189 protein-coding genes and 2 pseudogenes (2 of these 191 cut by a window edge) are annotated in these 230,686 nt (G+C 41.5%); 131 read left to right on the plus strand and 60 right to left on the minus strand.

Translation table 11 applies throughout. The features are described from left to right. The 4 genes from NDN11_RS04975 to NDN11_RS04990 all read left to right on the plus strand — a co-directional run. Positions 1-3,103, plus strand: partial view of a DUF3990 domain-containing protein gene (locus tag NDN11_RS04975; protein ID WP_251110938.1) — the end only. Its footprint begins 12,827 nt before the window's first position; the window shows 3,103 of its 15,930 coding nt (coding positions 12,828-15,930); its start codon lies beyond the left edge, outside the window; its stop codon occupies positions 3,101-3,103. Further along, a complete protein-coding gene (locus NDN11_RS04980; RefSeq protein ID WP_251110939.1) occupies positions 3,104-3,427 on the plus strand; it encodes a hypothetical protein in 324 nt (107 codons plus the stop codon). It begins immediately after the preceding gene. A 2-nt stretch (positions 3,428-3,429) separates the two neighbouring features. Further along, entirely contained in the window at positions 3,430-3,960 is a 531-nt protein-coding gene (locus NDN11_RS04985; RefSeq protein ID WP_251110940.1) for a hypothetical protein, read from the plus strand. 142 nt (positions 3,961-4,102) lie between these two features. Continuing rightward, complete coding sequence (locus NDN11_RS04990; RefSeq protein ID WP_251110941.1) at positions 4,103-4,561, plus strand: Sbal_3080 family lipoprotein; 459 nt, start codon at positions 4,103-4,105, stop codon at positions 4,559-4,561. A gap of 9 nt (positions 4,562-4,570) precedes the next feature. Here the strand turns inward: NDN11_RS04990 and NDN11_RS04995 are convergent, their stop codons facing one another. Then, complete coding sequence (locus NDN11_RS04995; RefSeq protein WP_251110942.1) at positions 4,571-5,035, minus strand: winged helix-turn-helix transcriptional regulator; 465 nt, start codon at positions 5,033-5,035, stop codon at positions 4,571-4,573. 163 nt (positions 5,036-5,198) lie between these two features. Between NDN11_RS04995 and NDN11_RS05000 the strand changes: the two genes are divergently transcribed. From NDN11_RS05000 to NDN11_RS05015, 4 genes are all read left to right on the plus strand, one after another. Next, the gene (locus tag NDN11_RS05000; RefSeq protein WP_251110943.1) at positions 5,199-6,065 is read left to right on the plus strand and encodes a metal-dependent hydrolase; all 867 of its coding nucleotides are present in this window, start codon (positions 5,199-5,201) and stop codon (positions 6,063-6,065) included. 129 nt (positions 6,066-6,194) lie between these two features. Then, positions 6,195-6,875: a glutathione S-transferase family protein gene (locus tag NDN11_RS05005; RefSeq protein ID WP_251110944.1), complete on the plus strand. Its 681-nt coding sequence runs from the start codon at positions 6,195-6,197 to the stop codon at positions 6,873-6,875. Then, positions 6,872-7,639, plus strand: coding sequence for an SDR family NAD(P)-dependent oxidoreductase (locus tag NDN11_RS05010; protein WP_251110945.1), 768 nt, complete (start codon positions 6,872-6,874; stop codon positions 7,637-7,639). Before NDN11_RS05005 ends, NDN11_RS05010 begins: the two co-directional genes overlap by 4 nt. Before the next feature lies 1 nt (position 7,640). Further along, complete coding sequence (locus NDN11_RS05015; protein ID WP_251110946.1) at positions 7,641-8,330, plus strand: SDR family NAD(P)-dependent oxidoreductase; 690 nt, start codon at positions 7,641-7,643, stop codon at positions 8,328-8,330. Positions 8,331-8,342: 12 nt separating this feature from the next. On the opposite strand, the gene pdxR is transcribed toward NDN11_RS05015, so the two are convergent. Next, complete coding sequence (pdxR, locus tag NDN11_RS05020) at positions 8,343-9,848, minus strand: MocR-like pyridoxine biosynthesis transcription factor PdxR (RefSeq protein ID WP_251110947.1); 1,506 nt, start codon at positions 9,846-9,848, stop codon at positions 8,343-8,345. Positions 9,849-9,886: 38 nt separating this feature from the next. Between pdxR and NDN11_RS05025 the strand changes: the two genes are divergently transcribed. Both NDN11_RS05025 and NDN11_RS05030 read left to right on the plus strand, forming a co-directional pair. Further along, positions 9,887-10,666 carry an aldolase gene (locus NDN11_RS05025; RefSeq protein ID WP_251110948.1) on the plus strand — a complete coding sequence of 260 codons (780 nt, stop codon included), beginning with the start codon at positions 9,887-9,889 and terminating at the stop codon, positions 10,664-10,666. A 5-nt stretch (positions 10,667-10,671) separates the two neighbouring features. Then, entirely contained in the window at positions 10,672-11,553 is an 882-nt protein-coding gene (locus NDN11_RS05030) for a dihydrodipicolinate synthase family protein (protein WP_251110949.1), read from the plus strand. Between the two features lie 57 nt (positions 11,554-11,610). Here NDN11_RS05030 and NDN11_RS05035 read toward each other — a convergent pair whose 3' ends face one another. Next, positions 11,611-12,660 (minus strand): AraC family transcriptional regulator, encoded by a 1,050-nt coding sequence (locus NDN11_RS05035; protein WP_251110950.1) that lies wholly within the window; start codon positions 12,658-12,660, stop codon positions 11,611-11,613. Between the two features lie 111 nt (positions 12,661-12,771). Between NDN11_RS05035 and NDN11_RS05040 the strand changes: the two genes are divergently transcribed. The 4 genes and pseudogenes from NDN11_RS05040 (at position 12,772) to NDN11_RS05055 (ending at position 16,543) form a co-directional block, all read left to right on the plus strand. After that, positions 12,772-13,575 (plus strand): SDR family NAD(P)-dependent oxidoreductase, encoded by an 804-nt coding sequence (locus NDN11_RS05040; protein ID WP_251111493.1) that lies wholly within the window; start codon positions 12,772-12,774, stop codon positions 13,573-13,575. Beyond that, positions 13,572-14,318: an acetoacetate decarboxylase family protein gene (locus NDN11_RS05045; RefSeq protein WP_251110951.1), complete on the plus strand. Its 747-nt coding sequence runs from the start codon at positions 13,572-13,574 to the stop codon at positions 14,316-14,318. Before NDN11_RS05040 ends, NDN11_RS05045 begins: the two co-directional genes overlap by 4 nt. Before the next feature lie 93 nt (positions 14,319-14,411). Beyond that, complete coding sequence (locus tag NDN11_RS05050) at positions 14,412-15,641, plus strand: NADH:flavin oxidoreductase/NADH oxidase family protein (RefSeq protein WP_251110952.1); 1,230 nt, start codon at positions 14,412-14,414, stop codon at positions 15,639-15,641. A 32-nt stretch (positions 15,642-15,673) separates the two neighbouring features. Next, positions 15,674-16,543, plus strand: a pseudogene (locus NDN11_RS05055) (metal-dependent hydrolase). Positions 16,544-16,570: 27 nt separating this feature from the next. Here NDN11_RS05055 and NDN11_RS05060 read toward each other — a convergent pair. Continuing rightward, complete coding sequence (locus NDN11_RS05060; RefSeq protein ID WP_167248077.1) at positions 16,571-17,197, minus strand: TetR/AcrR family transcriptional regulator; 627 nt, start codon at positions 17,195-17,197, stop codon at positions 16,571-16,573. 126 nt (positions 17,198-17,323) lie between these two features. On the opposite strand from NDN11_RS05060, the gene NDN11_RS05065 reads away from it, so the two are divergent. Genes NDN11_RS05065 through NDN11_RS05075 form a run of 3 tightly spaced genes read left to right on the plus strand, consistent with a single transcriptional unit; the run spans position 17,324 to position 20,623 of the window. Beyond that, positions 17,324-18,163, plus strand: a complete 840-nt coding sequence (locus tag NDN11_RS05065) for an SDR family oxidoreductase (RefSeq protein WP_251110953.1) — start codon at positions 17,324-17,326, stop codon at positions 18,161-18,163. Between the two features lie 12 nt (positions 18,164-18,175). Further along, positions 18,176-19,663 (plus strand): flavin-containing monooxygenase, encoded by a 1,488-nt coding sequence (locus tag NDN11_RS05070; RefSeq protein ID WP_251110954.1) that lies wholly within the window; start codon positions 18,176-18,178, stop codon positions 19,661-19,663. 36 nt (positions 19,664-19,699) lie between these two features. Further along, positions 19,700-20,623, plus strand: coding sequence for an alpha/beta hydrolase (locus NDN11_RS05075; RefSeq protein ID WP_251110955.1), 924 nt, complete (start codon positions 19,700-19,702; stop codon positions 20,621-20,623). A gap of 213 nt (positions 20,624-20,836) precedes the next feature. On the opposite strand, the gene adeC is transcribed toward NDN11_RS05075, so the two are convergent. From adeC to NDN11_RS05095, 4 genes are read right to left on the minus strand one after another with little or no spacing between them, the layout of a single operon-like run. Further along, positions 20,837-22,270: an AdeC/AdeK/OprM family multidrug efflux complex outer membrane factor gene (gene adeC / locus NDN11_RS05080; protein WP_285292133.1), complete on the minus strand. Its 1,434-nt coding sequence runs from the start codon at positions 22,268-22,270 to the stop codon at positions 20,837-20,839. Further along, complete coding sequence (locus NDN11_RS05085) at positions 22,267-25,350, minus strand: MexW/MexI family multidrug efflux RND transporter permease subunit (protein WP_251110956.1); 3,084 nt, start codon at positions 25,348-25,350, stop codon at positions 22,267-22,269. The genes adeC and NDN11_RS05085 overlap by 4 nt, the downstream gene beginning before the upstream one ends. Positions 25,351-25,362: 12 nt before the next feature. Next, the gene (locus NDN11_RS05090) at positions 25,363-26,466 is read right to left on the minus strand and encodes an efflux RND transporter periplasmic adaptor subunit (RefSeq protein ID WP_251110957.1); all 1,104 of its coding nucleotides are present in this window, start codon (positions 26,464-26,466) and stop codon (positions 25,363-25,365) included. Then, positions 26,463-26,891: a DoxX family protein gene (locus NDN11_RS05095; protein WP_167248083.1), complete on the minus strand. Its 429-nt coding sequence runs from the start codon at positions 26,889-26,891 to the stop codon at positions 26,463-26,465. Before NDN11_RS05095 ends, NDN11_RS05090 begins: the two co-directional genes overlap by 4 nt. A 321-nt stretch (positions 26,892-27,212) precedes the next feature. Between NDN11_RS05095 and soxR the strand changes: the two genes are divergently transcribed. Then, positions 27,213-27,701 (plus strand): redox-sensitive transcriptional activator SoxR, encoded by a 489-nt coding sequence (soxR, locus tag NDN11_RS05100; protein ID WP_167248084.1) that lies wholly within the window; start codon positions 27,213-27,215, stop codon positions 27,699-27,701. A 271-nt stretch (positions 27,702-27,972) separates the two neighbouring features. Further along, the gene (locus tag NDN11_RS05105) at positions 27,973-30,216 is read left to right on the plus strand and encodes a TonB-dependent siderophore receptor (protein WP_167248085.1); all 2,244 of its coding nucleotides are present in this window, start codon (positions 27,973-27,975) and stop codon (positions 30,214-30,216) included. A gap of 160 nt (positions 30,217-30,376) precedes the next feature. On the opposite strand, the gene NDN11_RS05110 is transcribed toward NDN11_RS05105, so the two are convergent. Next, a complete protein-coding gene (locus NDN11_RS05110) occupies positions 30,377-30,925 on the minus strand; it encodes a TetR/AcrR family transcriptional regulator (protein WP_228284327.1) in 549 nt (182 codons plus the stop codon). 273 nt (positions 30,926-31,198) lie between these two features. On the opposite strand from NDN11_RS05110, the gene NDN11_RS05115 reads away from it, so the two are divergent. The 16 genes from NDN11_RS05115 (at position 31,199) to NDN11_RS05190 (ending at position 52,035) form a co-directional block, all read left to right on the plus strand. Next, the gene (locus tag NDN11_RS05115; RefSeq protein WP_251110958.1) at positions 31,199-33,001 is read left to right on the plus strand and encodes an ABC transporter ATP-binding protein; all 1,803 of its coding nucleotides are present in this window, start codon (positions 31,199-31,201) and stop codon (positions 32,999-33,001) included. Next, the gene (locus NDN11_RS05120; RefSeq protein ID WP_251110959.1) at positions 32,995-34,773 is read left to right on the plus strand and encodes an ABC transporter ATP-binding protein; all 1,779 of its coding nucleotides are present in this window, start codon (positions 32,995-32,997) and stop codon (positions 34,771-34,773) included. The genes NDN11_RS05115 and NDN11_RS05120 overlap by 7 nt, the downstream gene beginning before the upstream one ends. Beyond that, positions 34,764-35,708, plus strand: a complete 945-nt coding sequence (locus NDN11_RS05125) for an ABC transporter permease (RefSeq protein WP_251110960.1) — start codon at positions 34,764-34,766, stop codon at positions 35,706-35,708. The genes NDN11_RS05120 and NDN11_RS05125 overlap by 10 nt, the downstream gene beginning before the upstream one ends. Further along, positions 35,705-36,655 carry an iron chelate uptake ABC transporter family permease subunit gene (locus NDN11_RS05130; protein ID WP_251110961.1) on the plus strand — a complete coding sequence of 317 codons (951 nt, stop codon included), beginning with the start codon at positions 35,705-35,707 and terminating at the stop codon, positions 36,653-36,655. The genes NDN11_RS05125 and NDN11_RS05130 overlap by 4 nt, the downstream gene beginning before the upstream one ends. Continuing rightward, positions 36,652-37,422 carry an iron ABC transporter ATP-binding protein gene (locus tag NDN11_RS05135; RefSeq protein WP_251110962.1) on the plus strand — a complete coding sequence of 257 codons (771 nt, stop codon included), beginning with the start codon at positions 36,652-36,654 and terminating at the stop codon, positions 37,420-37,422. The genes NDN11_RS05130 and NDN11_RS05135 overlap by 4 nt, the downstream gene beginning before the upstream one ends. 4 nt (positions 37,423-37,426) lie before the next feature. Beyond that, positions 37,427-38,398 carry a siderophore ABC transporter substrate-binding protein gene (locus NDN11_RS05140; protein ID WP_167248090.1) on the plus strand — a complete coding sequence of 324 codons (972 nt, stop codon included), beginning with the start codon at positions 37,427-37,429 and terminating at the stop codon, positions 38,396-38,398. 149 nt (positions 38,399-38,547) lie between these two features. After that, entirely contained in the window at positions 38,548-40,800 is a 2,253-nt protein-coding gene (locus tag NDN11_RS05145) for a TonB-dependent receptor (RefSeq protein ID WP_251110963.1), read from the plus strand. A 284-nt stretch (positions 40,801-41,084) separates the two neighbouring features. Continuing rightward, a complete protein-coding gene (locus tag NDN11_RS05150) occupies positions 41,085-43,904 on the plus strand; it encodes a type VI secretion system Vgr family protein (protein WP_251110964.1) in 2,820 nt (939 codons plus the stop codon). Between the two features lie 15 nt (positions 43,905-43,919). Further along, complete coding sequence (locus tag NDN11_RS05155) at positions 43,920-45,437, plus strand: hypothetical protein (protein ID WP_251110965.1); 1,518 nt, start codon at positions 43,920-43,922, stop codon at positions 45,435-45,437. 1 nt (position 45,438) lies between these two features. After that, positions 45,439-46,590 carry a hypothetical protein gene (locus NDN11_RS05160; RefSeq protein ID WP_251110966.1) on the plus strand — a complete coding sequence of 384 codons (1,152 nt, stop codon included), beginning with the start codon at positions 45,439-45,441 and terminating at the stop codon, positions 46,588-46,590. A 215-nt stretch (positions 46,591-46,805) separates the two neighbouring features. Next, positions 46,806-47,780, plus strand: coding sequence for a PoNe immunity protein domain-containing protein (locus NDN11_RS05165; RefSeq protein ID WP_251110967.1), 975 nt, complete (start codon positions 46,806-46,808; stop codon positions 47,778-47,780). A gap of 39 nt (positions 47,781-47,819) precedes the next feature. Continuing rightward, complete coding sequence (locus tag NDN11_RS05170; RefSeq protein WP_251110968.1) at positions 47,820-48,212, plus strand: PoNe immunity protein domain-containing protein; 393 nt, start codon at positions 47,820-47,822, stop codon at positions 48,210-48,212. Then, positions 48,197-48,817: a PoNe immunity protein domain-containing protein gene (locus NDN11_RS05175; RefSeq protein ID WP_251110969.1), complete on the plus strand. Its 621-nt coding sequence runs from the start codon at positions 48,197-48,199 to the stop codon at positions 48,815-48,817. The genes NDN11_RS05170 and NDN11_RS05175 overlap by 16 nt, the downstream gene beginning before the upstream one ends. Before the next feature lie 204 nt (positions 48,818-49,021). Further along, the gene (locus NDN11_RS05180; protein ID WP_251110970.1) at positions 49,022-49,873 is read left to right on the plus strand and encodes a type VI secretion system immunity protein, TaeI family; all 852 of its coding nucleotides are present in this window, start codon (positions 49,022-49,024) and stop codon (positions 49,871-49,873) included. 25 nt (positions 49,874-49,898) lie between these two features. Next, positions 49,899-51,032, plus strand: coding sequence for a hypothetical protein (locus tag NDN11_RS05185; RefSeq protein ID WP_251110971.1), 1,134 nt, complete (start codon positions 49,899-49,901; stop codon positions 51,030-51,032). A gap of 25 nt (positions 51,033-51,057) precedes the next feature. Next, positions 51,058-52,035 carry a hypothetical protein gene (locus NDN11_RS05190; RefSeq protein WP_251110972.1) on the plus strand — a complete coding sequence of 326 codons (978 nt, stop codon included), beginning with the start codon at positions 51,058-51,060 and terminating at the stop codon, positions 52,033-52,035. 78 nt (positions 52,036-52,113) lie between these two features. Here NDN11_RS05190 and NDN11_RS05195 read toward each other — a convergent pair whose 3' ends face one another. The 3 genes from NDN11_RS05195 to NDN11_RS05205 are packed head-to-tail and all read right to left on the minus strand — an operon-like array spanning position 52,114 to position 58,002. Next, positions 52,114-53,583 carry an efflux transporter outer membrane subunit gene (locus NDN11_RS05195; RefSeq protein ID WP_251110973.1) on the minus strand — a complete coding sequence of 490 codons (1,470 nt, stop codon included), beginning with the start codon at positions 53,581-53,583 and terminating at the stop codon, positions 52,114-52,116. 10 nt (positions 53,584-53,593) lie between these two features. Then, positions 53,594-56,773 carry a multidrug efflux RND transporter permease subunit AdeG gene (adeG, locus tag NDN11_RS05200; protein WP_251110974.1) on the minus strand — a complete coding sequence of 1,060 codons (3,180 nt, stop codon included), beginning with the start codon at positions 56,771-56,773 and terminating at the stop codon, positions 53,594-53,596. A 5-nt stretch (positions 56,774-56,778) separates the two neighbouring features. Further along, a complete protein-coding gene (locus tag NDN11_RS05205; RefSeq protein WP_251110975.1) occupies positions 56,779-58,002 on the minus strand; it encodes an efflux RND transporter periplasmic adaptor subunit in 1,224 nt (407 codons plus the stop codon). A gap of 197 nt (positions 58,003-58,199) precedes the next feature. Between NDN11_RS05205 and NDN11_RS05210 the strand changes: the two genes are divergently transcribed. Beyond that, the gene (locus NDN11_RS05210; protein ID WP_251110976.1) at positions 58,200-59,231 is read left to right on the plus strand and encodes a LysR family transcriptional regulator; all 1,032 of its coding nucleotides are present in this window, start codon (positions 58,200-58,202) and stop codon (positions 59,229-59,231) included. A 120-nt stretch (positions 59,232-59,351) separates the two neighbouring features. After that, positions 59,352-60,719 carry a PQQ-dependent sugar dehydrogenase gene (locus NDN11_RS05215; protein ID WP_251110977.1) on the plus strand — a complete coding sequence of 456 codons (1,368 nt, stop codon included), beginning with the start codon at positions 59,352-59,354 and terminating at the stop codon, positions 60,717-60,719. A gap of 353 nt (positions 60,720-61,072) precedes the next feature. Here NDN11_RS05215 and NDN11_RS05220 read toward each other — a convergent pair whose 3' ends face one another. Both NDN11_RS05220 and NDN11_RS05225 read right to left on the minus strand, forming a co-directional pair. Further along, entirely contained in the window at positions 61,073-61,432 is a 360-nt protein-coding gene (locus tag NDN11_RS05220) for a hypothetical protein (RefSeq protein WP_167248102.1), read from the minus strand. Between the two features lie 386 nt (positions 61,433-61,818). Then, a complete protein-coding gene (locus NDN11_RS05225) occupies positions 61,819-62,211 on the minus strand; it encodes a DUF4440 domain-containing protein (protein WP_251110978.1) in 393 nt (130 codons plus the stop codon). 366 nt (positions 62,212-62,577) lie between these two features. Here NDN11_RS05225 and NDN11_RS05230 point away from each other — a divergent pair, with 366 nt between their 5' ends. The 4 genes and pseudogenes from NDN11_RS05230 (at position 62,578) to NDN11_RS05245 (ending at position 67,202) form a co-directional block, all read left to right on the plus strand. Continuing rightward, positions 62,578-63,921, plus strand: coding sequence for a spinster family MFS transporter (locus NDN11_RS05230; protein WP_167248104.1), 1,344 nt, complete (start codon positions 62,578-62,580; stop codon positions 63,919-63,921). A gap of 89 nt (positions 63,922-64,010) precedes the next feature. Then, a pseudogene (locus NDN11_RS05235) lies at positions 64,011-65,020 on the plus strand (cupin domain-containing protein). An 84-nt stretch (positions 65,021-65,104) separates the two neighbouring features. After that, positions 65,105-66,211: an NAD/NADP-dependent octopine/nopaline dehydrogenase family protein gene (locus NDN11_RS05240; RefSeq protein ID WP_251110980.1), complete on the plus strand. Its 1,107-nt coding sequence runs from the start codon at positions 65,105-65,107 to the stop codon at positions 66,209-66,211. A 1-nt stretch (position 66,212) separates the two neighbouring features. Then, positions 66,213-67,202 (plus strand): 3-hydroxybutyryl-CoA dehydrogenase, encoded by a 990-nt coding sequence (locus NDN11_RS05245; RefSeq protein WP_251110981.1) that lies wholly within the window; start codon positions 66,213-66,215, stop codon positions 67,200-67,202. Positions 67,203-67,250: 48 nt separating this feature from the next. Here NDN11_RS05245 and NDN11_RS05250 read toward each other — a convergent pair whose 3' ends face one another. Then, positions 67,251-67,718: a MarR family winged helix-turn-helix transcriptional regulator gene (locus NDN11_RS05250; protein ID WP_167248384.1), complete on the minus strand. Its 468-nt coding sequence runs from the start codon at positions 67,716-67,718 to the stop codon at positions 67,251-67,253. A 147-nt stretch (positions 67,719-67,865) separates the two neighbouring features. Between NDN11_RS05250 and NDN11_RS05255 the strand changes: the two genes are divergently transcribed. From NDN11_RS05255 to NDN11_RS05315, 13 genes are all read left to right on the plus strand, one after another. Continuing rightward, positions 67,866-68,978 carry an amidase gene (locus tag NDN11_RS05255; protein ID WP_251110982.1) on the plus strand — a complete coding sequence of 371 codons (1,113 nt, stop codon included), beginning with the start codon at positions 67,866-67,868 and terminating at the stop codon, positions 68,976-68,978. An 18-nt stretch (positions 68,979-68,996) separates the two neighbouring features. Continuing rightward, on the plus strand, positions 68,997-70,163 hold the full coding sequence (locus NDN11_RS05260; protein WP_251110983.1) for an acyl-CoA dehydrogenase family protein: 1,167 nt from the start codon (positions 68,997-68,999) through the stop codon (positions 70,161-70,163). A 41-nt stretch (positions 70,164-70,204) separates the two neighbouring features. Next, entirely contained in the window at positions 70,205-70,732 is a 528-nt protein-coding gene (locus NDN11_RS05265) for a nuclear transport factor 2 family protein (RefSeq protein WP_251110984.1), read from the plus strand. A gap of 25 nt (positions 70,733-70,757) precedes the next feature. Further along, complete coding sequence (locus NDN11_RS05270; RefSeq protein ID WP_005190575.1) at positions 70,758-72,035, plus strand: aromatic ring-hydroxylating oxygenase subunit alpha; 1,278 nt, start codon at positions 70,758-70,760, stop codon at positions 72,033-72,035. Between the two features lie 10 nt (positions 72,036-72,045). After that, a complete protein-coding gene (locus NDN11_RS05275; RefSeq protein ID WP_167248112.1) occupies positions 72,046-72,531 on the plus strand; it encodes an aromatic-ring-hydroxylating dioxygenase subunit beta in 486 nt (161 codons plus the stop codon). Positions 72,532-72,540: 9 nt separating this feature from the next. Beyond that, entirely contained in the window at positions 72,541-73,278 is a 738-nt protein-coding gene (locus NDN11_RS05280) for an SDR family NAD(P)-dependent oxidoreductase (RefSeq protein WP_251110985.1), read from the plus strand. A 34-nt stretch (positions 73,279-73,312) separates the two neighbouring features. After that, complete coding sequence (locus NDN11_RS05285) at positions 73,313-74,266, plus strand: PDR/VanB family oxidoreductase (protein WP_251110986.1); 954 nt, start codon at positions 73,313-73,315, stop codon at positions 74,264-74,266. A gap of 66 nt (positions 74,267-74,332) precedes the next feature. After that, a complete protein-coding gene (locus tag NDN11_RS05290) occupies positions 74,333-75,292 on the plus strand; it encodes a p-hydroxyphenylacetate 3-hydroxylase reductase component (RefSeq protein WP_167515410.1) in 960 nt (319 codons plus the stop codon). Positions 75,293-75,493: 201 nt separating this feature from the next. After that, positions 75,494-76,411 carry a transcriptional regulator FeaR gene (gene feaR, locus NDN11_RS05295; RefSeq protein WP_167248386.1) on the plus strand — a complete coding sequence of 306 codons (918 nt, stop codon included), beginning with the start codon at positions 75,494-75,496 and terminating at the stop codon, positions 76,409-76,411. A 203-nt stretch (positions 76,412-76,614) separates the two neighbouring features. Next, positions 76,615-78,930 carry a primary-amine oxidase gene (gene tynA, locus NDN11_RS05300; protein ID WP_251111495.1) on the plus strand — a complete coding sequence of 772 codons (2,316 nt, stop codon included), beginning with the start codon at positions 76,615-76,617 and terminating at the stop codon, positions 78,928-78,930. 83 nt (positions 78,931-79,013) lie between these two features. Beyond that, on the plus strand, positions 79,014-80,291 hold the full coding sequence (locus NDN11_RS05305) for a hypothetical protein (RefSeq protein WP_251110987.1): 1,278 nt from the start codon (positions 79,014-79,016) through the stop codon (positions 80,289-80,291). Between the two features lie 66 nt (positions 80,292-80,357). Then, positions 80,358-81,965: a GMC family oxidoreductase gene (locus NDN11_RS05310; RefSeq protein WP_251110988.1), complete on the plus strand. Its 1,608-nt coding sequence runs from the start codon at positions 80,358-80,360 to the stop codon at positions 81,963-81,965. Positions 81,966-82,007: 42 nt separating this feature from the next. Next, positions 82,008-83,495 carry an aldehyde dehydrogenase family protein gene (locus NDN11_RS05315; protein WP_251110989.1) on the plus strand — a complete coding sequence of 496 codons (1,488 nt, stop codon included), beginning with the start codon at positions 82,008-82,010 and terminating at the stop codon, positions 83,493-83,495. A gap of 63 nt (positions 83,496-83,558) precedes the next feature. On the opposite strand, the gene pcaD is transcribed toward NDN11_RS05315, so the two are convergent. The 7 genes from pcaD to NDN11_RS05350 form a co-directional block, all read right to left on the minus strand. Further along, positions 83,559-84,338, minus strand: a complete 780-nt coding sequence (gene pcaD, locus NDN11_RS05320; RefSeq protein ID WP_251110990.1) for a 3-oxoadipate enol-lactonase — start codon at positions 84,336-84,338, stop codon at positions 83,559-83,561. Between the two features lie 9 nt (positions 84,339-84,347). Next, the gene (gene pcaF / locus NDN11_RS05325) at positions 84,348-85,562 is read right to left on the minus strand and encodes a 3-oxoadipyl-CoA thiolase (protein WP_251110991.1); all 1,215 of its coding nucleotides are present in this window, start codon (positions 85,560-85,562) and stop codon (positions 84,348-84,350) included. Between the two features lie 90 nt (positions 85,563-85,652). Then, positions 85,653-86,306, minus strand: coding sequence for a 3-oxoacid CoA-transferase subunit B (locus NDN11_RS05330; protein WP_167248119.1), 654 nt, complete (start codon positions 86,304-86,306; stop codon positions 85,653-85,655). 2 nt (positions 86,307-86,308) lie between these two features. Next, positions 86,309-86,992 (minus strand): 3-oxoacid CoA-transferase subunit A, encoded by a 684-nt coding sequence (locus NDN11_RS05335; RefSeq protein WP_251110992.1) that lies wholly within the window; start codon positions 86,990-86,992, stop codon positions 86,309-86,311. Positions 86,993-87,111: 119 nt separating this feature from the next. Next, positions 87,112-88,032, minus strand: coding sequence for a catechol 1,2-dioxygenase (gene catA / locus NDN11_RS05340; protein WP_005190518.1), 921 nt, complete (start codon positions 88,030-88,032; stop codon positions 87,112-87,114). Between the two features lie 119 nt (positions 88,033-88,151). Next, positions 88,152-88,442: a muconolactone Delta-isomerase gene (gene catC, locus NDN11_RS05345; protein WP_004654828.1), complete on the minus strand. Its 291-nt coding sequence runs from the start codon at positions 88,440-88,442 to the stop codon at positions 88,152-88,154. 14 nt (positions 88,443-88,456) lie between these two features. Continuing rightward, complete coding sequence (locus NDN11_RS05350) at positions 88,457-89,566, minus strand: muconate/chloromuconate family cycloisomerase (RefSeq protein WP_251110993.1); 1,110 nt, start codon at positions 89,564-89,566, stop codon at positions 88,457-88,459. 104 nt (positions 89,567-89,670) lie between these two features. Here NDN11_RS05350 and catM point away from each other — a divergent pair, with 104 nt between their 5' ends. The 7 genes from catM to NDN11_RS05385 all read left to right on the plus strand — a co-directional run bounded on the left by catM (position 89,671) and on the right by NDN11_RS05385 (position 99,693). Continuing rightward, positions 89,671-90,588, plus strand: a complete 918-nt coding sequence (catM, locus tag NDN11_RS05355; RefSeq protein ID WP_151714865.1) for a cis,cis-muconate-binding transcription regulator CatM — start codon at positions 89,671-89,673, stop codon at positions 90,586-90,588. A gap of 290 nt (positions 90,589-90,878) precedes the next feature. Continuing rightward, positions 90,879-92,144, plus strand: a complete 1,266-nt coding sequence (locus NDN11_RS05360) for an OprD family outer membrane porin (protein WP_251110994.1) — start codon at positions 90,879-90,881, stop codon at positions 92,142-92,144. Between the two features lie 248 nt (positions 92,145-92,392). After that, positions 92,393-94,072: an SEL1-like repeat protein gene (locus tag NDN11_RS05365; RefSeq protein ID WP_251110995.1), complete on the plus strand. Its 1,680-nt coding sequence runs from the start codon at positions 92,393-92,395 to the stop codon at positions 94,070-94,072. A gap of 341 nt (positions 94,073-94,413) precedes the next feature. Further along, complete coding sequence (locus tag NDN11_RS05370) at positions 94,414-97,248, plus strand: TonB-dependent receptor domain-containing protein (protein ID WP_251110996.1); 2,835 nt, start codon at positions 94,414-94,416, stop codon at positions 97,246-97,248. A 60-nt stretch (positions 97,249-97,308) separates the two neighbouring features. Continuing rightward, complete coding sequence (locus NDN11_RS05375) at positions 97,309-97,656, plus strand: DUF3649 domain-containing protein (protein WP_167248129.1); 348 nt, start codon at positions 97,309-97,311, stop codon at positions 97,654-97,656. A gap of 4 nt (positions 97,657-97,660) precedes the next feature. Then, positions 97,661-99,358 (plus strand): PepSY-associated TM helix domain-containing protein, encoded by a 1,698-nt coding sequence (locus NDN11_RS05380; RefSeq protein ID WP_251110997.1) that lies wholly within the window; start codon positions 97,661-97,663, stop codon positions 99,356-99,358. After that, on the plus strand, positions 99,358-99,693 hold the full coding sequence (locus NDN11_RS05385) for a DUF3325 domain-containing protein (RefSeq protein WP_167248131.1): 336 nt from the start codon (positions 99,358-99,360) through the stop codon (positions 99,691-99,693). Before NDN11_RS05380 ends, NDN11_RS05385 begins: the two co-directional genes overlap by 1 nt. 80 nt (positions 99,694-99,773) lie before the next feature. Here NDN11_RS05385 and NDN11_RS05390 read toward each other — a convergent pair whose 3' ends face one another. From NDN11_RS05390 to NDN11_RS05400, 3 genes are all read right to left on the minus strand, one after another. Beyond that, positions 99,774-102,266: a TonB-dependent siderophore receptor gene (locus NDN11_RS05390; RefSeq protein ID WP_251110998.1), complete on the minus strand. Its 2,493-nt coding sequence runs from the start codon at positions 102,264-102,266 to the stop codon at positions 99,774-99,776. 66 nt (positions 102,267-102,332) lie between these two features. After that, positions 102,333-103,289: a FecR family protein gene (locus tag NDN11_RS05395; RefSeq protein ID WP_251110999.1), complete on the minus strand. Its 957-nt coding sequence runs from the start codon at positions 103,287-103,289 to the stop codon at positions 102,333-102,335. A gap of 22 nt (positions 103,290-103,311) precedes the next feature. Then, a complete protein-coding gene (locus NDN11_RS05400; protein WP_251111000.1) occupies positions 103,312-103,827 on the minus strand; it encodes a sigma-70 family RNA polymerase sigma factor in 516 nt (171 codons plus the stop codon). Between the two features lie 232 nt (positions 103,828-104,059). Here NDN11_RS05400 and NDN11_RS05405 point away from each other — a divergent pair, with 232 nt between their 5' ends. From NDN11_RS05405 to NDN11_RS05430, 6 genes are all read left to right on the plus strand, one after another. After that, on the plus strand, positions 104,060-105,271 hold the full coding sequence (locus tag NDN11_RS05405; protein WP_251111001.1) for an efflux RND transporter periplasmic adaptor subunit: 1,212 nt from the start codon (positions 104,060-104,062) through the stop codon (positions 105,269-105,271). A gap of 4 nt (positions 105,272-105,275) precedes the next feature. Further along, complete coding sequence (locus tag NDN11_RS05410; RefSeq protein ID WP_251111002.1) at positions 105,276-108,365, plus strand: multidrug efflux RND transporter permease subunit; 3,090 nt, start codon at positions 105,276-105,278, stop codon at positions 108,363-108,365. Then, positions 108,362-111,469 (plus strand): efflux RND transporter permease subunit, encoded by a 3,108-nt coding sequence (locus NDN11_RS05415; RefSeq protein ID WP_251111003.1) that lies wholly within the window; start codon positions 108,362-108,364, stop codon positions 111,467-111,469. The genes NDN11_RS05410 and NDN11_RS05415 overlap by 4 nt, the downstream gene beginning before the upstream one ends. A gap of 9 nt (positions 111,470-111,478) precedes the next feature. Further along, on the plus strand, positions 111,479-112,885 hold the full coding sequence (locus tag NDN11_RS05420) for an efflux transporter outer membrane subunit (RefSeq protein WP_251111004.1): 1,407 nt from the start codon (positions 111,479-111,481) through the stop codon (positions 112,883-112,885). 390 nt (positions 112,886-113,275) lie between these two features. Beyond that, the gene (locus NDN11_RS05425) at positions 113,276-115,741 is read left to right on the plus strand and encodes an acyl-CoA dehydrogenase (RefSeq protein WP_251111005.1); all 2,466 of its coding nucleotides are present in this window, start codon (positions 113,276-113,278) and stop codon (positions 115,739-115,741) included. A 217-nt stretch (positions 115,742-115,958) separates the two neighbouring features. Beyond that, entirely contained in the window at positions 115,959-116,069 is a 111-nt protein-coding gene (locus NDN11_RS05430) for a hypothetical protein (RefSeq protein ID WP_085942822.1), read from the plus strand. A gap of 84 nt (positions 116,070-116,153) precedes the next feature. Here NDN11_RS05430 and NDN11_RS05435 read toward each other — a convergent pair whose 3' ends face one another. After that, positions 116,154-116,849, minus strand: coding sequence for an alpha/beta hydrolase (locus NDN11_RS05435; protein WP_251111006.1), 696 nt, complete (start codon positions 116,847-116,849; stop codon positions 116,154-116,156). A gap of 203 nt (positions 116,850-117,052) precedes the next feature. Here NDN11_RS05435 and NDN11_RS05440 point away from each other — a divergent pair, with 203 nt between their 5' ends. Continuing rightward, positions 117,053-117,928 carry a helix-turn-helix transcriptional regulator gene (locus NDN11_RS05440; protein ID WP_251111007.1) on the plus strand — a complete coding sequence of 292 codons (876 nt, stop codon included), beginning with the start codon at positions 117,053-117,055 and terminating at the stop codon, positions 117,926-117,928. Positions 117,929-118,019: 91 nt separating this feature from the next. On the opposite strand, the gene NDN11_RS05445 is transcribed toward NDN11_RS05440, so the two are convergent. Then, positions 118,020-118,703: a hypothetical protein gene (locus NDN11_RS05445; RefSeq protein ID WP_251111008.1), complete on the minus strand. Its 684-nt coding sequence runs from the start codon at positions 118,701-118,703 to the stop codon at positions 118,020-118,022. A 46-nt stretch (positions 118,704-118,749) separates the two neighbouring features. After that, positions 118,750-120,918 carry a TonB-dependent siderophore receptor gene (locus tag NDN11_RS05450; protein ID WP_251111009.1) on the minus strand — a complete coding sequence of 723 codons (2,169 nt, stop codon included), beginning with the start codon at positions 120,916-120,918 and terminating at the stop codon, positions 118,750-118,752. Between the two features lie 449 nt (positions 120,919-121,367). On the opposite strand from NDN11_RS05450, the gene NDN11_RS05455 reads away from it, so the two are divergent. The 3 genes from NDN11_RS05455 to NDN11_RS05465 all read left to right on the plus strand — a co-directional run bounded on the left by NDN11_RS05455 (position 121,368) and on the right by NDN11_RS05465 (position 125,414). Then, on the plus strand, positions 121,368-122,444 hold the full coding sequence (locus tag NDN11_RS05455; RefSeq protein WP_251111010.1) for an amidohydrolase family protein: 1,077 nt from the start codon (positions 121,368-121,370) through the stop codon (positions 122,442-122,444). 1 nt (position 122,445) lies between these two features. After that, positions 122,446-123,282, plus strand: a complete 837-nt coding sequence (locus NDN11_RS05460; RefSeq protein WP_251111011.1) for an SDR family NAD(P)-dependent oxidoreductase — start codon at positions 122,446-122,448, stop codon at positions 123,280-123,282. Between the two features lie 431 nt (positions 123,283-123,713). Next, entirely contained in the window at positions 123,714-125,414 is a 1,701-nt protein-coding gene (locus NDN11_RS05465) for an NAD-dependent malic enzyme (protein ID WP_251111012.1), read from the plus strand. 42 nt (positions 125,415-125,456) lie between these two features. Here the strand turns inward: NDN11_RS05465 and NDN11_RS05470 are convergent, their stop codons facing one another. Continuing rightward, positions 125,457-125,879 carry an Lrp/AsnC family transcriptional regulator gene (locus NDN11_RS05470; protein WP_004654809.1) on the minus strand — a complete coding sequence of 141 codons (423 nt, stop codon included), beginning with the start codon at positions 125,877-125,879 and terminating at the stop codon, positions 125,457-125,459. Between the two features lie 225 nt (positions 125,880-126,104). On the opposite strand from NDN11_RS05470, the gene NDN11_RS05475 reads away from it, so the two are divergent. From NDN11_RS05475 to NDN11_RS05535, 13 genes are all read left to right on the plus strand, one after another. Then, complete coding sequence (locus NDN11_RS05475) at positions 126,105-127,379, plus strand: Glu/Leu/Phe/Val family dehydrogenase (RefSeq protein ID WP_167248145.1); 1,275 nt, start codon at positions 126,105-126,107, stop codon at positions 127,377-127,379. A gap of 78 nt (positions 127,380-127,457) precedes the next feature. Next, positions 127,458-128,663 carry an aspartate aminotransferase family protein gene (locus NDN11_RS05480; RefSeq protein ID WP_251111013.1) on the plus strand — a complete coding sequence of 402 codons (1,206 nt, stop codon included), beginning with the start codon at positions 127,458-127,460 and terminating at the stop codon, positions 128,661-128,663. A 21-nt stretch (positions 128,664-128,684) separates the two neighbouring features. Continuing rightward, complete coding sequence (gene astA, locus NDN11_RS05485) at positions 128,685-129,728, plus strand: arginine N-succinyltransferase (protein ID WP_005190450.1); 1,044 nt, start codon at positions 128,685-128,687, stop codon at positions 129,726-129,728. Further along, the gene (gene astD, locus NDN11_RS05490) at positions 129,728-131,197 is read left to right on the plus strand and encodes a succinylglutamate-semialdehyde dehydrogenase (protein WP_251111014.1); all 1,470 of its coding nucleotides are present in this window, start codon (positions 129,728-129,730) and stop codon (positions 131,195-131,197) included. The genes astA and astD overlap by 1 nt, the downstream gene beginning before the upstream one ends. 32 nt (positions 131,198-131,229) lie before the next feature. Continuing rightward, positions 131,230-132,570, plus strand: a complete 1,341-nt coding sequence (gene astB, locus NDN11_RS05495; RefSeq protein ID WP_251111015.1) for an N-succinylarginine dihydrolase — start codon at positions 131,230-131,232, stop codon at positions 132,568-132,570. 33 nt (positions 132,571-132,603) lie between these two features. Further along, on the plus strand, positions 132,604-133,578 hold the full coding sequence (gene astE / locus NDN11_RS05500; protein WP_251111016.1) for a succinylglutamate desuccinylase: 975 nt from the start codon (positions 132,604-132,606) through the stop codon (positions 133,576-133,578). 172 nt (positions 133,579-133,750) lie between these two features. Further along, positions 133,751-135,241 carry an amino acid permease gene (locus NDN11_RS05505; protein WP_251111017.1) on the plus strand — a complete coding sequence of 497 codons (1,491 nt, stop codon included), beginning with the start codon at positions 133,751-133,753 and terminating at the stop codon, positions 135,239-135,241. 314 nt (positions 135,242-135,555) lie between these two features. Then, the gene (locus NDN11_RS05510; RefSeq protein ID WP_251111018.1) at positions 135,556-136,206 is read left to right on the plus strand and encodes a paraquat-inducible protein A; all 651 of its coding nucleotides are present in this window, start codon (positions 135,556-135,558) and stop codon (positions 136,204-136,206) included. Then, entirely contained in the window at positions 136,203-136,982 is a 780-nt protein-coding gene (locus NDN11_RS05515) for a paraquat-inducible protein A (RefSeq protein ID WP_251111019.1), read from the plus strand. Before NDN11_RS05510 ends, NDN11_RS05515 begins: the two co-directional genes overlap by 4 nt. A 45-nt stretch (positions 136,983-137,027) precedes the next feature. Next, the gene (locus NDN11_RS05520; RefSeq protein WP_171526035.1) at positions 137,028-138,680 is read left to right on the plus strand and encodes a PqiB family protein; all 1,653 of its coding nucleotides are present in this window, start codon (positions 137,028-137,030) and stop codon (positions 138,678-138,680) included. Then, complete coding sequence (locus NDN11_RS05525) at positions 138,677-139,378, plus strand: PqiC family protein (protein WP_251111020.1); 702 nt, start codon at positions 138,677-138,679, stop codon at positions 139,376-139,378. Before NDN11_RS05520 ends, NDN11_RS05525 begins: the two co-directional genes overlap by 4 nt. Positions 139,379-139,546: 168 nt before the next feature. Further along, positions 139,547-143,545, plus strand: a complete 3,999-nt coding sequence (posA, locus tag NDN11_RS05530) for a delta-poly-L-ornithine synthetase PosA (RefSeq protein ID WP_251111021.1) — start codon at positions 139,547-139,549, stop codon at positions 143,543-143,545. Between the two features lie 189 nt (positions 143,546-143,734). After that, positions 143,735-144,307 (plus strand): undecaprenyl-diphosphatase, encoded by a 573-nt coding sequence (locus NDN11_RS05535; protein ID WP_251111022.1) that lies wholly within the window; start codon positions 143,735-143,737, stop codon positions 144,305-144,307. Positions 144,308-144,429: 122 nt separating this feature from the next. Here the strand turns inward: NDN11_RS05535 and NDN11_RS05540 are convergent, their stop codons facing one another. Genes NDN11_RS05540 through tssH form a run of 6 tightly spaced genes read right to left on the minus strand, consistent with a single transcriptional unit; the run spans position 144,430 to position 152,011 of the window. Continuing rightward, the gene (locus NDN11_RS05540) at positions 144,430-145,398 is read right to left on the minus strand and encodes a M15 family metallopeptidase (protein ID WP_167248156.1); all 969 of its coding nucleotides are present in this window, start codon (positions 145,396-145,398) and stop codon (positions 144,430-144,432) included. A gap of 3 nt (positions 145,399-145,401) precedes the next feature. Continuing rightward, positions 145,402-146,013: a hypothetical protein gene (locus tag NDN11_RS05545; RefSeq protein WP_251111023.1), complete on the minus strand. Its 612-nt coding sequence runs from the start codon at positions 146,011-146,013 to the stop codon at positions 145,402-145,404. 10 nt (positions 146,014-146,023) lie between these two features. Then, entirely contained in the window at positions 146,024-146,830 is an 807-nt protein-coding gene (gene icmH / locus NDN11_RS05550; RefSeq protein ID WP_251111024.1) for a type IVB secretion system protein IcmH/DotU, read from the minus strand. Positions 146,831-146,840: 10 nt separating this feature from the next. Next, entirely contained in the window at positions 146,841-148,205 is a 1,365-nt protein-coding gene (gene tssK / locus NDN11_RS05555) for a type VI secretion system baseplate subunit TssK (protein ID WP_251111025.1), read from the minus strand. 16 nt (positions 148,206-148,221) lie between these two features. Continuing rightward, positions 148,222-149,319 carry a type VI secretion system protein TssA gene (tssA, locus tag NDN11_RS05560; protein WP_167248160.1) on the minus strand — a complete coding sequence of 366 codons (1,098 nt, stop codon included), beginning with the start codon at positions 149,317-149,319 and terminating at the stop codon, positions 148,222-148,224. 25 nt (positions 149,320-149,344) lie between these two features. Beyond that, positions 149,345-152,011: a type VI secretion system ATPase TssH gene (gene tssH, locus NDN11_RS05565; protein ID WP_251111026.1), complete on the minus strand. Its 2,667-nt coding sequence runs from the start codon at positions 152,009-152,011 to the stop codon at positions 149,345-149,347. 374 nt (positions 152,012-152,385) lie between these two features. Here tssH and NDN11_RS05570 point away from each other — a divergent pair, with 374 nt between their 5' ends. The 15 genes from NDN11_RS05570 to NDN11_RS05640 all read left to right on the plus strand — a co-directional run bounded on the left by NDN11_RS05570 (position 152,386) and on the right by NDN11_RS05640 (position 168,863). Beyond that, on the plus strand, positions 152,386-153,093 hold the full coding sequence (locus NDN11_RS05570) for a hypothetical protein (RefSeq protein WP_167248162.1): 708 nt from the start codon (positions 152,386-152,388) through the stop codon (positions 153,091-153,093). Positions 153,094-153,112: 19 nt separating this feature from the next. Continuing rightward, positions 153,113-153,616, plus strand: a complete 504-nt coding sequence (tssB, locus tag NDN11_RS05575) for a type VI secretion system contractile sheath small subunit (RefSeq protein WP_004805522.1) — start codon at positions 153,113-153,115, stop codon at positions 153,614-153,616. Next, entirely contained in the window at positions 153,609-155,090 is a 1,482-nt protein-coding gene (gene tssC, locus NDN11_RS05580; RefSeq protein ID WP_004805523.1) for a type VI secretion system contractile sheath large subunit, read from the plus strand. The genes tssB and tssC overlap by 8 nt, the downstream gene beginning before the upstream one ends. A gap of 51 nt (positions 155,091-155,141) precedes the next feature. Continuing rightward, entirely contained in the window at positions 155,142-155,645 is a 504-nt protein-coding gene (locus NDN11_RS05585) for an Hcp family type VI secretion system effector (RefSeq protein WP_004654761.1), read from the plus strand. Between the two features lie 77 nt (positions 155,646-155,722). Further along, positions 155,723-156,199 (plus strand): type VI secretion system baseplate subunit TssE, encoded by a 477-nt coding sequence (tssE, locus tag NDN11_RS05590; protein ID WP_004654759.1) that lies wholly within the window; start codon positions 155,723-155,725, stop codon positions 156,197-156,199. Positions 156,200-156,211: 12 nt separating this feature from the next. Then, positions 156,212-158,020, plus strand: a complete 1,809-nt coding sequence (gene tssF, locus NDN11_RS05595; RefSeq protein WP_167248163.1) for a type VI secretion system baseplate subunit TssF — start codon at positions 156,212-156,214, stop codon at positions 158,018-158,020. Continuing rightward, on the plus strand, positions 157,984-158,982 hold the full coding sequence (gene tssG, locus NDN11_RS05600) for a type VI secretion system baseplate subunit TssG (RefSeq protein ID WP_167248164.1): 999 nt from the start codon (positions 157,984-157,986) through the stop codon (positions 158,980-158,982). The genes tssF and tssG overlap by 37 nt, the downstream gene beginning before the upstream one ends. After that, positions 158,982-160,409, plus strand: coding sequence for a hypothetical protein (locus NDN11_RS05605; protein WP_167248165.1), 1,428 nt, complete (start codon positions 158,982-158,984; stop codon positions 160,407-160,409). The genes tssG and NDN11_RS05605 overlap by 1 nt, the downstream gene beginning before the upstream one ends. Before the next feature lie 28 nt (positions 160,410-160,437). Next, complete coding sequence (gene tssM, locus NDN11_RS05610; RefSeq protein ID WP_251111027.1) at positions 160,438-164,253, plus strand: type VI secretion system membrane subunit TssM; 3,816 nt, start codon at positions 160,438-160,440, stop codon at positions 164,251-164,253. A 37-nt stretch (positions 164,254-164,290) separates the two neighbouring features. Continuing rightward, positions 164,291-165,250 (plus strand): type VI secretion system-associated protein TagF, encoded by a 960-nt coding sequence (gene tagF / locus NDN11_RS05615; RefSeq protein WP_167248167.1) that lies wholly within the window; start codon positions 164,291-164,293, stop codon positions 165,248-165,250. After that, positions 165,247-166,020, plus strand: a complete 774-nt coding sequence (locus NDN11_RS05620; protein WP_251111028.1) for an OmpA family protein — start codon at positions 165,247-165,249, stop codon at positions 166,018-166,020. The genes tagF and NDN11_RS05620 overlap by 4 nt, the downstream gene beginning before the upstream one ends. Before the next feature lie 33 nt (positions 166,021-166,053). Then, entirely contained in the window at positions 166,054-166,317 is a 264-nt protein-coding gene (locus tag NDN11_RS05625; protein ID WP_167248169.1) for a PAAR domain-containing protein, read from the plus strand. A gap of 461 nt (positions 166,318-166,778) precedes the next feature. After that, complete coding sequence (modA, locus tag NDN11_RS05630; RefSeq protein ID WP_251111029.1) at positions 166,779-167,549, plus strand: molybdate ABC transporter substrate-binding protein; 771 nt, start codon at positions 166,779-166,781, stop codon at positions 167,547-167,549. Between the two features lie 4 nt (positions 167,550-167,553). Continuing rightward, positions 167,554-168,249, plus strand: a complete 696-nt coding sequence (gene modB, locus NDN11_RS05635; RefSeq protein ID WP_251111030.1) for a molybdate ABC transporter permease subunit — start codon at positions 167,554-167,556, stop codon at positions 168,247-168,249. Continuing rightward, positions 168,246-168,863: an ATP-binding cassette domain-containing protein gene (locus NDN11_RS05640; RefSeq protein ID WP_251111031.1), complete on the plus strand. Its 618-nt coding sequence runs from the start codon at positions 168,246-168,248 to the stop codon at positions 168,861-168,863. Before modB ends, NDN11_RS05640 begins: the two co-directional genes overlap by 4 nt. Here the strand turns inward: NDN11_RS05640 and NDN11_RS05645 are convergent. Then, positions 168,858-169,124, minus strand: coding sequence for a metal/formaldehyde-sensitive transcriptional repressor (locus tag NDN11_RS05645; protein ID WP_251111032.1), 267 nt, complete (start codon positions 169,122-169,124; stop codon positions 168,858-168,860). The genes NDN11_RS05640 and NDN11_RS05645 overlap by 6 nt on opposite strands. A gap of 56 nt (positions 169,125-169,180) precedes the next feature. Between NDN11_RS05645 and dmeF the strand changes: the two genes are divergently transcribed. After that, positions 169,181-170,128, plus strand: coding sequence for a CDF family Co(II)/Ni(II) efflux transporter DmeF (gene dmeF / locus NDN11_RS05650; protein ID WP_251111033.1), 948 nt, complete (start codon positions 169,181-169,183; stop codon positions 170,126-170,128). A gap of 46 nt (positions 170,129-170,174) precedes the next feature. On the opposite strand, the gene chrA is transcribed toward dmeF, so the two are convergent. Further along, entirely contained in the window at positions 170,175-171,509 is a 1,335-nt protein-coding gene (chrA, locus tag NDN11_RS05655) for a chromate efflux transporter (RefSeq protein WP_251111034.1), read from the minus strand. A 117-nt stretch (positions 171,510-171,626) separates the two neighbouring features. After that, positions 171,627-172,583 carry a LysR family transcriptional regulator gene (locus NDN11_RS05660; protein ID WP_167248175.1) on the minus strand — a complete coding sequence of 319 codons (957 nt, stop codon included), beginning with the start codon at positions 172,581-172,583 and terminating at the stop codon, positions 171,627-171,629. A 92-nt stretch (positions 172,584-172,675) separates the two neighbouring features. Between NDN11_RS05660 and NDN11_RS05665 the strand changes: the two genes are divergently transcribed. Next, positions 172,676-173,317 (plus strand): LysE family translocator, encoded by a 642-nt coding sequence (locus tag NDN11_RS05665; RefSeq protein ID WP_251111035.1) that lies wholly within the window; start codon positions 172,676-172,678, stop codon positions 173,315-173,317. 46 nt (positions 173,318-173,363) lie between these two features. On the opposite strand, the gene NDN11_RS05670 is transcribed toward NDN11_RS05665, so the two are convergent. The 4 genes from NDN11_RS05670 to NDN11_RS05685 form a co-directional block, all read right to left on the minus strand. Next, a complete protein-coding gene (locus NDN11_RS05670) occupies positions 173,364-175,334 on the minus strand; it encodes a family 2A encapsulin nanocompartment cargo protein cysteine desulfurase (RefSeq protein ID WP_251111036.1) in 1,971 nt (656 codons plus the stop codon). Beyond that, positions 175,309-176,241 (minus strand): family 2A encapsulin nanocompartment shell protein, encoded by a 933-nt coding sequence (locus NDN11_RS05675; RefSeq protein ID WP_251111037.1) that lies wholly within the window; start codon positions 176,239-176,241, stop codon positions 175,309-175,311. Before NDN11_RS05675 ends, NDN11_RS05670 begins: the two co-directional genes overlap by 26 nt. Positions 176,242-176,478: 237 nt before the next feature. After that, a complete protein-coding gene (gene epsC, locus NDN11_RS05680) occupies positions 176,479-177,417 on the minus strand; it encodes a serine O-acetyltransferase EpsC (protein WP_251111038.1) in 939 nt (312 codons plus the stop codon). 62 nt (positions 177,418-177,479) lie between these two features. Beyond that, positions 177,480-177,989 (minus strand): rhodanese-like domain-containing protein, encoded by a 510-nt coding sequence (locus tag NDN11_RS05685; protein WP_167248179.1) that lies wholly within the window; start codon positions 177,987-177,989, stop codon positions 177,480-177,482. Between the two features lie 407 nt (positions 177,990-178,396). Here NDN11_RS05685 and tauA point away from each other — a divergent pair, with 407 nt between their 5' ends. The 4 genes from tauA to tauD are packed head-to-tail and all read left to right on the plus strand — an operon-like array spanning position 178,397 to position 181,978. Then, complete coding sequence (tauA, locus tag NDN11_RS05690; RefSeq protein WP_171526037.1) at positions 178,397-179,437, plus strand: taurine ABC transporter substrate-binding protein; 1,041 nt, start codon at positions 178,397-178,399, stop codon at positions 179,435-179,437. Positions 179,438-179,446: 9 nt separating this feature from the next. Further along, complete coding sequence (locus NDN11_RS05695; protein ID WP_005205081.1) at positions 179,447-180,238, plus strand: taurine ABC transporter ATP-binding protein; 792 nt, start codon at positions 179,447-179,449, stop codon at positions 180,236-180,238. Then, on the plus strand, positions 180,235-181,116 hold the full coding sequence (tauC, locus tag NDN11_RS05700) for a taurine ABC transporter permease TauC (protein WP_251111039.1): 882 nt from the start codon (positions 180,235-180,237) through the stop codon (positions 181,114-181,116). Before NDN11_RS05695 ends, tauC begins: the two co-directional genes overlap by 4 nt. A 16-nt stretch (positions 181,117-181,132) precedes the next feature. Continuing rightward, a complete protein-coding gene (gene tauD / locus NDN11_RS05705) occupies positions 181,133-181,978 on the plus strand; it encodes a taurine dioxygenase (RefSeq protein WP_167248182.1) in 846 nt (281 codons plus the stop codon). Between the two features lie 265 nt (positions 181,979-182,243). Here the strand turns inward: tauD and NDN11_RS05710 are convergent, their stop codons facing one another. Beyond that, positions 182,244-183,338 (minus strand): AraC family transcriptional regulator, encoded by a 1,095-nt coding sequence (locus NDN11_RS05710; protein ID WP_251111040.1) that lies wholly within the window; start codon positions 183,336-183,338, stop codon positions 182,244-182,246. Between the two features lie 63 nt (positions 183,339-183,401). Here NDN11_RS05710 and NDN11_RS05715 point away from each other — a divergent pair, with 63 nt between their 5' ends. Then, on the plus strand, positions 183,402-185,150 hold the full coding sequence (locus tag NDN11_RS05715; RefSeq protein WP_251111041.1) for a neutral/alkaline non-lysosomal ceramidase N-terminal domain-containing protein: 1,749 nt from the start codon (positions 183,402-183,404) through the stop codon (positions 185,148-185,150). Beyond that, positions 185,147-186,433, plus strand: a complete 1,287-nt coding sequence (locus NDN11_RS05720; RefSeq protein WP_251111042.1) for a D-arabinono-1,4-lactone oxidase — start codon at positions 185,147-185,149, stop codon at positions 186,431-186,433. Before NDN11_RS05715 ends, NDN11_RS05720 begins: the two co-directional genes overlap by 4 nt. Positions 186,434-186,574: 141 nt before the next feature. Here the strand turns inward: NDN11_RS05720 and NDN11_RS18190 are convergent, their stop codons facing one another. Continuing rightward, positions 186,575-186,700: a hypothetical protein gene (locus NDN11_RS18190; RefSeq protein ID WP_285292134.1), complete on the minus strand. Its 126-nt coding sequence runs from the start codon at positions 186,698-186,700 to the stop codon at positions 186,575-186,577. Between the two features lie 46 nt (positions 186,701-186,746). Here NDN11_RS18190 and NDN11_RS05725 point away from each other — a divergent pair, with 46 nt between their 5' ends. Continuing rightward, the gene (locus tag NDN11_RS05725; RefSeq protein ID WP_251111043.1) at positions 186,747-187,910 is read left to right on the plus strand and encodes an alanine racemase; all 1,164 of its coding nucleotides are present in this window, start codon (positions 186,747-186,749) and stop codon (positions 187,908-187,910) included. Positions 187,911-187,966: 56 nt separating this feature from the next. On the opposite strand, the gene NDN11_RS05730 is transcribed toward NDN11_RS05725, so the two are convergent. The 3 genes from NDN11_RS05730 to NDN11_RS05740 form a co-directional block, all read right to left on the minus strand. Continuing rightward, complete coding sequence (locus NDN11_RS05730) at positions 187,967-188,335, minus strand: hypothetical protein (protein WP_251111044.1); 369 nt, start codon at positions 188,333-188,335, stop codon at positions 187,967-187,969. A 145-nt stretch (positions 188,336-188,480) separates the two neighbouring features. After that, on the minus strand, positions 188,481-189,722 hold the full coding sequence (locus NDN11_RS05735; RefSeq protein WP_251111045.1) for an OmpP1/FadL family transporter: 1,242 nt from the start codon (positions 189,720-189,722) through the stop codon (positions 188,481-188,483). A gap of 261 nt (positions 189,723-189,983) precedes the next feature. Continuing rightward, positions 189,984-190,424, minus strand: a complete 441-nt coding sequence (locus tag NDN11_RS05740) for a universal stress protein (protein WP_171549577.1) — start codon at positions 190,422-190,424, stop codon at positions 189,984-189,986. Positions 190,425-190,673: 249 nt separating this feature from the next. Between NDN11_RS05740 and NDN11_RS05745 the strand changes: the two genes are divergently transcribed. Together NDN11_RS05745 and NDN11_RS05750 are read left to right on the plus strand one after the other, a co-directional pair. Next, on the plus strand, positions 190,674-190,964 hold the full coding sequence (locus tag NDN11_RS05745; RefSeq protein ID WP_251111046.1) for a hypothetical protein: 291 nt from the start codon (positions 190,674-190,676) through the stop codon (positions 190,962-190,964). 107 nt (positions 190,965-191,071) lie between these two features. Continuing rightward, a complete protein-coding gene (locus NDN11_RS05750) occupies positions 191,072-191,563 on the plus strand; it encodes a DUF2505 family protein (protein ID WP_016541745.1) in 492 nt (163 codons plus the stop codon). 42 nt (positions 191,564-191,605) lie between these two features. Here the strand turns inward: NDN11_RS05750 and NDN11_RS05755 are convergent, their stop codons facing one another. Next, positions 191,606-191,809 carry an amino acid transport protein gene (locus NDN11_RS05755; protein WP_251111047.1) on the minus strand — a complete coding sequence of 68 codons (204 nt, stop codon included), beginning with the start codon at positions 191,807-191,809 and terminating at the stop codon, positions 191,606-191,608. Positions 191,810-191,941: 132 nt separating this feature from the next. On the opposite strand from NDN11_RS05755, the gene def reads away from it, so the two are divergent. The 5 genes from def to NDN11_RS05780 all read left to right on the plus strand — a co-directional run bounded on the left by def (position 191,942) and on the right by NDN11_RS05780 (position 196,280). Next, a complete protein-coding gene (def, locus tag NDN11_RS05760; protein WP_251111048.1) occupies positions 191,942-192,424 on the plus strand; it encodes a peptide deformylase in 483 nt (160 codons plus the stop codon). A gap of 116 nt (positions 192,425-192,540) precedes the next feature. After that, complete coding sequence (locus NDN11_RS05765) at positions 192,541-193,818, plus strand: glutaminase (protein WP_251111049.1); 1,278 nt, start codon at positions 192,541-192,543, stop codon at positions 193,816-193,818. A gap of 272 nt (positions 193,819-194,090) precedes the next feature. Continuing rightward, positions 194,091-194,777, plus strand: coding sequence for an AAA family ATPase (locus tag NDN11_RS05770; RefSeq protein WP_251111050.1), 687 nt, complete (start codon positions 194,091-194,093; stop codon positions 194,775-194,777). A 13-nt stretch (positions 194,778-194,790) separates the two neighbouring features. After that, entirely contained in the window at positions 194,791-195,375 is a 585-nt protein-coding gene (locus NDN11_RS05775) for an AAA family ATPase (protein ID WP_251111051.1), read from the plus strand. Between the two features lie 2 nt (positions 195,376-195,377). Further along, the gene (locus NDN11_RS05780; RefSeq protein ID WP_251111052.1) at positions 195,378-196,280 is read left to right on the plus strand and encodes a DUF4435 domain-containing protein; all 903 of its coding nucleotides are present in this window, start codon (positions 195,378-195,380) and stop codon (positions 196,278-196,280) included. A gap of 38 nt (positions 196,281-196,318) precedes the next feature. Here NDN11_RS05780 and metH read toward each other — a convergent pair whose 3' ends face one another. After that, positions 196,319-200,005 carry a methionine synthase gene (gene metH / locus NDN11_RS05785; RefSeq protein ID WP_251111053.1) on the minus strand — a complete coding sequence of 1,229 codons (3,687 nt, stop codon included), beginning with the start codon at positions 200,003-200,005 and terminating at the stop codon, positions 196,319-196,321. 438 nt (positions 200,006-200,443) lie between these two features. On the opposite strand from metH, the gene NDN11_RS05790 reads away from it, so the two are divergent. Next, positions 200,444-202,075 carry an inorganic phosphate transporter gene (locus tag NDN11_RS05790; protein WP_251111054.1) on the plus strand — a complete coding sequence of 544 codons (1,632 nt, stop codon included), beginning with the start codon at positions 200,444-200,446 and terminating at the stop codon, positions 202,073-202,075. 470 nt (positions 202,076-202,545) lie between these two features. On the opposite strand, the gene NDN11_RS05795 is transcribed toward NDN11_RS05790, so the two are convergent. Together NDN11_RS05795 and radA are read right to left on the minus strand one after the other, a co-directional pair. Further along, entirely contained in the window at positions 202,546-203,529 is a 984-nt protein-coding gene (locus tag NDN11_RS05795) for a Tim44 domain-containing protein (RefSeq protein ID WP_251111055.1), read from the minus strand. A gap of 95 nt (positions 203,530-203,624) precedes the next feature. Beyond that, positions 203,625-205,013, minus strand: coding sequence for a DNA repair protein RadA (gene radA, locus NDN11_RS05800; protein WP_251111056.1), 1,389 nt, complete (start codon positions 205,011-205,013; stop codon positions 203,625-203,627). A 349-nt stretch (positions 205,014-205,362) separates the two neighbouring features. Between radA and NDN11_RS05805 the strand changes: the two genes are divergently transcribed. From NDN11_RS05805 to dapF, 5 genes are all read left to right on the plus strand, one after another. Continuing rightward, positions 205,363-206,871 (plus strand): alanine/glycine:cation symporter family protein, encoded by a 1,509-nt coding sequence (locus NDN11_RS05805; RefSeq protein WP_251111057.1) that lies wholly within the window; start codon positions 205,363-205,365, stop codon positions 206,869-206,871. Positions 206,872-207,163: 292 nt separating this feature from the next. After that, positions 207,164-208,576, plus strand: a complete 1,413-nt coding sequence (locus tag NDN11_RS05810; RefSeq protein ID WP_167248199.1) for an amino acid permease — start codon at positions 207,164-207,166, stop codon at positions 208,574-208,576. Between the two features lie 140 nt (positions 208,577-208,716). After that, positions 208,717-208,944, plus strand: coding sequence for an LPS translocon maturation chaperone LptM (gene lptM / locus NDN11_RS05815; protein ID WP_167248200.1), 228 nt, complete (start codon positions 208,717-208,719; stop codon positions 208,942-208,944). A gap of 22 nt (positions 208,945-208,966) precedes the next feature. Beyond that, positions 208,967-210,217: a diaminopimelate decarboxylase gene (gene lysA, locus NDN11_RS05820; protein ID WP_251111058.1), complete on the plus strand. Its 1,251-nt coding sequence runs from the start codon at positions 208,967-208,969 to the stop codon at positions 210,215-210,217. Between the two features lie 6 nt (positions 210,218-210,223). Further along, a complete protein-coding gene (dapF, locus tag NDN11_RS05825) occupies positions 210,224-211,078 on the plus strand; it encodes a diaminopimelate epimerase (protein ID WP_251111059.1) in 855 nt (284 codons plus the stop codon). Between the two features lie 48 nt (positions 211,079-211,126). Here the strand turns inward: dapF and NDN11_RS05830 are convergent, their stop codons facing one another. Beyond that, on the minus strand, positions 211,127-211,738 hold the full coding sequence (locus tag NDN11_RS05830; RefSeq protein WP_167248203.1) for a LysE family translocator: 612 nt from the start codon (positions 211,736-211,738) through the stop codon (positions 211,127-211,129). A 163-nt stretch (positions 211,739-211,901) separates the two neighbouring features. Here NDN11_RS05830 and xerA point away from each other — a divergent pair, with 163 nt between their 5' ends. The 3 genes from xerA (at position 211,902) to NDN11_RS05845 (ending at position 214,930) form a co-directional block, all read left to right on the plus strand. After that, a complete protein-coding gene (gene xerA / locus NDN11_RS05835; protein WP_251111496.1) occupies positions 211,902-212,789 on the plus strand; it encodes a site-specific tyrosine recombinase/integron integrase in 888 nt (295 codons plus the stop codon). A gap of 438 nt (positions 212,790-213,227) precedes the next feature. Further along, positions 213,228-213,977 carry an electron transfer flavoprotein subunit beta/FixA family protein gene (locus NDN11_RS05840; protein WP_167248204.1) on the plus strand — a complete coding sequence of 250 codons (750 nt, stop codon included), beginning with the start codon at positions 213,228-213,230 and terminating at the stop codon, positions 213,975-213,977. Positions 213,978-213,994: 17 nt separating this feature from the next. Next, complete coding sequence (locus tag NDN11_RS05845; RefSeq protein WP_251111060.1) at positions 213,995-214,930, plus strand: FAD-binding protein; 936 nt, start codon at positions 213,995-213,997, stop codon at positions 214,928-214,930. A 47-nt stretch (positions 214,931-214,977) separates the two neighbouring features. Here the strand turns inward: NDN11_RS05845 and NDN11_RS05850 are convergent, their stop codons facing one another. Then, complete coding sequence (locus tag NDN11_RS05850; protein WP_251111061.1) at positions 214,978-215,574, minus strand: hypothetical protein; 597 nt, start codon at positions 215,572-215,574, stop codon at positions 214,978-214,980. A 222-nt stretch (positions 215,575-215,796) separates the two neighbouring features. Here NDN11_RS05850 and gyrA point away from each other — a divergent pair, with 222 nt between their 5' ends. Further along, positions 215,797-218,529, plus strand: a complete 2,733-nt coding sequence (gyrA, locus tag NDN11_RS05855; RefSeq protein WP_251111062.1) for a DNA gyrase subunit A — start codon at positions 215,797-215,799, stop codon at positions 218,527-218,529. Between the two features lie 24 nt (positions 218,530-218,553). Here the strand turns inward: gyrA and NDN11_RS05860 are convergent, their stop codons facing one another. From NDN11_RS05860 to NDN11_RS05875, 4 genes are read right to left on the minus strand one after another with little or no spacing between them, the layout of a single operon-like run. Next, positions 218,554-219,666 (minus strand): ABC transporter permease, encoded by a 1,113-nt coding sequence (locus NDN11_RS05860; RefSeq protein ID WP_251111063.1) that lies wholly within the window; start codon positions 219,664-219,666, stop codon positions 218,554-218,556. Continuing rightward, a complete protein-coding gene (locus tag NDN11_RS05865) occupies positions 219,663-220,793 on the minus strand; it encodes an ABC transporter permease (RefSeq protein WP_251111064.1) in 1,131 nt (376 codons plus the stop codon). Before NDN11_RS05865 ends, NDN11_RS05860 begins: the two co-directional genes overlap by 4 nt. 3 nt (positions 220,794-220,796) lie before the next feature. After that, on the minus strand, positions 220,797-221,954 hold the full coding sequence (locus NDN11_RS05870; RefSeq protein WP_251111065.1) for an HlyD family secretion protein: 1,158 nt from the start codon (positions 221,952-221,954) through the stop codon (positions 220,797-220,799). 12 nt (positions 221,955-221,966) lie between these two features. Next, positions 221,967-223,463 (minus strand): TolC family protein, encoded by a 1,497-nt coding sequence (locus tag NDN11_RS05875; protein WP_251111066.1) that lies wholly within the window; start codon positions 223,461-223,463, stop codon positions 221,967-221,969. 348 nt (positions 223,464-223,811) lie between these two features. Between NDN11_RS05875 and serC the strand changes: the two genes are divergently transcribed. Beyond that, positions 223,812-224,891: a 3-phosphoserine/phosphohydroxythreonine transaminase gene (gene serC / locus NDN11_RS05880; protein WP_167248213.1), complete on the plus strand. Its 1,080-nt coding sequence runs from the start codon at positions 223,812-223,814 to the stop codon at positions 224,889-224,891. Between the two features lie 77 nt (positions 224,892-224,968). On the opposite strand, the gene NDN11_RS05885 is transcribed toward serC, so the two are convergent. Then, positions 224,969-225,112: a hypothetical protein gene (locus NDN11_RS05885; protein ID WP_004654651.1), complete on the minus strand. Its 144-nt coding sequence runs from the start codon at positions 225,110-225,112 to the stop codon at positions 224,969-224,971. A gap of 36 nt (positions 225,113-225,148) precedes the next feature. Beyond that, complete coding sequence (locus tag NDN11_RS05890) at positions 225,149-226,087, minus strand: hypothetical protein (RefSeq protein ID WP_167248214.1); 939 nt, start codon at positions 226,085-226,087, stop codon at positions 225,149-225,151. A 233-nt stretch (positions 226,088-226,320) separates the two neighbouring features. Here NDN11_RS05890 and NDN11_RS05895 point away from each other — a divergent pair, with 233 nt between their 5' ends. Both NDN11_RS05895 and NDN11_RS05900 read left to right on the plus strand, forming a co-directional pair. Continuing rightward, the gene (locus NDN11_RS05895; protein WP_167248215.1) at positions 226,321-226,791 is read left to right on the plus strand and encodes a YaiI/YqxD family protein; all 471 of its coding nucleotides are present in this window, start codon (positions 226,321-226,323) and stop codon (positions 226,789-226,791) included. A 7-nt stretch (positions 226,792-226,798) separates the two neighbouring features. Further along, a complete protein-coding gene (locus NDN11_RS05900; RefSeq protein WP_251111067.1) occupies positions 226,799-227,692 on the plus strand; it encodes a DMT family transporter in 894 nt (297 codons plus the stop codon). Between the two features lie 14 nt (positions 227,693-227,706). Here NDN11_RS05900 and NDN11_RS05905 read toward each other — a convergent pair whose 3' ends face one another. Then, positions 227,707-228,288 (minus strand): PilZ domain-containing protein, encoded by a 582-nt coding sequence (locus NDN11_RS05905; protein ID WP_167248217.1) that lies wholly within the window; start codon positions 228,286-228,288, stop codon positions 227,707-227,709. Positions 228,289-228,313: 25 nt separating this feature from the next. Between NDN11_RS05905 and NDN11_RS05910 the strand changes: the two genes are divergently transcribed. From NDN11_RS05910 to NDN11_RS05920, 3 genes are all read left to right on the plus strand, one after another. Further along, a complete protein-coding gene (locus NDN11_RS05910; RefSeq protein WP_005211449.1) occupies positions 228,314-229,549 on the plus strand; it encodes a lipoprotein-releasing ABC transporter permease subunit in 1,236 nt (411 codons plus the stop codon). Continuing rightward, positions 229,542-230,225 (plus strand): lipoprotein-releasing ABC transporter ATP-binding protein LolD, encoded by a 684-nt coding sequence (gene lolD / locus NDN11_RS05915; protein WP_005151761.1) that lies wholly within the window; start codon positions 229,542-229,544, stop codon positions 230,223-230,225. The genes NDN11_RS05910 and lolD overlap by 8 nt, the downstream gene beginning before the upstream one ends. Positions 230,226-230,311: 86 nt before the next feature. After that, positions 230,312-230,686, plus strand: the start of a protein-coding gene (locus NDN11_RS05920) for a DNA internalization-related competence protein ComEC/Rec2 (protein ID WP_251111068.1). It continues 2,055 nt past the right edge of the window; only the first 375 of its 2,430 coding nucleotides appear in the window; it begins with the start codon at positions 230,312-230,314; the stop codon falls past the right edge of the window.

A 230,686-nucleotide genomic window follows, 5' to 3' on the forward strand; every position in this document is an offset into this window, starting at 1 on the left:
AGCAGATTATGGTAAAGATGCACTCAACTCAAGCAAGGCGCATAAAGAACGCTATATTTATACGACTGATGGCTATCTTGAAAGAGTATTGAATGCAGACTATAACACCAATGGTGTGTTAGGGACTGAATATACACTTTCTACACGTGCCAATGATGCCTTAGGTCGGGTGAAGACATACAAGGACTATAATCCGAATAGTGATAGTGTTTACCAAACGACAGACAACATCTATAACAAAGACAATCAAATCACTAATCAGACTAAAGCTGGTGGCAATGGTGCGGGTAGCACTGTCTATAATTATCTTGCTGATAAGGTAACATTAGACAATACGGTCATGACACCAAGTTCAGGTTCAGCTCAAACGACCAAATATACCTATGATTGGTGGGATTCGGCTAAACAAAAGTCGATTAGTACTACGGTGAATAACCTGACAGGTACGACTGATTTTAGTTATGACGTCAATGGACATGTCAGTGGTTTTACCGACAAAAAAAATGCGCAGAATCAACGTCAAGCGACTTATATCAATAACTCGCAAGGGATGGTGTTGCAGCGTAATGAGTTAATTAACGGATCAATGAACCGTTACCGTAACTTCTATTATGTCAATGGTCAGCGCATTGGTGATGTGAGTAATGATGGTCCATCACGTGAAGACTATGTACAAAGCTTGCAGAACAGTCGAGGCACACCAACACAGGCCAAGGACTTTAAACCGATTTCATCAGCGGACTTTGATCAGAACTTTGAGCCGATCAACGCGCAGTATCCATCGAGTGCTCCAACTAACTATGTGGTGAACAACGGAGACACCCTGCAAAGCATCGCTTTGTCGGTATGGGGCGATGCTTCGATGTGGTACATGATTGCGGATCTGAATGGCTTAAGTCCATCAGATAAATTGACAGCAGGTCAAGTACTCACGATTCCGAACAAAGTCACCAATATCCACAACAACAGTGAAACCTTTAGACCGTATAACCCAGGTGAAGCGATTGGGGATACCCAACCGACCGTCCCAAGTCCGCCACCACCACCGAAACCGAAGAAGAAGTGTGGTGGTATTGCCCAGATTGTGATGATTGTAGTGGCAGTGGTTGTGACAATTTATACTGCGGGAGCTGCATCAGCAGCGTTTGGAGCTCTAGCAGCTGGGACAAGTGTTACAACAGCAGTTGGTACTACAATAGCATCAGGAGCACTTTTTTCTACTGGTGTGGCTGCACTGGGTGGAGCTTCAATTGGAGCAGCAATGGTTGGAGCGGCAGTAGGAAGTGCAGCTTCGCAATTGGTTGGTAAAGCAATGGGCGCTGTAGATAGTTTCTCATGGTCACAGGTTGGGGTGTCTGCACTAACCGCTGGAGCGACTGCTGGTGTGGGAGCCGGAATAGGCCAACTCGCTACTAAAGGGTATAGTTGGGCTCAAACAGCTTCTAATGCAATCAATGCAGTCAATAATGGTACAGCAGGTTGGACACAAGCTGTAGGTGTTGGGGCATATGCCGGTGCAGTCGGTTATGGTTCAAATTACATTGCCAATCAGGCGTTTGGTAATAACCAAAGCTTTAGCTGGGCAGCACTAGGTTCATCGATTGTTGGTTCAATGGCAGGGGCTGGCTTAGGTAAGTCTGGGGCATTTAATACGCTTGGTAAATCAGCAAGCCCATATGCTTATTCAATTGCTGGTGCAAGTGCAGCAGCCACGATAGAAGATAAATGGTTTGGTGGAGCAAGACCGGATTATTTAAATGTTTCGATGGCAGCAATTGCGAATACTGCCGGGACACAATTCGGAGAGAAATCAGCAGATTGGTTAGAAATGGAAGTATTTCTTCGTCAAGCAAGAAAAGATTTAGCTACAGCGCCGCTATATGCGATGAGTGTAAATGAGGCTGTGACTAAAGCTAAGAACTTTATGAATACAGGCCTAGATTACGTTAAGTCTGGTGTTGATTACGTTAGTGATATAGTTTCTGATTATTTACCAAATAATGCAGCCGAACGTTCTAGAACTTTAATGAGTGGTGGTGGAGCTTCAAATTCAGGTTCAACAATGCTACCTTCAATTTCAGTAAAAGCGATGTTAGAAGATGAAGTATTTAGACCATCAGCTGTTACATATGCTCTTGGTGGTGTACGTGGTTTTAATATGAGTGTGGCATTGGATAACATTCAGCAAAGTAGAATGTCACAAACGAGAGCAGAACTTCGTCCTTTAAATAAATTAGAAGCCTTTTATCGAGATTATCATATCCAACCGTTTGTAAATGGTGTCAGAACACTTGGGCATGGGATGGTTGGGCTAGCACGTGAAGGTGCTTATACTTCATTTGATGTGTTTGCAAAGCGAGTGAATCCTCGCGCAAAACCAGAGAGCTGGTTTTTCCAATCATTAGAATCACAGGGTATATACTCAACAGGTAAAACTATTGTTCAGAATGTTGCCGTTGGGACAGTAGATGGTGTTTTAAATCCATTCAGAGCCTTGGTTCGAAATGATTATGATGCATTTGCAGAGTCTTTGCCTAATTTCGCGGCTACAATTGCGGGAGGGAAAATAATACAGCCAGCACCTAAGCCTGTGGAATTTATAACTTTATATCATGGGACTTCAAAAGCGTTTGCATCGGATATTAGAGTGTCTGGAATTGATATTACTAAATCTAAAGCGTCAAATGATTTTGGAGAAGGATTTTATTTGACTTCCTCGCGTGATGACGCCATTAGTTCTGCAACAATGCAAAATAAGAATCTAAATGATATCGGGGTATTAGAGTTTCGTATCCCGAAAGATAAGTATAATGATTTAAATCATCTAGAGTTTAATTCTCCAAATAAAGAGTGGCAGGATTTTGTGACTTTAAATAAAGGTATTGAAAATTATATTGGCAAAAATGGAAATACAATACCATTTTATAGACCACCGCAAGAATGGAATGTGAAAATCGAAAATCATGATATAATCTCTGGTCCTTTATTTAGAAAGATTAATTCGGAAGGAAAGATGTTACACTGGGAAAATAGACAGCCTCAAGTTGTTGTCCGTTCACCTGCTTCAGCGTGGTTGTTTAATCAATATATGGTAGATAAGTAAATGACAGTATTAAGTGTTGGTGATAATGAAGAAGTAATACACTTTTTTATGGGAGTTAGATCACATTTTGAATCCGTTTTCAAAGGCTCTCAATTGGATGTTAATTCTTTAATTAATAGTTATTACTCTAAATTTACAAATGAAGAGTTTGTAGGGGAGTATGGCTTGGCACCTGAGAATCAAGAACTTTGGGAACATTGGGGGTATTTTGAAGTTGCACTTAGAGTTTATTATTATGAGGTTTTAAACCATAATCCAGATAAATTAGCTTATATTAAATGGTTGAATAAATTTATAAAGGAATATAGATCAGGAGGAATTTAATTGTGGCTGTTTTAATTGAGGGTATTTCTGTAATTGTTCGTAATGATTCAATTTTCTCAAAATATTATGGTGGTAATGCTGGTTTTTTAAAGTCAGTTAATAAAATGGTTTGGATTTCTGATAGTGAATTAGTGTGTGTTCACTTTATGACTCCAACCGATGCTAAAAAATATGTAGATGTTCTAATTGAAAATGGGTTGGAATTTAAAGATGAAGATAATAATGCAATTGATATTACGATTGTAGATCAATTAAAAGGAAAACTAACAAAAAGCAATTGGATTTTTTGTGGATATACGAATTGGGATGGTAATTCTGATCAAAGAATAATGGTTTGCCAATTGTTAAATTCAAGTTTAGATGAGATTCTGGTTCCAAATAATTGGAAATATGAAGTATCTTTAACGAAACAAGCTTTATTTTTTCGTCCAGATGATATGAAAAAAAGCTTAAGATTTTTAAAAACTGAAAATAATATAGATGTTTTTATAGATACGGAAACAGGTAAAGAATATTTTGTAAGAAGAGAGTAATATCTCATTTATATATGATCTCTATCCATCATTGTATGGTAAAACTTGTATCTAAGAGTTAAATAGAAAGTTTATCTATTGACCCATTTGTCATTTAATACCATATTATAATTTTATATTACTTAAATATATCGCTTTATCTATGAAAAATAAGAAGTTCATTCTAACATTGCTGAGTGTCGTACTTTGTTCAGCATGTAGTACGACATGGCAATGGCAAGAAAATCCGATACATGCTGATTATCTTTCGCAGCTTAATTCTATCTGTATCGAAAATAACTCTAAGGTTAAAATTGACCATTTTCAGGAAATACTCATTAATCGATTAGAAAGTCATCACATTCAAATACAAGTCTTTAATGCTCCATTTAAACCAAATACTTGTGAATTTACGTTGAACTATGATGCAACTGAAGATTACGAAACCGTATTTTTTATCAGTGAGATGACGTTAAAACTGTATAACCGTGCTGGGCAAAGAATAGGGCTGTCTGAATATCATGTCTATCGAGGTGGCGGACTTGATCTCACAAAATATCAAGGTAACGATGTAAAAATTAATCGAGTGGTCGATGGACTTTTAAATTCAAGTAAGAAATAGGATAATTTCTTACTCCGTCCCATCTTCACCCGCCACATAAACAGGCGACATCTGTCTCGCATCAAGAGGCTGGTTGCAACAATCACAAGTTAGGCTTGGGCTGGTCACATGCCCACAGCTTTTGTGCAGATAACGCAATTCGGGAAATTGCTTATTTTCATTTTGCCAAATATTGCCCCATGTACTCATGGTGACAATAATCGGATAGAGTGCTAAACCCTTTTCAGTCAGCTTATACTCATAACGTTTTGGTGCTTCATGATAAAGCACTTTCTCAAAAATCTTGTGCTCCACCAATCGGTTAATACGTTCGGTCAGCAAATGACGGGTGATGCCTAACTGCTTTTGAAAGTCATCAAAACGACGGGTTTTCATAAAGGCATTACGAATAATCAGCAGAGTCCAGCGGTCGCCAAAAATCGACAAAGTCCGTGCAATTGGACAATTCATTTCACCGAGTTCATGCCATTTCATCGCAATACCATCTATATGTCTTTACAGGAAGCAGGCTGTCATTTTAGGACAACTTGAACGATTAAGATATCCGCTTTATTGACAACTTATCATAGCAGCTATATTTTTCAATTAAGTTCTTTTTTGGAACTTAATATTTTGAGATCTATTCTTGAGGTGAGTTATGTCTGCGTCAGCGTTAAAAGAAAAATCAAAGCAAAAGATACCTGCATCATTTCCAGTCCGCCGTATGGATTATGAATTTCAGGATATGCCCAAATACTGGTGTAATAATGAGCCAACCTTTACCCATTATTTCACAGGACTGTCCACCCTATTTCCAGAAGGAGAGTCTTACTTCGTCCGTTCGGTAAGAGCTTTGCGTGATCAAGTCAAAAGCAACTCGCAACTGGATCGTGATATTGGCGCATTCATTGGTCAGGAAGCCATGCACTCCAAAGAGCATCATGCCTTCCATGTCAGTGCACAACAATATGGGTTAGATCCTGAATCATTGGAAAAAGTGACAGGTATCATCCTCAAAGCCATTGAACGAACTTTTCCGAAAAAGTGGAATTTATTGGTCACCGTTGGCTTAGAACATTACACCGCAGTACTGGTGGTGGAGATGATGAAAAACGTCAATGAATTAATGACCGATACCACTATTCGGAATTTATGGTTATGGCACAGTGTGGAAGAAACCGAACACAAAGCGGTTGCCTATGACATGTATGAATATCTCTACGGCAAAGGGCTTGATGCTTATATCCCACGGGTTGCGATTTTTAGCCTGAGTTTGGTCCTTATCACAACCTTCTCGAATGTCTACCAAGTGGTATTGATGTCCAGAGACAAGCAATTACTGAATTTAAAATCGTGGGCTAAATTTGCAGGCTTTACTATGCAGGCCTATCGAAAATTGGTGCCACAATTTTTTTCTTATTATCGTCGTGACTTCCATCCCAATGATACCGATGAGTCTGACATCGTGGCAAAAACCAAAATCAAAATTGGTTTGTCTTCAGAGCAGTCGACTTTCGTGCATTAATAAATTGTAGAGAAAATCATCTGCATGAATGCATCGCCAAAGGAACAAATATCTGTAAGATAAGTTGAGTGAGCGCCAAGCTGCTCACTTATCATCGAGATGAATTCAATAAAAAATGGATAGATAACAATGAGTAAAGTGGTCTTACATCAATGGGAAATTTCACCATTCTGCAAAAAAGTCGCACGGATGTTGCAGTTTAAAGGCATTCCATTTGAAACCGTGAATTATAACGGCGTATTGGGGGCCAAAGTCCCAATGTTGAGTAAAGTCGGCAAAGTCCCTGTGCTGGACATCAACGGACAGCGTATTCAGGACAGTACCCGCATTGCCCGTTATCTGGATGAAGCCTATCCAGATTTGCCACTTTTATATCCTGTAGATCCACTACAAAAAGCCTATGTTGAATTGTGGGAAGACTGGTCGGACGAGTTGTTATATTTCTATGAAGTGTATTTTCGGGTCAGTGATGCTGATGCTTTGAATCATGCGGTGGCAATCAGTGCGGAAGGTCGTCCTAAGCATGAGGTTGTACTGATGAAACCTTTGCTCAAGGCTGCATTGAATATGCAAGTGAAGATGCAAGGTACAGGGCGTATGGCAAAGGCTGATATCGAAGCAGAATTTACACGACACTTAGAGCGTATTGAATTTGTGTTAGGTCAAACGGGCTGGTTGGTCGGTGAAGCCAAAACCATTGCCGATATTGCAGTCGGTTCTCAACTGTTAGAAGTCATACGCACCAGTAAAATCTGGGGGCCAAAAATTAACAGCTATCCGCATATTCAGCACTGGATACAACATTTATGAATCAGGTCAATCGAGATTCGACCCAGCCAACAGGTATTGTGGTTGTGATTGGCGTTGGGGCAGAACAGGGCATTGGTGCAGCGGTGTGTCGCCGTTTTGCCCATGAGCAATTCAAAATATATGTGGTGGGGCGAACGCTCAATAAAGTCGAAAAGGTGGCAGCAACAATTAATGCTCAAGGTGGGCAGGCTATTGCCTATGCACTGGATGCTGAAAATGAGCAACAGCTTCAGACCTTATTTGATCATTTAAGCAATCAGCCAGAAGCTCTGGCAGCAGTGATCCATAATGTCGGTGGCAATATTCCTTCGATCTTTTTACAGAGCAGTTTAAAGTTTTTTAGCCAAATGTGGCGTTCGACCTTTTTATCTGCGGTATTGGTGGCGCAGCGTAGTTTGCCCATTTTTCAAAAACAGCAGCAGGGTACCTTGATTTTTACGGGTGCCAGTGCCTCATTACGAGGGAAACCTTTTTTTGCCGCATTTACCATGGGCAAATCTGCGTTGAGAAGCTATGCCTTAAATTTGGCAGCACTATATCGTCCTCAAAATATCCATGTGGCGCATGTGGTGGTGGATGGCATGGTCGATGGTGATCGTGTCAATAAAGCCTTATGGGGCTTGGGTCGGCTAGCGAGGTTAACCCGTGGCACAGGTGGTTTAAATATTGAGGCAATTGCCGAAAATTACTGGATGCTCTATCAGCAAAATGCTGACTTATGGACGCATGAACTGGATTTACGTCCTTATCAGGAGAAATTCTAAGATGAGTAAGTTGTTACCGCAATGGTTTAAATCCAAACAAAAAACCAAGGGCTGTATTGTAATCGTGGGCAATGCTGTCCAGCAACTGAGTCAACTTTTTGTTGGGCAAGTTCAGTGCGATGCTATGCCTGTTTATCAACTGCAGCATGATGCAACTAAAACCCAGCCACAGATCGAGGCCCAAGTGGAAGGGCTGATCGCTGTTCGACTCAATCTACTTGATGTGGCTGCAGTTAAAAGTGTTATACAGAAGATTCAGAAAGCAGGGCATTTTGTCGATTTATGCATTTTCCAGCCTGACTTTGTGCTGCCAGAAAATAATCATTCCTTGTCCGCTGAACAGCTTGAGAACTATTGGCAAAACACAGGCTTAACGGCAGTGAATATTGCTCAAACCGTGATTCGTCAGATGCTATCCAAACAGCAAGGAACCTTGATTTTTTTAGGGACTCAACAGCCAGTCGAATCGGAGCAGGATTTATTCAGTCAAAGTATGTCTGCCAGTATTCGAGCTTTAGCACAATCCTTAGCTAGGGAGTTCCACCCCAAGGGCATTCATGTGGTGTATTGTGTGGTACCGCATGGGCAAACGGCAAAACATCAATTGATGCAATCGCTGCAACAGACCTGTTGGCATTTGTACCAACAACCTAAATCGACATGGAGTCAGGAACTGCGCTTAGGATTATAAAATCATGCGCATTCAATCATTGGGCTGAAATGCCTCATAGAGCAAACGAATAATGTTTGAAATTTCAGTTTCATTAATGGCGGCATACCCAAAACGGATATGAAAATGCTCATTTGATTGCTGACTTTGCTCGGCAAAATGAGCTTCAGCATCAATATGCAATTGATTCAGTAGCTCGGCATATTCAGCACGATAGGGAAATTTAAATCTGACCCATAAGGCCATGCCACCTAGCGGTGAGTTGAGTTCGACCTGATCTTTAAATACCGCTTGGAAATGATTGAGTGCAAAGTCGCGCCGTTGTTGATAAATCTTGCGCATCTTGCGGATATGGCGTTTGACTTCTCCCTGTTGCATCAGTTCGGCCATCGCCAATTCAGTGATAATATTGCCTTGTTTATCGATCAATAAAATATCCTGATTCATGGCATGGATGATGTCTCGATTGGCGACCACATAGCCAATTCTTAGGCTTGGGGCAAAGACCTTGGACAGCGAACCTATATGAATCACTTTTTCTGCATGCGGTAAGCTGATCAGCGGTGGAATTGGACGGCTGTCATAATGAAATTCGTGATCATAGTCATCTTCAATAATATAGAAATCAGATGCTTTCGACAGTTCCAATAGTTTCAGGCGTCGATCCATCGCCATGGTCACAGTGGTCGGATATTGATGATGTGGTGTGGTATAGATTGCAGCCACAGCATGTTTTTCTAGTATTTCTTCAAGATGCTGGATATCAAGACCGTGTTGATCCAACCGAACTCGCACGATGTGATAATGATGTGATAAAAAGGTTTCAATTGCAGGCGGATAAGACCAGTGTTCCACCACAATCACTTTGCGTGATGAGCTTTGTTTAGCCAGCACACGAGCGGCTAAAAAAATCCCCATTTGGCTACCACGAACCACACAGATATTCTCGATGCTGGTTTTAATAAAGCGTTCCATTGACAGCATTTGCAGCAATGCCTGACGTAACTCAATACTACCTTGTGGATCACCATAACCCATGATTTGCGAACGGGTCACTTGAATCAGGGCATGTCGATAGGCACGGGAAAATAACTCATAAGGGATTAGGCGGATATCTGGAATGCCATCATTTTTAATTGCTACTGGACTGATTGTATTGGATGAAGGATTGAGTTTTTCCACAGCATTTATTTTTTTATGTTTTAACTCAGGCAGATTCTCCGCCACAAAAGTGCCTTGTCGTGGTTTTGAGATCAACCAGCCTTGTGCTTCTAAATCTTCATAAACCGACTGTACGGTTTTACGATTAATTTTTAATTCATCGGCGAGCGAGCGAGAGCCAGATAGGCGTGAACCTGAACTTAACCGACCAGATAGAATCTCTTCAATAATCTGATTGGCTAACTTGAGAAAGATAGTTTTTTCTTCCCGGTCTTCAAGATGAAGACGAATCTTCCATGGCTGCTGCATGTTGGTCTGGACCATATAAGTTTTAAAAACTGGATATTTTAACTCACCCACTGACTTCGTATTCTGCATCTGTCCCATCAACAAATCAACAGTAGCGAGGTGGTCTCATGCAAACGGCATTACTCAGCAAACAGCAATTGATGCAAACTGCGCAGCAGAATATGAATTTGATCCAAGAGGTCAATTACAGTGATCGACAGAAGTTGGCTTTGACCTGTCGTATTTTATTTGATCATGGTCATGATGCAGGCTTGGCAGGGCAAATTACCTGCCGTGCTGAACAAGAAAATACCTTTATCACGCAACGTTTTGGTTTGGGTTTTGACGAAATTACCGCAGCCAATTTATTGGTGGTGGATCAAGATCTCAAACCTTTAGAGCAGCAAGGTATGGCCAACCCAGCTAATCGTTTTCATACCTGGATTTATCAGCAACATCCTGAAGTGAATTGCATTATCCATACCCATCCAACCCATATTGCAGCCTTGTCGATGCTACGTGTGCCACTCGCCATTTCGCAAATGGATACCTGTGCCTTGTATGAAGATTGTTCCTTTGTTGGCGAATGGCCGGGAGTACCTGTCGGTAATGAAGAAGGCATTTTTATTTCCGAAGCTTTAGGAAAAAATCGGGCGGTGTTGCTGTCTCATCACGGTCAATTGGTGGCAGGCAAGAGCATTGAAGAAGCTTGTAATTTAGCGCTGTTGATTGAACGCGCCGCACGTTTGCAACTGTTAGCGATGTCGGCAGGACAGATTCAACCGATTCCGCATGAACTGGCAAAAGAAGCCCATGACTGGCTGTCTACTGATAAGCGTAACAAAGTCAATTTTGCCTATTACGCACGCAAGGCTTTGAAAAACCATCAAGAGTGTATCGAGGAGTAAATAACATGAAAATTGAAGGAATTATTGCTTATCCCGTCACACCATTTAAAGCAGATGGCCAACAACTTGATCTTAATGCTTTGAGCATTAGCTTAAATGCGCTGCTTGAATCACAATGTGATGCGATTGCACCTTTGGGCAGTGCAGGGGAAAGTGCATATTTGTCTTGGCAAGAGTGGCAACAGGTGGCGCAAACCACAATTGAAGTGGTGAATCAGCGTGTTCCTGTGATTGTTGGAATTTCTGAACTGACCACTGCAATGGCGATTCAAAAAGCCAAGAAAGCAGAGCAGTTGGGTGCAGATGTGATTATGGTGATTCCTGTCTCTTACTGGAAACTCACCGATCAAGAAATTTATGATTATTATCAGCAGATTGCCGCATCGGTAAAATTGCCGATCATGGTCTATAACAATCCTGCGACCAGTGGGATTGATATGTCACCTGAGCTGATCGTGAAGATGTTTAATGAGATCGACAATATTTGCATGGTCAAAGACAGCACCGGTGATATTCAGCGTATGCATAAATTTCATGCCTTAAGCCAAGGGGAGTTGCCATTTTATAATGGTTCTAATCCATTGGCGCTAGAAGCCTTCTGTGCTGGAGCAACAGGGTGGTGTACTGCTGCGCCGAATTTGTTGGGCGATCTACCAAAGCAATTGTATGAAGCGATTCAACAAGGTGATCTGTCAAAAGCGCAGGCGATATTTTATCAGCAATTACCTGTGCTGAGTTTTATCGTCAAAGGTGGCTTACCGAAAACAGTAAAATCGGGACTCAATTTACTGGGCTTGTCGGTTGGTGCGCCAAGACCGCCTTTGCAAAGTGCGACAGTGACTGAAATTGAGCAATTAAAAAGCTTGTTACAGGCTGCAGTAAAATAAATATGTTTGAGTCTGGTCGACATCGAGCGACCTGACTTAACTTATATCGTAAGCCGTTTAAATTTGGGTTTGGCGAAACTGGCTAGGTGTAAGGCCACTCCATTTCTTAAAGGCACGGGCAAAGTTGGCAGGTTGTAGATAGCCTAAGTACAGTGCAATATCCTGTACTTCCATCTGCGGATTGAGTAAAAGCTGTTTAGCCTGTTGATATCTGACCTCATCTAATAAACCCAGATAGGAATAACCTGCGTCATCTAACTTTCTTCTTAGAGTTCTGCTGGAGGTATGCAAGCGTTCGGCAATGCTATCTAAACTCGGATAGCCTTTTTGTGGAGTGAGCTGTAATTCGGTTCTAACCCTGAGCCCAATATCTTGAATGGTTTCGGAAAAGCGGATTTGTTCGGCTTCACATTGGGCTAAGGCATGTTGAAAAGCGGTCGGATCGGCCATTTTGGTGGGGAGGTTAAGGATGGCAGCAGGATAACGAATTTGATTGTGAGCTTGATTAAAGCGAACAGTCGGAAGTTGTGGCTGAAATTTTTGATGATAGGACGGTTCAGACCAGTCGACATGCAGTTCAACATCCGAAAAATCATGCTCGGCTAAGGTCAGTGCCGTTTGAACCACGCCAATCATTAGGCATTCATAAAAAAAGCGTCTTAGCATTTCTGCCTGTTCAAGTTGTTGACTGACTACCGGATGAGTTTGTTGAATTTCAATAATGGATTGTTGTTCTTGTTCAGAAAAATCAATTCGGTAATCTTTGAGCCGCATATTAAAAAATTGACTGGCCAATCCAATGGCCTGTTTGAGCGAAGGACTGCTCATTAGCGCATAGCCCATGGAGCCGTGGGCGGTTAAACGAAGTTTGAGTCCATATTCGTACCCCAGACCACAGTCTTGCGCCAGACTTAAACTAACCCATGCCAATTTTGACCATTGGATTGGAGTAATACGGGCATCCACTTGGTGTAGAAGTGCTGAAGGTATTTTGCTTTGGTATAGCAATTCGGATGCAGAAAACCCTTTTTCGACCATGATCTCTAATAATAAGTGTGCATAAGAAATCGGAATACTGGCTTTGGATAAGCCATAGGGATCTTTCATTTTTAGTTTTAAGTTGGCCGAAAATGATTAGCAGTATGTCTGAATTACCGCTCACGCTCAAGTTAAGCATCTTCGATACTTGGGACTATTGTAGAGATCTGAGTATGAATGATGAGCTTAGCACCTCCTTTAAAACATTCGCCCGTGGTGATTACTGGCGCATCGTCCGGTATTGGTGAAGAACTCGCAAAACAATTCGCTGCACTTGGCTATTCGCTTGTTTTAGTTGCGCGACGAGTCGATAAGCTTGAGGCTTTGGCGCTACATTTACGTCAAAAATATCAAGTTGAAGTGATATTACGTCCGTGTGATCTTGCGGATCGTGAGGCAAGGACTCAGTTCCGTCACGAATTGGAACAGCTTGATGTGGCGATTTTATGCAATAACGCAGGCTTTGCTACCTTTGGTCGATTACAAGATCTGAATGCAGATCGTGAACGTGAACAGACCGAGTTAAATGTGGTGGCAGTACAGGATCTGACTTTGTCGGTATTGCCAAACATGATTCAGAAAAGACGAGGTGCCATTCTTATTGTTGGCTCTACCTCGGGGCATCAACCCACACCAGCCAATGCCACTTATGCAGCCAGCAAAGCCTTTGCTAACTCTTTTGCAGAGTCGCTGCATAGCGAACTGAGCGGTACTGGGGTGAGTTGTACCTTATTGGCACCTGGTCCAACCATCACAGGCTTTAATGCGGTGGCAGGGATCAGCAAGATTGATGGAGTTGGCGGCAGTTTGGTTTGGGTGACTGCAGAACGGGTCGCCAAAGAAGCCATTCACGGCATGGCGTGCAATCGCCGTATCGTGATTCCAGGTCTAATCGCACAGGCACAAACGTTGGGTGGGCGATATACCCCACGCATTATTTTATTGCCGATCTTAAAGCAAGTCTTTTCGAGATTAAAAGCATGAGACAGTTGATCAAAGATTTACGCACACCGATAGGTCTCGCCAACTTGGGTAATAAGCTCTATCACAATGCCCAATATTTAACTGCAGTAGTTGAAGTAAATGAGAAGGCAATGGCGCGTTGGCTACCTGCTGGAATGAAGCTGGCGAAACCTGCCAGAGCAGATTTGTTTTGCGCTTATTTTCCTGAAAATGTGTATACAGGGACCTATCACGAAGCGGGATTATTTGTGCATATTCAGGTCGGCAATAAAACGGGGATCTTTTGTCCGTGGATGATACTGGATGATGATCGTGCCATGATTATTGGGCGTGAGTTGCTGGGTTATCCCAAGAAAATCGGGGAAATCAGTTGGGACAATGATGGTTCACGGATTGTCAGTCAAGCATCACGCCGCGGTACGGTCCTGGTTGAAATGGAAGCCAAACTGGGTGAGATACTACAGGATGCGCCGCCCATTTTAGGATTATCGCATCGTAATATCACAGGTGGTCTGGGGCTGGGTTTACCTAGAGAAGTCCGATTCACCCCGAAAGAGCATGTTGTTGAAGTACGTCGTGTCGAGATGAAATTACGCTTTACCGGAACAGTGAATGATCCTTTGCATGAAATGGGATTAGGTCATGTGATGGATGCGCGCTTACATCGAGTGGATTTATCAGGTGGGTTGATTCCGCCGATTCAGATTCCTCGATTACGTACCCCGTTGTTTTTATTGCGTCAATTCAATCCACGGGTTTTATAGAGGATAAATTTAGATTGCAGTAAAGATTTGCTGAGCAATGAAATTAAAAAATGGAATCGAGATCTATCGATCAAAGCATCAGGAACAATGAAAATGGCACAATCAACTTTTACCCATTCACCCTTACAGCAACCGCTACGTTTGGCATGTGGCATTAGCATTCCTAACCGAATTGCAAAATCTGCTATGAGTGAACAATTGGCAGATCGACATGGTTCGCCTACCACGGACTTACAGCAGCTCTATGCGGCATGGGCCAGAGGCGGTACGGGTTTATTAATCACTGGCAATGTCATGGTTGACCATCGTGCCTTTGTTGAGCCAAGAAATGTGGTGCTGGAAGATGAACAATTCTTGCAAGCGCATAAACTTTGGGCCCAAGCAGCGCAGGCCAATGGCAGTAAGATTATTATGCAAATTAATCATCCGGGTCGGGTTGCGGTATTACCTTTATTTAAAAAGCCGATTGCACCTTCAGCAGTAGGCCTAGATTTACCAGCAATGAATCTGATTCGTGTCCCGCGAGTTATATCCGAAGCAGAAATCTTAGAACAAATCCAGCGTTTTGCCAGCACAGCGGCATTGGCAGTGCAGGCCGGCTTTGACGGGGTACAAGTCCATGCGGCACATGGCTATTTGTTATCACAATTTTTATCGCCTTTGGCCAATACCCGTACCGATCAATGGGGCGGGAATCCAGAAAATCGTCGTCGTATCTTGATTGAAACAGTTCGAGCTGTGCGTCTGGCCATTGGCAAAAATAAAATCCTCAGTGTCAAACTGAATTCTGCCGATTTCCAGAAAGGCGGGCTGAGTCAGGAGGAGTCACTGCACATTGCTCTAGCATTAGAAGCTGAGGGTATAGATTTATTGGAAGTGTCTGGGGGCAATTATGAATCTCCAGCGCAACTAGGCTATGCCCCTGATCGTCAGGTACAGCGCGATGCTTATTTTCTGGATTATGCCACCGCATTGCGCCAACAGAGTCAATTGCCATTGATATTGACTGGTGGGCTACGCGATGTAGACGTAATGAATCGTTTAGTGAGCGATGGCACGGTGGATGTCGTCGGTTTAGCTCGTCCTTTTGCTTTACAGCCCGACTTAGCCAAACAGCTCTTGGCAGGGCAATCAGTTAATGAAGCTGCAAAAATCCCAACTGTTGGCTATAAGCCTATCGATGCTTATCTGCAATTGGCTTGGCATGCAGCTCAATTCCGCCGTATTAGTCGTGGTCAACAACCGAAGGCGATTAAGGATTTCATCCGTACTTTACTGGCATTTGGACCACGGATGGGCTTTAACATTTTGACGCAGGATTAATGCCTAAGGTCTTGTAGATAAGGAGTTCTTTTATGCGTGGATTCATCAAACAAAACCATCGTATTATTCCTCGACGCCCTGTATTTTATTTTACAGAAACACCGAGCCATTGGATTTATGACGATCCTTTGGCATCACAGATCCTTAATGTTATCAATCCCATTACTCCTGCGCCTGAACGCTGGTTCTGTCAGACTTTTCGAGATGCATTGCCATTGATTCAAGATGAACCATTAAAAGCAGCAGTCATGGCTTTTATTAAGCAGGAAGGGGCGCACAGTTATGGACACACCTTGGGCACGCGACATATTGAAGCGTTGGGGATTGATCTGAGTCAATATGGCAAACTGATGAACTGGATATTTCATGACATGTTGGGGCAGAAGCCATTCGGTTTTGAGCTGCATCACTCAGGCTTGAAACAGACATGGTTACATACCCGCCTTGCCATGGTTGCCGCTGCGGAACATCTCACGGGGGTATTAGGGCATTGGGTACTCAATGCACAAGGTTTACAACAAGCACCTGTCGATGAGGAAATGCTACGCCTATTGCAGTGGCATGGTGCTGAAGAAGTAGAGCATCGTGAAGTCGCCGATGCCCTATTTCGGCATTTAAGTAATAACATACTGCTACGCACAGCGACGGCTGCTGTTACTTTTCCTTTATTTATTATATTGGCTTATGTCGCTGTGGAAACTTTGGTCGCAAAAGATCCGCAATTACCACAGCGTTTTCGCATTAAAGATTATTTGCGTGCCGCACGATAGGATCGCGTGCCGCGTGTGGGTTATGTCTTGGCTGCTTGCTTACGCTATTTTAATCCCGAACATAGCCCGTTACATGAAGGTTCAACAGCGCAGGCATTGGCTTATTTAAATCAAATGCCAGCATTTAAGTAGGCATACATCACAAGTCTAGGCATGCTGTTAAGCGATGCCTGCCATCATCATTTGAATTGCAGCATCGCTATATCTTTTTAACAGATCAGGGTCCTCAGGTGCAGATAAGAATTTAAATGCGCCTGCGATAATCATGCCGACAATGGCATGTCCAGTCATTTCGGTGTCCAGATCAGCTTTTAAATAACCGCACTTCACCCCATTTTTTAAATAGTCTGCGGTGAGCAGGCCACCGAGGTGCAGCAGATTATGCACTTGGGCCGTCATTTCTTTATCAATCGAGGTCGCTTCAAGCAAAATCAAACGTACCGCACGTGGATTGTCTTTGGCAAATTCCTGAAATTTACTGGAAATCCTTTCGCATTGGATGCGATAAGCCTCCAGTGTGGATACCGCATCTGGCGCATTTTCATCGGCCAATAAGGCGGTTATTTTGAACATAGTATCGACAATGACTTTATCCAGAATGTCTCTTTTATTCTCAAAATGACGATAGAAAGTGCCGTGACCAATACCCAGTCTTTTGGCAATGTCAGAGATCGCGGTTTGATGATAACCGCGTTCAGAAAATTCCAAAAAAGCAGCTTCAATAATTTCTGCTTGTAATTGAATACGTTGGCGTTCAGCACGCGATAGAGTTGTTTGATCATTCATGGCAAAAATTTTATCAGAACTTTATCGGAAATACGATAAACAAAATTAACCAAAATTGACACTTCATTCCGTAAATGACATTATGTTCCGAATTGGTGATTTTTTGACTAGCGAAAGGAACTGGACATGGGGAAAAAATACAGTTTTTTAAACAAAGTGGTGTTGATCACAGGTGGTGGGCGAGGGATTGGCCTAGCCACTGCCGTTGCCTTTAGAAAACTTGGTGCCAAAGTGGCGATTGGCGATATTGATCTGGAGTTGGCACAACAAGCCGCTACGAAAGTGCAAGGCTTTGGCGGCTATTTGGATGTACGAGTGCAAAATTCATTTCATGAATTGATTGTGCAAATTGAAAAGCAACTGGGTCCCATCGATATCTTGGTCAACAACGCTGGCATTATGCCAATGGGGGCGATGGTCGAGGAAAGCCAAGCCATCACCGATGCGCAAATTGATATCAACTTGCGTGGGGTGATTCATGGCATGAAAGCAGTATTGCCCAAAATGCTGGCACGACAAACAGGGCATATCGTCAATGTCGCCTCTCTGGCAGGTAAATATCCGATTCCGGGGGCCAGCATTTATTGCGCGACGAAATTTGCTGTGGTGGGTTTAACCGCATCGATGCAACAAGAGCTTAGAGACACGCCGATTGGCTTATCGGCAGTGCTACCATCCAAAGTCTTGACTGAATTGTCATCTGGTACGGGGGACAGTTTGCCGATTCCGACGGTAGAACCGCAAGATGTGGCGAATGCGATTATTCAAGCCATCGCACATAATCTAGCTGAAATTGCAGTGCCGAATTATTTAACCCATACCCCGAAAGCTTATGGGTTGGTGCCGCATTGGCTCAATACAGGTTTCCGAAAACTGATCGGGGATGACCGTATTTTAAAAGGCTTGGATCAGAATGATCGCAAAGCATATAGCCAACGTTTAAGCCAATTGGCACAGACAAAATAAGGATTAAAACTCATGGCGAAGATCGAAAAATTTCATGTGGCGATTATCGGGGCTGGCTTTGCAGGGATTGGAGCCGCCATTAAATTACAGCAAGCGGGTTTTACAGATTTTGTGGTTTTGGAAAAAGCAGATGAAATTGGCGGTGTCTGGCGTGCCAACACCTATCCAGGTTGTGCTTGTGATGTGCCGTCGGCGTTATATTCTTATTCTTTTGCACCGAATCCACAATGGAGTCGGGTGTTTGCGCAGCAGCAAGAAATTAAGACCTATATACAAAATGTTGCACAGCAATTTGATGTGAAAAAGTATGTGCGCTTTGGCTATGAAATGCTGGAAAGTGCTTGGGATGATCAGGCCAAACATTGGGTGGTGAAAACCAATCAAGGTCTCATCCATGCCCGTTTTGCGATTATGGCGGGTGGGCCAATGCATCAACCTGTACTCCCTAAAATTAAAGGTTTAGAGACATTTAAAGGGGCTCAGTTCCACTCGGCAGAATGGAATCATGCTTTTGACCTAAACGGTAAAAAGGTTGCGGTTATTGGTGCAGGAGCATCTGCGATTCAATTTGTACCTGAGATTCAACCCCAAGTTGAGAAACTCACTTTGCTACAGCGTACCCCACAATGGGTATTGCCCAAAATGGATCAAAGTCTACCAAAACTTGCTCAGGCACTGTTTAAAGTACTTCCAGTCACTCAGCGTTTAACCCGTTATGGTGTTTATGGTGTATTCGAATCGTTAAATTCCAGTATGCATCATCCAAAATTGGTCAGTCAGATTGAACGCTTAGCCAAATTAAATATTCGCTTAGGGGTAAAAGACCCTGTGTTACGAGAAAAACTATTGCCTGACTTTACCATTGGTTGCAAACGGGTATTACAGTCTAATCAATGGTATCCAGCATTGGCAAAACCGAATGTAGAGGTGTTGCGCTGTGGGGTAGAGGAAGTACGTGGCAATACGCTAATCGCCAGTGATGGATCGGAGCATGAGGTTGATGCAATTATTTTTGGCACAGGCTTTGAAGTCAGTAATCCTCCGATTGCCAAACAGATCCGTAATAAACATGGCAAAAGCATGGATGAAGTATGGCAAGGCAGCGCCAAAGGCTACCTCGGTACAGTGGTTGAAGGTTGCCCAAATGCCTTTGTCATGTTTGGTCCCAATATTGCGGTCAGCTCTTCGGCATTGATTATCATTGAAGCACAACTGGCGTATATCTTGGACATGCTGAAAAAAGTACAGGCACAGCAGATTGAAACTGTTGAAATTCGTGCTGAGGTATTGGAACAATACAATGATGAAATCCAAGCGGCATTAAAAAATACGGTCTGGAATACCGGTGGATGCAGCAGCTACTTTATCGATCGGAATGGTCGTAACAGTACCTTATGGCCGTGGACTACTTTTGAGATGCGTGCTCGTTTAGCGCAATGTGATCTTCACGATTATGTACTTGGTTTTACTGAGTCTAAAACTGATAAAAAAGCCAGTTAAATGATGACTCGGTGATGCTATCGACAGGAGCACAAAATGCAGCAACAGATAATCGAAACAGGCGTAAAAATGAGTTTGCGGCTGAGTTTTAAGCTGGCTAGTGGTCTGGCTTTACCTTTTCCGATCTTGCGTGGCGCAATGGAGATTGGATCACGCATTTTTAAACCCAGAGCCGATGTTGCTATACAGCAGATTAAATTAAGAGATGCACGGGATCAACGTATTGTTCCCGTCGAAGTGGCAAGGCCTGTGGATGAGGTGCAAGGGGTATTATTGCATTGTCATGGCGGTGCTTTTTTTGCAGGTTCATCACGAACCCATCGCGCACTTGCTACCGAATTGGCTGCACGGGCCAAGGTCAACGTGTATACGCTGGATTATCGACGTGCACCTGAACATCCTTATCCAGCGGCATTGGAGGATGTGAAGTCGGTCTATCAACATTTATTGAGTGATGGCTGGAAGCCAGAGCAAATTATCTTAGGTGGTGACTCTGGTGGATGTGCTTTGGCCTTAGCATTCGCGGTGGAATTAAGAGAGGCAGGACAAATTTTGCCATCTGGAATGGTGATGATATCACCCTATGTCGATATCACCTTAAGCTCGGCTTCAGTATTTAAAAATGCCAAACGAGATCCGATGATTCGCGCCTATGCCTTAAAACGGGGTGGGGATGGATATCGCGGGAAATTACGAACTAATGATCCACGTATTTCACCTATTTTTGCTGATTTAAATAGTCTTCCACCGCTATTGATTCAAGCAGGCAGCGAAGAAATTCTCGTGGATGATGCGATCAATCTGGCCAAGCGTGCCCAACAAGAGGGTGTGCAGGTTCATCTACATGTTTATGAAAATATGTGGCATAACTTTCAGATGTTTAATCGCTTTGTGCAAAAATCTGAACAGGCCTTAGATGAGATTGGCGACTTTATTCAAGCGACATTGGCAAAGACATAAGCCTCACGTTCTAGACTTTTTAAACGGTTCATTTTAATTTTTAACATTTATATAAATCGCTGACTGGTATTAAAAATACATAGTGAAGAATAAGACATAAAATCATCAACTCAATTATTTTATCTACTGCTCTTTTGGTTATTAGCCAAGCTTATCTTTGCTTGAATGAGATTTTAAGAATAGCCGTAGCCATTCTTAAAACCCCTGTGATGATTATTGTGTTAAGCCTCCGCCCAATACTTTATAGAGTTCAATCTGATTGTTGAGCCGTGCCTGTTCCAGCAATAATAAACTTTGCTCAGCAGCATAATGAGAGCGTTGTGCATCCAAGACACTTAAATAACTATCAATCCCTGCACGAAAGCGGGTATTAGACAGTCTGTAGTTCCGATTGGTCGCATCGACTAAGCGCTGTTGTGCAGTAATCCGTTCATCCATATAGGCACGTGTGGCAAGGCTATCATTGACTTCTCTAAAAGCAGATTGAATGGATTTTTCATAATTCGACAGCGCGATTTGCTGCTCGATTTTTGAAATTTTGAGATTGGCCTGACGGGTGCCCCAGTCAAAGATCGGTAGATCCAGACTAGGGCTAATCGACCAGATGCCATTGCCTGATTTAAATAGATCACTGAGTTGAGTCGATGCATAGCCCGCTGAGCCTGTTAATCGAATACTAGGAAATAAAGCTGCTTTGGCAACCGCAATATTGGCACCTGCTTCGTGCAATTGATATTCAGCAAGTTTAAGATCAGGACGATTATTCAGTAAATCACTGCTTAAACCTGTACTTAAAACTGCGTTGGTGCTGATGTTTTTAATCGGTTGTTGTGGCAAGAGATCTACAGGAAGCTGTTGACCGACCAACAGATTAAGTAAATTCTGCGCCTGTAGCAACTGCGTTTGGTAGTTGGCTGTATCGTGACGTGCCGTTTCGACCGAGATCTGTGCCTGACGCAAGGGAATTTCACTGTCGGTGCCTGCATCGAAACGTTTTTGATTGAGCTGATAGGCATTCAATTGTGTCGCAAGCGTTTGTTGGGCAAGTTTTAACTGTGCATGGGCAAAGGCATAATCCAACCAAGCTTGGCTGGCTTGACTGACCAAACTGATTTGCATGGCATCACGCGCACTTTGGGTCGCCAAATAACGATCTAGTGCTGCATCTTTCAGATTGCGAACCCGTCCCCAAAAATCCAGCTCATAAGCCGTCAAGCCGAGACCAACTTGCAAGCTTGAACGGGGGTTATTGGGATCAAGGGTGGGGGAGACTTGGCGAAGCAGCTCTGCACGACCAGCAATCATCGGAAACTGATCATTTTTCCTGATCTGATAATATTGCTGTGCCCGTTGAATATTCAGGCTTGCACTGCGTAAATCACGATTATGACTGAGGGCTAGCTCAATCACTTGCACTAAACGCGGATCAGCAAGAAACTGCTGATAGCCTTGGTGGGCAATGGAATTGCCTTGAATTGGATGGTCATAACTGTTCGGAATATCGGCACTGACGATCGGTGGTTGTGGTCTAAGATTTTGGCAGCCACTCAGTGATATGGCCAAAGCCGCCATGATGAGCCCAGTGCTTATCATTTGCTTGTATGACTGATGCTGAGATGTTTTGGCTAAGACTTGATTGTTATTCATGCTTGAGACTCCATCGCATCAATTTTCTGTAGTTCCTGTACACGAGCCGAACTTTGGTTATGTTGACGTGCCAGCAGACTATAAATGGTGGGCAATACAAACAGGGTGAAGAATGTGCCAATCAACATACCGCATACAATCACCAGCCCAAGACCAAAACGGCTATGTGCGCCCGCACCTGTCGCAAACAGCAGTGGAATAAGTCCAAACACCATCGCCGCCGTGGTCATCAGAATCGGGCGTAAGCGAATTTGTGCCGCTTTAAGAATGGCGGCCTGTTTATTTAGCCCTTCATGCAGTTGCAACTCATTGGCAAATTCAACCATCAGGATGCCATGCTTACTAATCAAACCGATCAGGGTGACCAGACCAATTTGGGTATAGATATTGACCGTGGCATAACCGAGTGCCAAAGGAATCAAGGCACCGCAAATCGATAGGGGCACAGTAATTAAGATAATGAACGGGTCGACCAGACTTTCATATTGCGCGGCCAAGACCAGATAAATCACCACCAATGCAGCCAAAAATGCAAACAACAGGGTATTGCCTTCCTGCATATATTGGCGGGCATCGGCTTGCCAGTCATGGCTGAAACCTGTCGGTAACTCAGCCGTGACTTGTTCAAGGAACGCTAAGGCTTGGCCTAAAGAAACACCAGGCGCGGGTATGGCTTGGAAGGTTGCAGCATTCTGCTGATTAAACTGCGTGAGTTTATTTGGCTCGACCTGTTCATTCAGATGGACGATAGTAGACAATGGAATCAACGTCCCCTGATCGGTGCGTACAAATTGCTGGGTCAATGCTTGTGGGGTCAGGCGCTGACTTTTGATACTTTGTGGAATCACATCATAAGCACGGCCCAGCATACTGAAACGATTGACATAGTTTTCACCCACAAGGGTCGCCAGTGCCTCGCCAATATCCTGCATCCGAATGCCCAAGCTATTGGCTTTGGCGCGATCAACTTCAATTTTCAGCATTGGATTATTGAAATCTAGATCACTGTCTACCACCACAAATAGACCACTCTCACGGGCTTTTTGTTTGATATTTTCCATGGTCTGATAAATGGTGGCGTAGTCTTGCGCACTACGCAGCACCATCTGTACTGGCAAGCCGCCTGTCGAACCAGGCAAAGCTGGATTTTGGAACACAAAAATACTAGTACCTTCTACAGCACCCACCTTGGCTTGTAGTTCCTGTTGCAGATCATCTGCAGAGCGCGTACGTTCAGCCCAACTGGATAAGGTGGTACCGCCAAAACTGGCTGCTGAGCCATCCGTACCATTAATAATCCATGTGGTGCTAGTTTCAGGCAGCGTCCAGAACACTTTATCCAACTCATAGTTGAAGTGTTCGGCATAGTTTAAGTTGGCATGTTGTGGTGCCTTGATCGCGGTCAGCACACTGGCTTGGTCTTCTAGCGGCGCCAATTCTTTTTGTGGGAGTTGATACAGAAAAGGCAAACTGGCAAAAACAGCAACTGCAAAAACCACAGTGATCCAGCGATGCTGCAATGAAAATTGCAATAGGTTATGGTAAACGTGGGTTAAACGTTCAAAAAACCATTCAGCAGCTTTAGCCATTCGACCTTCTTCCTGCTTGGATTGCAGCAGGTAAGAACTCATCACAGGGGAGAGGGTGAGGGCAATAATCCCTGAGACTAAAACCGCTCCTGCTAAGGTCAGTGCAAACTCTTTAAATAATGAACCTGTTAATCCACCCATTAAACCAATCGGTGCATAGACGGCAGCAAGGGTAATGGTCATGGCAATCACGGGGCCTGCGACTTCACGTGCGCCCACCAGTGCAGCAGCAATAGGTGACAAGCCTTCTTCAATATGACGGTGTACATTTTCCACCACCACAATGGCATCATCCACCACCAATCCAATTGCCAGTACCATGGCCAGCAAGGTCAGTAAGTTAATGCTAAAGCCAAAAATCAGCATCAAGCCTAAAGCGCCCAGCATTGACAGTGGAATCGTTACTACAGGAATCAAGACACTACGGAGTGAACCTAGGCACAGATAGATCACGGCAATCACAATGATCAGGGCTTCGATAAAGGTATGTAGTACTTCATCAATCGAGGCATCAATAAAGCGAGCGGTTTCATAGGCCAGATTGGCTTTAACACTCGGGGGTAAGGTTTTCTGTATCTCAGGCAATTTATCCTTAATACCTTGAACAATGACGAGTGGATTACCTGTTGGAGTCGCCTGTAAACCAATAAAAATTGCGGGTTGCCCATCCATTGAGGCACTGGTTTCGGTAGATGCTGCACCGAGTTCAACGGTGGCTACATCCTGCAAATGAATCAGGTTCTGCCCATCATTACTGATCACCAGATTTTTAAAGTCCTGAATACTGGTCAGCTCGGTTGACACATTGACATTGGAAACCACCAACTCACCTTTGATTTGACCAGGCGCAGCTTGGTAGTTGTTTTGACGAATCGCACTGGCGACATCGGCAGCAGTCACACCCCGACTGGCCAAACGGTCTGCATCTAGCCAGATCCGCATGGCAAGGCGTTGGCTACCATAGGTTTGAACTTTTGCCACGCCTTCAATGGTTGACAGCATCGGTTCAACTACCCGTGACAGATAGTCGGTTAGCTCGGGCATAGACAGCTGTTCACTGGAAAAGCCAATATACGCTACGTCGGTCGATTCGCCTGAAGAGCGTTCAATTACAGGGTCAAATGCCTGTTCAGGCAATTTGTAGCGAACTTGGTTGACCTTGGCCATGACTTCGGTCAGGGCTTGAGTGGAGTCTCGGTTGAGTTGCATGCGCAAGGTTATGACACTGCGGCCTTGCACTGAGGAAGAGCTGAGATAATCAATGCCCTCAACAGAAGAGACCGCTTGTGCAATCGGTTGCGTGACAAAACCTTGCATCAGTTCAGCCGATGCACCTGGGTATTCTGTGCTGATACTGATGGTTGAACTTTCTAATAAGGGGTATTGGCGAATTGGTAATTTATTCAGTGAAAATAAACCTGCTAATAAAATCAGGGTACTTACAACCAGCGCCAATACGGGACGTTTCACAAAAAGATCGGTAAATTTCATCTGCGTTTCTCCCTAAACCTTTGTCTTGGTTTTGGAAGATTGGGCTTGTTCCAAGCTATTCGTCGTTGGCTCGATTTGCATGCCATCACTGAGACGAACTTGACCAGAAACCACCACTTGGTCACCTGCTTTAATACCCGATTGCACTTCAACCCAACCTTGATAACGCTCGCCGAGTTCGACCGCAACACGTTGTACAGTTTGTTTCTGTTGATCATGTTTCACTAGAAAAACAGTATTGCCATAGGCGGTATAAGTAATTGCAGTTTCAGGTATGACTAAGCTGGGGAGGTTGGCTTCCTGTATGTCCAGTTTTGCATACATGCCTGGTTTTAACTGTTGATGCTGATTATTGAGCAGTGCCTGTCCTGTCATGGTTCTAGATTTACTCACCATTGGATCAATCGCATTCACTACGGCAGAGAAACTTTGTTCAGGAAAGGCATCTATTTTTAATTGAACGGCTTGGCCTGTTTTTAATCTTGCAGCTAGTTGTTCATTCAGTGTGAAATTGGCAAGTAGTTGCTGTGTATCGACCAGATTGGCAATACTGGTGCCTGCTTCAAGATATTGCCCCTGATGAACTTGGCGAATCCCGATCACACCAGAGAAGGGAGCGCGAATGGATTTTTGTTCAATCTGGGCTTGCAGTTGCTGGATTTCAGCACGGGTCATATCCCTGTCGGCCAATGCTGTATCTAGTTCAGCACGTGAAATCGCATTGCTATCAATCAGTTGTTTGGTGCGGTGATAGGTCATTTCTGCCTGTTTCAGCTTGGCTTGTAGCCGCCCTAAATTGCCTTGTTCTACATTGGTTTTCAGTTGAACCAGTAATTGTCCTTTTTTGACGTATTGCCCTGATTGAAAATAAATCTGTTCAATCACACCAGTACTCTCAGCAGAGACTTGAACTTGTCGTATCGCTTCCAACTCACCAATACTGGACAGAATACGGGGCGTGACTTGTTGCTTGACTGTTGTTAGTGCGACCTTGACAGGGGGATAACTATAGCTGGATGAATGATCTGCTGAGCGGGATTTAAAAAAAACATAAGCAGCTACAGCAATAAATATTAAAATACTGATAATCAAAAAAATACGCAGTTTTGTGTTCATGCGATTACTCCGACTTCTTGCAGCTGCTGACGAAAGTGGCTGGCAATTGCAGTACCGATTAAGCCACCAATCACTGAAATGTGTTCAAGTGCAAAATAAAGCGAGATTTGTGCTTGTAGCCCTGACATGTTCCAAAAGGTATGTACCAATACAATCGTAATCACTAAAAATACAGAGAGCAGTGCAGCGCCTAACCAAATGTAGCGATCAAACAAAATACTGTATGCACCCACAAGTAAAATCAGCGCTGAGGCATAGTTAAATAACCATGTAGGCTCTAAACCAGCTGCGTGCATTTCTTGAAATCCTGTTTCCACATCAAGCACTTTGCTGAGACCTGAGCTAAAAAATAACAGTGCTAGACAACACCTGCTAATGATCCATAACCATTGGCTTTCCAAACTTAATTTAATGAAGTACGGCATAGGCGTATTTCCTGAGTAGATGCAGACAGACTGCTGAAAAACATTAAAAATGAATTGCTTATTTGCATTTAATAATGCAGTGGTATGCAGTCTAGAACCTCAAGTTATGTTGAGGTCAATGGGGAAGCTAGAAAATTAAAGATCAGAAAAGCTCATGTTCAGAAGCAGAAAGGGCATAATTTCTGTCGATACTTCTGGGACTTTTTATCAATTTGATGTTGAGTAAATGGCTAATTTTTGAATCATGATGCGAGGCTTTAAATTGACAAATTGCTTTGCCATCAACTATAAAACCTAAAGTAATCTTGAGATATTGAACGCATGACACTCGAACGAAAAATTGATATCAATCGGATGCTGACGGTTGGGGAAGTGGCTAAACGAAGTGGTGTCGCTGTTTCAACTTTGCATTTTTACGAGTCCAAAGGACTGATTAAAAGTATTCGTACTAATGGCAATCAACGTCGTTATCCTTTGTCTGTGCTGCGCTATATCGGAATTATTAAAGTCGCACAAAAAGTTGGAATTTCATTGGAAGAAATTAAAAAAGCGTTGAGTGTTTACCCAATAGGTAGCAAGTTAACGGCCGAACAGTGGGCTGAACTATCCACTTGTTGGCGCAAAGACTTAGATGAACGTATTCAAAAGCTGACTCGTTTAAGAGATGAAATGGACTGGTGTATTGGCTGCGGGTGTTTGTCTTTGGAACAATGTCGTTTACGTAATCCAGAAGATATCTTGGCAGAGCTGGGCTCAGGCCCCCGTATTTTAGAACGCGAGGATGATTCAATAATAAATTTAAACAATTGAAAAATAATAATTAACATGATTTTAAGTTGGAAGGATACGCTTTATATCGACTACAGAAAGTATAAGTGGAAATTTTTTTAACTGAGCTCCTGTCCTGAATCGACGTACATTGCTGTTTCGACGGGTTTAATTATCATTTTGAGCTATTGATGATTCGTTTTCCTTTTTTGCCCAAAAGATCAAATAAATATTAAGCAATTGTGAATTCTGCATTTATTTTTGTAGTGATATTGATAATAATAATGATTCTTATTTAATTAATTGTAGCATTATGAACAATCAGCTTAGACAATCTGCTTTAAATATTGCGATAAAATCGATTCTTATTTTCGGGGCATTCTCACATCACGCTTTTGCGCAAGAACAGGGCGCAAGCGTACTCCCAACCATTAAGGTTGCAGCCGATGATGAAAAAACGGAAGGTAGTGAAAGCTTCCAAGCAAAATCATCTCGTACGTCCTCCAAGTTAAAACTTTCCTTAAAAGAAACACCACAATCAGTCAGTGTCATTACGCGTGAACAGATTGAGCAACGTAATCTCAATATTATTGATGATGTACTTGCAGCCACCCCAGGTGTTACGGTCACTAAAAACGATAGTGAACGCTCAAATTATTCTGCGCGAGGCTATGCGATTAGCAATCGTCAAATTGATGGCATGCCAATTGGAGAGAATAGCCCACGTGTTGATAGTTTTTTCTTTGACCGTATTGAAGTGGTGAAGGGGGCAACAGGTTTAACAGGATCTACAGGAAACCCGTCTGCAACCATCAATATGATTCGTAAACGACCTGCAAAAGAGTTGACGGGTTCGGTTGCTACGTCATTTAGTCGCTGGAATACCATTCGTAATGAGGCGGATGTTTCAATCCCTTTGACGGCTGATGGCAGTGTACGTAGCCGCGTGATGGCAGCACGACGTGAGGGTGAATCCTATATGGATTATTACTCTCTTGAAACCTTAGCAGCGATGGCGATGGTTGAAGCGGATATTACGGATCAATTAACAGGCAGTATTGGTTTTCAATATCAAGACAACCAACCACGTGGTTCAACATGGGGAACTGTACCATACTGGAATCAAGATGGTTCGCTGGCCAATTTACCGCGCAATTTCAGCTTGGCAAATCGCTGGAATACCATCAGTCAAAGTGATAAAACCGTATTTGCTGATTTGACCTATAAATTTGATAACAACTGGATGATTAAGGCAGCTGCTTCACATTCATTGTCCAAAAGTTTTTGGCTGATGTCTTATGGTGGCTCTGGTTTTCCTAATCAAAATGATGGAACTGGCGTTGGGGTTTGGTCAACAGTGTATCCAACATCTGAATCTAAAAAGACCAGCTTAGAGTTGTTTGCCAGTGGACCGTTTAAATTATTTAATCGTGAGCATGAGTTGGTCATAGGTGGAAATGGCTTTGATCGTTCTACGGACAGCCCGGGTGGATTTATTGATGGTATTGCCAGTAATCAATTGACTTGTACCAAGAAAGTGAACAACGTAACACAACCTTCTAATAATATTGGTGATACTTGTGTGATCAATGATTGGCGGACATGGGATGGTAATACAACGCCTAAACCTGGCTACACCGTTACCCCTTCGACTAAAGATGCAAAACAGCGTAATTATGGTGCATACAGCACCTTAAAGCTAAACCTGACAGATGATCTAAAATTGATTGTAGGGGGGCGTTATAGTGATTATTCAGCCACCAATGGTACGAAGAGTGATGTGAAAACCGATGCTTTTACGCCTTATTTCGGTACCACTTATGCGATCAACGATATTGTAACTGCCTATGCCAGTTATACCGATATGTTTAATCCAAGCAGCCAAAAAGACCGTAATAACAGTTTCTTAGAACCTGAAACAGGTAAAAGCTATGAGGCAGGTCTAAAAGCCAGTTTATTGGATGACCAACTTTTGGCAACTGCTGCTGCGTTCTGGTCGAAAAAAGAGAATGTTGCAATTCGTGATGAAGAGGCGATTGCAGCAGGCATAACTAAAACAGATGATGGTGGAGAGCCAATGAAAGCTTCGGGTGAGGGGTTGAAAATTGAAGGCTTTGAGCTGGAAGCAATTGGACGAATTACACCGACGTGGAATATTACTGCGGGTTATACCTATGTGAACAGCATAAGTTCAGAAACCGTAAAGGCTTCAACAACCCTTCCTCAGAATCAAGTCAAAATCTACACCAACTTCAAACTCCCTGAACAGCTATGGGACGGTGCCAACAAATTCAATATTGGTTTTGGTGTGAATTGGCAAAGTGAGGTGGTGAGTAAATCGAGCAGTGCACCTAAAAACTCAGATGGCTATGTACGACAAGATGCTTACTTCTTGGCAAGTGCCAATATGGGATATACCTTCAATGAATCATTCAGTGCAAACTTACAAGTGAATAATTTATTTGATGAAAAATATTATCAACAGGTCGGTTTCTACAATGGCGTTTATTGGGGCGAGCCACGTAACGTAACTTTATCACTGCGTGCAAGATTCTAAGCAAGACAACAATAGGAATTTGTGCAAATAAAAATCAAGGCATATCGATCAGAATATGCCTTGATTAAAAATAATAAAAATGAATTGAGTAGAATTCTCTTCTTTGTTCGGGTCACATTAACTTGATCGGGAATTCATCATTAGATTAAAACAAGCACTATCATTTTTTTGTTTCAAGCAAGGCTAATGTTCCAATAATTAAAGCCTGCATACTGTCCATAAATTCGGCTTCCATTTCTGCTTCTTCACTGGCTCGGTCTGGTGCTTGAGTGGGTTCTTTCCCTGCCACCGTATAGATCGTATCCGCCACAGCAATACAATGAAAGGCGATGGTGGAATTGAGCCAACGGGCTTGATCAAGCGACAACGAGTAGGCTTGAGCAACGACTTGATGATGCGTGCCAATTTTAGCCACCATTGATGGGGTAGAAGCCATTCTGCGAATTAAGTAAGGCGTCAGACCCGGGTTTGACTTTACTAATTCACGAATAGAGTGCATGAATTCAAGCAGATAATCTTTGAGTGGTACAGCACGGGTTGCAGATGGTAACGGGATTTCCCATCGTGTGAAAATCTCTTCAGCAATCATGTACTTGAGTTCTTCAAGGCTGGAAATGTGTTTGTACAACGCCATATGGCTGATTCCCAAAGCCGCTGCAACGCCAACAAAAGTGATGTTGAGTAAACCGATCTCAATACCTGCATTCATGATGCGCTCATGTGTAATTGTCCGTGGGCGTCCGCGTGCGGGAGATTTGCTGAGAGAGGCCATCTGTATTCCATAAAATTCAATTTTTTCATGTTGCCATGACATTGCTAGGGGGTCAAATCGTTTACTTTATTGAATTAGTTTACTACAATGCAACTAAATCTATTGATATTAATTCTCATTTGTATTTATGGGTGATTGCCGCTTGTTGGTATGAAAGATGAGCAGCAAAGCTTGAATGAAAAAATGAGCAAACACAGGATTGATGCTGTTATGTGTGCAAGTCGTGTAGAACAAGGTCGGCTCCAAGATTCCAATCCTTTAAATTTCATATTAAAGCCAATACGTGGGTATTTAGTTTTAGCCTCATTGACTGCAGTGCTAGGGGCGATGTTAAGTTTGCTTCCTGTGATCGGTGTTGTTTATCTGGTCAAAGCACTTTCAGTCGATATCAGTATTTTAGAGACAGGACAAATCACTGCCGATACCGTCACTTGGGTTGTGATGGGAATATGCTGTTTGTTAATCGGTATGTTGTTGATCACGCTCAGTGAGTTTATTGCCCATTTGGCTGACCATAAAATTACCGGTTTATTGACCCAAAAAATTACCAAACGGTTGACTCAAGTTCCGCTGGGTTGGTTTACAAGTCGAAACTCTGGCGAAGTAAAACAACTGATGCAGGATGATATTGGTCTACTACATAGTTTAACGGCACATTTTTTCCCAGCATTTGGTCGAGCCATCGGCACGATTTTAATCGCTGCCATTTTTCTATTCATGATGGATTGGCGTATGGCTGTTTTGGCTTTATTGCCATTTGTGGGCTTTTTCCTTTTTTTACGCAAAGCATTACATGCCAGTGAAAGTAATATTCAGGAGTTTGCAACGCAACTTGGGCATATTAATAGTGCTGCGGTTGAGTTTATTCATGCAATTCCGATTGTAAAAACATTTGGCCAGACGGGGCAGGCTTCTGCATCTTATCAACAAGCTGTGTATTCATTTGCTCAGGCATTTAAATCCTTTACTCGTCCACTCGTAAAGTCTATGGCACATGCGCACGCACTCATTTCACCGATTACCATTTTGGGTGTTGTTTTGATTGGTGCTGCTTTATTCAGTTATTTAGGCTGGTCACATCCGCTTGATGTATTACCTTTTGTATTGGTCGCACCCGCAATTTCTGCGCCTGTGCTATTGCTGCATACCTTGTTGCATGATGTACATGCCAGTCAGGGGGCGGCACAGAGGGTATTAACACTATTAAAAACACCTATATTAGACGTTGTTTCACCGCAGCAATTATTACCAATTCAAGACAGTCAGATTTGTTTTAATCAGGTCAGCTATGCCTATGATGCAAAGCATCCTGTGGTTTCTCAGCTGAATTTTTCGCTTCAGCCTAACACTGTTACCGCAATTGTTGGGCCTTCTGGGGCTGGGAAATCAACCATTGCCCAATTGCTATTACGATTTTTTGACCCAACTGAAGGGCATATCACATTGGGTGGTATTGATCTTCGGGAAATTGCGCCCTCTGTGCTGTATCAGCATATTGGCTTTGTGTTACAGGACACGCGACTGATCCATGCCAGTATCGCTGAGAATATTGCACTTGGGCGCTCGACTGCGACTCAGGCAGAAATTGAGCAGGCTGCAAAAGCTGCAAATGTGCATCAACGTATTATGGCTGAAGCTAAACAATATGCTGCGATTGTGGGTGACGATATTCAGTTATCGGGTGGTGAACGGCAAAGAATCGCGATTGCTCGGGCAATCTTGTTGAATTCACCAGTACTGGTTTTAGATGAGGCAACAGCGGCAGCAGATGTCGAAAATGAAATTGCCATTCAGGAGGCACTTGCAGTTCTGGCACAAGGGCGAACGGTTTTAGTGATTGCACATCGTTTGAATACGATTATGCATGCGGATCAGATTATTGTGCTTGATCAAGGCAAAGTGATTGAACATGGAACACATACCGCACTGTTAAACAACCGAGCCTTGTATGCCCAATTATGGTCACATACTGAAAAACATGCCTCAGGCTTACAAGGAGTAGAGACATGCTAAAAACCTTTACTCGATTATTGGGCGATGACATAGCTGTTTTTTATCGTTACATCAGCATCACCGTGTTCTATGGTCTGATTTGTGGTGTGAGCATTCTGCTATTGGCCTTTATCTTGTCACAATTATTACTCGGACAGTTTGATCAAATTATGCTGTGGCTGAGTGTATTGGTGATCACTGTCATTCTCTGTTGGTTGCTCCGACGGATTGTAGAGCAGATGGGTATACGGGTGGGGATTGCCGTTTTAGAACGTGCGCGTTTAGGTCTTGGCAACCATGTCGCTGGCTTAGCGGTAGGGTGGTTTAATCCGCAAAATACAGCAAGCTTTAATCATCTGGTGACGCAGGGCATGATGTCTGTAGCGCAACTGCCTGCACACGTTTTTACCCCCTTAATTACAGGCGTAGTTACGCCACTGATTATTGTTATTGCTTTATTGCTGACTCATAGCCTGCTTGGATTGATCGCACTCATTGCAATTCCGATTATGGTCGCGGTGTTCTGGTTGAGTTCGAAAATTGCGCATCATAGCGATCAGGTTTATCAACAAAGATTTGCTGAAACAAGTCAACGGATGGTGGAGTTTGCACAGGCTCAATCGGTTTTCCGTGCTTTTAATGGAGAAGGCGATAGCCAGCGTTTTTTAGACGATGCAATCAGGCAGCAACGTCGCTCAGGTCTAAAACTCATCATATTGTCATCCTGTGCAGCCGTTTTAAATATCTGGGTGATTCAAGCTGTGTTCATCTTGATGTTGATGACGGTTGTATTCTGGTTGCCTTTTCAAGCCGTTGATACCACCACCGTGGCTGCATTTGCCAGTCTGGGTGTTTCTTTATTATTGATTTGCCGATTTGTTGATGCCTTGCTTGAGGTTGCTGGTTATAGCGAGGTTTTACGTCATGCCAAGAGCCAACTTGCGGCAATACAAGCTATTTTTAACGAACATCCCTTGCACGAATCCCAAGCTGTTCAACCCTTGTGTGATCACTCGATAGAATTTAAAGATGTCTATTTCCGCTATCAAGATGATCAGCCTTATGTATTGCAAGGCGTAGATTTACGAGTTGCATCTGGCAGTATGACCGCACTGATTGGGGCATCAGGTTCAGGTAAAACCAGCTTAACTAAATTGGTTGCTCGTTTCTTTGATGCAAACCGAGGACAGGTTCTGGTTGGTGGTGTTGATGTAAAGCAACTGCCTTATACGCAGTTGATAGGGCAGATCAGTCAGATTTTCCAAGAAAATTATTTGTTTGCTGGCAGTATCGGAGAGAACATTCGGATGGGTAACTCGAATGCAACAGATGATCAAGTCATGCAGGTGGTTGAGCAGGTGGGAATCGCAGAAATGCTTGCCCGTTTGCCTGAGGGGCTTAACACGCTGGTTGGTGAGGGTGGTGTACGCTTATCTGGCGGTGAAAGACAACGGATTGCGATTGCCCGTGCTTTGATTAAGGATGCGCCTATTCTCTTGGTCGATGAAGCGACAGCAGCTTTAGATCCTGAAAATCAGGCCATTATCTGTGAGTTGTTGAATCAGCTACGTGGTCAAAAAACCATTTTGGTGATTGCACATCAGTTGGCAACAATCGCTGCTGCAGATCAGATTATTGTGTTGGATCAGGGGCAAGTCGTTGAGCAAGGGACCCCTCAACAATTACGTTTGATGCAGGGGCATTATTCACGTTATTTGCAACAAAGCCAGATGATTAAAGGGTGGCAGATTGGACAAGCCCCTCAAGTTGCGAGACAACTGCAATGCCCTTGATTTTAGTGATTAGCTTTTGTCTGCTGTGCATCCTTTCACTTTTGATTGGTGCTCAGCAGCTAGAGTGGTCAGCATTGTTTAGCCAGTCTAGTGATGTTTGGCTGACCTTGACTGCGAGTCGAATTCCTCGCTTGCTTGCCATTATTTTGACTGGGGTTGGTCTATCGATCTGCGGTGTAATTTTGCAGCATATTGTGCGTAATCGCTTTGTTGAACCTGGTACAACTGGAGGGTTGGATGCAGCAAAGCTCGGCATTCTGATCTCCTTAACACTAATTCCAACAGCAACGCTCATTACGAAAATGATTTTTGCAATGTTGTTTTGCTTGTTGGCCAGTGTACTTTTTATCGCAATCATCCGTGGTATTCGATTTCGAAACACCGTATTGATTCCAGTTATTGGTTTGATCTATGGCAGTGTTCTGAGTGCATTGGCCGAATTCTATGCTTATCAAAATAATATTCTACAAAGCATGCAAGCTTGGCTACTCGGTGATTTTTCCCGTGTAGTACAAGGCCATTATGAAATCATTTTCATTATCTTTCCTGTAGTCATATTGACCTATGTCTTTGCACATCGTTTGACAGTGCTTGGTATGGGCGAGGAGATGGCGACGAGCCTTGGCCTTGGTTATGCAAGCACGGTCACAATCGGTTTGCTTTTGGTGGCAATTACCATTTCCGTCACGGTTATCACCGTCGGTGCCATTCCTTTTGTTGGCTTGGTGATTCCAAATCTGGTGGCATTGAAATATGGAGAGAATCTTGCCAAAACATTGCCTATCGTGGCCCTGAGTGGCGCTTGTTTACTGCTCTTTTGCGACATTATTGGACGCAGCCTTCTCTATCCATTTGAAGTCCCGATTGGGCTGACCGCTGGCGGTGTCGGGGGGCTGGTCTTTCTCATATTGATTTTGAGAGGGCTTCGCACATGAACAACAATACAAAGTTGGGTTTGATTATTTTCGTAGCGATTGGATTGGCGATTGGATTTGTGTTTATGGGTTCAGGTTTTGATTTTGACCATGTTATTCCTAAACGTCTGTTACGGTTGGCTACGATTATATTGGGCGGCATCTGTGTTGCATTTTCCTCGATTATATTTCAGACCCTCGTCGGTAACCGTATTTTGACGCCCTCCATTATGGGTTATGAAGCAGTTTACTTATTGTGGCAGGTCATGCTGCTGTTTCTGATGGGAACGCAAACACTGCCTTGGTTTGGGGTAGAGGGGCATTTTTTTGTCTCGATCTTGGTCATGCTGCTTTATTCATGGCTGATACATCGATATCTATTGACACGTGAGCAGATGGATGTGTTTCAGCTGTTGCTGATCGGCTTGGTATTGACCATGGTGATGGGCACTGCAACACAGTTTGTTCAGCTCAAAATCAGCCCCGGAGAATTCTCAGTTTTCCAAGCGTTAAGTTATGCCTCATTTAATCGTGTACAGCCCACGACACTGATTTATGCTACCCCAATTGTATTGGTGATCTTTTTATTATTACGCAAAAGGTTAGCAATTTTAGATGTCTTGGTTTTGGGGCGCGAACAAGCGATTTCTTTAGGAATTGATCATCATCAAGCGATGCAATTTTATCTGGCATTGATTGCTTTATTGCTTGCAATTTCGACCAGTTTAATTGGTCCTACCGCATTTATGGGCGTGTTTATTGCCAACACAGCCTATGCGCTTGTCGGCAATCTCAAGCATAAATTTAGTTTGGCAGTGGGATGTGTCATTGCGATTAGCATCTTTCTTGTAGCTCAGATTTTGGTTGAGCATGTTTTTAATTACAAAACCACGGTCAGTATTTTGGTCAATCTGGTCTGCGGTATTTATTTTCTAACACTGATGCTTCGTGCCAGAGGTTTGACATGATTAAAATTCACAACCTGCATAAATCGTATGGCAATAAGTCTGTCATTACCAACCTCAATCTTGAATTCCCCTCACAACAAATCACCTCATTGATCGGTCCGAATGGTGCAGGTAAATCAACTTTACTGATGATGATGGCTCGTTTATCTAGGGCTGATCATGGCGAGATCCTGTTTAAGCAGAAAAACATTGCAGAGATCAAGATTGCAGAATATGCCAAGCATGTTGCCACGCTGCGTCAATCACCTGATTTTAAGTTGCGAATGACAGTTGAAGAATTAGTGGCATATGGCCGATTTCCATATAGCCACGGCAAGCTGACAGCAACAGACCAAGATCTGGTTAATGCGGCGATTCAATTTTTAAACTTGGAAGCACTACGCAGCTCTTATCTGGATGAATTGAGTGGTGGACAGCGACAGATGGCTTTTTTAGCCATGACCATTGCGCAGCAAACCGATGTTCTGCTTTTAGATGAACCTTTAAATAATTTAGATATGAAACATGCGGTTCAGATCATGCAAGCCTTGCGACGTTTGTGTGACGAGCAGGGGCGTACGATTATTTTAGTCATACATGACATCAATTTTGCAGCCAATTATTCAGATCATATTGTCGCATTAAAACACGGCAATCTTCATTTTAGCGGTCCAACTCAACAAGTGATGACAGAACAGCGCTTAAGTGATCTGTATGAACTTGATTTTGAAATTAGCAACAGCACACGCGGCTATATGTGCAATTACTTCAACTCAGCTGGAGTTTGAAAATATGAAAAGGAATATCAAATTATGGGGGCTGGCAGGTGCAGTGAGTGCTGCAATTCTACTGTCAGCATGTCATCCACCACCGACAGCATCATCTCAGACTGAACAAAAACGGGAAGCCCCGATTCTTGTCAAACATCAATTAGGTACAACACGGATTGAGTATTATCCGCAACGTGTTGCAGTGCTGGATATGAATGAAGCCGATTTTCTCGATCAGCTTGCGGTTCCGATTGCAGGCATGCCCAAAGATTTTATCCCGCATTTTCTGCAAAAGTATCGGGATCAACACAATGTGCAAGATCTAGGGTCAATTGTGCAGCCCAATATGGAGCGGATTTATACGCTTAAACCCGACCTTATACTAATGACGCCATTGCAAGCAGATAAGTATAAAGAACTGAGTGAAATTGCTCCGACACTGCACTATGACATTAATTTTAATAATAGCCAGCAGCATCATATTGAAATGATTAAAGCTCATTTACAGACGTTGGGGCAGATTTTTAATAAACAGGAATTGGCGGCTGAAAAAGTTGCTGAATTAGATGCCAAAGTTGCACAAGTACGCACAATAACCGCGGATCGACCTGAAAAAGCCTTGGTGGTTTTACATAACAATGGCGCATTTAGTAATTTTGGGGTGCAGTCACGTTATGGCTTTGTCTTTAATGCTTTGGGGGTAAAGCCTGCCAGTACAGTGGCTGATACCAGTTTGCATGGACAGCCGATTTCCAGTGAGTTTATTAAACAGGCTGATCCCGACATTCTATTTATTGTAGATCGAACTGCGGTGATGGAACATCGAGCCACGATCAATGCAGACAATGTTAGTAACCCCTTATTACGTCAAACCAAAGCATGGAAAACTGGAAAAGTCATTTTTGTAGATGCCGATGCTTGGTACACCACGGCCGCGAGTCCGACCGCGATGCATATCTTGATCGATGATGTGATCAAAGGATATCAACCATGAGGCAATAATTTAACGCATCCCATTGCGAGGCTTGCTTCAGTCTAAAGCCTAAACCACCGATTGAAATCTTCTTGATGAACATACTTTTTAATCAAAAAAAGTGTGTGGTCTAAAGTCATGCTCAAAAAAAGCCAAAGGAGCTTAAAACCATGAAAAATTCAATGCCTTACCCAAGTATCCGTATATCTAAACAACGTAGAAATGATCATCCTCAATTTAAATTAAAACATTTGGTTATCAGTCAAATCATGCTGGGTTTGGGACTTTTTCCATTGAACTCACTGCATGCTGAGGATTTAGAAAAAATAGCACATACAGATCAAAACATCGCGACATTAGCCACCATTCAGGTTCAGGCCGACAAAGAAAACCAGAACGATTTAGGCGGGCAAATTGCATCGCAAGGTCAGATTGGTTTTTTAGGCGATAAAAGCTTGCGGGACACCCCGTTTAGTGTCATCAGCTATACCGAGAAATATATTGCTGATCGGCAAGCACGGGATATTACCGATGTGATTGTTGCGACTGATCCTTCTGTTTATTCAACAGGTGCCTTTGGGGTTATCGCGGAAAGTTATACCATCCGAGGTTTTAACTCCAGCAGTACGCCCGCAGGTAAAGATACTGCTTTTGGAGGTCTATATGGTATTGCTCCACTTTACCGTGCATCGCCAGAAATGTTTGAACGGATCGATGTATTAAAAGGACCTTCGGCAATGTTAAATGGTATGCCACCTGGCGGGACATTGGGGGGCAATGTCAATCTTGTGCCTAAGCGGGCAACGGATACACCAATTAATCGATTGACCACAAGTTATATGTCTAATGCTCAATTTGGTGGACATTTGGATATTGGCAGACGCTTTGGCCAAGGCCAGGCATTTGGTGTTCGATTCAATGGCGTTTATCGAGATGGGGAAGGTGCTATAGATGATCAAGATAAAAAGACACAATTAATGTCTTTGGGTCTGGATTGGCGAGGTGAACAAGCGCGAATTTCAGCAGATCTGTATACCAGTCAAGATCAAAATGATGGGATTAATCGTGGTGTGACGTTGAAAACTGGGGTGAAGGTTCCCAATCCACCCAATCCTAAAACTTTATTGAATCCAACCTGGACTTTTTTTGACACCAAAGACAAGGGGCTCATGTTACGTGGGGAATATGATTTCAACCCTGAATGGATGGGATATGCCACCGCAGGCATGAGTAAGACAGAATACAGTACTTTAGGCGCAGCAAAAGGCGAAATCCAGAATGAAGCAGGAGATATCCTTTTTAATATTGCACACTTAGGTTTTGAATATGAACGCAAATCGGCAGAAGTGGGGCTACGCGGAAAGTTCAATACAGGCAATATTGGGCATGCCATATCCCTCAATGCAACACACTATCGAGAGGTTGATGATGAGTTCGGGATTCGTCAAGGTTTTAAAACTGATCGTTTAACCAATATTTATCAGCCGAATTGGGGTGCAAAGCCAGATCGAGCGGCTGTAGCTCCGATTTTTAGCAACAAAGAACGCTTAACCAGTTATGGTCTAGCCGATACCTTATCTTTTGCCCAAGACCAGCTCCAAATGACTTTAGGCATACGTCATCAGAATATCGTTACGGAAAGTTTGAACGCAAACGGAGTACGTAACCTAAATGGTCTATATGATAAAAGTGCATGGACACCCGCCGCAGCGATATTGATCAAAGCCAATCCTCATCTTTCTTTTTATGCCAACTATATTGAAGGTTTAAGTTCAGGTGGAGTTGCGTCCTCAAATTTTGAAAACTATGGTGAAATTTTTTCACCTTATAAAACCAAACAAAAAGAAGTCGGGCTTAAATTTGATGTCGAAAACTTTAGCAGTAGTTTGAGTGTATATGAAATTAAAACACCAAGTGGTTATTCGACCCCGAATCAGGACAGCAGTAAAAAGCCGATCTACTCTATTGATGGTGAGCAGAGAAATCGTGGGATTGAATGGGGATTTTGGGGAGCACCATTACAAGGGCTACGTGTGATGGGCGGTGTAACTTATATTCAACCTAAACTGACCAAAACACAAAACCCCGATGAGCTTGGCAATATGGCAACTGGTGTACCTAAGATGCAAGCAAAATTAGGTTTAGAAGGGGATATTGACTATGTACCGGGTCTGACTTTAACCGCAAATGCAATTGCTGCCTCTAAACAATATATTAATCGGATTAATACGATATCAGTCCCTAGCCGAGAGGTGTATAGCATCGGAGCACGGTATTCGACTCAAATTGCTCAGTTTCCTGTTACCTTCCGTGGGAGTGTAGAAAACCTGACCAATAAAGCCTATTGGTCGATGCCTCAATTTACCAGTTTAATGCTAGGCGCGCCACGGACATACCTATTCTCGGCATCTTTTGACTTTTAGTTAAAAAGAAGGGTTTTAGCAATTGATCGATTGCAGCATAAACTCAGCTCTTGTCGTGATTTATCTCATCAGCTTTTTAATTTGATTTAAAAAGCTGATTAATTTTTTAAAACAATGAATTATGCGTACATTGACTGAACTCAGTTATTGAGAAAGGCAGATTGATTAAAATAAACTAAACAAAAATGTGACGTAAATTGTCATAAATAGACGGTTCTGTATGGACATGAAATCGATAATTTGAGTAAAATGCGCTAAATTTAAATAGATACTCTAAAAAAAAGATGTTGAATAATATATTTCAAGCTCTAGAGAGTTTGGGGCTTACAGCACAGAAACGTGCCATTCATGCCCAGTTTTCAAATTCATCTTTGAATAGCCAAGTTTTCTTGCAACGTATTGATGGTCTGCATCAACTGAATCATGGCATTGATCTACAGTTACTTTGCCTTTCAACCAGTGCGGTCATTCCTTTAAAAAGTTTTATTGGCAGTCAAGTCGCGATTGATATTGTGACCGATAAAGCTGAACTTACACGTATTACAGGCATTATTACTCAAGCTGATGTTGGTGCGAGTGATGGTTCACTGACGATTTATCGACTTGCTGTACAAGATCCGACAGCATTATGGAAACATCGTCGTAACAGCCGTGTTTTTATGGCGAAATCAGTGGTTGATATCATCCAAACCATATTTCAAGAATGGCAGAGCAAAAGTCCATTATTTGCTGCCAGTTTAAGCTTGGATTTAACTGGCTTAAGCAAACAATATGATATCCGCCCATTTATCATGCAGAGTAATGAAACGGATTATGATTTTCTGACGCGTTTGCTGCGAAGTGAAGGGATTAACTGGCTGATTGATGAAGCACAACTTAAAGTGTCGAGTTCAAGTGAGAAAATTCAGCCACAGAAACTCCGATTAGTCGATGACAATAATCAATATAAAGCCTTAGACCGCCGTAACATTCGCTTTCATCGCAGTAGTGCCACAGAAACACAGGACAGCATCACGGCATTTGTTGCACAACGCTCACTACAACCGAGTGCAGTGCATGTACAGCGTTGGCAAGCCGATGCCTTGGAGCAAGAAGAAGGCGCAGGCAGTGTTCAGAGTAAACATCAGCATAGTGATCAACATGATAGCCAACAGCTTGCCCTAGAACAGGCATGGCATTTTTCACCTGCATGGATTCAAGATTTAAAGGGTGAAGATGGCACCACCAAAGCAGGTAATGCGCAAATTGAAAAACTGAATCAAACCTTAAGCCAATACTATGATTCACAGGCTAAACAATTTGTTGCGACATCGACTGTTCGCGATACTCAAGTGGGCTATTGGTTTGAACTGAATGAACATCCTGAAATTGATCAGCATGATGGCGCAGACAAAGAGTTTCTGATTAGCTCAAAAATGTTCTATAACCAAAATAATCTACCTAAAGATTTAACGGATCAAGTCGCAGCTTTGCTTCAACAAAGCAATTGGCAAAGCAGTCCTTTTCCGCATGCGGTCTCTGATGAGCGTCAAGCCAATCAATTGACACTGCAACGACGTAATATTGGTCTAGTTCCTGAGTATAACCCGCTACAACATCGACCTGCGACACATCCTCAACGTGCCAAAGTGGTGGGGCCAAGCGGTGACGAAATTTATGTGGATGAATGGGGACGGATTAAAGTTCGATTCCTATTTACCCGAGCCGATGACCACAGTCATGATAGTGGGGCAGGTGCCAATGACAATGATACCGACTCTGCATGGGTGGATGTACTCACACCGTGGGCAGGTGAAGGTTACGGTGCACGATTCTTGCCGAGGATTGGTGAAATCGTCGTGATCAACTTCTTTGATGGCAATATTGACCGTCCTTATGTCGTCGGGCGAATCCATGAAGCACATCGTAGTCCAACTAAATTCGATAATGCAGGTACGTTGCCAGATACCAAAAAACTGGCAGGGATCAAGTCCAAAGAATATCAAGGTGAAGGCTTTAACCAACTGCGTTTTGATGACACTACGGGTCAAATCAGTGCGCAACTGCAAAGTAGTCATGCCGCCAGCCAACTCAACTTGGGTAAACTGAGTCATCCGAAAGACAAGGCTGAAAGTGAAGATCGTGGAGAAGGCTTTGAACTACGTACTGACCAATGGGGAGCTGTGCGTGCAGGGCAAGGTTTATTGCTCAGTACTCAGAAACAGGATCAGGCACAGGGTGAGCATCTGGATGCACAGCCAGCTAAACAGCAACTTGAAGGCAACCAGAACAATGCCAAAGCTTTAAGTGAAGTTGCCAAGAATCAACAAACGGATGAAATTGAGTCTTTAGAACAGTTAAAAGCGTTTGCAGATCAAATTCAGGACAAGATCGCCAAATTTGAAAAAGCTTTATTGCTATTGAATTCACCTGCGGGGATTGGTCTGAGTACTAGTGAAGATATTCATCTTTCTGCGGATGGACAGATCAATCAGATTGCGGGCGATAGTATTAATCTGAGTACGCAAAAGAATCTGGTTGCCCATGTTCAGAACAGGATCAGCCTGTTTGCTGCACAGAATGGGATTAAGCAGGTGGCTGCGAAAGGTAAGTATGAAGTACATGCCCAGTCGGATGGAATGGATTTACTTGCCAAGCAAGGGATTCAAATTATTTCGACCGAAGACCGTATTGAAATTACCAGTCCTAAAGAAATTGTATTTACCGCACAGAGTTCGCAACTCAAGCTGAATGGTTCAGGGATTTTTCCGACCACGGGTGGCAAGTTTGAGGTGAAAGCGGGCCAGTATTTGTTTATGGGTGGGGCGAAAGCAAATTCAGTGCTACCTCATTTACCTGTGATGAATTTAAAACCTGATGATTTAGTTTTGGAGTATTTACATAGTGATGGTTCACCTGTTAAAGGTGCTGACTTTGAAGTCTTACTTTCAGATGGATCTATACGAAAAGGAAAATTAGATGCATTAGGTAAAGCTGTGGTGAGTGGTGTTCCCGCAGGCAAAGCCAAAATACAGTATGGGGAAGACCAAAGTAAGGATGAGTACCCATCTGCGGAAATAGATGATTGGTTTTTAGGTTCTGCTTCAGATAGTAGTAAAGAATAAAAATGAGAGAATAAGATGTCAAACCCTCAAAATCAACAATTCTGGAATCAAATTGCGAAGCGTTCTACTGAAATTCAACAAGATTTTTGGTATGGTGCTGAAAAGTTAGCAAAATACTTGAACGATAATCCTGCTCAATATAGTCGCTACATGACATATGACACCAGTAAACCTGATCCTAAGTGGCCTTGGTGGAAAACAGCATTATTTTATATTGGACAGTCTCAATATAACCAGAGCGTGACAAGTTATAATAGTAGCCAAATTATTTTAGAAAAGAGTAGTTGGTTATGGGGGATGTTACAGGGGGATTTTAATAAAAGTCCGTCGATGTCTCAATTAATAGTTGGTGGTTTAATCAGTTTAATTCCTGTTGTTGATCAGGTTTGTGATGTTCGTGATTTAATTGCTAATAGTATTACCTTATCTGATGAAAAAAGTAGAAACACAGAGAATTATATGGCACTTGCAATTACTTCTATTGGAGTGATTCCAGAGGTAGGGTCTGCTATTAAGTCTGTTGTTCAGTTAAGGAAAGCAAAGGATTTCTCCAAAATAAAGTTATTTAAAACGATGGAGCACTATGAAGAGCTACTTAGTAAATTTAAGGTGAATTGTCCTTGGGGCAAAGCACCAGAGGCATGGTTAAGATCTAAGCCTTGGAAGGCGATGGCAACTCGGGCTTACAATGCATTAAAAAATAATATCAATCGTATTTTGACAGTCATTAATGAGTGCTTAAAGAAATTTAATGGTGCTTTGAGAAATGCCTTGGTTCGATTCCAAGCAACCCTGAATCACATTCTTAAAACGATTAAGCAGTATATTGATAAGCTATGTGATGAAGTAGAAAGGGCAATGGCAAGTATCTTACCTCAGCCACCGTTAGCAATGGCGGGTGTTGGAAATACTGGTAAGCATAACACTCCAACAGGACGTTATGAGGCGAATGTAGGCTCGGGTAAGAAAACGGAAGTTACTAATAAACAAAAGGCGACAGAACCAGAAAAGGATAAGGCTAAAAACGAGAAAGTTGCTGATGATCCATGTTTATTAAGACCGTATAAACCTGACACCTGTAAACCCCAAGGCAAGACTGGTCACCATGTTGTTCCCGATCGTTGCTTCAGATTGGGAGCTAGAACAGGAGATAATAGAAATCAGCTTCAGGGTGGATTATCTGAAGCTGATGGTTTAGTTGTTTGTGTAGAAGGTGCTACACCTACTCCAACAAATGAACATGGCAGAATTCATGCTCAATATAGTATTTATGAAAAAGCTTTAAAGGGAATACATATGCCTGAAGCAACGTCTCCTTTAGTTGAAGTAGAAATTGCTGGCGCTAAGGCTGTGGCCAAAGTACTTAAAAAGTGTAGCGCTGAGAAAATAGCCGTACAACTAAGAACTTACCATCAGTTAAAAAATCTTGGGGCAACCTATCGTGTACGAGTAGATGTTAGTGGTAAAACTGCACGCAGCTTACCTACTAATGTTTTTGGTTCACGTACAAATAATAGAGATCGAGGATTCTAAAATGGAAAAAACACCTGTTACATTCACTTCAGGTTGTGCCATCAGTAAAGATAACTTCTATATATCTGCTGCAATAGATGATTTGGATTCGTGGGATGCCTTTAGCCGAATATTTATTTATAGATATGAAAATGGAACAAACTGGTCTAGCCATGATTTAGATGGATGGCAGGTTGTGTCAGTTGCTTATCAAATTATGATGAATGAGCGCTCACTTATATCTCTTGATAAAGATGGGAATGTTGAAATTTTTCAGCAAATAGAAGAAATATTTCAACAGATAAACCCTCTTAAAAAAGAACAATATATATATGGGCAATTTAATAAATTGCGTACAGTAAAACAGGAGCTTTATGCTTGTGGTGATGGTGGACAGGTATATTTAAATGCTGGGGACAGTTGGAGCAATATAGGATTTAATCTAGAAGAACAGCCTCTTGACGTAAAACAAGGAGAGATTTTCTCTCTGGATAGTGAGTTTGCATTTGAGAGAAATTTATACGATATCAATGGCTTTGCTCATGATCATCTTTATGTTTGTGGAACAAAAGGAGACGATGGCTTCATTGCTTTTTTCAATGGTAGTAATTGGATAGAAGTCAACCGAATCACACCATCCGCTCTGTATAGTATTACGTTATGCCCTGATGGGAAGAGTGTCTTAATTTCAGGCCAGTATGGTACCCTTTTGAAAGGAAATATAGACGATGGATTTAAAAATCTAAAAAATATAAGTATAAACTCGACTTTTTATAATGTAGCTTTTTATCAAGAGGCTATATATATAGCTTCAGAGCAGGGACTATATATATATGCAGATTCTGAGTATTTCATCGTTCCTGAGCTAAGTGATATACAAGGAGTCATCTCTGTTGAGGAGAAGGATGGAGTTCTTTGGGTACTGAGCTATAAGCAATTGATTCGATTTGATGGAAAAACATGGAATAGAATTAATCATCCAGACAATGACGAAATACAATATAGCCAATTAAAATGTAGAGTTGGAGAAGTTTGTCCTAGATCAGGAGATTGGTGGAGTCCAGCAATTAATATGGAAAAACGTCATTTTGATCAAGGTGAAACAATGCCTGAAATTCCGAATAACTCTTGGGGTGAAACTATTTGGTATTTAGACATAGAGATAAATGATTGAATCATTTTAGAAAAACCATCCTGATTTGGATGGTTTTTTTAACTAAGTAATCTAAGAATATGGTGGAGAAACCAGTTCAATTAGTTAACAAATGAATACTCATAAGCATCTAAGTAAAAGGAATATAGACATACTGCCATAGCAAAAGAGGCAGACAATAAGGCAAAAGTTTTTGACAAATCACGCGATAAAAGAATTAGATAAAGGTACTTTTTATGAGTTTTTTGACTGAAAGAAGACAACAGTTTTTGACGGAAGCAAACTTTCATGGCACTAGGGATTTAACTTTGCGTGTAATGCAAAGGCAAAAAGATAATTTGAGTAAATCAGAAGGTGCTGATGTTGGATGGCATTTATCAATGTGGTTTGGTATAGCTGAAGGGACATTTAATAATTTTATATTGTCATATACCGCAGGTGAGTCTATTGAAAGTTTACGTTATGCATTAGAAAATGTAGTTGTTGCTTATGAAAATTATTTAAAGGCATTATTACAAAATAGCGGTGATCAAAATGAAATGGCATTTCCAATAAGATCTTTTGATGGGTATTGTCCTTATTTATGGCTAATAAGCTTATGTTATTTATTGCATCGACAGGATTTATTACCAAGAGTTGCTCGTTTAGTTGATGGTGAGGATGAGGAAAATGCAGGTATTGATTTCAATATAGAAGAGCTTCTTAATTACTCTAAAGAGTTAGAGCGGTATGAAACTGATGATTGTGTTTCTGGATGTTACGGTCTTTTTGCTGATGCATTAAGTGAACCTAATAAAGTACAAGCATTAAACTTATTAAATGGTTTTCTAAAAAAATGGTATAAGGATTTATCAGCAGCTTCTTGGCATGATAGTCATTTAAGTGATGACGGATATTTTGGGTATTGGGCTTTCGAAGCGGGTGCAGCAGTCTACTTATTAGAAATTGAAGACGATAGCAGTCTTCATCAATATTTATATTATCCGAAAGATTTAGTTCAATTTGCGAAGACTTTTGTACCATTAGCAAATGATATAAGCAATAAGCAAGGAAATCAGCTTAGATGTGAAGCTGGTGAAAATTGCCCAAAAACAGGCGACTGGTATAGTCCCGCTAATAATATGGAAAAGCGTCATTTTAAGCAAGGCGAAACGATGCCTGAGATTAAAAACAATCCATGGGGATTGACGATTTGGTATTTAGTGGAATAAGAATAGTGCCCTATGGGGCATTATTTGTTTGGAATAAATATGGATTTTGAAAATAAGAAAAGACAGCTTTTTATAACAGAGAGATATTTTATAAAATCGAAGGAATATCATGAGGAAGGAATTCCTTTATATCTAGAAAGTGATGCATATGAAGATGATGAATATAATTGTGGTGAGGCATCTAGATGGCAATCGATTACACTGACATATTGGGATCTGCTTCTTCTAGGATATACATCTGGAGAACCTATAGAAGAGCTTTTTCCTTTATTTGAAAATATAATAGTTGGTTACACAAAACAGTCAGAAGCATTAGCAGTTTTTAAAGGAACCGTAAAGCCATCAGTTATTAATGGTGAAGGTGGTTTTATTGCATTATCAATGATCAGTTTGGCTGTTTTACTTAATCAGAAAAAATGCTGCCAACTATAAAAGAGTTAATCAATGGGGAAAATGAAGGTCAAACAGGAGAGGATGAGGTAATAAATAAATTTTTCAAAATTTTAGATCCTAAGCATCCAAATACAAATAATGATGGAGTTTATAGTTATGATTACTCTCCTTTATGTGATGTGATAGATAATGTTTTAGATAAAGATGATAAAGCTCATGCTCTTGAAGTGCTAGATAGTTATTTGTCAGATTGGTATGGGATTCATAAAAATACTCTTTGGTATAATAGTCACTTAGACTTCGATAATGGTTTTTCATATGTCGGGTATTGGGCATTTGAGGCTGCTTTTTTAGTATATATGCTTGACTTGGATGATACTTCTTTGCATAAATATTTATATTATCCAAAAGATATAGTGCAATGGGTTAGAAGTAATAAGAAAGAAAATGATATTGAATTAAATTTTGAAAAAATTAAAGTGTTAGCTGGTGATGTAAGTCCAAAGTCTGGCTATTGGTATAACATAGTAAAAGAAAAATCACGCCAATATTTTAATCAGGGAGAGATCTTACCAAAAATTAAAGATCAGGACTGGGGGAAGTATATTGGTATTGGGATGGTGAAAATTAATTTAATCATTTGAAAAAACCATCCTCGTTTGGATGATTTTTTTTAATTAAGTAATCTAAGAATATGGTGGAGGAACCAGTTCAATTGGATCGCAAATGAATGCTCATAAGCGTCTAGCAAGCATGGATGCTGCTGCGGCACAAGCTAAAGCCAAAGGAATGGGTAAAGATGCTATGGATGTTGAATTAAAGCGTTGTAAATAAGAGAGCTTAATAATATGTTACACCCTGATTATGAAAAAGATTTTAGAGAGATGTTTGGTGAGCCAATTGATAAAGTTGAGGTAACAGATGAGCTTATAAAAAAATATCGTGGCAAACTACCTGAAAGTATCTTGGAGCAGTGGCGAGTTATTGGTTTTGCTGGGTATTTAAATGGATTGTACTGGATTACAAATCCTGATGATTATGAAGAAGTCATTTATGATTGGTTGGAAGATACACCTTTAGTCGATGATGATGTTTATTATGTATTGGCACGCTCAGCTTTTGGTGAATTATTACTCTGGGGCGAAAATAATTTTTATAGATATTATATAAAGCCGATGGAAGGTATTTTACATGATACCGAGGAAAAAACGGAAACCGCAGAATTCTATGGGGACCTATTTTTTTTCTATTCAGATAAAGACTCATTAGATCATATTGATAAAAATGGGAAAAAGTTATTTAATCGTGCGGTGAAAAAACTTGGTGTTTTAAAAGCAGATGAAATGTATGCTTTTGAGCCTGCACTTGCTTTAGGTGGTGAAGAGTCCTTAAGCCATTTGGCAAAAGTTAATTTACCAGTCCACATGAAATTATTAAAGCAGGTAACGCCACTTCATTTAAGAGATTTTGGAGATCTATCTACTGCACTCTATGGTGTTTCATACAATGTTGACGAATTAGTAAGTCAAGATTTTATAAAACAGGAATCGGTAAAAGCAGGGGAAATTTGTCCAAAATCAGGATATTGGTTTACTGTATCTCAGGAAAATTCTCGCCGATACTTTAAACAAGGAGATGTGTTGCCTGAAATTAAAAATCAGGATTGGGGCGAAGTATATTGGCAGTTTGATTGTGAGTAATGATCATAATTAATAGATAAAATACATGAAAAATCCTATTACTTTTATTTCTGGATGTGCTATATCAGATGATATGGTATATGTGTCAAGCTTATTGGATAAATTTGATGATAATCAGCAATTTAGTCGATTGTTTATGTGCGATTATACTGAAGATAATGGGCAAGGATGGTATTATCATGATGTTAATTTTATTGTAGTGGATGTATGTTTCTATAATGTTGAAAATAATAAAAAGTTAGTTGCATTAAGTGATGAAGGTGAGATTGAGGAGTTTGATGGTGAAAATAGTAAATTTAAACATATAGATGGCGCTGGTTTAAATCAAGAGTGGAGTAACGATCGTGGTTATCTCTCTAAAATAAAATTTCAAAATAGCAAGTTATTTGCTTGTGGATATGATGGTCAGGTTTATGTTAATGATTTTAAGTGGTCTGACATCTCAAGTGGTTTAAATATTAATGATAATCAGGCGTTAGATTTTGATTCGCTTGATCGTGAAGATGATATTTCTGTTATTGATATATGTGAGGTGGATAGTAATTATTTCTGTGTAGGTCGTATTGGAGATAATGGACTAATTGCTAATTATGATGGTAATCAATGGAATATATTGAAAAAAGTTACACCTGCTACACTATATTCAATTCTTTTGAAAAAAGATGGTAAATTAATTGTATGCGGAACATATGGGAATTTAATAGAAATTAATGATAATACTGATTTTGTTCGGAAAACAAACTTAGGTATAAAAGATGATTTCTATTCTTTAACTGAATTTAATGGAGTGGTTTATATCGGTTCAGCATGTGGTCTATATAAATTTCATGAAAATGAAATTAAAAAAGTTAATGTTCATGAGGAAGTTGATAGTAATCTTGTATTTAAAGTGGATTGTACTGAAAATATTTTATGGATTTTTACGAATAAACTTGTGGGCAGATATGATGGGGTTTGTTGGAAGATTTTTGATCATCCTGATAATAAAGAATACCAGAAAATATCTTTAACTGTCAGTGCTAATGAAAAATGTCCTAAGTCAGGATACTGGTATACGGTTGCGAAACCTAATTCAAGAGATTATTTTAGACAAGGTGATTCTTTCCCTCAGTTAGTCACTGATTGGGGCGAAGTATATTGGCAGTTTGATGGTGAGTAATGGTTATATTTATTAGATCAAATATATGAAAAATCCTATTACATTTACTTCAGGATGCGCTATTAGTGCCCATAGATTCTGTTTATCAGCAAATATTGATGAATTGGATACATGGGATTGCTTTAGTAAAACAATAATTTATAAACATTTAGAACAGCAAAACTGGTCATGTTTGGATTTGGAAGGATGGAAAGTTATTTCAGTTGCTTACCAAAGTAGAGAGGGTGAGCCTTCCATTATATCGCTTGATCAAGAGGGGGATGTTGGGATATTTCAAAAAAATAATAATGAACATCAAGAAATTAGATATAAATTAGAGGAAAAAAATTATGGGCAATTTAATCATGTCCGTGTAATTAATGGTGATCTTTATGCTTGTGGAGATGGAAGTCAAGTTTATAAGAATAACCAGAATGAATGGAAATCTATTGGAATGGGATTGGAGGAAGACCCTATTGAATTGAAAAATCAAGATTTATCCTTTTTAAAATATGAAAATGACTTAGCTTTTAATAAATGTTTCTATGATATAAATGGATTTAATAATAATGCTTTATATGTATGTGGGACACAAAAAGAAGATGGGTTTATGGCCTTCTTTAATGGTAATAATTGGATAGAGGTTAATCGAATTGCGACATCGGTATTGTATGGGATTACGTTATGTCCAGATGGGAAAAATATTTTAATTACTGGACAAGATGGTACACTTCTGAAAGGGAATATAGATGATGGATTTAAAAGTCTAAAAAATAGAAGTATAAATTCGACTTTTTATAATGCAGCTTTTTATCAAGATGCTATATATATAGCTTCAGAACAGGGACTATATGTATATGCAGATTCTGATTATTCCATCGTTCCTGAGTTAAGTGATATACAAGGGGGCATCTCTGTTGAGGAAAAAGATGGAGTTCTTTGGGTACTTAGCTATAAGCACTTGATTCGGTTTGATGGAAAAACATGGGATAGAATCAGTCATCCTGACAATGATGAAAGATAATAAATGAACAAGATTAAATTTTAAGTTTAAAAAAGCCCCATACATGATGAGGCTTTAATCTATTCTAAATGTACGTTATTACTGTACCAGCTCTGCTTGTCCTGTATGCCATCCACCACCTAAAGCACGGATGAGGCCTACACTGGCAATCATTCGACTACCATGAAGCTGCGCAGCCAATTGCTCCTGCTGCAAGATATTCCGGTCAGAATCAATCACATCCAGATAGCTGATCCTACCTTCACGATAACGCAAATGTGAAAGCTGATTGGCATGTCGGGATGAAGTAAGTGCTTGACCCTGAGCCTGTATTTGCTGATCCAGAATACGCTGATCAGACAAACCATTTTCAACTTCACGGAAAGCATTAAGCACCGTTTGCCGATAATTCGCCACACTTTGTTCATAGTCAGCCCGTGCTTGTGCAACACCTACCTTACGTTGCCCGCCATCAAATAGCGGTAAAGATAAAATTGTGCCAGCAACGGGACCGAGTAAAAAAGTCCGACTCGACCATTTACCTAAATCTCCTAAACTCGCAGATTCATAACCCAGCGCACCAGTGAGATCTAGTTTGGGGAAAAAGGCAGCACGGGCAATACCAATGCGTGCATTATCGGCGGCCATAGCGCGTTCTGCGGCAGCGATATCAGGACGACGTTCAAGCAAGCTCGAAGGTAAACCCGCGGGCAGGCGAATCGCAATAGCGGACAAGGGTTGAATTGCTAAGCTAAAATCAGCAGGCGGTTTACCGAGTAATACTGCCAATGCATGTTCGGTACTGGCACGATTCCGTGTAATGCTGAGTGCATTGCTTTGAGCGGTCGAGAGTTCCGTTTGCGCACGAGAAACATCCAGATCACTGACAAGACCATTGCGATAACGTGCTTGAATCAAATTTTGATTCTCTGTCAGTAACTTGATGTTTTGCGCATAAATGGCTTGTTCAGCATCGAATTGACGAATCAGAAAGTAAGCCTGTGCCACATCTGCTTGCAAGGCTAACAGTGCCGAATGATAAAGTGCTTCCTGTTGCTGCACATCTGCGGTCGCTGCATTGATACTGCTGGCAACCCGTCCAAATAGATCCAGTTCATAGGAGACATTGGCTTGTGCCCGCCATAAGGTTCGTGCAGATGTCGGTGCATCTGCATCGAGCCCTAAAGACGCGGGTGAGGGTTTTTGACGGGTTGGCCCAAAACCTGCCCCAATACTAGGTAAGCGTTCAGCTTGTGCAGCAGACCTCAAGGCACGAGATGCTTGAATATTGGCTGCTGCCGCTTTTAGATTCTGGTTGCCTGAGATAGCCTGTTGTTCTAGCTCATTCAGTTGCGGATCATTAAAAATACGCCACCACTCACCGCGAGACTGCGCATCGGCAGGTTGCGCGACAGTCCAGTTGGGATCATCTAGTTTGGCATCTGCTTCCTTAAATTGCAGCGGAATGACCACCTTGGCTGGCTGATATTCAGGTGCCAATGAGCAGCCTGCAAGCAGCAGGCTTCCCATTAGAGCGGAGAGTATCCAGTTTGGTTTGAATCCTGTCATATTCTGCTCCTTAGTGATCGTGTGAACTGTGCAGTGGTGCTTCATGCACAGCTGCCGAATGCAGTTTATGTTTGCTGTTCAGGGTACGAATCAATACATAGAAGGCAGGTGTCAGGAACAAACCAAAGAAGGTCACTCCGATCATGCCAAAGAACACCGCAACGCCCATGGCATGACGCATTTCAGCACCTGCACCTGTCGAAGTAACCAATGGAACCACACCCATAATGAAGGCGATTGAGGTCATCAGAATCGGACGTAAACGTAAACGGCTGGCTTCAACCGCAGCATTGAATGCAGTCGCGCCTTGCATTTCCAGTTCTCGGGCAAATTCCACGATCAAGATGGCATTCTTACAGGCCAGCCCGACCAGTACCATCAAGCCGATTTGGGTAAAGATGTTGTTATCACCGCCTGTGAGCCAAACCCCTGTTAGTGCCGCCAAGATACCCATTGGGACAATCAGAATTACAGCCAATGGCAAGGTGAGGCTTTCATATTGAGCAGCTAAGACTAAGAACACTAACAGCACACTGATCGGGAACACCCATAATCCAGCATTACCTGCCAAGATCTTTTGATAGGTCAAGTCGGTCCATTCAAACTTCACCCCACGTGGCAAGGTTTCAGCAGCAATCCGTTCAACCGCAGCTTCGGCTTGGCTTGATGAATAACCCGGTGCAGGTCCACCATTAATATCCGCTGCGGTATAGCCGTTATAGCGCACCACCATTTCTGGACCATAGGTTTGAGTCACATTGACCAAAGAAGACAGTGGTACCATTTGTCCAGCATTGTTACGGGTTTTAAGCTGTAAAATATCTTCAGGATTGGCACGGAAGGGTGCATCGGCTTGGGCACGCACCTGATAGACGCGACCAAAGCGGTTAAAGTCATTCACGTATTGTGAGCCGAGGTAAATCTGCATGGTATTAAATACATCGGTCACGGCAACGCCTTGTTGCTTGGCTTTGACCCGATCCAGATCAACATTCAGTTGCGGCACATTGATTTGATAACTGGAGAACATTGGCCCCAATTCAGGTGCAGATTGTGCCGCCTTCATAAAGGATTGCGCTGCGTTATTCAATTCGGCATAGCCTAAAGTACCGCGATCTTCCAGCTGGAGTTTAAAGCCACCCATAGTTCCGAGACCCATCACCGGTGGTGGTGGGAATACTGCAATATAAGCATCTTGAATTGCGGAATATTTCTGATTCAAAGCACCTGCAATAGCATTGGCAGACAGATCAGCTGCTTTGCGTTCAGCAAAAGGTTTCAAAGTGACAAAGACAATCCCTGCACTGGAACTGTTGGTGAAACCATTAATGGATAAACCAGGGAAAGCCACTGCACTTTCCACGCCAGGTTGTTTTAGTGCAGCATCACTCATTTTACGAATCACGGTTTCAGTTCGATCAAGTGAGGCACCATTTGGTAATTGGGCAAAACTGATTAGGTACTGCTTATCTTGTGCTGGGACAAAGCCGCCCGGAACGATATAAGAAATCCCAATGGTCAGACCGAGTAGTACTGCATAGACACCCATCGCTGAGGTTTTATGCGAAATAACCCGACTGACGCCACGACCATATTGATCCGATGCACGTGAAAATACACGGTTAAATAGGACAAAGAAACGTCCGAAGATACGGTTCATCACGCGGGTCAGGAAATCAGGTTTGGCATCATGACCTTTCAGCAACATGGCGGCCAAAGCAGGAGACAGAGTGAGGGAGTTGAATGCCGAAATCACGGTTGAGATGGCAATGGTCATGGCGAACTGTTTATAGAATTGCCCTGTTAATCCTGTCATAAAGGCCAGAGGGACGAACACGGCAACCAAGGTCAACGCAATGGCAATAATCGGTCCACTGACTTCACGCATGGCACGGTAGGTCGCATCTCTTGGACTGAGCCCCGCTTCAATATTCCGCTCGACATTTTCCACCACCACGATGGCGTCATCAACCACAATCCCGATGGCGAGTACCATCCCGAACAGTGACAGTGCATTGATGGAATAACCAAAGGCCAGCATTAAGGCAAAGGTACCAATGATTGAAACAGGTACTGCCAGTAAAGGAATAATCGAAGCCCGCCATGTTTGCAGGAATAAGATCACCACCACAACCACCAGTGCAATTGCTTCAAGCAGGGTATGAATCACCGCTTTGATACTTGAACGTACGAATTGGGTTGGGTCGTAAACAATGTCGTATTTAATTGATGCTGGAAAATCTTTGGACAGTTCCGCCATGGTGCTACGTACTTGGTCAGAGACTTGTAAGGCATTGGCACCCGGTGCTTGGAAAATTGGAATCGCAACGGCCTGTTTATTGTCCAGTAATGAACGTAAGCCATATTGTGAAGCTGCTAGTTCAACACGTGCCACATCACCCAATCGTGTTACCGCACCATCCGCAGCCGTTTTTAAAATAATATCGGCAAATTCCTGTTCGGTACTTAAACGACCTTGCGCATTCACCGATAGTTGTAAAGGAGAATTATTGGGTGCTGCACCAATAGTTCCTGCGGCAACCTGAATATTCTGTTCGCGAATCGCATTGACGATTTCAGTCGCGGTGAGGTTACGTTGTGCCACCTTTTGTGGGTCTAACCATACGCGCATGGCGTAATCGCCTGAACCAAACAGACCAACTTCACCCACACCCTGTAGGCGTGCCAGACGGTCTTTGACATTGAGCACTGCATAGTTACGCAAGTAGGTCATGTCATAGCGATTATCCGGTGAGGTCAGATGCACCACCATGGTCAAAGTTGGTGAGCTTTTTAACGTGGTCACACCCAGACGTTGTACATCTTCAGGCAAACGTGGCAGGGCTTGAGAAACCCGATTCTGGACCAGTTGCTGCGCTTTATCTGGATCAATCCCGAGTTTGAAATTGACGGTAATGGTTAGGTTGCCATCGCTATTGGCTTGAGACTGCATATACAGCATGTTCTCTACGCCGTTGATGGATTCCTCTAAAGGAGAAGCAACCGTTTCAGCAATTACTTTCGGGTTGGCACCAGGATATTGGGCGCGCACCACCACAGAAGGCGGCACCACTTCTGGATATTCAGAAATGGGCAGTTGGAAAAGGGAGAGTAAGCCCGCCAGTAGAATCAGGACGGACAGCACCCCGGCAAAGATCGGGCGATCAATAAAAAATTTAGAAATATTCATGAGGATTAACCTTTTGCCGAAGTTGGGGTTTTATCTGTAGGCTGAGGTTGTTGTGCTGTGTTATCGGTAATGATTTGAGGATTCGGCATAGCGACCAGATGTGGGTTCACAGCATCACCCGGACGAATACGTTGCAAACCATTCACCACGATTCGATCACCGACTTGCAGACCACTATTGATGATTTGCAGACCATCTTGTTGTGCGCCGAGTTTTACTTCACGGTATGCAGTTTGATTTTTCGCATCGACCACCACCACAAAACGTTTGTCCTGATCGACACCAATCGCAGTCGGGCTAATCAGAATCGCTGCGCGTGGTTGTCCTCCGCCCAAACGAATGCGGGCATACAGCCCAGGGAGCATCACACCTTTGGGATTATCAAAGGTGGCACGTACCCGAATGGTGCCTGAAGTGGTATTTAAATTATTGTCGATCGAACTGATATAACCTTCACGGCTAAAACCAGACTCATTCGCAAGACCTAGATAAACGGGGACTTGGGCTGAATTGCGTTGATTGCTGATATATTTCAGATAGGTTTGTTCATCGACATCGAAAGAAGCATACAGACGTGACACCGAGACTAAACTGGTGAGGACTTGTGCACCATTGCCTGCTGAAACCACGTTACCCACCGTGACTTCGGCACGTGAAATACGGCCACTAACAGGTGCCGTAATACGGGTATATTCCAGATTTAAACGGGCGGTTTCCACTGCAGCTTTGGCTGCTTGCAGGTTGGCATTGGCCGAGCGAGCTTCATTTTCCGCTTGATCGAGTTCTTGATGGGCAATCGCATTACTTTGAATTAAACGCTGGTTGCGGCCTAAGTTAGCTGAAGAGTACGTCACTTGCGCTTCAGCAGAAGCCAGTTGTGCTTTGGCGCGATTCAGTTCTGCTTCAAAAGGCCGTGGGTCAATGGTGAATAGTAAGTCGCCCTTATTCACTAAACTGCCATCTTTAAAATGCACGGCAATCAGTTTGCCTGAGACTTGTGGACGAACATCAACTTGATCGATGGCTTCGAGACGTCCAGAGTATTCTTGCCAATCGGTAATGGTCTGACTAACGACACTGGCGATATCAACGGTTGCAGCAGGCGGTGCACTTGCTGTGGAAGTGGCTTTCGCATCTGCATTTTCTTGGAAGAGAATAAAACTGCCACCCGTTGCAAAAATAGCAAGAATGACGGCAGACAGCGTTAGCTGTTTGCGAGAAAGTGACATGGGATGCTCCTGGTTATTTGAATCCCTGTTTTCAGACTTTTTGTTGTGGTCTGTATGGGAGAAACAGGTTTATGGAATGAAAGGAGCATAAAAGTTTGTCAATTACGAATAAATATACTAAATTTGATAACACTATTCGTATTTTTATAATAATTGTTGTGTCAAACTGAAAAAATGCAGCAATGAGGAGTGGGCGTGTGGACCTATTTCATGCAATGAGAGTCTTTAATAAAGTGGTTGAAACCAACAGCTTTAGTCTGGCTGCTGATAGTCTTGGGCTACCGCGTGCTTCTGTTACCACGACCATTCAGGGTTTAGAAAAACATTTACAGGTTCGTTTACTGAATCGAACCACCCGTAAACTGAGCTTAACACCCGATGGGGCAGTGTATTATGACCGTACGCTGAGAATTTTGGCCGATGTCGAAGATATTGAGGCCTCCTTTCACGATGAGCAACGAGGGCCACGAGGCCGTTTACGTATTGATCTACCTGTCTCGATTGGTCGTTTAATTTTAATTCCAAGATTACGAGAGTTTCATCATCGTTATCCCGATATTGAATTGGTGATTGGCTTGAATGATCGCCCAGTTGATTTGGTGGGAGAGGCGATTGATTGTGCCATTCGGGTTGGAGAATTGCAGGATTCAAGTTTAATTGCACGCCGTATTGGTACGTTCCAGTGTGCTACGGCAGCATCGGCCTGCTATTTAGAAAAATATGGTGAACCGAAGACACTGGAAGATTTACAAAAAAATCATCAAGCGATTCATTTCTTCTCCAGTCGTACAGGGCGCAATTTTGACTGGGATTTTGTGGTCGATGATTTAATCCAAAGTGTCAGTGTCAATGGGCATGTGTCTGTCAATGATGGAGATGCCTATATTGACTTGGCGCTGCAAGGTTTTGGTTTGATTCAAGGGCCGCGTTATATGTTGACCAACCATTTTGAAGCAGGGACTTTAAAAGAAGTCTTGCCGCAGTGGACATGTGCACCGATGCCGATTTCAGTGGTATATCTACAGAGTCGGCATTTATCCCAAAAAGTTCGGGTCTTTGTCGATTGGGTGGCAGAACTGTTTGCAGGTTGTCCACTATTGGGTGGTAGTGCTTTGCCGCTGGATCAGAAATGTGAATTTGCCTGTGACCAAAAAACCAATCATGAATATACCATTCGGACTTTGGTGGAGCAGCATAATATTGCTGAGGCGCGGGCTTTGAAGACTTAAAAAGCATTAAAGATGGGATAGATTGTTCTTGGGTTTGATCTATCTCATACAGCGAATATCATGCTCATACATCGACGAGATCATCTTGTTTCCATCACAATAATAAAAAGGAGATTAATCATGTTGCCTCAATTGAAGTGCTCCATATTGGGAAGCAGTATTGTGTTCATTCTTTCTGGCTGTACAGCATCATCTCAATATCCCATTTCAGCAAGTTATGGCTCTAAACCACTATTGCCCAAACCTCAATCCAGTTTCGTGCCTACCGTCAATATTGCCCCAGCTAAAGGTTGGCCGCAAGGTATGATGCCGACGCCCGCGGACGGTTTAAAAGTTCAGCCTTTTGCCCAAGGGCTAGATCATCCAAGATGGCTGTATGTATTACCAAATGGTGATGTGTTGGTGGCTGAAACCGATGCACCGCCTAAGCCTGATGACAGTAAAGGAATTCGCGGAAAAATTGCAAAAATGGTGATGCAACGTGCTGGAGCATCTTTTCCTAGTGCCAATCGAATACGTTTACTTCGTGATACCAATGGTGATGGGATTGCCGATAAAAATACGGTTTTTCTGGAAAATTTAAACTCGCCCTTTGGTATGACTTTGGTGGGAAATACACTTTATGTAGCCAATACCGATGCCTTGATGCGTTTTCCTTATCAGGATGGTGCGACAAAAATTACGGCGCAGGGAACGAAAGTTTTGGATCTACCCGCAGGAAAACTCAATCATCATTGGACGAAGAATGTGATTGCAAACCCGGCAGGGACGAAACTGTATATCTCGGTTGGGTCGAATAGTAATGTGGCTGAGAATGGACTAGACAAGGAGGTTGGTCGAGCGCAGATTTTAGAGTTTGATATTGCCACTGGTAAAGCAAGATCTTTTGCTACAGGACTAAGAAACCCGAATGGCATGGGCTGGCAACCGCAGGGTGGCCAGCTTTGGACTGTGGTGAATGAGCGTGATGAATTGGGTAATGATTTAGTGCCTGACTATATGACCTCAGTTAAAGATGGCGGCTTTTATGGTTGGCCTTATAGCTACTATGGACAGCATGTCGATACACGGGTAAAACCACAAAATCCAGAGATGGTGGCTCGTGCACGTAAACCTGATTATGCTTTGGGAAATCATACTGCATCTTTAGGATTGGCCTTTTATGCGACGGAATTAATGCCACAGTATCGCGGAGGTGCTTTTATTGGTCAGCATGGCTCATGGAATCGTAAACCACATAGTGGTTATAAAGTGATTTTTGTACCGTTTAGAAGTGGTCAACCGTATGGAGAACCGCAAGATGTATTGACAGGTTTCCTCAATGATAAAGGGCAAGCCTATGGGCGGCCTGTTGGAGTAGCAATTGATTTTTCAGGTGCATTATTGGTGGCTGATGATGTGGGTGATGTGATTTGGCGAGTCTCACCAATTGCACAAACTACGTATGAAAGTCCGATGAAGGAACTTAGAAACGGTCATTTAAAGTAGTAAATACTTGAGCAATATATTTTGTACTTTAAGTTGAGTAAGCGATAGTCCGACCTTGGATAGACTATTATGTATTGTTTTTGTGATTAAGTATGCATTTTTATGGTTTAGTGTGATATAAAATGCGTATTCGCGATAAGCTTCTCTGTGGAATGTCTATATCGTAATCTCATTCTCTTCCCCAAGAGTTTGAGATTTTTTTTATTTGATAAATACAGATTGACTATATTTAGGTGTGAAATAAACCTGATAAAACTGTTGATAGGTCTTAATGGACAGGGATTTGATCTAGAAGGATTTGAAGAACTGATTTAGAAAATCTGTCCTCCAATTGGTTTGAAATAAAAGAAGCCCTATTTCTTTTGTTTAAAACGATATTTGCACTTTAAGCAACGGTAATCCTGAAAAATATTCTTATCGACCATGATACCTGCTTTTTTCCCAAAAATATTACCAATGACTCCACCTGTAACACCTGCACTGATTGCACCGACAAAAGTGCCTACCGTACCACCGACAATTACACCAAGAGGTCCAGCTACAGTACCAATTGCTGCACCGATGGATGCACCACCTGCAGCACCACCGACTGTACCTGCAGTCGTACCAGCGGCCGTCAGTAATACACCGCCCGTAGTTCTCAATAATTTGTCATGATTACGTGTTTCAATTTCTGTTGAACCACATTTAGGGCATTCGATAGGTTTTTCCATAAAACGATTTATCCTGTCTTTCTTTATTGAGTCACCCAGTTGACTGTGCTCAAGTGGAACTGCGAGCCAAGGTCATACTTTGGAAGCCGTGATGTTTTCGAGTCGATAAAACAGAGACATCACTTTTTCAGTTTTGATTTTAGCGGAACAAGGGCATAAGTATTTATAGTTCATGTAAATTATCTTTGCGTATATCCGTCTACATTTTGTAGAAGTGAAATATTTTAATAGGTCTAAGTAAGGGAGCGGTAAATGTGCGATACAGAGAAGAGATATTGAATTGAAATTTTCGAGATAAAAAAGAAGGATCGTTGCTGAATGAGGAGATTCAAATAAACAATAAAGCTCCTGTTACTACAAGAGCTTTAATGTGGCTTACTCAAGCTTTAGGGTAAAAAAGTTTCTTGTAGATAACTCCACAACATTTTGCCATCGATCTCTTCAATCAGCGCACAAGAGCGACGAATCAGCACGCCAGACACTTTGGTATGTTTTTCCGTATAGGTCAAAACAATCGCATCAGGCTTTTGCATCAAGATTTGCTCATCATAAATTTCGATCTGAATATCTGGCATTTTGCCCTGATTATTGGCAAATAGACCTTTCACTTGTTCGAGTGAAATACGTTTTCCAGCCGCACCAACCATTTCAAAATGATCTGCAAAATAATCAATCAGTAGGGCAAGGTCTTGTTCTGCTTGTTTGCCGCTAAAAATTTTCTCAATCAGGACGTGCATGCTATGGATGCTTTCGATTGCTTGTTCTTTGATAAGTGCCATATCCTTTTCCATTGAAAACTAATTATCTCGCTTTATTTTAAAACAAAAATAAATGTAAAATTCAATATAATTTTAAAATAAATCTATTGTTAGATTATCCATCTTATCGGATGTTAGTATAAAAATATTATTTTTATCATATATTTAAATCAATATTTTTATTTTTTAAAATTGCAAAACAGCTAAGATGGTAAAAAAGGTATAACTATATACCTTAAATATTATGGAAAATTCCATGTAAAAATAATAATTATATATAAGGATTATTTTCCTTATTGGAGACAGAGCAGAAAAGGAAATGGATTCTGATCGTGCTGTCTCCAATAAGAAGACGCATTAGAAAAAAGACATGGACAAGGAAGCAAAATGGATACGCAATCTACTGAGCCGAAACAAGCTCAATCAAATCTCTATGCATGGTATGTGGTATTACTGTGCATGTTGGCTTATATCTTCTCATTTATTGATCGGCAAATACTGGCGCTGATGATCGAACCGATTAAAGCAGATCTTGGGCTTTCCGATACGCAGTTTAGTTTATTGCATGGTTTAGCCTTTTCACTGTTTTACGCCTTTATGGGATTACCGCTAGCCTATCTAGCAGATCGTTTTTCCCGACCAAAAATTATTGCTATCGGGGTGGTATTTTGGAGTATTGCAACCGCATTTTGTGGGCTAAGTAAAAACTTTCTCCAACTATTCTTGAGCCGAATGGGCGTTGGCGTCGGTGAGGCAGCTTTATCTCCAGCTGCCTATTCAATGTTTAGTGATATGTTTAGCAAGGATAAGCTTGGACGTGCGGTCGCAGTTTATTCAATTGGTTCTTTTGTCGGTGGTGGGATCGCTTTTCTGGTCGGTGGCTATGTGATTGGTTTGCTCAAAAATATGGATACCATCATGGTTCCTGTTTTTGGTGCACTTAAGGCATGGCAAGCGGCATTTATTATTGTCGGGCTACCTGGTGTCTTTATTGGTCTATTAGTTTTACTCACCGTGAGAGAACCTCAGCGTAAAGGTCAGCGCCTAAATGCACAGGGGCAAGTAGAAAAAACCAGTATGAAGGATGCATTCAAGTTTATTAAAAAGCATGGTCGTACCTTCAAATGTCACTATTTAGGTTTTACTTTTTATGCGATGGCTTTGTATTGCTTGATCAGTTGGTCGCCTGCATTCTATATGCGCAAGTTTGGTCTGACTCCAACTGAAGCGGGCTATATGCTGGGTAGTGTGTTATTGGTGGCGAATATTCTAGGCGTATTTTGTGCGGGTTGGCTGAATGACTGGTTTATTCAAAAAGGTCGTAAGGATGCGCCGATGATTACTGGGGTGATTGGTATCGTGGGTTTAATTATTCCGATGATGATTTTTACTCAGGTGAATGAGTTATGGTTATCCGTGGTATTTTTAGTGCCTGCGATGTTCTTTGCTTCATTCCCGATGCCGATTTCAACCACTGCTATGCAAATGCTGGCACCGAACCAGTTACGCGCACAAATCTCAGCGGTATTTTTATTGATCAGTAATCTGGTTGCGGTCGGGATTGGCACAACATTGGTGGCTTTGATTACCGATAAGGTGTTTGAAAATCCACTCATGGTCGGGATGTCCCTGTCGATTGTGGGTACGATTTCATGTGTATTGGCCTTTATCTTACTGAAAAAAGGCTGTCAGGCATTTAGTGACAGTATGCAGCAGGAACATGGATCTTGATTTGATATTGCACTGAGGATGTCGCAGGCTCATTCTTTGTAATGGGCGTTATGCTTTGCCAGTGAAATCTTTAGCAAGGGAGTGAAGTGATGCAATCATCTTTTAAGCTGGAGCATCTGCGTTATCTGGATGAATTTTTATTATTTAAATCTAATGATTATCAAACCATTAAAGACCAAATCAGTCATTACCTATGTCCGCATCGTTTTGATGTCGAAGTACGAGAACCTCTAAATACGCGTTTGAATGGCTTTAGCTTTGGTAATGGCGCGCTGTACGATCTGAAATATAGTGTACCAGCCATGATTAGTATTGAAGATAGTGCTGACTTTTATTTATTTAGAATCACGCTAGAAGGGCAATGCACAGTGGGGTTGGACGGTCAGCAGATTCTACAGTCAGAAGGAGTCATGTCGGTCACCCATCCGCATACGCGACAACAGATCATCACCAATCAGCATTGTCGTAATATTATTTTAAAACTGGCGCAACAGGATATCGAAACCCAATTATTCAACATGTTAGGCTGTCGTAGTCAGGAACCATTGCGCTTTCATTCCTCATTATCCTGTAGTTTAGAAGGGATCGATGCGATCATTGAAACACTGAATTATCTGTGTCATGCCTATTATAATATTCGCAACTGGAGCTTTATTTCAGCCAGTTTTTGCCAGTATTTGATTGAGCTAATTTTGCTTAAAATCCCGAATAATTATACCGAACGTTTGAATACCCAACGGCAACAATTGCTGCCAAGCTATATTAAAAGAGCTCAACAATATATTCAGGAACATGTACAACAAGCAATTTCATTAGCTGATTTAAGCCAGTATTGCGATGTGTCGATACGCACCTTGCAAAAAGGTTTTAGTCAGTATTTACAGCAAAGCCCTGTGGAATATATGCGTGAGCAACGCTTGGAACGGGTACATTTGGCTTTGCTGCATGCACAGACAGATGAAACCATCACCGATATTCTACTGGATCATGGCATCCAGAGTTTTGGGCATTTTTCCAGCCTATATAAAAAACGTTATGGCTGCTTGCCTTCGCATACTTTAAAAAAGATGCTGTGCCAGTGAGTCAAATGCGTGCGTAAATGGAATAACGGTTGCGTATTTGGATAAGCCACAGGTCGTGCTCTCTTTTATGCTGAATTGAAAATCAATCAGCAGGAAAGCACATGAAAATTACAGTACTCGGTGGCGGGCATGGATGTTATGCAGCAGCAGCGGAAATAGCAGAAAAAGGCCACGAGGTGGTGTTATGGCGCCGTGATCGAGAAGCCTTACAGCAGCTTGCCGCAACGGGTGAGCTTAAAATCAAAGATTATCGAGGTGATCGCAGTGTCACTGTTGGTTTTTTGGATTCGCAGATCAACCTATCTGATCATTTAGAACAAGCCATTCAGCATGCCCAGTTGATTATTATTCCTTTACCTGCAACGACACATCAGGATTTGGCTCAGCAGGCAGCGCCTTTCTTTCAAGCGGGTCAGGTGGTGTATTTACCGCCTGCAACCTTTGGTAGTTTTATTTTTGCCAACGCCATGCGCGAGGCGGGTAACACAGCCCAAGTGGCTTTTGCCGAAACAGGAACCTTACCGTATTTGGTGCGTAAGCATGGAGTGAATCAGATTGTTGTGAGTGGCTATGCGACCCGTCTACCAACTGGTGTATTCCCAAGCAGCTTGTCCGAGCATGCATTCCAGATTTTAAAACAGGCGTATCCAAGTGTTGAGCCGATCGAAGACAGCCTCAGTGGTGCCTTAATGAATGCAGGACCAATTATTCATCCGCCGTTGATCTTGATGAATGCGGGACCACTAGAACATTTCGAAGCATGGGATATCCATAACGAAGGCACACAACCGTCGATTCGCCGTGTCACCAACCAGCTAGATGCTGAACGTATGCAGCTTAGGGAAGCACTTGGCTATGCTGCGCCGCATTTCCCGCTGGCAGACCACTACAATAAAGACGGTGAGGGGGATGAATGGATGTATGGCCGTGGTGCGCATGGCAAATTAACCGATAGTGGCGACTGGCGTGAGGACATCGATCTTCAGTCTCATCGTTACATGTTGGAAGATACGCGTCTGGGGCTGTCCTTTCTGGTGTCCGTAGGGCGTTGGGCAGGTGTCGCGACACCTATAGCGGAAGGATTGCTGAATATTGCTTCTGCGGTGACAGGCAAGGATTTGTATCAGGACGGGCGGACTTTTGAGAATTTGGGGCTTGCCGATAAAAGCAAGGCTGAGTTGCAAGTGACCTTGCAGCAAGGAGTCTAATATGACAGCGATTCAACAGGTTGCGGTACTGGGGGCTGGTCGTATGGGTAAGGCCATCGCCATTGCTTTTGCCTATGCGGGACTCAAAGTGGCCTTAATTGATGCCAGACAACGCACAGAGGCTGAGTTTGAGCAATATCAGGCTCAAATCCAAACTGACTTAAAACAAGAATTGCAGTTGCTGGAAAGTATCCAGTTTATTCAATCTGAACATACCGTATTTATTCTGGATCAGATTAAGATTTTAAGTCGTGCGGCTTCAATATCAGTCTTAGCACACTGTGATCTGGTTATGGAAGGTGTACCCGAGGTCAGGCAAGCCAAAGAAGTTATTTTTACTTGGCTGGATCAATATATTACACCGACGTGTATTGTTGCATCGACGACATCGACCTTTTTGGTCACTGATATTGCGCAAATGATTTCTCATCCAGAACGGGTGGTCAATGCGCATTGGTTAAACCCCGCCTACCTGATTCCGCTGGTTGAGTTAAGTCGTTCTGAGCAAACTTCAGATGAGACTGTAAATACCCTGAAAAGCTTTCTGCATGCGATTGGCAAAGTTCCTGTGGTGTGTCATGCCAAAGCGGGCTATATCGTGCCACGGATTCAGGCGTTGGCAATGAATGAAGCAGCACGGATGGTAGAAGAAGGTGTGGCTTCCGCAGAAGATATTGATATCGCGATTCGGACGGGTTTTGGTTTGCGCTTTTCCGTATTGGGCTTGCTGGAATTTATTGATTGGGGCGGTGGTGATATTTTGTATTATGCTTCCCAATATTTACAAAAAGAGCTAGGTGAACGCTATCGAACACCTGAAATTATTGCCGAAAATATGCGACAGCAACGTAATGGTCTACGTGAGCAGCAGGGTTTTTATGATTATCAGCAGATCGATATTCCAGCTTATAAACAGCAAGTTCTACAGACTTTTTCAGATCGGATTACCGCAAATCAGCTTAAACCGCCATTTAATATTTTAAATCCGTAATCCGAATTTTAGCCCATCTCCTGACAATGATGGGCTTATGTTATTGCTTTAGCTTGATGGCATGAGGTCAAAGACCTTTTTCAATTGTGCATTGAGCTGATGCAGCTCTTCATCATCAAAGGCATTTAAGATGCCAGATAAAGTGACCTGACTAATTTGATTAATTTGCTCAACCAGCTCTTTGCCTTTGTCTGTGAGTTTAACCATAGAGATACGTTCATCTGACTCCGAAGAGAAGACTTGCACAATATCATCCTCTACCAAGCGATAAACGGCTTTGGTTGCTGTGGTTAGCTTGAGGGTAGAGAGGTTGGCAATTTCGGTAATACTGGCTTGTTCAAGCGCATTGGTACTTAAAATAATTTTACGACGTGTATTGTCGATACCTAATTTTTTAATAGATTTTTCAATGAGCTGTGTGTATTTACCATTCACCTGCGAGATCCAGAAAAAAGGATAGCTCTGTAAGCTGCTCGGTTCATTGTTGGGTAGAAATTGTTCTAAATGAGTAAGCATAGCCAAGTAATAACTTTTATAAAAATGGACATTCTCATTATACAAAAATTGAAAACATTTTCTTGCTTCTTAATCATGAAAAATACTTGACAATTACATTACTTTTTCCGATATTTGTATTAAGTATAAAAATACATGGAAAAGTGAATGAATATTATTGTACAAGAGGTACAAAAAGGAGCAGGTACTTTGAAAGTCATGGTGAAAGATTCCATTGATATTCAAGGTATGCAGACTATGGTGGGTAGCAAAGCTTTAATGCAAAGCCAACCTGCAAGTACAAACGCGGAAGTGGTGAATCGTATTCTCGCTGCTGATTGCCAAATTACGGCAAAGACCAATCTGCATGAACTGGCTTTTGGGATCACAGGCATTAACCACGTTTTTGGTACGGCCATAAATCCAAAATATCCTGAACTGATTCCAGGTGGTTCTTCGAGTGGTTCTGCGGCAGCGGTTGCAGCTGGTCTGGCAGATTTCACATTAGGTACGGATACGGGTGGTTCGATTCGTATGCCAGCAGCGTGTTGTGGTGTTTACGGTTTAAAACCAAGCTTTGGCCGTGTCAGCCGTGCAGGGGTGCATCCAGCAACAAGTTCATTAGATTGCGTTGGCCCCTTTGCAAATTCAGTCGAAATGATTGAAACCGCCATGCAAATCATTGATCCAAGTTTTCATCAACATACTGAATTAGCACAGGCACCGAAACTGGCGTGGCTTAATGTCGCTGCTGATTCAGCCGTCATTGAGACGATCCAGCATTATCTGACCCAAGCCAAACTGACAGTATCCACTGTAAATCTGGAAGGCTTTGAAGCTGCTTTTAATGCAGGCATGCAAATCATCAATTATGAAAACTGGCAAGCTTATGGCGAATTGACTGAAACGGGTTTATTGGGTGCCGATGTCAATGCACGTTTGCTTAAGGCAGCAGACACCACCTTGACCCAAGTCAAACAGGCTGAACAGGTAAAAGCCGATTTTACTGCGGAGATTAATGCCTTATTAGAACAGTACGATGCCTTGATCTTAGCAACCTTGCCACAGCTTCCACCTCAAGTTGCTGATGCTGAAAATACTGTTGCATTTTTAAATCTCACTGGATTGGTTCGACCTTTTAATCTTTCTGGACACCCTGCGATTTCAATCCCACTGCAAACCAGTGAAGGATTACCTGTGGGCTTACAAATCGTGGCGAAACACAATGCCGATGAATATTTATGTGCTGTTGCGAAATATATCGTGAGTGCAGCGCAATAACCGAAAAGGAATGAGGGAATGAATAACTTATCGATAAAGGAATTTGTCATGGACACAACTACAACGGAATTAGAGCGCTTGTGTCAAGAAATTCGTGAACGTGCCTGTACTGGAGAGTTCGATGAGCAAGCCTATGTCAGTCAGGACATTATCGACAAACTCAAACAGATCGGTGTTTATCGAGCATTAGTCCCAAAACGTTTTGGCGGCAATGAATGGTCACCGAAACAATTTTGCGAATTGATTGAGCAACTCTCCAAAGCAGATGGTTCAGTCGGTTGGGTCGCAAGTTTCGGCATGAGTCCTGCCTATTTGGGGAGTTTGCCAGAAGCAACGCTTGAGCAGTTGTATAAAGACAGTCCAGACATTGTGTTCGCTGGTGGCATTTTCCCTCCACAACCTGCGGAAATTACTGATGATGGCGTCGTGGTCAGCGGACGTTGGAAATTTTCCAGTGGTTGTATGGGCGCAGATATTGTTGGTGTCGGTATTTCTCCACAAAAAGACAATGAGACACAGGGTTTACCACGCATGGCGGTGATGCCAGCCAATAAGGCTCAAATCGATATGACCTGGGACACGGTCGGTCTGAAAGGTACAGGCAGCCATGATTTGGTGGTGAAAGATGTGCTAGTCGCGAAGGAATGGACTTTTGTCCGTGGTGAACCTTCAAAACTGCCTGAACCATTTTTTAAATATCCATCTTTGTCTTTAGCCACTCAAGTCTTAACCGTAGTGGGAATTGGGGTTGCTGCCGCAGCGATCGAAGAATTTCAAAAACTGGCGCCGGGCAAGTCGTCAATTACTGGGGGGGCGGAAATTGCCAGCCGACCTGTAACTCAATATGAATTTGCCCAAGCCGAAGCTGAGTTTAAAGCTGCACGCGTGTGGTTCTACGACACCATGCAGATCGTCTGGAATGAAGTGGTTGCAGGGCGTACGCCAACTGCAGAACAAATCAGTGACATGCGTTTGTCTTGTACCCATGTGGCACGAGTTTGTGCCCGCGTCACTCGCAAAATCCAGATGCTGGCAGGCATGACCGCGATTTATACCCACAATCCATTTAGCCGCTTTGTGAATGATACCAATGTGGTGACACAGCATGCTTTTATGGGCGATGCCACTTTACAGAATGCAGGTTTGGTCAGCTTTGGTATGAAGCCAGCACCAGGCTATTTATAAGCTTAATTTAATCAACCCGTGTGGCAACAAGGATGAATGACATGAATGCGCCAATGGATTTAACGGTTTTGTTACAACGCCTGCAACAGCTTGAAGCTCAAAACGCGATTCGTAACTGCATTAACCGCTATATGGAAATTTGTGATGCCTTGAATGCCAATACCGATCTGAATGAATTGATGGATTTATTTGATCAGGACAGCATTTGGGAAGGCATAGGCGAGAAATATGCCCAGTCTTTTGGTCGCTATGCCTCTTGGCAAGCCATTTATGACATGTTCAAAAGCTATACCCAAAAGCAGTCGCATTTTGTCATGAATGCACATTTTGTTAGCTCAGAGCAAATGTATATCAAAGCAGATCAGGCCAATGCCAGCTGGTTGATGTTGCAAACCTCAACCTTCCGTGATGGTCGTAGCCATTTAAATGCCGCCAAACTCACGGTGCAGTTTAAACAGCAACATGATGGACGTTGGAAGATCAAACATTTTCAGACTGAAAATATTTTCAGTCGCCCCGTATCTCACTGGGACAGTGCAGCCACATTGCCAGTACCGTCTCAGCAATAACTGATGATCGAAAAGGATAGTTGATATGAACAGTATTATTCCAATGCACAACATTGAGATGGATTACAACGAATTGGTGCAAAGTGATCGCGCCCATACCTCATTGTATAAGGACGAAAAAATCTTTGAAGATGAGATGGAAAAGATTTATTACAGCACTTGGGTGTGGGTAGCACATGCCAGCGAGATTCCAGATGGTGGTAGCTATAAGACCATCAATATTGGTAAGCAACCTGTGGTTGTAGTTCGGGATCGTAAGAAAAAAGTCCATGTTCTGCTGAATCGTTGCCGTCATCGTGCTGCAACAGTGTGTGAACATAAAAAAGGTAAAACCAATAGTTTTGTTTGTCCATACCATGGTTGGAGCTATGCATTAGATGGTTCATTACGTGGTGTGCCTTCACCTGAAAGCTACGGAGAATGTTTGGATAAGTCTGAGTTTCCACTGATTAGCCTGCGTGTTGAAGAATATAACGGCATGATTTTCGCCACTTTTAAACAGGACATTGAACCTTTAGAAGATTTTTTGGGTGCTGCGAAAAAATGGATCGACTTGTTTATGAAACAAGGTGCAGGTTATCCAATTAAAGTCTTGGGCGAGCACCGTTTCCGTTTTCCGGGTAACTGGAAAATTCAGTTAGAAAATACTACGGATGCTTACCACTTCCCATTGGTGCACAAGTCATTTTTAAGTTCAGTCGATGAAAAAACCGAAGAACTGTTTAACTTTGAAAATCAGCCGGGTTATGTCGAAGACCTCGGCAATGGTCACAGTGTGATGGTGATGATTCCTGAATTGGTTGATCTGGATGAAGAGTTAATGGAGCGTCCGATTCAGGAACGTTTTGAAGACTTGGCTCAAGCTTTACGTGATGAAGGGCATGAAGAACTGGAAGTGCGTCGTATGGTCCGCGCGGTGGGTGGTTCTGGTTTCAACCTGAATCTGTTCCCGAACATTGCCTGTTCAATGGCGTTCTTCCGAGTGATGCAACCGATTTCAGTCAATGAAACTGAAATTCACCATTCCGTGATTACCATGGATGGCGGTCCGCAAATTGCTAACCAATATCGTTTACGTCTGCATGAACATTTCCAAGGCCCATTTGGCTTCGGTACGCCAGATGATTCGGAAGCGTGGGAACGTGTACAACATGGTGCCAATGCAGGCAATGACCTGTGGATCATGCTGAATCGTGGCCTGCCAGGTGAAGTCAAAACTGAAGATGGCTTAAAGAGCGATGTCAGTGCAGAAACTGGGATGCGCGCTGCCTATCAGCAGTGGAAAAAGATGATGACGGCTTAAGGAGAGCGCCATGAAAATCGATTTAAATTTACTGAATGAAGTGACCGCTTTTATTTGGGCAGAAGCCGATATGCTGGACCATTCTGAGCATGATACTTGGCTGGACCTTTGGAATGAAAAAGGTGTGTATATCATCCCAATCGATCCAAAACTGACCGATTATGAAAATAATTTGAACTATGCCTATGACGACCATCATATGCGTAAGTTACGGGTACAGCGTTTGGAAAATGGTGAAGCGATTTCAACTGCACCAAAAGCCAATACCGTGCGTAGTGTGTCGCGAATCCGCATCGTCAAAGATCAAGATGGTGAAATCATTTTGCGTTGTGCGCAGAACTTGCGTGAATTCCGTAAAGAAAACCTCAAACATTATACCGCTGATGTGACTTTCCATCTGGTTCGTGATACGGAACAAGGTTTTAAGATCAATCGTAAAATTATCAATTTAGTTAACTCAACCGATACCTTGGCGGGTATCAGCTACATTCTCTAGGAGCAAAAAATGAAACAGGTTGTTTTAGTCACAGGTGCCGCTTCGGGTTTAGGGAATATCATTGCCGAATATTTTGCAGCGCAAGGGCATCAAGTGATCCTGTCTGCCAGTACTTTAGAGAAAGCAGAGCAAGCCAAAGCACGTAGTCCACATGCAGAGAATATATTTCCACTAAAACTGGATATCTCGGTTGAGGCTGATTTTCATGCCGCAGTACAGTGGATTCAGCAGACATTCTCAAAACTGGATGTGTTAATTAACAATGCCACCATGACCAAAGCAACCCCTGTTCTTGAAATTAGTGCCGCGGATTTTGACATGATCACGCAAGTGAATCAGCGTGGTACGTTCCAGTCTTGCCAGATCATTGGCAAATATATGGCTGATCAAGGCTATGGCCGTATTGTCAATATGGCGTCTCTGGCTGGGCAAAATGGTGGTACTGCGACAGGCGCACATTATGCTTCTACCAAAGGCGCAATTATTACCCTAACCAAAATCTTTGCCAAAGAGTTTGCAGCCCAAGGCGTGACAGTGAATGCGATTGCGCCTGGGCCAATGGAATCACCGATTGTACATAGCGTGGTGTCTGACGAAAAAATGGCGCAATTTATTCAAAATATCCCCGTCAGAGCATTAGGCAGCATGGAATTTATTGCCGAAACCTGTGGGCTATTGGCCAGTCCAAGTGCTGCCTTTGTAACTGGGGCAACATGGGATATTAACGGTGGATTATTTATGCGTTAAGCCTTCGGCAAGATGCATATCAGGGAGAGAAATCATGACGATACTTTATAACGTGGTGGTAAAAAACCGTCATGTCGAAGGTGGGAATGTTGCAGTCATGGAATTTGAATCTGCAAATTCGACCGTATTACCCAAAATTGAAGCAGGTGCGCATATCGATGTGCACCTCCCGAATGGCATGGTGCGTCAGTATTCATTATGCCAAAACCCGAATGATGTCGGTCTGTTCCGACTTGGGATTTTACGCGACCCAGAATCACGTGGTGGTTCAGTCTCGGCCTTTGATGATTTGAAAGATGGCATGCAGATTCAGGTTAGCGAACCGAAAAATCTGTTTCCTTTAGTGAAATCCAAACATGCGGTACTGGTGGGTGGTGGGATCGGGATTACCCCACTGATTACGATGGCCTATCAATTGGCACAGGAAGGCACTTCTTTTGAACTGCATTACTGCGGCGCAAGCCCAGAACGCTGTGCTTTTGTCGATGAAATTAAACAGGGCATCTTGGCGCCTTTCACGACCTTTCATTTTAAATCGGAAGGAGCAAGCCATCGCGAGTTTTTCCAATCCGCCATTCAAGACATTGATCAAGACAGCCATATCTATACCTGTGGTCCAAATGGATTTATGGATTGGGTGATCAATTTAGCCCGTACACAAAACTTTCCAGAGCAGCAGATTCATAAGGAATACTTTCAGGTTGAAGTTGAAACAGGTGGCGATGCATTTGAAGTTGTGGCGCAGCAAAGCGGCAAGATCATTATGGTCAATGCAGAAGAAACCATTTTGCAGGCCTTGGCGCGAGAAGGCATTGAGATTGAAATGTCATGTGAACAAGGCGTTTGCGGTACCTGTATGTGCGATGTGATTGAAGGTGAGCCAGACCATCGCGACGTGTATTTTACCGATGAAGAGAAGGCCAGTAATGAGCAGATATTGGTGTGCTGTTCACGTTCTAAGTCAGCACGATTGGTACTGGATATTTAAGCGATTTAATCAGGATAAATCGGTATCAAATATCGGCCAGAAACAGGATAAAAGATTCAGGAGAGAATAATGAATTCACTAAAATCAATGGATGAAATCACAATAGATCCAATGCAGTTCAGACGTGCTTTGGGAAATTTTGCCACAGGTGTCACCATTGTGACTGCGCAGAATGCTCAAGGTGAAAAGGTGGGGGTGACTGCCAATAGTTTTAATTCAGTGTCGCTAGATCCACCGCTGATTTTATGGAGTATTGATAAAAACTCATCTAGTTTCCCTGTATTTGAACAGGCTTCACATTTTGCAGTGAATATTTTATCGGGCTCGCAGATCGAATTATCCAATAAATTTTCACGTCGAAATATCGATAAATATGAAGGCACCAGTTATCAGACAGGTTCGGGTCAAGCACCCATTTTAGACCACTGTTCTGCGGTATTTGAATGTGAACGCCATGAGATTATTGAAGGTGGGGATCACTGGATTATTATCGGCAAAGTGGTACGTTTTCGGGATGAAGGACGTAGTCCGCTGGTCTATCACCAAGGGGCTTATTCAGGTGTGATTCCACATCCGTTATTGCAGTTAAAAGACACCGTTGAAGCTGAAGATATTGGTGAAATGCATCAAGGGCATTTATATAGCAATGTCTGTTATTTGATGAGCCGTGCATTCAAGTTCTATCAAACTGACTATATTCCAAAGCAGCTAGTGACAGGATTCCGTACCAGTGAAGCGCGTTTATTGTTGGTACTGGGGAGTGGTACTGCCTCGAATAAAGCAGATTTGCCGCGTGATATTGCCATGCCGATGCGCGAAGTAGAGCAGGCAGCGACCATTTTGAAAAAAGATGGTTTGCTGATTGAGAGTGATGGCTTTTTTAAACTCACCGAAAAAGGCAAGAAAACTGCGCATTATCTATTTGATATTGCCGATAGCCATCAAAATGAGGTGTTTGAAAAATATTCGGATGAGCAAAAGGAGACCTTTATCACCATGCTGAGAGACTTTGCTGGTGTAGCATAAGCTGGGTGAAGCTGATAAATTGAATTGATTTATCAGCTGCTTTATTGCTCGTTGGTTATAATCAAAAAACAATTCCAAGGATGAGGAATTTTTGGCACGCAACTTGTTTGTTTATCAAACAGGATTGCATACAAGCCAAAACAGAGCAGCAGTGCTAAAGAACAAACTTTAGCAATTGTTGCAGCACAGGGGAGCGAAGGAATGAACCAATATGTGAGTGATGCACTGTTAACGTGGACGCATCATATCAAGAATGTGTGCGGCAATTTTGAAACAGACTTTGATGGGACACGGAATTTATTTATTGGCGAAGTGCAATGTTTTTTACTGGGTGATACCGAGATTGCCTTTATTAAAAATAACGCCAATAAAATTGTCCGAAAGGCGGATGAAATTGATCGGGTCAATAATCGCTTCTGTTTTTTGATTTTGCAGTATTCGGGCAAAATGTTGCTGCAATATAAAAATGAAACTTTGACCTTAAATGAGGGTGATATTGTCTTGGTTGATCCTGTCGAAACCATCTCGATGTTTCCACAAGGTTTAGTCAGCCAGATTTCAGTGCATCTATCACGAGAAAAATTGCTGAAAGAGAATATTAGTTCTGAATATTTTGGTAAGTTGATCACTCAAAATATGAGCGGTTTTCTGCTGAAGAATATTCTGAAAAATATGTCGCCTGAAAATATCAAGCTTTGGTATGCATCTGAAGATGGTAATGCCTTTGAAGATGCGTTGATTGCTCTCATCAAACCGACCATTAATTATAAAAATATTAATAATAATCAGAATAATCTTTTGGAAAAAGCCGAGCGCTATATTATTGAAAATCTGACAAAACCTGATCTCTCTCCCAAGTTGATTGCTGCACATATCGGGGTATCGTTACGGCATCTTTATCGATTATTTGTGCAAGAAAATTTATCGATTAATAAGTACATACAGATCAAACGACTCGAGAGGGTCAAAACAGATCTACTGGATAAAAGAAACAAGCAGAGTTCGATCACTCAAATCGCGCTGAAATGGGGCTTTTGGGATGGTGCTCATTTTTCAAAAATCTTCAAAAAAACCTATGGTATCTCTCCCAAAGAATTTAGAGAGACAATGTTGGCTTAAGCATTTTTGATGTCATTTTTAGACAAGTTCCACGTCATTCTTGGACAAGCTAGACCCATGCAACTGTGTTGAAATTAAATCAATAAGGGAAGATTAAAGCGCTTCAATCGACTTGAAATATGAAGTTGATTTTAGTCGCTGCACACAGAGCAAAGAGCATTTTAACGATCTGATACAGATCGCTCAGGGATAGATGAAAAAGGATCAACGTGATGCATAAACAAAGATTATTGAAAGAGATACAAAAAATACTGGCGTTTAACTTATCCATCGCTGCGAGTTTGTGTGCTGTTCATAGCACCGCTTATGCGCATGGTGAGGCTGCCGAATTGGTGCCACTCTATCAAAACATGAGTGAACAGGGTGCCAAAGTGGTCAAAGATGACTTCACCAATAGCTATACCATCACCAAAGGTTCCATGCAGGTCAGAGCCAAACCTAATTCAGATCAGGTCTTGGTGAATGGAAAACCCTTAAAGCTGAGCGTCCCAGTATTAATCAAAGACGGTAAGCCTGTTATTGGGAAAGATTTTTTCAATGAAGTATTTCAGTCGGGTTTAGACCAGACCTTTAAAATTGAAAATACCTTTCATCCGCTCAATAGTTTAAATACGGCAGAAATCAAAAAGACCTTTGATGTGATTAGTCGCTCAAAGTATGCCTATAAAAATATGCGTTTTGCTGAGCTGAAGCTGAAGGAGCCAGAAAAGGCCAAAGTCTGGGATTTCTTTATTAATCATAAAGAGTATAAAGATGACCGTGTGGCGTCATTCATTTTATTGAAAGGCAATCAGGCAATTGAAGGTGAAGTAGACCTGAATACGCAGCAAGTTACAAAATGGAATGTCCTTAAAGATACGCACGGTATGGTGTTGCTGGATAACTTCGAGACGGTTCAGCGTGTGATCGAATCCAGTAAAGAATATCAGGATGCTTTACGTAAACGTGGCATCACTGATGTGAAGAAAGTGATCACCAATCCATTAACTGTCGGCTATTTTGGCGGGAAAGATGGTTTAGATAAACAACTGAATGTCTTAAAAGTCGTATCTTATCTGGATACAGGAGATGGTAACTATTGGGCGCATCCGATTGAAAATCTTGTCGCAGTGGTGGATTTAGACAAAGAAAAAATTATTAAAATTGAAGAAGGGGCAATGATTCCTGTACCGATGACTGATCGGCCTTATGCCACCAAGAATACTCAGCCACCGAAAATCAAACCGCTCAATATCAGTGAACCTGAAGGTAAAAACTTTACCATTACAGGACAAACCGTACATTGGGGTAACTGGTGTTTCCATGTGGCACTGGATTCACGTGTCGGCCTCCAGCTTTCTACGGTCACCTATAAGGATAAAGGGGTAAAACGTAAGGTCATGTATGAAGGGAATTTGGGCGGCATGGTGGTTCCTTATGGCGACCCAGATATGGGATGGTACTTCAAATCTTATCTGGATTCAGGTGAGTACGGCATGGGAACCCTGACCTCAAGCATTCAACTGGGAACCGATGCACCCGAAAATGCGGTGTTACTGGATGCAGTGATTGCCGACTACAAGGGACAACCGCAAATTATTCCGAACGCCATCGCTATTTTTGAGCGTTATGCAGGACCTGAGTATAAACACCAAGAAATTTTTGGTGATCAGGATGCTAGCGAAGCACGCCGTGAACTTGTGGTGCGCTGGATTAGTACGGTGGGTAACTACGATTATATGTTTGACTGGGTCTTTGCCCAAAATGGTGTGATTGGGATTAATGCAGGTGCAACGGGTATTGAAGCGGTGAAAGGCGTTAAATCACGCACCATGCATGACAGTACCGCCAAAGAAGACACTAAATATGGCACTCTGATTGACCATAATATCGTGGGTACAACCCATCAGCACATCTATAACTTCCGCTTAGATATGGATGTAGATGGGGAAAACAACAGCTTTATGCATATGGACCCTGTGGTGAAGGCCAATGACAGAGGTGGCGTGCGTACAAGCACGATGCAAATTGACAGTAAAGTGATTAGCAATGAGCAAAATGCGGCTGAAAAATTTGATCCATCTACTATTCGTTTACTGACCAATTTCAATAAGGAAAATAAATTAGGTAATCCGGTTTCTTACCAATTGATTCCGTTTGCGGGCGGAACTCATCCAGTAGCGAAGGGTGCCAATTTTGCCCCAGATGAATGGCTATTTAAACGCCTTAACTTTATGGATAAACAAATTTGGGTGACACAATACAATCCAGATGAACGTTATCCTGAAGGAAAATATTCGAATCGTTCAACTCATGATACGGGTTTAGGTCAATTTATTCAGAACAATGAAAATATTGAAAATAAAGACCTTGTGGTGTGGATGACCACAGGAACGACCCATGTGGCACGTGCCGAAGAATGGCCAATCATGCCGACGGAATGGGTCTATACCTTGATCAAACCGTGGAATTTCTTTGACAACACCCCGACGTTGAATTTGGGTGATGAACAGGAACATGTCCAACACGAGCATCACTAACAACGCAGATCAAGTTATATGGGTAATCCACGATTACCCAAAACTGAGCGCTGAGTAGATCGCTGACAAAAAAGGAATTTTGTATGAAAACTTTACTTTCTCAAGTCGTGAGAGGGACGCTGTTTGTCTCATATTTTTCAACTGCATATGCAGGTGAGCTTGAAATTAAACCGATTTTTGAAGCAACCTTTGGTGCTTTTAGTAGTGCTAAAGGTTATAACGGTGAAAACATCGATGACCAGCGGATCAATTGGCAAGAAGGCCATCTTAAATATGGGGCCAAAGGGCAGCAAACATTTCAAAACCATCAGCTCTATGCCAGTTTAAGCGGAATTAGTTCGGCAACATTTGGTGATGGCGATGCAGGTCAAAATAGTAATGGAAAAGAACGTAAAACCGATGTGAATGAATGGGTGATTGGCTTTAAAGATGGTACCCATAAAGATGAATTGACGACTTATAATTTCAGTATTGGTCGGCAAAATATCATGATTGGTGATGGTTTTTTCATTGCGGGTGATGCGTTAAACCTAGGTAAAGTACCTGCGGACGGTGCACTCGATCGAGGTGGGGCTTATTATTTGGCGGCACGACGCAGCTTCGATTTTAGCAGTCTACTTCAATATAAACCGCAACAAGATACGACGCTAAAACTGGCGTATTTAAAGTCGAATAACAAAGCACAATTTTCATCAGAACTGTTTGTGACTGATCTGATCTATCAACTCAAAGATAAAGGCATTGGTTTTACTTATTTAAATGTCTTGGACCTTGATGATGCCGAACACATTTCAGGACGTCAGGACCTTAAGAATTATGCCTTACGCTTGAACTATCAAGCTTTACCTGAACTGCAATTAAAGTCTGAATGGGTGGTTCAGGATAAACAGGACAGCACGGAAAATGCGGGCTATCTGGGACTAAACTATAACTTCTTATCTACAAAATATACACCGTCCCTAGGATATCGTTTCAGCCATTTTTCCGATCAGTACGACCCAATGTTTTACGGCAATACGGTTGGATTTGGAACATGGTTTCAGGGCGAAGTCGCTGGAAATTATGCAGGACCCTTCAATAAAAATGCCGATATTCACCAAGTCTCTTACATGATGAACTTAAAAGAGAATTTTATGTTGGGTGCTTTGGCCTATAAGTTTCAAACCGTAAATAAGTCATTGGCAAATGTCGATGGGCATGAGCTGGATGTGTTTTCAGTTTGGTCAGTCAATAACAATCTCACCGTTATTCCACTGATCGGACTGTATAAGCCAAAGCATGATATCCACAGTGGTGGCACACAAAATTATGATGACAAAACCAATCTATATGCACAATTGATTCTGCAATACATCTATTAGATCAGATTTGGGATGTGTGGATCGGTCAGCAGTGCCGTCAGAGAAAGACGTTTAGGATGAGATCAGATGGATAAAGAGTATGACTACATCATTATTGGCGCGGGTTCAGCGGGTTGTGTTGTGGCAGCGCGTTTATTACAAACCAATGCAGGACGGGTATTGGTTCTAGAAGCTGGAAGCAAAGACAGCAGTTTGTTCCATACTATTCCTGCAACCGTGATTAAAGTCTTCCAACAAAAATCATGGCCGTATATGACTGTCCCACAAAAACACTGCAATCAGCGAGAGATGATCCTTGCACAAGGCAAAGTCTTGGGGGGTGGCAGTTCAGTCAATGGCATGATTTATTGTCGTGGACAGCGTCAGGACTATGATTTATGGGCATCGGAATGGGGATGCAGCAACTGGTCTTATCAAGATGTACTGCCATTCTTTAAAAAAGCAGAAAAAAATGAAAGCCTTGCTGACGAATATCACGGACAGGATGGCATTTTACCCGTTAGCGAAAACCGTTATCGCCATCCTTTAACCCTTGCTTGCATTAAAGCAGGTCAGCAAATGGGAATGAACTATGTCAATGATATCAATGGCTGGAACCAAGCGGGTGTAGGATTCTATCAAACCACCACGCGAAATGGTGCACGTGCCAGCACCTCAAAAACTTATTTAAAATCCGTTGAGGCTCATCCAGACCTCACTGTGATTACCGATGCATTGGTACATAATATTGAAACTCAAGGCAATCAAGTAACGGGTGTGACATTTAGTATTGCTGGTAAACCGACGACGACTGTAAATGCAAGAAAAGAAGTCATCCTAAGTGCGGGGGCAATTGGCAGCCCTAAAGTTTTATTGCTTTCGGGAATTGGTCCAAAACAGCATTTAGATGAACTCGGAATTGAATGTATCCAAGACCTACCTGTAGGCGAAAATTTTCACGATCATTTGCATATGTCGGTCAATGCCACGGTAACAAGCAATAATAGCTTGCTTGGAGAAGATCAAGGCTTAAACGCGGTGCGGAACTTTTTACAATGGCAATTTACCCGTTCAGGTGTGTTGACCTCAAATATTCTTGAAGGGGGTGGCTTTATCGATACCAACAACAATGGCCGTCCTGACGTACAGTTCCATTTCCTGCCTGTACTGGATAACTTTGATAATACCCCTGGTGAAAAAGGCACAGCTCAAGCACATGGGCTGACGATTAAAGTCGGACATATACAGCCGAAAGCACGAGGAACTCTACGTTTAAGTAGTCGAGATCCGAAAGCAATGCCGATCATTGATCCAAACTATTTAGGTCATCAGGAGGATATTGAGGCCAATATTCGTGCGGTGCAGGCAGGACTGCGTTTATTACAACAACCTGCCTTAAAAGCCATTGTCCAAGACATCATTGAGCCTGCAAATATTGATCCTGAGAATGTTGCCGCGATTGATACATGGATGCGTCAGAACATTAAAACGGTTTATCACCCTGCGGGTAGTTGCAAAATGGGCAATACACCAAAAGATTCAGTCACAGACCAGACGCTTAAAGTACATGGTTTTCAAAATTTACGCGTCATTGACTGTTCGATTTGCCCACAAGTTCCAAGCGGAAATACCAACGCCATTGCGATCATGATTGGCGAGCGTGGTGCTGAATTCATTTTAAATCAGGTCGCTTAATTGCTGTGATTGCAATATTTAGATATTCAAGAGGAAAAAATAATGAGTGAAGTACAGATTCTAGCAAGTGTACAGCAATTTATGGCTCGTCAGCATGGTCACTTTATTGATGGTCAAACCATTCCAGCAGAAACATCAGAACGGATTGAGTTGATCAACCCTGCGACAGAGCAGGTGGTTTCAACCATTGCTATTGCGACTCAAAACGAAGTTGAAAAAGCGGTTCAGAGTGCGCATGAGGCCTTTCATCATGCTTGGGCCAATACGTCACCTTATGAACGTGGTTTAAAACTCAATAAATTAGCTGATTTAGTGGAATTACATGCTGAAGAATTGGCTCAACTTGAAACGTTAACAACGGGCAAATTGATTCATCTGGCTCGCCATTTGGAAGTGGCACAAACAGTTGTTTTTTTAAGGTACTTTGCGGGCTGGGCAACCAAAATTCATGGGCAAACCATGCAGCCCTCAATTCCCTCCATGAATGGAGAAAAATATACAGCCTATACCTTACGCCAACCTGTTGGCGTGGTGGCAGGGATTGTACCGTGGAATTTTTCTCTGATGATTGGATGCTGGAAAATAGGTTCAGCATTAACCACAGGTTGTACCATTGTGCTGAAACCGAGTGAATTCACCACTTTGTCATTATTACGTTTGGCTGAACTTGCAATTGAAGCAGGAATTCCAGCAGGAGTGATTAATGTGGTCACAGGTAAAGGGGAGGCTGGACAACATTTAATCAATTCACCTTTGGTGAAAAAAGTCTCTTTTACAGGGTCAGTTCCTACGGGTATTGCGATTGGTCAACAAGCGATGAAGAATGATCTTACTCGGGTCAGTCTGGAACTCGGTGGAAAAAATGCTGCAGCCATTTTAGTTGATGCCAATCTGGATGAAATCCTACCAACCTTGTTACAGGCAACCTTTGTACATCAGGGGCAGGTTTGTGCAGCACCAGAGCGTTTCTTTGTGCATCAGTCCAAATATAATGAATTTGTAGAAAAGGTGACAGGAGCAATTCAACAGATAACAATTGGTTCGCCTTTAGATGAATCCAGTATGTTTGGACCACTGTCTAATAAACCGCATTTTGATAAGGTTAAACATTATCTCGACCTTGCACAGCAAAATGATCAAGTGATTTGTGGTGGTCAAGCCATCCAAGGTATTGGGTATTTTGTAGAACCGACATTACTTAAAGTGCAGGGGATTGATGATCCTTTATTTATTGAAGAAACCTTTGGTCCTGTGGTCGATGTGATCCCTTTTGAAAGTGATGAAGAGTTGATTTCAATGATGAATCACTCGCGTTTTGGTTTGACAGCCAGTATTTGGACCAATGATTTGGCAAAAGCTTTGCGTTTGATCCCCAAAATTGAGGCAGGTTCGGTTTGGGTCAATATGCATACCTTCCTAGATCCATCTGTACCATTTGGCGGGGTGAAAGCTTCTGGTCTTGGTCGAGAGTTTTCTGATGCATTCATTGATGATTATACTGAACTTAAATCGGTGATGATTCGATATTAACGATATGTAAGATATAAAAAAAATGGCCATTTCAGGCCATTTTTTAATGATTAACTTGATCAGCTAGTCAGTCAGAAAGTCCTTTAAAATATGATTGAAGCTTTCTGCCTGCTCAATATTTGAAATATGTGAGGCATTGATTTCGACCAGTTTCGATTGTGGTATCTGTTGTTGCATAAATTGGCCATCGGCAACGGTAGTGACAGGGTCTTGCGTCCCTGCAATCACCAAAACGGGAATGTGGATGTCTTTGAGTTGATCACGGACATCCGCTTTAGCCAAAGCCTCGCAACAATTGGCATAACCATTTGCGCTGCCAGCACTTAAGTCGTTACACAGATTATTGACGATTGCAGGGTGACTTTGGATAAAGGGATCTGTAAACCAGCGTGATGCTGCTGTTGTGGCGATTGGAACTAAACCTTGCTTTCGAACCAGTTGAGCACGATCCAGCCATGCTTGTTCCTGTCCAATCTTCGCGGCAGTATTACTCACAACCACTCGCTGAAAACGTTCTGGATAATGAATAGCAAGCCATTGACCTGTTATTCCACCCATGGAAATACCACAGAAATGAGTTTTTTCGATCTTTAAATGATCGAGTAGGCGAATGACATCTTCACCGAGTTGTTGCAGCGTATATGGGCCTGTTGGTGTTGAAGATGAGCCATGACCGCGTGTGTCATAACAAATCACATAAAAGTGTTCTTTAAAATAATTGAACTGCTTCTGCCACATGCCATAGTTAGTACCCAAAGAGTTGGAAAACACCAGTGCAGGGGAGCTGGGATCGCCAAAAGTCTGATAGTTGATCTGTGCATCGGCGGATTGAAAAACTGACATTACTCTTCCTTAATTTTGTTCGATACGTTGAATAATCAAGGCAATCCCTTGACCAACACCAATACACATCGAACACAAGGCATATTGACCTTGGATCTGTTCAAGCTGGTTTAAGGCGGTGGTGACTAGACGCGCACCTGAAGCACCTAAAGGATGACCCAAGGCAATTGCACCACCATTTGGGTTAATTCGTGCATCATCATCCGCCAAACCCAAATCACGCGTCACTGCTAAAGCCTGTGCCGCAAAGGCTTCATTCAGTTCAATCACGTCCATCTGAGCTAGAGACAGATTGGCCTGTTTCAGTAATTTCTTGATTGCAGGTGCAGGCGCAAAACCCATAATCCGTGGTTCAACCCCAACGGTAGTCGCGGCAATGATTTTGGCACGTGGCTTGAGCTGGTATTTTTCTACCGCTTCATCAGAAGCGATTAGCAATGCTGCTGCACCATCATTAATCCCGGAGGCATTACCTGCTGTGACGGTACCTTCGGCTTTCACCACACCCTTGAGTTTAGTCAACGTTTCCAATGTGGTTGATGCACGTGGATGCTCATCGGTATCCACCATAACTGCATCACCCTTACGCTGTGGAATGCTGACAGGCACGATTTCATTTTTAAAGAAGCCATTTTCTTGCGCCGTTGCCGTACGTTGTTGGCTGTTAAGTGCAAACTGGTCTTGGTCGGCACGATTAATCTTAAATTGTTCCGCCACGTTTTCAGCCGTTTGTGGCATGGTATCTACACCATACATTTCTTTCAGTTTTGGATTAATAAAACGCCAGCCCATGGTGGTGTCTTCAATCTTTTGGTTACGGCCAAAGGCACTATCTGATTTGCCCATTACATAAGGCGCACGACTCATGCTTTCGACACCACCTGCAATAATTAGGTCAGCTTCATTGGCTTTAATCGCACGTGCCGCCATCGCAATGGCATCTAAAGATGAACCACATAAACGGTTCACTGTGGTAGCAGGCACTTGATAAGGTAAACCTGCCAATAGTGCTGACATACGTCCAACGTTGCGATTGTCTTCACCTGCCTGATTGGCACAGCCATAGATCACATCATCCACTTGTTGCCAATCGACACTTGGATTGCGTTGCATCAAGGCTTGAATTGGAATAGCTCCCAAGTCATCAGCACGTACAGGTGCAAGACCACCGGCATAACGACCGAATGGTGTACGGATGGCATCGATGATATAAGCGTTTTTCATGTGTTTTTCCATTATCTAAAATCCCTCCCAACCTCCCTTTAATAAAGGGAGGAGTTCCCCTCTTTTTAAAGAGGGGTTAGGGGAGATTCATTATCCTTGTGTCGCATCAATCAATTGAGCACCCGTCAATGCCTGTAACTCATCAAAGCTCAGACCATCCACTTTCTCAATCACTTTTAAACCTTCTGTGGTCACATCAATCACACACAGATCGGTATAAATACGATCGACACATTTCAAGCCTGTGGCTGGATATGAAAGGGTTTCAACAATCTTGGGTTCACCCTGCTTGGTGTTGTGATCGGTGGTGATAAACACTTTCTTGGCACCTACCGCCAAATCCATCGCACCACCTACCGCAGGAATTGCATCTGCCGCACCAGTATGCCAGTTGGCTAGATCACCATTGGCTGCTACTTGGAAAGCACCAAGCACGGCAATATCCAAATGCCCGCCACGCATCATGGCAAAGGAATCGCCATGGTGGAAAAAGCTGCCGCCAGTAAGCATAGTGACGTATTCCTTACCTGCATTAATCAACTCAGGATCTTCTTCACCTTTGGCAGGTGGTGGACCGAATGCCAGCAAGCCATTTTCAGAATGTAAGAACACATCTTTATCGGCAGGAAGATAATTGGAAATCTTGGTTGGTAGGCCAATGCCTAAATTGACATAAGCACCATCGGGAATATCTTGTGCGACACGTTCAGCAATTTGGTCACGGCTTAGTTTTTGATAGCTCATGTTTATGCTCCTGTACCATTGGCTGCATCGACAGCGACTAGATGCTGTACAAAAATCCCAGGGGTAATGATGTGTTCAGGATCAAGTTGCCCCAGTTCGACCAGTTCAGAAACTTGAGCAATAGTGACATCCGCAGCCATGGCCATGATTGGGCCAAAGTTACGTGCAGATTTGTTATAAACCAGATTGCCCCAACGATCACCTTGATGAGCTTTGATCAAGGCAAAGTCGGCTTTAATTGGATACTCAAGTACATAGTCTTTGCCCTCGATATGACGGGTTTCTTTACCTTCTGCCAATAAAGTACCAAAGCCAGTTGGCGTGAAGACTGCACCGAGGCCCATACCTGCAGCTTGAATACGGCACGCTAGATTGCCTTGTGGTACCAGTTCCAGTTCAATTTTGCCAGCATGATACAGTTCATCGAATACCCATGAGTCTGACTGACGAGGGAAAGAACAGATGATCTTACGTACAGCACCTGTTTTAAGCAGTTTGGCCAAACCATAATCGCCATTACCTGCATTATTATTGACGATGACCAGATCTTTGATCCCGAGTTCGATCAATCCATCAATCAGTTCTGCGGGTTGTCCTGCGGTGCCAAAGCCACCAATCATGATGGTTGCGCCATCCTTGATCTGTGACAGTGCCTCAGTCAATGTGAGGGTACTTTTATCAATCATAAGGCCAACCTTTTATCCATGTTTTCAAATTTCTATACATACGAATTACTGTATAAACGGGTATGCATAGAAATTTAAAAACTGTGAGCTAAGGTCTAGCTCACAGTAAATTTGTGGTGTTAAGCACCGACACGACGACGGTCAACTTCGGTAGTTGGCGCACCTGTTTTTTCTGCAACCAATTCAACATTAAAGGTAATGTGTTTGAATGGCTTATTCACACCACGACGAGCAAGTTCAGCTTCATCAGTCACATCAACAGCAGTTGCGACCAAGCCTTCACGTGTTGCAAATGCAAAATCATCCCACAGGTATTGATCACCTTCGATATTGAACTGCGTGGTTAATTTGCGATAACCCGGTGCAGACACAAAATAGTGCACATGAGAAGGGCGGTTACCGTGACGACCGAGTAAGTTCAGCACAGCTTGTGTGGTCCCTTCTGGTGGGCAGCCATAACCCACAGGCATGGTTGTTTGTGCCACATAGTGACCATTGGCATCCGACAAAATGGTACGACGTAAGTTAAAGTCAGATTGAGATTTATCAAAGAACGAATAGTTACCTAGGCTGTTAGCATGCCACACTTCAACTTTAGCGCCTTCGATAATATTGCCTTCAGGATCGGTTACAGTTCCTTCGATGAATAAAGTATCGACTTTGTCCGATTCAGAACCGTCATCCATACGGGCGAAACCGACAGATTCAGGCGCACCAGCCACATACAATGGACCTTCAATAGTACGTGGTGTACCACCCGTAATACCTGCTTTGGCATCTGCTTCATCGGCACGCAAATCTAGATAATGCTCTAGACCTAAGCCTGCTGCCAATAAGCCAAGTTCATTGGCTTGGCCTGCATCGGTAAAGTATTCCAGACCTTTCCATAGTTCACTTTGCGAGATATCTAAATCTTCAATCGCCTGAAAAAGATCACCGAGCAGACGAACCACAATTTGTTGTACACGTGGATTGACTTCACCTGTCGCGGTATCCACATTCATTTTTTTAACCAGTGCATCGATTTCTTGACGGTTCATACATAATCTCCTGAAGTATGATAGTTTTTGGTGGCTTGCGAACTTGCTGTTTTGCTGCTTGCTTGGCTTGCCACATTCCTTGTTCAAATTCTGTTTTTAACTTTATCTGCTATGCGCGTTTAGCTGTCATCTTCACGAATGGCTGATGGGTGACGATTCATCGCCATCACTTCAATATTCATGTAGGGATATAAAGGCAGTCCCTGTAAAATATTGTGCAGTTCCTCATTGCTGTCCACATCAAAGATACTGATGTTTGAGTATTGTCCAGTGATGCGCCAGATATGACGCCATTTGCCTTGACGTTGTAAATCTTGTGAATAGGCCTTTTCAACTGCTTTAATTTGATTGGCTTGTTCAACTGGCATATCGAGCGGGATATTTACATCCATTCGTACATGAAAAAGCATGGCAACTCCTTAAATTATTGACGACGTAAGTTGTCGATTTTGTCTTCATCCAGTTCAATACCGAGACCTGGGCCAGTTGGAATTTTGAGTTCAAAATTGCCATATTGGAGTGGTGTTTTTAAAATTTCTTCCGTGAGTAGTAGCGGACCAAACAGTTCCGTGCCTGCGGCTAAATTGCTAAAAGTAGAGAAGGCATGTGCGGAAGCAATGGTGCCAACAGGACCTTCCAACATGGTGCCACCGTAAAGATCAATCCCTGCCAGAGTGGCAATTTTCCCGACCTCACAGGCTTCAATCAGACCACCTGATTGGGCAATTTTTACTGCAAATACTGAGGCAGCATTGCTTTTTGCTAGTTGATAAGCACTTTGCGGACCCGTTAAAGATTCATCCGCCATAATGGCAATATCGAACTTGCGCGTCAGACGTTGCATGGCTTCAATATTGTGAATCGCGCACGGTTGCTCGATCAGATCAACTCCACCGTCCTGAAGCATTTGAATCCCTTTAATCGCATTCAACTCAGACCATGCGCGGTTGACATCGACACGAATCGAAACCTCTGCCCCCAAGGCTTGTTTAATCGCCAGTACATGTTCAACATCCTGCTCAACAGGGCGAGAGCCGATCTTGAGCTTGAATACATTGTGGCGTTTTAACGCAACCATTTTTTCTGCTTCAGCAATGTCCTTTTCAGTATTGCCTGAGGCTAAAACCCAAAGTACAGGAACACTATCACGTAGGCGCCCACCTAAGACTTCACTGAGCGGTAAACCTAAACGCTGCGCCTGAATATCCAGTAGTGCTGTTTGGATGGCACATTTAGCAAAACGGTTCCCATTGATGTTATTTTGAATGACCTGTAGTGCTTGAGCCACATTAAAACTGTCCAAGCTTTTTAACAATGGCGAAAAGTAATGTGCGATATTGGTTTTGACACTTTCAGGACTTTCATCTCCATAACCCAAGCCACCAATGGTCGTTGCTTCCCCCCAACCGATAAAACCATCTTCTGTTGTCACTTTAATGAGGACTAAGGTTTGGGTTTGCATGGTTGCAACCGCCATCTTATGTGGACGGATGGTTGGGATCTCGACAAGTAGGGTTTCTATGGATTTATACATCTTTGGTATTTCTTTCGTCCTAAGCTATTTACATACCCTAAATTAATGTAATATCTATAACTAGGCTGAATTTGGTATTTTTAGATACTTAAAAGGTATATTAAATGGAATTAAGACATCTTCGTTATTTCGTGACGGTGGTCGAGGAGCAGAGCATTACCAAAGCGGCAGAAAAGTTATGTATTGCACAACCGCCATTAAGCCGTCAGATCCAAAAACTGGAAGAAGAACTCGGAATCCTGCTATTTGAACGCGGTTCGCGACCTGTAAAAACCACAGAAGCGGGGCAGTTCTTTTATCAGCATGCGGTGCAGATTTTGACTCATACCGCCCAAGCGGCTTCCATGGCAAAACGCATTAGCACAGTGAATAAGATTGTGCGTATTGGCTATGTCAGTTCATTACTTTATGCACTATTACCGCAAGTGATTTATTTATTCCGTCAAAACCATCCTGATATTCAGGTGGAGTTGATTGAACACGGCACCAAGGATCAGATCGAAGCGTTAAAGTTAGGTAAAATCGATTTAGGGTTTGGACGTTTAAGAATTAGTGATCCTGCAATTAAACGGATTTTGTTGCGCAAAGAAAAGCTCAAATTAGCCATTCATAAAAACCATCATTTAACTCGCTTTATCGATCAGGGTATTTATCTGTCCCAGATTATTGATGAACCTATTTTTTCTTATCCCGCGACCCAAAAACCGAATTTTTCCACCTTGATTCAATCGATTTTTACTGACTTGGGGCTGGTACCTAAAGACATCGTTGAAGTACGTGAAATTCATATGGCGCTTGGTTTGGTGTCATCAGGTGAGGGGATTTGTCTTATTCCAGAAAGTGCCAGTGATATCGGCATGAAAAATCTGGTGTATATCCCAATCCTAGATTTAGAGGCCTATACACCAATTTCTTTGGCAGTACGCAATATGGATCAGAGCCCCTATCTACCGCAGATTTTGGAATGTATTAAGCAGGTATTTGAAGAAGAGGGAATTCCGATACAACTTGAAGGTGACTAAGTTGATTGGAATGATTCATGTATTTAGAGGCGGTCAAGAAGACCGCTTTTTTATTTATCTTTGAAAGGGTCTTACAGAAGACTTTAAAGGTATAACTATATACTTCATTATCTATGGAAAATTACATTAACAATTCAAATAATAGGGCATGATCATTATTTGCTCAAATATATCTTTCTGAATTTATGTCAGTTTTAAAGGTATCGGCAAGCATGGTCTCAGTTGTGAGGGCGGTCTTAACTCTCAGCGTGAATGAATAAGAATTTCAAATACTCAGGAAAGGATTTCCCATGTTAAAACCAGATACGCTGTATAAAGCACAGCGCGTAGCCTTATATACACTCTTTGGTTGTCTAAACATCAATGCGGCTTATGCAGATTTTTTCGAAGACAGCGAAAAAAGCATTTATCTGCGTAATTTTTACTTGGAACGGGATTTTGAAAATACCAATAAAGATTTAGGCAGTTGGTCTCAGGCGATGACAGGACGCTTTGAATCAGGTTATACCGATACACCGCTTCAAGTTGGTTTGGATCTGGGATTTCAATATGCCCTGCGTTTAACGGATCGCTATGATGAACGTCTGGATACCGTATTTAAATATGATCAGCACGAAGGTCGGCAGGAACGTGATTATTTAAAATTAGGCGCGACTTTAAAATTTAAATATCACAATACTGAACTGAAAGTGGGTGAGCTTTTCCCAAAAACACCGGTACTGTTTATTGATGATTCTCGACAATTGGTCACCACCTACGCAGGCGCAATGCTGGAAAGTAAAGACATTAAAAATTTAAAAGTATCGGCAGGGCGTTTTACCCATGTGAATGCTCGAGATGATGATGAATATCGAAAATTTACCTTAGGCAACTCGACTGACCCAAACAAAAGAAGTGACGGGTTGAATTTCTTGGGGCTTGATTATAATTTTACTCCTCAGTTGACGGGTTCTTATTGGTTTGGGCAGCTTGAAGATATTTACCAACAACAATATTTGAGTGCGGCCTATACGGAAACAGTCAACAAAAGCAAGCTCAAAGTAGATGCCCGCTACTTTAATTATAAAGAAGATGGGGATGCTTATTTTGGCGATATTGATGTCCAGTCGATCGGTCTGCAAGCCAGTGTGCAAAATGGACCACATACCATTTTGACGGGTCTGCAAAAGCATATGGGTGAGGACAATATTCCTCTGTTAAATGGTTATGTACCACAAGCCTATTTACAGAGTTGGTCAGCAATTGCTTTCTACAAAGCCAAAGAGTTCACTTGGCATGTTTTATATAGTTATGACTTTAAAGAGCAGGGTATTCCTGGGCTAAAACTGACTTTACGTTATTTAAATGGTAGTGAAATCTATCGGGAAGGCTTTAAAGATAATAAAGAAACTGAGAAGAATGTGATCGTCAATTACACCGTACCAGAAGGTAAACTAAAAGGTCTCGGTTTTGAATGGCGACATATTCGCGCTGATATTAAATATGGTGCAGGCAATAATCCAGGTACAGATTTTGTCGAAAATCGAATCATGACGACGTATACACATAAGTTCTGATTTAACATTGTATGAATATCACTTTATTGTATTAGATCTTGTACCTCGACCCATTTATTCTATCGATATTAGTTAAATAGGTGGGTCTTATTATTATAAAATAGAAACTTTTTATTTAATTGTTCTACGGAATATAGCATTATATTGGTAGTAGACAATGCTATTACATACGTTGTAGATAAGTTTTTAATAATATGGAATAACCAATTTTAAAATTTAAATAAAAAATACAAGTAATAGGATAATTTATGAAGAAAAGTAGCTTTATCGTGTTGATCGGAATTTTAATATTAAGCAATGAAATTACACGAGCGAGCTATGATGATGGTCAGGTTATAAATATTCAGAAAGAAAATAATGTGACTAACTTTAAAGAATTGAATGTGTTAGCAAGACAAGGAGATGTAAAATCTCAGCTTGCTTTAGGAATAATCTATTTAAAAAGACAAGATATAACTCAGGATTATTCGCTAGCCTTGTATTGGTTTCGTAAAGCTGTAGAACAAGGCAATGCCAATGCACAATACAACCTCGGGCAGATGTATCGCTTAGGGCTTGGAATACGTCAAGACGATGATCAAGCTGCTAATTGGTATCTTAAAGCTGCTGAGCAAGGTAATGCTCAAGCGCAAAATAATTTAGGTCTAATGTATCAACTCGGGCAAGGTGTAAGACAAGATTATTCTCAAGCCTTAAGTTGGTATCGTAAAGCTGTTGAGCAGGGTAATGCTCATGCTCAAAATAATTTGGGCGTAATGTATCAATTAGGGCAAGGTTTAAGTCAAGACTATTCTCAAGCTGTCAGTTTGTATCTTAAAGCTGCTGAGCAGGGCAACGCCGAAGCGCAAAAGAATTTAGGCTTAATATATGTTCAGGGACAAGGTACAGCACAGGATTATAAGCAAGCCTTTAACTGGTTTCTTAAGGCTGCTGAACAAGGTGAAACAGTTGCACAATATAATCTGGGACAAATGTATCGATTGGGGCAGGGTGTTGATAATGATAATGTTCAAGCGGTGAACTGGTACCGTAAAGCTGCTGAGCAAGGCAACGCCGAAGCGCAAAATAATTTAGGTTTATTATATGTTCAGGGGCAAGGTACAGCAAAGGATTACAACCAAGCCTTAAACTGGTTTCTTAAGGCTGCTGAGCAAGGTAATGCAAATGCTCAGAATAACTTAGGCTTGATGTATCGACTAGGGATAGGTGTAAGCCAAGATTATTCTCAAGCCTTAAATTGGTTCAATAAAGCTGTTGAACAAGATAATGCTGCTGCACAAAATAATTTAGGTTTAATCTATAAACATGGATATGGTGTACGCAAAGATGAAGTTCAAGCCATAAATTGGTACCTTAAAGCTGCAGAACAGGGAAATTCAGAAGCACAAAAAAATCTGGGTTTAATATATGCCCAAGGACAAGGGGTAAGTCAGGATTATACCCAAGCCGTAAGTTGGTTTCTTAAAGCTGCAGAGCAGGGTAATACTGTTGCCCAATACATCTTAGGGTGGATGTATTTTAAAGGAGAGGGTATAACTCAGAATTATACAAAAGCTTTAAATTGGTTACGTAAAGCTGCTGAAAAAGGTAATGCCGATATGCAATTTCAGCTTGGTATGATTTATCATGAAGCAAATAAGTCCGAAAATAAAGGTTATGATGTTGAAGCAGTTAAGTGGTGGTTGGCAGCGGCACAACAAAATCACCCAATTGCGCAAAATAATATGGGAATGGCTTATTTAGAGGGAATAGGTGTTAGGCCAGATTGTAAACTTGCCTTAAGTTGGTTTCATAAGTCAGCTAATCTAGGAGAGCGCAGAGCAATGTATAACTTGGGTGATTTATATTCTAAAGGGCTATGTGTAGACCAAAATAAAATTCAGGCTGAGACATGGTACAAAAAATTTAATGAGGCCGTGAAGAACTAATTACTTATGATAAACAAGTGAAAGCCTATAAAGAAAATTTAAAAAATAATTAACAGAAAAATGAGTGAATTGATGATTTTTTGACTGAATTTTTTTCTATTTTTTATCAAAATCACCAAAACCTGAGTTCAACATCTTCTTAAAGTTGAGCACTTTTTTAATTGTTAAGATTCATTGATCGTCTTCTATATCTCATAAGCTTTTGTTGTTATTGATGACTTGAATATATGGAGGAATAGAGAGTTAATGTTATTATTGATAATAATTATCATTATTATTGTCATTTTTGTTGCTTTTGTGTATTATTCACGAAATTTTTAAGAATGAATTAAGGTTCTTACGTGTTAGAACAAAATAAATCTCTCAAATCATCTCAATTTATTAGAACAACACTCTGCACTTCTGTTTTATTGGTGTTGTCATCTCCACATGTATTTGCGCAAGACAGTACAGATAAAGCTTCGACACTGCCGACTATTGCAGTGACAGCAAGCAAGGCTGATACTGCCTATAAATCGGGCAATATGGATATTCCACGTACTGAAGACGATGTCCAAGCCTATACCATGATCGAGCGGGAAGAGATTGAACGTTCAGGCACCACCACAGTCACCGAATTATTGTCTAAAGTACTGCCGATGGCGACTTCAACCAATAATTCCAGTTACTTCTCAGGTACATCGAGTCAAATCAATTTACGTGGGCTTGGCGCCAGTCAAACTTTAGTATTGATTAATGGTCGTCGTAGTGCAGGAACAGGGAATCGAGGTACTTCAGAATCTACCGATCAACCCAATTTAAATAATATTCCCTTGGCTGCAATTGAACGGATTGAAGTGTTACCAACATCAGCCGCTGCGATTTATGGCAGTGGGGCGATTGGTGGCGTCATCAATGTGATTTTACGCAAAGACTATGTTGGCACCGAAGTGAATGTGCGCTATAGCGATACTGTGGATAATCAACAACCTGCCAAGTCTTTTAATTTGGTTTCAGGTTTTTCTTTGGAAGATGGCCGTACTCATGTGATGTTGACTGCATCCAAAAAAGACCAAGATAGTTTGCTAGCGAGTGAACGTGACTGGAAAAGTAAATCACGCCAAAATATTTTAAAAAATAATCCGAAGAGTATTATTGGGGACAAGGTCAATCCGCCTGCAGGTCATCTAACCAATATTCGTAGTAAAGATGGTTCTGAATTAGTGCCAGGATGGGGCTCATCTATGGCGCATCTTCCCAAAGGTTGGAATGGCGATCTGAGCAAACTGGGACAAGGTTATACCTTAGGTTTGTCGGATGGGGTCAGTGCTTGGTCAGGCAAAGAAGCTTTGCTTTATGATACCAAGACGGAAGCATTTGGCCTTTCTTTAAATCGTGATTTTACTGATCGTCTGAATGTGTTTCTTGAAGCAGGCTATGAAAAAGAAGAGGGGTGGTCATTTAATACTGTACCACATAACTATGGGGTGATAACGGTTAACAAAGACAGTCCGCATAATCCGTTTGGTAAGGATATTTTAGTGAATTATCCATTACGTTTGGATAGTCTGGGTGCCTTTGCCAAGGACACATTTGAAACCACCCAGAAGAAAGTTGCGACGGGCTTTACCTTTGACCTTACACCAGAATGGATACTCTCGGCAGATTATGCATGGAGTAAATCGGATATTCGTCAACGTTATACACGTCAGGGTAGCAAAAATCCAAAAGCCAGTGCATGGAACAAAGATACCACCAATAATGCAATTGATTTTCTGCAAGATTTCACCACCACACCAACGGACTTAATTTCAAAATATTGGAACTATCCAAAAAATAATACGCAGCAGACTTTAAATGATTTCTCGGTTCGTGCCACAGGTCAGATCGCAAAATGGTATGCAGGTGATATTCGATTGGCAACGGGGATTGAACACCGTCGTTATGAAAGTGAAGGCTTTGCAGATCACCAACATGTCGACAATCCTTGGGTGAAGCCGACTGAACGTAAGAGCAATGCATCCAGTGTTTACACGGAATTTAACATTCCAGTGATTTCACCTGAGCTGAATTTACCTTTCGCCAAATTACTGGATGTGCAATTGGCTGCACGCTATGAAGATTTCAATGTCCAAGCAAAAACGCCACAATATGACAGCCAAATTGATCCAGCAACGGGATATCGTTCTAAGTTTTTAAATTATAGCGATTCGGGTAAATCAAAATTTGATGCAATCACACCAACGGTTGGTTTCCGCTTCGCACCAAACGATCAATTGATGTTCCGTGCGTCTTATAGCGAAGGTTTTGTGACGCCATCGGTTTCTCAAATTTCTCAAGCGACGTCGACCCAAGTGACGGGCGCGACATTAACCGACCCTACAACAGGAAAAATTATTAGCACTTATGAAGGTATTTCTGGCGGTAATCCTGATCTAACCCCAGAAAGTTCAAAAAGTATTAATGCTGGGATTGTGTTAACCCCAGAGGCGATTCCTGATTTACGCCTATCGATTGATTATTACAACATCAAAAAAACCAATAATATTAGTTCGATCAGTGCGCAATACATTCTAGATAATCAAAGTAAATATGGCAGTCGAATTAAACGTAACCAAGCAGGCGATATAGTTTCGATTGATACCACACCATTCAACGCTTTAAATCTAAAAACCAGTGGAATCGATACCAATTTAAATTATCGCTTTGATAGTGTGATTGGAGAAACCACCTTTAATTTGGGCTATACCCATGTTAATGAATATCGCCAAAAACATAATTTGATCGATCCAGAAAAGAATTTTGTCAGTCTTGTTGGCGGTGCGGTATCAGATGCACCGTTAAAACATCGTGCCAATGCATCGATTTATCTACAGGCTAATGACAATTGGGGCTTTGGTTGGGCAAGTCAATATTATGGTTCATATGACATGGTCAACGCGGCTGCGATTTTAAATCAAACGGGTCATGCCGATAAAAAATTAAAAATTGAAGATCAAATCTACCATGACATTTTTGCCAAGGTGAGTTTACCGAGCAGTAAGTTGCTGAAACACAGTAGCAGTGAGCTGAGCTTCGGTATTCAGAATTTATTTAATGATTACACGGTCGATATGTCTGGAACGCAATCATACCTCAGCAAATATAGTGATGTCCGTGGTCGCCAATATTATCTAAACCTTAAGTTTTCTTTCTAATCTTCCTGAAATGGAGGTGGCGATTATTTTGCATAATCGCCACCTGACTGGGTGTCTTTTATGAATATTGAAGCTTCTGTGCCCTTGGCCTCCGCCAAAAGGGTCACAAAAAAGAAGGTTGAACAATCATCATTGATTAAATATCGATTGATGATTTTTTCACGTTTTGTCTTGGCCATTTTTGGTGGCTATTACTTTGCTGCGATTGCTGCAATGTTGATGGGTTTCCTGTTTTCAGCTGAACCTTCCAAAGCCAATGCGGTATTTGGGGCAACCATGTTGGCTTTCGTGATCCATTGTGCCGTGTTCATTTGGGTATTTTTGGTCAACTCAACCGTGAAAGTCTGGTTAGGCGTTATTGTTCCCAGTGTATTGATGACGTTGATTTATTGGTTTTTAAAAGGGTAATCTAATGCGTGTTGATGGTAAAAATGAAGGCCCTCGCCAGTCGATGTCATGGTTACATACATGGACAAGCCTGCTCTTGGGATGGTTGCTTTATGCAGTTTTTCTGACGGGTACGCTCAGTTTTTTCCAAAATGAAATTACGGTGTGGATGAAACCTGAATTGCATCAGTCTGTGAATAATACTTCACAGCAGCAACAATTGGGTTATGCACTACAGTATTTGCAGCAAAACGGGCAGCCTGCCGAAAGTTGGAATATCCGTTTTGCCAATGAACGCCAACCTGCCATTATGCTGAATATCCGTAAGCCGGGTGAAGGCCGCCGTCGGGGTGGTGAAATCTATTTAGATGCACAAACGGGACAAGAGATTAAAGCGCGAGAAACTCGGGGTGGCGGTTTCTTATATCGCTTTCATTTTGAACTCTATGGTATGCCACGTATTTGGGGGCGTTGGATTGTTGGTATCGCAACCTTATTCATGTTTGTCGCGATTATCAGCGGTATTATCACCCATAAAAAGATTTTCAAGGATTTCTTTACCTTCCGTCCAGCCAAAGGTCAGCGTTCTTGGCTCGATGCTCATAATGCAACGGCTGTATTTGCTTTACCTTTTCATATTATGATCACCTTTAGTGGTTTGCTATTGTTAATGTTCATGTTTATGCCATGGGCGATGAACAGCCACTATGGAAATGGGCAAAATTTCTATCAAATGCTGAATGAACCTGTTGCTAAAACACCAGAGCAAGCACGTTTATTGGCAGAGCAAAAACAAAAAGAAGCAGCCGAAGAAGGGCGCGGCAATCGCGGTGGTGGCCGCCGTGGTGAAGCTGAACAAGCAGCGCCCGTGCTTGCAGCAGCACCAATGGTGAATTTGCTGACATTGAGTCAATACGTTCAGCAAGGTTGGGAAGATAATCCGATTGCTTCGATTCGAGTGAATAAGCCGAATACGGTTGAAGCTGATGTTCAATTTAATGCAACCCGTACTACCACATTGCTTGATCGAGAAAGCATTCCTTCAATGAAGTTTAATGCGGTGACAGGGCAATTGATTGATGAAGCCAAGCCAGTTAACTCAACTTCCAAAGCCATTTATACCTTGGTGACATGGTTACATATGGCACATGGTGTGGACTCGGTGTTGCGTTGGTTGTTATTTTTATCAGGTGTGTTAGGCACAATGATGGTGGCTTCTGGTCTGATCTTATGGGTAGTAAAACGCATTCCAGATGTACAGAAGTTGGGCTATAAGCCATTTGGTCATCGTCTGGTTGAAGTGCTGAATATTACCGCAATTACAGGCCTACCGATTGCCTGTGCTGCTTATTTCATTGCCAATCGTTTTATCCCAGCTCAATTGGCCGAACGTTCTCCGCTAGAGATTAATGTGTTCTTTATCGTATGGCTGCTGTGTTTAATTCATGCGGCTATTCGGGCACATCGTCCTGCATGGTTGGAGCAACTGGCTTTAGCTGCTGTACTGTTCCTGTTTATGCCAATCCTAAACTTCTTAACAGGCGGGCAGGCACTATGGATGAGTATTTATCATGGACAATGGATGATCGCCAGTTTTGATCTGGTGTGCATTATTTTGGGTCTGATTTTTATCTATTCTTATTACAAGTTAAAGCGTTACCAAGGTCTAGCTGTAAAGCAGAAAAAACAGCCTAAGGTTCAAGCTGGACAGGAGCAAGCATAATGGCAGCATTGATGTTGTGGTGTGTTGCTGTGGTGGCGTTATCGGCACTTGCGTGTGGGATGAGTAAGCATCAGCGTGATATTTTTAGTTCTCAGATCTCAGCACAAAATAGTCGACGTTTTGAGATTGTAGGTTGGGTAATTCTTCTTATATCTGCGTTGGTGATGGTTTACTTTAAAGGTGCCTCAGTTGGTTTATCTGAGTGGTTGGGTTGTATCACCTTTGCTGCTTTGGCAGTGGGGTTATTATTAACCTATCAACCTAAAAAACTGTTGCAGGCGAATGCGATTGTGACAGTTTTATTTGGGCTACTGCTTATTGTGACCTTGATTTAAGCTTTCGTTGTATCGCGGTGAAATAAAAAGAGGAAACGAAAGTTTCCTCTTTTTATGCGTTATAGGTTGATTTTGCGGGCTTAGTAACTTGCTTTTAAAGTCAAAAGGACATTACGCGGTTCGCCATAAAAATTACCATAACCAGGGTTGCCGATCGTACTGTAATAGGTTTTGTCAAAAATATTGTTTAGGTTAAGTGCGATATTCCATTGAGGATTAATATCATAAGCGACACGCGCTGACCAAATAGCATAATTGGGTTGAACCAGTTCAATATTTTTCCGAGCACCATCAAACTTTTGTGTGACTGGATTAAATTCTTTGACTGATCCAGTTGCATAGTTTTTACTTTGAGCGATTACACCGCCACCTATTTCTAATCCATCGACAATTTGATCAAGCTGATAGGTTGTCCAAATTTTTAACAGATTTTTAGGGGTGTAGGTATTATATGGATTTTCAGTATTATCCTTTTTCTCGTTTTTATTGTAGGTATAACCTACAGATAAATTCCAGTCAGGGCTAATATTGCCATTGAGTTCAACATCAACCCCTTTACTTTCCATAGAACCTGTACCGATGTAACAGCATAGTGAGTTGCTGTTTGGAATGCTGGTATAGGTGTTATACACTTTTTCCTTTTCTTTTTTGATATCGAAGTAGGCAATGGACGCAAGCAAGTTTGCATTAATTTGATGCTTGATACCAAATTCAATATTTCGCCCTGTTAATGGTTCGAGCCCTGGACCATCTGCTGCTGTTAAATAGTTACGCTGATTTTTATAAATTTCTGCAAAGCTTGCATAGGCTGTTGTAGAAGGCAAAATATCATAGGTAATCCCATAATAAGGAACAAACTTTTTGTCTTCTGTGTATGTGTTTTCAATATTGCTATTGTGGTTGTTGATGGTTAACTCATCTTTAAAGGTATAGCGGCCACCAATAATGAGGGCTAAATCATCAACAGGGCGTAATTTTAAAGAACCATAAAGTGCAGATTTATTATTCTTGTTGGTCGTATTGGTTGCCCAAGAGAGCGCAGGGTAGTCCCATTCTGGCGGTGCAACGCGATTAAATGCATCACCATCAGCATAATAGGTCCAATTTAGTCGATAATCTTTTTGGTTGTTACTATGATCAATACCTAAAATCAGATCATGCTTTTGTTCAAATAAATTAAAGCTGCCTTGTAGGTTTAAATCCATTGTTGTTTCTTTAAAGCGTGTATCATCCTGATAGCGCCACCATTGGCTTTGGTGAGTCTCATAACTGACAGCACCTTCCATTTCAGCGCTGTTAATCGCATCATTACCAATGTTGTGACGCACATTCAGTTGTGTTTTCCAGTCATCATTAATTTGGTGTTGAAGATTGGCGAAAAAGGATGTGTTTTTACGTTCGATCCAACCCCAAGGTGCTCCCATCGTTGTACTGCGAGGTAAATGCAGATCTGCGCCATCTTCCCAACGAGGTAAGCTAGCGTTAAAAGCATCCACTTTATCTTTTTGATAACTCACACCCGTAAACAATGTTGTTTCGGGTAATAAGTCAAAGCTTAATGCACCGTAGACCATTTCACGGCGGCTTTGTGTCGGTTTGTAGAAGAAGTCTCGATCTTGGAAAACAGTGACCAAACGACCTTTAACACTTTGATCTTCTGTTAAAGAACCAGTCGCATCGAATTCACCACGATAATTATTCCAGCTACCTGCTGAAATTGATCCATTGATTTCGGTTTCTGCTTTTGGTCGTTTAGAGGTGAGATTAATTACACCGCCAGCTTCACCGGCACCGAATAAACCATCTGCACCACGCAACACCTCAACTGCGTCATATTGTGCCATATCAGCACTGTTACTTCGATCTTCTAGACTTGAAGTACTGCCGCCGTCATAACGGATATTTTCAATCTTTAGACCACGTGCACTATAGTTATTATTTAACCAGAGCTGTTCGCGTGTTACACCTGTTGTTTGTACCATGACATCATCAAGGGTTTTTAGGCCTTGTTCATCAAGACGCTGACGAGACATAACGGTTACAGATTGTGGTACGTCTTTAATATTCTGAGCTTGCTTGCCAACATTTGTCATATTTTGGTTGGCGGCTTTGATCGAAATTGTTGGGAGCTGTGCTGAATTGCTTTCTTGCTGAGCGTTGTTATTTTGAGCTTGATCTGCTCGTGTGCGAATCGCTTCTAATTTAACCACTTTAGGTTCAACAGCAGCCACAGTTACTTTGGCTTGAATACTGTATCCAGCATTGGCAACTTTGATTGCTTCAAATGCATGTGGTTTAAGCAAAGTCTCTAAAGCAGTTTCTACTGAATAATTTCCTTTTAGTGAAGCGCTTTTTATTTTAGAAAGTATGGTTGAGTCATAGCTAATGGTGGTGCCTGTTTGAATCGCGAGTTGTTTAAGTGCTTGATCGAGTGTGGTCGAGCTAATCGAAATCTGATAAACATTGGCAGCATAAGCAGAAGTAGTTGCAATGCTGACAACGCTGAGTGGCATGCCCCATAAAATGGCGCGTACAGCCAACGCCAAGGTAGTTTTCGCCTGATAATCCTTCATGTGGTCTTCTCGACTGGGAGTGTATTTCTCTATAAGTCGAACAAGATCAAAAAAAGGGTCAAATTTTTATCTTTTTTTTATTTTTAATACATATGGACTGTAATAGCTCAGCTCAAGTTGATGGGTATAGGCCAGTGTTTCTAAGCTTTGTTGAGGATTTTTTAATGAAAACACACCTGAAACGCGAAGGCCTTTTAACGCTGGCTCGATAAAATAAGTGCCTTTTTTATAACGATATAGTTCACTAATGACTTTTTCTAGTGGCCATTGTTCTACCACCAATAAGTGCTGTGTCCAATAGGGCTGCTCATTGTTTAGTGGGAGTGGTTTAGAGATCTGTTGACTGTCGAAATATACACGTTGACCTTGCTGTAAAATTTGCCGTTGCCCAGAATCCTGCGGCTGTAAAGCAACAGCATGTTGATACACTTTGACCCGAGTTTGATCATGATGCTCTTGTCGTACCGTAAACTGAGTACCTAAGGCCTCAATTGCACCATCTTTGGTCTTCACCATAAATGGACGATGTTGCGGATCTTTGGCGGTCTGGATATAAATTTCACCTTCGATCAGTTGAATTTTTCGAGTCTGTTCGGAGAAATCCACGTTGATATAACTATCACTCGCCAATATCAAAGTTGAACCATCTTGCAGTGTAATAGTTTTAATTTCACCGATCTCAGTATGATCATCAGATTGCCATTTTGCCCAAGGCAACAAATATATTCCGCAGCCGATAACCAACAATCCTAAAAGGCTAAACAGCATATTTCGTTTCGCGGTCAGATTAAATTTTTGATTGGACTGGACTAAAGAGTCTGAGGGAAAGTGGTTGGATAAACCTGTTAGGCCATGGGTAAATTTATTGATTTGCTGAATGGCTAAGGCATGTTCTTTTTTTTCTGTTTGCCAGTGTTTGAATTGTTGCTGCTGTAACTCAGTCATTTCACCAGAATGTAATAGCACCAGCCAATCGGTGGCTTCATCCAATACATGATCAGGTATTTTAGGGGCTTGGGACATGACAGAAAAGCAAATTTAGCAATTAATCGGTCTGATTATAAAGACTTATACAGGCTAGAAAAGCCTGTTTCATATCTCTTTTGACCGTTGCTTCAGAAATATCTAGCTTTTCACTAATTGCACGATAAGTCAGCCCATCCAATTGCGATAATAAAAACACCTGTGCAGTACGCTGTGGCAACTTTTCTAACATTAAATGGACTTGGTAAAGCGTTTCTCGAATACACACTTCGTATTCAGCAGAGGGGTAATATTCTTCTGGCAGCTGTGCAAGCGCATCTAAATACAGGTGTTCTACATGCTGATGCCGCCAATAATCAATAATGACGTGTTTAGCAATACCCATTAGCCATGCCTGTGGCTCTTTAATCTTTTCAAAGCAATAGTCACTTTTTAAGGCACGATAGAATACTTCCTGACTCAAGTCTTCAGATTGGTGGTGATGCTGCAGTTTATGCTTAAACCATGACAGCAACGAGCTTTGCTGGGTTTGATAAACGTGGCTAAACCATAACTGTTTTTCTACATTTAGGTTCATGACAGGGGGTCCAGATATCGGCAGGGAGAAGCCAATCACAAGAAGATGAAAAAATATTTTCAAATAGTAATGATAATTATTATTAATATCAATAAAATTGTATACATACTTTTACAGAAAAAATTGAGCTGATTTTGATTTTCGTTCGACTAAACCAATGCAGGGGAACATTTTTTGTTTTCTTCGTCTCCCATATTTTTAATGAATTTTGTTTGATTAAGTAGAGCATGCCATGAGTGAACAACAGATTGATTTAAAACCACAACAGCATTCTCGATCAAATAAAATCAAATGGTTGATTGCCTTGACGGTGCTTTTATTGCTCATGGTATGGGGTTGGAATTATTGGAAAAAATCCCAAGCCGATCAACAAGAGTCGTTTAGCCAATGGAGTAAACCTGTGCCTGTTCGCGTGGTCGGGGTACAACGTGGCGATTTGCAATTACAAATTAAGGCGATTGGTACGGTCGTACCAGCCAATACTGTGAATGTTCAAAGTCAGGTGTCAGGTGTACTGCAAAAGCTGTATTTCCAAGAGGGACAACACATCAAGAAAGGGCAATTGCTGGCACAAATTGACCCGACACCCTTTCAGGTCGCATTGGCGCAGGCACAAGGGACACAGCAACAAAATTTAGCGCAGTTGCAAAATGCACAAACTGAATTGAATCGCTACCAGTTGCTATTTAAGCAAGACTCGATTGCCAAGCAACAGGTCGACCAACAACAAGCCCTAGTCAATCAGCTCAAAGGACAGATGCAAGCCAATCAAGCACAGGTCGATGCGGCAAAGTTACAACTGTCTTATACCAAAATATATGCGCCGATAGATGGTCGTGTTGGCTTTCGCTTAAAAGATGCTGGTAATTTAATCCAAGCCAATGAAGTAACAGGTTTATTGAGTATTACTCAAATCCATCCTGTGTATATTCAGTTTGCAGTGGCAGAAAATTATTTAGACACGGTACGCCAAGCCACAAAAAATAAAGAAAGCATTCAGGTGAGTGCTTGGGATCGTGCAGAACAAAAACAACTGGCAACAGGATCAGTTCAGGCACTGGATAACCAGATTGATTTGAATACTGGCACACTCAAAGTAAAAGCCGTTTTTGCCAATCTTGATGATGCTTTATTCCCCAATCAATTTGTCAATGTTCGATTAAATGCCAAGACCTTGCAAAATGCAGTGCATTTACCGAGTGATGCCATTCAACACGGGGCAAAAGGCACTTATGTTTATATCGTGAATAAAGAACATAAAGCCGAAGTTCGTATGTTAAAGCTGGGTGCGGTTTCACAAGGACAGACCGAGATCATTGAAGGCTTACAAGGCAATGAACGTGTTGTTCTAGAGGGGATTGATCGTCTTTCCGAAGGACAAGAAGTACAAGTCATTCAAGATGATGTTTCTAAGCCACTACCAGCAAAAACAGTAGCTGGATAAGCGTATGAATATTTCCAGATTCTTTATTTTACGACCCGTCGCCACCACTTTATTGATGTTGGCGCTATTTTTCAGTGGCCTGTTGGTTTGGCGTTTATTACCTGTATCAGCATTACCGCAGGTTGATTATCCGATTATTCAGATATACACCTTTCAGCCGGGTGCAAATCCAGATACGGTGCAGCGAACCATCAGCTCACCTTTAGAACGAGAAATGGGCAAAATTGCAGGTTTGAAGCAAATGTCTTCGAATAGCTCGGTCGGTGCTTCTGTGATCACCCTGCAATTTGAGTTATCTGCCGAGCTGGGCATTGTCGAGCAAGAAGTACAGTCGGCCTTAAGTACCGCAAGCAGTAAATTGCCCAATGATTTACCGACACCACCGATTTATCGCAAAGTGAATCCTGCGGATGTGCCCGTGATTACCCTTGCAATTAGCTCTGACAGTTTGCCACTGACCACGGTCTATGACATGGTCGATACGCGAGTGGCACAGAAATTGTCTCAGCTCTCTGGGGTGGGGATGGTCAGCCTTGCAGGCGGACAACGCCCTGCGATCCGCGTGCAGATGAACCCAACTGCGCTTGCGGCCTTTAAGCTCAGTGCTGAAGATGTGCGTGCAGCTATTTCTGCCGCCAATGCCAATCAACCGAAAGGGAGTTTTGATGGGCCTTTTCGCTCGACCATGCTGGATGCCAATGATCAGATGCGTTCGATTGCCGATTATGAAAACCTGATTTTACGTTGGAACAATGGTGCACCGATTCGCTTAAAAGATGTTGCACAGGTACTTGAGGGCAGTGAAGATCGCTATATGGCTGCATGGGCGGATAGCCAATCGGCTATTTTGGTAAATATCCAGCGTCAGCCCAATGCCAATGTAATTGAAGTGGCTGATCAGATCAAAAAAATCCTACCTGAATTACAACAGAACCTACCCGACAATGTTCGTATTCGCGTCCTGACCGACCGAACGGAAAGTATTCGTAGTTCGATTAAAGATGTACAAAAAGAACTGGTCTTCGCTGTGTGTTTAGTGGTGTTGGTCACCTTCCTGTTTTTGCGTAACTTTGCTGCGACCTTGATTCCGAGTATTGCCGTACCGCTATCGATTATTGGTACGTTCGTACTGATGTATTTCCTTGGTTTCTCAGTGAATAACCTGACTTTAATGGCCTTAACCATCGCTACGGGATTTGTGGTGGATGATGCTATTGTCATGCTTGAAAATATTGCGCGACACCGAGAGTCAGGTGAAAGCATGTTGCAAGCGGCATTGAAAGGTTCTAAAGAAATTGGCTTTACCCTGATTTCTTTGACGATTTCCTTGATTGCCGTTTTGATTCCTTTGCTTTTTATGGGCGATGTGGTCGGACGCTTATTCCATGAGTTTGCGGTGACACTGGCTGCTGCAATTGCACTTTCATTGGTTGTTTCGTTGACTTTAACTCCAATGATGTGTGCCTATTTACTGAAAGATGCACCGAAGCATGCAGAGCAACCGAGTCGATGGAGTCTGGATCGTGTGATTCAGCATTATGCGAAGTTGTTGCAATGGGTGCTTCGGCACCAATTGCTGACCTTGATGGCGATGTTGGCCACAGTGTTGCTGGCAGGGCTGCTGTATTGGTCGATTCCGAAAGGCTTTTTCCCTGTACAGGACAATGGTGTGATTCAGGTGGTGACTGAGGCCCCTGACCAGATTTCATTTCAGGCCATGAGTGAGCGTCAACAGGCCTTGGCCGAAGTGATTTTAAAAGATCCTGCGGTAGCCAGCTTATCTTCTTTTATTGGTGTCGATGCCAATAATCCGAAGTTAAGCAATGGGCGCATTTTGGTGAATTTAAAAGCACATGCCGAACGTGCACCTGCTGCGGAAGTGATGGCACGACTGAATGAAAATTTTGCACAGGTACATGGCATTAAAGGTTGGATGCAACCTGTGCAAGAACTCAGTATAGAAGACAAAATTAGCCGCACCCAATATCAGCTGAGTGTGACAGCACCGAAAAATCAATTGGTTGAGGAGTGGACACCTAAACTGGTTCAGGCGTTGCGTCAGCAGGCTGCATTTGCAGCAGTGACCAGTGAAGATGCAGGGCAGGGTTTACAAGCCTATATTGAGGTTAACCGTGATGCAGCAGCACGTTTAGGTTTGAGTGTTGAGGACATTAGCTTGTCTTTGCAGAACCTATTTGCGCAACGCCAAATCGCAACTTTATATACCCAGTCTAATCAGTACCGTATCGTTTTGGAGTTAGATCCTAGACTCACCCAAGGGATTGAGGCCTTAAATCAGACTTATATCCATAACAACCAAGGACAGCCGATTTTATTGAGCTCTGTCGCCACGATTGTCGAAAAACATGCGCCTATTCTTTTACAGCAACAGTCTCAATTTCCTGCGGTTGGGATTTCCTTTAATTTAGCCAAGGATGTCTCTTTAGGCGAAGCGATTGCTGCGATTGAGCAGGTTAAACAAAGCCTTGATCTACCACCAGAGTTACAGGTGCAACTGCAAGGGGCGGCAGCGGCTTTTGAAAATTCACAGCAACATACCTTTTGGTTGGTGATTGCAGCAATCGTGACCATGTATATTGTGCTCGGCATGTTGTATGAGAGTTTTATTCATCCAGTCACCATTCTTTCAACCTTACCTTCTGCCGCGATTGGTGCATTACTGGCTTTGTTTATGGTGGGGCGGCCGTTGGACATGATTGCGCTGATCGGGATTATTTTATTGATTGGTTTGGTCAAGAAAAACGGCATCATGATGGTGGACTTTGCACTTGCCGCACAACGTAATGAGGGGTTATCAGCTGAGCAGGCCATTTATCAGGCTGCTTTATTACGCTTCCGTCCGATTTTGATGACCACATTGGCCGCAGTCGTTGGCGCAATTCCGCTGATGCTGGCTTCTGGTTCTGGGGCTGAACTTCGTCAACCCTTAGGCTTGGTGATGGTCGGTGGGCTATTGGTCAGTCAGGTGCTCACCTTATTTACCACACCTGTGGTGTATCTGTTTTTTGATCGTCTGCAAGCCAAGCAAACTGATGCAAACATGCTTTCAGATCAGGCAGGACTATCGAAATGACGCTGCTGTCTGTATTTGTAAAACGCCCAGTGGCCAGTATGCTGCTAGGTATTGCGATTGTTCTGCTCGGTATATTGGCCTATCTGCGTTTGCCAGTTGCGGCATTGCCACAAGCGGATATTCCGACCATTGTGGTGCGTGCCAATCTACCCGGTGCCAGTCCAGAAAGTATGTCTGCGACTGTCGCTACACCCTTAGAACGTGCCATGATGGGGGTGTCTGGGGTTAAAGCGATTAATTCATCCAGCAATCAAAGTTCCACACAGGTGGTTTTACACTTTGATTTAAATACCGATATCAATGAAGCAGCGCGTGAGGTTCAGGCTGCCATCAACGCGGCAATGTCGCAGCTACCTGCGGGAATGCCGAGTCCACCTGAATATTTCAAAATCAACCCGAGTCAAAGCCCGATTTTCTATTTGGCACTCAGCTCAAAGCAACTTTCAGCAGCAAAGTTATACGAAATTGCCTCTAATCAATTGCAACCGAATTTGGCACAGATCAGTGGTGTCGGTGAAGTGTCGATTGATGGGGCTTCCATGCCTGCGGTACGTATCACCATCAATCCAACTGCTCTAATTTCAACGGGTTTATCTCTAGAGCAGGTGCGGCAGGTGGTCGCGAAAAGTAATGTGGTGCAGGCATTGGGCGTGGTAGAGCAACAGCAATTACGTTGGCAAGTGGCACTTTCTACAGAATTAAAGACCGCCGAAGATTTTGCCAATTTGATCATCCGACACACCGATCAAGGGGTGATTCGCTTAAAAGATGTTGCAGAAGTACGTGATTCGGTTGAAAACCGCTATGTCAGTGGTTTTCACAATGGGCAGCCTGCAGTGATTTTAAAAATTAGCCGACAGCCCAATGCCAATACCGTGGCGACCATTGAACTGATTAAAGCCAAATTGCCCGTTCTAAGAGAACTGATACCACGTGATGCACAATTAACTGTGGTGATGGATGGCTCGACTATTGTCCGTAATAGTTTAGAAGAAGCAAGGGATACTCTGTTTTTATCGATGTTATTGGTGGTCATTGTTGTGGTGCTGATGTTAGGGCGATTGCAAAGTGCGGTGATTCCCGCAATGGCATTGCTGGTCACTTTAATTGGTGTATGCAGTCTGATTTATTTGGCTGGATTTTCCCTGAATAATCTATCGATTATGGCGATCATCGTGGCAATTGGCTTGGTGGTGGATGATGCCATTGTAGTACTCGAAAATATTGAACGCTATATCGAGCAAGGAGATTCTCCCGCACAAGCAGCGGTAAAAGGCATCCAAGAGGTGGGCTTTACCTTGATTGCCATGAATCTGGCATTGATGGTGATTTTCCTCTCAGTGTTGTTTATGGGTGGTGTGATAGAACGCTTATTCAGAGAGTTTTCGCTCACATTGGTTTTTGTGGTGATTTTATCGGTCTTTGTGTCCTTAATCTTAACCCCAAGCTTATCAGCACGCTGTTTAAAACCCCTATCTCTCAATCAACCTTCACGATTGTATCGTTATAGCCATGACCTGATTCAGGGCTTGACCCAATCTTATATTCGCTCTCTGCATTGGGTGCTCAAACATGCTTATCTGATTGTGGTGCTGTGGTTGACGGCAATCATTGCTTCAGTTTATCTCTACAATTTATTACCTAAACGTGTTTTGCCTGAACAGGACACAGGGCGAGTTGGTGCTTTTATTCGTGGCGATGATGGCTTTTCTTTTCAGATTATGCAGCCAAAAATTGCCGCGTTTAATCAAGCCTTACTCAAAGATCCCGCAGTAAAGGATGTGGTCGGTACTTCTGGTGGCGGTGGCGGCATGACCAACTCATTTTTAATGGTCAGTCTCAAACCAAAAGCTGAACGCGATGGTTTAAGCTCCAAACAAGTGGTCGAGCGTTTAAAGAAAAATGCACCTTGGCAGGCAGGGGCCGTGTTCTCGGCGGATGTTGAACAGGATTTGGAACTGGATGATCCTTTTTCCAGTGGTAATGCACAGGAATATTTATTGCTGCTGCAATCTGACAATGTGAGCTTACTGCGTGAATGGGCGCCCAAAGTTGCAGAGGCCATGCGTAAACTGCCTGAGTTTGAAGAGGTGGAAACACAGGGCGATGAAGGGGCGCAGCATGTCACTTTAGATATTGACCGTGAAGCCGCAAAACGATTGGGCATTGATATTGAAAGCGTTTCCAGTGTTCTCAATAACTCCTTTTCGCAACGGCAGATTTCCACAATTTATGATCGCAATGATCAGTTTTATGTAGTGATGGAAGTTGATCAACGTTTTACCGAACATCCTGAAGCCTTGGCAGATGTCAAAATTCCGAATCAACAAGGAGCCTATGTGCCCTTAAGCAATTTTGCTACGTGGAGTTATGGCATTAGTAATGATCGGGTTCATCGCCGAAATCAATTTGCTGCCATGGGTGTTGGCTACGTGGTGAAGAAAGGCTATAGCTATGAACAGGCAGATGCTGCGATTCGTCAGGTCTTGCCAAAGATCATGCTGCCAAAAGAAATCTTTGTGATGACAGATCGCGATGTCGAAACTGAAAGTCTACAAGCAGGCTTGAGTACACCTGCTTTGATTGCGGCTGTGATTGTGCTGATTTTTATCGTCTTAGGAATCACTTATGAAAGTATTGTGCATCCTTTTACCATTTTATCCACTATTCCCACAGCAGCTCTGGGTGCTTTACTTAGCTTATGGTTGTTTCAGATTCCTTTTAGCCTGATTGCCTTGTTAGGCATCTTTTTGCTAATCGGGATTGTGGTGAAAAATGCGATCTTGCTGATTGATTTTACTTTGCAGCAACGGCGTCAAGGTCAAACCGATTTAGATAGCATTATCGCTGCGGCAACATTGCGTTTCAGACCGATTTTAATGACCAATACCGCAGCTTTATTGGGTGCGATTCCTTTGGCACTCGGTTGGGGCGAAGGCTCGGAAATGCGGCAACCACTGGGGATTGCCATTGTTGGCGGATTGGCACTGGGGCAATTATTAACCTTATATACCACCCCTGTGATGTATCTCATATTTGAAAAATTGGCTCAATTCCTGAATCGCTTCAAACTGCGATTGAATGTCATGCGTTGGAATAAATAGGAAGTCGCTATGAAAAAAACAGTTTTTACACTTTCTATGGGGCTCGCAGTGACGATGCTGCTCACAGCATGTCAGTCGTCCAGTACCTTTAAGCCCGCAGTCTATCAGCAGCCCGTGATTCAAAGTGCTGCACAGTATAAATATGCAGATTTGCAGTGGATTGAAGCTTCTAAAATAGCAGCGACGCCACAGCCATGGTGGGAGATGTATCAAGATCCGACCTTATCCACGCTGATACAGCAATTGGATCAAGACAACTTGAGTATCCAACAGGCCCAAGCCAAGTATCGCCATGCCATGGCACTGTTAGATGGACAACGGGCCAATGCGCTTCCGAGCATCAGCATGGGCGGTAATGCTAATCAGACCGAAACTAAAAATGCTGGCAAGAGTCGTCAATTCGGTGCCAATGTCGCAGTGAGTTGGATTCCTGATCTTTGGGGGAGAGTTGCAAAAGCGGTGGAAGGGCAACAGGCGAATCTACAAGCATCTGCTGCAGATTTGGCTGCCATTCAACTGAGTCAGCAACTGCTTGCAGCAGAGGCCTATTGGAGCATTCGTTTGTTCGACGCCAAACTGGACGTGTTAAATCAGACCCAGCAAAGTTATCAGCGATCTGTGCGTATTTTACAGCAGCAATACCAAGCAGGCATGATTGCACGGGCTGATGTGATTCAGGCTGAGACCCAACTTAAACAAGTCGGGTTGCAATTGTTAGAGCTACAACGTAGTCGTGATTTGCAAGAGAATGTGTTGGCGGTCTTAGTTGGACGCAATGTAGCGGACTTTAATTTAAATAAAAATCGCTATCAATTCAGCACCCCTCAAATTCCGACCCAAATTCCAAGTCGCCTGTTGGCACAACGTCCCGATGTAATTCGTAGCGAACGCGAATTAGCATTCACACATGCGCAATTAGGCTTAGCTCAGACTGCTTGGTTACCTGATTTGATCATCAGCTTGGATAGCAGTGCCAATAGTCAGGTTTTCCATACCTTATTGCAGTCACCCAATACTGCATGGTCAATGGGTGCAAAAGTCTTAGGCACATTGTTTGATGGGGGAAAACGACAGGCTGATATTCAACAGGCTCAAGCCAATTACGATGAAAAGCTTGCAGCTTATAAGCATTCTGTTTTAACAGGTTGGAAAGAGGTGGAGGATGGTTTGCTGCAAGCAGGTCATTTCCAGCAGCAGATCGCAGCGCAACAGCAACTGCTTAAGCTGTCGATTGAAAATGAACGGGTTGCCAAGCAACGTTATCAAGCTGGTTTGGTCAGCTATTTAGAAGTCGCGACAGCACAGAATCTGCGTTTGAGCGCAGAAGAACGCTTATTGGAATTACAGCAATTGCATCTCAAAAATTCAGCGCAATTGGTGGCTGCATTGGGTGGTGGGATGAATTTTTCATCTTAAATTGAGTGGCATTATCAATCATTGCAGCTATTCATATTCAATTTGAATGGCGTTTGGATCGCTGCAATTTATTTATTAAATTCGAAAGATATTGCTTGGGTTATTTTTTGCTTTGTAAGGTTAAAAAGAATCATGATTGATGATTTTATTTTTGGATTTTTGAGGAGACGGATTCCAATTTTTTAGAGCGGTATTCTATTCAGCTCATGATTTTTATTTTTCAGTATCATCTGAATGCCTTTGTGTAAATTTTAGTAGTTAATCAAGCAAATAGCACTTCGATATGTAGAATAAAAAATAGCCGTTTTTATTAAAGAAAGACGTTCATCATAATTTAATTTAGATCTTTCTTATTTCATCTTCATCCCAATCTGAGATAACGGAGCAAATATGATTGTATTATTGATATTGCTTGGCCTATTGATTCAGTTAGTTGTGGTATGGGCTGTTTTTTATTTTGAAGCCAATCGAACTGTTGGCTGTGTTGTTTCCATTGTCGCTGCGATTCTCTGTAGTGTGTTGATCACACCGTGGAGTCTGTTACTGGGCATCCCGATTATTCTCGCGAGTGTGATTGTTTTGATTGCACCTTTACGTGATGCTTTGGTGAGTCGACCTGCGTTTAATATTCTCTCAAAAGCAATGCCGAGTATGAGCATCACCGAAAGAGAAGCCTTGGAAGCGGGGACCAGTTGGTGGGAAAAAGAGCTATTTATGGGGGCACCTGATTGGGAAAAGTTTGATCAATATCCTTATCCAACTTTATCAGCAGAAGAACAGGCATTTTTAGATCATGAAGTACAACAGCTCTGTTTCATGTTAGATGAATGGCAGATTCATCACCAAGAAAAAGACCTACCGCCAGAGGTTTGGCAATTTATTAAAGACAACGGCTTTTTAGGTTTGATTATTCCTAAATCATTTGGCGGTAAGCAATTTACCCCGTTTGCGCAAAGTCGTATTATGAGCAAAATTGCGTCTCGTTCCTTAACTGCTGCCGTCAGTTGTATGGTGCCGAACTCGCTTGGGCCAGGTGAGTTGCTGCTGCACTATGGAACGGAAGAGCAAAAGCAACGCTATCTGCCCGGACTGGCAAAGGGCACAGAAGTTCCTTGTTTTGGTTTGACCAGCCCTGAAGCAGGTTCGGATGCAGGTGCAATACCTGATACGGGTGTAGTTTGTTATGGGCAGTACCAAGACCAAGAAGTTCTAGGTCTAAAAATGAATTTCTCCAAGCGTTGGATTACCCTTGCACCGATTGCCACCGTGATTGGTTTGGCGTTTAAGCTCTATGATCCAGATGGCTTACTTGGTGATAAAAATAAAGTGGAATATGGCATTACCTGTGCTTTGATTCCTGCTGACCATGAAGGCATTCAGATCGGCCCTCGACATAATCCTGGTGCACCGTTTATGAATGGTACGGTTGAGGGCAGTGATGTCTTTATTCCATTGGACTGGATTATTGGTGGGCAGCAAAATGCAGGTAAAGGTTGGCGTATGCTGATGGAATGTCTAGGCGTGGGCCGAGGTATTTCACTGCCTGCTTTGGCAACGGCTGGAGGAGAAATGAGCTACCTGTTGGTCGGTGCATTTGCCAGTGTTCGCCAACAATTCAAAATCTCGGTTGGGCATTTTGAAGGGGTACAAGAGGCGACCAGTGATATCGCCAGTGATGCCTATATGTTGGAATCATTTCGTTATCTGGTGACCTGTGGTTTAAACCAAGGTGGAACGCCTGCGGTGATGACAGCAATGGCAAAATACTATGCTACTGAAACCATGCGTAAAGTGGTGAATCACGGTATGGATGTGGTGGGTGGGCGAGCGATTCAATTAGGTCCACGTAACTTCCTTGCACTGACTTATCAATCTATTCCTGTGGCGATTACGGTAGAAGGGGCCAATATTCTGACCCGCTCATTGATGATTTTTGGTCAGGGGTCAATGCGTTGTCACCCTTATCTATTTGAAGAATTACAGCTATTACAATCGGAAGATAAGGCATCTGCTTTCAAAGCTTTTTCTCCATTACTGTTTAAACATCTGGCTTATACCTTTAATCGTGCGGCCAGAGCAGCGGCATATTCGATTACCGGTGGTTCAGATCAAGGCTCTCAACAAGCGGATGATTTTTCTAAAGCGTATTACAGCAAGATTAACCGTTTCAGTGCTGATTTTGCATTAACTGCGGATATGGCACTTGGAATTTTAGCAGGTGATTTAAAACGTAAAGAAATGCTGTCTGGTCGGTTGGCTGATATCCATGCGAACTTATTTATTGCTACAGCAATTTTGAAATATTATGAGCATGGTCAAAGAACTGAGGCCGAACGAAAACATGCAGAATTGGCCCTCAATAAAGCTTTATATCAAGTGCAAGAAGCGTTCTTTGGCTTCTATGACAATTTCCCGATGAAACTTGCTGCGTGTATGGTCAAATTCCTGTGCTTCCCATTTGGCCGTCCAATTGCAGCACCATCAGATCAATTGAAGCAAGAAGTGGCTCAGTTAATCATGCAAGAACATGCATTCCGTGATCAGTTGAAGCAACATGTTTACTACAACACCGATGCTAACGATGTGATGGGACGTATGGAATCTGCTTTTCAGGCTTTACTACAACTACAACCGTTGTGGAATAAGTTTAAAAAAGCAGAATCGAAAGATCAGTTTAGTGGTTTGACCTTTGAGGAACATATTACTGATGCGATTGAGACAGGTTTCATTACAACTGCTGAGGCAGAGTCACTTGTACAATACAACGCTAAACGTTATGACAGTATGTTGACGGATATTTTTGATGCACATTTAGATAAGGAACTGCCATTGGATAATCCGCATTTGAAAACCTGATCGTTTTAGCATATTGACGTTAAGATCGAACAGTCCTAAATATATTGATGATCATGCTGTGATGAATGTAGCAAATATATTTGGGGCTGTTTTCATAACAGTTCCAATTGTTCCATGCTTATCTGTTATATTTTTTTTAGAAAATTCTGTGTCTTTTTTTATTCTGTATCTTATTGCACTATAACAACATGAGTTGAGCAAAGCCAAAGGTGCCGATATGAGTTTTTTGAAAAAAAAGAATAATGCCAGTTTTGTGTTCTTCATCATTACACTGTATGCATTCCTCGGATTTGGTCTAGGCTACATTATCTGGGAATATGTTTTATAAGCAGCAATTTCTGTGTCTTGTTGAAGCAGAGTTAAGACAGACAAATAGGGAATAACATTATTCCCTATTGGGTCGAGCGTATATTTATTTTGCCAAATATGTAGCAGCTTCAGTAATTAAGGCAGTTACTTCTTTCGGTTGTGAGGCCAATGAAGCATGACTTGCGTTTAAAGAAATTACTTTTTTAGCATTTAAACGATCAGACATCACCGCTTGGTTTTCTGGACTGATCATTCGATCTTGAGTTGAAATTTGATACCAAGAGGGTTTTGTTTTCCAAGCTGGGGTAGAAATGTTATCCCCAAAGGTGCTTGCTAAAGGTGCTTTTTGAGTGACACCCATTGCAAAGCCTTCATCTTGACCGAGGTCCTGACAGAAACTTTCGTGAAACTTATCAACTTTTAACCAAAGATAACCATCACTGTCTGGTTCTAGGTTAGGAGCTGCAACAGGTAGATGTTGTTGCGTAATTGCACCAGGACTTTCATTACTATCTGGTGCAAAGGCAGCAATATAAACCAAACCCACGACATTTGGATGATTGCCAGCTTCTGTAATCACTGCTCCACCGTAAGAATGACCCACCAAAAGTACATCACCATCCACTTGGGCAATCATTTTTTTGGTTCGTTCAACGTCATCTGCAAGTGAGGTCAAAGGGAGTTCGACGGCACGTAAGGCACTATACCCCTGATGTGAGAGTTCAGTAATCACTTTAGTCCAATGGGCTGCACCGCCCCAAAAACCGTGTACGAGAATAATTGTGGGTTGAGTACTCATATTTATCTCCTAGCTGAACGCTATTGTGTTGAATTTTATAAGCTTAAGAAGGGAAGGTTGACTGTATAAGAATGAAAAAGAGGTTGGTCGATTTTTATACTATCGGAATCTTCTAAAAAAGATTATTGGTGATTTGTTCGGCTTGTACAATAACTGAAACGCCAATGTTTTTGCAGAAACACTTTTGAGGACAGACGAGCAAAATGAGTGATGAGCATGCTTTAACAGATATCTTTTTTGATATTTATCGATTTGCTGAGATATCGGGTGAAATCTATGGTTTAGAAAACTTTTCACAGCAGAAAAAACTAAATTTTCATGCTCAATATCCCTATATCCATATTATTCAAAATGCGAGTTGCAGACTTAAAATTAAACGACTTAATCTTGACCTAATTTTAAAAGCTGGAGACATTGTTGTCTTGCCAACGAAGCTTGAGCATTCGATTGAAATCGTAAGTGAACAGCTAACAGACGCATCTGTAATTAGCTGTATTTTTCAGCTGAAAGGAATCTATGGAGAGGCAATTGCAGAAGGATTACCCACTTATATTCATGTACCTTCGCATCATGAAGCCGAAAAAATTGCAGAATGGGTACCTATGACTGTTGCTGCAATCAAGCTTGAACTTGAACACCCCGCGCTTGGCAGTCGAGTAATGCTGTCTCGAATTATTGATTTATTGTTGGTTTGGTCGATACGGTTTTGGTTAGCAACAGAGACGATTGAACATCAAAGTTGGATTTCTGCATTACGCGATCCAATCATGAGTAAGGCATTGTCTTTGATGCATGCGCAACCTGCGTATGAATGGGATGTTGCATCACTTGCCCAACTGACCAAACAATCTCGCTCTAGTTTTTCCAAGAAGTTTGTTGAGTTGGTGGGTATATCACCGATGTTATATTTGAAAAATTGGCGTATGAAATTGGCCTGTCAGTTGCTTAAAGAGACTGATAAAAATGTTGCACAAGTTGCTGAATTAGTAGGTTATTCATCCCAAGCCGCTTTTAGTCGTGCTTTTGCACAAAGCTTTGGTTGTGCCCCGAAAGTGTTTAGGGCATCGTTAAGTCAGTGAGTAGTCCCAAGGATTCGAGCAAATAAGTTGGTGAAAATTTAAACTGATACAGAGTGAACTGCATCAGTGCATTGAAATCTAAATTTTGATTTTATTTGCTCAGTGACCACTGAATCGCAGCATCAAATAGTTTCAAGCCATCCTCAGATAGATTGCCAAAGGTTTCATTGTTGAGAAAGAACATCAGTCGTTTCGCTGGTGCAAGTGATTCATAATCCATGGTCGCACCTTTTTCATAACCCCAGATTGCGACTTTTTCAGGTTGCCCATAAATGGTTGCAATGATGGTTGAACCGAGTCCTGGTTTACCCCAACTCATGGGTGATTGAGCTTTATAGACATTGAGTGTGCCAGCAGACAATTGAGCTGATAAAGGGTGGGGTGCATTGACTAGCCATAAATAGCGTTCTTTATCGACTTCACCGAAATCAGTATTGATCCGTTTACCTGTCATGGCCAGATCATCGAGATAATCATTTTCCCATGTCATCAGCGGAATCGGCAGTTGTCGCCAACCCGATTGCAGATTTTTGGATGCTACTGTTGAAGAGATAATTACTAGATCCGTGTTTTTTAAACTGTTGGGGGAAACCGATTGATCAAGTACCTCAACCTGATAGCCCTTGCTTTGCAAGTATTTTTGGATGGCAGTATCGGTACTCGAGGACGAAGCATTAAGCTGTGAAATCAGCGCAATCCGTGTTTGGGCGTAAACAGAGGATGTCCATGTACTAAAGGCAAGGATCATCGTCATGATAGTAAGAATTTTTTTCATATTGATCTCAAAAGCGCAGTAACGAACTTACTGCGCTGATCCTATACTAGAATTTAAAAGTGGCACGTAATACTGCTTGACGAGAATCGCCTTGAGACACCGCCAAATTATTAACGCTGGCCGTATAGTAGGTTTTATCAAAGATATTATTTAAATTAAATTGAAAATTAACCGCTTGTTTGGCAATGGTGGTGTCATAACTGACAAAGGCATTGGCCAATGCATACTCAGGCAGATCAAATTGATTTTTCGAATCTCCGGCACGTTTGCCGACATAATTGCCACTCAGACCTAAACGTAATTTACCATTATAAAGTTCACCATAATTGTAGGCCAATGCCAGTGAAGCGGTATCTCTTGCCACATTATTCAAGCGATTACCTTGCAGACCAGTTTCATCTTCAGTGACTTTGGCATCGGTATAGGCATAGGTCAGGGTAGCATCAAGCTGATCTGTTAGACGGCCAGTCAGGTCGAGTTCAGCACCTTTGGAACGAACGGCACCTGTGGTATGTAATTCTGTGTCTTGCCCTGGTTTAGTGATTACGACTAAAACATTACGTTTTTTAATATCGTAGAGGGCAAAATTGGTCTTAATACGATCATTGAACTCGTATTTTGCACCGACTTCATAAGATTTGGCTTGCTCAGGTTTGACATCGGCATCAATCACTGCATTGCCGCCTAAAGGTGCAATTGAGGAATTTGGTTTAAGTGACTCAGTATAGCTGCCATAGAAAGACAGCTGATCATTCCATTGATAGACTAAGCCGGCATGCGGGAGCCAAGCATCATCTTTGCTATTGGTATTTTCTTTAAATGGTCGCCCACGGCCAGCAGTCTGTTGATAATTCAGATAACGTCCACCGAGTACGGCAATCCAATTTTCATTTAAGTGAATCGCATCTTGCAGATAAAAACCATAGGTATGCAATTTATCAGTTTGGTCGCTATCGTCATTGCTGATCTTACGAGACGGTTCGACAGTTCCAAACTTTGGATTTAAATAATCCAAAGTTGAATCACCTCCACGAACCATCTTTGGGCGGAAATATTTACGGTATTCGATATCTGAACCAATTTGAATATCATGTTTTAAACCCAGTAAATTGACTGAACCATTGAGATAGACCTGGGCATTACTATCTACACTTTCTGCATTTAAGGTGGCATCGGTACGACGCTTCACGATGTGATTCTTTGTATCAAAACTAAGTACACGTAACTGATTGGCATCATAGCTTTCATAGTTATAGCTATAACCCAAGTGAGCTGACCAGTTATCATTAAGCTGATGATCTACCAATAATTGTGCCAAATGAGCTTCACCTTTCATTTGGTTAAAGGCTTCATCTAAGCGTTGATATTTTGAGATCGGTAAGGCTTGTTTCGTTTTAGGATCAAAAATGGTTGAGCGATCAAACGGGACGTCAAAGTCACGATATTGATAACTTAAATTGACTTTGGTCTGGCCATTATCCCAACCCAATGAGGGTGCAATTAAAGTCTGTTTAAGATTACCGAAATTACGCCAGTAGTCTGCATCGGAATGATCGGCAATAAAACGATAGGCAAAGTTACTGTCGCTGATTGAACCAGTAGTATCCAGACTTGCACCTAGACCATTTTTACCTGCAGCGAAGCTTGAACCATAAACTGAAAATTCAGTTTTTTGTGTCGTTTCAGGTTTTTTGGTAATGACATTAACCACACCACCTGGGTCCATAATGCCATAGAGTAAAGACGCAGGACCTTTTAAGACTTCTACTTGTTCAACTGCCGCATTCATGGTGCGACCTTGCACAATTGGCATGCCATTCACGGTAATCGAGCCATCACGATTATCACCAAAACCTCGTTTCATAACGGTATCTTGAGTACCACCCAACGTATTACCTTGCGTAATACCACTAACTTGGGTCAGTGCATTATCCAAGTTTGCTGGCAAATAATCTTTCATATATTGTTTAGACACCACATTTACCGTTTGTGGGCTTTCTAGATTGTTTTGATTGCCACGTAATGTTGATGCTGTTTGTGCTGCGATATAGCTTGAGGATTGTCCAGCTTGAACATTGATGGTTGCGAGTTGAGTGGGTTGTTCTGATGTTGTTTCTGCCCATGACAGCACAGGTATTAAAGATAAAAGTAATGGGCTGCTTTGTTTTAAAATTTCAATAGTAATGGGGTTTTTGCGTGGGGAAAAAGCAGACATATAGATACCTGATGAGTGCTGTTGGAGCAGAGGAGAGGTGGTTTTAACTAACCTGAAGACAGGGTAGGACGACAATAAGGGGGTAAAGTATATTTAAATGAGAATTATTTACAAGAAGTTGGTTGGTGCGCAAAGATTGATAAAAATTAAGCAGTTGATAATGCATTTATTATTTTTAAAAAGTGCATTTTATTTTTATAAGTTGAGAACATAGTTTCTTGTAAGCTTTTAATAAAGCTATGAAATTAATAGTTATTGTATGAATATAGGTCAGCCATTCCTGACATGCAATGAATCATATTCATACTTGAATATTTAAATAAATCATTTTATTCATAGTGCTTTGTTGAGTAGGCTAAAACCACGAACACTGTATTTAGAAATATTAGAGATGCCATGGATGAGCATCATTTCAGATTTTATGTGCTGAGCTTATATCGAGTACAACAATGACAAGATTAGATTTTGCAATTATTGATCCGCATATTCATCAGTGGGATCCTTATCACACACCGCATTCAGCAGCCTTATTGGTCAAAGCTTTAGGGAAATATCCTGCTGTAATGGATCGCGTAGTGCGGTTGGTTAAACCCAAACCATTATTGGAAAGTTTAGGGTCAACAGAATATGCATTGAGCCCCTATTTACCAGAGCATTATCGGATAGATACAGCGCCATTTTCAGTTGAGTGTGTAGTTCATGTCGAAGCCAACTGGCATCACCACAAAGGCTTGGGTGTGGTTGAAGAAACAGATTGGATTCAGCAATTAGATTTTAAAGCACAGGGACTAAAATTAGGTGCAATTGTTGCGACAGCTGACCCAAGAGATCGAAAATTCAAAGATATTCTTCAAGCACATCAGAATGCAAGCCCGCTCTTTCGTGGTATTCGTAAAATGGCAGCTTGGCATCAAGATAGCGGTGTTTATCGTTGGTGTGATCGGCCTCATCTCTATTGTGACAAGAAATTCTTAAAAGGTTTTGAACAACTTGCAAAACTGGATTTATCTTTTGATGCTTGGGGGTATTCCACGCAATTAGCAGAAATAACCAGTTTGGCGAAACAATTTCCTGAAACACCTATTGTGCTTGACCATTTGGCGACACCTGTCGGTTTATTTGGAGCCGTGGGCAAGAAAACGGGAATGACACAATTGCAGCGTGATGCCATTTTTAAACAATGGCAGCAAGATATTGCAGTTCTGGCGGAACAGAAAAATGTTCATGCCAAAATCTCAGGCTTGATGATGCCTGTACTTGGACACACATTTTATAGACAGGGTCGAACTGCAAGCATTGCAGAGATGGTGAATTTACTTACACCGATGATTCAGCACGCAATCTCAGTATTTGGTACAGAGCGAATTATGTTTGCTTCTAATTTTCCAATGGATAAGCCGAACACCCATTTAAATGATCTAATCCATGCCTATATTCAAATGTTGAGTCCTTATGGTGATCAGGCTTTGCATGCCATATTTAGACAAAATGCTGCCAATTTTTATCAACTTTCTTTAGAGTCATAATATGAAAAACTTTAATCAAAAAGTCGCTGCAATTACGGGTGCAGGGTCAGGAATCGGTCAACAGTTGGCTGTTTTATTGGCGCAGCAAGGTACACATTTGGCCCTAAGTGATGTCAACGAACAGGGGCTGACAGAAACACAAGCTTTAGTACAGCAATATCCAATTAAGGTTACATTGACTAAATTGGATGTATCAGATCAACAAGCCGTTCGTGATTGGGCAGAAGACAGCTTCAAGGCACATGGTAAGATCAATATGATTTTTAATAATGCAGGTGTGGCTTTAGCAAGTACGGTAGAAGGCATGAGCTATGATGAACTGGAGTGGATTTTTAAGATTAATTTTTGGGGCGTGGTCTACGGTACCAAAGAGTTCTTGCCTTATCTCAAGCAAAGTGGAGAAGGGCATATTATTAATATTTCCAGTCTGTTTGGCTTAACCGCACAACCAACCCAAAGTGCTTATAATGCGACTAAATTCGCAGTGCGTGGTTTTACAGAGGCTTTACGACAAGAATTAAAACTCCAGAATGATGGCTTAAGTGCAACTTGTGTGCATCCAGGTGGAATCCGAACCAATATTGCCAACAGTGCTAGAATGAGTGACAGTATTCGAAGTTTAGGGATGAACCCAGCCAAGGCGAGTCAGGCATTTAATAAGGTTTTAAAAACGCCACCTGAACAGGCGGCTAAAATTATTCTGAATGCAGTCAAAGCAGATAAAGCGCGTATTCTGATTGGAAACGATGCCAAGGTGCTTGATCTAATTCAACGTATTACACCGACACATTATTCGCATGCACTCAGCTTTTTCACTAAAAAAAGTAAGAAAAAATAAATACCATCAAATAGACGACAGTTGATTTAGGGTCATGTTCTTTTGAATAAAATGGACATGATTTTAATTTCAGTTCGCTCTGCAAAAAGCAAAAATATTTAGATCGCTAAAATTGTCTACTACATCAGGAAGACAGAACTTTGCTTGAGTGATTATTTCTTAACACTAAAAAGTGATTACAACGATATCACTACAATACGAAAGAGATGTTGGTGCAGAAATAATTCAAAATGTTGCAGAAAGCTTAAAAAATGATCCAAAATGGGGATTACTATTTATTTACTAAATAATGAATCAGTTTGCATACAGTTAGATTATTCGGTTTTGAGCTTCGATTAGTGTAAATTATTGCCCATGCCAGAGTTCTTTTTTGAAAGAATTTCAGCGAATAAATTTTTTGTACATTTGAGAGAGAGTCTAAAGAGTAAAGTATGTCTGTGAACCTTAGTAAAATCAAAAAACCTTTATATATTCACTATGCTGGAAACGCTCTTTTAGAACTACCTCTGTTAAATAAAGGCTCTGCTTTTTCTGAAGAAGAAAGAGAGAATTTTAACTTGCATGGTCTAGTTCCGTACAATATCGAGAATATTGAAGAGCAGACTCAGCGTTCGTATCAGCAGTATCTTTCGTTCGACAACGACTTGAATAAGCATATTTATTTGCGAAATATTCAAGACACCAATGAAACCCTGTTCTATAACTTATTGAGTCAGCATTTGGATGAAATGCTACCGATTATTTATACCCCTACGGTTGGTGAGGCTTGTCAACGCTTTTCGGATATTTACCGTCGTCACCGCGGTATCTTTATTTCTTATCCCGAGCGTCAATACATCGATCAAATTATCCATAACGTTAACAAGAAAAACGTTAAAGTGATTGTGATTACTGACGGTGAACGTATTTTGGGTCTCGGCGATCAGGGTATTGGTGGCATGGGTATCCCAATTGGTAAATTGTCGCTGTATACCGCGTGTGGTGGTATTAGTCCTGCTTATACCTTACCGATCACTATTGATGTTGGAACCAACAACCAAGAATTGCTTGATGATCCAATTTATATGGGTTGGAAACAGCCGCGCATCCGCGGTGAGCAATATTATGAATTTGTTGAGCAAATTATTACGGCAGTGCGTCAGCGTTGGCCAGATGTTCTCATCCAATTTGAAGATTTTGCGCAAACCAATGCCATGCCATTATTGACTCAGTACCGCGACAAAATTTGCTGTTTTAACGATGATATTCAAGGTACAGCAGCGGTCACTGTAGCGACCTTAATTGCTGCATCAAGAGCGCAAGGCAAACAACTGAAAGATCAAACGGTTACTTTTGTTGGTGCAGGTTCAGCAGGATGTGGTATTGCTGAACAGATTGTTAGACAGATGATGGACGAAGGTTTGAGCGATCATGAAGCGCGTTCACGCATCTTCATGGTGGATCGTTTTGGTCTGATGACCGATCAACAGCCGAACTTACTCGATTTCCAGCAAAAACTTGCCACACCAGTCAATGCAATCAGCACTTGGGAATATACAGGTGACAACGTCGCTTTATTAGATGTGGTCAAGAATGCAAAACCAAGTATCTTGATTGGTGTCTCGGGACAGGCGGGCCTGTTTAGTGAAGAGGTCATCAAAACCTTAGCTAAGTATTATAAGCATCCGATCGTATTGCCATTGTCGAATCCAACTTCACAAGTTGAAGCACAACCAAAAGATATTATTGAATGGACGCAAGGTGCTGCAATTGTAGCGACTGGTAGTCCTTTTGCACCCGTTTATTTCCAAGGCAAGGTGTATAGCATTGCACAGTGCAATAATTCCTATATCTTCCCTGGGATTGGCTTAGGTGTGATTGCATGTGGTGCAACCCATATCAGTGATTCGATGTTGATGGCCGCAAGTACTGCTTTGGCAGATTGTTCGCCGCGTTTGAAAAATACCACAGCGGATTTATTGCCAAATATTAATGATATTCAACAAGTGTCTAAATTTATTGCCTTTAAAGTGGCAAAAGCTGCTATGGCGGATGGTTTGGCTATGCCATTGAGTAATGATGTGTTGAAACAAGCGATTGAAGATAATTTCTGGACACCAGAATATCGTAACTATCGCCGTGTTAGTTATTAAGCCATTTTATTTAAAAAGGGACTCTGAATAGAGTCCCTTTTTTTAGGTCTTATAGGTGGAGAGTAAAATACTGGTTTCACTATTATAAATCCCTGAAATATTTCGGATTCGTTCCAGCGCTTTATCAAAATTTTCCAAACTATCAGATTGCAATTCGACCAAAATATCCCATTTTCCATTGGTGGTATGCAGTCGCTCAACCGCTGACTCTAAGCGTAACTCTCGAATTACCGCCTGTGCTCGCGTACCTTCCACCATGATATTCATCCAAGCCCGAATGATATTTTTTTCAGCATTGGGACGGAAACGCACGGTATAGCCCGTAATGATCCCCGTTGATTCCATATATTCAATTCGTTTCTGCACGGTGGCACGAGACACCCGTGTTTTTGCTGCCAAGTCTGTAATCGACATCCGTGCATTGTCTTTGAGTAAGCCTAATATAATATGATCGATATTGTTCATTTTGATTCTTTCTATTAGCAAATTGATAAAAATTAATTCATTTTAATCATTATAACGAATTTTGTGAATCAATTTGATTCTTAATAATAATAACAATACAACACCCCAAGCATTTTCACTTCGGCACTAAAGAAGCTCGATGCACATCAGGGAGGATGGGGGTAGGACGCCCTTAAACAAAGGGAATCTGTGAATAACAGGGACAATTGATTAATTAAGGAATAGATGATGTCTTTATCATATGCGGCTCAAAATGGCAGTGCTTGGCAAACTTTTCTCACTCAAGTAGATCGAGTGGCACCTTATTTGGATGCGGACCTCAGTAACTTTGTCAACACACTGAAAACCCCAAAGCGTACGCTTATCGTTGATGTTCCAATCGTGATGGACGATGGTTCAATTCGCCATTTTGAAGGTTACCGTGTACAGCACAATTTATCACGTGGTCCAGGTAAAGGCGGTATCCGCTATCACCAAGATGTAGAATTGAATGAAGTCATGGCTTTGTCTGCATGGATGACCATCAAAACCGCAGTATTGAACCTACCGTTCGGTGGTGCCAAAGGTGGTATTCGTGTCAATCCAAAAGAACTTTCTACACGTGAGCTAGAGCGCTTAACCCGTCGTTTCACCAGTGAAATCAGTCCAATCATTGGTCCTCAAATTGATATTCCTGCGCCAGATGTCGGCACCAATGCCAATATTATGGGCTGGATGATGGATACCTATTCAAGTATCAAAGGTCATACCGTAACAGGTGTGGTCACAGGTAAACCTGTACATTTAGGTGGTTCACTTGGCCGTGTTCGCGCAACAGGTCGCGGTGTATTTGTAACGGGTATGCAGGTTGCGGAACGCATTAAATTACCGATTGAGGGCAGTAAAGTTGCTGTGCAAGGCTTTGGTAACGTAGGGAATGAAGCCGCTTACTTGTTTAGCCATGCAGGCGCAAAAATCGTTGCTGTGCAAGACCATACCGGAACCATTTTCAATGCAGAAGGCTTAGATGTTAAAGCATTGCAAAAGCATGTGGTTGAAACTGGCGGTGTGATGGGCTTTGTTGATTCAAGCGTGATTTCAGATGAAGAATTCTGGACGGTTGATATGGACATTCTCATTCCAGCGGCATTGGAAGGTCAGATTACGGTTGAACGTGCACAAAAGCTGAAAGCCAAGATCGTACTTGAAGGCGCGAACGGCCCAACCTATCCAGAAGCAGATGATGTATTTGTCAGTCGCGACATTACCGTTGTCCCTGACGTGATCTGTAACGCGGGTGGTGTAACTGTCAGTTATTTTGAGTGGGTTCAAGATATGGCGAGTTACTTCTGGACCGAGGATGAAATTAATGAACGTCTTGATAAGTTGATGATCCAAGCGATTGCTGATGTTTGGAACACGGCAGCACAGAAGGAATGCAGCTTACGTACCGCAGCTTATATTTTGGCATGTGAACGTATTCTGAAAGCGCGTAAAGAACGCGGTATTTTCCCAGGTTAAGTCATTTATAAAATTAAAGAGAAGGGCTTGTTGAGCATTTAACAAGCCTGAAGATTAAACAGGAAGTGAGTAAATAAAATGAGCGAAGTCGCAATTACACGTAGCAATTTTAATGATTGGATGGTTCCAGTTTTTGCCCCAGCAAACTTCATTTTAGTGCGTGGCGAAGGGTCACGTCTTTGGGATCAAAACGATAAAGAATATGTTGATTTTGCAGGTGGGATCGCGGTAAATGCCTTGGGTCATGCACATCCTGTTGCAGTAAAAGCCTTAACTGAACAAGCACAAAAGCTATGGCACATTGGGAATGGTTATACCAATGAGCCTGTATTACGCCTTGCGAAACAATTGGTGGATAGTACTTTTGCTGACAAAGTCTTTTTCTGTAACTCTGGTGCAGAAGCGAATGAAGCAGCATTAAAACTGGCACGTAAAGTTGGTTTACTCAGTGGTAATCCAAACAAGAACCAGATTGTTGCATTTAAAAATGCTTTCCACGGTCGTACTTTATTCACAGTAACAGCAGGTGGTCAGCCAAAATATTCTCAAGATTTTGCACCATTACCAGGTGGCATTGAACACACTGCATTTAATGACCTTGAAGCAGTAAAAGCAGCAATCACTGAAAATACTTGTGCCGTGATTGTTGAGCCAATTCAGGGTGAAGGTGGCGTTCTGCCAGCAGATATCGAATTCTTAAAAGGCTTACGTGCACTATGTGATGAAAAAGGCGCTGTGCTGATTTTTGATGAAGTACAAACGGGTGTCGGTCGTACAGGTTCATTGTATGCCTATATGAACACTGGAGTAACACCAGACATTCTCACTACGGCAAAAGCATTGGGTGGTGGTTTCCCAATTGGTGCAATGATTACGACAGATCATTATGCAAACATGTATGCAGTCGGTGATCATGGTACAACCTATGGCGGAAATCCATTGGCTTGTGCAGTTGCTGGTGCGGTATTTGAATTTATCAATACACCAGAAGTGTTAGACGGCGTTAAACAACGTCACCAATATTTCATCGATGCCTTAAACAAAATCAATGCTGAGTACGGATTGTTCAAAGAAATCCGTGGTCAAGGTTTGTTAATCGGTTGTGTATTGAAAGATGAACATGCAGGCAAAGCGAAGAATATCGTGACCTTAGCGGGTGAAGAAGGTTTATTGGCCTTGGTCGCAGGTGCAGATGTGGTGCGCTTTACCCCTTCATTGATCATTCCTCAACACGATATTGATGAAGGTCTAAGTCGTTTTGTTCGTGCCTTAGCGCGCCTCTAAGTCTGCTTTGAGCATCTGCCCATGATGATTGTTCGACATGCAGCGCATCGGGACTTAGATGATATTTATCGTTTAGCGCAACGAGCGGGGGAGTCAGGCATTGGTCTGACTTCCTTACCACAAAATAAAGAAATCTTGGCTGAACGTATTACACGTACCACTCGCACTTTAGACGGCTTATCCGAAAAGTGCGAGGCAAGTTATCTGTTTGTATTGGAAGACACCAGCATTCACAAAATTGTGGGTGTGAGTGCAATTGAAGTTGCGGTTGGATTAAATGAGCCGTTTTACAACTTCCGTGTGGCAAAACAGGTTCACGCCTCTAAAGCTTTAAATGTATACAAGACTTTAGACACCTTGTTTTTAAGTAATGACCATACGGGTTGTAGCGAACTTTGTACTTTGTTCCTTGATCCTGAATACCGCAAAAACCAAAACGGCAAATTTTTATCCAAAGTTCGTTTTCTGTTTATTGCCGCATTCCGTTCTTTTTTTGAAGAAAGATTGATTGCTGAAATGCGTGGTTTCTCGGATCAAAATGGACAATCACCGTTTTGGGATTCCTTGGGCTATTTATTCTTCAATATGGATTTTGCTGCCGCGGATTATCTCAGCGGTGTGGGGCAAAAAGCCTTTATTGCAGAGCTGATGCCGAGATTTCCAGTCTACGTAGATCTGCTGAGTTCAGAGGCGCGTGAGGTGATTGCAGAAGTGCACCCACATACACTGCCTGCGGCAAAGGTGTTGATGTCAGAAGGCCTTAAATATCAAGGTTATGTTGATATTTTCGATGCGGGACCAACACTGGAAGCCAATACTGCCGAGTTACGTGCGGTGAAAGAGAGCCGCTTGCTCAAAGTCAAACTCACTGAGCAAGTCGAAAGTACTGAGACACATTTTTTGGTTGCCAATGACCAATACCAAGATTACGCCGTGTTGCTGATCAATAACAAAGTTGATGAAAGTGAGACTTTGCATATGACGGCAGCACAAGCACAGGCACTGAATATTGCTGAACACGATCAAGTCCGTGTTTTAGCATTAGAAAAAATGGAGAATAACTAATGTCACAAGGTGCATTATTAATTGATGGTGCTTGGGTTCAAGGACAAGGAAGCGCATTTGAAAAAACCAACCCTGTCAGCAATCAGCAAATTTGGGCGGGGCATGAAGCAAGCCCAGCCGATATTGCACAGGCTTGCGATGCAGCGCGTCAGGCATTTTCTGCATGGGCACGTTTACCACTAGAAGACCGCATCGCGATCATTGAACGTTTTGCTGGATTACTAGAGCAGAATAAAACCCAATTGGCTGAAGTGATTAGCCAAGAAACCAGTAAACCACTTTGGGAAACCTTGACCGAAGTACAGTCGATGATTGGCAAAGTGGCGATTTCGATTCGTGCTTATCATCAACGGACAGGTTTTAGCGAAACTGAAATGCCAGATGGCGTGGCTTCACTACGTCATCGTCCACATGGTGTTCTCGCCGTATTTGGCCCGTATAACTTCCCGGGTCATTTGCCAAACGGTCATATTGTGCCTGCATTGATTGCGGGTAATACAGTGGTATTTAAACCAAGTGAACTCACGCCTTGGACGGCTGAAGAAACTGCAAAATTATGGCAGCAAGCAGGTCTACCAAACGGTGTGCTGAATATCGTACAAGGTGGACGCAGCACCGGTGAAGCACTTGCAGCAGCAGAACAAATTGACGGTTTGATGTTTACGGGTAGTGCCAATACGGGCTATCACTTGCATAAACAAATGGCAGGTGCTCCTGAAAAAATCCTTGCTTTGGAAATGGGTGGCAATAATGCCCTGATCATTGATGAAGCAACAGATATCGATGCAGTAGTGAATCTCGCAATTCAATCCGCTTTCGTTTCTGCGGGGCAACGTTGTACTTGTGCACGCCGAATTATTGTCAAGCAGGGCGCTAATGGTGATGCCTTCATTCAACGTTTTGTTGAAGTCGCTAAAAACCTAGTGGTTGGTGCTTGGAATGCTGAACCGCAACCCTTTATGGGCGGGGTGATTTCTGCACGTGCAGCGGAACAAATGTTGGTAGCACAAAGCAAACTGATCGCTTTAGGCGCAAAACCATTATTAGAAATGACCCGTCCACAAGCAGACAGTTCATTACTCACCGCAGGCATTTTAGATGTCACTCAAGTGACCGATATTCCTGATGATGAATACTTTGGTCCATTGACCACGATTTATCGATACAACAGTTTTGATGAAGCTTTAAACATTGCCAATAACACGCGCTTTGGTTTGGCGGTGGGTCTGGTGTCACCTGAGCGTGATTTATTTGATCGTGTACTGATTGAAGCACGTGCAGGGATTGTGAACTGGAATAAACCATTAACAGGTGCTTCAAGTGCCGCACCATTTGGTGGTGTTGGAGCGTCTGGCAACCATCGTGCTAGTGCGTTCTACGCTGCCGACTATAGTGCATGGCCAATGGCTTCACTGGAAAGTGACAGCGTTACTTTACCTTCAAAATTATCACCGGGCATTGTGCTGTAAGTCGGCTCGTATCGGGACACAGGGAGAATAAAATGTCAGGTTATGAAATTAATTTTGATGGTTTAGTAGGGCCGACCCATCATTATGCAGGCTTATCGTTTGGTAATGTCGCATCGACCAAGAATCGTAATAATGCGTCAAATCCTAAGCTAGCAGCAAAGCAAGGCTTAAAGAAAATGAAAGCCCTTGCTGACTTAGGCTTGAAGCAAGGTGTGTTTGCTCCCCAAGAGCGTCCGCATGTACCAACGCTACGCCGTTTGGGTTTTACTGGCAGTGATATTGACGTGATTACCCAAGCGATGCGTACTGCACCAGCCTTATTATCATCGTTGAGCTCTGCTTCTTCGATGTGGACTGCCAACTCTTGTACGGTGTCACCATCTGCTGATAGTGCTGATGGGCGTATGCATTTTACCGCTGCAAACCTGAATAATAAGTTCCATCGATCAATTGAGCATCATACGACTACACGCATTCTTCAAGCGATGTTCAATAATGATGTATATTTCGCGCATCACGAAGCACTGCCTGAAGCAGCTTTGTTTGGTGATGAAGGGGCAGCCAATCATAACCGCCTTGGTGGTGCATATGATCAGGCGGGTGTACAGGTTTTTGTTTATGGTCAGCAGCAACTGGGTGGAACGGTTGCACCACAGAAATTCCCTGCACGTCAAACCCGTGAGGCAAGTGAAGCAATTGCCCGTTTACATCGTTTAGATGCGAAACGGACGGTGTTCATTCAGCAAAATCCTGATGTGATTGATCAAGGCGTATTCCACAACGATGTAATCGCGGTGAGTAATCAACAGGTATTATTCCATCATCAACAGGCGTTTTTAAATCAGGCTGCTGCGCTGGAAGAAATTGGTCAAAAAATGGCAGGTATTGGTCAAGAATTTGTGTCGATTGAAGTGCCAGACAGTCGTGTCACAGTTGAAGATGCGGTCTCGACTTATTTGTTCAACAGCCAGATTTTGACTCGTGCAGATGGCGGCATGAGCATTGTGGTGCCAGAGGAATCACGTCACAACAAGGCGGTATGGAGCTACTTGAATGACATGATTCAAATGGGTACGCCAATTGATGACATCAAGGTATTTGATTTGCGTGAAAGTATGCGTAATGGCGGTGGACCTGCATGTTTGAGATTGCGTGTTGCGGTGAATGAAGCGGAACTGAATGCGGTAAATCCAAACTTGTTTATGAATGATGCATTGTTCAAAACACTGAATCAGTGGGTCGATCAGCATTATCGTGATGAGTTAACACAAGACGATTTGGCCGATCCAAGTTTATTGATCGAGAGCCGTACCGCATTAGATGAGTTAACCAAAATTTTAGCTTTAGGTTCGGTTTATCACTTCCAAAGATAAACAGTAAACAACGGCTTTTAAGGATGAAAGTACATGGTTGATCTATTAACGTTGACTTTAGAACAACGAGTTCCTGTGCAAATGCAAGGGGAAACAGCTGGATTTACATGGCAATGGCTAGGTGAAGGGCTATTGCAATGTACTCCAAAAACAGCCTATAGAAAAACCATGCTGCTTTCTGCGGGTATTCATGGCAATGAAACTGCACCGATCGAATTGTTGGCAAATATCATCAATGATTTATTTGCAGAACGTTTAACTTTGGCAGTACGGGTACTTTTTGTGTTCGGTAACCCAGAAGCCATTCGTCACGGTGTTCGTTATCTTGAAAATGATATGAACCGTATGTTCTGTGGCGCGTATCAAAATTTAATTCAAGATCAAGAAACTGAACGGGCGGCACATTTAGAACAAGTTAGCGCACAGTTTTTTGCCGATAGTGAGGTAGACGCACAGCGTTATCACTACGATCTACATACCGCCATTCGTGTATCACGATTACCAGTATTTGCCTTATTCCCTTATCAGACTCAGCCTTATGATGACTTTCTCATCCAAAGCTTAAAGGCTGCTGATTTGGATGCTTTGGTCTATCACAATGCAGTTGGGAAAACCTTTACCCACTTTACTGCTGAAAAGTTTCATGCCGCGAGTAGTACTTTGGAGTTAGGTAAGGCTAAGCCATTTGGTGAAAATGATTTAGCTGAATTTGCCAGTACCGACCAGATGCTACGTGCCGTCCTTGCAGATCAGGCTTTGCCGATCAGACAGAAATCCGACATTCGACAGTTTAAGGTGGTGGATTCAGTATTAAAACAAAGTGAAGATTTTCAACTCAAATTGAGTGCTGACGCTCCAAACTTTTCTACTTTTCAGAAAGGTGAGTTGATTGCAACACAACAGGCTGGGGATTATGTCGCGCATGATCAACAAGTCTGGATTTTATTTCCAAACCCTAAGGTAAAAACAGGGCTTCGGGCTGGACTGATTTTAAAAGAAATTGAATAAACAGTCGCTGCTTTAACAGTTTAACTGTCGGCAAGGAATAGATGAAATGGAGTTTGAATATGGATGTTCAATAGAACAAAGCGTGTCAAAGAATATCGTTTAGATATTCGTTTTTATGAAAGTGAAACAGCAAGGACAGGTTGTCATAAGAATACAGTTGGAGTGACCGTGTATGAGTAACAATAACGAAAAGACATTTCCCTCAGGCCAAGCCCTGAGTGGACAATATGTGCCGCAGCAGGATGTTGCCAGTTTATCGGAAGCTTCGAGCGCAGAGATTGAAGTGGGTAAACCATTGAAACGTGCCATGACCAAACGTCATTTGGTCATGATTTCTTTAGGTGGTGCAATTGGAACAGGGCTGTTTTTAGGCTCTGGCGATGTCATTTCTCAGGCTGGTCCAGTCGGTGCGATTCTCTCTTACCTATTGGGTGGTGTAATTGCATACATGGTGATGTTGTGTTTAGGTGAACTCGCTGTACAGATGCCAGTTTCAGGTTCTTTTGGTGAATATGCCAGAACCTATATTGGCCCAGGAACAGGCTATATGATCACATGGTTGTATTGGCTGACGTGGACTGCAACCTTAGGGACTGAATTTACCGCTGCGGCCTTACTAATGCAGGAATGGTTTCCTTCGATTTCCATGTGGACCTGGACCTTATTATTTGCAGGGCTGGTGTTTAGCTTGAATGTCAGTTCGACACGACTGTTTGCTGAGTCAGAATTCTGGCTGTCTTTGGTTAAAGTCCTCACCATTATCTGTTTTATTGGATTGGGTTTAGCCGCTATCTTTGGCATGATTTCTTATCATGGGCATGAGTCGGCACCGTTGTTCAGTAAGCTGACGGAACATGGCTGGTTTCCAAATGGTATTTTCCCAATTTTTGCGACCATGTTGATCGTGAACTTTGCATTCTCTGGCACAGAATTGATTGGTGTCGCGGCAGGTGAAGCAGAAGAGCCTGCGAAAACAGTACCTAAAGCCATCAATGCCGCGATCTGGCGTTTATTGATTTTCTTTGTGGGTACCATTGTGGTGATCTGTGCATTACTGCCTTATGAAATGGCAGGTATAAATGCCAACAGTGTTAGTAATAGCCCATTTGTTACCGTCTTTAATTATATTGGTATTCCATACGCAGAAGATATTATTCGTTTTGTGATTATTACTGCGCTTTTATCTGCTGCAAACTCAGGTTTATTTGCTGCATCGCGGATGATGTGGTCATTGTCTGCAAAGAATCAGTTGCCGAAGGTATTTTCAAAATTAACTCGTTCAGGAACACCGATTATTGCGATTATTGTGACCATGTTTGGTGCGATTCCAGGCTTGTTATCTGAACATTTTGCACCTGAAACCATTTTTAAAAACCTACTAGGAGTCGCCGCTTTTACCATGGTGGTGGTATGGATTTCGATTTGTGTTTCCCAATTTAACTTCCGTAGACAATGGATCAAATCGGGTAAAACAGTCAAGGACCTGAAATTTGCTGCACCATTATTCCCACTCACCCCGATTTTAGGTGGTGTGTTCTGCGTGATTACCTGTATCAGTATGGTGACCGATCCATCGATGCAAGTCGGTTTTGTCTGTTGTGTCCTGTTTATTATTGCCTGCTATGCGAGCTACAATATTTTTTATAAAAACAAAGCCGTTTAAATAATTTTTTATTTAAAATAAGTATATAGACGAATAGGTTGTAGGCGTGATCTGCAACCTATTCGTCTTTTTTATGCATGATGATAGGGCTGTCGTGTGGTCGGTGATAGACTAATCCGTTGCTGAGCTTTGCTCTTTCTGATAAAGACGAAATAAGCCATCAACTCATAGGATTGAAAATGCTTTTAGATGATGATTTGTTTACATATTGTGTAAGAAATACAGTCCTTGGTTGTGATTGCAAAAATAAAAGGTATAAATGGGTTAAGTCGATTTCTTAAACAATAAACAATCTGTGTGATGAGTTTGACTTTATGGCGAATAAAAATAATCCATCCCTAGTGATTGGTCAGCAAGTCAGACTCACTGAACTGGCGGGTTGTGAAGAATGCGATGCAATATATCGCAGGGTTGAGCTTGCATCAGGTGAACGGGCATATTGCACCTGTTGTGGCGCGGAGTTATATCGTCGAAGTCGATCTTTTTCGTCTTTGCTTGCCTTGGTCATTACTGCTTTGATTGTTTTTGTGATTGCCAATAGTTTTCCCATCGTGATTGTTGAGCTACAGGGCAATACCTCTCAGACCACTTTAATTGGTGCTACCTGGACCATGTTTCATATTGATCGTGCATTGGTCGGTGTTTTGATTCTGATTACAACTTTTATTGTGCCTTTGGTTGAGCTGTTATTGCTGAGCTATGTGCTTTTCTTTATTAGTGTATTGAAGATTAGGCCTCAATTTTTGACTTTGGCACTGAGAGCCTTATTTCTGTTTCGGACATGGGGAATGGTTGAGGTTTTTTTAATAGGTGTACTTGTAACCTTGGTCAAACTTGTTGGGATGGTCACCGTCATTCCTGGTGTTGCACTCTGGGCATTTACATTATTGAGCGTGCTTTTGGTCTATATTGCTTCGGTCAAGATTAAAGATATCTGGGATGAAGTTGATCGGAGTTTGGGATGAAGCAAAAACATGACCATGACACCGAGATCGGTTCAATTGTAGAACACCTTTCCGATGTTGATTTACAGATCAAAAATTATGTCAGAGCAAAACAGGTTGGGCTCATTCAATGTCATTGCTGTGGATTACTGAATGCTGTAGCGAGTCACGCAGATCAGCACAATCATGCTCAATGTTCCAGATGTAAAAGTACATTGCACTCACGTAAACCACAAAGTTTAAATCGTACTTTTGCTTTGGTGGTCGCTGCAGCAATTTTATATATTCCAGCCAATGTGCTACCTATGACGGAAACAGATTCTTTGTTGGGGCGTCAGCAAGATACCATTATTAGTGGTGTGATCTATTTTTGGCAAAATAGTGATTATCTGGTGTCTGTGGTTATTTTTATGGCCAGTATTTTTATCCCGATTTTAAAATTATTGATTCTGATTTTTTTATTAATTTCAGTCTACATGCAGTCATCTTCGAGATGGCATTTTACCCCTGAACAATGTGCGCTGATGTATCGTATTGTTGAATTTATTGGGCGTTGGTCGATGATCGATGTCTTTGTGGTTGCATTGCTGACTGCATTGATTCAAATTCAGTCATTGGCCACTATTTTGGCAGGGCCTGGCGCAGTCGCTTTTGGTGCTGTAGTGGTGCTGACCATGTTTGCTTCACTCAGTTTTGATCCAAGAATTATTTGGGACAATTATTTCAAGGCGCGTCATGCAAATGCGCAACAATCAAATCATTTGAAAGGAACGGCGATTCATCAATTAAAGAGTTAAGATTGACGATGAGCCTTATTTTTGACCTATAAAAGAAAGATCACTATGTCAGAAAATACCCCGAATAGCCAAGATTCTGAAGAAAACACCACGGTGTTAACGCAGAACGATGCAATCTTTGACGAACCTGAAAAAAAGAAGGGACGTTGGAGACCTGCGCTCATTTGGCTGGTTCCATTTGTTGCGCTGTTAATCGCACTTTCGCTTGCAGCAAAAGCGGTTTTGGATACAGGCCCAACCATTGAAGTGTCTTTCCGAACAGCAGAAGGCTTGGTTGCAGGGAAAACCACGGTACGTTATAAGCAGGTCGATATTGGTTTGGTTCGACAAATTGATCTTTCGGATGATCGTTCCCATGTCATTGCCAAAATCGAATTACGCAAAGATGCCAGTAATTTTGCTGCCAAAGATTCGCGCTTTTGGGTGGTCAGACCTCGAGTAGGAACGGGCGGTATTTCGGGTATTGATACCTTACTCTCAGGGGCATACATCGAAGTCGATGGAGGAAAAGCTGAACAGAAGCAAGAGAATTTTACTGGGCTTGAAGTTCCACCTGTAGTGTCATCGGATATACCGGGTAAGGTGTTTTTCTTAAAAGCACAGGACTTGGGGTCACTGGATGTTGGCGTGCCGATTTACTATCGCAGAATTAATGTCGGGCAGATTACAGCATATAAATTGGCAGCTGATGGAAAAACGGTTGAACTACAAACTTTTATTCAATCTCCTTACGATAAGTTCGTAACCACAGATGCTCGTTTTTGGCAGGCCAGTGGGGTCGATGTGACCTTAAATGCGTCAGGATTTAATCTGGATACACAATCGCTTGCCAGTATTATTGCGGGTGGTATTGCCTTTGGTTATCCAGAAAATTCTAGTGGCGCTATTGCACCAGACAATAGTTATTTTACGTTATCAGACTCTCGCAAAGAGGCAATGAAAGAGCCTGATGGTAAGCCACGTCCAATTATTATGTACTTTGATCATTCGCTTCGTGGTTTAACTGCGGGTGCACCAATTGACTTTATGGGCATTGAAATTGGTAATGTCAAAGCAATCAACGTCGAATTTGATCAGTCTTATACGCATTTAAGAATGCGCGTGGATGCAGTGATTTATCCATCGCGTTTAGCGCATGGCAAAGAACTTGATCCAGATGGTGAAATTTTTAAATACTTTATCGAGAGAGGTTGGCGTGCGCAGATGCGGACAGGTAATTTATTAACAGGTCAGAACTATATTGCCTTTGATAAGTTTCCAAAAGCCAAAGCCGCTTCTTTAATTACAAGACCAGATGGACGTGTTGAAGTACCAACTACGGCAACAGAGTTGAGTGGCTTACAAGCGCAAGTTTCACAAATCGCGGATAAAGTGAGTAAGTTCCCACTCGAAGAAATTGGACAAGATGTTCGTAAGACGCTTAATAATATGAACACCACCATTGAATCGACAGACAAATTGGTAAAACAGTTGGATGGTAAAGTCGCACCTGGTCTACAAGCGACGCTGAATGATGTGCGTAAAACCATGCAATCGAGTGAATCCATTTTATCCAGTGATGCACCGATGCAGCAGGATGTGCGTAAAGCATTGCAGCAAATGACTCGAGCTGCGGCATCTTTACAATTAATGGCTGATTATATTGAACAGCATCCTGAATCATTGATTCGGGGTAAAAAAGCAGAGGCAAACAAATGATAAGAACAATCATCGCTAAACATTCATATGCTGTAGCAGGAATGCTCAGCAGCGTGAGCATCTTATCGGCTACTGTGTTGCTCACAGCCTGTTCGGGTTCACCCACACCGAATTATTACACTTTAGCAAGCAAAGTTTCTCCATTGCCGAGTTCAAAGGTCAGGGTTATTGAAGTATTGCCTGTTGGCTTGCCTGATCGGATTAATCGTGCGCCTATCGTGATCCAGGATGCAGCAGGTAAATCTAAAATCATGGAAAACGAGCGTTGGACGTCTACGCTTGGGGCTGAATTAAGAGATAACTTATCTGCTGGCTTACAGCAAAAGCTTGGTGCAGTGGATCGTTATAACAGCGGTATGGTGGGTGGCAAGGTGTCTTATCGTGTTGCAACTGATTTTTCACATTTTGATATTATTAATACATCTGATATTGCGAACAAAAATGTTGAAGTTTCTGTTGCATGGATCATTAAGCGTAATGATCCAAATATCACTTTGGATCAAAACTCAACTCAGAATCAGCAGTTGGCTTGTCGTATGACGTTTACTCAGCCAGTATCAAGTAAGAACAGTCAGATACAAGACATTGTGAGTGGCGCGAGTAGTTCATTGAGTCGAGTGATTGATGCAATGGCACTGTCAATTGTGTCCCTAGATGCAAAAACCTCACCCAACATAAATGGGGTACTTTGTTCATAATTTGAATAAAAAGTGGTCAGATTGATCACTTTTGTTCTGTTCAGGTTTTATTGTTTATCCGCACATCACACTTTAATGTTGTTTTAAGTTGCTCTCTTTAATTTACCAGCGAATACGAACACCTCATTTCGTCTTTAGCCAAATCAGAACATTAAAGAGAGCATAAAAATGAACCAATGTGTGATGAGCGCAAAAAATATTATTCGTGGTAAGCACCACCCAGAATTCTTACAACATGAAGTGCTGGCTGATATTTTTATTCAGACGGCACAGACTTTTCCAGAAAAAATTGCCTTGATCGAGGCAGAACAAAAGCTGAGCTATGGCGAGCTGTACCAGCAAGCATTGGTCATGGCGCAGCATTTGACCCTTAAAGGGGTCAAAGCTGGCGATATCATTGGCTTATGGCTGCCGCGTGGTATTGAATTATTAAAATCTCAGTTGGCAATTTGTCTGAGCGGAGCAGCTTGGTTACCATTTGATATGGATACGCCTGCAGATCGAATCGCCGTGTGCCTTGAAGATGCTGCAGCAGTGGGTATGATTACCAGTGATGAATGGTATGAACACTTACAAGACGTCCCACAGACCAAATGGACCAATACTGAATTACAGCGACCATTGCATGAAACTGTGGAATTAGCCAAAACCACGCCTGAGCAGCCTGCCTATATTATTTATACCTCAGGTTCAACAGGAAAGCCGAAAGGCATTGTGATTACTCAGAAGAATATTTGTCATTTTCTGCGTAGTGAAAACAGTATTTTAGGGATTCAGGCACAGGACAAGGTCTATCAGGGTTTCTCAGTTGCTTTTGATATGTCCTTTGAAGAAATCTGGTTGTCTTATCTAGTGGGTGCAAGCTTGTGGATTGCACCAAAATCCTTAGTCAGCGATCCAGAGCGACTCTGCCAAACATTGAAACAACAACAGATTACCGTATTACATGCTGTGCCGACTTTACTGGCTTTATTTCCTGAAGACGTTCCGAACTTGCGTATCATCAACCTAGGTGGGGAAATGTGCCCTGATTCATTGGTGGAACGTTGGGCCTTACCACACCATCAAATGTTTAATACCTATGGTCCGACTGAAACCACGGTATCGGCTAGTTTAGAATTATTACAGCAAGGAAAACCCGTCACCATTGGTAAGCCATTACCGAACTACGGCATGTTGGTGATTAATGCAGAGCGAGAGCTATTAGCTCAAGGTGAAACGGGGGAGCTGTGTATTTTTGGTCCGAGTGTGGCACAAGGTTATTTAGGTCGAGCGGATTTAACTGCAGACAAATTTATTGAGAATCCTTGGGCAAATAATGAGGATGAAATCAGCTTGTATCGCACAGGAGACCTCGCCAAAATTGATGAGTTTGGTCAAGTACATTGTTTAGGTCGTGCCGATGATCAAATAAAAATTCGTGGTTTCCGTGTCGAACTCGGTGAAATTGAAGCTGCGTTATGTGATCTTGATGGAATTGGAACGGCAGCAGTTATTTTAAGAGCTGAAGATGGGATTGATCAGCTGATTGCTTTTATTGCACCTGAGTTGGAGGCAAAACAAGCGATTGAAATTAAGCAGCTCAGATACCAGCTTAGTCAGCGTTTACCGCCATATATGGTGCCAAATCGCTTTGAAATTATTGAAAAAGTGCCACGACTATTATCAGGGAAAATTGACCGCAAGGCACTGAAGGCTCGCCCGTTAACCAGTGCGATTGACCGAAGTGAATCTGACCAGCCACAGAATGAAGCTGAACAGATTTTATTTGAGATTCTAGGTCGTTTATTTCCCAATATCCCCATCAAGTTAGATTCAGATTTCTTTGATGATCTTGGAGGTCATTCTTTACTCGCTGCAGTACTGATCTCGAATTTACGTGAACACCCTCAATATAGCCATCTGACCATTCAAAGCTTATATCAGGCAAGAAAAGTCGGGGTGATTGCAGCTTTAATGTTAGAACAACCTGAACCTTCCTTATTTGATCGCCAGATTGGACAAGACAATCCACGTCATCAAGGTTATAAATGGCTGTGTGGGATTGCACAGGCGGTGACGATTCCAGTGCTGATCTCGATCAATATTCTGCAATGGTTGGCACCATTTTTTACCTATCATTATTTTACTGGGGGAGCACGAGACAGTATTCCTTATGCGATCGCGTTGTCTTTGCTGGTGTATATCAGTGTGATTATTGCCAGTTTTGCAGTTTCAATTACGGTAAAACGTTTACTGATGCTAGGGGTTGGTGCAGGTCGTTATCCACTGTGGGGAATGACCTATTTCCGTTGGTGGTTGGCAGATCGTATCAGCAGTATTTCACCTGTATATCTACTCTCAGGTTCAACCTTACTGAATTTATATCTCAAAGCACTTGGGGCGAAGATTGGGCATGATGTCAGCATTAGCTCGGTGCATATCCGTATGCCTTCATTGCTAAAGATTGAAGATGGTGTGAGTGTTGGTTCCAATGTAAATCTGGAAAATGCAAAGGTGGAGCACGGGTATTTAGTCTTGGGCTCAATTCAGCTTAAAAAAGACAGTTATGTGGGATCTTATGCAGTATTGGAAGAAAATACCGTGTTAGAACCGCAAGCGCATGTCAATGCTTTAACCTCGATTGAATATGGTACAACGGTACCTGCAGGCGAAATTTGGGATGGAACACCAGCGAAAAAAATAGGCTATATAGATGAGCTTGAATCATTAGCAGCACGTCCGAAATTATCCTTAATGAGAAAATTTGCGGAATATGGTTATTACAGTGTCAGTGCCTTAATCATTGCGTGCTTATTCTTTATTCCGATTTTCCCAAGCTTCCTGTTGGTAGATTGGTTAGATGTCAATGTGTTTAATATCGACCCAAATAATCACGTTCAAACCGCACTGTATTATTTCATCCTTGCGATTCCTGCCAGTGCCATGATGATGATCATCACTGCATTAATTTCATCGGCTATACGTAAAGTGGTGTTGCCAAGTTTAGAGTCAGGCACTTATGCGGTGCATGGTGGTACATATTATCGTAAATGGTTTGCCGCTCAGATTTTAGAAACCAGTTTGCAAACCTTACATGGTTTGTTCGCCACTATATATGCTCCGACATGGTTCCGTATGCTGGGTGCGAAAGTGGGTAGAAATACAGAAATTTCTACCGCTACTGGTGTGATTCCTGAGATGCTGACCCTTGGTGAGGAAAGCTTTATTGCTGATGCGGTGATGCTCGGTGATGAAGAAATTAAAGGCGGTTGGATGTCGTTGAAATCTACTCAAATTGGCAATCGTAGCTTTGTTGGGAACAGTGCATATATCGCGGATGGTACGGTATTACCTGATAATGTTTTGATTGGCGTGCAATCGAAAACGCCAGATAACCTAGAAATGTATTCGGGGCAAACATGGTTCGGTTCACCACCTTTACTATTGCCAGCGCGTGAAGCAGCAGCACAATATCCAGATCATTTAACTTTTAAACCAAGCGCGAAACGCCGTTTAATGCGAGGCTTGATTGAAGGTTTACGTATCGTATTACCAACAGCACTTGCCATTGGTGTGGGTTATATGATTGTTTTAGAAGTGATTGATGTCATTAATGATTATAGTATTGCGATAGGATTGCTAGCTTTAACTTTAGCTGGGCTGTTATATGGAGTTGGTTGTTTTGTCATTGTGACCGTATTGAAATGGGCTTTAATTGGACGTTATCAACCACGTTCAGCACCGATGTGGACCATGTTCGTTTGGCTCAGTGAAGGGATTACCAGCCTATATGAATCTGTTGCGATTCCGAACTTCTTGAATTATTTAAGAGGGACACCAATGTTGCCTTTCTTCTTGCGTCTTTTAGGTGTTGGGATTGGTAAGGATGTATATCTGGATACTGCTGATATCACCGAATTTGATTGTGTGAAGATTGGTGATCGTGCTGAGTTTAATAGCTTTTCTGGACCACAAACGCATCTATTTGAAGACCGCATCATGAAAATTGGCCAAGTCAATATTGGCAGTGATGTAGTAGTAAATTCGCGCAGTATTATTTTATACAATGCCAATGTAGCGGATCATGCGGTATTGGGCCCACTGACATTGGTGATGAAAGGAGAAAACATTCCTGCAAAATCAGCATGGATTGGCTCACCTGCGGTGCCTTGGAAACATTCATAAACTTTGATGTGAAACCTACCAAAGCAGAGGGATAACAGGACAATTATCTTGTTATTCCTCTTATAACTCAGCAGTTTAAAGAAAAAACACAGGCGCTTTATAATCAAGCTAAAATTATAAATTTTAATTTTATTTTAAGATTGTTTTTATAATATTTTTTTATATAAAGTCATCATGGAATGATTGACGATGTCAATTGAAACGATCGATATTCGCTTATTTAACTGGATTAACTCAGCTGCAACGCAAAACCTGCTTTTGGATAAAGTGGCTTTATTCGCATCACATAATTTAATCGCAGTATTATTTGTTTTTTTAATTGCTTCATTGTTCATTAAGGATAAAAAATACCAAACACAGTTTATCAAGATGCTCATCACCATCGCAGTTTCTCTATTGGTTACTCAGATCATTCATGTGGTGTATTTCCATCCACGTCCTTTTGATTTAGACATTGGACATATCCTTACAGGGCATGGTTCTTCCTCCTCTTTTCCAAGTCAACATACTCTGACAGTGGCAACGATTGCCTTCTCATATCTTTTGTCTGGTTTTCGAAAAATTGGCAGTGCGGCACTGCTACTAGGTTTGATTGTAGGTTGGTCAAGGATTTATATAGGTGTTCATTTTCCGTTTGATGTGCTCGGTTCATTTATGATTGCCTTTATCATTGGATTGGGTATGAACGAGATTTTCAAAATATTTATTTTAAGAGTGAAAAAGCCGATTTCAGCTTCAGTAGTTGAAGAGGAAATAATTTAACCCATATTATAATTTTAGATTTAAATGATCTTTGTATTTAGTTTTTAATTCTGTAATCAAACCGATGCCTATTATTTGAATGCATCGGTTTGATATTTTGCAGAAGAGAACTTATGGTAGGTTTAAGACTCATCAGTTCTTGCTGTTAGTTGTCCTTCAGCGGTGAGTTGTTCAGCCATTTCCTTGGTTTTTCTTAAACCTGGCATACGGTATTCGGTATGCCCATAGTCTTTGATTGATTTCCAGCGACCACCCCAAGTTAATCCAACAGACTCGGCAACTTGACCATATAACTCATAGCCGCGCATTGCCCAAGGATCACGCTCCGTAATCACGACTTTACCATTGCGCTTAAAGGCGACATCTGCTGCTAGACCAAATTGGTGATAACTTTGATAACCTTTGGCGCGAGTTGTATTTGGGTTGCCTGCTAACATATTCTGACGACTTGGGCTGCGGTAGCCTTCAAGTAATACCAGTTCATAACCATGTTGTTCTTTCATGATTTTAAAGACCATAAGCAGACGTTGCTTATAGCGTGGGTTGATTTTATCCCACTTACGATCAACCAAGGATGAATTTAAACTGCCATGTGAATGGGTAATTGGAATCTCGATTTGAGAAGCATCAATACTCGGATCTGTTGGATGCTGTGCCTGATAAGCTTGCTCTAGACGAGTTGCTTCAACAATTGCATCTTGGATCAATGTATCGTCAACATCAGGTGGTGGGCTGAGCATTTCGCCATTGAGTAAGGTATAAATTTGTGGATCGGTTTCTTTTAAATATTCAGCTTCAATTCGTGTGGAATTGATTGGGCGGGTAAACGCAAAAATAATAATACTGGCAAATAAAAAAAAGCCTGCGATTAAAATCCACCATTGCTGTAGGTGCCAATGAGATTGTAATTTTTCTGGTGAAGCAGCTTGATGCATGTTCTCAGCGAACTGCATTGCATTAACGATTTTCTTTTTGCCACTCGGTAATAACGATTGCAACAACTGTTTGCATTTATAGCGTAGCTCATAAGACATGAGCAGCGTTAATCCGATCGCGACAGCGATAAAGCAAAAGAAAATAAGAAAAATCATTTTTTATTGCAATTCATTCACAGCAAAAGGCTTTTGTGTCACTTTTATCTGTACTGTTGCCTCAGGTGCTTCCGCCTCTGGCTCTTTCGTTGGAGCGGCTTTGGCTGGTTGAGGGGCTACTGCTGGCTTCACGGTTTTATTTGTTATCGTGGGAGCTGGTTCACTTTTCCCTTGTTGTGATTTTGCAGGGACTACCTTTTGCTGTGCTTTGGCATTTGGCTCATTGGCAAAAGGAGAAATGTGCTGTCCAGCCGGTGCTGGTGCAGCGGGTGCAGGTGTACGTTGGAAGAATTTATTTAAATCATTACTACCAGGTTGGGTAAAATTATTATCTTCTACCGATTCAGCTGTTTCATGATGACCAGCTGCTGTTTCCTCTGAAACTTGAGCTGTCACTTTGCTATGTGTTTGAACACGATTATTATCTTCTAGCGCTTGTTCTTGCTGCGGAGCAACTGTATCGCTAGGACTTGAGTCCGTAGCAAAGAGAAAGAAAATCAATGCTGCAAAGATAATCCCTGAAAGAAATCCGATCAGTAAATAAATTACAGGCGATAAGGTTTTTTTCTTATTACTCTGTAATATGCGTATAGAAGTTGCTCTTTCCTGAGTCATACGTTATCAACTAAGGCAAATGGATGGTGACATGTGCTTCTTCAGCAGGCGCTGAAATCACATTTTGATATGGGTTTAAAGCATTCTGGTTTTGCTTTGATAACATAAACTTGAGTCCAGCAAAGGTGAGTGCTGCAAACATAAGTAAGAAGATCAGTATCCAGAAAAAAGGCAGTTCATGGTGAATAATATGTTTAATCTGATCCGGAATTGCTGCAAACGGAGAGAATGCCGCTTTTTTACCTTTGAGATAATCAATTTCGTCACCAACACGGGCGACAAGATGGTTTAAGCTTTCAACAGATTCCAGTCGATATTTGCCTTGAAAACCGAGTAATAAGCAGTAGTGGAAAACTTCAAGCGAAGCTAAACGCTCTTTACCACGACTACGTAATTGTTCCAATATCTCAAAAAAACGATAACCTGCGAGTTGTGAACCAAATAAGCTCAACTGAAGTGGGCTAATCAGCCAAGTATTTTGCAAGTTAAAGTAGGCTGGATCTTGTTGAGTGGCAATGGTTTCATCAATCAATGCACAAAATGCATATTTCGAATCATGAATATCATCGGCAGAAAATTGCAATCGTTTGGCCTGCTGCTCAAAACGATTTAATAGATCCAGAATTTTTTCACGGAAATCATTTGGGTTCGATGGAATGTAACGGTTACGAAGCAAGAAGACTAAATAAAAACCGTCATGTAATAGATCAATCAAGTTGGTCGCTTGCATTTTATTTTGTGGTTGCTCAGACGTTGGGAAGCCTGAACCAATTTTTCCATCATCGAATAAAGAGGGGATGCCTGTGGGTTGAGTCATTGTTATTCTCTTAACTATTCATTACGGCAATGAGTTCAATACTGATATCTTGGAATCCGGCTGGCACATAGACACAGATAGATTCTGATTCAAGCATCCGTTGATACAATTCGTGATGTGGCTCGATTTCAAAATAGCTCACCCCAGAGCGCACAGGAATTGCAGTTGGGACTTGCATTAAATGATGGAGTGGAACTGCTGGAAGTGCGGCAATAACACGTTGTTCAACATCAATTGTGCTACCCACTTTGAAGCGTAACGGTACAATTTGAATAAGTTCATGCGTTTGCATCATGCTGCTTGAAACCGCGATATAGAGACGGGTATCACGGGTAATTTTGTCAGACTCAAGACTACCAACCCAATATGATGGTCGTGTTTCTTTCAAGGCAATACTGAAATAACGACTTGAAATAATGGTATCTAATAAATCTCTTAGAATCAGATCAAGCTGCTGAAAACTATCTTGTAACTGGTGATGCTTATACTGTGGCAAATGGTCCACATCATACGCGGTCGAGAAGGTCAGTAAAGAACCAGTTAAACGTAATAATTCAGAGAACAAACGCTCAGGGTGAATCAGTGGATATTGGAGTAAATGGTTCAGCCCTGCATATGCCGTGTTTAAAGCATTGATCAGCCAAAATGAAACAATATCCCCTGAACGGAACTCAATCAGTTTCTGTTCATTTTCACGGTTATTACTTTGAATCATCTTAATTTTTGCCTTAATCACGTTCAAAGTACGTTTTAGGTTGTTAATTAAAGATTCTGATGCAGCAATATGCAAAATTGGCGGAATAAACTTATTATCTAATTCAAAATGGCCTGAGCTTTGGCGTTTAATTTTAGCAACAGGAACATATAAGAATCCATCTAGATTTTGGCTAGGTTGAATATGTTGTTCAAGCAACTTAAATTCGGCACGACGACGTAACAGATTTAGATCAGCTGGACTGGCATCGGTAAACAGATCGTGGGTTTCTACCAAGTAGTTATGATAACGGCTAGAAACTGAGCGTGTTTCATCGGCAATGTTTTTCTTATTGGCCTGCAAAATTGGTAGCGCAAGATAAACCGTCATTTCACCTTGCAGATTAAGGTCATCTAACAATAATGGTTCAGGCAACAAGTCTTGGGCAGGCGCATGATAAATTTCACCATCTTGCCAAATGATTTCAATTTCTTCTAAAGCTAAAATATGAGTGGAAAGTTGGATTTCATCAAATTTTAACTTCTGTACCCCATAGGCGTGTGGAATCATTGCTCGAATGGTGTGATTCAAGCGTTGTTCATGATAAGTATCTTGGATCTGGAAATGTTGAGGACGTAAAAATAAGCCTTCACCCCAAAGAATCTTTTCTGCTTTAAACATATTTATTTACCAACAATTATTCGTATTCATTCTTTGGCTGAACACCAAGGGTGTCCTGTAGCATTTGTAAAGGATGCTCATCCTTAATCACCTGAGTTAACCACTCATGCAGTGGCATTTGGCTCCACTTGATGGTTTTTTGCAGCATATAGCTGACAGGGCTATGCGGCTCATTTTTTTGAAAATAAGTGGCAATTTCTTGCAGTACACGCATGGCCTGTTCACGATTTTCAACATGCGATTGTACTTGCGGTTGGAAAGACAGCTGATTTTGAGGTGCAGAAGATTGTGTCGTCACGGGTTGTACCATCGGCGTTGTCGATGTTTCGATTTCTGTAATAACAGCTTGAGTTGCCTGTTCAAACAGATCGGTTTTATAAATCTTTTTCAGCGTGATATGAATGGTATCTAAACCTGAGTCGATTGCCGCAAAACTAGGGGAATCTAAACCAAGCAGACCATCTAATACTTGCTTCAATGTTGCCCATTGTTGCAGGATTTCATTAAAACTTTGATAATTTTGACGCTGAAAACTCTTATCTGTATTTGATATGGCCTGTTCAAATTGCTCTAATTCCGTTGAACCAGTTGAGCCTTCATAGTCATCGCTTTGTTTACGACGAATGTTCTCGTGATAAAGAAAGTTGTCATAGTCGAGTAAATGATAATAAGGCGCATGCTTGATCAAAGAGACTTTTTTGATCAGTAGTGGCAGTTGGTTAATCAAGCCCTGTAATAAGCCAATACGCTGATCTAAATCATCATCTTCAACTTCAGGGTGTAGTGTTAACCAATATTGTTCTAATAAGCGATGGCTAAGTTCCAGACTTTTGGAAATTCCTTCAAAACCATAAAGGTTTGCCCAAGCTTCTGAGAGCCAAGTGAGTAAACGAATATCTTTACTTTTAGACTGCAGTAAATCCATAGATGTTGTTGCGACAAAATCCCAATCAGCCTGTTTCGGTTCTGTAACCCAATCACCCTGATCAAGCAGTACATCATCTTGGGTCTTTGCTTTTTTAATGGCATGGAACTCATTCGAAAATGAGTAATCTTCACCGCATGGTGACTGCTCATTAATTGGCGTTAGTAAAGATAAAATATCCATATGCATCACAAATTTGGCTCAATCTTAAAATTTACACTTCAGCTTTGGTTTTTTTACTTGAACGTTTCTTGGTAACTTTCTCAACTGGATCTAACTGATAGGTAATTTCATCATCTTTGCTATCAATCACAATCAGTTTTGGTAGTTTATGCTCAGCCAAAGCCACTAAAATTTCAGTTGCTAAAGCAGGAAGGACCGTTGAGTTGAGGATGTTATCCACATTTCGTGCACCACTATCCACTTCAGTACAACGACTTAACAGCAATTCGATTAAATCATCAGAATACTGAACCTTGGTTGCATATTGCTTTTCAATACGAGCTACGATTTTCCCAAGCTTATGTTTAATAATGCGAACCAATAACTCATCATGTAGTGGGAAGTAAGGCACAATGCGCATACGGCCAATAAAGGCTGGTTTAAACTGCTTATATAAACTTGGTTTTAAGTGTTCAATTAAATCTTCGGCATGTGGCCACTCTTCCACAGGTTGATTTAAGCAAGCCTGCATAATTGCGCTCGAGCCTGTATTTGAGGTCAGAATGATCGTGGTATTTTTAAAGTCAATCACACGACCTTCGCCATCTTCAAGCATGCCTTTGTCAAAGACTTGATAGAACAATTCTTGTACATCGCTATGTGCTTTCTCAATTTCATCTAACAGCACAACACTATATGGGTTGCGACGGACAGCTTCAGTTAAAACACCACCTTGACCATAGCCAACATAACCAGGAGGTGCGCCTTTCAATGAAGACACTGTGTGTGCTTCCTGATATTCAGACATATTGATCGTGATCAGATGTTGTTCGCCACCATAGAGTTCATTGGCTAAGGCGAGAGCAGTTTCGGTTTTACCGACACCACTTGGACCAATCAATAGGAACACACCTTGAGGTTTATTTGGATCTTCTAATTTTGCTTTAGAGGTTTTAATGCCTTGTACCAATTGGGTTAGGGCATAATCTTGACCCATCACGCGTTCGCCAAGCTTATCTTCCAGACTAAGAATTTGTTTGATTTCATCATTCACCATTTTCCCAACAGGAATACCAGTCCAATCTGAAATGATCTCATTGATGATTTGTGCATTGACACGTTCAAATACTAAAGGGGTTTGACCTTGTAATTGCGCTAAATCCGCTCTTAGTGAAGCGATTTGTGTCTTATTGTCCTGTTCTGTTTGTGCATTTAGTTGCTGGATCTGTTTGACCAGTGCCAGTTCTTGCTGCCATTTAGTTTCAGTGTCTTGGATTTCTTTGTCTAAGTTTGCAAGTTGCTGATTGAGATCATCTAAGCGTTCATGATGGATTGGAAACTGTTGATGTTCGTGGCTAATAATTTGATGTTCTAATTTAAGATTATGTTGTTGTGCTTTGAGTTGATCCAGAATCACAGGTTGTGCATTCTGAGTTAAAGCAACACGAGCAGAAGCTGTATCGAGTACACTCACTGCTTTATCTGGGAGTTGGCGACCACTGATATAGCGATGAGAGGCTTGAACTGCGGTAATAATGGCTTGATCTTCAATATGCAAGTTGAAGTGGCTTTGCATCACCGGAATCATGGCGCGTAACATATCGATTGCCACTTCTTCAGTTGGTTCTTCAACTTTAACCACCTGAAAGCGACGGCTGAGTGCTGCATCTTTTTCAAAGTATTGTTTGTACTCAGCCCAAGTCGTTGCAGCAATGGTCCTTAATTCACCACGTGCTAATGCTGGTTTGAGTAAGTTTGCAGCATCATTTTGTCCAGCTTGTCCACCCGCACCAATCATGGTATGTGCTTCATCAATAAATAGGATGATCGGGTGAGCAGAGGCTTGTACTTCTTGAATCACTTGTTTTAAACGGTTTTCAAACTCACCTTTAACGCTTGCACCAGCTTGTAATAGCCCCATGTCTAAACCATGAAGCTGTACATTTTTGAGTGCTTCAGGCACTAAGCCTTGTGCAATTTTTAAAGCGAGACCTTCTACAACTGCTGTTTTACCTACCCCAGGTTCACCCGTCAAAATCGGATTGTTTTGACGGCGACGCATCAAGATATCGAGCATGAGTCGGATTTCAAACTCGCGACCAATCACAGGGTCGATACCGCCTTGTTTGGCTTTTTCAGTCAAATTGACCGTGTACTGATCAAGGGCAGGTGTTTTTGCTGCAGTAACAGTAGATTCAGTATTTTGTGTTTGTTCTGGGTTAGAAATAGTGTTTTCTGTTTGTGGTTGTTCGCTACTTTTTTCACAAATATCGAGAAACTTATGTTTCATCGTGTCGATTGGAAAACGTTCAAATAAGCTTGATGCTCTAAAAGCAATTTGTTGTAAATCGGGCGCAGTTAACAAAGCAATCAATAAATGACTACTACGTATTAAAGGTGTTTGTTCTGCAGAAGCGAGTAACCATGCTTGTTCAAATAATCGAACGATTGATTTTGCAAAGATTGGTGTGCGGGTATTTCCTTTAGGTAAAGATGCAATGGTTTCTTTTAAATCAGTAATTAAGGCATCTGGAGAGATATTATTTTTTTTTAATAAAATATGTAAATCATTGATGATGTTTTGATTTAATAATTCAACAAATAGATGTTCTATCTCAATTTCATAATTCAATTGGTTAATACAGTAGTTTGCAGACTTTTCTAATGCAGTACGAGTAGGAGCTGATAGTTTTGTAATTAAAACCTTTAAGTTACTCATTTATTACTCACAATAATTTTTAAATACCAAGCTCTATTTACTAAGTTCTAACTTGGTATGGTTGTTTTTGCTAGAAATATTTTTTGAATAAAATCAAAAACTTAACATAACTCTGCTCGAGTATACAGATTATTCTACAACAAAAAATGTCACTTTTAAACAAAAAATGCACCTGAATTAAAATTTTTTTTACACGAATGACTGTCATGAAAATTTAATAATGTTAATAAACGTAACTAGTATTGACTTTGTATGTGTTTTTTTTGTTAAATTCGCGGAAATGATGTAAATGTACAAAAATTGACGAGTAAGAGGGTTTTTTAACAATAATTGTCAGCTCTTCAATTATAAGTTAAATAATGACGAGGCATATTTTGAAAAAAGGTATTGTAATATCAATTCTTTGTATAACAGCAGGTTTAATCGGTAATTCAGCGTATGCTGATGATAAAGAAATAAAACCAATTAAATTAAAAAGTAAATGTCTAAAACAGAATCCGTTGGCAGTAAACCAAACGGATCATGCTTTATTAGACATTTATCAACAGGTTTGTGATAAAGATAATGCTTCGCGTGTAAATGATTTATTGGCTCAAGCAGCAATGCGTATGTATGAGTTAAAGCAACCGTTGAATGCTTTAAAACTTGCGACGCAATTACAAGAGCAAAACGTACGTGGTGCCACTTTAACCGATGTTACTTTTTTGGCGAGTGTTGAGATTGCGAACGGAGCATTACAGCAAATGCGCTCAAGTGAAATGCGCTATTTGAGTAATGAGCTCACTTACCCACCAGCAAAACAACTCAGTGACGGTATTCGTGCAGCTGTACCTGCTCCAGATACCTCAACGAGCAAAGCAATCACCGATGAATCGGTAAAAAAAGAGATCCGAAATACGTCGACCAATAACACAACTCGACGTACAACAAACAGAAAGGTACGTACAACGCAACCGACTCGTAGTACAGTAAATCAGACAACTGCACCTGTTAAACGTCAAACGACGGTAGCACCGACAGTTACGAAACAACCAAGTACTGTTCAAAAGACAGGTTCGAATCCATTCGATTCGTTGAAATAATAATCAAGGGTGAAAAGTTATGGCAAAAAGAGAAAGCGTACAGAAAAAACTGCAACGCATACGTCCCCCTCGTGTACAACTGACATACGATGTTGAAGTTGGTGATGGTAAAGAGTCAAAAGAACTCCCTTTTGTTGTTGGTGTAATGGGGGATTTCTCTGCTGCATCTGAACTAGAAAAAACTAAATTAAAAGACAAAAAATTCATCAACGTTGACTTAGATAACATTGATGAAGTGATGGAATCTTTGGCTCCACGTGCGGCTTTCCAAGTTGAAAACACTTTGACGGAAGAAGGTGGACGTATGTCGGTTGATTTAACTTTTAACTCGATGGAAGACTTCCGTCCCGAGCAAGTGGTTCAACAAGTTGATCCATTGCGTAAGTTGGTTGCAGCACGTGAGCGTTTGACTGATTTACGCAATAAGATTTCGAACAGTGAACGTTTAGAAGACTTGCTAGATGAAGTATTGAAAAATACCGATCAAGTTCGTCAATTGAGTGCGGAGGCTGAAAATGAGTAATTTACAAGCAGCCGCTGCGGCAAGTGTTGAAGCTGAATCAGCAAATTTGTTGGATTCAATTGTTGAGCAAAGTCGTATAGCGCGTAATGATGATGAGCATGTTCGTGCAAAAAGCTTAATTGGTGAATTGGCGAAAGAAGTCATGGCAGGAACCATTACGGTTTCTGAAAATATGACCTTGTCGATTGATAAGCGTATTGCGGAAATTGATGCACTAATTTCAAATCAATTGAGTGAAATTATGCACCATGAACAATTCCAAACAATCGAATCGACATGGCGCGGTCTTTATTATTTCTGTCAAGAAACGCCATCTAACTCAATGATTAAAATTCGTATGTTGAATACGACTAAAAAAGAGTTGGTAAAAGACTTCCAAGGCGCAACCGATTTTGATCAAAGCACCTTGTTTAAAAAGATTTATGAAGAAGAATATGGCTCATTTGGTGGCGCACCTTATGCAGCGTTGATTGGTGATTTCGAGTTTGATCGTACACCGTCAGATATGTATTTATTGGAACAGATCTCTCATGTTGCTGCAGCAGCACATGCACCATTTGTTTCAGCAGCAAGTCCAAGCATTTTAGGTCTTGAATCTTTTACAGATATTGATCGTCCACGTGATGTTTCAAAGATTTTCGAAACAGCTGAATACGTGCAATGGCGTTCTTTCCGTGACAGCGAAGACTCTCGTTATGTTGCCTTGACTATGCCGCATGTTTTAGGTCGTTTGCCATACCATCCAAAAGAGGGTACTGCGACTGAAGGCTTTAATTTCGTTGAAGATGTTTCTGGTGAAAACCACGATGATTATTTGTGGATGAATGCCGCGTATGCCTTTGGAACACGTTTAACCAACGCATTTGATATGCATGGTTGGTGTGCTGCGATTCGTGGGGTTGAGGGCGGTGGTTTAGTTGAAGGCTTACCGGTTCACACCTTTAAAACTTCAGATGGTGAAGTTGTATTTAAGTGCCCAACTGAAATTGCAATTACTGACCGTCGTGAAAAAGAACTCAGCGATCTTGGTTTTATCCCATTAGTTCATTGTAAAAATACTGATTATGCAGCTTTCTTTGGTGCGCAATCTGCACAAAAACCAAAGAAATATGACAGTGATACGGCGAATGCAAACTCTGCACTTTCAAGCCAAATCCAATACATCATGGCGGTATCGCGCATTGCACATTACTTAAAAGCAATGATGCGTGACAAAGTGGGAAGTTTTGCATCTGCAGGTAATGTTGAAGCCTTTTTAAATGAATGGCTCTCTCAATACGTCTTGCTAGATGATGGTGCATCTCAAGAAGCAAAAGCACAATATCCGCTTCGCGAGGCATCTGTAAAAGTTGTAGAAGATCCAGCTCAACCGGGTCACTACAAGTCTGTGGTTTTCTTAAGACCACATTTCCAGCTGGATGAGTTGTCTGTTTCTTTACGACTCGTGACTGAACTACCTCAGTCCTCAAATTAATAATGAGATCAGCTAGATAATAACTTTAAATAAAATAGAGGTAATTTTTAAATGAAAGATATATATGTTGAGTTTCGTGGTAAGTACAAGGTAGACGGAGAATCTCGCGATTCTGAACACAAAGGTTGGCTTGAAGTTAATTCTTGGTCACATAACATTCGTCAACCTAAATCTGCGACTTCAAGTAGCGTTGGTGGTCATACCGCTGAACGTGTTGAACACTCAGACATGATCTTCGTTAAAGATTTGGATGCAACTAGTCCTAAACTTTGGGAAGCTTGTTCTGCGGGTTATACATTTGACGAAGTACAAATCGATTATTACCGTGCAAATGGTGACAAGCGTATCAAGTACTTACAAATCAAATTGAAACACGTTCTTGTTTCTAGCGTAACACCAACTGTAAATGAAGAAGGTGTTCCGACAGAAACATTTGGTTTGAAATACGCTGCTGTTGAGTGGACTTATAACCAACAAGACATTAACGGTACTGCGAAAGGTGCTGTTACTAAGAAATGGTCACTTTCTAACAACACAGCTTCATACGCTGCGTAATAGAAATTGTGATTTTCTAATAGAGGTTAATAGTTGCCTATTAGCCTCTATTTTTCCAAGATTTTGTTCTTATAAAAATGAATTTAGATCATCTATATCCATATGGATTCAGATCAACATTATTTGATCGTTTAGTACCTGAGCAAGAAGATTATTTAAGAGGGATGTCTATTCAACAATTGCGAGAGTCAGTTGCTCGTGATTTGGAAGACTTGCTGAATAGTCGAATTGCACAGTTTGACCGAGATATGGATGAATTTCCATTGGCAAAAAAATCGATTTTGCAGTTTGGGATTATTGATTTTGTCGGCTTATCTACAGCCAATCCGCTCGATCGAGACAAGATTTGCCAATCGATTGAACAGTCTATTGCAGCACATGAACCAAGATTAAGACAGATCAAAGTTGAGATGCTCTTGGATGGTCATAATATGGGATCACTTTGTTTAAGTATTCAGGCCTACTTAAATATTCATCCACTCTATGAACCTGTTTTTTTTGACGCTTTACTCAAACCAACAACACAACAATATGTTATTTCTGCCAGAACTTAGTGTGAGCGAACTGTGATAGAGCAACTTTTACCGTATTATGAAAAACAACTACAAGAATTCGGTCAACAATCTCGAGAGTTTGCGCAGAAATACCCGAAGATTGCGCAACGCTTATCTTTAAATCAAGAACAAATTGATGACCCGCATATTGAACGGTTAATTCAAGCCTTTTCACTGATTGCTGCACGTATCGATAAAAAATTAGCAGATAGTTATGATCTGTTTACTCATTCTCTCTTTGAGGTGATGTTTCCTCAATACTTACGTCATTTCCCAGCGTGTACTGTGGTCAGTTTTGAAGATATTAATAAACTCAAACAACTTAGCGCTGCACATATTATTCCTCAGAATACCGCATTGAAATCTCGTAGTTTTAAAGGCGTGCAATGTGAGTTTAATACCAGTAATGAAGTTCGATTATTGCCGATTACATTAAGCAATTTAGAGTTTCAAACTTCACCAAGTACGCATATGCATTTGAATCAGAATGCGACCTTGAGCCTGAAATTTGAAATTTTTAATGATGCTCAACAATGGATTCTGGACGAAAAATTACCGATCTATTTAGATGCAATTTCAAATTTTCCATTGCAAGTTTTGGACAGTATTTTCCGTAAAGAAACGGGATTTTCGATTCGCGTCGGGCAACGTGTAGTTGAAATTGCCAATCCATTTGCTGTGATGGGGTTTAGTGAGCAGGAAAGCTTATTGCCGATTGATCAACATACCCATCATGCTTACCGTTTGTTGATGGAATACTTTTGTTTTCCAGAGAAGTTCAACTACTTGAACTTTGACCTAAGTGTTCTAAAAGGCTTGTTACAACAACAGAATAATTTTGAAGTCTTGATACATCTCAAACTTAATTTGAATGACCAAGCAATTGTGCGTAATTACTCAGAACTGAATATTGCCAACTTTAAATTATTTACCACACCTGCAATTAATCTGTTTGAAAAGCAGGCAGAGCCACAAAAGATCTCACATACGCAACTGCAATATCCATTAATTACTGATGCGCATCATCCTGAGCTGTATCAAGTTTATTCAATTATTGAAATGAATATGGTGCGGGAGAAAACCAATCAGGAACAAACTCATCTTCCTGTTTTACCTTTTTTCGCAATGAGCCACTATCACAATGATAAGGTCCAATTTTTCTATTCTTTAAATTATTCACCGACACAAACCAAAAACATGCAGATGGGCTATTCAATTGTTTCTAAGCATTTGAAGCCCTATGAAATTAAGTCCGATTTTATTAGTACCAAATTACTTTGCTCAAACGGTGATTTACCACATGAAGCGTTAAGTCAGAGCAACAACATTCTCAATTTGAATGATAGTAGTTTGGCAAGACGTGCTTTGATCTTAAAGCGCCCGACATCGCCTTATCATTTTGATAAAAACAGCAATGAGCAATGGCGCATTATTTCTCATCTTTCACTCAATACCTTGGCACTGATGAAAGGGGATGCACTGAGTCATGTAAAAGAACTGTTGGCTTTATATAACTTGCCACATTCCAAAGAAAATATTTTATTGATTGACGCTTTGAAGCTGCTGAATTTCTCAACCACCAATAAGCTGATGAATGCGAAGCCTTTTCCTATGTTTATTCGTGGTGTTAAAGCGGAATTAACGGTCAATAAGAGTGTATTTAGAGGGCACAGCTTATATATTTTTAGTCAGTTATTAAGTCACATTTTTAATCTGAAAGTTCAAATTAATAGTTTTGTTGATGTGGTTGTAAAAGACAGTCTTAACCAACAGGAGATATACCAATGCGTGCAGAACGTTGGTGGCAAGACTCTTCTGTAGTCGATCAAGTTTTTAAAAAATCAGGCTCGTTTGAGTTTATTCAATCGACACGTTTGTTGCGCCATCAAGCAGAAGTAACGCAGCAACAGGATTGGTCTGACGATTTTAAATTTGGCACGTCCTTTAGTTTAAGTTTCCCCGCGACCGAGATTGAAGAACTGAACTATCAAGATCAGCGGATTCATTTGACCAATTTGGTTGTGGGTTTAACAGGTACACAAGGTGCGCTTCCTTATACCTATACCAATAAATTAAAACAAAGTACACGTCAGCAAAGACTTGAGATTAAAGAATTTTTAGGCCTATTTAATCATAAGCTCACGGCTAAATATGTCGACGCCAGTTTGACTTATAACCTCGCTGTGCGTTATGAAATTGAGCAAGACAATCATTACCTAGATATTTTGCATGCCTTAAATGGCTATGTTCGTGCACAGCATCAACAGCATGATCTAGACGAATATTTTGCAGAATTTTCTGGTTTGATGCAGGGACAAAACAACACCGCACATGCGTTAAAGACTGTTTTGTCTTGTGTGTTCAATGAACAGGTGCATATTCAGGAATTCATCAAAGAAAAATTTAAACTGGGTGATGAACAAAAAACCAGTTTGGGTGGAAATAACCCGAGTTTACTTGGGGTGAATACCTTTTGTGGGGATACGGTTCAGCAAATTGATGGAAAAATCGAAATTCAAATCGGACCGTTGTGTCGTGAGCAGTATTTAGCTTTTTTACCTGATCAGCCTTTAAATAAAAAGTTAAAGCATTTAATCCAAACCTGGTGCAGTCCAACGCTATTTATTGATGTACGTTTAATTTTAGATAAGAGTGAAGTAGCTCCAATTCGCTTGGACTCAGGACATGAAGTCGGTTTGGGGCAGGGTGCATTTTTAATGCCATCGGCACAACTTCAGCAACATAACAGTGAAACTCGTTATGCACTTTTAGGAGCAGCATAATGATAAAGAAAATTTTAGCGACCTTAATCAGCTGTTTTATTTTGGTTGGATTGATTGTTATCTATTATTGGCGTGATATTCAATATCAGCCAGAATCTGCCGATTTAATTAATTATTTCCTGATCTTGCCCGTCGTAATTACCTTGGTGTTACTGTCACCTTGGCTGATCTATAAAGCGTATCAACATCATAAAGAGAAAAAACAACAAGCATTACTGGCTGAACAAAATCAGGAAGATGGATCGATTGAAGCTCAACCAATTGCTCAGGAGAGTAAATGGTTAAAGTTAAATTTATATGCAGCGAGTGCCTATAGTGCTTTAGGTGAAAATGACTCAATTATAGAGGGCATTAAGCAGTTCAGTAGTCCGAAGTTAGATCAAAATCTAGTTAATTTTCACGGGATACCAATTTTATCTTATCGAATTGCAGAATTAGATCAGCAGCTCAATGACGATGATGGAGAGTTACAGTTCTCGTCGATTCGACAACAGCGCATTATGGCATTAATTCAGCATCAACTTGAGCAGCATACTGAACTTTTAGTTTCGATTTCAGAGCATTTAAAGCGCTCGAGTCTATTTTATGAAAGTCAAAATTTGTACGAATATCGGATGCACCCTGCATGGATTGATCCAACGTTATCAACAACGGGAGATGAAGACGGTGGGACGATTCAGGTTGAGCAAGTTTATCGTTTAGATAAATTAAATCTACATATTCTGCTATCTGAAGATGTGGTGCACACATGGAACGATACGAGTAGTAATGAAGCGCTCCAAAGCATTTTTTATGATTTAGGTATCATCCCGCAAAAGTTCCATATTGAATATCATTATCTCAGTGCTGCATCGACAGAGCAGCATTTGGTTGAGTTATTTGAACGAATTCAAAATCAACCGCATGAAATTTCATTGCTACTTGCTGGTGACTCGGAAATTGACCAAGACATTATCGATGAAAAGTCTTGGGGAGCCAGTGCTTATATTCCTGCTGAATTTATTAACAGTAGCTGCTTAGCGCATCCTGATGTTCAACTGGAGCAATTGCAGCCTGAAAAGACCTTTAATCTGGTATTAAATCAAAATAATTTAATTCAGATATTCCAAGAATTAAAGATTGCGGACTTACCACAATATCAAGCGGAAGAGCCTTTTGTCTTGGTAGTTGAGGATGGTTCCGACATTAAAGTTGTAAAAAAACTGGAACAGTTTTTCACCAAAAGTCCAGTAGAGCCACACCATTATTTGTATTGCAAACCTGCCTTTGGGCACACCCAAAATGTCGCAAAACTTTGTGGATTGATGCTAGGGGCGCATCTCTCAGAGCAGCAAGTTGCCTTTATTTATGGACAAAATTTACAAGCATTTATTCAAGCTTTTCCTGAGATCGAACCAGATCAGGACAGCGTAGCACTTGCTAATTGATTAACTTTATTAAGAATTCGAGAACTCAATGTATATCATTTTAGGTTATCTTTGGCAGTACATTACGAATCCTAAAGCAATTATTGCTTTGTCTTTATTCGTAGCACTGATTTCTTCATATTCGTCCATTCCACGTCATATCTTTTGGGCTCTGGCAGCAACATATGCTTTGGGTTTAATCGTTTATGGCATTTATTGGCTGATTCAAAGAAAGCGCCATGCAGAACAAGGTGAAGAACTTGCCAATGCCATTGAGCAAGACAGCCAAGCTGAGTATGGTCAACACAAAGATAAAGCTGAATTACAGTTAATCCAGCAACAGATGAAAGAATCGATTCAACTGATTCGTAAATCTAAATTGGGAGATAAAAAAGGCAATGCGGCCTTATACGAATTACCTTGGTATATGGTGATTGGTAATCCGGCAGCTGGAAAGAGTTCTGCAATTTATAATTCTGGTTTGAAGTTCCCGTTTGAAGAAACCCATCAAAAGATGGTTTCAGCGGGTTTAAGTGGTACACGTAACTGTGATTGGTTCTTTTCTACAGAAGGGATTTTACTAGATACCGCAGGTCGCTATTCAGTTTATTCTGAAGATCATTCGGAATGGTTGGGTTTTTTAAATATCCTAAAGAAAAACCGTTCTAAAGCACCAGTGAATGGCTTGGTGCTGATTGTCAGTATTGCCGAATTGATTAGCCAGAGTCCTGAGAACTCAATAAAATTAGCCAAAAATCTACGTGCTCGAATTCAAGACTTAACTGAAAAGCTTGAGGTTGTGGTTCCTGTTTATTTGGTCTTTTCTAAAATGGACTTGATTGCAGGTTTTACTGAGTTTTTTGATTGCTATGAGTCGCAAGAATATAATCAGGCGTGGGGTGCAACCTTACCTTATGAGCAGAACTCATCTCAGAATGCAGTGGAATTATTCGAAAAACATTACAGCATTCTTTATGACGGTTTAAAGAGTGTCAGTACCACGCATTTAAGTCGCCGCCATTCGCAAAATATTTCTCCGAGTGTCATGACTTTCCCACTGGAATTTAAAACACTCAAACCAGCATTAAAAAGTTTTGTCGGTACTTTATTTGAAGATAATCCATACCAGTTCCAACCTATTTTCCGTGGTTTCTATTTTACCAGTGCTTTGCAAGAGGGTGTGATTGAAAGTCCAATGACAGAAAACATTGCCCAAGAATTTCAACTCCAGCAAATTCAAGGTAATGGACAAGATGGCACTGCACAATCCATTGCACCCAATCATGGTTATTTCTTACAAGGTCTATTCTCCAATGTGATTTTGCGAGATAAAGATCTGGTCAAGCAGCATATTAATCCTGCGAAAAAACGTCAGCGTTATATCGCTTTTATTGCCGCTTTGGTTGGCGTTTCTTTGGTACTCGGTGTATGGGTTTGGTCATATCGTAACAACCAACAATTGATTGCGGATGTTCAGGCTGACTTAGATAAAGTGGTGCACTTGGAAAAATCTTCAGGTCAACAATTATCAACTCAACTTGAAGCCTTATTAATTCTGCAAGAACGTTTACAACAGCTGGATGAGTTTGATGAAAATCGTCCATTAAAATTCAGTTTTGGTCTCTACCAAGGCAATCAATTACGTGAAAGCTTAAAAGCAGAATACCTCAAAGGCATTAAGCAGATTGTCTTGACCCCAACACAACAAAATATTGCGCAATATCTACAACGGGTCAAAAATAATGAAGCAACTTTAAAAGCTAATCATGTCAATGTAGAGATCAAGCAAGTTGCCAAGACTCAGCAATATTTAGAACCGTCAGATGCGAATCCACAAGATGCTTATAACGCACTGAAAGCGTACTTGATGATGAGTAATCATGAATATATGGATACCAGTCATTTAAGTGATCAAGTTTCACGTTTCTGGCGTTCTTGGTTAGATGCCAATCGTGGACAAATGCCGCGTGGTGAAATGATTCAGGATGCAGAGAAGATTCTTTCTTATGCCATGACTTTGGCGAATCAAGAAGGTTTCCCTGTATTAGAAACTGATGCACAAGTGGTTGATCAAACCCGCCAAGTTTTACTGTCTGTAATTCGTGGTATGCCTGCGCGTGATCGTGTGTATAACGAAATTAAGATGCGTGCAGCAGTACGCTTCCCTGCGGTAACGGTAGGACAAATTGTGGGTGAACAAAACCGCAGTATTGTTCTTGGTAGTTATGCTTTACCAGGCGTGTTTACACAAAAGGCTTGGGATGAGTATGTAGAGAAAGCGATTGAAGAAGCAGCAAATAAACCAACGGACAGTAAAGATTGGGTGCTGAATAGCCGTCAATCTGATGACCTTACTTTCTCGGGTAGCCCTGAACAGATCCGTAAGCAGTTGGTGGCGCTGTATAAGCAAGAATATGTAGCAGAATGGAAAAAGTTCCTGAATGGTATTTATTATGCCAAAGCGGATCAGTTTGCTCAGCAAGTGAAAAGTATCGATGTTTTGGGCGAGCCGCAAAACTCACCAATTCGTACTTTATTACAACGCATTGCGATCGAAACCAACTGGGATAATCCAATTGTACAGGCTGAACTTGCAGTACCTGAGAAAGGTTTTGTGGCATGGTTCAAACGTAAAGTCTTGAATAATTCAGATGACAAAGCAGCAGCTCAGGCGGTGAATAAGGCACAAGGTGCAATTTCACAAGAATATCAAATGTTCTATCAGTTGGTGCGTAAGCGTGATGATTTACAAGATAAGTCATTATTCGATGAGTACATGAACAATCTTGCGCAAGTGCGTAGTAAGTTCAATGATCTGAAAACAGCGGGTGAGATTGGTCCAAGTGCGATGGCCTTGGTGAAACAAACCATTAATGATCAAACCTCTGTGTTTAACCTTACACAGAAATATGTTGATGAAAAAATGATGGTGGGTCTCAAGGATACAGATCAACAGGTATTACAAAAACTGTTGATGACACCATTAACTCAATCTTTTGCAAGCTTGATTGTACCAACCCAAGATGAGTTGAATAAGTTGTGGGGAATCCAAGCTTATCAACCATTTAAAACCAATTTAAGTCAAAAATATCCATTTAATTCGAGTGTGACTTTACAGGCAACCAGTAGTGAAATTGGTCAAATCTTCGGCGAGACTGGTAGCATTGCACGCTTTGTAAAAGAAGCTTTAGATCCATTTGTGATCCGTCGTGGTTATGTCTTGACTTCGAAGACGTGGAAAGACTTAGGTATTAGTTTAAATCCACAATTTGTGATGGCGTTCCAGCAATATGTAGCACCAATCAATGGTATGGCGACAGGCAGCCTAGATCAACCTGCGGCTGCACCTGTATCCAATCAATCGAACTTCCAGTTCTACCCATTACCGAATCCACAGTACTTGTCATACACCATTGATATTGATGGTCAACGTATGGTGTTTGAAAATGGGATTCAGCAATGGGTGAACTTTGTATGGCCGAACCAAGGTGCTATTCCGGGTGCGCGTATTACCGCAGTGGACTTGGAAGGTAAAACTCATACGATTTTTGAAGAACCAGGTGAGTATGGTATCAACCGTTTAATCGATGCAGCACAACGCAAAGAACAAAATGGTAGCTTTGAAATGACATGGACCAGCAAAACTGAACCATCTTTAGCATTGAAAGTGAATTTCAGATTAATCAGTGGCAATAGCTCTGGCAGTATTGGTTCAAGCCGTGGTTATTCAGGTTTACAGTTGGTGGATAAAGTGGTGACTGAGAAGGCGGTACGTGTAGTATCTGCTCAAGCAATGCCTGCGGGTACGGCAGCTACAGCACCTCAGCCACAGCCAACAGCACCAGCTCAAGGAGCAACACCGTAATGTTAGGGATAATCACGGAACAGCAGGAGGGGCTTGGATGCAGCAAGTAAAAACGACACCTTTGTATTATGGAAAGACACCCGCACGTGGTGACTTTCTAAAATCGAAAGGGCAGTATGCATTAATTCAGGTACTTGATCAGTGGATTACAGAAGCACTTGAGCATGCCATGCGTGCGCCAGATTTTAAGCAGCGTTATGAATCCTTACCTGCATTGGATTTCTTTATTGCCAACCCTGCTGAGCCGATGTTTTTGGCAGCAAATTTGATTGCCAGTCAAGACAGCTCTGGCCGAGCGTTTCCGATGGTACTCAGTCAATTACTTGAAGTTGAACAACCTTTTCAAAATCTGTTATTGGCGCCGTATTACTACAAGTCGGTTTTGGTTGATTTATTCCAACGCAATCGGGTACTTCGTAGTATTCGTGATACCAATATCATGTTGGAGAAGTTGAATAATCTACCGAATGTTGTGCAACTATTCACTGCAACAGAATGTAATGGCTTCTATGAAGGCCATACCATGCACTCATTTGCACAATTGATGAAAATCAATGTTTATGAACTTGCGCAAAGTATGATTGGTCTAGGCCTGTTACTTCAACCAATCTTAAAAAATGGTACCAGCCGTTTAAATAAAGTGCTGATTCTACCTATCAATAATCACATGTATTGTTATGAAATCGCGGCTTTCTGGGTCGGTATGATCGGTCGTTTTTTAGGTATTAACAATACTGAAATTCTAATTGGTATTTTACATCGTGAAGAACCAATTTTATTTATTGGTTTCCAAGGTGCCGATATTATGGCACTCAGCGATATTTTCACCCAAAACATGCAGAGCGAGCATTGGGTATCATTGATCCAGGCACAATGGATTGATGCTTATCTTGAACAGAATGCGGGTCTTGCCACACTCGAACAATCACTTTGTCAGCGTCAATTGAGCCTAAATCAAGGTTTAAAGCTGTTTAGACAAACTTTTTTAGATGAATGAATATGAGAAATAATCCGAAATCTATATGGGCGAGTTTATTGTTTGGCTTATGCATTTTAGGTCAAAGTCATCTTGCCAGCGCTGCACCGATCGTGGTGGAAGGTGTTGTTCCAAATGATGCGAGTAAGCAGGCAATCTTGGCCAAGATGCAGTCTGTCTATGGTGCAGACCAAGTGGTCGATAAAATTCAGGTTCGCCCAGTTTCAGCTCCGAATGGCTGGAGTGATTCTGTGACTCGTGTCATTACTCCAGATCTGAAAAAGATTTCACAAGGTCAGTTAAAGGTGAGAGGAACTCAGGTCGATTTAACTGGGAAAATGACTGATCCAAGCCAAATTCAACCGACTACAACTAGTTTTCAATCTTTAGTGCAACAGCCTTATCGCTTTAACGCACAGCTTTCAGTAAATCAGGCTGAGCAGAAAATTATTGACGATGCTTTGAAGAACCGAATCATTGAGTTTGAATCAGGTAGTGCCATTCTGACTGTGGCAGGACAGCAGATTCTGGATGAAATGGCAGTAGCTTTAAATAAGGTTGGCGGCAAGAAAGTCAAAATTATTGGGCATACCGATAGCTCTGGGGATGCCAATAAGAATACGGTGTTAAGTCAGCAACGTGCTGCAGCGGTACAAAATTACCTAGTCAGTAAAAGTATTGCGGCTGATCGCTTAAGTACCGAAGGTAAAGGTTCCAGTCAACCTGTTGCAGATAATACAACGGCAGATGGACGTAAGAAAAATCGTCGAATTGAGTTTGAAGTGCTTTAATTATTTTGGCACTTTTAGCGGAGGGATTAGATTATGGCAACACCCTATATTGTTGTTGGTTGTCCTACCACAGGCGGTGGTCAGGTGATTACTGGAAATAGTAGCTTTCTAATTGAAGGAATTCCGATTGCTTGTGTAGGAGATAAGGCAACTTGTCCAAAACATAAAACTGTGGCGACGATCGTCGCTGGCGATCCGAATATGCAAGTCATGGGTAAAGCTGCGGCAAGAGTGAATGACTCACTCTCTTGTGGTTGTAAGTTGTTGCCTAAGCAGAATCTAGCAGTTAGAGGTTAAGGCATGATTTAAGCCTTCAAATGTAGTCAAAGCTTAAAAAAGCATTTGGCACATCTTTTGCTAAAATGAGGAAAGGGCAGCGATCTAAGCTAGCTTTAGAAATAGACAAAGGCGTCTATTCAGCATCATTCAGTTGGTGTTTGGATAGACGCCTTTTTATTTTGGGCAGCAAAATACGGCTAATCGCTATATTTTTTGGTAAATAATGATTGAGTGAATGTTTGATCTGGATGATGTGATCTATCGCTCATATTGGGATTTATATGGTGATGCACTAAATTGGTGTGAAATTGTTTTTTTGCACCAAAAGGTAATGGTCTTGGTACATATCGTTAGATCATTAAGTTTCTATATACGCAGATGATGGATTAAGGATAACAAGACTGGCGAATTGTTATTTTTAGTGTATCTTTATTAAGCGATATATTTTTAAAAACATATCGAATTTTGAGGAAAAAACAATGCCAACAATGATGAAAAAAACATATCTATGTGTTGTCGCTTTTGGGGCGAGTTTATTGATGCAGACCCATGCCGTAGCCGCGGATGCGATTACGGTTTACGCAGCGGCAAGTTTAACCAATGCAGTCAATGAACTCGATGTGATCTATGAGCAAAAGAATAAAACTGAGGTCAAAACTTCTTATGCGGGTTCTTCAACCTTAGCCAAGCAAATTGAAGCGGGTGCACCTGCTGATGTGTTTATGTCAGCTGATGTACAATGGATGGATTATTTACAGAATAAACAGCTGGTTGCATCAACTGATCGCATCAATTTATTGGGTAATAGATTGGTTGTGATTACACCTAAAGATCGCCCGATTAAATTAAAAATGGATAAAAGTTTTGATCCAACTCAAGTGATACAAGGCAAGCTTTGTACAGGAGATACTAAAAGTGTGCCTGTCGGCAAATATGCTAAGCAGGCATTGACCTCACTCGGTTGGTGGAACAAAGTTGAATCACGACTGGTTGAAACGGAAGATGTACGTGCTGCCTTAAACTTTGTAGCGCGTGGTGAATGTCAGGTGGGGATTGTGTATGCGACCGATGCGGCAATCAGTAAAGACGTCGTGGTGGCAGGTGTTTTCCCAGAAAATACGCATCCACCAATTATTTATCCCGTGGGTTTAACCAAGAAGAATGCGGAATCGGTCAAATTCTATAAATTTCTACAAAGCGGACAGGCAAAAAACGTATTTAAAAAATATGGTTTTAGTGTGTTGCAGTAATTGAATGATGATCCTAAGCCCAGAAGAAATTGAAGTTCTTAAGCTGTCATGCAAAGTGGCAGCAGCGTGTCTGGTGTTTAGCCTCATCCCTGCGACCTTGGTGGCTTGGGTTTTGGCTAGAAAAGAGTTTTGGGGAAAATCCCTATTCGAAACTTTGGTGTTTTTACCTTTGGTTTTACCACCTGTAGTGCCTGGCTACTTATTGCTGCAATTGTTTGGTAATCGAGGCTTGTTGGGGCAGTATCTTGCGCCACTCGGTTTAGAGTTTGCATTTAACTGGAAGGGCGCGGTCTTGGCATCTGCAGTAATGGGCTTTCCTTTATTGGTGCAATCAATCCGACTGGCGATTGAACTGGTCGATCAACGCTTGGAGCTTGCTGCAAAAACCTTAGGTGCATCTTCCTTTGGGGCGTTTATGCAGGTGACATTACCGCTCGCGAGCAGTGGTATTTTAGTTGGTGCTATATTATGTTTTTGCCGAAGTTTAGGTGAATTTGGTGCAACCATTACCTTTGTTGGCAATATTGCTGGCGAAACCCGCACTTTACCGTTAGCAATGTATAGTTTGATGCAACAACCCGATACGGAAGCTGCGGTATGGCGGTTGATTATCCTGTCTCTATCGGTAGCGTTCTTTGCCTTATGGTTTGCGCAGTGGTTCAATCGGTATCAGAAAAATAAGCGTGGGTATACAACATGATTGATTGTCATATTCAGTTGCAACAAGGGCAATTCTGTCTGAATCAACGCTTTCAGTCTGATCAGTCGGTGATTGGTTTATTTGGGGCTTCGGGTTCGGGGAAAACCACCATATTACACAGCATTGCAGGGTTAATCCGACCTCAATCGGGTTGGATTAAAATCGAAGATCAGACATGGTTTGATCAGAACCAAAAAATTAACCTGAGTACGCAACAGCGCCGTGTCGGTTTGGTCTTTCAGGATGCGCAATTGTTCCCACATAAAAACGTCAAACAGAATTTACTGTTTGGTTTTAAGCATATTGCACCACAACAACGTCAGTTCGAAGTGGACTATATTGTTGAGTTACTCAAATTGGAGCATTTGCTGGAACGTATGCCAATTAAGCTGTCTGGAGGAGAAAAACAGCGAGTGGCTTTGGGACGAGCCTTACTGTACTCGCCACGATTGCTGCTTTTAGATGAGCCACTGTCTGCACTGGATACAGCACATAAAGCGGAGATCATTCCTTTTTTTCAACGCGTTAAACAGGAAATCAAGATTCCAATGTTGTATGTCAGTCATGATCATTCCGAGCTAGACCAACTGAGCGACACCATTTGGTATTTATAGATAGCGTTGTAATAAGGTGAAAAACTTTTCGACTTCTTCCTCATCCACATGATCAGCACCTTTTAATACATGTTCTTTTAAATGTTGTTCAATCAATTGGTTCATTAAACCATTCACCGCACCTTTGACTGCTGCAACCTGTTGTAGAACGTCTATGCAAGAACTTTCAGGATTTGTGAGTGATTTCTCGACTGCTGCGAACTGTCCTTGAATCCGCTTAAGGCGATTTAAAATTTTCTTATCTTGATGGAGGTGAGACATACTTTTTTTCCTAAAAAAATATATACTAGGGGGAGTATATTGGAAGACTAAAATAAATGCAGCATAGTAACCTAGAACGACGTCATTCTCACCAGTTTGATAAAGGAAATCCCTTGGCTCAAAAAAGAATTTTAATAGCCACCATTTTGACCGCTGTGATGATGGTGTTAGAAATTCTAGGCGGCTGGGTTTTTAATTCAATGGCTTTACTTGCCGATGGCTGGCACATGAGTTCGCATATGCTGGCCTTGGGACTGGCTTATTTTGCCTATCGTATGGCACGACATTATGCGCAGGATCAACGCTTCAGTTTCGGTACATGGAAAATTGAAATCTTGGCAGGGTATAGCAGTGCGATTTTGCTGATGGTAGTAGCACTGTTGATGGGGATTCAGTCACTTGAGCGTTTATTTAATCCTGTCACCATTCATTTTAATGAAGCGATTCCGATTGCGATTGTGGGTCTGATCGTCAATCTGATTTGTGCATGGCTGTTACATGATGAGGGACATGAGCATCATCACCATCATTCGCATAGTCACCCTCATGATGAAGTAGATCATCACGGCCATGATCATCATCATGATTTAAACCAAAAAGCCGCATTCTTACATGTGGTTGCAGATACGGTAACGTCCGTTCTGGCGATTATCGCCTTATTTGCGGCCAAGTATTTTGGCTTGAATTTTTTGGATGCCTTGCTTGGAATTATCGGTGCATTACTGGTTGCAAAATGGTCTTGGGGACTGATGCAGGAAACTGGAAAAACTTTATTGGATGCCGAAATGGGACACCCTGTGGTCGAAGAAATACGTGAGGTGATTGCCCAGTTTTCACAGGTGGAAATTACTGATCTACACGTATGGAAGGTCGGGAAAGGCAAGTTCTCTTGTATTTTAGGATTGGAAACGACCATGATGGATCTAAATCCTGATCAGGTTAAAGCGGAATTGGCGATTCATCAGGAAATTGTGCATGCCTCAGTCGAAATTCATCATATTTAAGGTAGAACTTCATCGAGTGGCATTTTGAGCTACTCGATGCATTCAATTACGCACCAATATATAAGATCAAACCGCAAAAGGCCGATGCAAAAATCACATACAACACATTGAGTTGAAATTTGAATAAAGCAATCAGTGCTGCAACAGTAATAAAGGCTGCTTCATAATTAAAGGCATGATCAAAGCCATTTGGCCAGAGCACATGATAGCTAAAGAATAAGGCCAGATTTAAAATCACCCCGACCACAGCGGCAGTAATCGCAGTGAGTGGTGCAGTAAATTTCAGTTCATTGTGTGTAGATTCAATAATTGGCGCACCAGCCAGAATAAATACAAAGGAGAATAAGAAGGTAAACCAAGTGACAATCACTGCACCCAGTGCACCTGCTAAAAAGAGCTGTTCAGAACCCAGCACAGCATGGTTGTACGCCCCCAAGAAACCAACGAATGCCACCACCATGATCAGCGGCCCTGGGGTACTTTCCCCCAATGCGAGACCATCAATCATTTGGGTTGGACTCAACCATGCATAATGATTGACTGCACCTTGATACACATAAGGTAAAACTGCATAAGCACCGCCAAAGGTTAGCAATGCCGCTTTGGTAAAAAACCACGCCATTTGGGTATAAGCATGCTGCCAACCTAAGCCTAAGGTCAAAACCAGCATGGGAATAAACCAGAGCAATGCAGCAATAATCAGAATTTTGGCGAGATTGGCCCAGCGGAAAACTGCATGGGCAGGCGTCGGTGTATCATCATTAATCAGGGCTATCCCATAATTTTTCTGGCTATTTGGATGGGAAGCCTGAGCCGTAAATAAATCGGGCTTTTTCTTACTCAGCACATAGCCTGAGATGGCAGCAGCGAATACGATCAAGGGAAAAGGGACATTAAACACGAAGATGGCAATAAATGCGGCAGCGGCAATCCCCCACAAAAACGGATTCTTGAGTGAGCGACTGCCAATTCGATACGTCGCATGAAAGACAATCGCCGTGACCGCAGGTTTAATACCATAAAACAACCCTGCAATAATCGGTACATCACCAAACTGCACATAAATCCATGACAGGGCAATCAGAATAAATAATGAGGGGAGAATAAACAGAATGCCTGCTACAAGCCCACCCGTAGTTCGATGCATCAACCAACCAATATAGGTGGCGAGCTGTTGTGCCTCAGGACCAGGGAGTAACATGCAATAATTTAGCGCATGTAAAAATCTTTTTTCAGATATCCAACGTTTATTTTCTACCAGTTCCTGATGCATTACTGCAATTTGTCCAGCTGGGCCACCAAAGCTAATAAACCCCAATTTAAGCCAGAACAAAAAGGCTTGCCAGAAAGGGATTGCTGGTGCTGTATCCGCTGATTGCATGATGCATTCCAAAGTGTTTTATTTTTATCGTTGTATGATAAAGAAAAGTGAGGATAGAGTTTATAAATTTTAGTGAGCTAATAATTCAGAATAATGAAATTATTGAATTTAGATGGGTCACTCATTATTTTTTATTGGCACGTTCTGTTGAACTAAAACGGGTTCAGCGGCTAATTTTTCCGCCAGATATTGAATAAAGACACTGAGTTTAGGTGGGACATGACGAGTTGGGGGATAAAGCAGCCATGCACCACCACTGTAATGAGTTTTAAAATGCCAATCGGGTAAGACCTGTACCAAAGACCCCTGTTCTAAGGCATGGCGTGCCACGAAGTAGGGCAAACTGGCAATGCCTAAGTGTTGTAAAGCGGCACTCAGGCGCACGCCAGTATGATTCGCTGCATAACGACCACGGACTGCCACCGTAATGGATTTCTGTTCTTGCTGGAACTTCCACTTCGAATCACTGGCTTGTTCACCCAAATAAATACATTGATGCTGCTTTAAATCATGTGGATGTTGTGGTGTGCCATGTTTTTGTAAATATTCAGGTGTAGCACAAATTAAATGATCAATCTCAATCAGTTTTCGTCCCATTAAACCGCCCGGTGGTTGTTCGGTTATACGAATGGCCAGATCTACACCATCATCAATCAAGTCAATGTAACGGTCTTCCAACAGCAGTTGGATATCAATTTTAGGATACAAGGCTAAAAACTCAGGCAAATGTGGATGCAGCATAAAATGCCCAACTGCCTTGGGCACACTAATTCGGATAATGCCTTGTGGTTCAATATGAAACTGTCCTGAGCTTTCCATTACCGCTTGTGCGGCATTGACCATGTCGACACAGCGTTCATAGACCTGTTGACCGCTTTCACTTAAGCGCAGTTTACGTGTGGTGCGATGCAATAAGCGTGTACCTAAAGCTCGTTCTAAACGGGCAATGGCGCGGCTCACTGCAGAAGGGGTTGAACCGAGCTGTCGTGCCGTTTCAGAAAAGCTTTCAGTTTCGACAACTTTGACAAAAGTCGCCATTTCATTTAACAGAACTAGACTTTGATTTGTGCTCATGAAGCAAAAGTTATTTGGATTTTGATTGGATTATCGCGCTTTAAAAATCGCAATACAATCTTTTTCCTATAGTCATGATGGAGATAAATCAAATGTGGCAGTTGTATGGGCATGAATTTCTGGCCTTGGCATTGATCCATTTTATGGCAGTTGTTTTACCGGGACCTGATTTTATTATTACAGTACGGCAGAGTGTTCGATATGGCTATTTAATTGGCTGTATCACTGCAATCGGCATTGGTGTCGGCATTTCAGTGCATGTGTTTTATACCTTAGTGGGTGTTGGGGTGTTGATCCAGCAAAGTGTCTGGTTAATGTCGGTATTACGTATAGCTGGGGCGGCTTATTTGATTTACTTAGGCTGGCAATGTTTACGCAGCCAACCGAATGCCAATCTGGACATTTTGGCTGGTGAGGCGATGGGCAAACCGAGCTATATCCAAGCCTTTAATATGGGCTTTTTAACCAACGCACTGAACCCCAAAGCGACCGTTTTCTTTCTGGCGATTTTTACCACCATTGTGAATCCTGCAACACCGATAAAGGTTCAAATTGGTTATGGCATTTGGATGTGTTTAGTCAATGCTGTGTGGTTTATTCTGGTTAGTATCATGTTTGCTCAACCTGTTGTACGAAAACGCTTTTTGGAGTTCGGGGTGTATTTTGAACGGGTAATGGGGGTTATTTTGGGTGTAGTTGCAATACGATTGATTTGGAGTGTTGCCTTTACCTGAATATAAAAAAGACTGCGCTGAGGCAGTCTTTTTTATTGGAGAGGGTTTAGGCACTCCGTTTGTTTCTGGTCAGTTGATGCAATACCGACACCAGCAAATCAATTTCTTCTGTGGTGTTATAAAACGCCAAAGAAGGACGCACAGTCTGTTCTACACCAAAACGACGCAGAATTGGTTGAGCGCAATGATGCCCTGAACGAACTGCAATTCCATGTTGATTGAGTGCTTTACCTACTTGCTCAGTCGAATAACCTTCAAGGGTAAAGGACATGACACTGGCTTTATTTCTCGCTGTGCCAATTGGTCTTAAACCTGTGACGCTGCTTAAGGCGTGCTGACCATATTCGAGTAAGTCATGTTCATAGCGGGCAATATTATGAATGCCAAGGCGTTCCACATATTCCAGTGCAGCACCTAAACCCACGGCATCGGCAATATTACCCGTACCTGCTTCGAACTTATTTGGAGCTGGTTGGTAAACCACTTGTTCAAAGGTCACATCCTGAATCATATTGCCGCCACCTTCCCACACAGGCATAGTCTCTAGGATTTCAGGCTTGGCATAGACCGCGCCAATACCTGTAGGCCCAAAAACTTTATGCCCTGAGAATACAAAGAAGTCGGCATCAATTGCTTGGACATCGGTTGGCATATGTGAAACCGATTGAGCACCATCGACCAAGACTCGCACACCTTTAGCATGCGCGATTTTGATTACCTCAGCGACAGGTGTTACCGTACCTAAGGCATTGGATACTTGGGTAATTGAGATCAGTTTGGTACGTTCATTAATCAGTTTTGGCAGTTCTTCCAAAATGATTTGACCCGTATCATCCACAGGAATGACACGGAATTTGGCGCCGACTTTTTTGCTCAGTTGGAACCATGGTACGATGTTGGCGTGATGCTCAAGATGAGACACGATGATCTCATCACCTTCACCAATATTCTGTTCACCCCACGTCTTGGCAATCAGGTTAATGCCTTCAGTGGTGCCACGAACAAAAATGATCTCTTTGGATGATTTTGCTCCAATAAAACGAGCCACCACATTACGCGCATGTTCATAGGCGTCGGTTGCACGTGCTGCCAGTTCATGTGCGGCACGATGAATATTGGAATTTTCGTGCTGATAAAAATAGGCAATACGATCAATCACGCTTTGCGGCTTCTGTGTGGTCGCTGCATTATCAAACCAGACCAGAGGCCGACCATTGACGCGCTCTTGCAAAATTGGAAAATCACGACGGATCGCTTGAATATCCAAAGGTTGAGCTGCATTAGCTACAAACTGCGGTTGTGAAGGTTGATAATTGCCATAACCCGCGTTGCTTTGTGGCAAATCTAAAAAGTAGAAACCAGTAGAGGCAGGACTTTTGGGTTGGGCTGAACTTGGCTGATCTTGCTGTAACAAGCTTTTTAGCGCATCGCCGTGTGGTAATTGAAATGATTGTGCAGTCGCAAAACTGGCAGCATCAAATTCAGAACTTGATGTACTGGGTGCTGCAAAATCATTTAAAAAATAAAATGGCGAAGCCTCACTTGCAGATGGACGAGAAGGTTCAACCAAAGGCACATTCGGTGCGCTGTGAATCGGCTGTGGAAAATTTGGTTCAATGGGTGGGCGAGGTAAATTCGCCCCACCGACCACGGGCGCAGAGGCAATCGCACGACGTTCAGGATAATCGGGATAGTTGGGAATATGCTCAGGATATTCAGGATTCAAACTTTTTTCATAGGCAATATTGGGCGCACGTCCACTTAACGCTGCTAAAGGTTCGGCAGGCTGGGGTTGATGTGGTGGTGTACCGACATTGGGCAAGTCCAAATTCAAGCCAGAAGGGTGGCCACTGCCTGAGCTTGGCAGTGCAGCAAAAAATTCAGAGGCGAGTCTTGAAAGTGTTGCTTCATCAGGGAAGTTGGACGGTGGGCTAACACCGACCACTTCAGAACCCGTTGGACTACCTTGCCCAGTACCTGTAGAAGATAGGTTACTTGTAGTTAACTGGGTAGTCATGATATTTGTCCACCTCCACATCTTCAAGCACAGCCAACGCATCCTCAGTTAATACCGCCAATGAGCAGTACAATGAGATCAGATAAGACGCAATCGCATTGCGGTTGATACCCATGAAGCGTACAGAAAGGCCAGGAGATTGCTCACCTGCCAAGCCCGGTTGGAATAAGCCCACTACACCTTGGCGTTTTTCACCCACACGCAGTAACAAGATTTTGGTTTTACCATCTTCTACCGGAATCTTATTCGATGGAATCAGGGGGACACCACGCCATGTGATGAACTGAGAACCGAATAAACTGACTGTTGGTGGTGGTACACCACGACGGGTACATTCACGACCGAATGCGGCAATGGCATCTGGATGCGCAAGGAAGAAACCAGGCTCTTTCCAGACTTTACGGAGTAAATCATCAAAGTCATCTGGCGCTGGGGGACCATTTAAAGTTGAGATACGTTGTTCATCTGCAACACTGGCCAATAAACCATATTCAGGGTTATTGATCAGCTCGCTTTCTTGGCGTTCTTTAATTGTTTCAATGGTTAAGCGTAATTGTTCTTTAATTTGATCGTGCGGGCTGCTGTAAAGATCGGCAACACGGGTATGGATATCTAAAACGGTAGAAACACCATTTAAGAAATATTCACGCGGTTGAGCATCATAATCAACAAAGGTTTGGGGTAGCGTTGCTTCATCACGTTGTGTACACGCAACTTGGATGTCATCGGTGTTGCTGACACGGTTGACGCGATAAATACCTGCTTCAACAGGAATCCATTGCAATAAATGTGTGAGCCAACGTGGGGTAATGGTCGAAAGTTGTGGAACGGTCTTGGTGGCATTGGCAAGCTGTCTAGCTGCGTGATCTCCAAGCGCAAGTTGGACTTTATCTGTGGTTTTTGCCATGAATCAATTTTCCTGTTGTTTTTTGGCTTTGTTAGTAAAAGGGTTGGTTTTATATCAGTGTTGCTTAATCATTTATTAAGTTAGACTAAAGGGGATTTATTATTTTTAAAAATATTAATATGAGATAAATAATACTGAATTATGATTATATGACTCATAAGAATATATTTATGAAAAATAAATATAAAAGCTGAATAAGGCGATTTAATCTATGAAATTTATAGCAGTCTCACTTAATTAAACTTTACTGTTGTGTAGTGATTCACTTGGTGACTGTAAAATTTGGCTGCCTGCTGCAACACTATGAGTGAGCCATACATTCCCGCCAACAATTGACCCTTTACCAATGGTGATACAGCCTAAAATTGTTGCACCTGCATAAATCACCACATGGTCTTCCACGATTGGATGACGGGCATAATCTTTTTTCAGTGCGCCATCTTCATTCAATTCGAACCGTTTTGCACCGAGCGTCACTGCCTGATAGATACGGACATATTCACCAATCACTGAGGTTTCACCAATCACCACACCTGTGCCGTGATCGATAAAGAAGCCTTTGCCAATTTGCGCACCTGGATGGATATCGATACCCGTTGCGGAATGGGCCAATTCAGAAATAATCCGTGAGAGCAGCGGTACACTCTGATAGAGCTGATGTGCTACGCGATGATGAATAATCGCTAAAATACCGGGATAGCAGAGTAAGACTTCATCGACGCTATGTGCTGCGGGATCACCTTCATATGCTGCACAGACATCTGCATCCAATAAGCGGCGAATGTCAGGCAAGGTATTGGCAAAGTCCTGTACGATCGTTTGTGCCAAAGCGACTTGCTGTTCATACAGCAGACGTTCATTGCTTGAAACAGGGATCGGTTTGACTCGGCTTTTGGCTTCGTAATTTAAAGCCAACTTGACCTGTGCAAACAGTTCATTCAAGACACGGTCAAGGGTATAGGCAATATAGTAATCCTCAGTTTCTTGGCGTAGATCGCTCGGCCCAAGTCGCATTGGAAATAAGATCCCACACAGATCATCTAAAATTGACTTCAGCACATCCTTAGATGGAAGTTCACGCCCACCAAATTCTTTGATCCGATGTTGACGCTCTCTCCATTCATGTCGTGCTTGTTGTAGGCCTTCGACGACAGGCTGTATTTTCCATTGGCTCACGCGTATTCCTTGCAAAACGAGATCTTAAATAAATCGTAAAATAATTGCTTAAAAAAGCAGCACTAATCTTGTAACCAAGGTAACTGATATGTACGCCAGCCATTGCTTTGATTACGTTGTTGTCGTTCGTTTAAATCACCTTCAAAGCCTTCCTGCACATTATAAACTTGAGCAAAACCTGCACTAAAAGCTGCCGCTGCCGCTAAAGCTGAACGTTTACCGCTACGGCAGAGCAGCAGAATGGTTTTGTCTTTACCAACTTTGCTATCCAGTTCTTTCAGAAAGCGTGGATTTCGGTTAAATGATGTGCCAGTTGCCCATGCGACGTGGATACTTTCAGGGACATAGCCGACAAATTTGCGTTCTTCATTGGTACGTACATCGACCAATACCGCAAGACCTTGTTCAACTAAATACCACGCTTCTGATGGGGGGATGCTGCCAGTGAAATCGAGTTCATTTTCTTCAGCATAATGTTGCGCACGCGCTAAGATATCTTGTGGATTTTTTGATAAACCGTGAATCGTAGATGTCGATTCTGCTAGATCAGTAGAATCAAATTGAGCATTCATTTTTATAACCTTTCATACATCAGCGGGATGATGTTTTTATCTTAGGACTGTTTTTATATTCAGGAAAATAAGCAAAATTTATTTATATATCTATTTTTGATAAATAATAGGTTTTTTATTAAATTATTAGGAATAAAGTTTGGAACTGTATTTTTAAGTTAATATGCTTATTTAATTTAAAGATGAAATTATCAGGATTAAATATTTTACTTTTCATTTAAACAAAGGGATAAATACTTTAAAGGCTTGGTTGGGAAATTAAATGTATCAATACTAAAAAATAAACCACTTGAATATAAAAACAGCAAAAATTGCCTAAGTCTTATTCTTATATCGTAAATGAATAAGCAACTCACTTTTTCTTATTTTTAATCATAAAGCATGCCGCATACCATAAACCTATATTGTTGAAAGATCATCTAATTATGGGCATCAAGAACTCTAAGCCGCTAATTGTTACAGCGATCGTCCTTGTGGCGATTGTTGCTTTTATTGTCTATCAAAATCAAAAAGATGCTGCACCTGTTCAGTCTAAAAACAACAAGGCAGTGGTGATTGCCTATCAAACTGGTGTGGATCCAACCAAGGTTGCACAAGCCAATGGTGATTATGAGCGTGACAGTAATCAAGCAATTCAATGGCGTAAATTTGATGCAGGTTCAGATGTGGTCAATGCATTGGCCTCGGGTGATGTGGTGATCGGCAATATCGGTTCTAGTCCTTTGGCTGCTGCTGCAAGTCGTGATTTACCGATTGAGGTCTTTCTGGTGACGGCTAAATTAGGCGGTTCAGAAGCATTGGTGGTGAGTAACAAATCAGGCATAAAAAATCCGCAAGATTTGATTGGCAAAACCATTGCTGTACCATTCGTTTCAACCACGCATTACAGTTTATTATCAGCACTCAAGCATTGGAATATTGCGGATAACCAAGTCAAGATTATTAACTTACGTCCACCAGAAATCACAGCAGCATGGGAACGTGGTGATATTGATGCGACTTATGTTTGGGAACCTGCATTAAGCAAAGTCAAAGCCAGCGGTCATGTATTAACAGACTCAAAACAGGTCGGCGAGTGGGGTGCACCAACTTATGATTTATGGGTGGTTCGTAAAGATTTCGCTGAAAAAAATCCAGAGTTCTTAAAAGCCTTTGTACAAACCAGTTTGAAACAAGTTGAAGCGTATCAGCAAGATCCAAAAGCATTTGAACAAAATGAGGACAATATCCAGAAAATTGCTCAGCTGACAGGCTCTGATGTGAAAGATATTCCTTTATTGTTGTCAGGCAATATTTATTTGAATGGTCAGCAACAACACGCGACTTTATCAGGTGAGTTCGCCAAAAATATTTTCGATACAGCAACATTCCTAAAAAGCCAAGGCAAGGTGGATCATGTAAAGCCTGATTATCAAGCTAATGTCACCACCCAATTCTTACAGCCATAGGAGATCTAAATGAGCGTATTAGCTGCTGAGCATCTTCATTTAACTTTTCCAAAACAGACAGTGCCTGTATTGCAAGATATCAATCTGAAGATTGAAGAAGGCACTTTGACTGTGATTTTGGGTGAGTCTGGTTGTGGTAAAACAACATTGCTCAACATCTTGGCAGGTTTTCAAAAACCAAGTTCGGGTCAGATTACACTGGATCATGAAGTCGTGACTGCACCCGATGCACGCCGTGCGGTGGTGTTTCAGGATCATGCGCTATTACCTTGGTTAAATGTTTCTGAAAATATCGGTTTTGCTTTGCAGCTCAAAGGCTTAAAAGAGCAAGAAATTCAACAGCAAGTCGATGCAATTCTTAAAATTGTTGGCTTAAGTCATGTGGCTAAAGCCAATATTTGGGAATTGTCAGGTGGTATGAAACAACGGGTTGGGATCGCACGTGCCTTGATCAGTCATGCAGCATTCATTTTATTGGATGAGCCTTTTGCTGCACTTGATGCATTTACCCGAGAAACCATGCAGCAGTTGGTGCTGGATTTATGGATTGAACAAAATAAATCATTCTTCCTGATCACACATGACATTGAAGAAGCACTTTTGCTGAGTAATCAATTGGTGTTGATGACGGCTCGTCCAGGTAAGATTGTCGAAACTTTAAAACTGGATTTTGCAGAGCGTTATAAGCAGGGTGAATCCATTCGTGCGATTAAATCTGATCCTAAATTTATTCAATTACGCGAGCAATTGTTTGAACGCCTACGTGTGCAGAAACAAGCTGGGCATGAGGTGGCGGTATGACGGGGCAAGCAAAAAATACAGCCTATGAAGTGAGTAAGGCCGAGGAATTGCAATCGACGGACCAAGCACAGTCTGCTTCGGATTTTAGTCCAATAGGGGCTTTCTTTATTCGTCATCGCAGTTTAGCGCTCAGTCTTGCCAGTGTCTTAAGCGTATTGGTGATTTGGTATTTGATCACGGCATTAAAAATTGTCCCAAGTCTATTTTTGCCGAGCCCACAAGCGGTATGGCAAAAATTTCTGGAAGTCAGCCAACAAGGTTTTATGAAAGCCACCTTATGGCAGCATTTGGCAGCAAGTATTTCTCGTGTTTTGTTGGCTTTAGTTGCCGCGATTGCGATTGGTGTACCACTTGGTTTATGGATGGGGTTAAACAAATGGGTGCGAGCAGTGCTGGATCCATTGGTTGAGTTATTACGCCCGATTCCACCTTTGGCTTATTTGCCTTTATTGGTGATCTGGTTCGGGATTGGTGAAACCACCAAAGTGCTTTTGATTTTCTTTTCGATCCTTGCACCTGTGATTATCAGTAGTACCCATGGTGTATTGAGCCATCAGCTCAATCGTGAACGTGCTGCTTTATCTTTAGGAGCAAGCCAATCGCAAGTGTTTTGGCACGTGATTTTGCCGACTGCTTTACCGCATATCTTGACGGGTATTCGTATTGGTTTGGGAGTGGGTTGGTCAACCTTAGTGGCTTCGGAATTAGTTGCAGCAGATCGTGGCATTGGTTTTATGGTGCAATCTGCAGCACAGTTCCTAATCACCGATACCGTGGTTCTCGGCATTATTGTCATTGCGATCGTCGCAGTGAGTTTTGAGTTGTTTTTGCGTTGGTTACAGAAGCAATTATCTCCTTGGTATGGCCAACAGTTATAAGTGTGAGTAGTAGAAGATGACGTTAAATATTGAAATTATTAAACCAACGATCGGTGCAATTATTCACGATGTTGATTTAAACACGGCTGATGAAAATACTACACAACAAATTCAACAGGCTTTGCTGGATCATCATGTGATTTTCTTCCGCAATCAGCAGCTTGCACCTCAGGCACAAGCTGAGCTTGCGCGTGGTTTTGGTTCTTTGCATATCCATCCGATCTACCCATCTATCGATAATGTGCCTGAAATCATTGTACTGGATAGCTGGAAACAAGACTTACGTGATAATGAGCTATGGCACACCGATGTGACTTTCAGTCAGAAACCGCCATTGGGTTGTGTATTGCAAGCCATCAAGATTCCACCTGTCGGTGGTGATACCTTATGGTCGAGTGGCGCAGCGGCATTTGCTGCCTTGGATCAAGGCTTACAGCAAAAGTTAAAAGGCTTAACAGCAACACACGACATTCGTCAGTCTTTCCCGATTGAACGTTTCGCACATAACGATGTTGAGCGTAAAAAACTGGAAGAAACTTTTAAGCGTAATCCACCTGTCGTTCATCCTGTAGTGAGAACGCATCCTGTAACTGGTCAGCCGATTTTGTTTGTGAGTGAAGGTTTTACCACACGTATTAATGAGCTGGATGAGACTGAAAGTACTGAATTACTACAGTACTTATTTGCGCATGCAACCAATGAACAGTTTCATTTGCGTTGGCAGTGGCAGGCAGGTGATGTGGCGATTTGGGATAATCGTTGTACACAGCATAAGGCTTTATTTGATTATGGGGATGCGCATCGGATTATGCATCGTGCCACGATTAATGGTGATGTACCGTTTTATCAGGCAGCAAGTTAAAATTTAGTTTTAATTTTTTGCTTCGGTGGAATCTTATAGAGATCTCATCTTATTCTTGGATAAGCCTTCAGCTGGAGTTACTTTTGTTTCGGCAAAAGTAACCAAAACCATTGTCATCCACAAAACCTGTCTTCTTTCGGTATCTCTTTAAATTAATCGCAGAAATAGCATCTGATTAATCTCACGCAGGTTGTGGATGACCTGTAGCACCAGTAATTCCTGAGATATGTTCATTTTATATGAGTAGGCATTACGAACTAATCATTTAAGTAAGGTGAGTCTCTTGTTTATAAATCGAAGGGGCTTGTCCCGTCCAGCGCTTAAAGGCACGTCGGAATTCACGTAATTCGCTAAAACCCAATTGCAGGCTAATCTCACTCATGGATAGATTCTGTTCGAGGAGTTGCTTGGCTTTACGCTCCAGTACATTTTGCCGAATTTGTTGAAAACTCAGCCCTTCTAATAATAATTGCCGTCTTAAATGCCGTTCGCTGATGTGTAATTGTTCTGCGGCTTGCTGCATCTCAAATCGTTCGGGTAAATGCTGTTCAATCAAATGATCGAGTAAATGTATATAACCAACTTGATTGAGTTGGTCTATTTCTTTTAAGGCCTGCTCACAGATCTGGATGGCAGTTGCGTAGTTGGCAGGGCTGTAATTTTTTAAGCTGCGCTGCAGTAGGCTGCTACTAAAGCGCATGATATTTTTATCTCGGTTAAATTGGATTGGGCAGCCAAAGATATCATTATATTGCTGTTGATATTCGTTTGGTAAATAGCTGAGCTCAAGGCTCATCACATCATCATGATCACCCAGCATTGCGTTTAAACAGGTGATGATACTGCTAAATAATTCATCATAGAAAAAGGCTTTGAGTTCATTGCACGGATAGGGTTCAGTGACCTCCAATTCACAAAGATCAGCGTGGATGGAAAAGTCGATATTTAAGACACTGCCAGAAATCCGATGATAGCGCAGCGCAATGTCTAAAGCATCTGCAACAGTTTTACACGATTGCATGGCAAAGCCCAAAATCCCCATAGAGATCAGACCTTCGCTACTACCAAGCTTTAAACCAAGGTCGGGTTGTTGATAGGTGATCATGGCTTGACGGACAACATCACAGAGTTGGCTAAAACGAACCACACCTTGGGTTTGCTGTATTTGTACAATATCTAAACCTGAATCCTGAAACCAAGCGGCATAGTCCCATTGCTGTTGCTCAGCATAATGGATCAGGCTGGCCAAAATCGTTGGTGGAATAAATTGCTGTTGATCATTTTTATCGCTGCTACGTATAGGCATAAGTCCGTTTTGCCCCCCAAAGAAAAGTGTCTTTAACCCTGTTGGGTATCGCATAATTTTGATTAACTTTCAACATGCTTTAAGACAGTTAGAAAAAGAATTGAAAAGGAAGTCGTGATGTATCAGGTGGGTTGGGACAAGCAGCAAATCAAAATTACACCGAAAGGCTATGCCATGTTTGGGTATGGTCAATGGTCACATCGGGCCTATGAACAGCGCACAGCTTTATTTGCACGTAGTGTGAGTATTGTCGATCAACAACATAACCGATTACTCATCTGTTGTCTGGATTTAGGGTGCATTACCCATGCCATACGCAGTCAAGCAGTAGCGCGACTCACCCAAATTCTAAATTCACCATTTGATGAAAATCAATTGGTCCTCATGGCAACCCATACTCATTCTGGCCCTAGTGGTTGTGGTTATGAAGCTTTATATAATATGCCAACGCCTGGTTTTGTACCTGAACACGTAACTGCCATTGTTGAGGCGATTGTACTGAGTATTCAAAATGCGATTGTGTCTGAACAAGACACCGAGATTTTTTTAAGTACGCAGCATTTTCCAGAACAGACACCTGTCGCATGGAATCGTTCGATCAAAGCCTACAATCGTAATCCAGAAGTTCAGCCACGTACCGAAGCTGAAACGCATTTAGCTTTGAACCGAGAAATGCAGCTGATCGGTTTCTATCGTGAACAAAAACTACAGTCCTTTATTTCCTTATTTGGAGTACATGCAACTTGTTTAGGAAATTCTTTAAACGCCTATGATGGTGATAATAAAGGCTACGCAGCCGCATTCTCTGAGCAGGCTTTAATTGGGCAAGGAATCCAAAATCCAGTCACAATTTTTGCACAAGCAACCGCAGGGGACGTATCACCGCATTTTCATGGCAAAGATCAGCTCAAGATCCGTAATAAGATTAAAGGCGAACAGGAATATCAATACGCGCAACAAAATGGGCGCTACCAAAGTGAATTGGCTTTGACAGCACTACAATCAAATATTCCCAAAAATTTGCAAAAAGTCGCAGGCAAGATCGATGCTGTTTTGTCCTATGTAGACCTGAGCAATATTGAAATTCCAGATCAGTTCGCAGCGGGTCAAAAGCATGCAAAGACCAGTCAGCCTTGTCATGGCACCGCATTTTTTGCAGGCACGCCTGTCGATGGTTTAGGTGCACCCAAACCCTTAATTATGGGAATGCAATTTTTAGCGGATCAATTTCGCAAACAAAAAACCAAGCATCCAAAAGCAACTGATTTTGCAGACTATCAGCAGTTGTATGCCTCTCAAGGGCCAAAACAGATTTTACTGGAAGCGGGTGCCAAAAAGATTTTAGGCCAACCAATTGGTTTTCCGCCGAGTATTCTTGATCCGTTGATTGCAGAAATGAACCGACAAGTGAAAGCTGGGGCGATTCAGCAGAGTCCTTTAGTCCCGAGCGTGGTTCCCTTACAGATTGTGCGATTAGGTCAATTGGCTTTGATTTGTTGTCCAGGAGAATTTACCACTATTGCAGGGCAGCGTGTCGTTGACACCGTTAAACAGACATTCACTACACAGACGTCAATGAATCAGGTTTGGTTGGCATCGTACTGCAATGATTATATGGGCTATGTCACGACCTATGAAGAATACCAAGCGCAAGCCTATGAAGGTGGGCATACCTTATTCGGACAATGGACATTGGCAGCCTGCCAGAGCAAGTTCAAAGATCTAACAGAACAATTATTGTTAGAAAAAAATAAACGTCATTACGATGAAATGACACGACCACAGCCGATTCCAGCACAGGAACTCGCAAAACGCAGCAACCATGGCAATTTGAAAACTGCCGTTAGCCAAGGAGAGGCAGTATGAATGATTTAACACAAGGCATTTGGTCAAACTGGTCTGGCTTTCAAAAAGCCAAGCCGCAGCAGATTTTACAACCTGCCAATATTCAAGAATTACAGTCTATTGTTAGAGAGCAGCAAAAAATAAGGGTGGTGGGTGCAGGGCATTCTTTTACGCCTTTGGTCTGTACCGATGCAACTTTATTGTCTTTGAATCATATTGCAGGAATCGCATCGACGGATCTTGATCGATGTCAGAGCAGTATTTATGCTGGTACACGTTTATATGACTTAGATCAGCATTTACAACAGCAATCGATCAATCAGGCTTTGATGAATCAGGGCGATATTGATCAGCAAAGTCTCGCAGGTGCTGTCTCTACAGGCACACATGGCACAGGAGCAGATTTGCATTGTATTTCGGCCTATGTTGAAGCTTTTGAGTTATTGACGGCGTCAGGTGAAATTCTAAAATGTAATCGCACAGAACATCCTGAAATCTTTGCCGCAGGACGAGTTTCTTTGGGAAGCTTGGGTATCTTAACTAAGATCACCATGCAGAATCGCCCGCGCTATAAACTGAAAGAACATATTGAGCTTTGTCCTGTAGAAGACATGATGCAGCATATTCAACAATGGAAGCATCAGCATCGACACATCGAATGCTTTGTGTTTTCCCATGAAAAGCAGTTGATGCTGAAAACTTTGGATGAGACCGATGAAGAGGTTTTGCCACGTAAGGAAAATTTCCCATCCGATGATACTTTATTGACCTTATGCTCTGAGCTGACCAAAAATTTTCCCTCATTGAACCCCTATTTACAGAAGCTCTTAGGCATCTTTGTCAAACCGACAACCTATATAGATTGGTCGAGCAAGATATTTCCAACACCGCGTAATACCAAGTTCAATGAAATGGAGTATCAGATTCCTGTTGATCGTGGAATTGAGTGTTTGGATGAAGTGTTGCATGCCTTAAGAAAGTATAAAGTTGCCACCTTTTTTCCGCTCGAATTTCGCTTTGTGAAGGGGGATGATATTTGGCTCAGTCCGTTTTATCAGCAGGACTCGATTTCGATTTCAGTGCATCAATATCATAAGCAAGACCCGAAGTTGATTTTTGATGTGGTTGAGCCGATTTTGCAGAAATATCGAGGGCGTCCACATTGGGGTAAAATGCATCAAATGAACAAGACACAGCTTCGGGCTCTATATCCTAAATGGGATGATTTTATGGCTTTACGTCAGCAGCTTGACCCAAAAGCCAAGTTTTTAAATCCCTATCTGGAAAAGTTGTTTTTAGGTTAGCTTTAACTTGGGTTCGCCTTAAATGTTTATTTAATTTATTGAAAAATAACTAACTTAACGAAGTCTTACCGAGTTTTTATCCATTTTAGGATAAGCCACTTCGTCTTGCGCTTCACTAAAGCTTTAGTCGCTTTGGCTTGCTCAGGCTCGCCTTACTTTGGTTTCGCCCTGAGAAGCATTTGAAGCTTGGTAAGGTGTATTTAAACGCTTGCGCTTTGCCAAAGCTTTAGTCGCTTTAGCTTGCTCAGGTTGTAGATGACTTTTCACGTATCAAATTGCATGTAAATTTTCATTGATTGAAAAAGGTATAGCCATGTTGGATCATTATTTTAAGCAACTCAATCTCGACCTAAAAAAGCAGGGGATTGCGACTCCACAATTGATCATCGATGAAGCAGCGTTAAAACAAAATATTCAGCATGTTCAGATTCGTCTTGATCACGCCAAACATTTAAAAGCACGCTTGGTAGTAAAATCATTAGCAAGCCTAGATTTACTCAAGTTATTATCTGAGCAGATCAATACGCAACGCTTTATGGTATTTCATCAACCGCATATTGTTTCAATCCTAGAAAATTTTGCCGAAGCGGATATTTTGTTGGGTAAACCAATGCCAGCTCAAGCTGTACGCCATTTCTTTGATCAGCATGATGAGTGGTCGAATGCCAAAATTCAGTGGCTGATTGATACCAAGCAACGCTTACAACAATATCTCGAGATTGCTCAGCTCTATTCTCTCTGTCTGAATGTGAATATTGAAATTGATGTTGGTTTACATCGTGGTGGGGTACAGTCGACACCGCAACTGACCGAAATTTTAAAGCTGATTCAGCAGTATCCACAGTATTTAAAGCTTTCTGGTTTGATGGGCTATGATGCACATGTCACCAAAATCCCAGCCATCATTAAAAAACCTGAACTGGCTTATCAAAGTTCGCAGCAGACTTATGCTCATTATCAACAGTTAATTCAAAAACAGTTTTCATCGCTGTGGAATGATGAGCTTTGTTTTAATGGCGGTGGCAGTCCAACCTTTAGCTTTCATACCACTGAAAGTGTTTGCAATGATTTGTCTTTTGGTTCAATGCTCTTAAAACCAAGTGATTTTGACAGTGATTTTTTAAGCGCACTACAGCCTGCGTTATGGATTGCTGCACCTGTATTAAAAATATTGCCATTTACTCAGCTTCCATCTATGTCTTTATTGGATAAATTGCCACATAAATGTAAGGCACTGTTTATTTATGGTGGCTATTGGCTGGCTGATTATGTCTATCCTCATCAAGCACATACCCATGCATTGTACGGGCGTAGTAGTAATCAGGAATTGGTCAATGTACCGAAGGATTGTGATATTCAAGTCGATGATTTTGTGTTTTTAAGACCAACGCAGAGTGAAGCGATTATTCCTCAGTTTTCCAAGTTGAAGCTGTATCGCACACATGCTTTTGAGACATGGCAAACTTTTAGTGAGTGATTGGGCTTTTTTGCTCATCAATATTCGAGCGAAAAGCTTGCCGTGTATGGTGAGCTTTAAAATAGATCGGCCAAATGGCAGCTTTTCGCTTCGGTCAGATTTTCAATGGAATCGATCAATAGAATATTGATATCTTTTTCACTTTTATACGCTGCGATCACTTCTGCATAAATCGGCTGTTTTAGTTTTGTTGCTTTGGACAGAAAGCTTGATACCACCTTTTCCTTAGACCAATCCGCATCTTTCAACACATATTCATTCTGTGCAATATCGCACCGCTTTAAAATAGCTTTATTATCATGAATGGTTAAGGTACCAATAAACATATCCATGCTTTCTTTAGGATCAGGTGAATTGGCAAAAGCGGTAACAGGAAAAACGAAGCTAGATAGAAATATTGAAAAGACAAGAGCAATTTTTTTCATTGGATTTTTCCTAGAGATGACATTCATTATTAAAATAATGCTTTGAGATTCTAATCTAATCCGTTGATTGAATGCCAGAAACTAGCCAAGTAGGAGCAAGACTTGAAGTAGATCTGCAACTACTTGGCATGATGAGTTTTTGTGACTAAAAGCGATAGCCCATTTTTAAGCCATAAGCGATTGCGCTGTTGTTTTTAAAGTCAGCTTGTTCAGCAATGGGTTTAATTCCTGGTACAGGAATGTAATAAGTGCCGTCTTCGGCAACCACATCACCTAACCAGAAGTATTTAACTCCAGCGGCAATGAAGTAGTTCGGGGCAGGATTAAACTGAGCACCTAGACCAATCCCCCAAGACCCTTTGGTAGGATTTAATGTAGATGCAGGGTTGCCTGTCCCTGAATCCCAACTGACTTCAGTGGATGCACTCCATTTTTCAGTAAACTGATGCCCCAGTCCGACATTGACCGTCCATTGATCTTTTTGATAGCTATCCAGATCGAAACCACCTGTATATGCACCATCACTTATTACGCCAGTGAGATACTCCGTCACTGCGCCAAATTGAGTTGGTCGAATATGAAAATCTTTCCAGTTGACCCAACGTAGATTGGTATAGAGCAGTGTGTCTTTATACACTCCTGTTTGAAAGTCAACATTCACCGATTGTGGTGTCGAAATTTTGGTTTTACTTGGCGTAGTTGCTTCCAAAGGTTGACCGAACTGGGTCTCAGTCACTTGCATATCATGGTCGATCTTGGAGCGATAGGTCACTGCGGCTTTTAAGGCAATATCTGGGATTTGATAACTCAGACCTGCCAGCCAACCGACCGCATGATCCTGTTTAAATTTTGCATCATAGCCATTAAAGGCTTCACTGTATGAATTACCACGCAGCGCAACATCACCTTTGACCGATTGATAGACAGCACCGCCATAGAGTTGAAAATTGCTAAATGGACTAACACCCAAAATCATGCTAATGCTTTCGGTATCGACATTAACCGATGTGCCTTGCTGGGTAAACTCATTGTCCGAGAAGGTGTTATTCGATTGCATCGGATAAGTAATATCAGCACCAAAAGGCTGGTCATAGAGCAGACCAAAGCTGATTCGATCAGTCAGTTGAAGCTTGAGCGCGGCACTATAATATTGAAAGCTATTGCCCATATTGCCTGAGTTAAGATTCTGCGGATCATTGACCAGTCCAGGATGATTACGGATTTTCCCCGAAATGTCAGCATCTACGGCTGTCGCATTGACTTCAACATAGTTACCATTTTCCAGAAAAGGGAGAATGGATTGTCCTGATTGGTCCAGTGCTGCTGCGTGATTCAATGTACTGATACATATCCCACACAGGCCAATCACCATTGGATTGAGTTTCATATTGATCATCCTTGTAAAACCGTGTCTTATTCTTAAACGTGCTCTTTTTATTGACGGTCATTTTTTCTGGCAATAGTAAGCTGATTCAACTCACTATTTTGACTTGAAAATAAATGTCCAACTGCTAGTGAAGCATCTTTTTAAATCGCAGAACAGGGTTGTAAATGATCAATATGGGGGGCGAATCGGTCAGATTTAGGCATTCTAGAAAATAAAAAAACCTTGTATCGAGACACAAGGTTTTTTTATTAAAACAAATCTTTATTGCTTCACAATCAGCACGGGAATATGTGATTCTGTTAAAACAGCACGCGCCACACTACCGAGCAATAAACGTTTTACGCCTGTGCGACCATGTGAACCCATAATAATCAGATCAGCACCGACTTCATCGGCAACAAAGATAATTCCTTCACTGGCTACACCATGATGAATTTTGGTTGTCACCTGAATACCATCACGTACAAAAGATTGGGCAATATCTTGAAGCTGTGTTTTGGCATGTGCTTCGGCCTGCATAAAATGATCAGTGATTGCAGGGGCCACTTGATAAAAATCCACGCCAACAAATGGATCAACTGCAACTACACTGAGAATGGTGACTTGTGCCCCTGATAATTTTGCTAGAGAAAGCGCATGTTCGACTGCGGCATAAGAAATTGGAGAGTCATCAACAGGGACTAAAATATTTTGATAAGACATGTTTACTCCTTATAGTTTATCGTTGTAAAAAATATAAAGCATAAGGAGTTGATAACATATTGAGATAGGTCTAGCAAATCAGTAGCAGCACAAAATATATGATAAAGCTGAAAATAATGTAGAAAAACAGCGCATTCCCTAGCAAAATAGAGGTATAAGAAAATCACTGTATTTTTGTAATTCAGCTTAAGATTAACTTTAGATCGAAGCACAAAATTTGAGCTGAATTTAAATTGATAAGGAATATTTGTGTTACTGAGTTTAGAGGCGTTTAAACAACAAAAATTTGATCAAATGGCGGCTAAAATTATGGCCGATCCAGAACATTACCTAACTTTTGATTCGGTTTCAGACTTTTACAAAGCGGTATGGTTAGATGAATTTCCGCAAGGCACAACATGGTCAGCCACAGGTTTGGATGATGGTGCAGAGCAATTTTATGCGGTGATTGAATATGGGGATCATTATCTCTATATCAGCCGTATGGAACGGGTCACGGTCAAATTAGGCATACGGCATCATTACAATAGAAATAACTAATCCGAGCAGTCATCCATTTTTGTCTGATCAGATTTAGAGATACAAATGAGAATGCTATACTTTTGCACAATGATGAAATCCTAATAAAACGAAATGGACATTTAAAAATGGCACATCAATTTACGGTTAATGAAACAATTCATGGTGTTTCAATTGAGGACTTTTCAAGACTGGTGGCAGATACTTCATTGCATGAAGCAGTGTGTAAACGTATTCCAGGTGAAAACTTAGAAATAATTGAATCGAATATCAATGGTGATATTTATACGCTGCGCCGTGAATATAATCTGGATGTCAATATTCCAGAGGTGGCGAAAAAATTATTAAAGAATGCGTTCCGCTTAAAACGTGCTGATATTACCCATTTGAAAAACTTAACCTCGACAGTTGAATTGGGTGCAAACTTACCTTTGGAAGCGAAGGGCGAGCGTAGTGTCACGGGGGACAGCGAAAAAGTGAATATTTCTTTAACGTGGACTGTTAAAGTTAAAGTGCCATTGATTGGCGGTATGTTAGAAAAACATGCGGAAGGTGAAATTCGTAAATTCAGCACGCTTGAAATCGAGATCGTAGCCGATGAATTAAAGAAACATCTTTAATTTTTTGTAGAAAAAAGCTCTCCATTTGGGGAGCTTTTTTATTTAGAAGCGCAGGAAATAAGGAACAATCGAAAGCACCACGCCAATGATACTGATCATGGTCGTGCTATCAATAAAATAGGTAAAGAGCATCAAGATAAGACCACAGACCAAAGGCACGGTCATTTTTTGCTTTTTGCCATACAGAAAATAGCCTAAGCCAATCGAGCTAAAGATGACACCTAGAAACAGTTGGGTTGCATTCATGTGCTTTGCCATTCATTATTTTTTTCGCGAATATATTATGACAAGATTCTTAAATGAAAATTATGGTAACGCGATAAAATATCCAATACGATATTATTCACTATTTGGTCAAAACAATTATAAGGGCGTGGGATGAGTGTAATTCTACCTGTAGCACAACGCGGTGAAGAAGTTTTAAAAATTAAAGCGGCTGCTGTCGCGAACGGGGAATTTAACAGTGAATGGTTATTACAACTGGCTTCCGCTATGCATGCGACCATGTTGGAGCGCAATGGGGTTGGGATTGCAGCACCACAGGTCTATATTTCTAAACGCTTAATTATTGTGGCATCTCGCCCGAATCCGCGTTATCCCGATGCACCTGAAATGGATGCGGTGGTGATGGTCAATCCTGAAATTTTGGCATTTTCTCAAGAGTCTTGTTTAGGTGAGGAAGGCTGTTTAAGTGTGCCAGATGAGCGTGGGCTGGTCGAACGGGCACAAGCAATCAAAGTACGTTACTACACCTTACAAGGTGAAGTGATTGAAACCGCTTTTGAAGGTTTCCCCGCGCGCATTGTTCAGCATGAAGTGGATCATCTGGATGGCATTTTATTTGTAGAACGTTTGAGTTAGTTGTGTATGTAAGCTCATAAAATCATTACAAAAGCTATAATTTTAATATGACTAGTCCTCTGTACTATAAGCGCTTATCTAAATTAAAACTTGAAACAATTAAAGGCTAGATGACCATGAAAACTCCACTTCCTGATTATTTGGCACATGTGATTGATGCCTGCGATATTGATAACAGTGGGCATCTCGCAGATTATATTCCTGAGTTAGCCAATGCCAATCCCGATCGATTAGCACTGGCATTATCTACCGTCGATGGTGAAATCTATTCTGTTGGGGATGATGAGATTGAATTTACCATTCAATCGATGTCTAAACCGTTCACTTATGCTTATGTGCTGCAACAGCTTGGGATTGATGCGGTATTAGAGAAAGTTGGGGTTGAACCTTCTGGCGAAGCCTTTAATGAAATTTCATTGGGTAAAGATCGCCGTCCTAAGAACCCGATGATTAACTCAGGTGCAATCACCACGCATTCACTGATTCCTGTCAAAGATGACTTATCTGGTGCAGAAATTTTACGTCGATTTATGAGCGAGCTAGCAGGACGTGAACTGCAATTTGATGATGCTGTTTATGAATCTGAGGTGAAAACAGCCTATCGCAATCTCTCGATTGGTTATATGTTGCGTACGGTGGGGATTTTGGAAACTGATCCTGTTGATATTGTGAATGGCTATATTCGCCAATGCGCGATCTTGGTCACTGTCAAAGATCTAGTGCGGATGGGCAGTGTTTTTGCCAATGGTGGGGTTGATCCTAAAACTGGAAAACGCTTATTGAATCGTGCTGTGGTACGCCAAGTCCTAAGCGTGATGATGAGCTGTGGCATGTATGATGCAGCGGGGGATTGGCTGACGACGGTTGGCATTCCTGCTAAAAGTGGTGTCGCTGGTGGAATCTTGGGCGTGTTGCCAGGTCAGGTCAGCATAGCGGCTTTTTCTCCTCGACTCGATGAACATGGCAATAGTGTACGTGGTATAGATATCTTGGAACGACTCTCTCGGGATATGGGCTTGCATTTGATGGAAGGTACACCTTCCGCGCAAACCATTGTGCAGAGTCATTATCGCACTGGTAAAGATGCATCTTTGAGTGTGTATGTACTTCGCGGAGTATTGAAATTCACTGAAGCGGAAATGTTGTTGCGGACGTTGCAATGTGAGCCAGACGATAGCAGTAGCATCGTGATTGATTTATCCCAGATTTCCCTAATTCATGATGTCGGAAAACGGATGTTTCTGGAAGGCATCGATCGTTTAATCGATGATGGGCACACTTTGCTTTTAGTTGATCCTGAACAGCGTCTGGATCATGCGCGAACGCATAAAGATCGGGTCTTGCATGTTTATCAGAATCTTGAGGATTTGATTGAGAAGCATAAAGAGCTGTAGTAGGAGAGAGCCTATATTTAAATGGTATAGGTTTTAAATTACTATGGTGTTTTGCCTAATTAGGAATTGAGTTTCAACATCCATTGAATGCACTTGGATGAGGTGTTTTATATGGAAAATCAAGCTAAAATATAACGTGTTTGAGTGTATAGCTGTAATATTTTTTTGCATTGAGTGTTTATAAAAAATATAAATAAAAGTTGTTTTGCTGTAGGGTTTTGTCAAATAATTATATTATAATGTTTTGGTTTTTAATTTTTTTAGGGGTGTTTATGAATATAAAAATTTTACAATTTAAAATTATTGGTTTTAAAAATGTAAAAAAAATTACAGATGTATGTTTTTCTGATGATAATGCTTCTGTGATTTTTGGTGGGAATGGTAGCGGGAAAACTACTTTTTTAAAAACATTAGCATCGTTTTTGAAACGCGATGAACATGAATTATTTGATTTGGGTGTGCTTAAAGCCGAATTGAAATTAAAGTTTAACAATGAGGAACGGAATATAGTCGTTGAGCGAAAGAAAGGTGAGGAAAAATATACATGGAATAAAGAATCAAAAATTCTTGAGGATTTAAAGTCACTTTCTCTAGGAGTTGAAAGAGGGGTTTCTACTCAAAATATTATAATACCAGAAGATTTCTTTTTTGAATATTTTAGATTTTCAAGAAATCATTCTCTAAATATTTCCTCTAACATGGCGAGAGAAATTTCTTTTGATCTATCTCAGCGAATTAAAAATTATAACCGTATGAAAAAAAGAAGATTTAATCATGATATGGATTTTGAAGCTAATCATTTATTTCTTCAAAATATAAAAATGGATAATATCGAAGAATTGATTTTAACAAGTTTTAGGCGAGAAAAATATAAAGCTGCGCAAAGAATTCAAAATGCATTGTTTGATACTTTGTCGGAAGTTATACATATTGATGAAAATCTAATGGTGAAAAAATGATGAATATATAAATATGAGTTTTGATAATACTTTTTTTGAAATTTTGATTGAAAAAAAGAATCAAATAATAGAATCTATTAGTAGCTCAGAACATAATAGTTTTAAAAGTGTTATTGTTAATATTTTGGAAAATATTGAAAATAAAGACTATCAAAGAAAAATTAAGGAAAACATTCTTCTTAAAAAAATGTTTAAAAATATTATAGATGAACTTGAAAATGAGGAATTAAATTTAAGTTCAATAAACTATTTAGTTGATACCTTTAATTTGTTTTTAACAGAAGGTAAAAAGATAGAAGTAAAATTGAATGAGATAAATGTTAAAATTGGTGATGCTAGTCATTCTATACATGAGCTATCTAGTGGTGAACGACATATGCTGACTTTTTTGAGTCTTGTATTATTTGTTGGAAATGGTAGAAATTTTTTAATTATTGACGAGCCTGAAATATCATTGAATATGAAATGGCAGAGACAGTTAATTGATTTATTTAAAATAATGCTTCCTAATGTTCAAATTATTGTTGCATCACACTCTCCTTTTTTGGCTAAAAATAAACCAGAAATGTTATGTAAATATAAGAATGGAGAGTTCTAAAAATGGACATGCTTCTTGAAGCTGATGAACTAATCACTATCGCAATTATGCAAGAGCAGCCAATTCTCATGGTTGAGGGGATAGATGATATACCTATATATAAGAAAATATTAACTACAATTCCAATTGATTGTGAGGTTTATTGTTCTGAGCATATAGCAGATATTGAACCTGGTTGTAGAGGTGTGAAAAAAATTATTTCTATTATTAATGAGCAACATCCTATTAATCTAGCTAAAAAATATTTACTTGGAATAGTAGATAAAGATGTAAGTGATTTTAGAGGTGAAATTGAGGATTTAGAAAATTTATTATTCACTATTTATTACTCTATGGAGTCTCATTTAGTTAATGATGCCGTTTTAAAAAAAATATTTTCAAACTTTTTGTACGCAACTGAGGAAAGTGTTTCAGATTTTTTAATATCAGATTTTTGGGATTTTTTTTATAATGAATGTGAGGTTTTATATTTGGCATCTGTCGAAGCATTAAAAAACTCATGCGATAATAAGGTGGAGTCATTATTTTCTTATTCATCTGATTATAAAGGTATAAAAAATGAAAACATTAAAAAATCTTTGAATGATAATAAAATCAACAGCTTGCTTTTTGCTCACTCTAAAGGTGTGAGTTTTGAAATTGAATCTTTGAAAAGGATATGTAAGGGGAAGTGGTTTTTAGATTACTTGTGTGAAAAAATATCTTATTATATTATTAATGAAATAAATTTATGTTTAATTAAAGAAACACAATGTGATATGTGTAAGTTGGGTAAGTGTTATGCTTGTTATTTTAAATATAGAGTTAGGCCAAATAAAGAGGCTGTAGGATCTAATATTTATGCTTATGTAGAATATGGTGATTTTGAATTTTTAAATATAAGAATGCTGAAAAATTTTTCTTAATACCTCCCCCTCAATTGAGGGGGATTTTTCTTTATAATTTACGCAATCGAATCATCTAAATTCGGTGCTAACCAGCGCTTCGCTTCATCCAGTGTCCAGCCTTTACGTTTTGCATAATCCTCAAGCTGATCTTGAGAAATCTTGCCTACGTTAAAGTATTCACTGTCAGGGTGCGAATAATAGAAACCACTGACAGACGAAGGCGGCATCATCGCAAAGTGTTCAGTCAACTTTGTACCGATTTTCGCTTCCGAACCTAACCAGTCAAATAACACTGCTTTTTCAGAATGCTCTGGGCAAGCAGGATAACCTGGTGCAGGACGAATACCGACATACTTCTCTTTGATCAATTCTTCATTGCCCAAAGTCTCATCAGCCTTATAGCCCCAGAACTCTTTACGGATACGCTCATGCAAGTGCTCGGCAAAAGCTTCAGCAAAACGATCGGCCAAAGACTGAACCAAGATCGCTGAATAATCATCACCTTTGGCTTTATATTCATTTGCCAATTCTTCAGCACCAAAGATCGATACAGTGAAACCACCAAGATAATCGGTATTGTCTTTAGAAGTACTAATAAAGTCTGCTAAAGATAAATTTGGTTTGCCTGTGACTTTGTCAGATTGCTGACGAATATGCTCAAAGGTATGCGTAACCTTTTGACCCGCTTCGTCAAACACGCTGACGGTATCTGCGCCTGTACGTTGTGCAGGGTATAAACCAAATACAGCACGCGCATCGAAACGATTATTCTCGATAATATCTTTCAACATCGCTTGTGCTTGGTTATACAAATCAGTAGCCGCTTCACCGACCACTTCATCTGTCAGGATTTTTGGGAATTTACCCGCCAAGCTCCAAGAGATAAAGAATGGCGTCCAGTCAAAGTATTCAACCAAGGTCGCCAATGGATAATTGGTAATGACTTGCGTACCTAAACTATTTGGAATTGGTGGCACATAGTTTTCATCCACCTTAAAACCATTTTCAATCGATTCGGCATAGCTGAGTTTGGCTGCTTTCGGTTGCTTGTTGGCTAAACGTTCACGAATCTTGGCATATTCAGCACGATGCTCGGCAATAAAATTACCACGCATTTCTTTCGAGAGTAGGGTAGTTGCTACACCGACCGCACGAGAGGCATCGGCCACATAAATCACGGCATCATTTTGATACTGAGGATCAATCTTCACGGCAGTATGGGCTTTCGATGTGGTTGCACCACCAATTAACAGTGGAATGTTAAAGCCTTTGCGCTGCATTTCTTTGGCAACAAACACCATTTCATCCAAAGACGGAGTGATCAAACCAGACAAACCGATGATGTCACATTTCTCATCAATCGCAGTTTGCAGGATTTTTTCCGCAGGTACCATTACCCCAAGATCAACAATGTCATAACCATTACAGCCCAAGACCACGCCTACGATATTTTTACCAATATCATGTACGTCACCTTTTACGGTTGCCATCAAAACACGACCTTTGGATTGTGCATTGCCTTTTTCAGCTTCGATGTAAGGGTTCAGCCATGCAACAGCTTGTTTCATTACACGCGCAGATTTCACCACTTGTGGCAGGAACATTTTACCCGAACCGAATAAATCACCGACCACGTTCATACCATCCATCAATGCGCCTTCAATCACATCAAGAGGACGGTTGGCTTTTAAGCGGGCTTCTTCAGTATCTTCATCAATATAGGTAGTGATACCTTTAACTAAGGCATATTCAAGACGTTTTTCTACCGACTCATTGCGCCATTCAAGGTTTTCAGCTTCACGCTGTGCGCCACTATGACCACGGAATTTTTCTGCGACTTCAAGCAGTTTTTCTGTAGCGTTTTGACCTGATTCACCTTGGTTTTGGTTCAGAACAACATCTTCAACCGCATCTTTTAGTTCTTTTGGAATATCATCGTAAATCGCCATTTGACCAGCGTTCACGATCCCCATGGTCATGCCTTGTTTAATGGCATGGTAAAGGAATACTGAGTGAATCGCTTCACGCACAGGCTCATTACCACGGAAGGAGAACGAAACGTTAGAGACACCGCCTGAGATCATGGCATGTGGCAAGTTCTGTTTGATCCAACCTGTGGCTTCAATAAAATCGACGCCATAGTTGTTGTGTTCTTCGATCCCTGTCGCCACGGCAAACACGTTCGGGTCAAAAATGATATCTTCAGCAGGAAAGCCCACTTCATTGACGAGAACATCATAAGAACGTTTACAAATTTCACGCTTACGTGCAGCGGTATCGGCCTGACCTGTTTCATCAAAGGCCATCACAATGATCGCAGCACCGTACTGACGGCATAGGCGAGCTTTTTCGACAAACTCGTCATAACCTTCTTTCAATGAAATTGAGTTAACAACAGGTTTACCTTGGACACATTTTAAACCTGCTTCAATGATTTCCCATTTTGATGAGTCAATCATGATTGGTACACGAGAGATATCTGGCTCAGATGCAACTAGATTGAGGAAATGCACCATCGCATTTTGCGAATCCAGCATCCCTTCATCCATATTGATGTCGATGATCTGTGCGCCAGCTTCAACTTGTTGCTGAGCTACTTCTAAAGCTTCGGCAAACTTTTCTTCACGGATGAGACGCAGGAATTTTTTTGAACCCGTCACGTTGGTACGTTCACCGACATTGACGAACAGTGAATCATCATAAATGTTAAATGGCTCTAAACCACTTAAACGGCAGGCTGGTTTGGTTTCTGGAATTTGACGTGGCTGAATGTCTTTGACTGCATTATAGATGGCGCGAATATGATCTGGTGTGGTACCACAGCAACCGCCTGTGATATTAATTAAACCACTTTCAGCAAATTCTTTGATGAATGCAGCTGTTTGTTCAGGTGTTTCATCATATTCACCAAAGGCATTCGGTAAACCTGCGTTTGGATGGGCAGAGACAAAAGTATCAGCAACATCAGCAATGGTTTTTACGTGTGGGCGCATCGCGTCTGCACCCAAGGCACAGTTAAAACCGATTGAGAGTAAATCACCGTGACGTACTGAGTTCCAAAACGCTTCTGCAGTTTGACCTGTTAAGGTACGACCTGATGCATCGGTAATGGTGCCTGAAATCATCAACGGTAGTTCATGACCAATTTGCTTGAATACTTCTTTGACTGCGAAGATCGCGGCTTTACAGTTCAAAGTATCAAACACAGTTTCGATCAAGAGAATGTCTGCACCACCTTCAATCAAGGCATGGGCAGCTTCAATATAATTTTCTTTGAGTTCATCAAAAGTAATATTACGGAATGCAGGGTCGTTCACATTCGGGGAAATCGAACAAGTACGTGAGGTTGGGCCAAGGACACCTGCCACAAAACGTGGTTTCTCTGGAGTTGAGTATTTTTCACATGCTGCTTTGGCTAAGCGTGCTGCTTCGCGGTTGATCTCTGGAACAAGGTCTTCCATGTGGTAGTCAGACATTGAAACACGGGTGCCGTTAAAGCTGTTGGTTTCAATAATGTCTGCACCTGCATCTAAGTAGGCTTCATGGATGCCCTGAATAATCTGCGGTTGGGTTAAAACCAATAAGTCGTTATTACCTTTTAGGTCTGATGCCCAGTCTGCAAAACGTTCACCACGGTAATCTTCTTCTTCTAATTTATGGCGTTGAATCATGGTTCCCATTGCACCATCAATAATCAGGATGCGTTGGGTAAGAAGTGATTGTAGGGTGGTAAGCGTGGACATTCAGAAACCCCAGTCGATGATCAAGATAAAAAGCAGGGGCATTGTAACAGAAGCTACGTCAAAGCGCGTATTTTCAGCAACTCAGAACAGTGATTCATCGGGTCATTTAGAAAATGTCATAAAATGTTCATCAAGTTGTCACAATTGAATTGAATAATGCTTAAAAAGAAAACATCCAGTTCGAAATGTGACAGTTTAATGTCATATTTCGTAGCGTTTGTTGCAAAATCAGACAAACAGTTCTAGCGCTGTTTTTGGTTTTATAATGCATTGTTTTTTATTAATTAAAATAAAAAATAAGGTGGATTTATTACTGAGAAATACAAAAAAATGTGATGAAAACATGAAATTTTGGCTTTATGTGACAGTCCTTTGTCATATAATTGTCATAATTTAATTAAACAATACAGGGGATTTTATTATCCTCTAACCGTCTACATGAATTCTAATCTTCCTCCTGTTTCGGATTCACCGCTTGCCAGCTCTCAGGCAAAATCGACGAATGTACATGTACCAACACCGAAATTCTTTATGCCGGTGTTTTTGACAATTATTGTTGCAACACTGATTTATATCGGTTTTCAGCTTAGTGCTGACTTGGCACATGTACCGCCTTTAAGTTTATATTCAGTTATTCTTTTATCGACGGCACTTTTCATTGCTTTAGGCTTTGAATTTGTAAATGGTTTTCACGATACGGCGAACGCTGTAGCGACGGTTATTTATACCAATGCATTGCCTGCTCCAGCAGCAGTGATGTGGGCTGGTTTCTGTAACTTCCTTGGGGTTATGGTGGCGAGTGGCGCAGTAGCGTACGGTATTATTGCATTGCTCCCAGTAGAAATGATCATGAATGTCGGCAGTGGTGCTGGCTTTGCGATGGTTTTTGCACTATTAATCGCGGCAATCCTATGGAATTTAGGAACGTGGTTTTTGGGGATTCCTGCATCAAGTTCACATACCTTAATCGGTTCGATTTTGGGTGTGGGCATTATGAACCATATCTTGAATGCTTCAGCTGGTGCGACCAGTAGTGGTATCGATATGGATCAGGTGATTAAAGTAGGTAAGGCTTTACTATTCTCTCCATTGATTGGTTTTGCATTTGCAGCGATTCTCTTCTTATTGGTGAAGAAAGTATTTAAACGCCAAATGGAGCTGTTTCAGCCACCAGAAGGCAATAAGCCACCACCACCACTGATTCGTGCAATCTTAATTTTTACCTGTACGGGTGTAAGTTTTGCGCACGGTTCAAACGATGGTCAAAAAGGCATGGGCCTGATCATGTTGATCTTAATCGGCTTGGTTCCATTGGCTTATTCATTGAATAAAAACCTGGATGCACAGCATTTACAGTCTTTTGAACAGCTCTCTGCAAAAACGGCGACGGTTTTAAATGTCAATCAGAACGAGTTGACTGATGAAAAGGCGCGTGAAGTATTAACGAAATATATCCAAACTAAAGAACAAACGGCTGAAGTTGTGCCTGCGCTAGCAAGTATGACTGAGCACTTGGGTACACGTGTTGCTGGCTATGGCGATCTTAAGGCGATTCCTGAAGCTGCTGTTAGCGAAATCCGCAACGACATGTATTTAAGTACCACGACGTTCAAACGTTTAGATAAAGCGGAAGCTTTACCAGAAATGGATAAAGACCAAGCTAAAGTTGTTAAAGAATATCGTAGTAGCCTAGATTCGTTCCTTCAATATATTCCAAACTGGGTGAAAGTTGCAGTTGCACTAGCACTTGGCTTAGGTACGATGGTGGGTTGGAAGCGTATTGTGGTAACTGTTGGTGAGCGTATTGGTAAGAACCACATGACTTATGGTCAAGGGATGTCTGCTGAGCTTGTAGCAATGAGTACAATTGCAGCAGCGGACGGTCTGGGTATGCCAGTATCAACCACACACGTGTTAAACAGTGCGGTTGCGGGTACGATGGTTGCCAATAAGTCAGGTTTGAACTTCGCTACAGTGAAGACGATTCTTTCTGCTTGGATCTTTACTTTACCAGCGACAATTACATTATCTGGTGGTTTGTACTGGTTATTCCTACAGTTCGTTTCATAATGCTGAGTTGTTAAATTCAGATATGATTTAAAGGCTTTGCTTCGGCAAAGCCTTTTTTATATAAGTTGATTTTTGCTTCTTAGTCATTCCATGAATGAATTAGTTTGCGAGTGTATAGCTTGGCTGGATGCAAGTACCAAACACATACAATGATGTTTAGGGATGTTTGCATATTGCGGGTAGGGAAATAAGCGGAAGTACAGTAGGGATGGGCTGAGGATTGTTTAAAACAAGCTAAATAAAATAGGTTTTATTCCCCAAAAGAGGAATAGTTTTCCGATGATGTTATCCGTTAGTATCAATAGACAGATCGTGCTAGGTTGTGTTTTTAATTCTAATAATAAGTATAAAGCGTTGTTCTTTTTACACTCCGCCATTCTCCGATATAGAGAGTGGCTTTTTTTATACCTAAAAAACAGAAGCAATAAAAAAGAGCTGTCGAAACAGCTCTTTTTGTCCAATCAAAGCAGTTAAGCTTGTTGGATACCCGCAACAAGCCAATCTTGTTGTGAGCCAGCAGGCTTCACAAAATGCCAGATTTCAGCGAATGGTTGAGGCAAGCTGTTTAAGTCTTCGCTGACAGTACCTGTAAAGCGTACGCTAACAAGGTATTGACCATTTTCAGTCGTGCTTTCAACAACCATTGCATTGAGGTTACTGAATTCCGCAACGTCTTGGTCTTGGTTCGCCATAATGTCGCTATACATTGAATTATAAAGTTCAGGTGTCAAATAACGACGAATTTCTTCAACATTGCTTGCACTGTTTACCGACTGAATGTGATTAAAACGTTGACGTGCAATACGTAAGAATGCAGCAGGTTCTGTACCATCTGGTAATTGGTTACCACTACTCATTGATGCAGCACCAAATGGTGCTTGAGGTGCCGCAGCACCGCCACCTACAGATTGACCAAAGATATTGGTGTTATCAGTCGCTTGACGTGCAGCAGGCTGAGGTGGAGTTTGACGGCCAAAGTTATTTTGACCGCCATTGTTTGGAGCGTATGGATTATTGGCTGCTAATTTTTTTTTTGCGCCTAATTTGCGGAAAACAAAGAAGGCGATCGCAGCAGCAAGAAGTACCCAAAGCCAGCCAGGAATGCCACCTTTTTCTTCTTGTTGTTGCGCTTGTTGAGTTGCTTGTTGCTCAGTTGCAGTTGGGTTCTGTTGTTTATCATCTGCCAATGCATTTGCTGCAACAGCACCGACTGCAGCACCTGCGACACCCGCAGCAACCATTGTACCAACACCTGGACCAGATCTTTGTGGTGCAGTTTGTTGTTGAGGTGCTGGAGCTGCTTGACGTGATGGTTGGTAAGATTGGCTAGATGAACTAGATCTGCTCATGCCATGGCTTTTACCGCCACCTGCACGTTTTGCTTCCGCAAGTGGTGCAGCAACCAAAGTTGCCATTAAAAGAGCTGCCATCAAGCCGCGCTGGTGTACTTGCATCGAAAATTCCTATTTAAATCCAATTTGTAAATGTATTTATGAAGGTATTTCGATGTAATTTCAACTAGAAAAGTATGTTTTTTTATGTCAAGCGATTAGCCTAATTCATCACTCAACTGCATAGCCTCTGTCAGAGCCTCATGTAAACGTGCTACCGCAATGATTTGCACGCCTTCAATGGATTTCTGTGGTGCATTGCCTCGCGGTAGAATCACATACTTAAAGCCATGTTTTGCAGCTTCTTTTAGGCGTTCTTGACCATTGGGTACTGGGCGAATTTCACCTGAGAGTCCAACTTCACCGAAAACCGCTAATTGTTGTGGTAAGGCTTTACCTCTCAAACTGGATGCACAAGCAAGTAAAACGGCTAAGTCAGAACCTGTCTCGGTAATTTTTAAGCCACCCACCACATTGACATATACGTCTTGCCCTGAGGTTTGTACGCCACCATGACGATGCATAACAGCCAGTAGCATATTCAAACGGTTTTGTTCCAAACCGAGGGCTACACGACGGGGTTGACCATGAGCATCATCAACCAGTGCCTGTACTTCGACCAGTAGTGGGCGAGTTCCTTCGCGACTAATCATCACAATAGAACCCGGAATCGCTTCATCATAACGGCTCAGGAAAATTGCCGAAGGATTCGCGACTTCACGTAGACCTTTATCGGTCATGCCAAATACGCCAAGTTCATTGACTGCACCAAAACGGTTCTTGACGGCACGAATCATACGATAGCGAGAATCTGATTGACCTTCAAAATACAGTACACAATCAACCATATGTTCTAAAACACGTGGACCTGCCAGTGAGCCTTCTTTGGTGACGTGACCGACAATAAATAAGGCTGTACCACTATTCTTGGCGAAACGAGTCAGTAAGGCTGCGGATTCACGGATCTGTGAAACACCACCAGGCGCAGATTGTAAGGTTTCGGTATATAAGGTTTGGATCGAGTCGAGAATGGCCACCACTGGACGTTCCTGTGCCAGCACTTCACAAATTCGCTCGACACAGGTTTCTGCCATCACTTTGAGCGAATCCGTTGGGAGGTCTAAACGTTGGGCACGCAAAGCCACTTGTGATAAAGATTCTTCACCCGTGACATACAGTGCAGTACTTTTCTTACTGGCCATATGTGTTGCGGTTTGCAGCAAAATAGTCGATTTACCAATACCCGGATCACCGCCAATCAGCACCACTGAACCAATGACTAAACCGCCACCGAGCACACGATCGAATTCGCTAATCCCTGTTGGAACACGGGTTTCATTGGATACTGTGACTTGATTGAGCGTGGTAATACTGGCTGCTTGCCCCGTATAGCCACCTATTTTTGGTTGGCCACGATGGGGTACTGCTGGCTCAATTCGAACCTCAAGCAGACTATTCCATTCGCCGCATTCAGAACATTGCCCAGCCCATTTGGGATGATCTGCACCACATTGTTCACATCTGTAAACGGATTTAATTTTTGCCATAAGATAAAATTGAAAACTTTCTTAAAATTAGATAAAAAAGAATCAGGACGAAAATTTCTAACAATGCTGATCGTTCTTTATAAGGATAAAACAAGAAGACAGTACGGTTTCGTCACTGGTTGGTTAAAGGGAAGTGCTCAGGAAAATAACATGATATACAACTTATAGACAGTGTGTTTTCAGCATTCATTTTTTTGTTCAATTCACTTTTTCCATGGATGGTGTTGGTGTGTTCACTTATTTATTGTCATAAGATTTTGATCGAATGGCATAGATATTGCTCATGCTCAGACGAATGAAAATTTAGCAGTGACTATCTTTTCAAAATATATAATAAAGGTTGATGTCTATGAGTGCAGCAGAAATTGTAAATTGGGTCAACGGGATTATCTGGAGCCCAGCGCTGATCTATTTATGTCTAGGTGCTGGTTTATTTTTTTCTATTTTAACTCGGTTTGTACAGGTTCGCCAAATTAAGGAAATGGCGAAACTATTGATTAATGGTTCATCCTCCGCACAAGGAATTTCATCATTCCAAGCTTTATCCGTGTCCTTATCTGGACGTGTCGGTGTAGGTAATATCGCGGGTGTTGCGGCAGCGATTGGATTTGGTGGTCCTGGTGCAGTTTTTTGGATGTGGTTGGTGGCATTTCTGGGTGCGAGTACCGCTTACGTGGAGTCGACACTGGGTCAAATTTATAAGGTTGAGTATCAAGGGCAGTATCGTGGTGGTCCTGCATTCTATTTTGATCGAGGATTAGGGCAACGCTGGTTAGGAATTCTATTTGCAATTGCCGCAATTATTTCCTGTGGTTTATTTCTCCCAGGGATTCAAGCCAATGCTGTAGGGAATGCGTTTACACAGATCACAGGTCAGGGTGCTATCGTATTTGGTAATGTAGGTACTTATAAATTATTAGCCCTAATCGTAATTGTCTCTCTTTTGGCAATCATTATTTTTGGCGGCATTAAACGTATTGCTAGATTTGCAGAGTTTGTTGTGCCATTTATGGCGTTGGGTTACATCTTGATGGCTGTCATCATTGTGTGCATGAATATTCAAGAGTTACCTGGCGTGATCAAACTTATTTTTGATGATGCATTTTCTCCAATGGCAGGGATTGGTGCCGCCATTGGTTGGGGAGTAAAACGTGGTGTTTACTCTAATGAAGCAGGACAAGGTACGGGACCACATGCCGCAGCTGCCGCAGAAGTGCAACATCCTGCACAGCAAGGTTTTGTCCAAGCCTTCTCGATTTATGTCGATACTTTATTTGTATGTTCCGCTACGGCGTTTATGATTTTGATTACTGGCATGTATAACGTACAGGGTACCTTAGAAGCAGGGCAGTTTATCGTACAAAATGTTGCGTCTGGCACTGAAATAGGCTCACCTGCATTTACTCAAATGGCAGTTAGCACAGTGTTTGGTGGTTTTGGTCAGATCTTTGTTGCGCTAGCCGTATTCTTCTTTGCCTTTACCACGATTGTGGCCTATTACTATATTGCTGAAACCAATATTACCTATCTCAGCTATATCACTAAAACACCATCATTACTGTTCATCACCAAATGTTTCATTATGATTTCTGTGGCCTATGGCGTGCTTAGTGCAACAGGATATATTTGGGGCATTGGTGATATCGGTGTAGGGCTGATGGCATGGATTAATATTATCGGTATTATTGTGACCTATTTTATTTGGAAACCAACCATTAAAGCGCTGCGAGACTATGAAGAACAGCAAAAAGCTGGTGTAAAAGAGTTCATATTTGATCCAATTAAATTGGGTATTCGTAATGCGACTTTCTGGGAAGATCGTCTCAAAAACAAACAGAAACAATCATCTAATGATTGAATTATAAATTAATATTTTTATCGCTAGAAAAAGAAGTGGCGCTCGTTGTCACTTCTTTTTTTATAATTCCTTTTTATGGCGCCTGAGTTGTCCTTATAAGTTCATTGTATTGTTTTGACCTTGTGCGTATGATCGAATTCAATTGTATTTAACTTGAAGAATACAGGTAAAAATTACTTAGCTAAAGTGAGCCAAAATATAGATGGCGGAAAAAGATACCGAAAATGGTACGAAGCTTTATTGAGCGCTGACTTTGGTTAATGGACTAAAAACACTGGAGAGTTTTTGTAAAATGTCGAATCAAAATCTGAGTGAGGCTGCTGAACAAAGCGGACTTCACCGTAGTCTATCTAATCGACATCTGCAGTTGATTGCGATTGGCGGTGCAATCGGAACAGGGTTGTTCATGGGATCTGGTAAAACCATTAGTTTAGCCGGACCATCAATTCTATTTATTTACATGACCATTGGTTTGATGGTGTTCTTTGTAATGCGTGCATTAGGTGAACTCTTACTATCAAACTTAAACTATAAATCTTTTATCGATTTATCGACGGATTTAATTGGCCCTTGGGCTGGTTATTTTGTCGGATGGACCTACTGGCTGTGTTGGGTCACGATTGGTATCGCAGATTTATCCGCCATTATTTACTATCTGGAATTCTTTAATGGAGGCGAGTCATTTACACCATTAGGTGGTTTACTGATCAGTACAGTTGCAATCTTATTCGTACTTGGCTTGAACTTGGTCACTGTTAAATTATTCGGTGAAATGGAGTTCTGGTTTGCGATGGTTAAAATCACAGCGATTATTGTCTTAATCGCTGTTGGTCTATGGATGATCTTTACAGGATTTACCAGCACTACTGGTACAGTGGCAAGTGTATCTAACCTTTGGACACATGGTGGTATGTTCCCTAAAGGTTTAGATGGTTTCTTGGCGGGTTTCCAGATTGCAATTTTCGCCTTTGTCGGTGTGGAGTTGGTGGGTACAACTGCTGCTGAAACACAAGATCCGAAACGTAATCTACCGAAAGCAATTAACTCGATTCCAATTCGTATCATTATTTTCTATGTATTGGCATTGTTCGTGGTGATGTGTGTGACACCTTGGGATCAAATTAATCCTAAAGTCAGTCCATTCGTAAATATCTTCTCACAAGCGGGTATTGCTTCTGCGGCAATCATTATGAACTTGGTGGTGTTGTCGTCAGTAATGTCATCAATGAACAGTGGTGTATTCTCAACCAGTCGTATGTTGTTTGGCTTATCAGGAGATCAACAAGCACCAAAACTATTTGCGAAGCTTTCTAAATCTGCTGTACCTGCAAAAGCATTAATCTTCTCTTCTATCTGTATCTTCATTGGTGCATTTGTTCAGTTTGTTTATAAATTACAAACAGGAACCAATGATGAAGTGACGGCATTTACTTTAGCAACAACGCTATCAACGATTTTATTCATCTGTGTATGGATGATTATTATGTGGAGTTATATCAACTACCGTAGAAATCGTCCTGAATTGCATGCGCAATCAACGTTTAAATTGCCTGGTGGTGTGTTTACTTGTTGGGTGGTGATTATCTTCTTCCTTGCAACGATTTACTTCCTTGCATTGGATGAAACCACCTTAGAATCATTGAAGGTGAGTCCAATTTGGTTTGTTATCTTGGCAATTGGTTATTTCTTCTATAAGAAAAAGTAACGATTGCACCAAGATGCTCAGAACGTCGACCTTAAAGTCGGCGTTTTTTTATGGTTATTGTTTGATTCATTCAAGTTTAGACTTTAGCCAATCTGATGATCACGCTATACTGCTCCGAATTGTAAAAGTTAGGTGCACAGATGCTTAAAGTCATTTGTTCTATCAGTGTATTGCTGAGCAGCGTTATTTTAACTGCATGTGGTCAGTCAGGCGCATTGCAATTACCGTCTGATCAAAACCATGACAAACGCGCAAAATATCTGCTTTATAAAAATGAAGCGACACCATCTACAGTCAAAGCTGAAGAAGCTAAAGTAGAAGATAAGGCAATATCATCCTCGACTCAATCACAGACCATCTCACCTTAAGTTTGTAAATAAGGACATCTTCATGAGTTTCACTCGCATTAATGGAGTATTGCACGCTGAGCAATGTTCACTGGATCAGCTCGCGCAGCAATACGGCACGCCTTTATATGTTTATTCAAAAGCAACTTTTGAAAAGCATTATTTGGATATGCACCGTGCTTTTGATTTTATTGATCATCAAATCTGTTTTGCAGTGAAGTCGAACTCAAATTTAGCTGTTCTGAGTGTATTGGCAAAGGTGGGTGCAGGTTTTGATATCGTGACTGGTGGAGAGCTGGCACGTGTACTTGCAGCAGGTGGTGAACCTTCGAAAATCGTATTTTCTGGTTTAGGTAAATCTGAAGCAGATATTGAAAAAGCCTTAAATGTTGGGATTGCTTGTTTTAATGTCGAATCACATGCTGAATTAGATCGGATTCAAAAAGTTGCAGCAAAACTTGGTAAAAAAGCACCAATTTCGTTACGTGTAAACCCAGATGTAGATGCCAAAACCCATCCTTATATCTCAACAGGTTTAAAGGAAAACAAGTTCGGTATTCCAAGCGATACAGTCGATGAAACTTATCAATATGCTGCTTCATTACCAAATCTTGAGATTGTTGGTATTGACTGTCATATTGGTTCGCAGTTGACAGAAACCAAGCCTTTTGTCGATGCACTTGATCGTGTGATCTTGATGATTGAGCAGTTGAAAAGCTTGGGCATCAACCTCAAACATATTGATATTGGTGGTGGTTTGGGTGTTCGTTATAAAGATGAAACGCCGCCAAGTGTTGAGGAATATGCCAATTCGATGCGTCCAGCATTAGAAAAATTGGGTCTCAAAGTATATATGGAGCCGGGGCGTAGTATTTCTGCCAATGCAGGTGCATTATTGACCAAGGTTGATCTATTAAAACCGACCAATCATCGTAACTTCGCCATTATTGATGCGGCAATGAATGACTTAATTCGCCCTGCTTTATATGAAGCGTGGATGGATATTCAATCTGTTAATTCAAATACTGACGTTGAAGTGAAAACTTGGGATTTGGTCGGTGCCATTTGCGAAACTGGTGATTTCTTGGGTAAAGAACGTGATTTAGCGCTTCAAGAAAATGATGTATTGGCTGTGTTAGGTGCTGGTGCTTATGGTTTTGTAATGAGTTCTAACTACAATACCCGTGGTCGTGCTGCTGAAGTTATGGTCAGTGGTGATAAAGCCTATTTAATTCGTGAACGTGAAACCATAGAATCACTCTGGGAAAAAGAGCGTTTGTTGCCTGAGGAGTAAATTAAGATGTATTTAGAATTTACCAAAATGCATGGTTTGGGCAATGATTTTATGGTCGTTGACCTTGTGACCCAACGAGCTTATTTAGATACGGTCACGATTCAGCGTTTAGCGGATCGTCACTTTGGTGTCGGTTTTGATCAACTATTGATTGTTGAACCACCTGATTTACCAGATGTTGATTTCAAATATCGTATTTTTAATGCGGATGGTTCTGAAGTAGAGCAGTGCGGTAATGGTGTGCGTTGTTTTGCTCGTTTTGTACATGAGCGTCAATTGACCACCAAAACTAAAATTCGTGTGCAAACTAAAGCTGGGATTGTTGAGCCTGAGTTGGGTGCCAATGGTTGGGTACGTGTGAATATGGGACCACCGAAATTTCTTCCAGAAGAAATTCCATTTGTGACCCAAGAGCATGAAGATATTGAAGGTTTATATGCACTGGAACTTGCAGATAATCATAGCATTAATATTGATGTTGTGAATATGGGTAATCCGCATGCTGTGACCATCGTCCCTGATGTATTAACTGCTGATGTTGAGCGTATTGGTCCACAAGTGGAATCACATGCGCGTTTTCCTGCACGTGTGAATGCTGGATTTATGCAAATTCTGGATGAAAAGCATATTCGTTTACGTGTATTTGAGCGTGGTGTCGGTGAGACTTTGGCTTGTGGTACAGGTGCTTGTGCAGCAGCAGTCAGTGGTATGCGCCGTGGTTTGCTAGCAAATGAAGTTGAAGTTCAGCTTGCAGGTGGTAAGTTACATATCGCTTGGCGTGAAGGTGATGTGGTCTGGATGACAGGTCCAACCACGCATGTTTATGATGCCCGTTTGGATCTTAGATATTTTCAAGGCTGATGATCTAAGATTTAAAAAAAGCGCGTTTTAATCAACGCGCTTTTTTACTTATCTTTTACTCAATGCCAGTTTGAGTGCAAACAGAATAAAAATACTGCCTGTAATACGATCCATATATTTAATGAATTTTGGCTGCTTTAAATACCCTGAAATCGATTGCATCGCTGAGATCAGGAAGATTGACCAAATGAAGCCAATCACCACATGAATCATCACCAGTCCCATGGTCCACACAACTGGAGAAGAAGACTGTGGAATAAACTGGGGCAAGAAAGAAATATAAAAAATACCAACTTTTGGATTCAGTAAATTGCCCCAAAAGCCTTTAATAAACCAGTTTTGAGTCGTGGTAGAATCATTTAAAGCCGCGAGCTGGCTACGCGGTTTTAAAATAAGATTTAAGCCTAACCATGCTAAATAAATTGCACCTATCCATTTCAAGGCATTGAAGGCGAGATCGGAGGTCATTAACAATGCACCTAATCCACAGGCCACTATCACGCCCCATACAATACAGCCGAGATTAATCCCCAATGCTGCTTGGAATGCTTTGGTTTTACCTTCCAAGGTCGCAGTGCGAATAATCAGCGTAGTATCTAGACCGGGAGTAATGGTCAAGAGAGTGATTGCGATGAGATAGGGAATAAGCATTGTTGCCATGATGATAGCGCCACTCAAAACTTGAAATTTATTGTATTACACAAGCATCAATACTTCGATATTGGTTTAACGATAAATCGCAGTTAAAGTTTGTTAGACTGTAGCTGTTGGTATAGGCATAACACTGGAGAGCAACTTGGAAAGCCCTGAAAAACTGCTGTCCATGTGGTTAAAAGAACGAACGATTCAAAATCAATCTGAACATACGATTGCCGCTTATCAACGCGATTTAACCGATTTTTTTAAGTTTTGTGAATATAAACAATTACAACTCCAAGATATTGAAGCATCAGATTTGAGAGAGTATCTGGCTAGTCGGGTTGAACGAGATCAACTGAGTAGTAGTAGCTTGCAGCGTCATTTAACCTCGATTCGCCAATTTATGAAGTGGGCGGAACAAGGACAATATCTGGAGCAGAATCCATCCGAAGATTTTAGATTAAAGCGTCAGCCACGGCCATTACCGGGGATGATTGATATTGAAACAGTGCATCAGATCTTAGATCAAGCAGCGCCAGAAAAGCCGATCGAACAACAATTATGGTTACGTGATAAAGCCATGCTCGAATTGCTTTATTCCAGTGGTTTACGTTTGGCTGAATTACAAGGACTGAGTGTTAAAGATGTAGACTTTAACCGACAACTTTTACGTATTACGGGTAAGGGCAATAAAACGCGTATTGTTCCTTTTGGCTTGAAGGCCAAAGACAGTTTGGTTGAATGGTTAAAAATCTATCGAATTTGGCAAGGTGGCTTTAATGCGGATTCATCAGTTTTTATCTCACAACGTGGTAATGCTTTAACACCGCGTCAAATTGAAAATCGAGTCAAATTGCAAGCACAGCGTGCAGGTGTAAATGTAGATTTACATCCACATTTATTAAGGCATTGTTTTGCCAGTCATATGTTATCTGCCAGTGGCGATTTGCGTTCTGTGCAGGAGATGTTGGGGCACAGTAATTTGTCGACCACTCAAATTTATACCCATGTTGACTTTGAACAACTGGCTAAAGTGTATGATCAAACTCACCCAAGAGCGCAAAAAAACTAAATTTTGATATATTATGTTGCAAAATTGAGCATTTAATCATCGATGACTTTTCCACTTTATTTATGAGATTTGTTGAATTGATGTTCTTACTTAATTGACGCATTTTTTTGAAAGTGAAAAGACATGTAAATTTATCAGAAACGATCCGTTACAGATCGTACTCATTTAAATCAAAAGGGCTGTTTTAGATCGTTGAATTTTATAAAATATTAAAAAAATCAAAGTTTAATATTCATCGCATTGATTAACTAAATTTGTTGCATCAATAACTATTTTCAATATGTGAACTGAGCGTTTCATCTTTTTTATGGCTGTAGCGGAAATTGTGACTTGACCGAAATGCCAAATACATTGCAAGATAGGGCACCTAAAAAGTTTCAATCGAAGAGTTAGAATGCTCTTCATTACATTTACTTGCTTAGAACAGCCGAGGATTACATGAAGGCTCTTGTCGCTGTAAAACGTGTGGTTGATGCCAACGTTAAAGTTCGTGTTAAGCCGGACAATAGTGGGGTTGACCTTACCAACGTTAAGATGTCAATCAACCCATTCTGTGAAATCGCAGTGGAAGAAGCGGTTCGCTTAAAAGAAAAAGGAACAGTTTCTGAAATCGTTGTTGTTTCAGTGGGTTCTAAAGACGCTCAAGAACAAATTCGTTCTGCAATGGCTTTAGGTGCTGACCGCGGTATTTTAGTTGAAACTGCTGATGAAGTTGGCGCTCTAGAAGTTGCTAAAATCTTGAAAGGCGTTGTTGATGCTGAGAAACCAGAACTTATTCTTCTTGGTAAACAAGCAATTGATGACGACTCTAACCAAGTAGGTCAAATGCTTGGTGCTTTACTTGGTGCTGGTCAAGGTACTTTCGCATCTGAAGTTAAAGTTGATGGCGGTAAAGTTCAAGTAACTCGTGAAGTTGACGGTGGTTTACAAACTGTTGAGCTTGCACTTCCTGCAATTATCACAACTGACTTACGTTTGAATGAGCCACGTTATGCTGCTCTTCCAAACATCATGAAAGCGCGTAAAAAACCGCTTGATACTAAGTCACCTGCTGATTATGGCGTTGCAACTGGTACTAAACTTAAAACAGTTAAAGTTGAAGCTCCTGCTGAACGTAAAGCTGGCGTACAAGTGAAGTCTGTAGACGAGCTTGTTGAAAAATTGAAAAACGAAGCGAAAGTGATCTAATACAGAAGGATAAAATCATGAGTATTTTAGTTATCGCTGATCACAACAACCAGACACTTAACGGTGCAACTTTAAACGTTGTTGCGGCAGCTCAAAAAATCGGTGGTGATATTACTGTATTAGTTGCTGGTTCTGGTGCTCAAGCAGTTGCTGACGCTGCTGCTAAAGTTGCTGGTGTAAGCAAAGTATTACTTGCTGACAATGCTGCTTATGCAAACCAATTGGCTGAAAACGTTGCTGGCTTAGTTGCTGACATCGCGAAAGGCGGATACAAATACGTATTAGCTGCATCTACAACTACTGGTAAGAACGTTCTTCCACGTGTTGCTGCGCTTCTTGACGTAAGCATGATCTCAGACATCATCGCTGTTGAATCTGCAAATACTTTCAAACGCCCAATCTATGCGGGTAATGCGATCGCAACTGTACAATCTGATGAAGCAATCATCGTTGGTACAGTTCGTGGTACAGCGTTTGATGCGGTTGCTGCTGAAGGCGGTTCTGCTACAGTTGAAGCTGTTGCTGAAGCGAAAGATGCTGGTATTTCTAAGTTTGTAAGTGAAGAAATCGTGAAACTTGATCGTCCAGAGTTAACTGCTGCACGTATCGTTGTTTCTGGTGGTCGCGGTGTAGGTTCTGGTGAAAACTATCACAAAGTACTTGACCCATTAGCTGACAAGCTAGGTGCTGCTCAAGGTGCTTCACGTGCTGCAGTAGATGCTGGCTTCGTACCAAACGATTTCCAAGTTGGTCAAACAGGTAAAATCGTTGCGCCAGATCTTTATATGGCGATTGGTATCTCTGGTGCGATTCAGCACTTGGCAGGTATGAAAGATTCTAAAGTTATTGTTGCAATCAACAAAGACGAAGAAGCGCCAATCAACAGTGTTGCTGACTACTGGTTAGTTGGTGATTTGAACACTGTAGTACCTGAATTGGTATCTAAACTTTAATTCGCTCTGAATAAAAGTTGAAGAACGCTCCGAAAGGAGCGTTTTTTTTATTGGGAGGATTTTAAAACAGGGAAGCAAAAGGATGTAACAACTAGACCATGTGTTAACTGCATAATTAATAAATGATATTTGTAGTAAGGTGAGGAAATTTCACATTTCCACGTTGGAAATTTGATACTCCAGTCATTATTCATAAAGGTAAGATTATCAGTCAGTTTCCATGAAATATATTCAATACCATATTGGAATATTTCTTCTAAATTTTCAGTTGATTGCAAGGTGTGTAATGTATTGGTGAGTTGTTTGGCAATATAGAGGTTAATTTCTGTTGATTCAAAGACTTCAAGATCCCATTGCAGTTCATTTTTGTGTAAATGAGTGATGTGCTCTGCTGAAAGATCAGAATGTATATTATTGTAGAAATAATCTAAGTGATATGGGATAAGTACTTGTTTTAAGATGTCTATGTCGATTTTTCTATGTTTGTTTTTTATGGGGAAAATATTCTGAGAAAATACATTTGAAAATGGTGCGTTGCAGAGCATACGACCAATTCCAAATAGCATATTATGATTTTCTTGATTGTAGTATTTAAACATGCGTTTTGAGATGCGGTAGCGATAATCTTGATTTGGTTTTGACATATTTTCAGAAATAAATTTTTGCTTAATAATTTTCCGCAAATTCTATATAAATAAAGAAAATACGACAATCTATTTGTATCAAAAACTCCCAGTCTGCGAGCATTTTATGCTATAATTTTTCGCTGTATTTTTTATTTTTAGTTCAAGCTCTTGAGCTAAAATTTTGCAAGATTGAAGACATAAAAACAGGTACAACTCTCTACCTGTAAACAAGGAGTATGCATGAGCGTATCGGAAATCAGACCGATTGCCATTGAGGACGAACTCAAGCATTCATATCTAGATTACGCGATGAGCGTAATTGTATCTCGTGCATTGCCAGATGTTAGAGACGGTCTAAAACCTGTTCATCGTCGCGTATTATATGCGATGCACGAATTGGGCAATGATTATAACAAAGCGTACAAAAAGTCTGCTCGTGTTGTCGGTGACGTGATCGGTAAATATCACCCTCATGGTGACAGTGCAGTATACGAAACTATTGTTCGTATGGCGCAGGACTTCAGCTTGCGTTACATGTTGGTTGATGGTCAGGGTAACTTCGGTTCGGTCGATGGGGATAGCGCGGCAGCAATGCGTTATACCGAAGTTCGTATGCAGAAACTAACCCATGAAATCTTGGCTGATCTAGAAAAAGATACGGTCGATTGGGAAGATAACTACGACGGTTCTGAACGTATTCCTCAGGTGATGCCAACGCGTATTCCAAATCTTTTGATTAATGGTACGACAGGTATTGCGGTGGGTATGGCGACCAATATGGCGCCACACAACATGACTGAGGTGGTCAATGCATGTTTGGCTTATGCCTATAACCCGAATATTTCTATTGAAGGTTTGATGGAGCATATTACAGGCCCAGATTTCCCTACAGGCGGTATTATTTACGGTAAATCAGGCATTGTTGATGCTTACCGTACAGGTAAAGGCCGTTTACATATTCGTGGTAAGTATCACTTTGAAGAAGACCAAAAAACTGGCCGTACTACGATTGTTTTTACTGAAATTCCTTATCAAGTCAACAAAGCAAAAACCATTGAGCGTATTGCTGAGTTAGTCAAAGAAAAGAAACTTGAAGGCATTTCTGAGCTTCGTGACGAATCTGATAAAGATGGTATGCGTATTGCCATCGATTTGAAGCGTGGTGAAAATGCTGAAGTTGCGGTGAATAATTTATTCTTGCATACGCAATTGCAAAATTCGTTCAGCATCAACATGGTCTGCCTAGACAATGGTCAGCCAAAGTTGATGAACCTGAAAGATATTATTGCAGCATTTATTCGTCATCGCCAAGAAGTAGTTACGCGCCGTACCATGTACGAATTGCGTAAAGCACGCGAGCGTGGTCATATCTTAGAAGGTTTGACGGTTGCATTAGCCAATATTGATGCAATTATTGAAACCATCAAAACTTCTGCTAACCCAGCTGAAGCGCGTGAGCGTTTACAAGCAGGTGAATGGGCAGGTGGTGGTGTCGTCGCTTTATTGGAAAAAGCGGGCGCGATTTCTGTTCGTCCAGATGAGATCGAAGGCGAAGACCCAGCGCGTCCATTTGGTTTGTCTGGTGATGTCTATCGTTTGTCACCAACTCAAGTTGGCGCGATCTTAGAATTACGTCTACACCGTTTAACGGGCTTAGAGCAAGACAAGTTACACGCTGAATATACTGAAATTTTGGGTCAAATTGCTGAATTAACTGCAATTCTAAATGACTTCAATTTGTTGATGAATGTGATTCGTGAAGAACTTGCGTTGATTTTGCAGCAATATGGTGATGGTCGCCGTACTGAAATTGTAGAGTCTGGTGTTGATTTCTGCCGTGAAGATTTGATTCCTGAAGAACAGGTTGTATTGACTGTTTCGCAAACAGGTTATGCAAAAACTCAACCACTTTCTGACTATCAAGCGCAACGTCGTGGTGGTCGTGGTAAGTCTGCAACAGCAATGAAAGATGATGACATCATCCAGCATTTAATTGTGGCATCAAACCATGCAACGGTACTGTGCTTTACCAATGTCGGTAAAGTCTATCGCTTGAGAGTGTTTGAAGTGCCGCAAGCTTCACGTGGTGCAAAAGGTCGTCCAATTATCAATTTGCTTCCACTAGATGCGAATGAAACTGTAACTGCAATCTTGCCATTGACGGAATTCCCTGAGAATCACTATGTGTTTATGGCAACGGCATCGGGTACGGTAAAACGTGTTGAACTTGCACAATTTAGTAATGTGCGTTCAAACGGTTTACGTGCGATTGAGCTAAACGAAGAAGATACCTTGATTGGTGTTGCAATTACCGATGGTAATCAGCAGATCATGTTGTTCTCGAACGAAGGTAAGGCAATCCGTTTTGCTGAAACTGATGTCCGTGCGATGGGTCGTACTGCGAAAGGCGTACGCGGTATGCGCGTAAGCTTCGCAAGCAATACCATTGAAGCTGATGATGCTGACGTTGAAAATGATGATTCTGAAGATAATGATGATTCCTCGGATTCAAATGTGCTTAGCCGTATTGTTTCACTGGTGGTTGTACCTGAAACTGGCGAAGTGCTTTGTGCATGTGCGAATGGTTATGGTAAGCGTACACCGGTTGATGACTTCCCGACCAAGAAACGTGGTGGTAAGGGTGTGATTGCGATCAAGACCAGCGAACGTAATGGTGAGCTTGTGGGTGCGGTATCGATTGATGAAACCAAAGAACTCATGTTGATTTCTGATGGTGGTACATTGGTCCGTACCCGTGCTGCGGAAGTTGCAACTACAGGTCGTAATGCGCAAGGTGTCCGTTTGATTCGTTTAAGTGATGCTGAAACCTTAGTCGGTGTTGTTTCGATTGAAGCTGTAGAAGATGACGAAGAGTTGTTAGATTCGACAGAAGAAGTAGAAAATACTGAAGCCGAAGCAATCACTTCTGAAGAAGTGGCTGCTGAGCCGAAAGATGATACACCTGAAGCGTAAATACTCTGATCGTAAAAAAGGAAGCTAATTAGCTTCCTTTTTTATTGGTCTCATCATGACCAAGCGATAATAAGAAATTGCCAATAATATTGCAGCGACTGTCGCAAGATAAATTAGCTTCGGTACAACAATTGATGTTGGTACACCCATCTGATTGAGTTGAACAAACATTTGTACACCATGGGTGGAAGGTAATGTCCATGCAAAGTATTGCATCCAATGCGGCATGGCCTCATGTGGCCATGCGGTACCTGTCAGTAAGAACAAAGGCACAGAAGTCACTACAATCAAATGACCAACCCGCTCTGGCATATCAACCAGTGAACCCACCAACATACCCAAGCCAATCACGCAACTGACATAGATCGGCACGGCAAGCAGCATGCCCCAAAAATTGCCACCATGGGGATATTCATATAGCCAGAAGGTAAAGCCAAATAGATACAGGCAGCCTAAACAACCTGTGGTAAAGATGGCTGCAAAAGTGGCCCAGAACTCTACGGGTTTTGCTACCCAGCCTTGTTCACGGTAACTGGCAATGAGCATCGCCAAGCCGAGCAGAATAGTCTGATGAATAATCAAACTGGCCACAGCAGGGAAGATGTAGCTGCCATAACCAGACATCGTGTTAAACAATGGAATTTGATGGATCGAAAGTTCTGGCTCAAACGCAGAGGCACTGCCAAACTTTTCGAGATGCTCTTTCAGGGTGTATTCAATAGAGCCAGCTAAACCAACACCCACCTCTTTGGTTCGGATGAAATAGGCGGTGCTCAAATACAGCCCAATGCCGCCCATTTCACCGCGTTTTAAGCTATTGGTCAGGTTTTCAGGAAGTAGCAAGATACCTTCAGCTTGCTGGTTTTTCACCATGCGCTGTGCTTCAAGAAAGTTATCTGTCACGGTGGTGATTTTGATGTGAGGACTATTGGATGCTTGGCTAATGATTTTTGAGGTCAAAATGCTCTGCTCTTCATCCACAATCACAATCGGAATATCTTCAGCGGTTTGTGCTTTATAGGCAGTTGGATAGAAAAAGCTATAGAGCAAGATCGCGGCAATGAGTGTGGTAAACACCGAGCTATTGGCAAAAATGTTTTTAAAGGTCTGTAGGTAATAGCCGAAAAATGCTTTCATGAGCATAGCTCCTGAGTATTTTTCTTTAACAGACGTACGCTCAAAGTAAAGAATAAACCTGCAAAGATCAACAATATCCCAAATGGAACCAGTGAAACATACAGATCACTGCCAATAATCCATTGCTCAGTTTGTAGTTTGGCATAAGGCGTGTAGGGAATAATCATTGACCAGAATTGAGTAAATGCGGGTGCATTATTCAAAGGCAGGGTAATCCCAGAAAAGCTTGGTGATGATCCACCGTAGAGTGCAATAAAACCAAAGGTTTTGGGTAAATTCTGTGTTGCCAAAACCACAGTGCTGCTAATCACGGCATAGGCAAAATACAGCAAAAACTGTGCAACAAGGATCAGTGTAAGTGAACCTGCGATAAAGTAACCACGAATATATGCGAGCCAGAACATCCAGCACCAAGTCCAGGCGCAGAAAATAAAGACATAGAGCAGGATTTTACCCAACAGGCTGGAAATTATTTGTTTTGATTGGACCCATGCACCAACAGTCTTGCGTTTAAATTCTTGACCGATGGCAAAAGCCACACAGCAACACAGTAATAAATGTAAGACTGCTGGCACCATAAAAGGTTCTAGAAACAGTTCATAACTCATGCTTGGATTATATAGGGTTGAGATCTTGATATGCGGTGTTGGCATATCTAAATAGGGAATGGTATTGGCTAAATAGCTTTGCCCCATATAATCGGCCATTCCATTTAAGGTACTAATCAACATGGCAGAAGAAATGGTATTACCGATACTAAAAAAAGACTGGTTATAGGCAATACTGATCTGTGCATCTTGGGCTTTGACCAGGCGTTGCTCAGCCCCCTCAGGGATCATTACGAACCCCCAAGCATCGGTTTTATTGATGAGTCGTTCGGCTTCATCTTGGCTGGCAGTAATAGTTTTTACTTTTAAGGTATGATTGATGCTGAGCGCATGAATCACTTTACGGCTCATCTCACTTTGATCTTGGTCAATCACGACAATGGGTAAATGTTCCGCTTTACCAGCGGAAAACATACTGCCAAATAGCAAAATTACCAACAAAGGGGCAATGACCGCCATAAACAAATCCACTTTATGGCGTTTTAAATAGCGCAATTCCCGCAGCATCACTGCAAACATCGCTTATTTTGCCTCTTCAATTTTAAACAACACACTCATGCCAACTTTTAAATCTGGAATGCTTTGTTCTGGTACAAGGTGAAATTTGAAACTACGAATATCATAACCGCCTGTTTGACGCGTAGTTTTAATTGTCGCAAAGTCACCTTCAGCATCAATATTTTTGACTTTGAAAGTTTCTTTACGGTTCAGTGCAGGGATAAACCCTTCAATCGTTTTCATTTTATAAACAGAGCTATACATGTCTTCGCGGACATTTAAGCTGACCCACAAATCATGGTCTTCGATAATACTGACCACAGGAACAGCTGTTGCAACCAGTTCGGTCGGTTTGCCATAGGTCTTAGATACTGTTCCATCTGTTGGTGAATAGAGTTTAGTTTCTTCAGTTAAGGCATTGGCTTCTTTCACTGCAGCTTGCGCCATAGCAACTTGTGCATCGGCAGTTGATTTTTGCTGTTCAGTACTACCTCGTTTGGCACGCGCATATTGTTGGTACGATGCCTCTGCTGTTTCACGTGCAGAGGTTTGTGCTGCCAGCATTTCATCACGACGTTGGCGAGAAATCACGCCTTGTTGAAATAAGGTTTCACCACGCTTGTAGGTTGTTGCTGCTAATTCAGCTTGGGTTTTCATTGCTTGCCAATTGGCATAGAGCGTATCGATATTTTCTTGTTGTGCACCACGATACACGGTCGAATGAAAAGCGGTTGCACTTTGTAAAGCGGCTTGTGCCTGTTCTTTTTTAGCCTCTAACTCAGGACTGACAAAACGAACTAAGGCCTGACCTTTTTTAACAGGCTGACCTTCAGATACATAAAACTCTTCAATACGGCTCGGTACTTTGGTGCTGATATGTACGGTTTCTGACTCAACCCGACCTTGTAATTCAATGGCTTGCGGCTGATAGGCTTTCCATAAACCAAAGGCAATCAGACCTAAAAGCAAAATTAAAATAATTAAGCCGATGATTTTTGCCTTACCTTTTTTTGCGGGCTCTGTAGGAGGCAATTGTTGATTTGAGGTCTCAGGTCTCGGTTGTTCTACTTTTTCTGCAGAGGTCACTTGTGCTTGAGGTGATTCAGAAGCTTGGGTCTCAGTTTTATTGTCCACTTGATCTGTATCGCGTTCTGAATTGGATGATGATTGATCTTGGCTCATAAATTTCTCCAATTAACGGATATAGTCTGTACGTGGTTGATTAACATAAAGCTTGAACTCATCAATCGAACCATAGCTTTGTAATAAGGTGGCTAAAGATAAGATGTATTTATATGAATTTATCGCCATCTCACTTCTTAATGCACTGAATGCATTTTGTGCATCAATCACTTGAGTCGCTGTGCCCATACCTTCTTTAAATGAAAGCTGTTGGATGCGTAAGTTTTCTTGTGCGGCTTTGGTGTTTTGGGTCAGCAGTTGGTGGCTAGTCTGAGACGCGTTTAATTCGCTATATGATTTGTAAAGCACATTTTCGACTTCTTGCTTGGTGCGTTCGGTCATGAGCTCAGCAGCGTATTTTTTCAGTTCGGCAGCACGGATATTTTTGTTGTTATCAATACCTGAGAATAAATTGTATTTCGCCATCACGCCGACAATCCAATTCTCTTTATTGTCCAACCCATATTCACCAAAGGCAAAAACACTTGGTTTCTTCGCAGATTGTTGAACTTTGACATTTTCATTGGCAAGTTGGGTATCCATTTGCAGCTTTTTAATCAAACTGGAGTTTTGATCATAATTTGCAAGTAGTTTATCCAAAGAATGATTTTGTGCATTATTCACAAATAGTGGGGTGGTGAGGTTTAAGCCTTCTTTAGTCTGTAATAGGTTTTTTAGACTAAACTGGCTCGCTTGCAGATTCGACTGAGCATTTTGATAGGTGCGTTCTGCATTATTGCGCGCCACTTCAAATTGCATCCGTTGGCCTTTATTAATAAAACCTTGCTTCTCTAATTTAAGTGCATTGTTATAGTGTTCTTGCATTGCATTTAAATTAAACAGGCTGGCATTGAGTAACTGTTGTTGTAATTGCACATTAAAATAGGATTGGATCATTTCAAAGCGTTGCGAATCTTGTTGTTGTTTTTCGCTGATATTTGAGCGTTGTGCTTGAATTGTTGCAATCTGTTTAGCACTGTTAATTTTACCGCCAGTATAGAGTGGCATTACCATTGAAATTGAAGTGCGCACATCATGGTCTTTCACCGTGACATCCAGATTATTGGGAACCTGATTTAAACCTTCTTGTACAGTTTGATCAAAACCTTGGCTGACTTGATCAATGACTTCTGTAGGAAGCACATTGCCCCATTGCGACAATTTATCATCAAAGCCCCGCGTGAGAGAGTTTTCAAGTCGGCGTTTACTCGATTCCAAAGGTACGCTGGTTTCACTATGAAATGAGTAAGCACGAGCATTTAAGTCGATACGTGGTAAACCTAAATGCTTCATGGCTTCCATTTCAAGCTGTGAGGCTTGTTGTAAAGCTTGTTGTGCTTGTGTCCCGTAAGCATTTTCCACAACATATTGTTCAGCTTGGCTATAACTTAATGTCTGTGCAGATAGTACCGTTGAAAATAGAGCACAGCTAATTAAGCTTATGCTCAAGCTTAACTTTTTAGGAAACCGTTTGACCTGAAAAATCGGTCGATCATGTCGTCTCAACATTAGGGTAGGTCGCAATTTAATAATATCCTGAGTTAGTCTAAATTCTTTTTATAAAATTAAAATAATATGTTTTTAATTAAATAGTTATATCTCTAGGATTGGTGTAGTGAAATTGTAAAAAGTAGAGTTTTTAATCTAATTAAAACTGGTGAAATTCGGGTTGATTAAATCAGAAAATAGACCTTTGCATTGACGCTTAAAATAAATGTAATGACAAAGGCATGATGGAAAAATTAGTACTATTTTCTCAATCAAATTGAAATATTTACTGGATAAGCTGCTGCAAGCTTCGCCAATCTATGGTTAAATTCCCATTCCAATTTGTTCCACTTTAACAAGGGAAAACTCATGCGTGCTTATAATTTCTGCGCTGGTCCTGCTGCATTACCTACTGCCGTTTTAGAAAAAGCTCAACAAGAATTGTTGAATTGGCAAGGCAAAGGTCTGTCGATCATGGAAATGAGTCATCGTAGCAATGACTATGTTGCTGTGGCAGAGAAGGCTGAAGCTGATTTACGTAAGCTCATGAACATTCCTGAGAACTATAAAGTCTTATTTTTACAAGGTGGTGCATCGCTACAATTTTCAGCGATCCCCCTGAATTTATTGGGTAAAAATAACAAGGCCGATTATATCGATACAGGTATTTGGTCTGAGAAAGCGCTAAAAGAAGCAAAGCGCTATGGCGACATCAATGTGGTTAAAGCAGGTACTTTAATTGATGGTAAGCATGGCATCACAGCACAAAGTACTTGGAACCTTTCTAATGATGCAGCTTATGTGCATTATGCTGATAATGAAACTATTGGTGGGTTGCAATTTGCGAGCATTCCAGAAGTGGATGCACCTTTAGTCTGTGATTATTCATCTAGTATCCTGTCTGCACCTTTAGATGTCAGCAAGTTTGGTCTGATCTATGCGGGTGCGCAAAAGAATATTGGCCCAGCAGGTTTAACCATTGTCATTATTCGTGATGATTTGTTGGATCAAGCGAAACCTGAAATTCCAAGCATCTTAAAATATGCAGATCAGGCTAAAAATGGATCAATGGTGAATACTCCTGCGACTTATGCGTGGTATTTATCTGGTCTGGTATTTGAGTGGTTGCTTGAGCAGGGTGGGGTAGATGCGATCTATAAAGTGAATCAAGAGAAAGCAAAACTGCTTTATGGTTATATTGATTCAAGCGATTTTTATAACAACCCAATTGCCATTCCAAACCGTTCAATGATGAACGTTCCATTCACTTTGGCAGATGAAGCGCTTGAAAAAACCTTCTTAAAAGAAGCAGAGCAAAACCATTTGTTAAACTTAGCAGGTCATCGCTCAGTTGGTGGTATGCGTGCAAGTATTTACAATGCTGTACCATTGGAAGGGGTTCAAGCATTGGTGAGCTTTATGGATGAGTTTGCGAAACGTCATGGTTAAGCAATAGAGTGTTGCTAATAATAAAAGCCCTCAACATTGAGGGCTTTTATTTGCGAATAGGGTAGTGGTCAAAAAGTTTAAAAAAAGCCAATTCGATGAAACATGAGTGCTGCTAAAAACATACCAAGTAAAAAAAAGCAAAAAGCACCAACATCAAGTTTAAGACCTTGATCACTCGAATGAATCAGACTGGTGGTCGTTTGTTCTGGTATAATTTTCATTAGAACGCCTAAAAATGCCATTTATGTGATTTTTTGTCACTTAAGTGCAGTTTTAGCATAAATATTCGCCTGAATCCATAGGTTACCGCGAATATATTGACCAATGTTAAAGTTTTTATACAATTCATTTTTAGTTGCAATACGAATCAGGATTGCAGGCAAATCATCTTCTAATACCAGCGTCACATCATAAAGGGTATATTCGTCCTGCATAAACTGCATTGACGTTTTACCTACGATATTACCTTGGAACCAAGCTTCATCTTCTTGGCCTAATGTCTCACCAAATAAGTAAGCCACCATTTTAGAAAAGTCGACTGTAACAGGTTCTTGATCTTCTGGAGTTTTTGGCTGCCAGTCATTAATCAATTCTTGTAAATTATCTGGGGCAACACCATTATGTTCTGTCAAAATTGCATTTAATGCACGGTGGTGTTTTATTGAAGCGGGATCATCAACAATGATTTTTTCATCGGCCGAAACAGTTTCTAATTCATATGCCCAAGCATTAAATTGAACTTGATAGGTGTGATTTTTGTCATATTGGCAACTATTTACGCTGAATAAATTATCGAAGGCATAAATAATGGTATTTTTATTTAAATTTAAACGTAATACTGCTTGAGTCGAAGAATCACAGGTAATAATTCGCTCGATTTGCGCATCATATTTATAAGGGCTTTCAAAACTTGGAAATGCAGTTTTTAATGCGCGTGGTTTTTGATCTTCAACCGCAATAATTTGATTAATCGAAACAGCTTCGCCACTCGGACCTTGAATCAACCAGAATGATTGATCCATTTCATGTTCATCCTGACAAAGACCCATCGGCATTACTGGTGCATCAAGAGCCAATCCTAACCATTTGGGAACATCCGTTTCGGGAGTATCTGTCAATAAGTTCCAATGCTCGACATGATTACCGAAATTTTGATCTTGAATTTTAATGATTTCTGGACTGTTTTGATTTTTCATAAAGCGTAATGCTAAAAAGATTGAACTTACCCTATTAAATCGAGGGTAACTGGTATTTTTCAAGTCTGAATCTGTAATTCTCTACAAATTAATTTATTTTTTAGCGTGTAATATCAATATGCTGTTCGGACAAGATAAAAAGAAACAACTGCTCTGATTGCATGAAGGATCTTCATTCTACTTTTACCGTAATCTGTTACACTATATTTTTCTTTTCATGAGCTTTTGCTAACGTGCTGCCATTTAAATTGTGGGTGGATGCTGATGCTTTGCCTAAAATTTTACGTGATGTGATTCTGCGAGCATCTGATCGTTATCAACTCGAAGTTACTTTTGTTGCCAATCAGAATGTTGGTATTACACCGTCAATGAGGATTAACTCCATTCAAGTGATGAGTGGGGCCGATCAAGCTGATCAAGAAATTGTTGACCGTATGCAAGAGAATGATATTGTCATTACACAAGATATTCCTCTTGCAGCACAAGTGATTGAAAAAGGTGGTATTGCGATTCATCCGCGTGGTGAGATCTATACCACTGCAAATGTGAAAGCGCGTCTGCATTTGCGAGATTTTATGGATACTTTACGTGGTGCAGGTGTGCAAACTGGCGGACCTCCTCCGATCTCAGAACGAGACAAGCGAGAGTTTTCAAGTTCACTCGATCAGACCATTTTAAAACAGAAACGTAAAACAGCTTCTTGAGTTTAGTATGCCATCTCGCATTAACTTAATGTTCACTTATGGATTATTGGTATTCATATGGGCAACCACGCCTTTAGCCATTGTGTGGAGTGTTTCTGATTTACATCCCATGTGGGCACTGTTGATTCGTTTCTTTATTGCCTTACCTTTGGCTGCCACAGTTTTGTTGCTGTTAAAAGTAAAATTCCCAACCCATAAAATTGCATTATTAAGTTACGCTGCAGGCTCATTAAGTCTAATCGGTTCACAAATCTTTACTTATGCGGCAACTGCTTATCTTAGTTCTGGATTGATTGCGTTAATGTTTGGTTTGGCGCCTATTATGGCTGGCCTAATTGGTAGATTTGGCTTCCAGCAAAAACTGGCTGGTTTACAGTGGTTAGGTATGGCGACATCGATTGTCGGATTAGCGATGATCTGCCTCAGTGGTAGTCAGAAACACGTACAACCGTTGGGTATTGTTTTAATGCTGATCAGTGTTTTTTCATACTCTCTATCAATTTTTCTGGTGAAAAAGATTAATGCTGATTTACCTGTTATGGCACAAGCGACAGGTTCAATTTTAGTTTCAACGATATTGGCAAGTATGTTGTTACCTTGGATTTGGCAATATGCACCCACTCATATCCCATCTGCTAAATCACTATTGGCTTTAACCTATACTATTGTTATGGCGTCGCTGATCGCCATGTTTTGCTACTTTAAATTGGTTCAAAATCTCAAGGCAACCACATTATCATTAACAACGGTTATGACACCGATGCTGGCGATCTTGATTGGGGCATACCTGAATCATGAACAATTGTCTGCTCAGGTATTTATTGGTGCAAGTATTATTTTATTTGGCTTACTACTTTATTTCTTTAGAGATTTAAGAGCATATCGCCGTTTAAAAATATAATGAAAGTCTGTGAATTAAGTACTTTCTGTTTGTTGGCTTTGTTGAACGCTAGCTGCTAATTTGGCTCGATCTTGTGGGTTCAAGGTAATGAAATAGGCGCCAATACGGAACTTGCCTTGTTCATCTGCCGTACTATGTGCCACTTGCGCTGTGGCCGCGATATGGAAGAAATTCTCTGGGTGGCTCAGGGTAATATGGATATAAGTGCCTTCAATAATATCTTGTGAACTATAAAAGCTTAAACCATTTTCCGAAAAATTCACTTGTTCTGGAACGGGTAACAAAGATTGCACGATATTGTCGTAAAAAGAGCCCGTAATCAGATTCAATTTCTGGTTAAAAAGGGATAAGATGCGAGCAATTTGTTGATCTTTTTCATTTAATTGTTCTAATTCGTAGCGAAACGCGTGATCAAATTGATCTAATTCTGCAAGTAGTAGAAAATAGCGCGGTAATACGAAATGAGAGTCATAAGGATCATTCAGCGCAACATCATCTGGAATGATTTGATAGTTGATTCTCAACACGGCATCAATACGAGACATCACTCGACGTTCAGTGTTGTCGTCAACAAGATGATGTTGTGAATTTTCCATAATAAATCACCTCGGACTAGATGGTATGTTTAAGCCAATTTCGCTGTATATAGGGTTGAGATACACTCGTGCTAGGCGGAGTAATCATTTTATTTCTTTTATCGCCTTGGTTTCCATGATTGGTTTAACCCTTGGCGTTGCTGTCCTCATTACAGTGTTATCTGTCATGAATGGTTTTGATCGCGAATTAAAAACTCGTGTTCTTGGAATGGTTCCACAAGCCACTGTTTCTTCTACTCAAATTCTAACAGATTGGCCTGAGCTTGTAAAAAAAGTTGAACACCATCCACATGTCACTGGGGTTGCACCATTTACCCAATTGCAAGGGATGTTAACTGCACAGGGTCAAGTCGCTGGTATTATGGTGACAGGTATTGAACCTGAATATGAAAAGAAGGTCTCAATCATCCAAAATCACATGGTCTCAGGTGATCTAAATGCTTTGAAGAAAGGTGAATTTGGTATTGTTCTAGGCAAGGACATGACCGATGCACTAGGCTTGGGCTTAAATGATAATGTGACTTTAGTGTTACCTGAGGCAACACCTTCTCCAGCGGGTGTAGTACCGCGTTTTAAACGTTTTAAAATCGTCGGTATTTTCAGTGTCGGTGCAGAAGTGGATTCAATGGTGGGTTATATCGCCCTAAATGATGCTTCTACTTTGTTGCGCTTACCTGATGGTGCGCAAGGTGTACGTTTGAAATTGGATGATATTTTTGCTGCGCCAAAAGTGGCTAATGATATTGTCAGCCAGTTGCCAAGTAATTTCTATGCATCGAACTGGACTTATACCCACGGTAATTTGTTTAATGCGATTCAAATGGAAAAAACCTTAGTTGGCTTATTACTGGTGCTGATTATTGTCGTAGCTGCATTTAATATTGTTTCCTCATTAGTCATGGTGGTGACCGATAAAAAGTCTGATATTGCAATCCTTCGCACCTTGGGTGCTTCGCCTTCGATGATTACCAAAATTTTCATGGTACAAGGAACTGTAATTGGCGTAATTGGGACCATTGCAGGTACGATTTTAGGTGTTACGCTGGCACTTACGATCAGCGATATCATTTCTTGGTTTAATACAGTCTTAGGTTTGAATCTGTTTGATGCTTACTTTGTTCATTACTTGCCTTCATATCTCAGATGGCAAGACGTGGTTGTGATTGTAACGGTATCTTTGTTATTGAGTTTCTTGGCAACAGTTTACCCTGCATTGCGTGCAGCGAAAGTTCAACCTGCTGAGGCGTTACGTTATGAGTAAGATTGTCTTAGAAGCAAAAGATATCTACAAACATTTTGATGATGGTAGAAGCAAAGTTGAAGTGATTAAAGGTTTATCACTTCAAGTAAAAGCAGGTGAGTTTGTCTCGATTGTCGGTTCAAGTGGTTCGGGTAAAAGTACACTACTGCATGCGTTGGGCGGTTTAGAGCAACCTTCACAAGGGCAAGTGTTTTTACAAGGACAGCGGTTTGATAATTTAGGTGAAGCTGAACGTGGCTATAAACGTAACCAGTATTTAGGTTTTGTTTACCAGTTCCATCATTTATTGCCTGAGTTTTCAGCACTTGAAAATGTGGCAATGCCGCTAATGATTCGTGGTGAAAGCAATTTCAAAGATGTGAAAAAACAGGTGGAATATTTACTGGATCGTGTTGGTTTATCGCATCGTATGGATCACAAACCAGGTGAATTGTCTGGTGGTGAGCGTCAGCGTGTGGCATTGGCACGTGCGTTGGTGACTCGGCCTGCAGTTGTTTTAGCAGATGAACCGACTGGTAATTTAGATCGTAAAACAGCACTCAGTATTTTCGAATTACTGACAGATTTGAAAAAAGAGCTGAACATGGCGATGTTAATTGTGACGCATGATGAGCAATTGGCACAGTCGGCTGACTCTATTTTGCATATGCAAGATGGCTTATGGCTTGATCAATAATAAATATTTTAAATAAGCTCTTGTTAAAGCCCTGAAAACGGGCTTTAATTTTGTCTTTAGAATAATTAAAAAATTAATTTATTAAAATGTTAAAAATTGCTTTATTGGGTTGGATTGCAGGGATTGCCTTTATGGGGTTGGACCTTCCTTTTGTGGCTACCACATGGTGGATGTGGTTAGTTCTAGCAATTGCAGTCTTTGCGTATGGGTTTTATGACAAACGACTATATTCCAATAATCCTATTTATAAAGCGCTTATTTTAATCAGTGTTAGTTGGGCGTTATTTTGTACTGGCTTTCATTATGCTGATACAGCCTTAGAACAACGGTTGAAGCTTAGAGAGGTAGAAACGCAGCCATTTGAAGCAATTGTTTATATTAAAAAAATAGATGAATTAAGCGATGCAGGACAAAAACAAATTGCCGAGGTACTCAATCGACATACTCCGCCTGTCAATTGG

The sequence above is a fragment of the Acinetobacter sp. C26M genome (assembly GCF_023702675.1).
Taxonomy (GTDB): Bacteria; Pseudomonadota; Gammaproteobacteria; order Pseudomonadales; family Moraxellaceae; genus Acinetobacter.

Bases quoted from the DNA above. Each gene is read 5' to 3' on its own strand.
- gyrA (WP_251111062.1), top strand. From the start codon at position 215,797: ATGAGCGTATCGGAAATCAGACCGATTGCCATTGAGGACGAACTCAAG.
- NDN11_RS05605 (WP_167248165.1), top strand. From the start codon at position 158,982: ATGATAAAGAAAATTTTAGCGACCTTAATCAGCTGTTTTATTTTGGTT.
- NDN11_RS05845 (WP_251111060.1), top strand. From the start codon at position 213,995: ATGAGTATTTTAGTTATCGCTGATCACAACAACCAGACACTTAACGGT.
- chrA (WP_251111034.1), bottom strand. From the start codon at position 171,509: ATGCAATCAGCGGATACAGCACCAGCAATCCCTTTCTGGCAAGCCTTT.
- NDN11_RS05455 (WP_251111010.1), top strand. From the start codon at position 121,368: ATGACAAGATTAGATTTTGCAATTATTGATCCGCATATTCATCAGTGG.
- NDN11_RS05540 (WP_167248156.1), bottom strand. From the start codon at position 145,398: ATGATTTTTCTTATTTTCTTTTGCTTTATCGCTGTCGCGATCGGATTA.
- NDN11_RS05190 (WP_251110972.1), top strand. From the start codon at position 51,058: ATGAAAAATCCTATTACATTTACTTCAGGATGCGCTATTAGTGCCCAT.
- astD (WP_251111014.1), top strand. From the start codon at position 129,728: ATGTCACAAGGTGCATTATTAATTGATGGTGCTTGGGTTCAAGGACAA.
- NDN11_RS05230 (WP_167248104.1), top strand. From the start codon at position 62,578: ATGGATACGCAATCTACTGAGCCGAAACAAGCTCAATCAAATCTCTAT.
- NDN11_RS05010 (WP_251110945.1), top strand. From the start codon at position 6,872: ATGAATCAGGTCAATCGAGATTCGACCCAGCCAACAGGTATTGTGGTT.
- NDN11_RS05025 (WP_251110948.1), top strand. From the start codon at position 9,887: ATGCAAACGGCATTACTCAGCAAACAGCAATTGATGCAAACTGCGCAG.
- NDN11_RS05165 (WP_251110967.1), top strand. From the start codon at position 46,806: ATGAGTTTTTTGACTGAAAGAAGACAACAGTTTTTGACGGAAGCAAAC.
- NDN11_RS05005 (WP_251110944.1), top strand. From the start codon at position 6,195: ATGAGTAAAGTGGTCTTACATCAATGGGAAATTTCACCATTCTGCAAA.
- NDN11_RS05415 (WP_251111003.1), top strand. From the start codon at position 108,362: ATGACGCTGCTGTCTGTATTTGTAAAACGCCCAGTGGCCAGTATGCTG.
- NDN11_RS05215 (WP_251110977.1), top strand. From the start codon at position 59,352: ATGTTGCCTCAATTGAAGTGCTCCATATTGGGAAGCAGTATTGTGTTC.
- NDN11_RS05715 (WP_251111041.1), top strand. From the start codon at position 183,402: ATGTATCAGGTGGGTTGGGACAAGCAGCAAATCAAAATTACACCGAAA.
- NDN11_RS05885 (WP_004654651.1), bottom strand. From the start codon at position 225,112: ATGAAAATTATACCAGAACAAACGACCACCAGTCTGATTCATTCGAGT.
- NDN11_RS05545 (WP_251111023.1), bottom strand. From the start codon at position 146,013: ATGACTCAGGAAAGAGCAACTTCTATACGCATATTACAGAGTAATAAG.
- catM (WP_151714865.1), top strand. From the start codon at position 89,671: ATGGAATTAAGACATCTTCGTTATTTCGTGACGGTGGTCGAGGAGCAG.
- NDN11_RS05730 (WP_251111044.1), bottom strand. From the start codon at position 188,335: ATGAAAAAAATTGCTCTTGTCTTTTCAATATTTCTATCTAGCTTCGTT.
- NDN11_RS05795 (WP_251111055.1), bottom strand. From the start codon at position 203,529: ATGCAAGTACACCAGCGCGGCTTGATGGCAGCTCTTTTAATGGCAACT.
- tssH (WP_251111026.1), bottom strand. From the start codon at position 152,011: ATGAGTAACTTAAAGGTTTTAATTACAAAACTATCAGCTCCTACTCGT.
- NDN11_RS05905 (WP_167248217.1), bottom strand. From the start codon at position 228,288: ATGGAAAATTCACAACATCATCTTGTTGACGACAACACTGAACGTCGA.
- NDN11_RS05135 (WP_251110962.1), top strand. From the start codon at position 36,652: ATGATTAAAATTCACAACCTGCATAAATCGTATGGCAATAAGTCTGTC.
- NDN11_RS05875 (WP_251111066.1), bottom strand. From the start codon at position 223,463: ATGTTGAGACGACATGATCGACCGATTTTTCAGGTCAAACGGTTTCCT.
- NDN11_RS05195 (WP_251110973.1), bottom strand. From the start codon at position 53,583: ATGACAGGATTCAAACCAAACTGGATACTCTCCGCTCTAATGGGAAGC.
- serC (WP_167248213.1), top strand. From the start codon at position 223,812: ATGCGTGCTTATAATTTCTGCGCTGGTCCTGCTGCATTACCTACTGCC.
- NDN11_RS05520 (WP_171526035.1), top strand. From the start codon at position 137,028: ATGTCAGAAAATACCCCGAATAGCCAAGATTCTGAAGAAAACACCACG.
- tssA (WP_167248160.1), bottom strand. From the start codon at position 149,319: ATGCATATGGATATTTTATCTTTACTAACGCCAATTAATGAGCAGTCA.
- NDN11_RS05350 (WP_251110993.1), bottom strand. From the start codon at position 89,566: ATGTATAAATCCATAGAAACCCTACTTGTCGAGATCCCAACCATCCGT.
- NDN11_RS05285 (WP_251110986.1), top strand. From the start codon at position 73,313: ATGACGATACTTTATAACGTGGTGGTAAAAAACCGTCATGTCGAAGGT.
- NDN11_RS05220 (WP_167248102.1), bottom strand. From the start codon at position 61,432: ATGGAAAAACCTATCGAATGCCCTAAATGTGGTTCAACAGAAATTGAA.
- NDN11_RS05840 (WP_167248204.1), top strand. From the start codon at position 213,228: ATGAAGGCTCTTGTCGCTGTAAAACGTGTGGTTGATGCCAACGTTAAA.
- NDN11_RS05470 (WP_004654809.1), bottom strand. From the start codon at position 125,879: ATGAACAATATCGATCATATTATATTAGGCTTACTCAAAGACAATGCA.
- NDN11_RS05910 (WP_005211449.1), top strand. From the start codon at position 228,314: ATGTTTAAGCCAATTTCGCTGTATATAGGGTTGAGATACACTCGTGCT.
- NDN11_RS05185 (WP_251110971.1), top strand. From the start codon at position 49,899: ATGAAAAATCCTATTACTTTTATTTCTGGATGTGCTATATCAGATGAT.
- NDN11_RS05430 (WP_085942822.1), top strand. From the start codon at position 115,959: ATGAGTTTTTTGAAAAAAAAGAATAATGCCAGTTTTGTGTTCTTCATC.
- NDN11_RS05180 (WP_251110970.1), top strand. From the start codon at position 49,022: ATGTTACACCCTGATTATGAAAAAGATTTTAGAGAGATGTTTGGTGAG.
- NDN11_RS05060 (WP_167248077.1), bottom strand. From the start codon at position 17,197: ATGAATGATCAAACAACTCTATCGCGTGCTGAACGCCAACGTATTCAA.
- NDN11_RS05270 (WP_005190575.1), top strand. From the start codon at position 70,758: ATGAACAGTATTATTCCAATGCACAACATTGAGATGGATTACAACGAA.
- NDN11_RS05070 (WP_251110954.1), top strand. From the start codon at position 18,176: ATGGCGAAGATCGAAAAATTTCATGTGGCGATTATCGGGGCTGGCTTT.
- tssB (WP_004805522.1), top strand. From the start codon at position 153,113: ATGGCAAAAAGAGAAAGCGTACAGAAAAAACTGCAACGCATACGTCCC.
- NDN11_RS05260 (WP_251110983.1), top strand. From the start codon at position 68,997: ATGAATAACTTATCGATAAAGGAATTTGTCATGGACACAACTACAACG.
- dmeF (WP_251111033.1), top strand. From the start codon at position 169,181: ATGCAGCATAGTAACCTAGAACGACGTCATTCTCACCAGTTTGATAAA.
- NDN11_RS05535 (WP_251111022.1), top strand. From the start codon at position 143,735: ATGTCAATTGAAACGATCGATATTCGCTTATTTAACTGGATTAACTCA.
- NDN11_RS05625 (WP_167248169.1), top strand. From the start codon at position 166,054: ATGGCAACACCCTATATTGTTGTTGGTTGTCCTACCACAGGCGGTGGT.
- NDN11_RS04995 (WP_251110942.1), bottom strand. From the start codon at position 5,035: ATGAAATGGCATGAACTCGGTGAAATGAATTGTCCAATTGCACGGACT.
- modA (WP_251111029.1), top strand. From the start codon at position 166,779: ATGCCAACAATGATGAAAAAAACATATCTATGTGTTGTCGCTTTTGGG.
- astA (WP_005190450.1), top strand. From the start codon at position 128,685: ATGATGATTGTTCGACATGCAGCGCATCGGGACTTAGATGATATTTAT.
- NDN11_RS05385 (WP_167248131.1), top strand. From the start codon at position 99,358: ATGGCAGCATTGATGTTGTGGTGTGTTGCTGTGGTGGCGTTATCGGCA.
- def (WP_251111048.1), top strand. From the start codon at position 191,942: ATGAGTGTAATTCTACCTGTAGCACAACGCGGTGAAGAAGTTTTAAAA.
- NDN11_RS05405 (WP_251111001.1), top strand. From the start codon at position 104,060: ATGAGTGAACAACAGATTGATTTAAAACCACAACAGCATTCTCGATCA.
- adeC (WP_285292133.1), bottom strand. From the start codon at position 22,270: ATGAATAACAATCAAGTCTTAGCCAAAACATCTCAGCATCAGTCATAC.
- NDN11_RS05765 (WP_251111049.1), top strand. From the start codon at position 192,541: ATGAAAACTCCACTTCCTGATTATTTGGCACATGTGATTGATGCCTGC.
- NDN11_RS05140 (WP_167248090.1), top strand. From the start codon at position 37,427: ATGAAAAGGAATATCAAATTATGGGGGCTGGCAGGTGCAGTGAGTGCT.
- NDN11_RS05475 (WP_167248145.1), top strand. From the start codon at position 126,105: ATGATGTCTTTATCATATGCGGCTCAAAATGGCAGTGCTTGGCAAACT.
- NDN11_RS05095 (WP_167248083.1), bottom strand. From the start codon at position 26,891: ATGCCGTACTTCATTAAATTAAGTTTGGAAAGCCAATGGTTATGGATC.
- NDN11_RS05120 (WP_251110959.1), top strand. From the start codon at position 32,995: ATGCTAAAAACCTTTACTCGATTATTGGGCGATGACATAGCTGTTTTT.
- posA (WP_251111021.1), top strand. From the start codon at position 139,547: ATGAACCAATGTGTGATGAGCGCAAAAAATATTATTCGTGGTAAGCAC.
- feaR (WP_167248386.1), top strand. From the start codon at position 75,494: ATGAACCAATATGTGAGTGATGCACTGTTAACGTGGACGCATCATATC.
- NDN11_RS05645 (WP_251111032.1), bottom strand. From the start codon at position 169,124: ATGTCTCACCTCCATCAAGATAAGAAAATTTTAAATCGCCTTAAGCGG.
- NDN11_RS05150 (WP_251110964.1), top strand. From the start codon at position 41,085: ATGTTGAATAATATATTTCAAGCTCTAGAGAGTTTGGGGCTTACAGCA.
- xerA (WP_251111496.1), top strand. From the start codon at position 211,902: ATGTGGTTAAAAGAACGAACGATTCAAAATCAATCTGAACATACGATT.
- NDN11_RS05665 (WP_251111035.1), top strand. From the start codon at position 172,676: ATGTGGCAGTTGTATGGGCATGAATTTCTGGCCTTGGCATTGATCCAT.
- NDN11_RS05375 (WP_167248129.1), top strand. From the start codon at position 97,309: ATGAATATTGAAGCTTCTGTGCCCTTGGCCTCCGCCAAAAGGGTCACA.
- modB (WP_251111030.1), top strand. From the start codon at position 167,554: ATGATGATCCTAAGCCCAGAAGAAATTGAAGTTCTTAAGCTGTCATGC.
- dapF (WP_251111059.1), top strand. From the start codon at position 210,224: ATGTATTTAGAATTTACCAAAATGCATGGTTTGGGCAATGATTTTATG.
- tssK (WP_251111025.1), bottom strand. From the start codon at position 148,205: ATGTTTAAAGCAGAAAAGATTCTTTGGGGTGAAGGCTTATTTTTACGT.
- NDN11_RS05740 (WP_171549577.1), bottom strand. From the start codon at position 190,424: ATGTCTTATCAAAATATTTTAGTCCCTGTTGATGACTCTCCAATTTCT.
- NDN11_RS05205 (WP_251110975.1), bottom strand. From the start codon at position 58,002: ATGTCACTTTCTCGCAAACAGCTAACGCTGTCTGCCGTCATTCTTGCT.
- NDN11_RS05310 (WP_251110988.1), top strand. From the start codon at position 80,358: ATGGATAAAGAGTATGACTACATCATTATTGGCGCGGGTTCAGCGGGT.
- catC (WP_004654828.1), bottom strand. From the start codon at position 88,442: ATGCTTTTTCATGTACGAATGGATGTAAATATCCCGCTCGATATGCCA.
- NDN11_RS05335 (WP_251110992.1), bottom strand. From the start codon at position 86,992: ATGATTGATAAAAGTACCCTCACATTGACTGAGGCACTGTCACAGATC.
- NDN11_RS05710 (WP_251111040.1), bottom strand. From the start codon at position 183,338: ATGCGATACCCAACAGGGTTAAAGACACTTTTCTTTGGGGGGCAAAAC.
- NDN11_RS05360 (WP_251110994.1), top strand. From the start codon at position 90,879: ATGTTAAAACCAGATACGCTGTATAAAGCACAGCGCGTAGCCTTATAT.
- NDN11_RS05030 (WP_251110949.1), top strand. From the start codon at position 10,672: ATGAAAATTGAAGGAATTATTGCTTATCCCGTCACACCATTTAAAGCA.
- NDN11_RS05465 (WP_251111012.1), top strand. From the start codon at position 123,714: ATGTCTGTGAACCTTAGTAAAATCAAAAAACCTTTATATATTCACTAT.
- NDN11_RS05660 (WP_167248175.1), bottom strand. From the start codon at position 172,583: ATGAGCACAAATCAAAGTCTAGTTCTGTTAAATGAAATGGCGACTTTT.
- tssC (WP_004805523.1), top strand. From the start codon at position 153,609: ATGAGTAATTTACAAGCAGCCGCTGCGGCAAGTGTTGAAGCTGAATCA.
- NDN11_RS05410 (WP_251111002.1), top strand. From the start codon at position 105,276: ATGAATATTTCCAGATTCTTTATTTTACGACCCGTCGCCACCACTTTA.
- NDN11_RS05870 (WP_251111065.1), bottom strand. From the start codon at position 221,954: ATGAGCCAAGATCAATCATCATCCAATTCAGAACGCGATACAGATCAA.
- NDN11_RS05365 (WP_251110995.1), top strand. From the start codon at position 92,393: ATGAAGAAAAGTAGCTTTATCGTGTTGATCGGAATTTTAATATTAAGC.
- NDN11_RS05105 (WP_167248085.1), top strand. From the start codon at position 27,973: ATGAACAATCAGCTTAGACAATCTGCTTTAAATATTGCGATAAAATCG.
- NDN11_RS05510 (WP_251111018.1), top strand. From the start codon at position 135,556: ATGGCGAATAAAAATAATCCATCCCTAGTGATTGGTCAGCAAGTCAGA.
- NDN11_RS05525 (WP_251111020.1), top strand. From the start codon at position 138,677: ATGATAAGAACAATCATCGCTAAACATTCATATGCTGTAGCAGGAATG.
- tauD (WP_167248182.1), top strand. From the start codon at position 181,133: ATGACGTTAAATATTGAAATTATTAAACCAACGATCGGTGCAATTATT.
- NDN11_RS05125 (WP_251110960.1), top strand. From the start codon at position 34,764: ATGCCCTTGATTTTAGTGATTAGCTTTTGTCTGCTGTGCATCCTTTCA.
- NDN11_RS05460 (WP_251111011.1), top strand. From the start codon at position 122,446: ATGAAAAACTTTAATCAAAAAGTCGCTGCAATTACGGGTGCAGGGTCA.
- NDN11_RS05890 (WP_167248214.1), bottom strand. From the start codon at position 226,087: ATGAAAAATCAAAACAGTCCAGAAATCATTAAAATTCAAGATCAAAAT.
- tssM (WP_251111027.1), top strand. From the start codon at position 160,438: ATGTATATCATTTTAGGTTATCTTTGGCAGTACATTACGAATCCTAAA.
- NDN11_RS05225 (WP_251110978.1), bottom strand. From the start codon at position 62,211: ATGGCACTTATCAAAGAACAAGCAATCGAAAGCATCCATAGCATGCAC.
- NDN11_RS05145 (WP_251110963.1), top strand. From the start codon at position 38,548: ATGAAAAATTCAATGCCTTACCCAAGTATCCGTATATCTAAACAACGT.
- NDN11_RS05450 (WP_251111009.1), bottom strand. From the start codon at position 120,918: ATGTCTGCTTTTTCCCCACGCAAAAACCCCATTACTATTGAAATTTTA.
- NDN11_RS05440 (WP_251111007.1), top strand. From the start codon at position 117,053: ATGAGTGATGAGCATGCTTTAACAGATATCTTTTTTGATATTTATCGA.
- NDN11_RS05035 (WP_251110950.1), bottom strand. From the start codon at position 12,660: ATGAAAGATCCCTATGGCTTATCCAAAGCCAGTATTCCGATTTCTTAT.
- NDN11_RS05050 (WP_251110952.1), top strand. From the start codon at position 14,412: ATGGCACAATCAACTTTTACCCATTCACCCTTACAGCAACCGCTACGT.
- NDN11_RS05085 (WP_251110956.1), bottom strand. From the start codon at position 25,350: ATGAAATTTACCGATCTTTTTGTGAAACGTCCCGTATTGGCGCTGGTT.
- radA (WP_251111056.1), bottom strand. From the start codon at position 205,013: ATGGCAAAAATTAAATCCGTTTACAGATGTGAACAATGTGGTGCAGAT.
- NDN11_RS05860 (WP_251111063.1), bottom strand. From the start codon at position 219,666: ATGAAAGCATTTTTCGGCTATTACCTACAGACCTTTAAAAACATTTTT.
- NDN11_RS05810 (WP_167248199.1), top strand. From the start codon at position 207,164: ATGTCGAATCAAAATCTGAGTGAGGCTGCTGAACAAAGCGGACTTCAC.
- tagF (WP_167248167.1), top strand. From the start codon at position 164,291: ATGCAGCAAGTAAAAACGACACCTTTGTATTATGGAAAGACACCCGCA.
- NDN11_RS05675 (WP_251111037.1), bottom strand. From the start codon at position 176,241: ATGGCAAAAACCACAGATAAAGTCCAACTTGCGCTTGGAGATCACGCA.
- tssG (WP_167248164.1), top strand. From the start codon at position 157,984: ATGCGTGCAGAACGTTGGTGGCAAGACTCTTCTGTAGTCGATCAAGTT.
- NDN11_RS05865 (WP_251111064.1), bottom strand. From the start codon at position 220,793: ATGTTTGCAGTGATGCTGCGGGAATTGCGCTATTTAAAACGCCATAAA.
- NDN11_RS05685 (WP_167248179.1), bottom strand. From the start codon at position 177,989: ATGAATGCTCAATTTGATTCTACTGATCTAGCAGAATCGACATCTACG.
- NDN11_RS05155 (WP_251110965.1), top strand. From the start codon at position 43,920: ATGTCAAACCCTCAAAATCAACAATTCTGGAATCAAATTGCGAAGCGT.
- NDN11_RS05275 (WP_167248112.1), top strand. From the start codon at position 72,046: ATGAAAATCGATTTAAATTTACTGAATGAAGTGACCGCTTTTATTTGG.
- NDN11_RS04990 (WP_251110941.1), top strand. From the start codon at position 4,103: ATGAAAAATAAGAAGTTCATTCTAACATTGCTGAGTGTCGTACTTTGT.
- NDN11_RS05115 (WP_251110958.1), top strand. From the start codon at position 31,199: ATGTGTGCAAGTCGTGTAGAACAAGGTCGGCTCCAAGATTCCAATCCT.
- NDN11_RS05725 (WP_251111043.1), top strand. From the start codon at position 186,747: ATGTTGGATCATTATTTTAAGCAACTCAATCTCGACCTAAAAAAGCAG.
- NDN11_RS05265 (WP_251110984.1), top strand. From the start codon at position 70,205: ATGAATGCGCCAATGGATTTAACGGTTTTGTTACAACGCCTGCAACAG.
- NDN11_RS05830 (WP_167248203.1), bottom strand. From the start codon at position 211,738: ATGGCAACAATGCTTATTCCCTATCTCATCGCAATCACTCTCTTGACC.
- NDN11_RS05755 (WP_251111047.1), bottom strand. From the start codon at position 191,809: ATGAATGCAACCCAACTGTTTCTAGGTGTCATCTTTAGCTCGATTGGC.
- lysA (WP_251111058.1), top strand. From the start codon at position 208,967: ATGAGTTTCACTCGCATTAATGGAGTATTGCACGCTGAGCAATGTTCA.
- NDN11_RS05315 (WP_251110989.1), top strand. From the start codon at position 82,008: ATGAGTGAAGTACAGATTCTAGCAAGTGTACAGCAATTTATGGCTCGT.
- NDN11_RS05420 (WP_251111004.1), top strand. From the start codon at position 111,479: ATGAAAAAAACAGTTTTTACACTTTCTATGGGGCTCGCAGTGACGATG.
- NDN11_RS05130 (WP_251110961.1), top strand. From the start codon at position 35,705: ATGAACAACAATACAAAGTTGGGTTTGATTATTTTCGTAGCGATTGGA.
- NDN11_RS05160 (WP_251110966.1), top strand. From the start codon at position 45,439: ATGGAAAAAACACCTGTTACATTCACTTCAGGTTGTGCCATCAGTAAA.
- NDN11_RS05445 (WP_251111008.1), bottom strand. From the start codon at position 118,703: ATGAAAAAAATTCTTACTATCATGACGATGATCCTTGCCTTTAGTACA.
- NDN11_RS05900 (WP_251111067.1), top strand. From the start codon at position 226,799: ATGCCATCTCGCATTAACTTAATGTTCACTTATGGATTATTGGTATTC.
- NDN11_RS04980 (WP_251110939.1), top strand. From the start codon at position 3,104: ATGACAGTATTAAGTGTTGGTGATAATGAAGAAGTAATACACTTTTTT.
- adeG (WP_251110974.1), bottom strand. From the start codon at position 56,773: ATGAATATTTCTAAATTTTTTATTGATCGCCCGATCTTTGCCGGGGTG.
- NDN11_RS05515 (WP_251111019.1), top strand. From the start codon at position 136,203: ATGAAGCAAAAACATGACCATGACACCGAGATCGGTTCAATTGTAGAA.
- NDN11_RS05640 (WP_251111031.1), top strand. From the start codon at position 168,246: ATGATTGATTGTCATATTCAGTTGCAACAAGGGCAATTCTGTCTGAAT.
- NDN11_RS05250 (WP_167248384.1), bottom strand. From the start codon at position 67,718: ATGCTTACTCATTTAGAACAATTTCTACCCAACAATGAACCGAGCAGC.
- NDN11_RS05735 (WP_251111045.1), bottom strand. From the start codon at position 189,722: ATGAAACTCAATCCAATGGTGATTGGCCTGTGTGGGATATGTATCAGT.
- NDN11_RS05670 (WP_251111036.1), bottom strand. From the start codon at position 175,334: ATGACTACCCAGTTAACTACAAGTAACCTATCTTCTACAGGTACTGGG.
- NDN11_RS05305 (WP_251110987.1), top strand. From the start codon at position 79,014: ATGAAAACTTTACTTTCTCAAGTCGTGAGAGGGACGCTGTTTGTCTCA.
- NDN11_RS05090 (WP_251110957.1), bottom strand. From the start codon at position 26,466: ATGAACACAAAACTGCGTATTTTTTTGATTATCAGTATTTTAATATTT.
- NDN11_RS05040 (WP_251111493.1), top strand. From the start codon at position 12,772: ATGAGCTTAGCACCTCCTTTAAAACATTCGCCCGTGGTGATTACTGGC.
- NDN11_RS05425 (WP_251111005.1), top strand. From the start codon at position 113,276: ATGATTGTATTATTGATATTGCTTGGCCTATTGATTCAGTTAGTTGTG.
- NDN11_RS05720 (WP_251111042.1), top strand. From the start codon at position 185,147: ATGAATGATTTAACACAAGGCATTTGGTCAAACTGGTCTGGCTTTCAA.
- NDN11_RS05620 (WP_251111028.1), top strand. From the start codon at position 165,247: ATGAATATGAGAAATAATCCGAAATCTATATGGGCGAGTTTATTGTTT.
- NDN11_RS05505 (WP_251111017.1), top strand. From the start codon at position 133,751: ATGAGTAACAATAACGAAAAGACATTTCCCTCAGGCCAAGCCCTGAGT.
- lolD (WP_005151761.1), top strand. From the start codon at position 229,542: ATGAGTAAGATTGTCTTAGAAGCAAAAGATATCTACAAACATTTTGAT.
- pcaF (WP_251110991.1), bottom strand. From the start codon at position 85,562: ATGAAAAACGCTTATATCATCGATGCCATCCGTACACCATTCGGTCGT.
- NDN11_RS05585 (WP_004654761.1), top strand. From the start codon at position 155,142: ATGAAAGATATATATGTTGAGTTTCGTGGTAAGTACAAGGTAGACGGA.
- NDN11_RS05400 (WP_251111000.1), bottom strand. From the start codon at position 103,827: ATGAACCTAAATGTAGAAAAACAGTTATGGTTTAGCCACGTTTATCAA.
- NDN11_RS05170 (WP_251110968.1), top strand. From the start codon at position 47,820: ATGGATTTTGAAAATAAGAAAAGACAGCTTTTTATAACAGAGAGATAT.
- NDN11_RS05175 (WP_251110969.1), top strand. From the start codon at position 48,197: ATGCTGCCAACTATAAAAGAGTTAATCAATGGGGAAAATGAAGGTCAA.
- metH (WP_251111053.1), bottom strand. From the start codon at position 200,005: ATGTCCACGCTTACCACCCTACAATCACTTCTTACCCAACGCATCCTG.
- NDN11_RS05015 (WP_251110946.1), top strand. From the start codon at position 7,641: ATGAGTAAGTTGTTACCGCAATGGTTTAAATCCAAACAAAAAACCAAG.
- NDN11_RS05255 (WP_251110982.1), top strand. From the start codon at position 67,866: ATGAATATTATTGTACAAGAGGTACAAAAAGGAGCAGGTACTTTGAAA.
- pdxR (WP_251110947.1), bottom strand. From the start codon at position 9,848: ATGCAGAATACGAAGTCAGTGGGTGAGTTAAAATATCCAGTTTTTAAA.
- NDN11_RS05110 (WP_228284327.1), bottom strand. From the start codon at position 30,925: ATGAATGCAGGTATTGAGATCGGTTTACTCAACATCACTTTTGTTGGC.
- lptM (WP_167248200.1), top strand. From the start codon at position 208,717: ATGCTTAAAGTCATTTGTTCTATCAGTGTATTGCTGAGCAGCGTTATT.
- NDN11_RS05695 (WP_005205081.1), top strand. From the start codon at position 179,447: ATGAGCGTATTAGCTGCTGAGCATCTTCATTTAACTTTTCCAAAACAG.
- catA (WP_005190518.1), bottom strand. From the start codon at position 88,032: ATGAACCGTCAAGAAATCGATGCACTGGTTAAAAAAATGAATGTGGAT.
- NDN11_RS05395 (WP_251110999.1), bottom strand. From the start codon at position 103,289: ATGTCCCAAGCCCCTAAAATACCTGATCATGTATTGGATGAAGCCACC.
- NDN11_RS05000 (WP_251110943.1), top strand. From the start codon at position 5,199: ATGTCTGCGTCAGCGTTAAAAGAAAAATCAAAGCAAAAGATACCTGCA.
- NDN11_RS05790 (WP_251111054.1), top strand. From the start codon at position 200,444: ATGAATTCTAATCTTCCTCCTGTTTCGGATTCACCGCTTGCCAGCTCT.
- tauC (WP_251111039.1), top strand. From the start codon at position 180,235: ATGACGGGGCAAGCAAAAAATACAGCCTATGAAGTGAGTAAGGCCGAG.
- NDN11_RS05480 (WP_251111013.1), top strand. From the start codon at position 127,458: ATGAGCGAAGTCGCAATTACACGTAGCAATTTTAATGATTGGATGGTT.
- astE (WP_251111016.1), top strand. From the start codon at position 132,604: ATGGTTGATCTATTAACGTTGACTTTAGAACAACGAGTTCCTGTGCAA.
- soxR (WP_167248084.1), top strand. From the start codon at position 27,213: ATGACACTCGAACGAAAAATTGATATCAATCGGATGCTGACGGTTGGG.
- NDN11_RS05780 (WP_251111052.1), top strand. From the start codon at position 195,378: ATGGACATGCTTCTTGAAGCTGATGAACTAATCACTATCGCAATTATG.
- NDN11_RS05775 (WP_251111051.1), top strand. From the start codon at position 194,791: ATGAGTTTTGATAATACTTTTTTTGAAATTTTGATTGAAAAAAAGAAT.
- NDN11_RS05240 (WP_251110980.1), top strand. From the start codon at position 65,105: ATGAAAATTACAGTACTCGGTGGCGGGCATGGATGTTATGCAGCAGCA.
- NDN11_RS05390 (WP_251110998.1), bottom strand. From the start codon at position 102,266: ATGAAGGATTATCAGGCGAAAACTACCTTGGCGTTGGCTGTACGCGCC.
- NDN11_RS05330 (WP_167248119.1), bottom strand. From the start codon at position 86,306: ATGAGCTATCAAAAACTAAGCCGTGACCAAATTGCTGAACGTGTCGCA.
- tssE (WP_004654759.1), top strand. From the start codon at position 155,723: ATGAATTTAGATCATCTATATCCATATGGATTCAGATCAACATTATTT.
- NDN11_RS05770 (WP_251111050.1), top strand. From the start codon at position 194,091: ATGAATATAAAAATTTTACAATTTAAAATTATTGGTTTTAAAAATGTA.
- NDN11_RS05380 (WP_251110997.1), top strand. From the start codon at position 97,661: ATGCGTGTTGATGGTAAAAATGAAGGCCCTCGCCAGTCGATGTCATGG.
- NDN11_RS05075 (WP_251110955.1), top strand. From the start codon at position 19,700: ATGCAGCAACAGATAATCGAAACAGGCGTAAAAATGAGTTTGCGGCTG.
- NDN11_RS05805 (WP_251111057.1), top strand. From the start codon at position 205,363: ATGAGTGCAGCAGAAATTGTAAATTGGGTCAACGGGATTATCTGGAGC.
- astB (WP_251111015.1), top strand. From the start codon at position 131,230: ATGTCAGGTTATGAAATTAATTTTGATGGTTTAGTAGGGCCGACCCAT.
- NDN11_RS05435 (WP_251111006.1), bottom strand. From the start codon at position 116,849: ATGAGTACTCAACCCACAATTATTCTCGTACACGGTTTTTGGGGCGGT.
- NDN11_RS05850 (WP_251111061.1), bottom strand. From the start codon at position 215,574: ATGTCAAAACCAAATCAAGATTATCGCTACCGCATCTCAAAACGCATG.
- pcaD (WP_251110990.1), bottom strand. From the start codon at position 84,338: ATGTCAGTTTTTCAATCCGCCGATGCACAGATCAACTATCAGACTTTT.
- NDN11_RS05750 (WP_016541745.1), top strand. From the start codon at position 191,072: ATGGCACATCAATTTACGGTTAATGAAACAATTCATGGTGTTTCAATT.
- NDN11_RS05045 (WP_251110951.1), top strand. From the start codon at position 13,572: ATGAGACAGTTGATCAAAGATTTACGCACACCGATAGGTCTCGCCAAC.
- icmH (WP_251111024.1), bottom strand. From the start codon at position 146,830: ATGACTCAACCCACAGGCATCCCCTCTTTATTCGATGATGGAAAAATT.
- NDN11_RS05065 (WP_251110953.1), top strand. From the start codon at position 17,324: ATGGGGAAAAAATACAGTTTTTTAAACAAAGTGGTGTTGATCACAGGT.
- NDN11_RS05245 (WP_251110981.1), top strand. From the start codon at position 66,213: ATGACAGCGATTCAACAGGTTGCGGTACTGGGGGCTGGTCGTATGGGT.
- NDN11_RS05280 (WP_251110985.1), top strand. From the start codon at position 72,541: ATGAAACAGGTTGTTTTAGTCACAGGTGCCGCTTCGGGTTTAGGGAAT.